At 54.0% G+C, this 230,686-nt stretch carries 208 protein-coding genes, 4 tRNA genes, 1 pseudogene, 2 riboswitches and 1 other annotated feature (1 of these 216 only partly in view); of the genes and pseudogenes, 77 read left to right on the plus strand and 136 right to left on the minus strand.

The window, feature by feature from the left end:
- Positions 1–18 precede the first annotated feature (18 nt).
- Positions 19–94, plus strand: a tRNA-Asn gene (locus tag DFO56_RS12090).
- Between the two features lie 187 nt (positions 95–281).
- Here DFO56_RS12090 and DFO56_RS12095 read toward each other — a convergent pair.
- Positions 282–1,061 carry an SDR family oxidoreductase gene (locus DFO56_RS12095; protein WP_045511193.1) on the minus strand — a complete coding sequence of 260 codons (780 nt, stop codon included), beginning with the start codon at positions 1,059–1,061 and terminating at the stop codon, positions 282–284.
- Positions 1,061–1,387: a nuclear transport factor 2 family protein gene (locus DFO56_RS12100; RefSeq protein WP_045511190.1), complete on the minus strand. Its 327-nt coding sequence runs from the start codon at positions 1,385–1,387 to the stop codon at positions 1,061–1,063. The genes DFO56_RS12095 and DFO56_RS12100 overlap by 1 nt, the downstream gene beginning before the upstream one ends.
- 90 nt (positions 1,388–1,477) lie before the next feature.
- On the opposite strand from DFO56_RS12100, the gene DFO56_RS12105 reads away from it, so the two are divergent.
- Together DFO56_RS12105 and DFO56_RS12110 are read left to right on the plus strand one after the other, a co-directional pair.
- Positions 1,478–1,822 carry a helix-turn-helix domain-containing protein gene (locus tag DFO56_RS12105; RefSeq protein WP_045511187.1) on the plus strand — a complete coding sequence of 115 codons (345 nt, stop codon included), beginning with the start codon at positions 1,478–1,480 and terminating at the stop codon, positions 1,820–1,822.
- Positions 1,823–2,048: 226 nt separating this feature from the next.
- Entirely contained in the window at positions 2,049–2,840 is a 792-nt protein-coding gene (locus DFO56_RS12110) for an MBL fold metallo-hydrolase (RefSeq protein WP_045511184.1), read from the plus strand.
- Between the two features lie 59 nt (positions 2,841–2,899).
- Here the strand turns inward: DFO56_RS12110 and DFO56_RS12115 are convergent, their stop codons facing one another.
- Positions 2,900–3,412, minus strand: coding sequence for a GNAT family N-acetyltransferase (locus DFO56_RS12115; RefSeq protein WP_045511395.1), 513 nt, complete (start codon positions 3,410–3,412; stop codon positions 2,900–2,902).
- A gap of 304 nt (positions 3,413–3,716) precedes the next feature.
- On the opposite strand from DFO56_RS12115, the gene DFO56_RS12120 reads away from it, so the two are divergent.
- Together DFO56_RS12120 and shiA are read left to right on the plus strand one after the other, a co-directional pair.
- Positions 3,717–4,262, plus strand: coding sequence for a chorismate mutase (locus tag DFO56_RS12120; protein WP_045511181.1), 546 nt, complete (start codon positions 3,717–3,719; stop codon positions 4,260–4,262).
- 349 nt (positions 4,263–4,611) lie between these two features.
- Positions 4,612–5,937, plus strand: a complete 1,326-nt coding sequence (gene shiA, locus DFO56_RS12125; protein ID WP_045511178.1) for a shikimate transporter — start codon at positions 4,612–4,614, stop codon at positions 5,935–5,937.
- A 43-nt stretch (positions 5,938–5,980) separates the two neighbouring features.
- Here shiA and cbl read toward each other — a convergent pair whose 3' ends face one another.
- Positions 5,981–6,931: an HTH-type transcriptional regulator Cbl gene (gene cbl, locus DFO56_RS12130; RefSeq protein WP_020454221.1), complete on the minus strand. Its 951-nt coding sequence runs from the start codon at positions 6,929–6,931 to the stop codon at positions 5,981–5,983.
- A 104-nt stretch (positions 6,932–7,035) separates the two neighbouring features.
- Positions 7,036–7,953: a nitrogen assimilation transcriptional regulator NAC gene (gene nac, locus DFO56_RS12135; RefSeq protein WP_020454222.1), complete on the minus strand. Its 918-nt coding sequence runs from the start codon at positions 7,951–7,953 to the stop codon at positions 7,036–7,038.
- Positions 7,954–8,283: 330 nt separating this feature from the next.
- Here nac and DFO56_RS12140 point away from each other — a divergent pair.
- Positions 8,284–8,359: transfer RNA gene (locus DFO56_RS12140), tRNA-Asn, on the plus strand.
- A 346-nt stretch (positions 8,360–8,705) separates the two neighbouring features.
- Here the strand turns inward: DFO56_RS12140 and DFO56_RS12145 are convergent.
- Positions 8,706–10,250 carry a methyl-accepting chemotaxis protein gene (locus DFO56_RS12145; protein WP_199496498.1) on the minus strand — a complete coding sequence of 515 codons (1,545 nt, stop codon included), beginning with the start codon at positions 10,248–10,250 and terminating at the stop codon, positions 8,706–8,708.
- A gap of 350 nt (positions 10,251–10,600) precedes the next feature.
- Positions 10,601–11,533, minus strand: a complete 933-nt coding sequence (locus DFO56_RS12150; protein WP_045511171.1) for a LysR family transcriptional regulator — start codon at positions 11,531–11,533, stop codon at positions 10,601–10,603.
- Positions 11,534–11,629: 96 nt separating this feature from the next.
- On the opposite strand from DFO56_RS12150, the gene DFO56_RS12155 reads away from it, so the two are divergent.
- From DFO56_RS12155 to DFO56_RS12180, 6 genes are all read left to right on the plus strand, one after another.
- Complete coding sequence (locus tag DFO56_RS12155) at positions 11,630–12,118, plus strand: GNAT family N-acetyltransferase (protein ID WP_045511168.1); 489 nt, start codon at positions 11,630–11,632, stop codon at positions 12,116–12,118.
- A gap of 159 nt (positions 12,119–12,277) precedes the next feature.
- Positions 12,278–12,466, plus strand: coding sequence for a YjfB family protein (locus tag DFO56_RS12160; RefSeq protein WP_017458405.1), 189 nt, complete (start codon positions 12,278–12,280; stop codon positions 12,464–12,466).
- A gap of 145 nt (positions 12,467–12,611) precedes the next feature.
- A complete protein-coding gene (locus DFO56_RS12165; RefSeq protein WP_045511165.1) occupies positions 12,612–13,265 on the plus strand; it encodes a TetR family transcriptional regulator C-terminal domain-containing protein in 654 nt (217 codons plus the stop codon).
- An 81-nt stretch (positions 13,266–13,346) separates the two neighbouring features.
- Complete coding sequence (locus DFO56_RS12170; RefSeq protein ID WP_044489683.1) at positions 13,347–14,324, plus strand: MDR family oxidoreductase; 978 nt, start codon at positions 13,347–13,349, stop codon at positions 14,322–14,324.
- A gap of 136 nt (positions 14,325–14,460) precedes the next feature.
- A complete protein-coding gene (locus DFO56_RS12175; protein WP_020454228.1) occupies positions 14,461–15,915 on the plus strand; it encodes an AMP nucleosidase in 1,455 nt (484 codons plus the stop codon).
- Positions 15,916–15,934: 19 nt separating this feature from the next.
- Positions 15,935–17,713 carry an aminopeptidase P family protein gene (locus DFO56_RS12180; protein WP_045511162.1) on the plus strand — a complete coding sequence of 593 codons (1,779 nt, stop codon included), beginning with the start codon at positions 15,935–15,937 and terminating at the stop codon, positions 17,711–17,713.
- Between the two features lie 238 nt (positions 17,714–17,951).
- Here DFO56_RS12180 and DFO56_RS12185 read toward each other — a convergent pair.
- From DFO56_RS12185 to DFO56_RS25150, 3 genes are all read right to left on the minus strand, one after another.
- Positions 17,952–18,027 (minus strand) — tRNA-Asn (locus tag DFO56_RS12185).
- Between the two features lie 81 nt (positions 18,028–18,108).
- On the minus strand, positions 18,109–19,575 hold the full coding sequence (locus DFO56_RS12190) for an EmmdR/YeeO family multidrug/toxin efflux MATE transporter (protein WP_097405715.1): 1,467 nt from the start codon (positions 19,573–19,575) through the stop codon (positions 18,109–18,111).
- A 9-nt stretch (positions 19,576–19,584) separates the two neighbouring features.
- Positions 19,585–19,743: a DUF5951 family protein gene (locus DFO56_RS25150; RefSeq protein WP_353609784.1), complete on the minus strand. Its 159-nt coding sequence runs from the start codon at positions 19,741–19,743 to the stop codon at positions 19,585–19,587.
- Positions 19,744–19,749: 6 nt separating this feature from the next.
- Here DFO56_RS25150 and DFO56_RS12195 point away from each other — a divergent pair.
- Both DFO56_RS12195 and DFO56_RS12200 read left to right on the plus strand, forming a co-directional pair.
- Positions 19,750–19,825, plus strand: a tRNA-Asn gene (locus tag DFO56_RS12195).
- A gap of 289 nt (positions 19,826–20,114) precedes the next feature.
- Positions 20,115–21,293, plus strand: coding sequence for a dienelactone hydrolase family protein (locus DFO56_RS12200; RefSeq protein WP_045510548.1), 1,179 nt, complete (start codon positions 20,115–20,117; stop codon positions 21,291–21,293).
- Positions 21,294–21,399: 106 nt separating this feature from the next.
- Here the strand turns inward: DFO56_RS12200 and DFO56_RS12205 are convergent, their stop codons facing one another.
- Positions 21,400–22,707 (minus strand): MFS transporter, encoded by a 1,308-nt coding sequence (locus tag DFO56_RS12205; protein ID WP_082071779.1) that lies wholly within the window; start codon positions 22,705–22,707, stop codon positions 21,400–21,402.
- Entirely contained in the window at positions 22,697–22,957 is a 261-nt protein-coding gene (locus DFO56_RS12210) for a hypothetical protein (protein WP_045510551.1), read from the minus strand. The genes DFO56_RS12205 and DFO56_RS12210 overlap by 11 nt, the downstream gene beginning before the upstream one ends.
- A 329-nt stretch (positions 22,958–23,286) precedes the next feature.
- Between DFO56_RS12210 and DFO56_RS12215 the strand changes: the two genes are divergently transcribed.
- Both DFO56_RS12215 and DFO56_RS12220 read left to right on the plus strand, forming a co-directional pair.
- On the plus strand, positions 23,287–23,622 hold the full coding sequence (locus tag DFO56_RS12215; protein ID WP_045510554.1) for a gamma-glutamylcyclotransferase family protein: 336 nt from the start codon (positions 23,287–23,289) through the stop codon (positions 23,620–23,622).
- Between the two features lie 505 nt (positions 23,623–24,127).
- The gene (locus DFO56_RS12220) at positions 24,128–24,634 is read left to right on the plus strand and encodes a hypothetical protein (RefSeq protein ID WP_045510556.1); all 507 of its coding nucleotides are present in this window, start codon (positions 24,128–24,130) and stop codon (positions 24,632–24,634) included.
- Between the two features lie 97 nt (positions 24,635–24,731).
- On the opposite strand, the gene DFO56_RS12225 is transcribed toward DFO56_RS12220, so the two are convergent.
- From DFO56_RS12225 to fusA, 8 genes are all read right to left on the minus strand, one after another.
- The gene (locus DFO56_RS12225; protein ID WP_045510559.1) at positions 24,732–24,977 is read right to left on the minus strand and encodes a DUF2543 family protein; all 246 of its coding nucleotides are present in this window, start codon (positions 24,975–24,977) and stop codon (positions 24,732–24,734) included.
- Between the two features lie 37 nt (positions 24,978–25,014).
- Positions 25,015–25,554, minus strand: a complete 540-nt coding sequence (locus tag DFO56_RS12230; RefSeq protein WP_045510562.1) for a DUF2058 domain-containing protein — start codon at positions 25,552–25,554, stop codon at positions 25,015–25,017.
- 253 nt (positions 25,555–25,807) lie between these two features.
- Positions 25,808–26,284 (minus strand): cold-shock protein, encoded by a 477-nt coding sequence (locus DFO56_RS12235; RefSeq protein WP_020454238.1) that lies wholly within the window; start codon positions 26,282–26,284, stop codon positions 25,808–25,810.
- 188 nt (positions 26,285–26,472) lie between these two features.
- On the minus strand, positions 26,473–27,498 hold the full coding sequence (locus DFO56_RS12240; protein ID WP_045510566.1) for an LLM class flavin-dependent oxidoreductase: 1,026 nt from the start codon (positions 27,496–27,498) through the stop codon (positions 26,473–26,475).
- Positions 27,499–27,640: 142 nt separating this feature from the next.
- Positions 27,641–28,588 (minus strand): L,D-transpeptidase, encoded by a 948-nt coding sequence (ldtA, locus tag DFO56_RS12245; RefSeq protein ID WP_045510568.1) that lies wholly within the window; start codon positions 28,586–28,588, stop codon positions 27,641–27,643.
- 82 nt (positions 28,589–28,670) lie between these two features.
- A complete protein-coding gene (locus DFO56_RS12250) occupies positions 28,671–28,973 on the minus strand; it encodes a helix-turn-helix domain-containing protein (protein ID WP_045510571.1) in 303 nt (100 codons plus the stop codon).
- 4 nt (positions 28,974–28,977) lie between these two features.
- The gene (locus DFO56_RS12255) at positions 28,978–29,331 is read right to left on the minus strand and encodes a type II toxin-antitoxin system RelE/ParE family toxin (RefSeq protein ID WP_045510574.1); all 354 of its coding nucleotides are present in this window, start codon (positions 29,329–29,331) and stop codon (positions 28,978–28,980) included.
- A gap of 215 nt (positions 29,332–29,546) precedes the next feature.
- Positions 29,547–31,649 carry an elongation factor G gene (gene fusA / locus DFO56_RS12260; protein WP_045510577.1) on the minus strand — a complete coding sequence of 701 codons (2,103 nt, stop codon included), beginning with the start codon at positions 31,647–31,649 and terminating at the stop codon, positions 29,547–29,549.
- 237 nt (positions 31,650–31,886) lie between these two features.
- On the opposite strand from fusA, the gene DFO56_RS12265 reads away from it, so the two are divergent.
- The gene (locus tag DFO56_RS12265) at positions 31,887–32,198 is read left to right on the plus strand and encodes a helix-turn-helix transcriptional regulator (protein ID WP_020454244.1); all 312 of its coding nucleotides are present in this window, start codon (positions 31,887–31,889) and stop codon (positions 32,196–32,198) included.
- A 38-nt stretch (positions 32,199–32,236) separates the two neighbouring features.
- Here DFO56_RS12265 and cobT read toward each other — a convergent pair whose 3' ends face one another.
- From cobT to DFO56_RS12345, 16 genes are all read right to left on the minus strand, one after another.
- A complete protein-coding gene (gene cobT, locus DFO56_RS12270; protein WP_045510580.1) occupies positions 32,237–33,295 on the minus strand; it encodes a nicotinate-nucleotide--dimethylbenzimidazole phosphoribosyltransferase in 1,059 nt (352 codons plus the stop codon).
- Between the two features lie 27 nt (positions 33,296–33,322).
- Positions 33,323–34,063: an adenosylcobinamide-GDP ribazoletransferase gene (gene cobS / locus DFO56_RS12275; protein ID WP_045510583.1), complete on the minus strand. Its 741-nt coding sequence runs from the start codon at positions 34,061–34,063 to the stop codon at positions 33,323–33,325.
- On the minus strand, positions 34,060–34,605 hold the full coding sequence (gene cobU, locus DFO56_RS12280; RefSeq protein WP_045510586.1) for a bifunctional adenosylcobinamide kinase/adenosylcobinamide-phosphate guanylyltransferase: 546 nt from the start codon (positions 34,603–34,605) through the stop codon (positions 34,060–34,062). The genes cobS and cobU overlap by 4 nt, the downstream gene beginning before the upstream one ends.
- The gene (locus DFO56_RS12285; RefSeq protein ID WP_045510589.1) at positions 34,599–36,122 is read right to left on the minus strand and encodes a cobyric acid synthase; all 1,524 of its coding nucleotides are present in this window, start codon (positions 36,120–36,122) and stop codon (positions 34,599–34,601) included. The genes cobU and DFO56_RS12285 overlap by 7 nt, the downstream gene beginning before the upstream one ends.
- Before the next feature lie 201 nt (positions 36,123–36,323).
- On the minus strand, positions 36,324–37,034 hold the full coding sequence (locus DFO56_RS12290; protein ID WP_045510591.1) for a cobalt-factor II C(20)-methyltransferase: 711 nt from the start codon (positions 37,032–37,034) through the stop codon (positions 36,324–36,326).
- Complete coding sequence (locus tag DFO56_RS12295) at positions 37,031–37,825, minus strand: sirohydrochlorin cobaltochelatase (protein WP_020454250.1); 795 nt, start codon at positions 37,823–37,825, stop codon at positions 37,031–37,033. Before DFO56_RS12295 ends, DFO56_RS12290 begins: the two co-directional genes overlap by 4 nt.
- Positions 37,826–37,835: 10 nt before the next feature.
- On the minus strand, positions 37,836–38,621 hold the full coding sequence (locus DFO56_RS12300; RefSeq protein WP_045510594.1) for a cobalt-precorrin-6A reductase: 786 nt from the start codon (positions 38,619–38,621) through the stop codon (positions 37,836–37,838).
- Positions 38,618–39,343 (minus strand): precorrin-3B C(17)-methyltransferase, encoded by a 726-nt coding sequence (locus DFO56_RS12305; protein ID WP_045510598.1) that lies wholly within the window; start codon positions 39,341–39,343, stop codon positions 38,618–38,620. The genes DFO56_RS12300 and DFO56_RS12305 overlap by 4 nt, the downstream gene beginning before the upstream one ends.
- Positions 39,343–40,398, minus strand: coding sequence for a cobalt-precorrin 5A hydrolase (gene cbiG, locus DFO56_RS12310; RefSeq protein ID WP_045510601.1), 1,056 nt, complete (start codon positions 40,396–40,398; stop codon positions 39,343–39,345). Before cbiG ends, DFO56_RS12305 begins: the two co-directional genes overlap by 1 nt.
- The gene (locus DFO56_RS12315) at positions 40,379–41,152 is read right to left on the minus strand and encodes a cobalt-precorrin-4 methyltransferase (RefSeq protein WP_045510603.1); all 774 of its coding nucleotides are present in this window, start codon (positions 41,150–41,152) and stop codon (positions 40,379–40,381) included. The genes cbiG and DFO56_RS12315 overlap by 20 nt, the downstream gene beginning before the upstream one ends.
- Positions 41,145–41,714 carry a decarboxylating cobalt-precorrin-6B (C(15))-methyltransferase gene (locus DFO56_RS12320; RefSeq protein ID WP_045510606.1) on the minus strand — a complete coding sequence of 190 codons (570 nt, stop codon included), beginning with the start codon at positions 41,712–41,714 and terminating at the stop codon, positions 41,145–41,147. Before DFO56_RS12320 ends, DFO56_RS12315 begins: the two co-directional genes overlap by 8 nt.
- On the minus strand, positions 41,704–42,309 hold the full coding sequence (locus DFO56_RS12325; RefSeq protein WP_045510609.1) for a cobalt-precorrin-7 (C(5))-methyltransferase: 606 nt from the start codon (positions 42,307–42,309) through the stop codon (positions 41,704–41,706). The genes DFO56_RS12320 and DFO56_RS12325 overlap by 11 nt, the downstream gene beginning before the upstream one ends.
- Positions 42,303–43,442, minus strand: a complete 1,140-nt coding sequence (gene cbiD, locus DFO56_RS12330; RefSeq protein WP_045510612.1) for a cobalt-precorrin-5B (C(1))-methyltransferase CbiD — start codon at positions 43,440–43,442, stop codon at positions 42,303–42,305. Before cbiD ends, DFO56_RS12325 begins: the two co-directional genes overlap by 7 nt.
- Positions 43,439–44,071 carry a cobalt-precorrin-8 methylmutase gene (locus DFO56_RS12335; protein ID WP_045510819.1) on the minus strand — a complete coding sequence of 211 codons (633 nt, stop codon included), beginning with the start codon at positions 44,069–44,071 and terminating at the stop codon, positions 43,439–43,441. Before DFO56_RS12335 ends, cbiD begins: the two co-directional genes overlap by 4 nt.
- Positions 44,072–44,082: 11 nt before the next feature.
- Positions 44,083–45,039 carry an adenosylcobinamide-phosphate synthase CbiB gene (gene cbiB, locus DFO56_RS12340; protein WP_045510615.1) on the minus strand — a complete coding sequence of 319 codons (957 nt, stop codon included), beginning with the start codon at positions 45,037–45,039 and terminating at the stop codon, positions 44,083–44,085.
- A complete protein-coding gene (locus DFO56_RS12345; protein WP_045510617.1) occupies positions 45,036–46,409 on the minus strand; it encodes a cobyrinate a,c-diamide synthase in 1,374 nt (457 codons plus the stop codon). The genes cbiB and DFO56_RS12345 overlap by 4 nt, the downstream gene beginning before the upstream one ends.
- Positions 46,410–46,507: 98 nt before the next feature.
- Positions 46,508–46,690: riboswitch (cobalamin riboswitch) on the minus strand.
- Between the two features lie 440 nt (positions 46,691–47,130).
- Between DFO56_RS12345 and DFO56_RS12350 the strand changes: the two genes are divergently transcribed.
- Positions 47,131–47,997: a GHMP kinase gene (locus tag DFO56_RS12350; protein ID WP_045510620.1), complete on the plus strand. Its 867-nt coding sequence runs from the start codon at positions 47,131–47,133 to the stop codon at positions 47,995–47,997.
- A 25-nt stretch (positions 47,998–48,022) separates the two neighbouring features.
- Here the strand turns inward: DFO56_RS12350 and DFO56_RS12355 are convergent, their stop codons facing one another.
- From DFO56_RS12355 to dacD, 4 genes are all read right to left on the minus strand, one after another.
- A complete protein-coding gene (locus DFO56_RS12355) occupies positions 48,023–48,358 on the minus strand; it encodes a DUF496 family protein (RefSeq protein WP_020454262.1) in 336 nt (111 codons plus the stop codon).
- Positions 48,359–48,524: 166 nt separating this feature from the next.
- The gene (locus DFO56_RS12360) at positions 48,525–49,583 is read right to left on the minus strand and encodes an FUSC family protein (protein ID WP_045510623.1); all 1,059 of its coding nucleotides are present in this window, start codon (positions 49,581–49,583) and stop codon (positions 48,525–48,527) included.
- A 126-nt stretch (positions 49,584–49,709) separates the two neighbouring features.
- Positions 49,710–50,183, minus strand: a complete 474-nt coding sequence (gene sbmC / locus DFO56_RS12365; RefSeq protein WP_020454264.1) for a DNA gyrase inhibitor SbmC — start codon at positions 50,181–50,183, stop codon at positions 49,710–49,712.
- 121 nt (positions 50,184–50,304) lie between these two features.
- Entirely contained in the window at positions 50,305–51,465 is a 1,161-nt protein-coding gene (gene dacD, locus DFO56_RS12370) for a serine-type D-Ala-D-Ala carboxypeptidase DacD (protein WP_045510626.1), read from the minus strand.
- A gap of 210 nt (positions 51,466–51,675) precedes the next feature.
- On the opposite strand from dacD, the gene sbcB reads away from it, so the two are divergent.
- Entirely contained in the window at positions 51,676–53,100 is a 1,425-nt protein-coding gene (gene sbcB / locus DFO56_RS12375; protein ID WP_045510629.1) for an exodeoxyribonuclease I, read from the plus strand.
- A 32-nt stretch (positions 53,101–53,132) separates the two neighbouring features.
- Here sbcB and tsuB read toward each other — a convergent pair whose 3' ends face one another.
- The 4 genes from tsuB to DFO56_RS12395 form a co-directional block, all read right to left on the minus strand.
- Positions 53,133–53,360 carry a thiosulfate utilization sulfurtransferase TsuB/YeeD gene (tsuB, locus tag DFO56_RS12380; RefSeq protein WP_020454267.1) on the minus strand — a complete coding sequence of 76 codons (228 nt, stop codon included), beginning with the start codon at positions 53,358–53,360 and terminating at the stop codon, positions 53,133–53,135.
- Positions 53,361–53,375: 15 nt separating this feature from the next.
- Positions 53,376–54,431 carry a thiosulfate utilization transporter TsuA/YeeE gene (gene tsuA / locus DFO56_RS12385; protein ID WP_045510820.1) on the minus strand — a complete coding sequence of 352 codons (1,056 nt, stop codon included), beginning with the start codon at positions 54,429–54,431 and terminating at the stop codon, positions 53,376–53,378.
- A 167-nt stretch (positions 54,432–54,598) separates the two neighbouring features.
- A complete protein-coding gene (locus DFO56_RS12390) occupies positions 54,599–55,960 on the minus strand; it encodes an APC family permease (RefSeq protein ID WP_045510632.1) in 1,362 nt (453 codons plus the stop codon).
- 339 nt (positions 55,961–56,299) lie between these two features.
- On the minus strand, positions 56,300–57,127 hold the full coding sequence (locus DFO56_RS12395) for an SDR family oxidoreductase (protein WP_045510635.1): 828 nt from the start codon (positions 57,125–57,127) through the stop codon (positions 56,300–56,302).
- Between the two features lie 175 nt (positions 57,128–57,302).
- On the opposite strand from DFO56_RS12395, the gene hisL reads away from it, so the two are divergent.
- The 11 genes from hisL (at position 57,303) to DFO56_RS12450 (ending at position 67,673) form a co-directional block, all read left to right on the plus strand.
- On the plus strand, positions 57,303–57,353 hold the full coding sequence (hisL, locus tag DFO56_RS12400) for a his operon leader peptide (protein WP_001364200.1): 51 nt from the start codon (positions 57,303–57,305) through the stop codon (positions 57,351–57,353).
- Positions 57,329–57,451, plus strand: a sequence feature (His leader region). It overlaps the preceding gene by 25 nt.
- Positions 57,452–57,486: 35 nt before the next feature.
- Positions 57,487–58,386 (plus strand): ATP phosphoribosyltransferase, encoded by a 900-nt coding sequence (gene hisG / locus DFO56_RS12405; protein WP_020454271.1) that lies wholly within the window; start codon positions 57,487–57,489, stop codon positions 58,384–58,386.
- A 4-nt stretch (positions 58,387–58,390) separates the two neighbouring features.
- Positions 58,391–59,695, plus strand: a complete 1,305-nt coding sequence (gene hisD, locus DFO56_RS12410) for a histidinol dehydrogenase (protein ID WP_045510638.1) — start codon at positions 58,391–58,393, stop codon at positions 59,693–59,695.
- A complete protein-coding gene (gene hisC / locus DFO56_RS12415) occupies positions 59,692–60,753 on the plus strand; it encodes a histidinol-phosphate transaminase (protein ID WP_020454273.1) in 1,062 nt (353 codons plus the stop codon). Before hisD ends, hisC begins: the two co-directional genes overlap by 4 nt.
- Positions 60,750–61,817 (plus strand): bifunctional histidinol-phosphatase/imidazoleglycerol-phosphate dehydratase HisB, encoded by a 1,068-nt coding sequence (gene hisB, locus DFO56_RS12420; protein ID WP_045510641.1) that lies wholly within the window; start codon positions 60,750–60,752, stop codon positions 61,815–61,817. Before hisC ends, hisB begins: the two co-directional genes overlap by 4 nt.
- Positions 61,817–62,407, plus strand: a complete 591-nt coding sequence (hisH, locus tag DFO56_RS12425; protein ID WP_045510644.1) for an imidazole glycerol phosphate synthase subunit HisH — start codon at positions 61,817–61,819, stop codon at positions 62,405–62,407. The genes hisB and hisH overlap by 1 nt, the downstream gene beginning before the upstream one ends.
- Complete coding sequence (hisA, locus tag DFO56_RS12430) at positions 62,407–63,144, plus strand: 1-(5-phosphoribosyl)-5-[(5-phosphoribosylamino)methylideneamino]imidazole-4-carboxamide isomerase (protein WP_045510647.1); 738 nt, start codon at positions 62,407–62,409, stop codon at positions 63,142–63,144. The genes hisH and hisA overlap by 1 nt, the downstream gene beginning before the upstream one ends.
- Positions 63,126–63,902 (plus strand): imidazole glycerol phosphate synthase subunit HisF, encoded by a 777-nt coding sequence (gene hisF, locus DFO56_RS12435; RefSeq protein ID WP_045510650.1) that lies wholly within the window; start codon positions 63,126–63,128, stop codon positions 63,900–63,902. The genes hisA and hisF overlap by 19 nt, the downstream gene beginning before the upstream one ends.
- Positions 63,896–64,507 carry a bifunctional phosphoribosyl-AMP cyclohydrolase/phosphoribosyl-ATP diphosphatase HisIE gene (gene hisIE, locus DFO56_RS12440; protein ID WP_045510653.1) on the plus strand — a complete coding sequence of 204 codons (612 nt, stop codon included), beginning with the start codon at positions 63,896–63,898 and terminating at the stop codon, positions 64,505–64,507. The genes hisF and hisIE overlap by 7 nt, the downstream gene beginning before the upstream one ends.
- Positions 64,508–64,642: 135 nt before the next feature.
- On the plus strand, positions 64,643–65,647 hold the full coding sequence (locus DFO56_RS12445; protein ID WP_045510656.1) for an NAD-dependent epimerase: 1,005 nt from the start codon (positions 64,643–64,645) through the stop codon (positions 65,645–65,647).
- A 94-nt stretch (positions 65,648–65,741) separates the two neighbouring features.
- The gene (locus tag DFO56_RS12450; RefSeq protein WP_045510659.1) at positions 65,742–67,673 is read left to right on the plus strand and encodes an acyltransferase family protein; all 1,932 of its coding nucleotides are present in this window, start codon (positions 65,742–65,744) and stop codon (positions 67,671–67,673) included.
- Positions 67,674–67,934: 261 nt separating this feature from the next.
- Here DFO56_RS12450 and DFO56_RS12455 read toward each other — a convergent pair.
- From DFO56_RS12455 to DFO56_RS12620, 34 genes are all read right to left on the minus strand, one after another.
- A protein-coding gene (locus DFO56_RS12455; RefSeq protein ID WP_114413867.1) for an IS3 family transposase occupies positions 67,935–69,055 on the minus strand; the annotation gives its coding sequence in 2 pieces (ribosomal slippage) (positions 67,935–68,797 and positions 68,797–69,055; 1,122 coding nt in all).
- A 211-nt stretch (positions 69,056–69,266) separates the two neighbouring features.
- Positions 69,267–70,433: a UDP-glucose 6-dehydrogenase gene (gene ugd / locus DFO56_RS12460; RefSeq protein ID WP_045510666.1), complete on the minus strand. Its 1,167-nt coding sequence runs from the start codon at positions 70,431–70,433 to the stop codon at positions 69,267–69,269.
- Positions 70,434–70,700: 267 nt separating this feature from the next.
- Positions 70,701–72,107 (minus strand): NADP-dependent phosphogluconate dehydrogenase, encoded by a 1,407-nt coding sequence (gene gndA, locus DFO56_RS12465; RefSeq protein ID WP_045510668.1) that lies wholly within the window; start codon positions 72,105–72,107, stop codon positions 70,701–70,703.
- A 256-nt stretch (positions 72,108–72,363) separates the two neighbouring features.
- Positions 72,364–73,134 carry a glycosyltransferase family 2 protein gene (locus DFO56_RS12470; RefSeq protein WP_045510670.1) on the minus strand — a complete coding sequence of 257 codons (771 nt, stop codon included), beginning with the start codon at positions 73,132–73,134 and terminating at the stop codon, positions 72,364–72,366.
- Positions 73,131–74,039, minus strand: coding sequence for a glycosyltransferase family 2 protein (locus DFO56_RS12475; RefSeq protein ID WP_052679810.1), 909 nt, complete (start codon positions 74,037–74,039; stop codon positions 73,131–73,133). The genes DFO56_RS12470 and DFO56_RS12475 overlap by 4 nt, the downstream gene beginning before the upstream one ends.
- Positions 74,023–74,907 carry an NAD(P)-dependent oxidoreductase gene (locus tag DFO56_RS12480; RefSeq protein ID WP_199496499.1) on the minus strand — a complete coding sequence of 295 codons (885 nt, stop codon included), beginning with the start codon at positions 74,905–74,907 and terminating at the stop codon, positions 74,023–74,025. The genes DFO56_RS12475 and DFO56_RS12480 overlap by 17 nt, the downstream gene beginning before the upstream one ends.
- Positions 74,904–76,820 (minus strand): rhamnan synthesis F family protein, encoded by a 1,917-nt coding sequence (locus DFO56_RS12485; RefSeq protein ID WP_052679811.1) that lies wholly within the window; start codon positions 76,818–76,820, stop codon positions 74,904–74,906. Before DFO56_RS12485 ends, DFO56_RS12480 begins: the two co-directional genes overlap by 4 nt.
- A gap of 13 nt (positions 76,821–76,833) precedes the next feature.
- On the minus strand, positions 76,834–77,568 hold the full coding sequence (locus DFO56_RS12490; protein ID WP_045510672.1) for an ABC transporter ATP-binding protein: 735 nt from the start codon (positions 77,566–77,568) through the stop codon (positions 76,834–76,836).
- A 2-nt stretch (positions 77,569–77,570) separates the two neighbouring features.
- On the minus strand, positions 77,571–78,353 hold the full coding sequence (locus tag DFO56_RS12495) for an ABC transporter permease (protein WP_045510674.1): 783 nt from the start codon (positions 78,351–78,353) through the stop codon (positions 77,571–77,573).
- On the minus strand, positions 78,350–79,207 hold the full coding sequence (rfbD, locus tag DFO56_RS12500) for a dTDP-4-dehydrorhamnose reductase (protein WP_045510676.1): 858 nt from the start codon (positions 79,205–79,207) through the stop codon (positions 78,350–78,352). The genes DFO56_RS12495 and rfbD overlap by 4 nt, the downstream gene beginning before the upstream one ends.
- Entirely contained in the window at positions 79,204–79,740 is a 537-nt protein-coding gene (gene rfbC / locus DFO56_RS12505; RefSeq protein ID WP_045510677.1) for a dTDP-4-dehydrorhamnose 3,5-epimerase, read from the minus strand. The genes rfbD and rfbC overlap by 4 nt, the downstream gene beginning before the upstream one ends.
- Before the next feature lie 229 nt (positions 79,741–79,969).
- On the minus strand, positions 79,970–80,836 hold the full coding sequence (gene rfbA / locus DFO56_RS12510) for a glucose-1-phosphate thymidylyltransferase RfbA (protein ID WP_045510679.1): 867 nt from the start codon (positions 80,834–80,836) through the stop codon (positions 79,970–79,972).
- A gap of 14 nt (positions 80,837–80,850) precedes the next feature.
- Positions 80,851–81,939, minus strand: coding sequence for a dTDP-glucose 4,6-dehydratase (gene rfbB, locus DFO56_RS12515; protein ID WP_045510681.1), 1,089 nt, complete (start codon positions 81,937–81,939; stop codon positions 80,851–80,853).
- 382 nt (positions 81,940–82,321) lie between these two features.
- Complete coding sequence (gene galF, locus DFO56_RS12520) at positions 82,322–83,215, minus strand: GalU regulator GalF (RefSeq protein WP_020454297.1); 894 nt, start codon at positions 83,213–83,215, stop codon at positions 82,322–82,324.
- Positions 83,216–83,392: 177 nt separating this feature from the next.
- On the minus strand, positions 83,393–84,808 hold the full coding sequence (wcaM, locus tag DFO56_RS12525) for a colanic acid biosynthesis protein WcaM (protein WP_045510684.1): 1,416 nt from the start codon (positions 84,806–84,808) through the stop codon (positions 83,393–83,395).
- Positions 84,809–84,818: 10 nt separating this feature from the next.
- Entirely contained in the window at positions 84,819–86,039 is a 1,221-nt protein-coding gene (gene wcaL, locus DFO56_RS12530) for a colanic acid biosynthesis glycosyltransferase WcaL (RefSeq protein WP_045510686.1), read from the minus strand.
- Positions 86,036–87,316 carry a colanic acid biosynthesis pyruvyl transferase WcaK gene (wcaK, locus tag DFO56_RS12535; protein ID WP_020454300.1) on the minus strand — a complete coding sequence of 427 codons (1,281 nt, stop codon included), beginning with the start codon at positions 87,314–87,316 and terminating at the stop codon, positions 86,036–86,038. The genes wcaL and wcaK overlap by 4 nt, the downstream gene beginning before the upstream one ends.
- A 32-nt stretch (positions 87,317–87,348) precedes the next feature.
- Positions 87,349–88,827, minus strand: coding sequence for a colanic acid undecaprenyl disphosphate flippase WzxC (gene wzxC / locus DFO56_RS12540; RefSeq protein WP_020454301.1), 1,479 nt, complete (start codon positions 88,825–88,827; stop codon positions 87,349–87,351).
- A 9-nt stretch (positions 88,828–88,836) separates the two neighbouring features.
- Positions 88,837–90,231, minus strand: a complete 1,395-nt coding sequence (gene wcaJ, locus DFO56_RS12545) for an undecaprenyl-phosphate glucose phosphotransferase (protein ID WP_020454302.1) — start codon at positions 90,229–90,231, stop codon at positions 88,837–88,839.
- Between the two features lie 59 nt (positions 90,232–90,290).
- A complete protein-coding gene (gene cpsG, locus DFO56_RS12550; RefSeq protein WP_045510829.1) occupies positions 90,291–91,661 on the minus strand; it encodes a colanic acid biosynthesis phosphomannomutase CpsG in 1,371 nt (456 codons plus the stop codon).
- Positions 91,662–91,770: 109 nt separating this feature from the next.
- Positions 91,771–93,207 carry a mannose-1-phosphate guanyltransferase gene (gene cpsB, locus DFO56_RS12555; RefSeq protein WP_020454304.1) on the minus strand — a complete coding sequence of 479 codons (1,437 nt, stop codon included), beginning with the start codon at positions 93,205–93,207 and terminating at the stop codon, positions 91,771–91,773.
- On the minus strand, positions 93,204–94,508 hold the full coding sequence (wcaI, locus tag DFO56_RS12560; protein ID WP_045510689.1) for a colanic acid biosynthesis fucosyltransferase WcaI: 1,305 nt from the start codon (positions 94,506–94,508) through the stop codon (positions 93,204–93,206). The genes cpsB and wcaI overlap by 4 nt, the downstream gene beginning before the upstream one ends.
- Entirely contained in the window at positions 94,505–94,978 is a 474-nt protein-coding gene (locus DFO56_RS12565) for a GDP-mannose mannosyl hydrolase (protein ID WP_020454306.1), read from the minus strand. The genes wcaI and DFO56_RS12565 overlap by 4 nt, the downstream gene beginning before the upstream one ends.
- Positions 94,979–94,980: 2 nt before the next feature.
- The gene (locus DFO56_RS12570; RefSeq protein ID WP_045510692.1) at positions 94,981–95,946 is read right to left on the minus strand and encodes a GDP-L-fucose synthase; all 966 of its coding nucleotides are present in this window, start codon (positions 95,944–95,946) and stop codon (positions 94,981–94,983) included.
- Positions 95,947–95,948: 2 nt separating this feature from the next.
- On the minus strand, positions 95,949–97,070 hold the full coding sequence (gmd, locus tag DFO56_RS12575) for a GDP-mannose 4,6-dehydratase (RefSeq protein WP_017458486.1): 1,122 nt from the start codon (positions 97,068–97,070) through the stop codon (positions 95,949–95,951).
- A gap of 26 nt (positions 97,071–97,096) precedes the next feature.
- A complete protein-coding gene (gene wcaF / locus DFO56_RS12580) occupies positions 97,097–97,651 on the minus strand; it encodes a colanic acid biosynthesis acetyltransferase WcaF (RefSeq protein ID WP_017458487.1) in 555 nt (184 codons plus the stop codon).
- Positions 97,652–97,673: 22 nt separating this feature from the next.
- The gene (wcaE, locus tag DFO56_RS12585) at positions 97,674–98,420 is read right to left on the minus strand and encodes a colanic acid biosynthesis glycosyltransferase WcaE (RefSeq protein ID WP_020454308.1); all 747 of its coding nucleotides are present in this window, start codon (positions 98,418–98,420) and stop codon (positions 97,674–97,676) included.
- Between the two features lie 13 nt (positions 98,421–98,433).
- Entirely contained in the window at positions 98,434–99,654 is a 1,221-nt protein-coding gene (gene wcaD, locus DFO56_RS12590; RefSeq protein WP_020454309.1) for a colanic acid polymerase WcaD, read from the minus strand.
- Positions 99,629–100,846, minus strand: coding sequence for a colanic acid biosynthesis glycosyltransferase WcaC (gene wcaC, locus DFO56_RS12595; protein ID WP_045510696.1), 1,218 nt, complete (start codon positions 100,844–100,846; stop codon positions 99,629–99,631). The genes wcaD and wcaC overlap by 26 nt, the downstream gene beginning before the upstream one ends.
- The gene (gene wcaB / locus DFO56_RS12600) at positions 100,843–101,334 is read right to left on the minus strand and encodes a colanic acid biosynthesis acetyltransferase WcaB (protein WP_045510699.1); all 492 of its coding nucleotides are present in this window, start codon (positions 101,332–101,334) and stop codon (positions 100,843–100,845) included. The genes wcaC and wcaB overlap by 4 nt, the downstream gene beginning before the upstream one ends.
- Positions 101,334–102,179, minus strand: a complete 846-nt coding sequence (gene wcaA, locus DFO56_RS12605; protein ID WP_044489411.1) for a colanic acid biosynthesis glycosyltransferase WcaA — start codon at positions 102,177–102,179, stop codon at positions 101,334–101,336. The genes wcaB and wcaA overlap by 1 nt, the downstream gene beginning before the upstream one ends.
- A 103-nt stretch (positions 102,180–102,282) precedes the next feature.
- On the minus strand, positions 102,283–104,451 hold the full coding sequence (wzc, locus tag DFO56_RS12610) for a tyrosine-protein kinase Wzc (RefSeq protein WP_045510702.1): 2,169 nt from the start codon (positions 104,449–104,451) through the stop codon (positions 102,283–102,285).
- A 2-nt stretch (positions 104,452–104,453) separates the two neighbouring features.
- Positions 104,454–104,897, minus strand: a complete 444-nt coding sequence (gene wzb / locus DFO56_RS12615; protein ID WP_020454314.1) for a low molecular weight protein-tyrosine-phosphatase Wzb — start codon at positions 104,895–104,897, stop codon at positions 104,454–104,456.
- Between the two features lie 2 nt (positions 104,898–104,899).
- Positions 104,900–106,045 carry a polysaccharide export protein gene (locus tag DFO56_RS12620; protein ID WP_044489412.1) on the minus strand — a complete coding sequence of 382 codons (1,146 nt, stop codon included), beginning with the start codon at positions 106,043–106,045 and terminating at the stop codon, positions 104,900–104,902.
- A gap of 693 nt (positions 106,046–106,738) precedes the next feature.
- Between DFO56_RS12620 and DFO56_RS12625 the strand changes: the two genes are divergently transcribed.
- Complete coding sequence (locus DFO56_RS12625; protein ID WP_045510706.1) at positions 106,739–108,322, plus strand: TerC family protein; 1,584 nt, start codon at positions 106,739–106,741, stop codon at positions 108,320–108,322.
- A gap of 40 nt (positions 108,323–108,362) precedes the next feature.
- Here the strand turns inward: DFO56_RS12625 and DFO56_RS12630 are convergent, their stop codons facing one another.
- The gene (locus DFO56_RS12630) at positions 108,363–109,118 is read right to left on the minus strand and encodes a DeoR/GlpR family DNA-binding transcription regulator (protein WP_045510709.1); all 756 of its coding nucleotides are present in this window, start codon (positions 109,116–109,118) and stop codon (positions 108,363–108,365) included.
- Between the two features lie 83 nt (positions 109,119–109,201).
- On the opposite strand from DFO56_RS12630, the pseudogene DFO56_RS12635 reads away from it, so the two are divergent.
- Positions 109,202–109,785: pseudogene (locus tag DFO56_RS12635) on the plus strand (GDP-mannose pyrophosphatase).
- 46 nt (positions 109,786–109,831) lie between these two features.
- On the opposite strand, the gene asmA reads toward DFO56_RS12635, so the two are convergent.
- The 3 genes from asmA to udk all read right to left on the minus strand — a co-directional run bounded on the left by asmA (position 109,832) and on the right by udk (position 113,017).
- Positions 109,832–111,682 carry an outer membrane assembly protein AsmA gene (gene asmA / locus DFO56_RS12640; protein ID WP_045510712.1) on the minus strand — a complete coding sequence of 617 codons (1,851 nt, stop codon included), beginning with the start codon at positions 111,680–111,682 and terminating at the stop codon, positions 109,832–109,834.
- Between the two features lie 25 nt (positions 111,683–111,707).
- Positions 111,708–112,289, minus strand: coding sequence for a dCTP deaminase (gene dcd / locus DFO56_RS12645; protein ID WP_017458501.1), 582 nt, complete (start codon positions 112,287–112,289; stop codon positions 111,708–111,710).
- An 86-nt stretch (positions 112,290–112,375) separates the two neighbouring features.
- On the minus strand, positions 112,376–113,017 hold the full coding sequence (udk, locus tag DFO56_RS12650; protein WP_017458502.1) for a uridine kinase: 642 nt from the start codon (positions 113,015–113,017) through the stop codon (positions 112,376–112,378).
- Positions 113,018–113,370: 353 nt separating this feature from the next.
- Between udk and DFO56_RS12655 the strand changes: the two genes are divergently transcribed.
- Positions 113,371–116,700 carry a diguanylate cyclase gene (locus DFO56_RS12655; protein WP_045510715.1) on the plus strand — a complete coding sequence of 1,110 codons (3,330 nt, stop codon included), beginning with the start codon at positions 113,371–113,373 and terminating at the stop codon, positions 116,698–116,700.
- Between the two features lie 157 nt (positions 116,701–116,857).
- On the opposite strand, the gene alkA is transcribed toward DFO56_RS12655, so the two are convergent.
- The gene (alkA, locus tag DFO56_RS12665) at positions 116,858–117,706 is read right to left on the minus strand and encodes a DNA-3-methyladenine glycosylase 2 (RefSeq protein ID WP_045510718.1); all 849 of its coding nucleotides are present in this window, start codon (positions 117,704–117,706) and stop codon (positions 116,858–116,860) included.
- A gap of 133 nt (positions 117,707–117,839) precedes the next feature.
- On the opposite strand from alkA, the gene yegD reads away from it, so the two are divergent.
- The 7 genes from yegD (at position 117,840) to baeR (ending at position 130,459) form a co-directional block, all read left to right on the plus strand.
- A complete protein-coding gene (yegD, locus tag DFO56_RS12675) occupies positions 117,840–119,192 on the plus strand; it encodes a molecular chaperone (RefSeq protein ID WP_045510722.1) in 1,353 nt (450 codons plus the stop codon).
- Between the two features lie 180 nt (positions 119,193–119,372).
- Positions 119,373–120,608, plus strand: coding sequence for an MdtA/MuxA family multidrug efflux RND transporter periplasmic adaptor subunit (locus tag DFO56_RS12680; protein WP_045510729.1), 1,236 nt, complete (start codon positions 119,373–119,375; stop codon positions 120,606–120,608).
- Positions 120,608–123,730, plus strand: coding sequence for an MdtB/MuxB family multidrug efflux RND transporter permease subunit (locus DFO56_RS12685; protein ID WP_045510732.1), 3,123 nt, complete (start codon positions 120,608–120,610; stop codon positions 123,728–123,730). Before DFO56_RS12680 ends, DFO56_RS12685 begins: the two co-directional genes overlap by 1 nt.
- Positions 123,731–126,808, plus strand: a complete 3,078-nt coding sequence (mdtC, locus tag DFO56_RS12690) for a multidrug efflux RND transporter permease subunit MdtC (RefSeq protein WP_045510735.1) — start codon at positions 123,731–123,733, stop codon at positions 126,806–126,808.
- Positions 126,805–128,220, plus strand: coding sequence for an MFS transporter (locus DFO56_RS12695; RefSeq protein WP_045510738.1), 1,416 nt, complete (start codon positions 126,805–126,807; stop codon positions 128,218–128,220). The genes mdtC and DFO56_RS12695 overlap by 4 nt, the downstream gene beginning before the upstream one ends.
- Positions 128,217–129,740 carry a two-component system sensor histidine kinase BaeS gene (gene baeS / locus DFO56_RS12700; protein ID WP_045510741.1) on the plus strand — a complete coding sequence of 508 codons (1,524 nt, stop codon included), beginning with the start codon at positions 128,217–128,219 and terminating at the stop codon, positions 129,738–129,740. Before DFO56_RS12695 ends, baeS begins: the two co-directional genes overlap by 4 nt.
- Entirely contained in the window at positions 129,737–130,459 is a 723-nt protein-coding gene (gene baeR, locus DFO56_RS12705; RefSeq protein ID WP_017458511.1) for a two-component system response regulator BaeR, read from the plus strand. The genes baeS and baeR overlap by 4 nt, the downstream gene beginning before the upstream one ends.
- Before the next feature lie 41 nt (positions 130,460–130,500).
- On the opposite strand, the gene DFO56_RS12710 is transcribed toward baeR, so the two are convergent.
- Positions 130,501–130,965 (minus strand): helix-turn-helix domain-containing protein, encoded by a 465-nt coding sequence (locus tag DFO56_RS12710; RefSeq protein ID WP_020454329.1) that lies wholly within the window; start codon positions 130,963–130,965, stop codon positions 130,501–130,503.
- 233 nt (positions 130,966–131,198) lie between these two features.
- On the opposite strand from DFO56_RS12710, the gene DFO56_RS12715 reads away from it, so the two are divergent.
- The 3 genes from DFO56_RS12715 to yegS all read left to right on the plus strand — a co-directional run bounded on the left by DFO56_RS12715 (position 131,199) and on the right by yegS (position 134,559).
- On the plus strand, positions 131,199–131,930 hold the full coding sequence (locus DFO56_RS12715) for a tetratricopeptide repeat protein (RefSeq protein WP_045510746.1): 732 nt from the start codon (positions 131,199–131,201) through the stop codon (positions 131,928–131,930).
- A gap of 117 nt (positions 131,931–132,047) precedes the next feature.
- Positions 132,048–133,409 (plus strand): tRNA 5-hydroxyuridine modification protein YegQ, encoded by a 1,362-nt coding sequence (gene yegQ, locus DFO56_RS12720; RefSeq protein ID WP_045510747.1) that lies wholly within the window; start codon positions 132,048–132,050, stop codon positions 133,407–133,409.
- Between the two features lie 250 nt (positions 133,410–133,659).
- On the plus strand, positions 133,660–134,559 hold the full coding sequence (gene yegS, locus DFO56_RS12725) for a lipid kinase YegS (RefSeq protein WP_045510750.1): 900 nt from the start codon (positions 133,660–133,662) through the stop codon (positions 134,557–134,559).
- Between the two features lie 207 nt (positions 134,560–134,766).
- Here yegS and DFO56_RS12730 read toward each other — a convergent pair whose 3' ends face one another.
- The 8 genes from DFO56_RS12730 to DFO56_RS12760 form a co-directional block, all read right to left on the minus strand.
- Positions 134,767–135,915 carry a mandelate racemase family protein gene (locus DFO56_RS12730; protein WP_045510753.1) on the minus strand — a complete coding sequence of 383 codons (1,149 nt, stop codon included), beginning with the start codon at positions 135,913–135,915 and terminating at the stop codon, positions 134,767–134,769.
- Between the two features lie 239 nt (positions 135,916–136,154).
- The gene (fbaB, locus tag DFO56_RS12735; RefSeq protein ID WP_020454334.1) at positions 136,155–137,207 is read right to left on the minus strand and encodes a class I fructose-bisphosphate aldolase; all 1,053 of its coding nucleotides are present in this window, start codon (positions 137,205–137,207) and stop codon (positions 136,155–136,157) included.
- 150 nt (positions 137,208–137,357) lie between these two features.
- Positions 137,358–138,158 (minus strand): bifunctional hydroxymethylpyrimidine kinase/phosphomethylpyrimidine kinase, encoded by an 801-nt coding sequence (gene thiD, locus DFO56_RS12740; protein ID WP_045510755.1) that lies wholly within the window; start codon positions 138,156–138,158, stop codon positions 137,358–137,360.
- Positions 138,155–138,937 (minus strand): hydroxyethylthiazole kinase, encoded by a 783-nt coding sequence (gene thiM / locus DFO56_RS12745; RefSeq protein WP_045510757.1) that lies wholly within the window; start codon positions 138,935–138,937, stop codon positions 138,155–138,157. The genes thiD and thiM overlap by 4 nt, the downstream gene beginning before the upstream one ends.
- A gap of 34 nt (positions 138,938–138,971) precedes the next feature.
- Positions 138,972–139,068, minus strand: a riboswitch (TPP riboswitch).
- Positions 139,069–139,362: 294 nt separating this feature from the next.
- Positions 139,363–139,680 (minus strand): hypothetical protein, encoded by a 318-nt coding sequence (locus DFO56_RS24960; RefSeq protein WP_233500399.1) that lies wholly within the window; start codon positions 139,678–139,680, stop codon positions 139,363–139,365.
- Positions 139,670–140,194 (minus strand): AbiJ-NTD4 domain-containing protein, encoded by a 525-nt coding sequence (locus DFO56_RS24965; protein ID WP_233500400.1) that lies wholly within the window; start codon positions 140,192–140,194, stop codon positions 139,670–139,672. Before DFO56_RS24965 ends, DFO56_RS24960 begins: the two co-directional genes overlap by 11 nt.
- Before the next feature lie 143 nt (positions 140,195–140,337).
- Complete coding sequence (locus DFO56_RS12755) at positions 140,338–145,074, minus strand: autotransporter outer membrane beta-barrel domain-containing protein (RefSeq protein WP_045510758.1); 4,737 nt, start codon at positions 145,072–145,074, stop codon at positions 140,338–140,340.
- Between the two features lie 760 nt (positions 145,075–145,834).
- Positions 145,835–146,908 (minus strand): LacI family DNA-binding transcriptional regulator, encoded by a 1,074-nt coding sequence (locus DFO56_RS12760; RefSeq protein WP_045510759.1) that lies wholly within the window; start codon positions 146,906–146,908, stop codon positions 145,835–145,837.
- 268 nt (positions 146,909–147,176) lie between these two features.
- Between DFO56_RS12760 and DFO56_RS12765 the strand changes: the two genes are divergently transcribed.
- On the plus strand, positions 147,177–148,442 hold the full coding sequence (locus DFO56_RS12765; protein ID WP_020454344.1) for a maltoporin: 1,266 nt from the start codon (positions 147,177–147,179) through the stop codon (positions 148,440–148,442).
- Positions 148,443–148,665: 223 nt separating this feature from the next.
- On the opposite strand, the gene DFO56_RS12770 is transcribed toward DFO56_RS12765, so the two are convergent.
- The 6 genes from DFO56_RS12770 to DFO56_RS12795 all read right to left on the minus strand — a co-directional run bounded on the left by DFO56_RS12770 (position 148,666) and on the right by DFO56_RS12795 (position 155,803).
- The gene (locus tag DFO56_RS12770; protein ID WP_045510762.1) at positions 148,666–148,983 is read right to left on the minus strand and encodes a glucose PTS transporter subunit EIIB; all 318 of its coding nucleotides are present in this window, start codon (positions 148,981–148,983) and stop codon (positions 148,666–148,668) included.
- A 66-nt stretch (positions 148,984–149,049) separates the two neighbouring features.
- The gene (locus tag DFO56_RS12775) at positions 149,050–151,107 is read right to left on the minus strand and encodes a beta-galactosidase (RefSeq protein WP_045510765.1); all 2,058 of its coding nucleotides are present in this window, start codon (positions 151,105–151,107) and stop codon (positions 149,050–149,052) included.
- Positions 151,108–151,137: 30 nt separating this feature from the next.
- Complete coding sequence (locus tag DFO56_RS12780; protein ID WP_045510767.1) at positions 151,138–152,337, minus strand: arabinogalactan endo-beta-1,4-galactanase; 1,200 nt, start codon at positions 152,335–152,337, stop codon at positions 151,138–151,140.
- Positions 152,338–152,341: 4 nt separating this feature from the next.
- Positions 152,342–153,193 (minus strand): sugar ABC transporter permease, encoded by an 852-nt coding sequence (locus DFO56_RS12785; protein ID WP_020454348.1) that lies wholly within the window; start codon positions 153,191–153,193, stop codon positions 152,342–152,344.
- Positions 153,194–153,203: 10 nt separating this feature from the next.
- Positions 153,204–154,511 carry a carbohydrate ABC transporter permease gene (locus tag DFO56_RS12790; protein ID WP_045510769.1) on the minus strand — a complete coding sequence of 436 codons (1,308 nt, stop codon included), beginning with the start codon at positions 154,509–154,511 and terminating at the stop codon, positions 153,204–153,206.
- 56 nt (positions 154,512–154,567) lie between these two features.
- Positions 154,568–155,803, minus strand: coding sequence for an extracellular solute-binding protein (locus tag DFO56_RS12795; RefSeq protein ID WP_045510771.1), 1,236 nt, complete (start codon positions 155,801–155,803; stop codon positions 154,568–154,570).
- A gap of 353 nt (positions 155,804–156,156) precedes the next feature.
- Here DFO56_RS12795 and DFO56_RS12800 point away from each other — a divergent pair, with 353 nt between their 5' ends.
- The 4 genes from DFO56_RS12800 to DFO56_RS12815 all read left to right on the plus strand — a co-directional run bounded on the left by DFO56_RS12800 (position 156,157) and on the right by DFO56_RS12815 (position 159,381).
- The gene (locus DFO56_RS12800) at positions 156,157–157,287 is read left to right on the plus strand and encodes an ABC transporter ATP-binding protein (protein WP_045510773.1); all 1,131 of its coding nucleotides are present in this window, start codon (positions 156,157–156,159) and stop codon (positions 157,285–157,287) included.
- Between the two features lie 108 nt (positions 157,288–157,395).
- Complete coding sequence (locus DFO56_RS12805; RefSeq protein ID WP_045510775.1) at positions 157,396–158,409, plus strand: zinc-binding alcohol dehydrogenase family protein; 1,014 nt, start codon at positions 157,396–157,398, stop codon at positions 158,407–158,409.
- A gap of 198 nt (positions 158,410–158,607) precedes the next feature.
- Positions 158,608–158,943: an RcnB family protein gene (locus DFO56_RS12810; RefSeq protein ID WP_020454353.1), complete on the plus strand. Its 336-nt coding sequence runs from the start codon at positions 158,608–158,610 to the stop codon at positions 158,941–158,943.
- A 12-nt stretch (positions 158,944–158,955) separates the two neighbouring features.
- Entirely contained in the window at positions 158,956–159,381 is a 426-nt protein-coding gene (locus tag DFO56_RS12815; protein WP_020454354.1) for a GNAT family N-acetyltransferase, read from the plus strand.
- Between the two features lie 33 nt (positions 159,382–159,414).
- On the opposite strand, the gene apbC is transcribed toward DFO56_RS12815, so the two are convergent.
- A complete protein-coding gene (apbC, locus tag DFO56_RS12820) occupies positions 159,415–160,524 on the minus strand; it encodes an iron-sulfur cluster carrier protein ApbC (RefSeq protein WP_045510777.1) in 1,110 nt (369 codons plus the stop codon).
- Positions 160,525–160,818: 294 nt separating this feature from the next.
- On the opposite strand from apbC, the gene metG reads away from it, so the two are divergent.
- Entirely contained in the window at positions 160,819–162,852 is a 2,034-nt protein-coding gene (gene metG / locus DFO56_RS12825) for a methionine--tRNA ligase (protein ID WP_045510780.1), read from the plus strand.
- 86 nt (positions 162,853–162,938) lie between these two features.
- Positions 162,939–163,394, plus strand: coding sequence for a YehR family lipoprotein (locus DFO56_RS12830; RefSeq protein WP_020454356.1), 456 nt, complete (start codon positions 162,939–162,941; stop codon positions 163,392–163,394).
- Between the two features lie 84 nt (positions 163,395–163,478).
- Here the strand turns inward: DFO56_RS12830 and DFO56_RS12835 are convergent, their stop codons facing one another.
- Genes DFO56_RS12835 through DFO56_RS12845 form a run of 3 tightly spaced genes read right to left on the minus strand, consistent with a single transcriptional unit; the run spans position 163,479 to position 166,419 of the window.
- Positions 163,479–163,964, minus strand: a complete 486-nt coding sequence (locus DFO56_RS12835) for a DUF1456 family protein (protein ID WP_045510781.1) — start codon at positions 163,962–163,964, stop codon at positions 163,479–163,481.
- A gap of 53 nt (positions 163,965–164,017) precedes the next feature.
- Complete coding sequence (gene btsR / locus DFO56_RS12840; protein WP_017459820.1) at positions 164,018–164,737, minus strand: two-component system response regulator BtsR; 720 nt, start codon at positions 164,735–164,737, stop codon at positions 164,018–164,020.
- On the minus strand, positions 164,731–166,419 hold the full coding sequence (locus tag DFO56_RS12845) for a sensor histidine kinase (protein WP_020454358.1): 1,689 nt from the start codon (positions 166,417–166,419) through the stop codon (positions 164,731–164,733). The genes btsR and DFO56_RS12845 overlap by 7 nt, the downstream gene beginning before the upstream one ends.
- A 219-nt stretch (positions 166,420–166,638) precedes the next feature.
- Here DFO56_RS12845 and mlrA point away from each other — a divergent pair, with 219 nt between their 5' ends.
- Positions 166,639–167,370 carry an HTH-type transcriptional regulator MlrA gene (gene mlrA / locus DFO56_RS12850; RefSeq protein WP_020454360.1) on the plus strand — a complete coding sequence of 244 codons (732 nt, stop codon included), beginning with the start codon at positions 166,639–166,641 and terminating at the stop codon, positions 167,368–167,370.
- Between the two features lie 60 nt (positions 167,371–167,430).
- Positions 167,431–167,544 (plus strand): protein YohO, encoded by a 114-nt coding sequence (locus DFO56_RS12855; protein WP_020454361.1) that lies wholly within the window; start codon positions 167,431–167,433, stop codon positions 167,542–167,544.
- Here DFO56_RS12855 and DFO56_RS12860 read toward each other — a convergent pair.
- From DFO56_RS12860 to bglX, 5 genes are all read right to left on the minus strand, one after another.
- Positions 167,519–168,256: an ABC transporter permease gene (locus DFO56_RS12860; protein WP_045510783.1), complete on the minus strand. Its 738-nt coding sequence runs from the start codon at positions 168,254–168,256 to the stop codon at positions 167,519–167,521. The two genes, DFO56_RS12855 and DFO56_RS12860, sit on opposite strands and share 26 nt — an antisense overlap.
- A complete protein-coding gene (locus DFO56_RS12865; RefSeq protein ID WP_045510786.1) occupies positions 168,240–169,187 on the minus strand; it encodes an ABC transporter ATP-binding protein in 948 nt (315 codons plus the stop codon). The genes DFO56_RS12860 and DFO56_RS12865 overlap by 17 nt, the downstream gene beginning before the upstream one ends.
- A complete protein-coding gene (locus DFO56_RS12870; protein WP_045510788.1) occupies positions 169,180–170,334 on the minus strand; it encodes an ABC transporter permease in 1,155 nt (384 codons plus the stop codon). The genes DFO56_RS12865 and DFO56_RS12870 overlap by 8 nt, the downstream gene beginning before the upstream one ends.
- A gap of 8 nt (positions 170,335–170,342) precedes the next feature.
- A complete protein-coding gene (locus DFO56_RS12875; RefSeq protein ID WP_045510790.1) occupies positions 170,343–171,260 on the minus strand; it encodes an ABC transporter substrate-binding protein in 918 nt (305 codons plus the stop codon).
- A gap of 149 nt (positions 171,261–171,409) precedes the next feature.
- Positions 171,410–173,707, minus strand: coding sequence for a beta-glucosidase BglX (gene bglX, locus DFO56_RS12880; RefSeq protein ID WP_044489420.1), 2,298 nt, complete (start codon positions 173,705–173,707; stop codon positions 171,410–171,412).
- A 308-nt stretch (positions 173,708–174,015) separates the two neighbouring features.
- On the opposite strand from bglX, the gene dld reads away from it, so the two are divergent.
- Entirely contained in the window at positions 174,016–175,752 is a 1,737-nt protein-coding gene (dld, locus tag DFO56_RS12885) for a D-lactate dehydrogenase (RefSeq protein WP_020454367.1), read from the plus strand.
- Between the two features lie 101 nt (positions 175,753–175,853).
- Positions 175,854–176,408 (plus strand): GNAT family N-acetyltransferase, encoded by a 555-nt coding sequence (locus DFO56_RS12890; RefSeq protein WP_020454368.1) that lies wholly within the window; start codon positions 175,854–175,856, stop codon positions 176,406–176,408.
- Here the strand turns inward: DFO56_RS12890 and pbpG are convergent, their stop codons facing one another.
- Together pbpG and DFO56_RS12900 are read right to left on the minus strand one after the other, a co-directional pair.
- Positions 176,409–177,353, minus strand: a complete 945-nt coding sequence (gene pbpG, locus DFO56_RS12895; protein WP_045510793.1) for a D-alanyl-D-alanine endopeptidase — start codon at positions 177,351–177,353, stop codon at positions 176,409–176,411.
- Positions 177,354–177,523: 170 nt separating this feature from the next.
- On the minus strand, positions 177,524–178,111 hold the full coding sequence (locus DFO56_RS12900) for a Yip1 family protein (protein WP_045510795.1): 588 nt from the start codon (positions 178,109–178,111) through the stop codon (positions 177,524–177,526).
- Between the two features lie 170 nt (positions 178,112–178,281).
- Between DFO56_RS12900 and DFO56_RS12905 the strand changes: the two genes are divergently transcribed.
- Complete coding sequence (locus tag DFO56_RS12905; RefSeq protein WP_045510797.1) at positions 178,282–178,866, plus strand: DedA family protein; 585 nt, start codon at positions 178,282–178,284, stop codon at positions 178,864–178,866.
- Here DFO56_RS12905 and DFO56_RS12910 read toward each other — a convergent pair.
- Positions 178,863–179,636, minus strand: a complete 774-nt coding sequence (locus DFO56_RS12910) for an SDR family oxidoreductase (RefSeq protein ID WP_045510799.1) — start codon at positions 179,634–179,636, stop codon at positions 178,863–178,865. The two genes, DFO56_RS12905 and DFO56_RS12910, sit on opposite strands and share 4 nt — an antisense overlap.
- Before the next feature lie 109 nt (positions 179,637–179,745).
- Here DFO56_RS12910 and yohP point away from each other — a divergent pair, with 109 nt between their 5' ends.
- Positions 179,746–179,829, plus strand: a complete 84-nt coding sequence (gene yohP / locus DFO56_RS12915; RefSeq protein WP_000698460.1) for a small membrane protein YohP — start codon at positions 179,746–179,748, stop codon at positions 179,827–179,829.
- 38 nt (positions 179,830–179,867) lie between these two features.
- Here yohP and DFO56_RS12920 read toward each other — a convergent pair whose 3' ends face one another.
- Positions 179,868–180,824 (minus strand): MBL fold metallo-hydrolase, encoded by a 957-nt coding sequence (locus DFO56_RS12920; RefSeq protein ID WP_045510802.1) that lies wholly within the window; start codon positions 180,822–180,824, stop codon positions 179,868–179,870.
- Between the two features lie 73 nt (positions 180,825–180,897).
- Here DFO56_RS12920 and DFO56_RS12925 point away from each other — a divergent pair, with 73 nt between their 5' ends.
- Entirely contained in the window at positions 180,898–181,812 is a 915-nt protein-coding gene (locus DFO56_RS12925) for a LysR family transcriptional regulator (RefSeq protein ID WP_045510804.1), read from the plus strand.
- Between the two features lie 442 nt (positions 181,813–182,254).
- Here DFO56_RS12925 and dusC read toward each other — a convergent pair whose 3' ends face one another.
- Positions 182,255–183,205 carry a tRNA dihydrouridine(16) synthase DusC gene (gene dusC, locus DFO56_RS12935; RefSeq protein ID WP_045510810.1) on the minus strand — a complete coding sequence of 317 codons (951 nt, stop codon included), beginning with the start codon at positions 183,203–183,205 and terminating at the stop codon, positions 182,255–182,257.
- 220 nt (positions 183,206–183,425) lie between these two features.
- Between dusC and DFO56_RS12940 the strand changes: the two genes are divergently transcribed.
- The 4 genes from DFO56_RS12940 (at position 183,426) to sanA (ending at position 186,374) form a co-directional block, all read left to right on the plus strand.
- Positions 183,426–183,824 (plus strand): CidA/LrgA family protein, encoded by a 399-nt coding sequence (locus tag DFO56_RS12940; protein ID WP_045510813.1) that lies wholly within the window; start codon positions 183,426–183,428, stop codon positions 183,822–183,824.
- On the plus strand, positions 183,821–184,516 hold the full coding sequence (locus DFO56_RS12945; protein ID WP_020454377.1) for a CidB/LrgB family autolysis modulator: 696 nt from the start codon (positions 183,821–183,823) through the stop codon (positions 184,514–184,516). The genes DFO56_RS12940 and DFO56_RS12945 overlap by 4 nt, the downstream gene beginning before the upstream one ends.
- A 129-nt stretch (positions 184,517–184,645) precedes the next feature.
- Positions 184,646–185,533 carry a cytidine deaminase gene (gene cdd, locus DFO56_RS12950; protein ID WP_020454378.1) on the plus strand — a complete coding sequence of 296 codons (888 nt, stop codon included), beginning with the start codon at positions 184,646–184,648 and terminating at the stop codon, positions 185,531–185,533.
- A 121-nt stretch (positions 185,534–185,654) separates the two neighbouring features.
- Positions 185,655–186,374 carry an outer membrane permeability protein SanA gene (sanA, locus tag DFO56_RS12955; protein ID WP_020454379.1) on the plus strand — a complete coding sequence of 240 codons (720 nt, stop codon included), beginning with the start codon at positions 185,655–185,657 and terminating at the stop codon, positions 186,372–186,374.
- Positions 186,375–186,378: 4 nt separating this feature from the next.
- Here the strand turns inward: sanA and DFO56_RS12960 are convergent, their stop codons facing one another.
- The 9 genes from DFO56_RS12960 to DFO56_RS13005 form a co-directional block, all read right to left on the minus strand.
- A complete protein-coding gene (locus DFO56_RS12960; protein WP_020454380.1) occupies positions 186,379–186,804 on the minus strand; it encodes a hypothetical protein in 426 nt (141 codons plus the stop codon).
- 135 nt (positions 186,805–186,939) lie between these two features.
- Entirely contained in the window at positions 186,940–187,167 is a 228-nt protein-coding gene (locus DFO56_RS12965; protein WP_020454381.1) for a hypothetical protein, read from the minus strand.
- 177 nt (positions 187,168–187,344) lie between these two features.
- A complete protein-coding gene (mglC, locus tag DFO56_RS12970) occupies positions 187,345–188,355 on the minus strand; it encodes a galactose/methyl galactoside ABC transporter permease MglC (protein WP_020454382.1) in 1,011 nt (336 codons plus the stop codon).
- Between the two features lie 15 nt (positions 188,356–188,370).
- Positions 188,371–189,891 carry a galactose/methyl galactoside ABC transporter ATP-binding protein MglA gene (mglA, locus tag DFO56_RS12975; RefSeq protein WP_020454383.1) on the minus strand — a complete coding sequence of 507 codons (1,521 nt, stop codon included), beginning with the start codon at positions 189,889–189,891 and terminating at the stop codon, positions 188,371–188,373.
- A gap of 81 nt (positions 189,892–189,972) precedes the next feature.
- The gene (mglB, locus tag DFO56_RS12980; RefSeq protein ID WP_020454384.1) at positions 189,973–190,971 is read right to left on the minus strand and encodes a galactose/glucose ABC transporter substrate-binding protein MglB; all 999 of its coding nucleotides are present in this window, start codon (positions 190,969–190,971) and stop codon (positions 189,973–189,975) included.
- Positions 190,972–191,265: 294 nt separating this feature from the next.
- Positions 191,266–192,291 carry an HTH-type transcriptional regulator GalS gene (gene galS / locus DFO56_RS12985; protein WP_020454385.1) on the minus strand — a complete coding sequence of 342 codons (1,026 nt, stop codon included), beginning with the start codon at positions 192,289–192,291 and terminating at the stop codon, positions 191,266–191,268.
- Positions 192,292–192,446: 155 nt separating this feature from the next.
- The gene (gene yeiB, locus DFO56_RS12995) at positions 192,447–193,607 is read right to left on the minus strand and encodes a DUF418 domain-containing protein YeiB (RefSeq protein ID WP_045514146.1); all 1,161 of its coding nucleotides are present in this window, start codon (positions 193,605–193,607) and stop codon (positions 192,447–192,449) included.
- 18 nt (positions 193,608–193,625) lie between these two features.
- Positions 193,626–194,291 (minus strand): GTP cyclohydrolase I FolE, encoded by a 666-nt coding sequence (gene folE, locus DFO56_RS13000; RefSeq protein ID WP_017459784.1) that lies wholly within the window; start codon positions 194,289–194,291, stop codon positions 193,626–193,628.
- A 126-nt stretch (positions 194,292–194,417) separates the two neighbouring features.
- On the minus strand, positions 194,418–195,545 hold the full coding sequence (locus tag DFO56_RS13005; RefSeq protein ID WP_045514143.1) for a YbfB/YjiJ family MFS transporter: 1,128 nt from the start codon (positions 195,543–195,545) through the stop codon (positions 194,418–194,420).
- A 151-nt stretch (positions 195,546–195,696) separates the two neighbouring features.
- On the opposite strand from DFO56_RS13005, the gene fghA reads away from it, so the two are divergent.
- Positions 195,697–196,530, plus strand: a complete 834-nt coding sequence (gene fghA / locus DFO56_RS13010) for an S-formylglutathione hydrolase (RefSeq protein ID WP_045514141.1) — start codon at positions 195,697–195,699, stop codon at positions 196,528–196,530.
- Between the two features lie 39 nt (positions 196,531–196,569).
- On the opposite strand, the gene cirA is transcribed toward fghA, so the two are convergent.
- The 7 genes from cirA to yieE all read right to left on the minus strand — a co-directional run bounded on the left by cirA (position 196,570) and on the right by yieE (position 204,347).
- Positions 196,570–198,549 carry a catecholate siderophore receptor CirA gene (gene cirA, locus DFO56_RS13015; RefSeq protein ID WP_045514138.1) on the minus strand — a complete coding sequence of 660 codons (1,980 nt, stop codon included), beginning with the start codon at positions 198,547–198,549 and terminating at the stop codon, positions 196,570–196,572.
- Between the two features lie 274 nt (positions 198,550–198,823).
- On the minus strand, positions 198,824–200,293 hold the full coding sequence (locus DFO56_RS13020; RefSeq protein WP_020454390.1) for an amino acid permease: 1,470 nt from the start codon (positions 200,291–200,293) through the stop codon (positions 198,824–198,826).
- 182 nt (positions 200,294–200,475) lie between these two features.
- Positions 200,476–201,213 (minus strand): amino acid ABC transporter ATP-binding protein, encoded by a 738-nt coding sequence (locus DFO56_RS13025; protein ID WP_020454391.1) that lies wholly within the window; start codon positions 201,211–201,213, stop codon positions 200,476–200,478.
- Entirely contained in the window at positions 201,194–201,850 is a 657-nt protein-coding gene (locus DFO56_RS13030) for an amino acid ABC transporter permease (RefSeq protein ID WP_045514135.1), read from the minus strand. Before DFO56_RS13030 ends, DFO56_RS13025 begins: the two co-directional genes overlap by 20 nt.
- Positions 201,850–202,515, minus strand: a complete 666-nt coding sequence (locus DFO56_RS13035) for an amino acid ABC transporter permease (RefSeq protein ID WP_020454393.1) — start codon at positions 202,513–202,515, stop codon at positions 201,850–201,852. The genes DFO56_RS13030 and DFO56_RS13035 overlap by 1 nt, the downstream gene beginning before the upstream one ends.
- 3 nt (positions 202,516–202,518) lie before the next feature.
- Positions 202,519–203,304, minus strand: a complete 786-nt coding sequence (locus DFO56_RS13040) for a transporter substrate-binding domain-containing protein (RefSeq protein WP_045514150.1) — start codon at positions 203,302–203,304, stop codon at positions 202,519–202,521.
- A 176-nt stretch (positions 203,305–203,480) separates the two neighbouring features.
- A complete protein-coding gene (gene yieE / locus DFO56_RS13045) occupies positions 203,481–204,347 on the minus strand; it encodes a DNA-binding transcriptional regulator YeiE (protein ID WP_045514131.1) in 867 nt (288 codons plus the stop codon).
- A gap of 101 nt (positions 204,348–204,448) precedes the next feature.
- Here yieE and DFO56_RS13050 point away from each other — a divergent pair, with 101 nt between their 5' ends.
- Together DFO56_RS13050 and nfo are read left to right on the plus strand one after the other, a co-directional pair.
- Positions 204,449–205,498, plus strand: a complete 1,050-nt coding sequence (locus DFO56_RS13050) for a YeiH family putative sulfate export transporter (protein ID WP_045514128.1) — start codon at positions 204,449–204,451, stop codon at positions 205,496–205,498.
- 71 nt (positions 205,499–205,569) lie between these two features.
- The gene (gene nfo / locus DFO56_RS13055; RefSeq protein WP_020454397.1) at positions 205,570–206,427 is read left to right on the plus strand and encodes a deoxyribonuclease IV; all 858 of its coding nucleotides are present in this window, start codon (positions 205,570–205,572) and stop codon (positions 206,425–206,427) included.
- A 50-nt stretch (positions 206,428–206,477) separates the two neighbouring features.
- Here the strand turns inward: nfo and fruA are convergent, their stop codons facing one another.
- From fruA to fruB, 3 genes are read right to left on the minus strand one after another with little or no spacing between them, the layout of a single operon-like run.
- Positions 206,478–208,178: a PTS fructose transporter subunit IIBC gene (gene fruA / locus DFO56_RS13060; RefSeq protein WP_045514125.1), complete on the minus strand. Its 1,701-nt coding sequence runs from the start codon at positions 208,176–208,178 to the stop codon at positions 206,478–206,480.
- Between the two features lie 16 nt (positions 208,179–208,194).
- The gene (gene fruK, locus DFO56_RS13065) at positions 208,195–209,133 is read right to left on the minus strand and encodes a 1-phosphofructokinase (protein ID WP_045514123.1); all 939 of its coding nucleotides are present in this window, start codon (positions 209,131–209,133) and stop codon (positions 208,195–208,197) included.
- On the minus strand, positions 209,134–210,264 hold the full coding sequence (fruB, locus tag DFO56_RS13070) for a fused PTS fructose transporter subunit IIA/HPr protein (protein WP_045514121.1): 1,131 nt from the start codon (positions 210,262–210,264) through the stop codon (positions 209,134–209,136).
- A 364-nt stretch (positions 210,265–210,628) separates the two neighbouring features.
- Here fruB and setB point away from each other — a divergent pair, with 364 nt between their 5' ends.
- A complete protein-coding gene (setB, locus tag DFO56_RS13075) occupies positions 210,629–211,810 on the plus strand; it encodes a sugar efflux transporter SetB (RefSeq protein WP_045514119.1) in 1,182 nt (393 codons plus the stop codon).
- Here the strand turns inward: setB and DFO56_RS13080 are convergent.
- Positions 211,807–212,061 carry a YkgJ family cysteine cluster protein gene (locus DFO56_RS13080; RefSeq protein WP_017458533.1) on the minus strand — a complete coding sequence of 85 codons (255 nt, stop codon included), beginning with the start codon at positions 212,059–212,061 and terminating at the stop codon, positions 211,807–211,809. The genes setB and DFO56_RS13080 overlap by 4 nt on opposite strands.
- Before the next feature lie 163 nt (positions 212,062–212,224).
- Between DFO56_RS13080 and yeiP the strand changes: the two genes are divergently transcribed.
- Entirely contained in the window at positions 212,225–212,797 is a 573-nt protein-coding gene (gene yeiP, locus DFO56_RS13085) for an elongation factor P-like protein YeiP (protein WP_017458534.1), read from the plus strand.
- A 66-nt stretch (positions 212,798–212,863) separates the two neighbouring features.
- Here yeiP and uxuA read toward each other — a convergent pair whose 3' ends face one another.
- Complete coding sequence (gene uxuA / locus DFO56_RS13090; protein WP_020454403.1) at positions 212,864–214,054, minus strand: mannonate dehydratase; 1,191 nt, start codon at positions 214,052–214,054, stop codon at positions 212,864–212,866.
- A 206-nt stretch (positions 214,055–214,260) separates the two neighbouring features.
- Between uxuA and DFO56_RS13095 the strand changes: the two genes are divergently transcribed.
- The 9 genes from DFO56_RS13095 (at position 214,261) to yejF (ending at position 225,901) form a co-directional block, all read left to right on the plus strand.
- The gene (locus DFO56_RS13095; protein WP_045514116.1) at positions 214,261–215,727 is read left to right on the plus strand and encodes a mannitol dehydrogenase family protein; all 1,467 of its coding nucleotides are present in this window, start codon (positions 214,261–214,263) and stop codon (positions 215,725–215,727) included.
- A gap of 120 nt (positions 215,728–215,847) precedes the next feature.
- Entirely contained in the window at positions 215,848–216,828 is a 981-nt protein-coding gene (locus DFO56_RS13100) for a GTP-binding protein (protein ID WP_045514112.1), read from the plus strand.
- A gap of 40 nt (positions 216,829–216,868) precedes the next feature.
- Positions 216,869–217,570 carry a phosphatase PAP2 family protein gene (locus DFO56_RS13105; protein ID WP_045514109.1) on the plus strand — a complete coding sequence of 234 codons (702 nt, stop codon included), beginning with the start codon at positions 216,869–216,871 and terminating at the stop codon, positions 217,568–217,570.
- Positions 217,571–217,993: 423 nt separating this feature from the next.
- The gene (gene mepS, locus DFO56_RS13110; protein ID WP_017458539.1) at positions 217,994–218,557 is read left to right on the plus strand and encodes a bifunctional murein DD-endopeptidase/murein LD-carboxypeptidase; all 564 of its coding nucleotides are present in this window, start codon (positions 217,994–217,996) and stop codon (positions 218,555–218,557) included.
- Between the two features lie 158 nt (positions 218,558–218,715).
- On the plus strand, positions 218,716–220,272 hold the full coding sequence (locus DFO56_RS13115; RefSeq protein WP_045514106.1) for a cyclic di-GMP phosphodiesterase: 1,557 nt from the start codon (positions 218,716–218,718) through the stop codon (positions 220,270–220,272).
- A gap of 94 nt (positions 220,273–220,366) precedes the next feature.
- On the plus strand, positions 220,367–222,175 hold the full coding sequence (locus DFO56_RS13120; protein ID WP_045514103.1) for an extracellular solute-binding protein: 1,809 nt from the start codon (positions 220,367–220,369) through the stop codon (positions 222,173–222,175).
- Between the two features lie 9 nt (positions 222,176–222,184).
- Entirely contained in the window at positions 222,185–223,285 is a 1,101-nt protein-coding gene (locus tag DFO56_RS13125; RefSeq protein ID WP_017458542.1) for a microcin C ABC transporter permease YejB, read from the plus strand.
- Positions 223,285–224,310 (plus strand): microcin C ABC transporter permease, encoded by a 1,026-nt coding sequence (locus DFO56_RS13130; RefSeq protein WP_045514100.1) that lies wholly within the window; start codon positions 223,285–223,287, stop codon positions 224,308–224,310. Before DFO56_RS13125 ends, DFO56_RS13130 begins: the two co-directional genes overlap by 1 nt.
- A gap of 1 nt (position 224,311) precedes the next feature.
- Positions 224,312–225,901, plus strand: coding sequence for a microcin C ABC transporter ATP-binding protein YejF (gene yejF, locus DFO56_RS13135; RefSeq protein ID WP_045514098.1), 1,590 nt, complete (start codon positions 224,312–224,314; stop codon positions 225,899–225,901).
- A 1-nt stretch (position 225,902) separates the two neighbouring features.
- On the opposite strand, the gene DFO56_RS13140 is transcribed toward yejF, so the two are convergent.
- The 3 genes from DFO56_RS13140 to rsuA form a co-directional block, all read right to left on the minus strand.
- The gene (locus DFO56_RS13140; RefSeq protein WP_020454413.1) at positions 225,903–226,247 is read right to left on the minus strand and encodes a YejG family protein; all 345 of its coding nucleotides are present in this window, start codon (positions 226,245–226,247) and stop codon (positions 225,903–225,905) included.
- A 335-nt stretch (positions 226,248–226,582) separates the two neighbouring features.
- On the minus strand, positions 226,583–227,776 hold the full coding sequence (locus DFO56_RS13145; RefSeq protein WP_020454414.1) for a Bcr/CflA family multidrug efflux MFS transporter: 1,194 nt from the start codon (positions 227,774–227,776) through the stop codon (positions 226,583–226,585).
- A gap of 14 nt (positions 227,777–227,790) precedes the next feature.
- Complete coding sequence (rsuA, locus tag DFO56_RS13150; RefSeq protein ID WP_045514096.1) at positions 227,791–228,498, minus strand: 16S rRNA pseudouridine(516) synthase RsuA; 708 nt, start codon at positions 228,496–228,498, stop codon at positions 227,791–227,793.
- A gap of 149 nt (positions 228,499–228,647) precedes the next feature.
- On the opposite strand from rsuA, the gene DFO56_RS13155 reads away from it, so the two are divergent.
- On the plus strand, positions 228,648–230,408 hold the full coding sequence (locus DFO56_RS13155) for a DEAD/DEAH box helicase (RefSeq protein ID WP_045514093.1): 1,761 nt from the start codon (positions 228,648–228,650) through the stop codon (positions 230,406–230,408).
- A 123-nt stretch (positions 230,409–230,531) separates the two neighbouring features.
- Positions 230,532–230,686, plus strand: partial view of a 50S ribosomal protein L25 gene (gene rplY, locus DFO56_RS13160; RefSeq protein ID WP_017458549.1) — the 5' portion only. It continues 130 nt past the right edge of the window; 155 of the gene's 285 nt are visible here — the first part of the coding sequence; its start codon is at positions 230,532–230,534; its stop codon lies beyond the right edge, outside the window.

The following is a 230,686-nucleotide window of genomic DNA, read 5'->3' on the forward strand; positions in this document are numbered from 1 at the left end:
GCGCCCCGTTCACACGATTCCTCTGTAGTTCAGTCGGTAGAACGGCGGACTGTTAATCCGTATGTCACTGGTTCGAGTCCAGTCAGAGGAGCCAGATTCAAAAAAGCCTGCTTTTAAGCAGGCTTTTTGCTTTTCAGGCCTGGCAACGTGTTACCCCCTTCCCTTCAGCCGTTACTTCTCTTTTTCCGTACAGCGAGCGGCCTGATTTACACACATTCCAGCTCGCGCGAGAGAATAGACAGCCGCCGGCACACGGAGGTCACGCGCAATCATCGTCGCGATTACGCGGTGGGTACTGTGCCGCCATCGATAACGTACTCCGTACCCGTGATTGCCGCCGCGCAGGATGAAGCGAGGAACACAATGAGATTTGCCACTTCCACCGGTTTTGATGGACGCCCCAGAGGAATGCCACCGAGCGAATCCATGATGATTTTCTTGCCGCCTTCGTAATCCGTTCCTGCCTGATGCGCGAGCCGTTCAGCCAGCGCGACAGAGGCTTCCGTTTCAATCCAGCCGGGTGCGACACGCAGCACGCGGATCCCTTTTGGTGAGACCTCTTTCGACAGGCTTTTACTGTAGGTCGAGAGTGCAGCCTTTGCCGCGGCATACGCTGTTGTCGATTCCGGCAACGGCAGTTCGCGCTGGATGGAGGTGACATGAATAATAACCCCCGCTCCCTGCGCGAGCATGCCGGGTAAAAGTGCTCTGTCGAGGCGGACCGCAGGCAGCAGATTGAGATTCAGTTCCTGCTGCCATTCCTCTTCGCCTAACGCCGCGAACCCCCCCGCGGGGGCTGTCGAGCCGCCAACCACATGAACAATAATATCAACGCCGCCAAAGCGGCTCTGCACCGCCTGCGCGACGCGCTGACAACCTTCAACCGTTGTCAGATCGGCCGCCACAAAGTGATCCGCTAACGATTCATCAGGCTGGTTCCGCGCGGTGGTTAACACTTTTGCCCCCTGTTCATGAAACAGGCCAACAACCGCCTTTCCGACACCTTTAGTGCCCGCCGTGACCAGAACGCGTTTTCCTTGCAAGTTCAGATTCATGCTCATCAGACGATCTCCAGTGCGGCAATCTTCCCGTCCAGCAAAGTGAACGCATGGCTAAGCTGCACCGGGCTGCCGGGAAAATTGCCCGCCACATGCGAGGTCACCGTTAACCGTGTTCCCTCATCAGCAACCCGGATCGGTTCAACGGTGTACTCAAACGCACTCTGCACGTCGCGTTGCCAGGCCTGGATAGCGTCAAGGCCGCGATGGGTCTTATGTTCATCGATAACCACGGCATCAGGCGTAAAACAGTGGTTAACGTTGGCGATATCTGCGCCATTGCTGATGGCGAAGTAGGTAGCAACAGCGTCGGGTAGTGACAAAGGCATGATGAGAGGCTCCTGTGGTTTGCGGTGCTCTCATTTTCACCATATAGTGTCAAATCATCAAGAACGCACAAAAAAGTTAGTAACAGACTTATGAGTAAGATTTATACCCCCGATACCGCCGCGCTTGGCGTCGAACAAGTGCTGCGATTACTGGAAGGCCGCTGGAAGCTGGTCATCCTGTTTCATTTATTTGATGGAAAAGTGCAGCGCTACTCCGATTTCAGCAGGCTTATTCCGGGCATTTCGCAAAAGATGTTAAGCCAGCAACTAAGGCAGCTTGAAGCGGATGGCATCGTGTCGCGCAAGGTCTATCCGCAGATCCCGCCGAAGGTGGAATACCGGCTGACAGAGTGGGGCCAGGCCCTGTGCCCGGCGCTGGATGCCATGCTGAAATGGGCAGAAAAACGCGACACCGTCCCACCGAACGAGCCTTAAATCCGGCATTCACCTTTTCCTTCGTTCTGCCCCAGCCTGCTGCGCGCTGAACCGTTCTGTCGCGCAGCGGGCATTTCTTCTTTTTTTTGGCCGCTCTCTCCAGCACATACCGCGGCCTTCATGTGCCATGCTAAAGAGGTTATTACTCAAACAATGGCGCGCAAAAAAGCGGCCATTCGCTGCAAAACCCTTTAGCACTGACGTATCCGCAACAAAGAGGACAATAATGATCACCTTATGCAACGCGTGCGGCACATCGTATGAAATAACTGACACGCCCCCACACCGGTGCACTATCTGCGAAGATGAGCGCCAGTTCGTGCCGGTAACCGGGCAGAAGTGGGTTGATTTCCCCACCCTTCTGGCCTCGCATGTCAATAAATGGCAACAACACGAAAGCGATCTCTTCAGCATTAAAACCGTACCTGATTTCGCGATTGCACAGCGCGCTTTTCTGCTGCGAACAGCGCAGGGCAATATCCTGTGGGACTGCATTTCCACCCTCGACGACGCCACAAAAACGCTGATCGCCTCTCTGGGCGGGCTCAGGGCTATTGCTATTTCGCATCCTCATTTCTATACCACCATGCAAGACTGGGCTGACGCATTTGACGCCCCGATTTATCTGCATGAACGCGATCGCGAATGGATCATGCGCGACAGCCCGCACATTACCCTCTGGGATGGCGATACCCTGCAACTGACATCAGACGTAAGTATCATGCGCCTTGGCGGTCATTTTGCCGGCGGCTGCGTCCTTCACTGGGTGCGGGATGACGGTGTGCTGCTATCCGGCGATATCGTTCAGGTCACGCCAGGCGCTAATGCCGTCTCCTTCATGTGGAGCTATCCGAATATGCTGCCGCTGCCGGCAGAGACGGTTCGTGAAATAACGCGCCGGCTGGATGCGGTGAAATTCGCGAAACTCTACGGCGCGTTTGAAGGGCGGGAGATCGCGCACGATGCTGCGGAAATGGTGCGCCGTTCAGGTGAGAAATATATCGCTTGCCTGCGCTAAGCGATTGTTTATCTATCCGTTTGCGCACGCTTGCACATAACGCACTGCGACCCTTGATTTCAATACATTAATTGCATGGCAACCCGGCGTTTCGGATCCAGCCCGGCGAGGATTTCCTCTGTTAGCACCGCTTTCAGCCGGGGTGAAATGGCGTTGCCTTCAACGATGTCAAAACCCAGCGAAGCGTAAAAAGGCGCGTTGAAGGGCGCATTACGATCGGTCGTCAACGAGGCACCGTTTAAACCGCGCGCTTTGCCTTCCGACAAAAGCGCGTGCATCAGGCGCCGGCCAATGCCCTGCCGCTGCCAGTCCGGGTGAACATCCGCTTCGGCAATGTGCAGCCAGTCTTCCGTAATCACGGCACCGGCGAACCCGACGGGGATATCGTCCGGTGCAAACGCGACGAGCAATACCCCTTCCCTGCACAGCTGGTGCAACGCTTCCAGGCTGTTAGCAACAGGCGTTCCGCTCACTGCACCCGCCTCGCGCAGGGTTTCAAACGATGCAAGTTCGATGGCTCTTAACGCCGCAAAATGCTCGCTTCGCGCTGGTCTGATTGTGATATCTGTCATCTGAATGTTCCCAAAGGTAACAAGCGTTAAGCCTGAGCGACACGAGAGCGTCAGGCGTTCCCGCGCCGTCTCGCGCCCGGTATTGTACATTCCGCATGCGCCAGCACAATTTTCGTGCTGCGCCCTCACTCTTTGTCGCTTATTTACATCGTTTCATTTACTTACATAAAACGCTCACCAGGAAATAATTCATTCACGTAACTAATAGAATATGAATCGTGTTAGTGATTTTAGCCGTGATGGTCGATTCGCCGTTCTTCCCCGAGAACGGCTTTTTTTTGGGTTTTGACAGGAGGGTAAGTTGATGTTCCAGTCTGCGGTTGTTTTCCTTTCGTCACTGTTCATGTGCGGCAATGTGTTTGCAGGCTCCGTCGCCTCGGTGTCGCTCAGCACACTTTCATCAGCACTCAATGAACGCATGCTGATCATGAAAGACGTCGCCAGTTACAAGGCACAGCACCACTCCCCCGTGGAAGATGTCGGGCGGGAACAAAAAGTACTGGCAGAAGCAGTGAAAAATGCCCAGGACGCGGGTCTGGATCCCGGCTCCGTGGAGCCTTTTTTCCGCGCATTAATGAACGCCAGCAAGGCCGTTCAGTATCGCTATCTGGCCGACTGGTTAGCCACACCGGATACCAGCCACTCGGTCAGAAGCCTGGACGCGACCCGGCAACAGATAAATCAACTCGATAGCCAGTTGCTCACCGCCATCAGCCAGCGGCTGCTCACCGGTGCCTTTACTGAAGCAGACACCACATGGCTGTCGGCACAAATTATGGCGCCCAATCTCAGCGAGGCGGATAAAAACAACCTGCTTGCCGCTTTACGCCGTATTCATCGCGTACGTTAGCCATCAATGCCGTAGGCAATGAATAACATGGATACCCGGCCTGCCAGGCGCATGACAGGTCGGGCATCCGATAAGAAGATTAACGGCTTATGGTCGGCGCCTGCGGTGTAACATCAATCGCCCGAATACCACACATGCGAATCATTCGACAACCGAATAATCTTCTGCGCATTAACGCCCCCTGAGTTAAATTCCCCCTTTCATGCCGCCCGCTCTGCAAAAGAGTTTTCACCTGTCCGCTGTCGCTGTAGTCTCAATAGCGACTTTTTTAGCTGCGTACGATGTGAGTAACCTTTTCTCCTATTAAAACTAGAAAATTTTGCAATTTTGAGGAACGGACAGAACAACTATGGACTCCACGCTCATCACAACCCGCCCCGATGAAGAGGTACCGCCACTAAATCGCGCCCGCCGTGCAGCCTGGGGCAGCTTCGCTGGCGCAGTGGTCGACTGGTTCGATTTTTTACTGTATGGCATCACCGCCGCGCTGGTGTTTAACAGCGAATTTTTCCCGCAGATAGATCCGGCGATGGGCACGCTTGCCGCTTTCGCCACGTTTGGCGTCGGATTTTTATTCCGCCCGCTCGGCGGCATTGTCTTTGGTCATTTCGGCGATCGTCTCGGTCGCAAGCGAATGCTGATGATGACGGTCTGGATGATGGGGATCGCCACCGCCTGTATTGGTATTCTGCCCTCTTTTGCCACCATCGGCTGGTGGGCACCGGCGTTATTGGTCATCCTGCGCGCCATTCAGGGTTTCGCCGTTGGCGGCGAATGGGGCGGCGCGGCGCTGCTGGCGGTCGAAAGTGCGCCCTCCGGCAAAAAAGCCTTCTATAGCAGCGGCGTTCAGGTCGGATATGGCGTCGGGTTATTGCTCTCCACGGGGCTTGTGTCGCTCATCAGCAGCCTGACCACCAACGAACAGTTTCTGAGCTGGGGCTGGCGTCTGCCATTCTTGTTCAGCATTGTACTGGTGCTCGGTGCGCTGTGGGTGCGTAACGGCATGGCGGAATCGGCCGAGTTTGAACGAGCGCAGACGCAACAACCGACGCAAATAAAAAAACGCCCGCCCGTATTTGAAGCGCTGTTTCGCCATCCGGGGGCGTTTTTGAAAATTATCGCCCTGCGCCTGTGCGAACTGCTGACCATGTATATCGTCACCGCTTTTGCGCTGAACTACTCGACGCAAAATCTGGGTTTACCGCGTGAGCTGTTTCTTAATATAGGCTTGCTGGTCGGCGGGATAAGTTGCCTGACCATTCCGTTATTCGCCTGGCTGGCGGATCGTTTTGGACGGCGGCGCATCTATATCACCGGCGCATTGATCGGCGCGCTGAGCGCCTTCCCGTTCTTTATGGCGCTGGAAATGCGCTCCATTTTCGGCGTGGTGCTCTTCTCGTTACTGCTGGCCAATATCGCTCACGATATGGTGGTTTGCGTACAGCAGCCGATGTTCACCGAAATGTTTGGCGCGGGTTATCGCTACAGCGGCGCGGGTGTTGGTTACCAGGTCGCCAGCGTGGTTGGCGGCGGGTTTACGCCCTTTATTGCCGCCGCGCTGCTGAACTTTTCCGGCGGTGAGTGGCATTCCGTCGCCATTTATCTGCTGGCAGGCTGTCTGCTCTCCGCTCTGACAGCGATGCTGATGAAAACACCGCCGCACGCGCATCAGTAAAAAAAGCCTCCGCATGCGGAGGCTCTGTTTTTTGTGACCCTTGTTAAATCTGGTAATCGATCGCCGCTTCGTCCGGCTCCATCACCTGGCGTTTAATATCGTCTACCGACAGCCCGGCGTTACACAGTTCAATAAAGCGCCAGACATAATTTCGTTGTAACTGGCCACGTTTTAACCCTAACCAGACAGTATTGGCATCAAACAGGTGTTGCGTATCCAGCCGCACCAGTTTGCCCTCTTCGTTTTCGCCGCTCGATTGCTCCGCCACCAGCCCGACGCCCAGCCCCAGCTCAACATAGGTTTTGATAACATCGGAATCCTGCGCGCTCAGCACCACATCCGGGATTAACCCCTTGCGACCAAACGCTTCATCAATACGCGAACGTCCGGTTATCCCCTGGCGATAAGTGATAAGCGGCCAGCGGCTGATATCTTCGAGCGTTAACGGTGAGGATTGCGCCAGCGGGTGATCCGCCGGTACCAGCAAACTGTGGTGCCAGCGAAACCAGGGGAACGCCACGAGTGAGCTGTCATTGCTTAAGCGTTCGCTGGCAATGCCGATGTCTGCGCCACCGTTATGCAGTAGAGATTCAATCTCTTGTGGGGTGCCCTGAATCAACTCCAGCCGCACTTCCGGGAACAGCGCGCGAAAAGCTTTAATCACCGAGGGCAAACTGTAACGCGCCTGAGTATGCGTCGTCGCAATGGTCAGTACGCCAGAGGTGTCATTGGTAAAGAGATCGGCGAGCCTGCGCACATTGCTCGCTTCGTTAAGAATGCGCTCGGCAATCACCAGTAGCGCTTTACCGGGTTCCGTCATGCCCAACAAACGTTTGCCGCGACGGATAAAAATCTCAATCCCCAGCTCTTCTTCAAGCTCACGAATATGGCGGCTCACGCCGGATTGTGATGTGTAAAGCATGTTGGCGACTTCGGTCAGGTTGTAATCCCGCCGCGCCGCCTCGCGGATAATTTTGAGTTGCTGGAAATTCACCCTTCGCTGCTCCTGGCCTGTCAGACATGACGATATTGTTAAAGTCTGCGGCCAGGCAGAACAAATAATAAAAACCAGCATCTTATTCCATTAAGGAATAATGCTTAGCTCACCAGCTGCAACTCGTGGCTTTCCATTGCCGGGCGGCTAACTAATGACATTAAAATATCTTTCACCGCTTGCGCCTGCGGCGAGAGCGTGCCGCGCGCGGAAACGTTTAACGACAACGGCAGGTTCATCGACGGCGTGGTGATACGCGCCATCCAGCCGTTGGTCGCGGCGCACAGCGAACGCGCGGCAGATTCCGGCAGTACCGTCACGCCCATTCCGCTGGCAATTGCCGCCGTCAGCGTGGCGATCGACTCAATTTCGCCAATGATCTTCGCGGTCAGTCGACGCAGCGAAAAGGCCTCATCAACACGCAAACGGACAGCGCTGTAATCGCGCGGCAGGAAAAGATTCATATCGGCAACCGCCGTCAGATCGACGCTCTGGCCTGGGCAGTCACGCGTGCCCACCAGATACAGATCTTCTTTCAGCAGCGGCAGGCTGCTGATCCCCGCGCCAGGCGCGCGTTCATACAGCACCGCCATATCCAGTTGCCCGCTGAGCAATTTATCGTTCAGCGTTGAGCCGCTATTTTCATGCAGATAAACCATAACTTCCGGCAACTCGGTCCGCACCGCCTGCAACAACGGCATGGTGACGGAAGACGCAGCAGTGCCCGGTGCCAGGCCGATGGAGACTTGTCCCCGCAGGCACTGACCGACATTGTTTACCGCCAGTTGCGCCTGTTCGCACTGGCGCAAAATCGTCCGTGCATGGGTGTAGAGGATTTTGCCCGCTTCGGTCGGCGTCACACCGCGTTTGGTGCGAATAAGCAATTGCTGATCCAGCTCGCCTTCCAGAGTGGCAACCTGCTGGCTCAGCGCGGGCTGCGCAATGTGTAATACTTCGGCTGCCTGAGTCAGGCTTCCAATATCGACGATTTTTACGAAGTATTTCAGTCGTCTTAAGTTCATTTTGCCTCCTGTACGGGTACCAGTGCCAACGCCGGATGTGATGTAGCCAGAGGAGTTGCAATATGCTTGCCAGTTTTAGTTAGGCAAAATGAAAGGCGCTAACAGGCTGGATAATAAGAGATTCTAATTACGAGCGGGGGAATTATTACTGAAACAGTGGTTTGTATGATGCCCCATGGCGGATGCATTGCACAGTTTTGGTGCAAATGCGCGCTTAAGTGCTTATCCCGGCAGCAGATTGCTGAAATAGTCAGCAAACGATCGCGACGGCACGATCCATCCTTTGACAAGGCCCTGGGGCATCGCTAATATTCGCCCCGTTCACACGATTCCTCTGTAGTTCAGTCGGTAGAACGGCGGACTGTTAATCCGTATGTCACTGGTTCGAGTCCAGTCAGAGGAGCCAGATTTAAAAAAGCCTGCTTTTAAGCAGGCTTTTTGCTTTTCTACCAACCGCACGCGATAAACCCCTCACCTTTCATCCAGGCAAAACGTTGCTTTGCGAGCCGAGCGCGTGCACCCCCTGCACCAGTCGCGGTTTTCAACCTCGCGTTTTTCCAGGTATTCCTGACCAGCAGCATTGTTGCGCTCAGGGCTTACGCTTGCCGATTGAGCAATAAAGGCAGTCCACCGTAAAAGTGAAGATGAAGCCCCGTGATTGCAAGTGCTGCTTTGCCTGTCATGGCGAGGCTGGCAGGGATAAGCCTTAATGGGCCTGCCTTCGCAGGCCCAGGAACGTGATGTCGCGGTGATTATCTGCCGGTATTAAAAAAGGCCACCGTCTGCGTCAGTCGACGGGTCTGCTCTTCCAGCGCACTGGCCGCCGATACCGCATGTTGAACCAGAGCGGTGTTCTGCTGCGTGACCGCATCAATTTGCACAATCGCTTCGTTAACATGGCTGATGCCTTTACTCTGCTCCTCGGTCGCGACGGAGATTTCCGACATGATGTCCGAGACGCGCCGCACCGCCACAATCATGTCGTCGATACTGCTGCCGGCAATTTTGATTTGTGACGAGCCGTTATTGACGCGCGTGACAGACTCTTCCACCAGCCCTTTAATCTCCTGCGCCGCCTGCGAACTGCGCAATGACAAACTACGCACTTCACCGGCGACCACCGCGAAGCCTCTGCCCTGTTCACCCGCTCTGGCTGCTTCAACCGCCGCGTTCAGCGCCAGAATATTGGTCTGAAACGCGATGCCGTTGACCACCTCGATAATGCTCGCTATTTTCCCGGCGCTCTCGGAGATACCGTTCATGGTTTCATTCATGCTCTGCATTACCACACCGCCGCGCGAAGCAATATCCACAGCTTCACTCGCCAGATGACGCGCCTGCCCGGCGTTCTCCGCGTTTTGTTTCACGGCGGCGGTGATCTCTTCCATGCTGGACGAGGTGCGCTCCAGCGACATCGCCTGCTGCTCGGAATGTGAGGCAATTTGTTGATTTCCGGCAACAATATCATGGGTGCTGGTGTTAATGATCTCCGCCCCTTCACGGATATCATTGATCACGGCGGTCAGTTGCTCACGCATCACGCCCATTTCGTGGATCAGGCTTGAGTTATCCCCGGATTTTTTATCCACCGTCTGCGAAAGATCCCCGGCGGCAATCCGCGCGGCGACATCAACGGCATAACGAGGTTCGCCCCCAAGCGCCAGCAACGTTCCCCGGTTGATGAGATAGACGATCACCGACAGCAAAATACTGATAGCCACAAATTCAATCAGGTTCTGATACAGCGAAACCCGAAACGCAGCGTCGATATCATCCACATACAGACCGGTGGTGATGATCCAGCCCCAGGGCGTCCACGGAATGCTGTAAGCGATTTTCGGCTGAGCTTCCGTCTCGCCGGGGCGCGGAAAAACATAAGCGGTAAACCCGGCCTGATTATCACGGGTAACCGCAACCATATCTCTGAAGATGTAGGCACCATTGGCATCCGCAACCTGTGGCCCCTGACCAATCAGCTTGGCGTTGATCGGATGCATAATCACTTCAGCCTGGGTATTGAGAATCGTGAAGTATCCCGTTTCCCCATAGCGTAAATCCTTAATTAACTGGGTTGCACGCTGCTGCGCTTCCTGTTGCGTGATCGCCCCTTTATCAACCAGCGCGGCCTGTGTTTTGACGATACTCAGCGCCAGTTGCGAAACATGCTGCAACTCGTTTTTGCGCAGTGACAGTTGGTCTTCTTTGACCGTAAAAGAGCTGTAGAGCAGTGTCCCGGCAAGGCACACCAGCGCCACGATGAGAGGGAGCCAAAGTTTTTGCGCGAGGGATAGTTTCATGGCATGAGTACCTATTGTTGTTTTATATGGCGGGTACAGCATCGGCTTCGGGCATTCGAACCGCGCCTTATCTCTATATCGGAAATAAAAAAAAACGGGTTAATCGATAGAAGTTGTATATCTTTCACAACTTAACCGTTTTGAGGTTATAAAAAAGTAACTGATTAATAAATAGAGTGTTATTTTTGGCGGGTTAATGCAGCCAGCGAAAGTCTTATTAATAAATAAGAACGCCGTCACATTCATGCGCGAAGGCGTCACCGGGAGATAACAGCACTCCCGCCGCATTCGCTAACGAGTCATCGCCGTTTTGTGCGTACTGCGCAACGTCTGGCCTACGGACAGGCTGTTCACGTGTTGCGCGAAGTTTGCGGGTGCGACAGTTCTTTCAACATTTTCTGCAACCACTGCGCCGCCCCGCGCTTGCCGCTGCGTTTATGGGAATAAATCTTCACCTCGAACGGCGGAACCGAAAAAGGCAGCGCAAAAATGGTAATCCTTGCCGCCTGTTTTAACTTTTCCGCTGCCGAACGCGGAAGCGCCATCAGCAGATCGCTGTCGGCGATAATAAAAGGCGCGCTGAGCATCGAGGGCGTTTTTATCGCCACCTGTCGCGTATAACCCAGACGTTCGAGTTCACAATCCAGCACGCCTTTGCTTTCATTCCACGGCGTTACCACCAGGTGGCGCGCGGCAAGGTAATCGTCCAGCGTTAACTGTTGCCTGTGTTGATTGCTGATAACGACATATTTATCTGCAAACAAGCCGATCTCATCCAGCTCGGCGTAATGAATATCCTGCGGCGCGCTAAACCCCAGCGCGAAATCCACTTCTCCTGCCAGCAGCTCATTAAGCGCCGGGCTATGAGGCAAATAGCGAAACTCAAAACGCAGTCCGGGCGCCGTATGCTGCAATGCGGCCATCAGCGCGGGGAAAATGCTAAACACGGTGAAATCAGTGATCGCGACCTGCAAACAGTCTGTGGTCGTCGCGGGATCAAACTCCGCTTGCGGGGTGAGTTCATGGTTGAGATGCGCTAATGCCGACGCAATGGCGGGCGCAAGCTGGCTGGCATAAACGCTTGGGCACATTACGTGCCCTTCCCGGTAAAATAACGGGTCGTTGAGCGTCACACGTAGTCTTGAGAGCGCGTGGCTGAGTGCCGATGTGCTCATCGCCAGTTCTTCTGCCGCCTGTCGCACAGAACGGTGGCGGTAGACCGCGTCGAAAACGGGTAACAGGTTGAGATCAAGACGCCGTAACGTGGGATGCATAATATTCATCGAGTAGTGATTTCATTGCACTTAATTCTTTGCACAATACCGCTTATGCTGGCGGCCATCAATTTTGAACTCCCGGTAAAAACAACAGGAAACGCAATGAGCATTACCATCCGCCCCGCCCGCCCGACTGACGCAAACGCCATTTTTGCGATGATTTATGAACTGGCGGTGTATGAAAAAGCGCCTGAAGAAGTGATCACCACAGCGGATGAGATCCGCGAAACCCTGTTTGGCACGGAGAGCAAAACGGAAGCCTTAATCTATGAAATCGAAGGCAAAGCCGTGGGTTATGCGGTTTTCTTCACCAGTTATTCGACCTGGCTTGGCCGCAACGGCATTTACATGGAAGATCTCTACGTTTCGCCCGATTTTCGCGGTAACGGTGCCGGAAAAGCGATGCTGCAAAAGATTGCGCAGTATGCCGTTGAGCGCCGCTGCGGTCGTCTGGAGTGGAGCGTGCTCGACTGGAACCAGCCGGCCATTGATTTTTACCAGAGCATCGGCGCGCGGGCGCAAAGTGAATGGGTACGTTACCGGCTGGATGGCGATGCCCTGCTGAAATTCGCCGAAAGCCCCGGCGCTTAATCTTTCTCCATTAACCCGCTACGGCGGGTTTTCGCTTATTCATCATCGGGTTCGTCTCACGCCTCGCTTAAAGATCCCGCGCTTACTGCCGATAAAAATTGTGCAGCTATACTCATAGCTGTTCTCTGGTTGTTTTTTCTACAATAAAGGATTTACAGCATGGATCCGATACAAATTGCATCATTAGCCAGCAGCCTTGACTCTTATCAGCTTGATAACCAAGTCAACACGCTGGTGCTGAAAAAAGCGCTCGATACCCAGAAAACGATCGCCAGCGACTTGATTCAGCAGATCCCGCAGTTACCTTCCAACCCGGCAATCGGTCGTAATATTAATACCACCGCCTAACCCGGTTTGCCCGCTGGCGTTTGCGGTAACAGCGTCAACCGGCAAGTTTGCAAGCCCGCCTCGTGCGGGCTTTTTTGTTTCTTCGCTTGCCTGGAATGGTAAATCGGCGTAGCCTCTGCCGAATTAAAACCGATCGGTCTAAATTATGAATGGCGAAACAGCAGCACGGCAAAAACCCCGCCGCGGACGGCCGCCAAAAGTCGAGCGCGACTTTACCGATACCCGCCAGGAGCTGATTCGCTCCGGCCTGGAAGTGCTAACCGAAACCGGCTATCTGTCGGCGGGCATTGATGCGGTGATCAAAAATATCGCGGTTCCTAAAGGCTCGTTTTATCACTGCTTTAAAAGCAAACAGGAATTTGGCATGGCAGTGCTGGCCGCTTACGGCGACTTTTTCGCGCATAAACTGGATAAATTTTTAACCGATACCCAGCGCTTCCCGCTGCAACGCATGGCCGCCTTTGTGCACCACGCAGGCCAGGGAATGGCGAAATACGATTTCCGCCGTGGTTGCCTGGTGGGCAACCTGTTGCAGGAAACGCCACTGTTACCGGAAGCCTTCCCGGTGCGCCTGAAAGCCATCCTAGCCGACTGGGAAACGCGCGTCGCAACGTGTCTGGATGAAGCAAAAGTCTCCGGCGAACTGCCGCCAGATGCCGCGAGCCGCGAACTGGCCAGGGTGTTCTGGTCCGGCTGGGAAGGCGCAGTAATGCGCGCCAAACTGTTCCGCTCCGTCGAGCCGCTGGATCAGTACTGGAAATTTTTCCACCACAGCATAACAACCGCCCCTGCTGCGTGAAGCATGACGGGGGATGGAGCATCTGCACAGGACGGCGAAAACGCCGAAAAATACACCTCATCCGACGAGGAAAACGCAGTCATGAAAGCATTAGTTCTGGAACAGAATGAGAATAAAACCCTGGCGGAAGTGAAAGAGGTCGACCTGCCCGCATTGGGTGAAGGCGACGTTCGGGTCGATATTGACTGGTCCAGCCTTAACTACAAAGACGCGCTGGCTATCACCGGTAAAGGTAAAATCATTCGCCAGTTCCCGATGGTGCCAGGCATTGATTTTTGCGGTCGCGTGAGCGAAAGCCGCGATGCGCGCTTTACTCCCGGCCAGGCCGTGATCCTCACCGGTTGGGGCGTGGGCGAAAACCACTGGGGTGGACTTGCCGAGCAGGCCTGCGTAAAAGGGGACTGGCTAGTGGCGCTGCCGGAAAGTTTACGTGCGCGCAATGCGATGATCATTGGCACCGCTGGTTTTACCGCCATGCTGTGCGTCATGGCGCTGCAGGATGCCGGGATTAAACCGCAGGATGGTACCGTGCTGGTCACCGGTGCCAGTGGCGGCGTTGGCAGCACCGCTGTCGTGCTGCTGAAAGCGCTGGGCTACACCGTTGCCGCCGTAACCGGTCGCGAATCTACCCATGATTTTCTGCGTAAGCTGGGCGCCGATGAGATCCTGCCGCGCAGCGATTTTGAACAGACCCGTCCGCTGGAAAAACAGCTGTGGGCCGGTGCGATTGATACGGTTGGCAACCACGTGTTAGCAAAAGTGCTGGCGCAGACGAACTACGGCGGTTGTGTTGCCGCATGCGGTCTGGCAGGCGGTTTCGAACTGCCGACCACCGTGATGCCGTTTATTCTGCGAAACGTGCGTTTGCAAGGCGTGGATTCCGTGATGGTGCCAACCGCACAGCGCGGCGCCGTGTGGGAAAATCTCGCACGTACGTTGCCAGAAAGTTACTACCAGCAGGCGGCAACCGAAATTACGCTGGAACAGGCTCCGGCAACCGCTGCCGATTTCCTCAATAATAAAATCCAGGGCCGTACACTGGTGAAAATCAGCGGCTAATCCGCCTTCCGGCGCGCGCTGTCGCGCCGGATTGTTCCCTCATCCGTTTCCTCTGAATCCCGTTGCGCGCTGCTTTCGTTTCACATTCCTGTGACATACTATCGGCTACAGCCGTAGAGCAGATAAGGAGATAAAGATGAATAATAAGGGTGCAACTCTGACCCCGGAACAAGCGCTGGATCAACTTGAAGCGCTGTATGACCGTTCCGTCGAGGCCCTTCGTCAGGCGATCGCTCGCTATATTGACGACGGTCAGCTTCCCGATACCGAAGCCCGCGCACAAGGGTTATTCGTCTATCCGCAGTTATCCGTAAGCTGGAATGGCAGCGCGACGAACCCACCGAAAACCCGCGCCTACGCCCGCTTCACCCATTCGGGCTGTTACACCACCACCATCACCCGCCCTTCGCTGTTTCGTCCCTATTTACTCGAACAACTAACCCTGCTGTGTCAGGACTATGGCGCACACATCGAGGTTGGGTTATCCGCGCATGAAATCCCGTACCCTTACGTGATTGACGGCTCGGAGCTGACGCTGGACAGGTCAATGAGCGCGGGCTTAACGCGCCATTTCCCCACCACCGAACTGGCGCAGATTGGTGATGAGACCGCCGATGGCCTATTCCACCCGACCGAGCTTTACCCGCTCTCCCATTTTGATGCGCGCCGTGTCGATTTCTCGCTGGCGCGACTGCGCCACTACACCGGCACGCCGGTTGAACATTTCCAGCCGTTTGTGTTGTTCACCAATTACACGCGTTATGTCGATGAGTTCGTGCGCTGGGGCTGTAACGAGATCCTCAATCCCGATAGCCCTTACGTCGCGCTCTCCTGCGCGGGCGGCAACTGGATCACTGCCGATACGGAAGCGCCGGAGCAGGCCATTTCTGATCTGGCGTGGAAAAAACACCAGATGCCGGCCTGGCACCTCGTCACCGCTGACGGTCAGGGCATTACGCTGATAAATATTGGCGTTGGCCCGTCGAACGCGAAAACCATTTGCGATCATCTGGCCGTGCTGCGCCCGGATGTCTGGCTGATGATTGGCCACTGCGGCGGCCTGCGTGAAAGCCAGTCGATTGGCGATTACGTACTGGCGCATGCCTACCTGCGCGATGACCACGTGCTGGATGCCGTGCTGCCGCCGGATATTCCGATCCCGAGCATCGCTGAAGTGCAACGTGCGCTGTACGACGCGACCAAAGAGGTCAGCGACATGCCGGGTGAGGAGGTAAAACAGCGTCTGCGTACCGGCACGGTGGTCACCACCGACGATCGCAACTGGGAGCTGCGTTATTCCGCTTCCTCCCTACGCTTTAACCTGAGCCGCGCGGTGGCGATAGATATGGAAAGTGCCACCATTGCCGCGCAGGGTTATCGCTTCCGCGTGCCGTATGGCACCCTGCTCTGCGTTTCTGACAAACCGCTGCACGGCGAGATCAAACTTCCCGGCCAGGCCAACCGTTTTTATGAAGGGGCGATTTCCGAGCATTTGCAAATTGGCATCCGCGCCATCGACCTGCTCCGCGCAGAGGGCGATCGCCTGCACTCGCGTAAATTGCGCACCTTTAACGAACCGCCATTCCGATAACAATTAAAAAGGATTAACCATGCAAACCCCGACACCGTTACAAGCGTTACGCGATCGGCTGGTCGCCCTGGAGCTTGACGGCATGATTGTTCCGCGTGCCGATGCGCACCAGAGCGAAGACTGCGCGCCACATGACAATAAACTCCAGTGGCTCACCGGCTTTACCGGTTCTGCCGGGCTGGCGCTGGTGCTGCGCGACAAAGCGCTGCTGTTTGTGGATGGTCGCTACCAGGTGCAGGTGCGCAGCGAAGTCGATCTCCATGATTTTGCGATCCACCATTTGCACAACGAACCGCTGGATCAGTGGTTAAACGCTTCATTGCCTGCGGGCAGTCGCATCGGCTTTGAGCCGCTGCTGATGGTCAACAGCCAGTTTCAGGCGCTGAACGCCACGCACTGTGAACTGGTGGCACTGGACAGCGATCCGTTCGACGTAATCTGGACCGATCGCCCGGCGGCACCGTGTGGCGCAATCCGTGAAATGCCGCTGGCGATAAGCGGTGAAAGCAGTGCCGATAAACGCGCACGCATTGCGCGGGTGCTGGCGGAAAAAGGGGCGGATTACCTGGCGATTACGCTGCCGGATAATATCGCCTGGCTGCTGAATATTCGCGGTTCGGACATTGCGATGAACCCGGTGGCGCACTCCTTTGCCCTGCTCAGCCGCGAAGGTGCCGTCGAATGGTTTGTCAATCCACAGAAAACTGCCGGTTTATCTGCGCAGCTCACCTCCACGCTGACGCTGCATGATGTCGGGGACTTCCTGCCGCGTTGCCAGCAGATCGCTGCCGGAAAACGCATCCTGCTCGACGGTGATTTCGCGCCGGTAGCGCTGCGTTTCGCTATTGAACAGCAGGGGGGCGAAGTGCTGTGGAGCGCCGATCCTATTACTTTTATCAAAGCGCATAAAAACGCGACCGAACTGGCAGGCTACCGCGAAAGCCACCAGCAGGATGGCGCGGCGTGGGTCAATTTCCTCGCCTGGCTGGCGCGCGAAGTGCCCGCCCGGGAAGCGGCGGGTAACCCGGTAACCGAACTGGAAGCGCAGCAAAAACAGCTGGCATTCCGTCAGCGGCAACCCGGCTTTATTGAACAGAGTTTCAGCACCATTTCAGCCTCTGCCAGCAATGCGGCGATGTGCCATTATCACAGCAGCGAAAAAACCAATAAAGCCATCACCAGCGCCAATTTCTATTTGAATGATTCCGGCGGCCAGTACCAAAACGGCACCACTGACGCGACGCGTACCCTGTCGTTTGGCGCACTCAATGCTCAGCAACGGCTGCACTACACCGCCGTGCTGAAAGGCTTTTTATCGATGTTCACCCTGCAATTTCCTGCAGGTACGCACGGCCACCAACTGGATGCGTTTGCCCGCCGCGCGCTGTGGGATTTAGGGCTGGATTTCGATCACGGCACCGGTCATGGCGTTGGTCATCAGTTGCTGATCCATGAGCAGCCGCAACGCATTGCAAAAAAGGTCAACCCCTGGCCGCTGTCGGCGGGCAACATTATGACTATTGAGCCGGGTTACTATTTAGCGGACAACTATGGCATTCGTATCGAAAACCAGGTGGAAGTGGTGGAAAGCCAGCCGGGATTCTGCCGCTTTGCTTCGCTGACGCTTATTCCCATCGATTTAAGCCAGGTGGAATGGAGCCTGTTGAGCGAACAGGAGCAGCAGTGGCTGGATGATTATCACCAGCAGGTGCGCGACACCCTGTCGCCACTGGTTGATGACGATGCCCGCGCGTGGCTTAATGCAGCCACTGCACCGCTGCGCGTGCAGGCAAGCTAAGCGTTCGGTTCATTCACAAACCCGCTGCGGCGGGTTTTATTTTACTCCGTGCAGGCATAATGGCTTTTCAGCGCTTCTTTGCCAGCGTATCGCCGCCCGAACTGACCATGTCGATAGCCTTTGTCATCGCGATGCATTGCTGCTTCAACGAGAAATTCCCGCAGGGAAAACGCTAAGTTGCGGGATGTGAGAACGCAGAAAAGCAAAAAGCCTGCTTAAAAGCAGGCTTTTTTAAATCTGGCTCCTCTGACTGGACTCGAACCAGTGACATACGGATTAACAGTCCGCCGTTCTACCGACTGAACTACAGAGGAATCGTGTGAACGAGGCGAATATTAGCGATGCCCCAGGCCCTTGTCAAAGCCTGATTTTCACATTTTGGCGCGTTTGCCGAATTATTCTCCATTCTGTGCAGAAATGGCGCTTTTTTGCGGCTTCGGGTACTTCCACAGCCAGCGTCCGCTAACCATACGCCAGTAAAAGAGCGCGCCGCGCACCGCCCAGTCAAGGAACATCCCGAGCCAGACCCCAACCACGCCCATACCGAGCATAATCCCGAGGGTATAACCGGCGACGACGCGACAACCCCACATTCCAAGCATGGACACCCACATGGCGAAACGGGCGTCGCGCGCGCCTTTCAGCCCGGCGGGTAGCACCCAGGATGCCGCCCAGATGGGCATAAATGCCGCGTTAAGCCAGAGAAGCACTTTAACCACCTCTTTTACATCCTCTTCCTGGGTGTAAAACGAGGCGAAAAGCCCGGCAAACGGCGCGGTTCCCCAGGCAAGCACCGTCAGTAACAGCGTCGAGAGCCAGAATACATGCCGCAACTGGCGCTCAGCCTGGCTTATCTGTCCTTTGCCCAGTCGTTTACCGGTAATAATTGTGGAGGCGGAACCCAGCGCGTTGCCCGGCAGGTTAATTAGCGCGGCGACGGAGAAAGCAATAAAGTTACCGGCGATAACGTTGGTGCCCATACCGGCAACGAACATTTGCGTCAGCAGCTTGCCGCCATTAAACAGCACCGATTCGATACTGGCGGGGATGCCGATACCCATCACTTCCCAGATAATGCTGAAGTTGAGCTTTTCGAAGTAACTTTTTAGCGGAATACGCAGCGCCGGGTTAAAGCCAATCATCAGTACCCAGATAATCGCCACCGCGCCAATATAGCGGGAAATGGTCAGCCCCAGCCCTGCCCCGGCGAAGCCCATCCCTTTCCAGCCGAAGAGACCGTAGATCAGCACGCTGCTGATAAGAATGTTGAGAATATTCATGCCGCCGTTAATCAGCAGCGGGATTTTGGTATTGCCCGCGCCGCGCAGCGCACCGCTGCCAATCAGCGCAATGGCCGCAGCCGGGTAGCTGAGAACCGTCAGTTCAAGATAGGTCAATGCCAGCGCCTTGACCTCCGCCGTTGCCGCCCCGGCGATAAAATCGATAATTTCCGTACCGTAGTAGTGGATCACCGCCGCCAGCACAATCGAAAACAGCGTCATGATCACCAGCGACTGGCGCGTCGCCGCCCTCGCCCGCTCGCCATCCAGCTTACCGAGGCTGAAGGCCACCACCACCGTGGTTCCCAGGTCGATTGCCGCGAAAAATGACATCACCACCATGTTAAAACTATCGGCAAGACCTACCCCCGCCATCGCCTCTTTGCCCAGCCAGCTTACGAGGAAGGTGCTGAGCACGCCCATCATCAGGACGCAGGTATTTTCGAGGAAGATAGGTACGGCAAGGGGGGTGATTTCTCGCCAGAATAAAACACGGTAGCTTTTACGCTTTCTGTACCACGGCGTGCGCATGACAGCCTGGCGAAGAGGAGTAACGACGTTCAAATTGGTCCTTAGCCGCAAAAGGTGAAATCACATTTCAAATGATGGGGGAGAAACCGTGATCCTGCAAAGCATTTCCACAGAAAACGATGATAATGAACTCAAATTGTCGATGGATTCGGCAGTCAGCACACCCTGCGAGAAATGAGGTTTGACAAAAGATTTTTCGCCGCTAAGATAAGCCTCCACAACGATTCCTCTGTAGTTCAGTCGGTAGAACGGCGGACTGTTAATCCGTATGTCACTGGTTCGAGTCCAGTCAGAGGAGCCAGATTCAAAAAAAGCCTGCTTTTAAGCAGGCTTTTTGCTTTTTATCGCTCCGCTAAACATAGCGATAAGTTTTCCCCTCCAGAAACCGCCCCTTTCCGCTTCTTGAGCATCAAGCTGAACCTGTAACGTAACCCATTGAAAATGTTTGCTTAGCTTAATGCTATGCTCACGGCTTGCAGAAAGTACCGACATGCGCGATCAATACCGCGCGACAGGAAATAGAAAAACAAGTGACCAGCTCTCCAGTCACGCCGCGCCTTTTAAGGCCAAACATTTCAGGGTTAACCACCATGCGCAACCGTTTTACGACTCGTCCGGCAAAACGCCTTTTCACCACCGCCCTCCTTCTTTTTACTGTTGCAGGCCATGCAGATGTTGTAGGGCAAGCCCAGGAATATCAACAGATTAATGGGTTGATAAGAGAGCCGCTTTTGCTGGCGGTCACCCTAGATAATGGTCAGCCGGCCGTGCTGGATGCCTTTGTGACACGCATGGACAGCCAAACGCCTTTGCCCGTGGTGTTAATCACTAATGGAACCGTTGGCACTGCTGAATTTGATCGCTGGATAATCAACCCGAACCGTTATGCCTCAGCGGCTATCGCTTTTGCGCGCCACGGTTATGCGGCGGTGGTGGTCCTGCGCCAGGGCTACGGGCAATCAAGCGGTGCGGCGGAGTATGCCGATGGCTCCTGCGCGCAACCTTTACACCTGCGGGCCGGGGAGCAGGATACCCGTAACCTGCTCGCGGCTCTCGATGCCGTGCGCCACCAGCCGTGGGCCGCAGCCGATAACGCGATCCTTGCCGGAATGTCCGCAGGCGGTTTTGCGGCGCTTGCTACTGGCGCGGCTAATCCACCAGGCGTTAAGGCGGTAATCAATTTCGACGGCGGAAGGGGCGCGATTGACGGGAAATCACTCTGCGATAAAGCCGGTCTGCTGCAAGCCTACGCACGTTACGGGAAGACAGCGCAAATCCCGTCCCTGTGGCTGTATGCGAAAAATGATAAATCCTTCCCGCCGTCGATGGGCAAAGAGATGTTCGATGCCTATCAGCAGGGAAGCCACACTGCGCAATTCATCACGATGCCTGCCTTCGGTAATAACGGCCATGTCTTTATGGATTCAGCGCCGGAAAGTTTCTGGTGGCAGACGGTGGCCGCATTTCTAAAACAGCAGCATTTACCGACCAGCGAAGCTGTGCCTCTGCCCGAAACGCACCTGCCTGCACCGCCCGCGCTCAATGCCGCCGGGAAAAAGGCGTTCTCAGAATATGCAGCAACACAACGCTATGAAAAAGCCTTTGCCACGGACGAGGACGGCGACTGGGGCGCGGCGTACTGGGGCAGAAACAGCCATGAAGCCGCAGAAACGGCGCTAAGCATCTGTCAACAGGAGCAGCGTCCGGGCGCGGGCAACTGTACGGTGTACGCCATTAATAACCGTCTCGTAACCGCAAACACGCCTTAGCCCCCGCAGAAACCAGTCACAGAGAAAACACACTCAGCATGGTTGCCAGAATGGCAACCCATGCAAAGTCTGGTCATAACGTCAAAGCACTTCTATTAAATATCCTTTATGCGTCCTGTTTTTGCTGCCCGCGTTTATAAAATGCGGCCGGATAGGTTTTTTCGTAATACCCTTTCATTTCAACTTCATCAAGCGAAAGTGCCCGACGCAAATGAAACGAACATAAAATAACGGGAGCAATTAACACCACAACGGCACCGGAAATAACGGTAAACGGAACCACGCCTAATAAACTGATATACCAGCCAGCAATGGCCACGCCAAAAGGGTTGGCCAGGCTGGATAAAAATCCTGCCATGGCGCTCATTCTCGTTCGGTAATTACGGGGAGTTGCCGTTGAGCGCAGCGTACTGAGGTTGACGTTAATAAAAATAAATGCCATACCGCAAAAGAACGCCAGCAGAATAGACATATAGATATTTCCCATCAGGACAATTGCCATGACGCTGCTGCCCAACAGGACAAAGCCAAATAAAACATTCTTGAGCCGTCCCGCCCACGCTCTTACAAAAGCGTTTATATAAAGACTACTGGCAATGAGCCCCAGAGCAAATGAGAATTCAAACGCGCCAAGATAGGTGGCGGGAAGCTTTAATTCAGTGCTGATCCAGTAGGGTATCGTCACGGAAAAGAAAGGGAACATCGTAAAGTTAATAACAGAGGAGACCAGTGCAATATGAAACTCAGATTTAACACGGTAAATCGCTTTAAATGCTCCCTTAGTTTTATAAAACCAGCTCTCCTTTTCGCCAGTTGAAACGGCTTCCACATCATATTTAAACCATAAAATAATAAATGCGATACAAGATGATGCATAAACTAGCGCAGAAATATACAACGCAACACCAGCGGAAAAAAGTGAAATAAGCGAGGCCGCAATCACCGGCCCTATCAACATAATAAGGGAATTAATGGTCGAGCGGTGCGATATAGCTTGCGTCACTTTCCCTTCTGCAACGAGATCGGGAATAAGCCCCATAATCGTCGGTTCACGCACAGATGAGATAGCACTCATCACGACCAGCCCTGAGGTAATAGCCACCAAATTGAAATACCCCAGATAACTTGCCAGGCAGAATAATGTGATGATCCCTGAAACAGCGAACTGACAGACGATGATAAATTTAATGCGATTGAAGCGATCGCCAAATGACGCCAGAAACGGTTTAAGGTAAATATCTGCCGCCACGGATATCGCAACGAGTGAAGAAAAAGCGGCCGCCGAGTGCGTAACTTGCAGGCACCACCAGGCGATGGCCAGGCGGAAAATATGCCCCGACACCGTGCCCAGCGATGCGCCCGTTTGCAATAAGAAAAAACGGGGTTCGGAAGGCATCAACGCTTCAACTTTCATAGTGCTCATCCCATTCGCGCCAATTTTGCTTTTCGCTTTGTATCAGCCCCATCATCCCCGCCGGTAAGATTAACAACGTGGGTAAAACCACGATCCCTGAGATACAGGATAGCGCGTTGGCCCGGGCTTTCAGATTTGCAGTAACAACTATCATTTGATCCTGAAGGAGTTCTGCGATGCGTGCAGGCAACGCCCGCAGTGGTATGTGCATACTGCCGATGGAAATACCATTCCGCTCAGCCGGTTCCATGGCATCTTATTAAAACAGGCCATCATGTCGTATTTTCAGCGAAACCATTGATTGAAATTGATGCTTTCAGTCTCGCCTGACTCATCACCGGCAGGTTTGATAACTGCCCGACCGCATGTTTTGAGCCGCAATAATGAAGACCGGTTGCTCAGTGAATCATAAATCATGGAGTTATCAGTAAGTACATTCTCAATGCCGGTAATAACCCTGAGCACTTCCCCGGATGTCACAGCCACTTACCCGATTCCAGCCAGTTGCGAACTACAGCGCTTAAACGTATGTTGATGATCATTCTGCTGGTTATTCATTGCGTTAGATAATGAGGAAAAATGGAATCACTGTTTGTTTACGGGACGCTTCGCCCCGGTCATTCGAATGCACATATTCTGGAAAATATCGGTGGAGAGTGGCTGCCAGGTTACGTTACGGGAACATTTTATGAATTTGGCTGGGGGGCCGCCGCCGAATTCCCCGGCATTGTGCTGGATAAAGACGGTTCCCGGGTTGATGGTTACCTGTTTGTATCCGCTAATCTCGCGGCGCACTGGACGATGCTGGACGAATTCGAAGAGGGCTACGATCGTGTTCGGGTGGATGTGACCACCCTCGACGGCAAGCATGTGACGGCATGGATTTATCAACTGCAACCGCAGGAAAAAGCATAGTATCGCTGTGATTAATAGCCTTCATCGCAAAATGCAGCATGCCTGAGGCAAGTCTACGAAACCTTTCTGTTGAACCAGGCCCTCTTTTGCGGGGCTTGTGCCTCGCTAACCGTTAAGCCACAAAACGCTGGCGGTTTGCAAAATACCGGAACCTGTTCGAAGCAAATCCAACACCGGCGATACCGCTTCTCGCAGGCCGCCCCACGTCAGTAGCCCCCATCGTTATTAACCATGTTGAGTTGAACTCACAGCAGACCGCACAATTATTCGTTTTTCAAACCGCGCACTATCAATAATACTCATCGCGTAAGCCTGGCAGCGCGCTGCTATTTAAATATGAAACATGCGTGACGTTTTAAAAACGTTCATTTAAAGCACCTGTCATATACTGGCAGGCCATGCGTTATTTTCGACACGGGATTTATTAACAGTGATACAAAGCTGCCAGCACTATTTTCACTATCGCCAGTTAATACCGCACAATGAAATTCATAAGGCACATTAAATGACTTTAGAAATTTTAAATTACTTAATTGAAATTGCATCAAATAGCACCCAACCTCCTTCTGAAGCCCAGCGGAAAACGCATTATGATCACAGCCCGCCTGATGAGCTATCCACCTTTATTGCGGCACTCTCGTCAGAAAAAATGAATAGCGATATTTTGTCAAGAATGAAATATCGCTTACAGCTACTTTCAACTGCACAAAGAGATCATAAAAAAGCAGAAGAATTGTTATTAGCCAACATATCATCTGATAAAGAAGCGTTCCCGTTAATTGATTTTACAGACTGGCCAATTGTCCGTTACGCCGTTTCAGGAGAATTACAAACTGCGGAATCAGAAGAGTATTTCAACACTATTTCTACGGCGGCGGCGACAATACGTTCCGCGATTGTTGATGGCGAACGCGCTAAAGGGGCTCCAACATTTTCTACTCTTGAAAAAGTCCTGGCGCTGAACAGCGCGTTACCCGAACGGTACAAAGCGATGGCAAATATCCTCTACTGATGTTTTGCACGTTCGGGGATGTTTGCGATGTCCGCTTCCAGCGGCGAGCGGACATAAGAAATGCACTTTCGCGCTTTCGAAAATCACGGCAACAGCGCTACTCGTTGCCCCACTGATTCAGAAACGTCGCAATCTCGTCAATACGCAGCGCGTCGATACCCGCTTCATTGGCCATTTCCTGCTGCGCCTCTTCACTGATTTCTTCGTTATTCATCAAACGGGTGATCAGTAGCTGAAAATAGTGCGCCAGCGCATCGCGTTCTGATTCTTTTACCGCTTTTTCGGTTTCTGTCGAATACTCATCAACAATGTCATAAAATTTAAGCGGTATTTCGTTACTCATACATTCCCCCGGAGGTTGAAATTGTTTGCAATGGTTATTACCACATCAAATCATCGGGCACTTTAAAATCAGCGTACGGATCATCTTCATCTTGATCTTCCTGACTAAGCGCGCTGTTTAACACAATACTGTTCGCATCCCGCTGAGCGATTTTATCGGCTACGATTGCGGGAATAATCGCATATTCACTTTCATCCTTGCCATCAACAACCAGACGAGCAATGGCGAGACGACCGCTAATCAATTGTGCCTGCGTATTTTTATCCACCACTATTTTTTTAATTAACTTATTATCTGTGAAATTAAAATCAATATTGCCTTTGGCAATAGTGATCCTGTTCATTTCAATAAGTTGCTTAACCTGCGCTTTATATTCTTTGGATAACGCCGCTTGTTTTTGTTGCTCGCTTAATTGCTTATCGCGCTCAAGCTGTGCTTTTTTATTCTCTTCCACGGCTTCTCTTGCCTCACGCGCCTGAACACGTGTTTTTTTGGCAGTGCGCTGGACTTTGGCCATTTTCTTGCTGGTTACTAATCCCGCTTTGAGCATCTGCTCTTGTAAAGTGAGTTTTGTCATTTTCGTCTGTAAATCGGTTGAACATTGGGTCGGATTATAGCTGTAATTGCTGCGAAGAGACCAGATTGTGGAATCGGCTCATTACCCGCGAAGCGCAAACATTGCGCTCGCCATTCCACACTCGCACGGGGCGAAAGCATTGCTCTGGCGGGACGGATTGAACAGAAAAACGGGAACCACAGTGAACAGTAAATGATGCCGAAACGCGGTTTAGAAAAACGCCGGTTTCGGCAGCAAACCAATCTGGATGTTTTTAGACGTTAAGCAGCTTAACCGTCGCATCCACGTCTATCTCGTCTTCGGAGAAAATCAGGGTCGTTCCCTGAAAAGTGGTGATTGCCAGTTTTTTTAGCGAACGCATTTCGCCAGGCTTAGTCGCGGATTTCGGCCGGATACTTCCCATCAGCGCGCCAACGGAGAGCACGGCATTGTCTTTATCGATGCGGGTATCGACAGGAACTTCTTCGCTGTATACCAGATAAGATTTGATCGACGTGAGCTTAATTCGTTCACCTGCGATATAGATGTATTTGCTTTCCGGGACAACTTTCACCGCATAAGCAGACAACCCTTTGTTGTTTGTCGTGGGTTCGAACGTAACCGCCGCATCTTTTTTAATCAACTCAGGGTTGGCGACCTTAATCACATGAAAGTAACGGTTTTCGCCGTTTTCATCTTTGATAAATCCAAAACCTTTATCTTTAAACCAGGTTGTGATCTTTCCGTTCATCGCCTTACCACCTACTTAATCGTTCATTTGCTCTGTTTTTTGCAGCGCGCAGTGTAAAGCACAATGCCTGCGCCGACTACGTCTTTGGCTCAAGTGTCGGTGATAAATTTCTGTACTGCAAAACGAAATGCGGCGCTTTACAAAGCGCCGCAAGAAAAGGAAGTTATGCTTTCAACTGCAGTTTCACATCAATCACGCCAGCCCATCCCCGGCGCGACATGCTTGAGAATCGACTCAATAACGTGCGCATTATAATCCACGCCTAATTGATTCGGCACGGTAAGCAGTAGCGTATCTGCTTCGGCAATGGCCTCATCTTTTTTCAGCTGCTCGATCAATTTATCCGGTTCTGCGGCGTAGCTGCGGCCAAAAACAGCGCGGGTTTTCTCATCAAGAAAGCCGATTTTATCGCTGTCATCACGGCTGCCACCAAAGTAAGCTCGATCACGATCGTCCATGAGCGCGAAGATACTGCGGCTAACGGAGACGCGCGGCGTACGCGAGTGCCCTGCTGCTTTCCAGGCTTCACGGTAGGCCCGAATCTGCTGCGCCTGCTGGATATGGAACGGTTCGCCGGTTTCATCATCTTTCAGCGTGGAGCTTTGCAGGTTCATCCCCAGTTTTGCCGCCCAAACCGCTGTCGCGTTTGAGCCTGCGCCCCACCAGATACGTTCGCGCAAACCTTCAGACCAGGGTTCCGGGCGCAGCAAGCCTGGTGGGTTCGGGAACATCGGCTGCGGGTTCGGTTTGGCAAACCCTTCGCCGCGCAGCACATCCAGAAACGTTTCCGTATGATGGCGCGCCATATCCGCATCGGTTTCGCCTTCCGCCGGCTGATAGCCAAAATAGCGCCAGCCATCAATAACCTGTTCCGGTGAGCCCCGGCTGATACCCAACTGCAAACGACCGCCGGAAATCAAATCCGCCGCGCCGGCATCTTCCGCCATATACAACGGGTTTTCATAGCGCATATCAATAACGCCGGTGCCAATCTCTATTTTGTGGGTTTTGGCGCCAATAGCGGCCAGTAACGGGAAAGGTGAGCTGAGCTGACGGGCAAAGTGATGCACTCGGAAATACGCGCCGTCCGCACCAAGTTCTTCAGCGGCAACCGCCAGATCGATGGATTGCAGCAGCGTATCAGCCGCCGAACGCGTCGCAGATTGCGGCGAAGGTGTCCAGTGACCAAATGACAAAAATCCGATCTTCTTCATGGCGTCGTTGTCCTTCTGTTCAAAGAGGTAATCAGCAGACGGGGGAATTTCCCGTCCAGGATTGCCCTTACTCTACGCACTCCATAAGAAGAATAAATACCGATTGTTTAACCTTAAGGTTCAAATTTATTGATAAACCATTCTATAGCGGTTGTTTATCTATCGGATGATTCACCGCAGGCGTACTAATATTTACCGGCATACCGGAACGGCGCTCCAGTTCCTGGCTTGCGCGGTTCGCATCGATGCCTTCGTCTTTCATTAATGCATGTAGCACCGGAGTGGCAGGCAGCGGCACTTTATTGCTGGACTCAAACTCAGCGCGATTGCGAGATAGCGGTTCGTGAACTTCCACCCAACTGCTGCCATCCGGCTCGGTGGTGATTTTGACCGGCTGGTCGATAATCTGTACCCGTGTTCCCACAGGCACATTGTCGAAGAGGTATTTAATGTCATTGCTGCGTAAACGGATACAGCCCTGACTGACGCGCAACCCAATGCCAAAATTAGCGTTCGTGCCGTGAATAGCGTACAGCTTTCCGATATAGATAGCATAAAGCCCCATCGGGTTATCCGGCCCGGCAGGCACAAACGCAGGTAAGGTTTTCCCCTCTTTCTCGTACGCTTTCCGCGTATTCGCCGTAGGTGTCCAGGTCGGCCCTTCCTGCTTGCGTTCCACCGCAGTCACCCAGTTGCGCGGCGTTTCGCGTCCGGCCTGGCCGATGCCAATCGGTAAGATCTCGACCGTATTCGACTCTTTGGGGTAATAGTAGAGGCGCATTTCCGCAACGTTAATCACAATGCCTTCGCGAACGGTCGCAGGCAGGATCACCTGCTGCGGAATAACCAGCTGTGAACCGGCTTTCGGTAAAAAGGGATCGGCATCCGGGTTGGCTTCGAGCATATTACTCAGCCCCTGTCCGTATTTCGCGGCAAACGCTTCCAGCGGGAAGGTGTTGTCATGAGGAATGGTGATGGTTAACGGGCTGCCCACCAGACGGCTGCCTTCCGGCGGCAGCGGATAGCTCACAGCCTGCGCGCCCTGGGCGCAGAGTAACGCAACACAACAAAGAAGTTTAACGCAGCGCATCATCTTATCCTCAGGCGCAACGGGTATGTGCTAATCATAGTTTGCTTTGTGGGTTTTCTCTTTTTTACAGCGCATTATCGCTTCACAGCGCAAAGCCATAGTGGGAGCCATCCGGCAGCTCAATATCAATGCGTAGCTTGCTGCCTGTCGCTTCCACGTAGCGCTTCAGCGTGGAAAGTTTAATATCCCGGCCCTGCTTTTCCATCACCGCTACCGTGGGCTGTTTCAGCCCCAGCGCCTGCGCCATTTCGATCTGCGTTTTTTGTACCCGCTCACGCAGCTCCGCAAGATGGATATTGAGCAGCATCTCTTGCGCGAGTGACTGCGCAGCGGTGACAACATCAGCCTTTTGTTCGGCAATTAGCTGTTCCAGTGTTTTGCTCATCGTATTACTCCTTGATTTTAAGCTGGTGCAGATGGCTCGTTAGCTCCCGATCTGCAATCTGGATCATCACATCGTAAAAGCGTTTTTCATGACTCGCCTTGTTGCCAGCACAAAGCAATATGCCCACGCGCTGCGGATCAAAGACATAGAAGACCCGAAACGGCTCACCCCGGCTTTGTATGCGCAGCTCCTTCATATTGTTATAACGCGAGCCTTTTACCGTATCCGCGTAAGGCCTTGGTAGCTGCGGACCTTTAACCCGTAGCACCATCAGCGCCGCCAGCACACGGGCGCGATCGTTGTCACCCAGTGCATCAAACCACTTTTCAAACGTCTGCGTCATCATTATCTGCCACACAGCACACCTCATTAATATAGAACAAAAACTATATAGATCAAATTCTATATTTAAATAATGCGGTGTTCGGGCGGTTTATGCATGCACAGAGGGACAGCAATGGAAGCGTGATTCCTGAATATCCGCAGCAAAATGCAATGTTGCAGTGATTTTGCGACCCGGCTTCACGCAAAAAAAACCCCGCCGGAGCGGGGTTTGCTGTTACAGCGTAGACGTTACGCTTTCGCACGGCTGGCGATGATGTCGTCCGCCACGTTGCGCGGCGCTTCCGCATAGTGGTGGAACTCCATGCTGTAGGTCGCGCGGCCTTGCGACATGGATCGCAGCGTGGTGGAGTAGCCGAACATTTCGGCCAGCGGCACATCGGCGCGGATAATCTGGCTACCGAACCGCTCTTCCATACCCTGCACCATCCCGCGACGGGAAGAGAGATCGCCCATGATGTTCCCGGCGTACTCTTCCGGTGTTTCCACTTCCACATGCATAATCGGCTCAAGGATTGCCGGATCGGCTTTGCGCGCGCCCTCTTTAAAGCCAAAGATCGCCGCCATGCGGAAGGCCATTTCCGAGGAGTCGACATCGTGATAGGAACCGAATGTCAGGGTTGCCTTCACATCGACCACCGGGTAACCCGCCAGCACGCCGTTGTTCATGGCTTCGCGCAGGCCTTTTTCCACTGAAGGAATGTACTCGCGCGGCACCACGCCGCCTTTGGTGGCGTCTTCAAATACAAAGCCGCTACCCGGCTCCAGCGGTTCAAGCGTCAGAACCACATGACCATACTGACCTTTACCGCCGGACTGGCGCACAAATTTACCTTCGATATCCTTCACGGTTTTACGCAAGGTTTCGCGGTATGTGACCTGCGGGCGACCGATATTCGCCTCCACGCCAAACTCACGTTTCATGCGGTCGACAATAATTTCCAGATGCAACTCGCCCATCCCGGAAATAATCGTCTGTCCGGATTCCTCGTCAGTATGCAGGCGGAATGACGGATCTTCCGACGCCAGCCGTTGCAAGGCGATGCCCATTTTCTCCTGATCCGCTTTAGTTTTCGGCTCAATAGCGAGCGAAATCACCGGCTCAGGAAACTCCATGCGCTCCAGCGTGATCACTTTATCCGGGTCGCTTAACGTGTCACCGGTGGTGACATCTTTCAGGCCGACGCAGGCGGCAATATCACCGGCGCGCAGCTCATCCACTTCGTGGCGATCGTTGGCATGCATCTGCACGATACGTCCGATACGCTCTTTCTTGCCTTTCACCGGGTTGTAAACTGCATCCCCTTTTTTCAGCACGCCGGAATAGACGCGGATAAAGGTAAGCTGGCCAACATACGGGTCGGTCATCAGTTTAAACGCCAGCGCCGAGAACGGTTCGTCGTCATTCGCATGGCGCTCTGCCGGTTGGCCTTTTTCATCCACGCCCTGAATAGCAGGGATATCCAGCGGCGACGGCATCAGTTCCACCACCGCATCGAGCATGCGCTGGACGCCTTTATTTTTAAAGGCGCTGCCGCACAGCATCGGCTGAATTTCCCCGGCAACAGTGCGTTTGCGCAGGCCGGCAATAATTTCCGCTTCGTCGAGCGAGCCGGTTTCCAGATATTTATCCATCAGCTCGTCACTGGCTTCCGCCGCCGCGGAGATCATCTTCTCACGCCACTCCAGCGCGGTTGCCATGAGATCATCCGGCACCGGGCCATAGCTGAAAGTCATGCCCTGCGTTGCGTCATCCCAGATGATTTCGCGCATTTTGATCAAATCCACCACGCCGGTGAAATGCTCTTCCGCGCCGATAGGGATCACAATCGGCACCGGGTTGGCTTTCAGGCGGTCAATCATCATCTGCACCACGCGGAAAAAATCCGCGCCGGGTCTGTCCATCTTGTTGACGAACGCGAGACGCGGCACGTGGTATTTATTAGCCTGACGCCACACGGTTTCCGACTGCGGCTGCACGCCACCCACGGAGTCATACACCATTACCGCGCCGTCGAGCACACGCATGGAACGTTCCACTTCAATGGTGAAATCCACGTGCCCGGGGGTGTCGATAATGTTAATGCGGTGCGGCTCAAAACCTCTGTCCATACCAGGCCAGAAGCAGCTTACCGCCGCAGACGTAATGGTAATGCCGCGCTCTTGCTCCTGCGCCATCCAGTCGGTTGTTGCCGCGCCATCGTGTACTTCACCCAGTTTGTGGCTCATCCCGGTGTAAAACAGAATGCGCTCAGTAGTGGTTGTTTTACCGGCATCGATATGCGCGGAGATACCGATGTTACGATAACGTTCGAGGGGGATGGGTCGGGGCATGATGCGTCCTTAGTCATTTGACTGTTAGTTCGCGGCCGGAATTGGCCGCTATTCATTCACGGCATCTATAATAGTACAACTGTACGAGTATATTCGAACTATTTTTGCTATTCTTACGATTGGTTGAGCCGCGATTGACCTCGTGGCTTTCGCAAAGCAGTTTGCGTATAGTACCGGCCCAGCCGCCGATACGGGCTGCGGCTTTTCCAGCACAGCCACCGCCGACACAGGAAGATTATGATCGCTAACCACCCCGAACGTGAGCAATTTCGCCTTGAAAATGTGCTCTTTGCCCTTGGCAATCCCCTGCGCCTGGCGATGATCAAGCGGCTTGCCGACGGCAGCGAATTAAGTTGTAACGCCCTGCGCCCGGAAGATGTGGCGAAATCCACGATGACGCACCACTGGCGCGTCCTGCGCGATAGCGGCGTGGTCTGGCAGCGCCCGCAGGGTCGGGAAAATATGATTTCCCTGCGCCGCGAAGATCTCGACGCCTGCTATCCGGGTTTGCTGGATACGCTGTTGCAGGCAATGCAAAAAGAGGGGTAATGCCGGGCAAGTCAAAACTCCTCCGGCAACGGACATCGTTATTTCGTCTCCGGCAGCACGATATTGCTCGCTGCCAGCGTACCCATGTGGTTGTAGATCGCGCAGGCCGCATCAACCAGTTGCATCGCCAGCGCCGCCCCGCTCCCTTCACCTAAACGCATGCCCATATTGAGATACGGTTCCAGCCCTAAATGTTCCAGCGCCAGGCGCGCCCCTTTTTCCGCCGACAGATGAGAAGGGATCAGATACGGTTTTACCTGTGGCGCCATGCGACACGCCGCCAGCGCCGACGCGTAAGAAAGGAAACCGTCCAGCACCACCGGCAGACCACAAGATGCCGCGCCGAGCATCACGCCGGTCATTCCAAGCAAATCGTATCCCCCCACTTTTGCCAGCACCTCAAGGCCATCGGCGGGATTGGGCTGGTTGACGGCCATTGCTTTACGCACCACCTGCGCTTTATGCCCGAGCAGGCTTACCGGCAAATTTGCGCCAATGCCGACCACATGTTCAGGTTCTTCGCCGGTCAGCACGCTGACAATCGCCGCCGCCGGTGTGGTGTTGGCCATGCCGAGTTCACCGACGCCAAAGAGCTTCACGCCTTGCGCCGCCAGCTCTCGGGTGTAGCGCATCGTTTCCAGCAGCAATGCTTCAGCTTGCTGCGGGCTCATTGCCGGGCCGGTGGCGATATTGCCGCTGCCGCGCGCGACTTTCATATTCACCAGGCCGGGGATCGGATCGGCATCAATGCCAACATCCAGCACATGTACTTTCGCACCGGCCTGCGCGGCCAGAACGCAAACGCCCGTCGTCGCCTGCGTCATGTTCGCCGCCTGAATCGCAGTGACAACCTGCGGTGATACCGCCACGCCCTCATGCCAGACACCATGATCGGCACAGAGCACCACAATGGCTTTCTCACCGCTACGTGGCGTGCCGTTTAACCCCGGCATTCCCGCCAGTTGTACCGCTAATGCTTCCAGTCGCCCGAGGCTGCCAACCGGCTTCAGTAAACCATCCAGGTGGCGCTGTGCCTGCGCCATTGCTACGTCATTGGGGGTCGGGATACTTGCCAGTAGTGTCGTCAATGTCTGCATGTTGTTTCTCGTTATGTTGCGGGCTGTTCAGAGCAGCGCCAGAAGAAATACCACTTCGCCAAGTTCAATCGCGGCGCCCAGCGTGTCGCCGGTTTGCCCACCCAGCGTGCGTTTAAGCATCTGCCCCAGCAGAAAGATCGCCGCCAGCGTCACCAGCAGCGCAATAATCCCTTTCAAGCCCAATATGGCAATTGCCAGCAACGCAGTGATGGTCAGCGTAACCAGCGTGTCGCTGCCGGAAACTTTACCGATAAACAGGTTGCCCAGCCCCTCTTCGCGCGCATAGCGATGGCCGAACATCAGTAACACCGAGCAACCACGCCCGGCGGCGCTGGCCATCGCCAGTGCGGCAATGATGCTGACACCGCGCAGTTGCAGCTCGCTGATAACCAGGATTTTGGCGACCAGCACAAACACCAGTGCCAGGCCACCGTGGGTGCCAAGTCGGCTGTCACGCATGATTTCCAGCATCCGTTCGCGTCGACGCGCGGAAAAGATACCGTCGCAGGTGTCCGCCAGACCATCCAGATGAAAGCCTCCGGTTAGCAAGGCCAGCGCCAGCACGCCAAAAAGCGCCGCCAGCGGCACGCCGCACCAGGGTTGTAACGCCAGTACGACAACACCGCTGAGCGCCCCGAGCAGCAGCCCGACCAATGGAAAGGTCACAATACCGCGCACATATTCCGCGACATCCAGCCCCTGCACACAACGGCCAGGCACCGGCAAACGGCTGATAAAAGAGAGCGTGGCGAAAAACAATTTGATCATTTGATTTTGACTCCAATCCCTGACACCACCAGCCAGACGTGATCTGCCGCCTGCGCCAGTCGCTGGTTGACGCGCCCGGCGATATCGCGAAAATGCCGCGCCAGCCGGTTTTCCGGCACAATGCCCATACCCACTTCATTGGTCACCAGCACCACCAGCGACGGGCACGCCGCACAGGCGGCAATCAGGTGTTCAATCTCGTGCTGAACCTGCGCTTCCAGCGCGGCGTAATCCCAGTTATCCGGGTCGTCGCCCGCGCCAGAAGCAAACAGCAGATTGGTGACAAGCGTCGTAATGCATTCCAGCAATACCGCTTCGTCAGGATCGTTATGCGGGGTAATGACGGCTGACAACTGTTGCCAGCGCTCTTCGGTGCGCCAGTGTCGGGGGCGTTCCTGCCGGTGGTGCTCAATCCGCGTCGCCATTTCGTCATCAACGATTTGCGAAGTGGCGATATAGAGCACCGTTTTTGCATCCGCGACCAGCGATTCAGCATGACGGCTTTTGCCGCTGCGCGCGCCGCCGGTAACAAGGGTTAACATGCTTGCTCCTGATGTTGCTGCATAATTTGATAAATACGATCAATGTCCACATGCTGACGCATGGCGTCGGCGAGGATATCAAACTGCTGCGCTTTGTACTGCGCGTAATCAACGCGCGCATCCAGCGGTGGCAGCCCTTTGCGCTGACGCAGCCCGTTAAGCAGTGTGCGGGTGAACGTGTCGCTATCGAACAAGCCATGCAGATAGGTGCCAAACACCAGACCGTCACGGCTGACTGCGCCGTCTGCCACGCGCTGCCCCGCTTTTTGTAGCCATAACGCCGGCTGGCAACCATTGCTGCGCGTGGTTTCACCCAGATGAATTTCATACCCGCGCACCGTTAGCCTGGCGCACGGCGCCAGCCAGCCGGGGAGCGTCTCCTGCAAATTCGCGTCGACGCGTGTGGTGGTTTTGTCGCGGGCAAATCGCGTCACCGTATCCAGCAGCCCCAGCCCTGGCTGTTGCCCAAGTCCGGACTCCACCTCATCAATAATGGTTTCGCCAAGCATTTGATACCCGCCACAGACGCCAATAATCGGCACACCTGCACGATGACGTTCCAGCACTGCTTTCGCCAGCCCGCTTTCGCGCAGCCAGTTGAGATCGCCAAGGGTATTTTTACTACCAGGGAGGATTAGCAGATCGGCGCTATGCAGCTCCTCCGGCGTGCGCACGTAGTGAACGCGTACGTCGGGCTGAGCGGCGAGCGCATTGAAATCGGTGAAATTAGAGATATGCGGGAGTTGCACCACGGCGATATCCAGCGCCCGCTCGCCGGTGCGCAAGTATTTCCCGCGCTGTAACACTACGCCGTCTTCATCTTCAAGGTCGACCTCCAGCCACGGCATTACGCCTATCACCGGTACGCCGGTCAACTCTTCAATCTGCTTAATTCCCGGGGTAAGCAGCGCGACATCGCCGCGAAATTTATTGATGATCACCCCTTTCACCCGCCAGCGTTCATGCTCCTGTAATAGCGCCAGCGTGCCGTAAATCGCGGCAAAAACGCCGCCTCTGTCAATATCCGCCACCAGAATGACAGGGCAAGCGGCCATCTCTGCCATGCCCATATTGACGATATCCCGGTCGCGCAGGTTGATCTCCGCCGGGCTGCCCGCGCCCTCCAGCACCAGCGCGTCATACTCCTGCGCCAGGCTCTGGTAAACCTGGATAATCTGCTCGCGCAGCCGCGGTTTATAGTCGTGATAACTCACGGCGTCCATATCGGTGGCGACTTTGCCCATCAGCACCACTTGCGCTTTGCGATCGCTGGTCGGTTTGAGCAGCACCGGGTTCATGCGCACATCCGGCTGGATACCCGCCGCTTCGGCCTGAAATATCTGCGCGCGCCCCATCTCCTGGCCGTTCGCAGTGATACCCGAGTTGAGCGCCATATTCTGCGATTTAAACGGCGCGGTTTTTAACCCGTCCTGATGAAAAATACGGCACAGCCCCGCCACCAGCACGCTTTTGCCCACGTCCGATGCGGTGCCCTGCAGCATAATGGCCTGCGTCATGACGCCTCCTTAACCTGCGTCGCCCGCATGCGGGCATGTTTGCACAGCGGCACTGCTGCCCGCCGTGCCGTTTTACTTCTCCCAGCCATGTAGAATAAAGCAATGTCATGGCTGGCGATAATATGATGATTACTCCATTATCGGCATGCTCCGCTTAACCTCGCGGGTGAACACCGGTATCCCTCGCACATCAGGGCGCTGTTATGCCTTCTCCCACTGTTTATTCACCAGAATGGTCGAAAAATAGGGCAGAGGCTGATCGTCGCTCACCTCGCCCAGCCGCCGCCAGGATTGTTCTCCCGGTAGCGTGGCTTCCGCCATCATCAGCGCATGGTCGAGCAACCCCGCTTGCGCAAGCAGCGCTTTGATCCGCGCGAAACGGCCATAGACTTTCATCAACACCAGGCTGTCGTGCTGCGCCAGTGCCTGGCGGATGTCGCTTTCCGGCGCGGTGCAGGAGACCACCGCCAGCGACTGTTGTTCCATCGCCAGCGGTATTTGCGCCCGCGCGGCAATGGCGGCAAACGAGGTGACGCCGGGAACAATCTCCAGATTTTGCGGGTGTCGCAGGCGCTGCAGCAAAAACACCCAGGTACTGAACAGCATGGCGTCGCCAAGCGTAATAAAACCGACCTGCTTTCCGGCCTGCACTTCAGCCTCCAGCGCAGCGGCAACCTCATCCCACACCGCCTCTTTTTCCGCGCTGTCGGCGCTCATCGGGAAGTGACAACAGCGCACGTCGGTCTGCTCACCGAGATACTCGCGCACAATCGACAGCGCCAGGCTATCGCCGCCTTTGCGCCCGGCCGGCGCATACAGCACATCCAGCTTTCCGAGAATGCGCGCACCGCGCACAGTGATAAGATCCGCCGCGCCCGGACCGGTGCTGAGGGCGTAGAGTTTTCCGCTCATGCCGCCACCTCCAGCGCGTGTTCGAGCGCCTGGTGTAAATGCTGAACAAACATGGCGCGGATATCGGCGTTTTCGCCCAACCCTTGCAGCCACGGCGTAGCAGCGATACCGACGCGTTCGAACTGCGTTTTCCACGAATCGTCATCATCGGAAGCCATATCGTTAATCGCATGATCGCCTGCCACCAGCATCAGCGGCATCAGATGAACGGCTTTGACATCTTCCCGGCGCAGGCTGTCGATGATGACATCGATTTCCGGGTAGCTTTCCACCGCGCCGACGCGCGCCGGGAAGCGATGCGCCGCCATCATATGGTCAAGGCAGGCATACGCGGCAAAAGCATGGTGGCTGGCTCCGTGGCCCATAAACACCACGCGTTCGTCCGCGGCGACCATCGGCATCTGACGCGAGAGCGCCTGCATCAGATGCAGGTAATCTTCATGGCTGCTGAGCAGCGGCGCACCAATCACCAGCCGTTTAAACAGCGGGCGCATCGTTTGCACTTCACGGGCAATTTTTTCGTACTCATCGCCGTTGATAATGTGCAAAGACTGGATTGCCACATCCTGATAACCCTGTTCCGCCAGCTTTTGCAGCGCTTCGAGCGGGGTATCAATGTGCAGGTTGTCGCGCTGTCTGAGCTTGCGAATGATCATGCCGGAGGTGAACGCGCGAAACAGGGTGCGATCCGGGCAACTGGCCGCCAGCTCGCGCTCGCAGGCAACAATGTTTTTCTCACAGGTGTCGTGATAGCTGGTGCCGAAGCTCACCACCAGAAGGGCTTTTTTCATGCTGTTCTCCTCACTGTGCCTCCAGCCAGCGCCGCAACCGCCCGGCGAAGGCATCCTGACTGTTGAGTAACTCTTCCCCGCTCACCGCAGGTTGCGGGCGGGCAATGACGATGCACGGGATGCTGGCATCCAGCGCGGGCTGTACTTTTTCCAGATAACCGCCTTCCGCCCCGGAGGCTTTGGTGATCAGCACTTCCACACGATACTGGCGATAAAACGCGGCGTTAAATCCGGCGCTGAACGGGCCACAGAGGGCGAAAATATCACCAACGCCAAAACCCAGCTCCGCGCACTGCGCCACCACTTCCGGCACGGGAAGCACCCGTGCCAGTAAGGTTTTATCCGGCAAGCCTTCGCGCCAGCGCGCCAGATCTTTACTGCCGGTGGTCAGCAAAATACGCTCGCCCAGTTCGCGGGCTTTGGCGCAGGCCTCTTCCAGCGTGGCGACATAAAACAGCAACGGATGGGTTAAATCCGCTAACTGCTCCGGGCGCTGATAACGGCTGAGCAGCACCTGTGCCTGCTCGCAGGCCGCGGCAATATTGCGGCTCACCGCATCGGCATACGGGTGCGAAGCATCAATGACCCAGCGCGTACCGTGGTGTTGCAGCCATGCGACCATATCGCGCATCTCCAGCCGCCCGCAGCGCACCTGACCGCGAATATTTCCCGCCAGCTGCTGCCCGGTCGGTGTCGCCACCGACAGCGTGTAGCACACATTGGCTGCGTCCAGTTGCTGGCAAATTTGCCGTGCATCGCTGGTACCGCCGATAACCAACACCTCCCCGGCGGTCACAGGGTGTAGCCCCGGGGCGTGATCATCAGGCCGTTTTGCACATAAGTGGCGCGGTTGCCGACAATCACCAGGCTGGTCATATCGACGGGTTCAAAATCCATCTCGCCAAGCGTGGTCAGCCATTTCTCTTCTTTTTTGCGCCCGGCAGATTTCACCACGCCCACCGGCGTGTCGGCGCTTTTGCTGGCCGTAAGCAGTTCAAACGCGCGCGCCAGGTGGCCTTCGCGGCCCCGACTGCGCGGGTTGTAGAAGCAAATAACGAAATCCGCTTCACCCGCCGCGACAATGCGTTTTTCAATCACCGGCCACGGCGTCATCAGATCGCTTAAGCTGATATGGCAAAAGTCATGCATCAGTGGCGCGCCGAGCAGCGCGGCGGCGGCAATGCTGGCGGTCATGCCCGGCACCAGACGGACTTCCACATCGAGTTGCTGCTTGTTCACCAGCTCAAGTACCAGCCCGGCCATGCCGTAGATCCCGGCGTCACCGCTGCTGATCAGCGCCACGTTATGTCCTGCCTGCGCCAGCTCAATCGCCGCCTGGCAGCGCTCAATCTCTTTGCACATGCCGGTTTTGATCACCTGTTTATCGCCGGTAAAGGCTTTCACCAGATGGGTATAGGTTTTGTAACCGACCACAATTTCTGCCGCCTGCAGCGCTTCAACGGCTTCCATGGTCATCATTGCCTGTGAGCCGGGGCCAATCCCGATTACCGTTAACATCAGTGTGAAACTCCCAAAGTAATAGTCACGCCCTGCTCGCGCAGGGTTTCGCCAGTCAGTTGCCCGTCGCTCATCAGCCATGCCACCGGGCCGGAGACGCTTCCGACTCCGGCGGTGTGACGGACAAATTCCGAAGCGGGAAAATGGTGTTCGTGCTGCCGCAATGCCTCAGCCGTGAAAACGTCAAACGGCACGCCCAGGCTTTGCGCCAGTTGGATCAGCCCTTTTTCATTCTGCTTTAAGGTGATGCTGCCAATCGCACGCAGCGCCAGCGGGTCAATGGCGTTCGTCTGCAACTGGCGTTGCAACAGCGCCGAAAGCAGCGTAAAGGGCGTATCGCGCCGACATCCCATCCCCGCCACAATGCGTTTCGGCACCAGTTTGAAAACAGGCACAGGGAGAACCGGCAGCGCCGCTTGTGTGGTCACGCACACAAGGCCATCCAGTTGCGGTAACGCATCGAGGCGATCCACTGCGATAAAACCGCGTGTATCGCAACGCGCCACGTCCTCACGCATCGCCGCGTCACACCACAGGCCAACGCGTTTACCGCTGACCAGCATCTGATTGATGGTCTTTACCGCCGCGCGAAAATCCTGCATTCGCGCATCCAGCTGGATGGCCAGCGTGTCGAGCGCCGCCACATCGTTCACGTCTGTCGCGGTGGTGATCACCGGATCGGCGTCCAGCACAGCCGCGAGATAACGCGCCAGCGCATTCGCACCGCCGCAATGCCCGGAGAGCAGGCTGATAACATGCTGTCCGCGTTCATCAATGACGATCACCGCCGGATCGTTAAACTTGTCATTCACCAGCGGGGCGATAACGCGCACGGCAATGCCGGTTGCACCGATAAAAATCACCGCTGAAAAGTGACAAAACGCCTCGCGCAACGCCTGGGCAAAACTGCCGTCAAAAGGCTGAAACCCCGCCGCGAGAAGTTTCTCACTGGTAAAACAGGTCATCGGCAGCGCAGATTGCAGACGCGCCGCCAGCGCCACACCGCCCGGCGTCAGGCAAAACAGCGCTATCGATTCAGGCTTTGCGGTATTCATGGCTAAAATCCGCCGCGTAAAGCCGCGAGTAGTGGAACTCTTCGCCCAGGAATGCCCCCACGAGGATCAGCGCGGTTTTGCGGATCCCGGCGTCGCGTACTTTGTCAGCAATATCCGCCAGCGTGCCGCGCACCGTCTGGCTTTCCGGCCAGGTCGCTTTATAAATAACCGCCACTGGCGTGGTCTGCGGGTAACCACCTTCGATTAAACGTTCCGCCACCCGGTGTATGCGTTGTACCGAGAGGTAGATCGCCATCGAGGTCTGATGACTGGCAAATGCCTCCAGTTGTTCGCGCTCCGGCACCGGCGTGCGTCCTTCGAGGCGGGTGATGATCAGGCTTTGCGACACCTCCGGCACGGTGTACTCCACGCCCAGCTCCGCCGCCGCGCCGAGAAACGCACTGACGCCGGGTACAACCTGCCAGCGAATACCACGGCGGGTTAACACTTCTCCCTGTTCACGCACCGAGCCATACAGAGAAACATCGCCGGTTTGCAGGCGTACCACCACTTTCCCGGCCGTCACCCCGGCTTCCATCAGGTCAATGATTTGCTCAAGGTGCAGTTCTGCGCTGTCGTGGCACTCTGCGTCTGGCGGGCAGTATTCCAGCAGTTCGGTATTAATCAGCGAACCGGCGTAAATCACCACCTGCGCCTGCTGCAACAGGCGATACCCTTTCAGCGTGATGAGCTCCTTATCGCCTGGTCCTGCGCCCACAAACCAGACATTTTGTGCATCCGCGTGCTCAGCCATGGTGTTGCTCCTTTTCACAGGAAATTAAAAAAACGGGATTATGCGCTTTGAAGTAGTGGCCGCTGCCAAGCGAGGTCAGTTGGGAAACCTGAAGTTGCTGGCAATCCAGCGCAGTGACGGGGCAATCGGCCAGGTGCGCCAGGGCGGTACTGAGGTTTTCCTGCAGAATAAAAGTCATCACCAGCCGCCCGCCGGGCTTAAGCTGCGCCAGTGACCAGTCGATAAGTTGCGTCAGATTGCCGCCACTGCCACCCATAAACACCGCGTCCGCGGGCTGCTCAATGAATAGCGGTGCAACGCCGGGGATCAGGGTGATATTGCGACAAGCAAAGCGCTTACAATTCTCTTCCAGCAGCCCGAGCGCTGCCGGGTTGCGTTCAATCGCCGTGACCTGCAACTGCGGGTGCGCCAGCGCCGCTTCGATGCTCACACTGCCGGTGCCCGCGCCGATATCGATCAGGTGGCGGGCATCGTGCAGCGCCAGCTTTGACAGCGCTACTGCGCGCACGGCCTCTTTGGTCATCGGCACCTTTTCACCGCGAATAAACCGCTCATCTTTCATCGAGGATCACCACCACATTCATTTCGTAATGCGCCTGCACATCCGCAGGGCGCAGCCTGTGGATACGTTCATTGTCCATACCGAGGTTTTCGCCAATCACCAGCCAGCGCTTTTCTGCCCCGCGCGAAATCAGCGCATCGGCAATGGCTTTTGGCCCGCAGCGGGCATCGGTCACCATCGCGACCTTGCTGACACGCGCCAGGGCATCGAAATCGACATCGCGCCCGTGGCTGCTGGTCAGCCAGATATCGTTCATATCAATACCGGTGCGCGAGCAGAGGTACTGCGCGGCGCTGATGCCGGGAATAATGCGCAACTGTTCGATACCAAAATGCGCCACCAGCCGCGTGCCGATGCCGTAAAACAACGGGTCGCCGGAGGCCAGCACCACGACATTGCGCGCGGCGTGTTTTTCCAGCCACGCCAGCAAAGCCGGGATATCGGCATCCAGCGCCCGCCGTTGCCCGGCAAAATCGGGGAACTGCGCCAGGTGGCGGTTACCGCCAACCAGCACTTCAGCCTGCGCCACCGCCTCCTGTGCCTGCGGCGTCATCAGCGCCAGATTGCCCGGCCCCATTCCGGCAACGGTCAACATCTGAGATCCCTCGCAATTTCTTCAACCGGACGGTTAGCACCCAGCACGTTGTTATCAAAGGAGAACATCACGGCATCGCACTGCGGCGGATTGTTCGTAAAGCGCAGCATCTGGTCGATACGCTGACAGATTCTGGTTGCCAGGTGATCGTAAAGGTGGCTGAACCCGGCGGCGTCGATGTATTCCATTGCCGCTTCGGTGGTATCGCACTCGCTCACCGCCAGCAGCAGCGCGTGCGGCGCACCGAGCAGCGCCAGATGTGCGACCAGCGTTTCCATGCGCGCATCCGCGATATGGCTGTGGGTGTGAAAGATCCCGGCGGCGATTTTCACCAGCTTGCCAGGGTGACCGACCAGCACGATATGCCGGAAACCGAGGCGCACCGCCTCTTCCAGCATGTAGCCGACAAAGTTACTCATGGTGACCACAAGTTCGCCCGATACGCCCAGATGTTCGCGCACAAAACGCTCGCCGTGGTTGCCGGGCACCAGGATCACCCGATCCATCCCGGCGGCGCGTTTTAACTCCAGCTCCAGCGCCAGCGCGCGTTTCCAGCTCTCTTCTGACATCGGCGTGACAATGCCGGTGGTGCCAATAATTGAAATGCCGCCAAGAATACCGAGCCTGCCGTTGTAGGTTTTCTTCGCCCGCGCTTCCCCTTCCGGGGCAAATATTTCCACCTCGGCGCCGCGCGTCGGGCCAATCACTTCACGCACAGCGGCTTCGATAGTCTGGCGCGGCGTGCGGTTGATGGCCGCCTCTCCGACCGCCAGGCCAATGCCTTTGCGGGTCACCGTGCCGATGCCTTCGCCGCCGCGCAGGATGATCTCCCCCTCTTCATTGAGCGTGACGCGGGCAAAAATCAGCATGCCGTGCGTGGCATCGACGTCATCGCCGCCGTCTTTGCGGATCGCGGCGACAGCCTGAAGCCCCTCCACATGCGGACATTCGACGTTCAGGCGCAGCGTGACACCCGATGGCGTGACAATCGACACCTGGTGAATAAGGTGCTGGCGCAGCACCATCAGCGCTGCCACTTTCGCCGCCGCCGTCGCGCAGGAGCCGGTGGTATAGCCTTTGCGCAGCGCTTTTCCGTTGTGCCACACCGGATCGTCGAACGCCTGTTCGCTCATTGCGCCTCCCGCAGGCTGTAAAGCAATGCGTTAACGATCGCCGCCGCCACGTTGCTACCGCCTTTGCGCCCGCGAGCGGCAATGCCCGGTAAACCGCTCGCCACCAGCGCCTCTTTCGATTCTGCCGCGCCGACAAACCCGACCGGCACGCCGACCACGCCGCTTACCGGCGCGTTATGTTCCAGCAGGCGAAACAGCGCGGTGGGCGCATTACCGAAGACAAACACTTTGCCGCCCTCTTCGCCCAGCGCCAGATCAACCGCCGCCATCGAACGGGTGATACCGTCGGCTTTGGCGCGGCGCACCACGCGCGGATCGGAGATATAGCACCGCACTTCGCCGCCGAATTGCGCCAGCAGCGTTTTGTTAATACCGGAAAGCGCCATGGTGGTATCGGTGTAGAGCGTGCAGCCCTGTTTAATCGCGGTACACAGGCTTTCCAGCGCGTCAGAGGAGAACCATAAGATATCGAGCCAGTCAAAATCCGCTGTGGTGTGAATGACCCGTTTGATCACCGCTTCATGCAGCGGGCTGGCAAAGCGGTAATCGGGACGCGTCTCGTTGATGATGTCGTCGATAATGACAAAACTTTTGGCTTCAATAGCCTGCGGTTGCTGCAAATAATCCATCTTTTCCATCCTCAGGCTCCCATCCACACAAAACGCACCAGTGCAAACAGCACCAGCGCCAGCGTCGAGGCCAGCCACATCATCCGGATGGCTCGCCCGATGTCTTCCACGTCGATGGCGCGGGTGTCATCGCCAATCCAGGGTTTGTCGACACGTTGGCCGAAGTAGTCATTTGGCCCGCCAAGGCGCACGCCGAGCGCACCCGCCACGGTGCCTTCTGGCCAGGCGCAGTTCGGGCTGCTGTGATTGTTCCGATCACGAAAACCAATACGCAACGCGGTGCGGGCATTCTGGCGGCAGCAGCAGGCGGCGACGCTCAGCAGCAGCCAGCTCAGGCGTGCCGGGATAAAATTGGCGACATCATCCAGCCGGGCGCTGACCATGCCGATGGCGCGGTACTTTTCATGTTTGTAGCCGACCATCGAATCCAGCGTGTTGACCGCTTTATAGGCCATCGCCAGCGGTGCGCCGCCGAGCAGTAAAAAGAACAGCGGGGCAATCACTCCATCGACGGTGTTCTCGGCGACCGTTTCCACCACCGCGCGGGTGATTTGCGGCGGCTGCAACTGGCGGGTATCGCGCCCGACGATCCATGAGAGTTTTTCGCGGCTTTGCGCCAGAAGCCCTTCGCGCAGCGGTTTTTCCACTTCCCGCGCCATGTCTGCCAGACAGCGGGTGGCGAGCGTGGTGTAAATCATCCACACCTCAATGCACCAGCCGAACCACGGGTGAATGGCGTTCGCCAGCGCCAGCACGCCCCAGGCCAGACTCCAGCTCACGCCGACCACCACCAGCCACATCACACCGCCGCCCACGCGCAGCGCGTTATCGCTATGGCAGCAGCGCCGCACGATGCTTTGCAGCAGGTTGATCAGCGCGCCAATCCAGCGTACCGGATGCGGCCAGTGGGGCGGGTCGCCCAGCAACCGATCGAGTAAAAAAGCCACAGCCCAGGCAAGCAGCGTCATTGCGCGCTCCTTGCGGCGGCAAACCAGTGGTTGAGCATTTGCGGGCGTTGGGCGAAGTGCAGATGCAGGTAGCTGGCGAACGTGTTGCCAACCTGCCAGCCGCCCTGCCAGCGTTTGAGTACTTCGCCGTCGCGGGTTTTATGGCAGTCAAGCACCGCCGCCGTTTGCGCGGTGAAATCCGAGTAGTGAAATTCATGACCGCGCAGGGTTTCACCCGCCGCCGCCAGTAAGGTCTGCTGCGTGGCGCGGGCTTCGCAGTAGCCAAAGCGGGTCAGTTTGCTGCCCATCACGCTAAGACCGGGGATCACATTCGCCATTGGCCATTCTTCGCCGTCCGTATCACGCAGCGCGGTGCCGAGATACATCAGCCCGCCGCACTCGGCGTAGATCGCCACACCGCGCCGATGCGCCGCGCGGATAGCCTCCAGCATCGGGGTATTTTCTGATAACGCCCGCGCATGCAGCTCCGGGTAACCCCCGCCCAGCCACAGCATCTGGCATTCCGGCAACTGGCGATCCCGCAGCGGGCTAAAGCGCGCAATGCGCACACCTGCACGCTCCAGTAAATCGAGGTTATCGGGGTAGTAAAAATTGAAGGCTTCATCAAAGGCTAATGCCAGCGTCAGCCCTGCAACGACATTCGGCAACGGCGGCATTTGTCCTGCGGGAAGGGTCGTGACCTGGCTGAGCGTCAGCAGTTGGTCGATATCAAGGGTTTGCTCCAGACGCCCGGCAAAATCGTGCCACGGCCGCGCTTCCACCACTGATTCACGGGCGGTCACCAGCCCGAGATGGCGCTCTGGCAGCGCAACGCCGGGCGTGGTCGGGACATAGCCCAGCACCGGGAGCGCGCAGTAGCGTTCAATGGCGTGTTTCAGTAGCTGAAAATGGCTGTCGCTGTTGACCCGGTTCACGATAACGCCGGCAATCGGCAGTTGCGGATCAAGGTGCTGAAAACCCATCACCGTGGCGGCAATGGAGGTCGACACCGCTTTGCCATCAACGAGTAAAATCACCGCAACACCGAGCTGTTTTGCCAGCGCGGCGCTGCTGCAATAATCCGGGGCGGTGCCGTAGCCGTCGTACAATCCCATCACCCCTTCAATAACCGCGACATCGCATGCGGCAGCATGATCGCTAAAGAGCGCGTTTAGCGTGGGTTCCGGCAGCATAAAGCTGTCGAGATTGCGGGAGGCAACGCCAGAAACGGCGCTGTGCCAGGCGGTATCGAGGTAATCCGGCCCAACTTTGAACGGCTGAACGCGTAAGCCACGGCGCTTAAAAACAGTGAGCAGCCCCAGCGTGACGGTGGTTTTTCCACAGCCGCTGCCGGTTCCGGCAAGGAGAAAGGCGCTGCGCCGGTTTGACATTCCTGACACCCCATTACGGGCGGAAAGCTGAAGTCAGGCGCGCGTTTGCCCGGTCTTGCGACCGTTCGCTTCTGAGCAACCCACTTCCCACCGAAGTTGTTGATAATGGCCCATCAGGTCGGTCTTCTGGCTTAGCGTCATCCTCACCCGTCCTTCCCGATCTGGCGATCAGTGGCGTTTTCGGGGTTGTCAGCATCACAGCAGCGGGGGCTGCGGGGGATTTTCACCCCCTTCCCAGCCGCGCAAAAAGCGGCGGCAAAACCTGTTGGCTTATTGCGTCACGGCGCGAAAACAGAGTTCGCGTTCTCATGACATTTCCCCAAAGCGCACTGGATTGCCGCAGGGAAATAAAACTGAAGCAGTTTATCGTCGCGTAAACGCGAGTTTGTTGCGCTAAGACAATGTATGGCGTGCCCGTTTTTATCAACACCTGATTTATTCAGCTTTCGCCAACCGATCTTTAGCGTTGAAAACTTCATGCGTAATTCAACACCGTCTCAGACGGTAAAAAATACCGGCGCAGCCGGGTGATAGCGCTGACGGAAAAGGCTGTGCACTATCGATCCTGCGAAAATCCTTACCTGCCGAAGGTAAAAGCCATCTGCGAGTGCAATAACAGGGTATGCTTCGTGCCCTGATGGACATATACCGGCAGTGGTTAACGCTGGCATTCGCGCGGATGAAGTGACACTATCCGGTTTTATTTTTAAGGGGAAGCACCGTGGCGCAGGCAGCATGTCCCGCATCCTGCGGCGAAATTATCCAGGGCTGGATCCTCGGCGGCGAAAAGCTGGTCTCCTGCCCGGTGGCGTGGTACAGCCACGTCGAAGTCACCACCGGTACGCCGCTTGCCAATGAACGCCCGCTCACCCGCGCGATGCTCAGGCAACTGCTGGCGCACTGGCAACTCCCCGCATCCCTCTCATCGACCCTGCGTATCGACTGCCACTCGACAATTCCGGTGGCGAAAGGCATGGCCAGCAGCACCGCCGATATTGCGGCGACAGCCGTGGCGGCGGCCCGGCACCTCAATCAATCATTGGATGAAGAGACGCTGGCGCAACTTTGCGTGGCGCTGGAGCCGACCGACAGCACCCTGTTTTCAGGCCTGACGCTGTTTGACCACAACACGGCGGCAACGCGCATTCCCTGTGGCGCGCTGCCGCCCACCGAGATCCTGCTACTGGAAAGCCCGCTGACGCTGACGACCGCAGATTATCACCGGATGGCGCGCCAGCAGGCGCTGCTGGACAATGCGAAAAACCTGGACAGCGCGTGGCAAATGCTACAGCGCGCGTGCGCGCAAAAAGATGCCGCACTGCTCGGCGAAGCCGCAACGCTCAGCGCGATAGCCAGCCAGGCGCTATTGCCGAAACCTGCGTTCACTACCCTGCTCAACCTGGTGGAGCAGTTCGGTTTATACGGTCTGAACGTGGCGCACAGCGGGAGCGTGGTGGGGTTGTTTCTGGATTCGGCACGTCACGATGTGGAGGCGGTTTGCCGGTTTTTAGCGAAGAGAGAACTGGCGGCGCACTGGCCGAAAAATTATTTATTGAAGATGGTGGCGGGCGGCGTGAAAGAAGGGTGAGAGGCGAACCTCTCACCGCGAGGCATTATTCGGTTTTCGTTTCAGCCGGCTTGAGTTCGCCCATGGTTTTCAGCTTTTTGGAGATGTCGCGACGCTCTTTCGACAGCTCGGCGTTTTTGATGATGTAATCATCTACGCGATCTTCGTAGTCGGTTTTCATGCTGGCGATAATGCCCTGAATGGCTTCAACGCTCATGCCCGGTTTGATGTAATCGCTGAGGTTATCCAGCAGCAGTACGCGCTTCTGGTTATCACGGATCTTCTTCTCAACGTCCTGAATTTCACGCTGCAACTTGTTTTTGCGGCGGAACAGACGCACAAACTCCAGAACGTCCTGGAACGAAGGCTTGGTTGTTTCCATTTTTACACCCCTGATAATGTGAGATTCGGATTCGTTAACGCAACAAGCTTAGAGGCAAACCTACCCAAAGCGGTTGCATATGACAATAATTTTTCCTTTTCCCTATCATAACCACAAATCCAGCTGAATCGAAACAACCAGACTGTGTACAGCGGCTATCTGCCGCTTATTTGCGCAATGCCCGGCAGATCAAATGCGATAACAATTCCAGCTGGCGCGCCAGCTCCAGGCTTAACCAGACATAACCATGAATCGAGGTTTCGGCCAGTGCATCCCCCTGATGCGCGCGGCTTAACTGGCGTAACTCGGTGACAATCTCATTGAGCTTTTCCGTGTTTGCCAGAATCGGCTGCGGGTTGCCTTCATACAACGCGTGGGCAATGGTCAGCAACGTCTGCTGCGTCATCTGCTGCGTTTCACGCAAAGTATTCGCATTGATCATGACAAAATGGCTGGCGCGCGAGCTCCAGTGGGCGTTGATCTGCAACTCCAGCATACACACCAAATTACGGCTGACGGTCTGGATAGCTTCAAAAATCGCTTTCTGGATATGGGTTTCTTTACTGGCTGGCGTGATTAAGCCGCGCATTTTTACCACGTCATTGAGAATTTTTTGCAGGTGCTTTTCCAGACGCGGTCGCTCCACCAGGTTGCGGGACAAACCTGCCTGATAGACCCGGTTAAACGCCGTGACGTAATTCGCCATCTGAATGCGCCAGTGCAAAAACGCTCGCTGCGGCCAGATGCCGGTGAACAACATGGCCAGCAGCGAGCCAATGATCACATCGCCACTGCGCCACAGCGCCGTATGCATATCCCCGGTCGGCGCGCCGACTACCACTGAGAGCGTCACGCCGATAATCAGCGCCTGATAAGGTTTTTTACCGAGTGCCAGCCAGCCGCATATAAACATCGCAACGGCACACCACACCAGCATCAGCGACAAAGAAATCAGCTCCAGCCTTAACGCTACCAGCCCCAGTGCGGCCCCGAAGATAGTGCCGCCGATACGTTCGAAAGCGCGCGGTACCACATTCCCCCAAAAGGAAATTGGCCCCATCAGCACCACCAGCGTTATTAATGGCCAGGTGCCTTCCGGCACATCCAGCAGGCGGATCAGCAGGAAAGTCAGCACAAAGGCCAGAGCAATGCGCACGCCGTGAACGACGCGATAATGGCGGTAAAGACGAATTTCAAAAGGGCTGAGTGATTTGTCGCGGCGCACGGCCGTTCTCCGGGCTAGTAGTAAAAAGAGGCGCAATTGTAGGATTTTTCAGTGGCAGAGATCACCTTTTAAAACAAAAAAGAGACGCCAATTTGATCCTGACGTCCCTTTGCGTGCGTTTACAGCTTACAGCGCTTTCGATTCCACCGGAATATACATCTCAATCTCCCAGTAACCGTCGCGCTGCCCGTCGTTGCGATAGATTTCGAAACAGGGTCCGGCCGAAATTTGTAACGCCTGATCGGCGAGCAACTCATCGAAAAAGAGATCCCAGCTTGCTGCAAACTCTTCGTTGTAAACCCGCGCCTGCGCCACCGCGTACTGGCCGCCCGGAACCTCAGTGGTCATCACCCCTTCGCTGTTGGCTGGCACCTGAAACGCAGCGTCAACGGTGATTGCCACATCCGCCCGCAATTTTTCTGCGGGTACTTCATCCGGGTTGTCGTAATAAACGCAAATCCACTCCAGCGGCTGGATCTGCTTGTTATCAACCCACATCGACAGCTGTGCAAATCCCTGTTTAACTTTCTCGTCCCACGGCCCGACCAGATGAAACCCGGCGATACGGCGTTTTTCACACTGCTTGACTGTGTAGCTCATACTAACTCCCTTAGCGTTACTGTTCGAACATACAGTATAACGGGCAGGCCTGCGCCTGCCATCTGCAACCGCTCAATTATGCGAGCAACTTCGCATGCCTTCCAGCCAACGCCTGACGGTGTCAGCCTTTGTGGTGGAGGTAATCACTAAGACGCGAGAACAAGCCGCCTTTGCCGACGCTGTCCAGCGTGACCAGCGGCCAGTGCGCGATCACTTTATCGCGGTCATAAAGCTGGATTTCCCCCACACGCTGATGTGCTGCCAGCGGCGCATCCAGCTCCTTGCTGTCCAGTACATATTTGGCTTTTACGTTTTGCAGTTCCGCTTTCGGCAGCACCAGCCAGTAATCCCGATCGGTGCCAACATCAACCTGCTCTTTATCGCCGTACCACACGCGCTCACTTCCGACTTTTTTACCGTTTCGCAAAATTTCCACGGTATTAAAGTTCTGCTGGCCCCAGTGCAGCAGCTTACGTGCCTGCTCTTCACGCCCTTTCGGGCTGTCGGCGCCCATTACCACCGCAATCAGGCGACGTTCTCCGTCCACGCTTGAGGCAATCAGGTTAAAACCTGCGCCAGACGTATGGCCGGTTTTCAGCCCATCAACATTCAGCGTCTTATCCCAGAGCAAACCGTTGCGGTTTTGCTGGGTAATGCCGTCCCACGTCAGGCTTTTTTCACTGTACATATGGTAGAAATCCGGCTCGCCATGAATGATGGCGCGCGAGAGCACCGCCAGGTCATACGCCGAGCTGTGCTGACCCGGCGCATCCAGCCCGTGTACGGTTTCAAAATGGGTATCGCGCAGATTCAGCTTCTGGACGTAATCATTCATCATGGCGACAAACTGCGGCTGCCCGCCCGCCACGTGATCTGCCAGCGCCACGCAGGCATCGTTACCGGAATCAACAATCAAACCGCGGCTCAAATCACGCACCGTCAGGCGATCGCCCGGTTTGAGGAACATCAGTGAAGAACCATCGAACACCGGGTTTCCTTTTGCCCAGGCATCTTTTCCAACAGTGACGACATCATCAGCGCTGATGCGGTGGCTATCGATGGCGCGGTCAACCACATAGCCGGTCATCAGTTTGGTCAGGCTCGCCGGGTTACGTTGCTGATGTTCATTGCCCGCCGTTAAGATTTGCCCGGTGGTGTAGTCCATCAATACCCAGGAGCCCGCCTGAATCGCCGGGGGCTGAGGGGCAAAAGGTAAGTCGTCGGCGTAAGCGTGGTTAACGCAAACCGCCAGCAAAGAAGCAACAAACAAACGGCGTTTCAATGAAATATCCTCAATGGCATCTAAAATCGTCGTTCTTTGTACGGAACTTCGTGTGTCGTTACCTGGTTAAATTGCAAAAAAATGTGACATGGATCGATTTTAAACGTCTGTTTTTGCGAAGGTCTGCGGAAGAATGACCGGTTTTCCTTCGGCACACGCGCCGGGATGGTTTACCATAGAGGGCATATTTACTGACAGGATGAGCATCTGGTGTCTGATTCCGCCGCAACGCCCACTTTTCTCTTTCACGATTACGAAACTTTCGGTACCAGCCCGGCGCTGGATCGCCCGGCGCAGTTCGCCGCGATTCGCACCGACGCGGATTTCAACATTATTGGCGAGCCGGAAGTCTTCTATTGCAAACCGGCGGACGACTATCTGCCGCAGCCGGAAGCGGTGCTGATAACCGGTATCACCCCGCAAATTGCCCGCGCCAAAGGCGAGAACGAAGCGGCTTTCGCCAAACGTATTCACGATCTGTTCACCGTGCCGAACACTTGTGTGCTCGGTTACAACAATGTGCGTTTTGACGACGAAGTGACGCGCAATATTTTCTACCGCAACTTCTACGATCCTTACGCCTGGAGCTGGCAAAACCATAATTCACGCTGGGATTTGCTGGACGTTATGCGCGCCTGCTACGCCCTGCGCCCGGACGGGATTAACTGGCCGGAAAATGAAGACGGTCTGCCCAGTTTCCGCCTTGAGCACCTGACAAAAGCCAACGGCATTGAACATGCCAACGCCCACGATGCAATGGCGGATGTTTACGCCACTATCGCCATGGCGCAACTGGTGAAAGCGAAGCAGCCGAAGCTGTTCGACTACCTGTTCAGCCATCGTCACAAGCAGAAGCTGGCAACGCTGATCGATGTGCCGCAAATGAAACCGCTGGTGCATGTCTCCGGGATGTTTGGTGCCTGGCGCGGTAACACCAGTTGGGTGGCACCTCTGGCCTGGCACCCGGAAAACCGCAACGCGGTGATTATGGCAGATCTGGCGGGAGACATGTCGCCGCTGCTGGAACTGGATACCGATGCGCTGCGCGAAAGGCTGTATACACCGAAAGCAGAACTCGGCGATAGCGCGGCGGTGCCCGTGAAACTGGTGCATCTGAATAAGTGCCCGATCCTGGCGCAGGCCAATACGCTGCGCCCGCAGGACGCCGGGCGGCTGGGCATTAACCGCCAGCAGTGCCTGGATAATCTGCAAATTCTGCGCGATAACCCGCAGGTGCGCGAGAAAGTGCTGGCGATTTTCGCCGAGGCGGAACCGTTTGTCCCTTCTGAGAACGTGGACGCACAAATCTACAACGGCTTTTTCAGCGATGCCGACCGCGCTGCGATGAAAATTTTGCTGGAAACCGAGCCGCGCAACCTGCCCGCGCTGGACATCACCTTTGCCGATGCGCGCATTGAAAAACTGCTGTTTAACTACCGGGCGCGTAACTTCCCCGGCACGCTGGATGAGCACGAACAGCAGCGCTGGCTTACGCATCGCCGCAATGTCTTCACTCCTGAGTTTTTGCAGCAATACGCCGAAACGTTGCAGGCGTTGTTCCAGCAATATGAAGGCGATAGTGAAAAGCAGGCGCTGTTGAAAGCGCTGTGGCAGTACGCCGAAGAGATTGTCTGAGAGTGCCCTCCCGTTAACGGGAGGGCATCGGCTTACGCCTTCTGCACGGTAATACTCCAGGCGGCGTCGCCGACCTGTTGGTAATCCGTAATGGTGTGGCCTTCTTCCGCCGCCCATTGTGGGATAGCTTCCGTCGCCTGGGTGCAGTCGAACTCAATAATCAATTCATCGCCGCGGGCCATCTCCGCCAGCGCCGCTTTTGCTTCTATCAGAGGAAACGGGCAAACCTGCGTTACCACGTCCAGTTTTTTTACAGCCATAACAGCTCCTGTAAGTTAAGCCGCAGCCGCCGCCAGTTTCGCTTTGCGCTGCGGACGGACATATAAAAACCATGACGCCGTCCATACGCCAAGGATCATAAATACCAGCCCGACCCAGCCCTGCCAGGTCATCATCGCGGTCATTACCAGACCATTACCAATCGAACAACCGCCAGCCATACTGGCTCCCACGCCCATCAGCAGGCCACCAAACCCGCTGCGCAGCGTGGTTTGCGCATCCGCCGCCCGTACGCGAAACTCGCGGCTGGCTTTCGCGGCAATAAACGACCCCAGAAAAATCCCCAGCACCAGGAAGACGCCCCAGTTGAGGAACTTACTCTGCCCCGCCACCAGGAACTGCAAAATGTTGGCGGTGGGTGAGGTAATGCCGAGGCCAAACATGCGACCAGTCGCTTCACTGAGCGGCCAGGCCAGCAGTGCGATAAGACCGATAAGTACCGCAGTGACAAAAGGATGCCAGCGCTTTTCAAACAGCAGGTGCGCAAGCCCGGTGCGACGCGGCGGTAATGACGCAATCTTCAGCTTCGGCTTACGCAGCTCTCTGGCGACCGCCCACAGCGTGACGGCAAGCAGCAGGGCGATAAAGGGCCAGACAGAGACACCGAAGGTTTCGGCAATCGAGTTATGTTCGGTGCTGTAGGTTTTCAGCAACCCATTGATGCCGTCAGCATGTGGGGATCGCATAACCGCGCTCATCACCATATAGGTAAACAGCGCAATCCAGCTCCCGATCAGCCCTTCCCCTGCACGGTACCAGGTGCCTGTCGCGCAACCGCCAGCATAGACAATCCCCAGTCCGAAAATGTACCCGCCAACAACAGTGCCAAGCCACGGGAACGTCCCGGCATTGTATTGCAGCACTCCGCTCTGGATTAAGGCAAAGACACCCACGCTTTGAATGGCGATGGCAATCAACAGGGCATAAAACATCCGGTTATTTTTGGCGATATACATATCGCGAAATCCGCCGGTCAGGCAGAAGCGCCCGCGCTGCATCACAAACCCCAGCAGTGCGCCGCAAATCAATCCACTCAATATCATTGAAAACATAACGGTAGCTACGTCAGAAAAACCAGATCGTGAATTTTCCACGCGCAGCATAGACGGAACCAATAACGAAATTATCTAACTTAGTTCGCCGGGTTATTAATAGGGAGGTAACAGATATAAAAAAGCCGGAGACAAGGCTCCGGCTGAGTAGATATGCAGAAGAAAATTTACTGCGCGATATCTTCGTACTGCGGGACTGGATTGCGGAAGCTGCGCGTCACACACGCCAGGTAAACCAGGCCGATACCGCCCCAGATAAGCCCCAGGATCATCGAGCTTTGCTCAAGGTTGATCCAAAGAGCGCCAACCGTCAGCGCACCGCACACTGGCAGCAGCAGATAGTTGAAATGGTCTTTCAGCGTCTTGTTGCGTTTTTCGCGGATCCAGAACTGGGAGATCACCGACAAGTTAACGAAGGTGAACGCCACCAGCGCACCAAAGTTAATCAACGCCGTGGCCGTGACCAGGTCAAAACGGATCGCCAGCAGCGCAATTGCGCCAACCAGCAGCACGTTCCACGCCGGAGTGCGCCATTTCGGATGGATATAACCGAAGAAACGGGTCGGGAATACGCCATCGCGTCCCATCACGTACATCAGACGGGAAACGCCCGCATGCGCGGCCATACCGGACGCCAGCACGGTCACGCTGGAGAAAATCAGCACGCCCCACTGGAATGTTTTACCCGCAACGTACAGCATGATTTCCGGCTGAGAAGCATCCGGCTCTTTAAAGCGGGAGATGTCCGGGAAGTAAAGTTGCAGGAAGTAAGAGGCCCCGATAAATACCATGCCGCCGATCAGCGCAGTCAGGAAGATGGCGCGCGGGATCACGCGCTCAGCATCTTTGGTCTCTTCGGAAAGAGAAGAGATACCGTCAAAGCCGAGGAACGAGAAGCACAGGATAGTCGCGCCAGTGATCATCGGCACGACATGGGCGCCTTCAGACCAGAACGGGCGGGAACTTACCAGCGTGCCAGCACCTTCGCCGTGGGAAACACCGTAGATGATCAAACCAACGATGACGGCGACAATCCCCATTTGCAGGATAACGATCAGGGTGTTGAAGTTCGCCACGGTTTTGATGCTGCGCAGGTTGGAGACCGTCATAAAGGCCACCAGCGCCACCACGAAAATCCACGACGGCACCGAAGGCACCAGCGCTTCAAAGTAAATTTTCGCCAGCAGAATGTTGATCATCGGCATGAACAGATAGTCCAGCAGCGATGACCAGCCCACCATAAAGCCGACGGCCGGGGAGATGGATTTCTGAGCGTAGGTATACGCAGAGCCAGCAGACGGGAAGCGGCGTACCAGCTTACCGTAGCTCAGCGCAGTAAAGAGGATAGCGACCAACGCAAAGGCATACGCGGTTGCCACGTGGCCATCGGTCAGGCCAGAGACGATACCAAACGTATCGAACAGCGTCATTGGCTGCATATAGGCCAGGCCCATCATTACAACCGGAATCAACGTAAGCGTCTTACGTAATTCCACGCGAGAGGTTTTTGGAGTAACGTTATGCGTCATGGCGATTCTCCTGTACGGCGAGTGCCGGCGCAAAAGCAAAAAATTGCCCCATTTGTGTTATTTCCTCAGCGACAACGACTGTCGGTTTTTAAATGTGTATCTATCCGGTACGAAGCCCGGCCTCTTTTATTGAATGACGTTTGTGCCTGCAAAAAAAATAACCGACGGATTAACGTCGGCTAGTCTCTTCATTTTTTTGCAGCGGCGTATTTTGCACCATCCTGAAGCAGGATGACAATACGGTAAGGCCTACCCTGCACTGTTTATGCAACTAAATGCTTGAATTTTAGGCTATCGCTGAATTATTAAACATTTTAATAGCACTAATTGCTAAAAAAATTACGCCAGCGGCATCTGAGCCGGATCCGGATAAAGATAGTCAAAGCCCAGTTCATTGCAAATACGGCTGCCGTCTATGATTTTTCCCTTCTCATCATCGCTGCGCGACGCAGTGAAGGTGGGCGGCGTAAGGCCAAGCTGTCGCGCCATTGCCGTGTAGAAACTTTCGCGCGACGGATGTCCCGGCGCGCAAAGATTATAGATGTGTCCGCCTTTCGGTGCCTGCAGCAACAAGGTAATCGCGGCGATAACATCTTCGAGATGCACCAGATTAACGCCGTGCTGGCCGTTAGGCGCGGTTTTTCCGGCCAGAAAGCGCCCCGGATGGCGCGCCGGTCCCACCAGCCCTGCCAGGCGTAAAATATCCACCGATGTGCCAGGCAAATTATGCAGCCAATCTTCCAGCTCTTTCAGCACCCGTCCGCTTGCGGTAACAGGCTGGCGCGGCGTGGTTTCTTTGATGACACCGGGCGCATCGCCATAAACAGAGGTGGAACTGGTAAAAATAATACGCGGTATGCGATAAGCCAGCGCGCTGTCGACAATCTCCTGCATCGCTTGCAGATAGAACTCTTCGCCGGGGCCGCTGCGGCGCGCCGGGAGGGTGATAACTAACGCATCGACCTGCATCAGCGCATCCAGATCCGCCGATTCGCAGACTAATTCTGGTTCAAGGTTGAGCACATAACTTTCGATGCCGCACATACGCGCCGCCTCGACGCCATCCTGGCTGGTTTTACTGCCGGTAACTTGCCAGCCTCGCGCTGTTAATGACAGTGCCAGCGGCATTCCCAGCCATCCTAATCCGATAATCGCGACCTTTTTCATGCCTCTCCCCTGCACTCTCGCTTCCACCTGTTTAAGGCTACGCCAGCCAGTGATAACTGACAATTCATACAACGAATATGAAATGATTTAATGATAAAAAAAAGCCCTTGCCTTCGGCGACCAAAGTGGTTTACGTTAACTGACAACTTATGAATAAACATTCATCGAGAATTTTATGACCCGCGTTCAATTTAAACACCACCATCATCACCATCATCCTGACTAGTCTTTCAGGCGATGTGTGCTGGAAGACGTTTGGATCTTCCAGTGGTGCATGAACGCAGAGAAAGCCCCCGGAAGATCTTCTTCCGGGGGCTTTTTTTTGAACCAAATTCAGCAGGATAAAAGAGGACAACAGAATGTTAGACAACTCGCGTTTACGCATAGCTATTCAGAAATCCGGCCGCCTGAGCGATGATTCACGCGAACTACTGGCCCGCTGCGGGATTAAAATTAACCTGCACACCCAGCGCCTGATCGCCCTGGCGGAAAATATGCCGATTGATATTCTGCGCGTACGCGATGATGACATTCCGGGCCTTGTGATGGACGGTGTCGTTGATTTGGGCATCATCGGGGAAAACGTGCTGGAAGAAGAGTTGCTGACCCGCCGCGCGCAGGGTGAAGATCCGCGCTATTTCACCCTGCGTCGCCTCGATTTCGGCGGCTGCCGCCTGTCGCTGGCAACGCCAGTGGATGAAAGCTGGAGCGGGCCGCAAGCGCTGGATGGTAAACGTATCGCCACCTCTTATCCGCACCTGTTAAAACGCTATCTCGATCAGAAAGGCGTCTCTTTTAAATCTTGTCTGTTAAATGGTTCTGTTGAAGTCGCCCCGCGTGCAGGTCTGGCGGATGCGATTTGCGATCTGGTTTCGACCGGCGCGACACTCGAAGCTAATGGCCTGCGCGAAGTGGAAGTGATTTACCGCTCCAAAGCCTGCCTGATCCAGCGCGACGGTGAAATGACCGACGCCAAACAGCAACTTATCGACAAACTGCTGACCCGTATTCAGGGTGTTATCCAGGCGCGCGAATCGAAATACATCATGATGCACGCGCCAAGCGAGCGTCTGGAAGAGGTCGTTGCCCTGCTGCCTGGCGCTGAACGCCCCACCATTCTGCCGCTGGCGGGCGATCAACAGCGTGTGGCAATGCACATGGTCAGCAGCGAAACCCTGTTCTGGGAAACCATGGAAAAACTGAAGGCGCTGGGAGCAAGTTCCATTCTGGTGCTGCCGATTGAGAAGATGATGGAGTAATGCCATGAGCTTCAATACCGTAATCGACTGGAATAGCTGTAGTGAAGCGCAGCAACGCGACTTGCTGATGCGCCCGGCGATCTCTGCTTCTGATAGCATCACGCGTACCGTGGTTGAGATTCTGGATAACGTGAAAGCGCGCGGGGATGACGCCCTGCGTGAATACAGCGCCAGGTTCGACAAGACTCAGGTCGACGCGCTGAAAGTCACCGAACAGGAAATCGCTGATGCCAGCGCGCGCCTGGGTGACGATATCAAGCAAGCGATGGCCGTGGCGGTGAAAAATATTGATACCTTCCACACCGCGCAAAAGCTGCAAACGGTGGATGTTGAAACCCTGCCAGGCGTGCGCTGCCAACAGGTTACCCGCCCTATCGCCTCGGTTGGCCTGTATATTCCCGGTGGCTCCGCGCCGCTATTTTCAACCGTATTAATGCTGGCCACACCGGCGCGTATTGCCGGTTGCCAGAAAGTGGTGCTCTGCTCACCACCGCCGATTGCCGATGAAATTCTCTATGCTGCTAAGCTGTGCGGCGTGCAGGCGATCTTTAAAGTGGGTGGCGCGCAGGCGATTGCCGCGCTGGCCTTTGGCACCGAATCGATCGCGAAGGTCGATAAAATTTTTGGCCCAGGAAATGCCTTTGTGACCGAAGCCAAACGCCAGGTCAGCCAGCGTCTGGACGGTGCGGCGATTGACATGCCCGCCGGTCCTTCTGAAGTGCTGGTGATTGCCGACAGCGGCGCAACGCCAGATTTTGTCGCCTCCGATCTGCTTTCGCAGGCGGAACACGGCCCGGACTCGCAGGTGATCCTGCTGACGCCGGACAGCGAAATGGCCACCCGTGTAGCCGAGGCGGTTGAACGCCAGCTTGCGGAGCTGCCTCGCGCCGAAACCGCTCGCCAGGCACTCTCTGCCAGCCGCCTGATTGTGGCGCGCGACTTAGCGCAGTGCGTGGCGATTTCCAACCAATACGGGCCGGAGCACCTGATCATCCAGACTCGCGACGCCCGTTCGCTGGTGGAGAGCATCACCAGCGCGGGCTCGGTGTTTCTCGGTGACTGGTCGCCGGAATCCGCAGGCGATTACGCCTCCGGCACCAACCACGTGCTGCCAACTTACGGGTATACCGCCACCTGTTCCAGCCTGGGTCTGGCCGATTTCCAGAAACGTATGACGGTGCAGGAACTCTCCCGGGAAGGTTTTGCGCAGCTTGCCAGCACCATTGAAACGCTGGCGGCGGCAGAACGCCTGACCGCTCACAAAAACGCCGTCACGTTGCGCGTTAACGCATTAAAGGAGCAAGCATGAGCATTGAAGAACTGGCGCGTAAAAACGTGCGCGAACTGACGCCCTATCAGTCGGCTCGCCGTCTTGGCGGTAAAGGTGACGTCTGGCTGAATGCCAATGAGTTCCCGACAGCGGTTCCTTTTGAACTGACACAGCAAACATTAAATCGTTACCCGGAGTGCCAGCCGAAAGCGGTTATCGAAAGTTATGCGCAGTATGCGGGCGTAAAACCGGAGCAAGTGCTGGTCAGTCGTGGCGCAGATGAAGGGATTGAACTGCTAATCCGCGCGTTTTGTGAACCGGGTAAAGACGCGGTACTGTTCTGCCCGCCGACCTACGGCATGTACAGCGTCAGCGCCGAAACGCTGGGTGTGGAATACCGTACCGTTCCGGCTCTTGCTGACTGGCAACTGGATCTGCAAGGTATCGCCGACAAACTGGATGGCGTCAAAATTATTTATGTTTGCAGCCCGAATAACCCCACCGGGCAGATTATCAATCCGCAAGATTTCCGCGTCTTGCTCGAAATGACGCGCGGCAAAGCCATTGTTGTGGCGGATGAAGCGTATATTGAGTTTTGCCCGCAGGCCACGCTGGCGGGCTGGCTCAGTGAATACCCGAATCTGGTGGTACTGCGTACGCTTTCTAAAGCGTTTGCGCTGGCTGGACTGCGTTGCGGTTTTACCCTTGCTAATGAAGACGTTATCGCGCTGCTGTTAAAAGTGATTGCCCCCTACCCGCTCTCCACGCCGGTGGCGGATATTGCCGCGCAAGCGCTCAGCCCGCAGGGGATTGTCGCGATGCGCGAGCGGGTGGCGCAGATTCTGGTTGAACGCCAGTATCTGGTTACCGCGCTACGGGATATTCCCTGTGTGGAGCAGGTGTTTGACTCAGAGACCAACTATATTCTTGTGCGCCTGACCGCTTCCAGCGCAGTGTTTAAATCTTTGTGGGATCAAGGCATTATCCTGAGAGACCAGAACAAACAACCTTCTTTAAGCGGCTGCCTGCGTATCACCATTGGCACCCGTGCAGAGAGCCAGCGCGTCATTGACGCCTTACGTGCGGAGCCAGTATGAGCCAGAAGTACCTGTTTATTGACCGTGACGGAACCCTGATTACCGAGCCGCCTACCGATTATCAGGTGGATAAATTCGACAAGCTGGCCTTTGAGCCAAATGTGATCCCGGTACTGCTGAAACTGCAAAAAGCGGGCTACAAACTGGTGATGATCACCAACCAGGACGGTCTGGGCACCAGCAGTTTCCCGCAGGCGGATTTTGATGGCCCGCACAACCTGATGATGCAGATCTTTACTTCGCAGGGTATTGCGTTTGAAGAGGTGCTGATTTGCCCGCATTTTGCAGATGATGAGTGCGACTGCCGTAAGCCGAAAGTGAAACTGGTGGAACGCTGGCTGGCGGAGGACGCGCTCGATCGCATGAACAGCTATGTGATTGGCGATCGCGCTACTGACATTGAGCTGGCGAACAACATGTCGATTGGCGGTTTGCGATACAACCCTGAAACGCTGAACTGGGCGATGATTGGTGAGCAACTGACGCGCCGCGACCGTTATGCGCACGTTGAACGCAACACCCGTGAGACACAGATTGATGTCAAAGTGTGGCTGGATCGCGAAGGCGGTAGCAAGATCCACACCGGCGTCGGTTTCTTCGACCATATGCTTGATCAGATTGCGACACATGGCGGTTTTCGGATGGAAATTGTGGTGAAAGGCGATCTCTATATTGACGATCACCACACGGTCGAAGATACCGGGCTGGCGCTGGGTGAAGCGCTAAAACTGGCGCTCGGCGACAAACGTGGTATCAACCGTTTTGGCTTTGTGTTGCCGATGGACGAATGTCTGGCTCGCTGTGCGCTGGACATCTCCGGCCGTCCGCACCTCGAATATAAAGCTGAATTTGCCTACCAGCGCGTGGGCGATTTGAGCACCGAAATGGTCGAGCACTTCTTCCGCTCGCTCTCTTACACCATGGCGGTGACGCTGCATCTCAAAACCAAAGGCAAAAACGACCACCACCGCGTGGAAAGTTTATTTAAAGCATTTGGCCGCACGCTGCGCCAGGCGATCCGCGTGGAAGGCGATACGCTCCCCTCATCAAAAGGAGTGCTGTGATGAATGTGGTGATCCTCGATACCGGCTGCGCCAATCTGAACTCGGTGAAATCCGCCGTCTCGCGCCACGGTTACGAGCCGCAAGTCAGCCGCGACCCGGATGTGGTGCTGCGCGCAGACAAACTGTTTTTACCCGGTGTCGGAACCGCGCAGGCGGCGATGGATCAGCTGCGCGAGCGAGACCTGATCGAACTGGTGAAAGCCTGTACGCAGCCGGTGCTCGGCATCTGCCTGGGAATGCAACTGCTTGGGCGCTTTAGCGAAGAGACCCACGGCGTCGATTTGTTGGGCATCATTGAACAGGATGTGCCGAAGATGAAAGACGCTGGCCTGCCGCTGCCGCATATGGGCTGGAACCAGGTTTACGCAAAAGCCGGCAACCGTCTGTTCCAGGGCATCGAGGATGGCGCTTATTTCTACTTTGTGCACAGCTACGCCATGCCGGTGAATGAGTACACCATTGCCCGCTGCGATTACGGCGAGCCGTTTACCGCTGCGGTGCAGAAAGACAATTTTTACGGTGTGCAGTTTCACCCGGAACGTTCCGGCCGCGCAGGTGCGCAACTGCTGAAAAACTTCCTGGAGATGTGATGATTATTCCGGCTTTAGATTTAATTGACGGCACCGTCGTACGTCTTCATCAGGGCGACTACGCGCAGCAGCGCGATTATGGCAACGACCCGCTGCCACGCTTGCAGGATTACGCCGCTCAGGGCGCGCAGGTGCTGCACCTCGTCGATTTAACCGGTGCGAAAGATCCGGCGAAACGCCAGATCCCGTTGCTGAAAACGCTGGTTGCCGGGGCGAACGTTCCGGTACAGGTGGGCGGCGGTGTACGCACGGAAGAGGACGTCGCCGCCCTGCTCTCGGCCGGTGTTGCCCGCGTGGTCATCGGCTCGACGGCGGTAAAATCGCCTGAGGTAGTGAAAGGCTGGTTTGCACGTTTTGGCGCAGACAAGCTGGTGCTGGCGCTGGATGTGCGCATTGATGAACGAGGCACTAAGCAGGTCGCGGTGAGCGGCTGGCAGGAGAACTCCGGTGTGACGCTGGAAGCGCTGGTGGAAACCTATCTTGCTGTTGGGCTGAAGCATGTATTGTGCACCGACATCTCGCGAGACGGCACGCTCGCGGGCTCGAACGTTGCGTTGTATGAAGAGATTTGCGCTCGCTGGCCGCAGGTAGCGTTTCAGTCTTCCGGCGGTATTGGCGGTTTAAATGATATTGCCGCCCTGCGCGGTACTGGCGTGCGCGGCGTGATTGTCGGACGGGCGCTGCTGGAAGGTAAATTCACGGTGAAGGAGGCCATTCAATGCTGGCAAAACGGATAATCCCTTGTCTTGACGTGCGTGATGGCCAGGTGGTGAAAGGCGTACAGTTTCGTAATCACGAAATTATTGGCGACATTGTGCCACTGGCAAAACGCTACGCCGAAGAAGGCGCGGACGAGCTGGTGTTCTACGATATCACCGCCTCAAGCGATGGCCGCGTAGTGGATAAGAGCTGGGTATCACGCGTGGCGGAAGTGATTGATATTCCTTTCTGTGTGGCAGGTGGGATTAAGTCTGCTGACGATGCGGCGAAAATTCTCTCGTTCGGCGCAGATAAAATTTCGATTAACTCCCCTGCACTGGCCGATCCGGAATTAATCACACGGCTGGCCGATCGCTTTGGCGTACAGTGCATTGTGGTCGGTATTGACACCTGGTTTAACGCCGAAACGGGCAAATATCACGTTAATCAGTACACCGGTGATGAGAGCCGGACCCGGGTCACGCAATGGGAAACGCTGGACTGGGTGCAGGAAGTGCAAAAGCGCGGCGCCGGGGAGATCGTGCTGAACATGATGAACCAGGATGGCGTGCGCAATGGCTATGACCTTGAACAACTGAAGAAAGTGCGCGCGGTGTGCCACGTACCGCTGATTGCTTCTGGTGGCGCGGGCACCATGGAACATTTTCTGGAAGCCTTCCGCGATGCGAACGTTGACGGCGCGCTGGCAGCTTCAGTGTTTCACAAGCAGATTATCAATATTGGTGAATTAAAAACGTACCTGGCAGACCAGGGCGTGGAGATCAGGGTATGTTAACAGAGCAACAACTGGCCCAACTGGACTGGGAAAAAACCGACGGACTGCTGCCCGCCGTGGTGCAACATGCGGTTTCCGGCGAAGTGCTGATGCTGGGTTACATGAACAAAGCGGCGCTGGCTAAAACGCAGGAAAGCGGCAAAGTGACTTTTTTCTCCCGCACTAAAGGGCGTTTATGGACCAAAGGTGAAACCTCGGGCCATTTCCTTAACGTAGTGAAGATAGCGCCTGATTGCGACAACGACACATTGCTGGTCCTGGTTAACCCAATCGGCCCAACCTGCCACACGGGAACATCCAGCTGCTTTGGCGATACCAGCCACCAGTGGTTGTTCCTCTACCAGTTAGAAGAGTTGATCGCCGCGCGTAAGACGGCCGACCCGGCAAGTTCTTACACCGCCAAACTTTACGCCAGCGGTACTAAACGTATCGCGCAGAAAGTGGGCGAAGAAGGAGTAGAAACGGCACTGGCGGCAACCGTGAACGACCGCGAAGAGCTGACTAACGAAGCCTCTGACCTGATGTATCACCTGCTGGTGCTGTTGCAGGATCAGCAGCTTGATTTAACGACCGTGATTGAGAATTTACGCAAGCGGCATAAATAAGCTATACATGGGGAGCTATCACGCTCCCTCTTATTTATCGCTGATAAAGCAGTTACCATTATTTCCCACAGCAGGTATCATCCCACCACAGTTTTTCGCATCACAAGTTGTGCATATCAAACATTGAGGTTGAAGATGAAATTTCTGGTCACCGGCGCTGCCGGGTTTATCGGCTATCACGTCAGTGAACGTTTGCTGAAAGCGGGCCACCAGGTTGTGGGTATTGATAACCTGAATGATTACTACGATGTCAGTCTGAAGCAAGCGCGCCTGGATTTACTGGCCTCTCCCGATTTCCACTTTCATAAAATCGATCTCGCTGACCGCGAAGGGATGGCGCAGCTGTTTGCGCGTGAAAAATTCGACCGCGTTATTCATCTCGCTGCACAAGCAGGTGTCCGTTACTCGCTGGAAAACCCGCACGTTTACGCAGAATCTAATCTGATTGGACATCTGAACGTACTTGAAGGCTGCCGTCATCATAAAGTGCAGCATCTGCTGTATGCGTCCTCCAGCTCCGTTTACGGGTTAAACCGTAAGATGCCGTTCTCCACTGATGATTCAGTTGACCACCCGGTATCACTCTACGCGGCAACGAAAAAAGCCAATGAACTGATGTCGCACACCTATTCGCATCTGTATGGTCTGCCAACGACCGGCCTGCGTTTCTTTACGGTTTATGGCCCCTGGGGACGCCCGGACATGGCGCTCTTTAAGTTCACGAAAGCGATGCTGGAAGGCAAGAGCATTGACGTTTACAACTATGGCAAGATGAAGCGCGACTTCACCTACATTGACGATATTGTGGAAGCGATTATCCGTATGCAGGATGTGATCCCGCAGCCGGATGCAACCTGGACAGTTGAAAGCGGGTCACCGGCAACCAGCTCTGCGCCTTACCATGTTTATAACATTGGCAACAGCTCTCCGGTCGAGCTGATGGATTACATCACGGCACTGGAAGAAGCATTGGGTATTGAAGCGCAGAAAAACATGATGCCGATTCAGCCAGGTGATGTGCTGGAAACGAGCGCAGACACCCAGCCGCTGTATGAGGTGACAGGCTTTAAGCCCCAGACTTCAGTCAAAGATGGTGTGAAGCGCTTTGTTGACTGGTACAGAGCGTTTTATAACGTTTAAAACACTAACTATATCCAATCCTAATATTCACCATATACACCCACCTGTATGTTAAGGTGGGTATTATTAAACGAAGGTTTAGTTATTTAATTTTATGCTTATAAAATATAGACCTGATATTGATGGACTTCGAGCCATTGCAGTGCTTTCGGTATTTGTTTTCCATTACTTCCCTCAGGTTATGCCTGGTGGTTTTATCGGAGTGGACGTATTCTTTGTTATTTCCGGCTATCTAATTACTTCCATAATAATAAAAGAGATCGATAATGGAAATTTTTCTTTTAAAAAATTCTATGTCAAGCGTATAATTAGAATCTTTCCCGCCCTGTTTATCTTGCTTTTCGCCATATATACTTTGGGCTGGTTTATGTTTTTACAGGGTGATTTTAAATCTCTAGCTAAGCACATTTTTGGCGGCGCCTTCTTTCTATCTAACATACTTCTTTGGCGAGAAACAGGTTACTTTGACATCAGTGCGACTTACAAACCACTTCTGCACCTTTGGTCTTTAGGTATTGAAGAGCAATTTTATCTTTTATGGCCAATCATTCTCACTCTCTTTGCACGAACGAAACGAAGCTTATACGTAACAGGAACCGTTTTTTTTATCGCCAGCCTCGCATTCAGCATTTATACAATGCATTCCGCCACTGGTAGTAATTATTATTCACCTTTTTCCAGAGCTTGGGAGTTGATGTTCGGAGCTATGATTGCTTCACAAGGAGAAAAAAAAACAGCCAAAAATAAAATGAGCCACAAAATAATATCTACGGTAGGTTTTATTTTCTTGATATGTGGTTTTTTTACAATTAACAGCAGTATGCCATTCCCTGGTATTGTAGCACTATTACCCGTTTTAGGCACTGGAATGGTCATTTACGGCGAGAAAAGTGGTTTTAATAAAATACTAACATGGAAACCTTTGCTTTCAATCGGGTTAATTAGTTATCCGCTATATATGGTGCATTGGTCATTTTACTCAGGAACAAGAATTATTTTAGGTCATGAGCCAAGTACCACGCTTAAGATTGTCCTAATGACATCATGCTTGGTAGTAGCGTATTTAATTTATAAATATATTGAAACACCATTGCGAAAAAGCGCCCAAAAAACGCTAATATCGATAATACTGCTATTTAGTACTTTTTTTATGGGCATTATAGGTTTTGTAACATATTGTTTTGATGGAATATCCTCACGGTCAGTAAATAACGCAACTCATGATTATCAAACATTCACTTCAATAACAGATCCTTATGACTATTTTCATTTCCAAAAAAGCATCCGCAAAGATGTATGTCATACGGTAGAACCTGATATTGCGGTTAAAAATGGATGTATATCTAAAAACCGTAACCAGATTTTTATATGGGGTGACTCCTATTCTGCATCGCTTTATCCTGGCATCAAATATGTAATCGAAAAAGAGGGATATCAAGCAAATATCAGTCAATCAACTGATGGTAACGGGCCACCATTTTTTGTGAAAGGAAGACGAACTGATTCGGGAAAAGATCTCCTGAAAGCTAACAATGATAGGCTCAGCTTCGTTCAAATGGTACAACCTAAAGTTGTTGTAATTGCCTGGATGGCACATGGCACTAACGGCTCATCGGATATGCCATGGACGATAAAACAATTGCATATCACGATTTCAAGCATCAAACATGTTTCACCAAATTCTCGTATTGTCATCTTCGGTCCTTTCCCAGAATGGAATGAAGGCCTGATTCGGCAGATCATACATTACTATGATGCTAATAAGACATTACCACCGGAGTATATGAAAAATGGACTCCTGTATGATATTTTTTCCTTCGATAGAATAATCAAAGAAGCAATGATTAATGAAAATGTAGATTATATTTCCTCGGTAGAGAGTTTGTGTAACACTGAGGGATGCCTAGTAAGAACAGCCCCGGGCGCTATAAATATTACCACTATGGATTGGGGGCATTTATCAGAAGCAGGTTCGAAGTATCTTATTGAGAAAAATAAACGTATCGTATTTGATGGGTTAAGATAAAAGGCATAAAGAAGACACATCTGGTATAAACCAGATGTGTCTTCACTTCTTCATCCTTCTATTGACCAAAGGTCATTACAGATGGGAACAGATTTTTTCATTTTTACTGTCAGTGCACTAAACAATGAAGCCGTAATTATTGCCAAAGTGATACCGGAGATAAGAATAAATAAGAAAACGCACACAGAATCCATTGAAGTGTAAATTAACCGCCTAGAACTAAAAACACAACTGACCTACCCCCAATATTAAACACAATAATCAGTTAATAATGTCGTTTTGTTTATCTTCGTTTTTTCCATTTCGCCAGACTGCTGCAAACTCCACTGGCGTCAGATAATTCAGTGAGGAATGAGGCCGACACTCGTTATAGTCCTGCCGCCAGTCGTTAATGATTTTTCTGGCGTGAACAATATCGCTGAACCAGTGCTCATTCAGACATTCATCCCGAAATCGACCATTAAAGCTTTCGATAAACCCATTCTGTGTCGGCTTGCCCGGCTGAATAAGCCGGAGCTCAACGCCATGCTCAAAGGCCCACTGGTCCAGTGCCCGGCAGGTAAACTCTGGTCCCTGATCTGTTCTGATCGTTGCCGGATAGCCACGAAATAACGCAATGCTGTCCAGAACACGTGTGACCTGAATACCTGACATACCGAAGGCAGCAGTGACTGTCAGACATTCCTTCGTGAAATCATCGACGCAGGTCAGGCACTTGATCCCGCGTCCGGTAGCCAGTGCGTCCATGACGAAATCCATCGACCACGTCAGGTCAGGAGCAGCAGGAAAGAGCAATAGAAGACGTTCTGTTGCCAGGCCTTTACGACGTCGTCTGCGCTTAACACCCAGGCCGCTGAGATGATAAAGGCGGTACACGCGCTTGTGATTAACATGCAGGCCCTCTTGTCGCAGTAGTTGCCAGATACGACGATAACCAAAACGCCGACGCTCAAGTGCCGGCTGAGTGCTGCGCCCGGATAAATATGCATCAACCGCCGGACGCTGCGCCTCATAGCGGCAGGTCGACAGGGACAAACCAGTCAGCTTGCTGGCTCGACGTTGCGACAGCCCCGTCGCTTTACACATCACTACAACAGCTTCCCGCTTGTGGTCTGTCGTCAGTACTTTCGGCCCAACGCTACCTGTAATGCTTCCTTATCCAGCATAGCTTCTGCAAGCAACTTCTTGAGACGGGCGTTCTCCTCTTCAAGTGACTTCAGCCGCTTTACCTCAGGGACTTCCATGCCGCCAAACTTCTTACGCCAGGTGTAAAAGGTTGCGTCAGAAATAGCATGCTTACGGCAAAGCTCACGGGCGGAAATGTCAGCCCCGGCCTCGCGAAGAATAATGATGATCTGTTCGTCAGAAAAACGCTTCTTCATGGGGATGTCCTCACGTTGCTGATGAAGACATGACTAACATCGTCGTGTGTTAACCAATGGGGAGCAGGTCACTGTCTCTACATTTTGAATATGGACATGTTAGGGAATATTAACACGCGATGTTAATGTCAGTTTGAAAAAGGAGAAAAAAAGAAAATACGCAAAGGGAATTCGGTTAAAGCTGGCACCTCATAGAGGTGCCAAAGATAAATCAATCGTTACCAAACAAATCGCGCGTATAGACTTTGTCTTGTACATCAGCCAGTTCTTGCGCCATACGGTTGGAGATAATGACATCCGCTTCCTGTTTGAACGCGTCCAGATCGCGTACCACGCGGGAGTGGAAGAATTCATCTTCCTGCATTACCGGTTCATAAATGATGACCTGCACGCCCTTCGCTTTAATACGCTTCATGATGCCCTGAATTGAAGAGGCGCGGAAGTTATCGGAACCACTCTTCATGATCAGACGATAAACGCCCACTACCTTCGGTTTACGCGCCAGGATGGAATCCGCAATAAAGTCTTTACGTGTACGGTTAGCATCAACGATAGCCGAAATAATATTATTCGGTACTGACTGGTAGTTCGCCAGCAGCTGTTTGGTGTCTTTCGGCAGGCAGTAACCGCCGTAGCCAAACGACGGGTTGTTGTAGTGATTGCCGATACGCGGATCCAGACATACGCCTTCGATAATCTGGCGGCTGTTCAGCCCCAGGCTTTCTGCATAGCTATCCAGTTCGTTGAAGTACGCCACGCGCATCGCCAGATAGGTGTTGGCGAAGAGTTTAATCGCTTCGGCTTCAGTTGAGTCTGTGAACAGAACGCGAATATCTTTTTTGATAGCGCCTTCCTGTAGCAACGCAGCAAAACGCTCGGCACGTTCGGAGCGTTCGCCGATAACGATACGCGATGGGTGCAGGTTATCGTACAGCGCCTTGCCTTCACGCAAGAATTCCGGAGAAAAGATAACGTTATCAATGCCGTATTTTTCACGGATGGACTGGGTGAAGCCAACGGGAATAGTGGATTTAATGATCATCACCGCTTGCGGGTTGATCTCATGAACGTCACGAATCACAGACTCCACGCTGCTGGTGTTGAAGTAGTTCGTTTTCGGATCGTAATCCGTCGGCGTGGCAATGATGACGAAATCCGCGCCGCGATAGGCGTCGAGTTTGTCCGTCGTCGCACGGAAGTTCAGCGGCTTATTCTGCAAATACTCCTGGATCTCCTTATCCACAATGGGAGAGATCTTCTGATTAAGCATATCTACTTTGGACTGAACGATATCAAGCGCCACCACTTCATGGTTCTGCGCAATCAGAATCCCGTTCGAAAGCCCAACGTAACCTGTTCCGGAGATTGTTATTTTCATTCGATAAGCAACTTTTGTGAGTGTATGAAACCGGAGATGACGATCCCGTCGCCACCCGCTTAATATCAATAACTGTTGGGTTTTTTACCTCTTCTGTTGAGGGACTGTCAAGGCGACAATCGGCCGTCAACAGCGGCGTTTATGTATGGTTTAGCGGGAAATAATCGACAAAATGAATATGACTGCCCGAAAAAACGGCGGTTGAGACGAAAAAAAGGCCCGGTTTTAACAACCGGGCCTGGGTAAACCAGATGGGTGATTATCAGATTAATCCAGCCATTCGGTATGGAACACGCCATCTTTATCTGTGCGCTTGTATGTGTGCGCACCGAAATAATCACGCTGAGCCTGGATCAGGTTCGCCGGCAGTACCGCAGAACGATAACTGTCGTAGTATGCCACCGCCGCAGAGAAGGTCGGTACCGGAATACCATTCTGCACGGCATAGGCCACTACATCACGCAGCGCCTGTTGGTAATCGTCGGCAATTTTCTTAAAGTACGGTGCCAGCAACAGGTTTGCGATAGCCGGGGTCTCGGCATAAGCATCGGTGATTTTCTGCAGGAACTGCGCACGGATGATACAGCCTGCGCGGAAGATCTTCGCGATTTCGCCGTAATTCAGGTTCCAGTTGTGCTCGTCAGAAGCAGCACGCAGCTGAGAGAAGCCTTGTGCATAGGAAACAATTTTACCGAGGTACAGCGCACGGCGTACTTTCTCGATAAATTCAGCTTTATCACCCGCCGGTTTCGCCTGCGGGCCGGAAAGCACTTTAGACGCGGCAACACGCTGCTCTTTCAGAGAAGAGATATAGCGCGCAAACACGGATTCGGTGATCAGCGACAGCGGCTCGCCAAGGTCCAGAGAGCTCTGGCTGGTCCATTTGCCGGTGCCTTTATTCGCCGCTTCGTCGAGGATCACATCAACGAGATATTTACCCTCTTCATCTTTCTTGGTGAAGATATCTTTGGTGATGTCGATAAGATAGCTGCTCAGCTCACCTGCGTTCCACTCGCTGAAGGTTTTCGCCAGCTCTTCGTTAGAGAGATTCAGGCCGCCTTTTAACAACGCGTAAGCTTCGGCAATCAGCTGCATATCGCCATATTCGATACCGTTATGCACCATTTTAACGTAGTGACCCGCACCGTCCGGACCAATATACGTTACGCAAGGTTCGCCATCTTCCGCCACTGCAGCAATTTTGGTCAGGATCGGAGCAACCAGATCGTAGGCTTCTTTTTGACCACCAGGCATGATTGATGGACCTTTCAGCGCACCTTCTTCACCACCGGAAACGCCTGTGCCGATGAAGTTAAAACCTTCTTCCGAAAGTTCGCGATTACGACGAATGGTGTCCTGGAAGAACGTGTTGCCGCCATCAATAATGATGTCGCCTTTATCGAGATATGGCTTGAGGGAGTCAATAGCGGCATCAGTTCCTGCACCAGCTTTCACCATCAGCAGGATGCGGCGCGGGGTTTCCAGTGATTCGACAAATTCTTGTACGGTGTAGTAAGGAACCAGCTTTTTGCCCGGGTTTTCGGCAATGACTTCTTCGGTTTTTTCGCGCGAGCGGTTGAAAACTGAAACGGTGTAGCCACGGCTCTCAATGTTGAGCGCCAGGTTGCGCCCCATAACTGCCATACCTACAACGCCGATTTGTTGCTTGGACATTACATACTCCTGTCAGGTGCAAATACGCCTCCGGATGATCCGGGCGAGTCAAAGTAAAGGACATGGTAACTTAAAATAAAACGTGAACGATAGTATCCATTTAAACTTCTTGCATAATCCTTTCAATGTAAGTGCACATTACGGCAATCGTTTTAGTCCGGAATAAGAAATATATTTTTAAGCATGAACAACCCCCTCCAAATTTTAATTATTGTGAGAACTATATAAGTTATTAGCGTGAGGTTAACATTCAGCATCAGCATAGTTTTAAAATATGTTTACGACATATATAAATCACACTTTTAATATGCCATAAAAAATTCTTACTAAATAGCGCCCTATTATCATTTTGGCTAAAATGAACAACCTTCAACTCTGGAAGGTAAACTAATCTATATCCAGCTTTTTTTGCCCTGAGGCAAATATCAATATCTTCGCAATACATAAAAAAATGCTCGTCAAACCCCTCGATATGCTTAAAGACGGAGCATTTCATTCCTAAAAAAGAGCCAGCACACCAATCAACCATTTGATGACAACTGATATCAGAGCGATCAATAATACTTTTATTATAACCAAAAAAATATGAAGTAAAGAAATCGGTTAGTGTTGGAAAATGGCGGACAGAGGGATCCCGTACTGATAACTGCTGATCCTTATATAAATCAGCAGTGAAGAGATCATATTTATGATCTGCAAGTATATTAGAAAGGTTTATAATGGTTTCGGTTTCAATTAATATATCGGGGTTTAGAAATAAAAAATAATCCTCATCTTTAACATGGTATTTCCTAATTATTTCCTCGACTGCAAGATTATTATTCCTTGAAAAACCAGAACGTTCCTTCGAACCCATATAGTCGATATTTTCCGCATTACAAAAGCGTTGTAATTTAAAGCTATTGACGTTATCTTTGATATATAAATGAAATAATGAGTTAGAATCGGGACTTGTACTTTTTATTTTTTTGATTAACGATACAATATACTCGTCGTGGTGGTGGCTTACAATTATTATATGTATCATATCGATTTTCTAATAGCATCAAACATCGCACGAAAATAAATTTTGAGATAACCAATTTCTTTTGTTTTGATCAATAATATTAATTGATGAACTAGTGAAAACATTATTTCTCGCATTGCTAAGAGTTTAGGAACATGAGCCATTTTAAGCATAAGGACACCATTTCTTACTCTATAATAACGTCTCCATACCGAATGTACTGGAACAACAAATGTAAATATTTGAATATGCGCATCACCAATCGCATGCTGCATAATCACATTTGGCGTAACAAAAACCTTGAATCCTAAGTTACTAATTCGTAAACACCACTCGGTATCGACATAATCAATAAATAGTACTTCATCCATCAATGTAGATGCATTAAAGATAGCATTATCTATTAAACTTCCAGAAGCTATAATGCACGTGACCTCAACAGGTTGAGTTGAACTTGTGTTTGGAGTGATTTTCGTACGAAATCCATGATTGGAAAGACGAATCACTGGATATATTTTATTATATCTACTGTCCTGTAAGGTCGGTCCAAGAGCAGCGATTCTACTAATCCGCTTAAGAGATAGAAAGTCCTTAAGCATGAGTTCAACATAATCGTTAGAAATATTACTGTCTTGATCAAAAAGTAAAGTAAAATCACCGCCATGGTTGAGACCATGGCGAATACCAATATTTTGTGCTGCGGCAATACCAACATTCTCAGCAAGAGATATAAGCTCAGTATTATCGTAATCTTTTTCAAGTTTTGATATATCTTTTACATTCTTACTTCCATTATCAACAATAATAATGCGACATTTTTGGCGTTGTAGCTGTGACACAAGGGACGATAAATTAGAAATAAGAGGGTTGAAAGTTACAATAATAGCTATTACCCTCAATTCCCAAATATTAACTTTGTTTGTCATCACTGTGACCATTTGCCATTATTTTCTCGATTTTGCTACTATCCCCCCAAATAGCAGGTGAATCATATGGCCGAGCAGGATAAACATTATACTCAGGTTTAATTTTAAGTTTATGCTGAGCGATAAAATTTTCTACTGCTGTGCGCAAACTCTTCGGCTTACCACTACTGCAGTTAATAACTCCATGAATATCAGTCTGAATTGTTGCGGTAGCAATCTGTTGCGCTAAACAGTCAATATCAATAAAATCATACAACATTTCGCCGCTATTAAGAGGAAAGGTCTCTTTGCCGGCATCTTCGGCAGCAATTATTTTAGCAAAAATGGAGTTACTATTTCTATCATCACCGGTTATGTAAAACATACGCAGCCATTTAAGTGAGACACAGGCTTTTTCCATTTCATAGATGCAGGCTTGGCGAAGAAAATTCTTTGCAATCCCATACGGGTTGATAGGATTGCAGGCAGTATTTTCGGTAATTTCGCCTACATGGTATCCTATCTCATGCATAGTCCCTGCTACAGAAATATTTTTCACCCCGGCTGTAATTAATGCTTTTAAGAAAGAATAGTGGCGCATTACATTAGAAATATGGCTTTGGTCATGATGATTAAAACCCGCATTCCATGCTAAATGTAGAACGGCATCAAATTGACCGAAAACTCTGATGATTTGCTCATCCGTTGCTTCTAAAATATCCATTTCAATAAGTGTAGGAGAAATAGTATTACCATTTTCAGGGAGAACCACGTTATTTGTTCCAGGGTATACTATAGCACTAACGTCATGGTGCATTAATGCTAATGCCCTTACAACATGTTTTCCTATATAGCCACCTGCACCAGTAACAGCAATTTTCATAATCATTTTTTCTTCTTAAATTTGGCAAACTTATAGACCTTTTTGATTACAAGATAAGGTCCGTATAACATTTTTGATCCACGCGGATATTTTTCCCATACAGTTCGTCTAAACGAACTGAACAGAAGCTTGAAACAACCACTTAGCACTGCAAGAAAATCTGGTTTACCTGATTTTGAGTCTGTAAATAGTCTTAGCAAGCTTGAGTACTGCCAATACACATCACCATTAGGTAGTGTGGACATAATCTTCTGATGTTTAAACTCTAGTTTAGTATAATTCTTTTCTGCCTGCGAAGGCGTCATTACACTATAAACGCTAAATCCTTCATTTTTCGATACATAACTAATAATGCGTTCCAGTACATGTGACAAACTCCCATCAACATGAGCTGGTTCCGCATTGAAATCAGTCCACTTCCAGTCATACTCAAACAAAGGACGTAATGCTGCTGGTCTAAACCAAAACATCGTTCCGTAGACTGCAACTGGTGTATCATCATCCAGAGGAACCTTTATGTTTAATTTCTTACAGAGTGCTGCAGTTGGCCCGTAGTTAGCAAACCAGCCATGCCCCATCGTAGGGTAGCCGATATGTACAAGCGGTGGACAAAGCACACCTATATCTTCATGTTGATTCATGAAACCAATAAGATTACTGATATATTCAGATGAACCCAAGAGGTTTTGATAAAGATGTTTCTTAAAGGAATCCGCACGAGCAAACCCATTTTGCGGGGATTTTTTGGAATGTACACGGCAGATATAATCATATTTATCATTCGTACAAACATCTTTGAAAGTGATAAAAAGTGATGACATATCACGACCACGGTTTTCTTCTACAACGCGGACGTTAACATTTTGACCAATATTTTCAGTTTTATCTCGGAGAATAACGGCATCTTTTTCGCTAGAAGTTGAAATATATAAATCATACTTATAAGGAATGTTTTTAATGTAATTGAATATTTCTTCCCACATATCAGAGTAATAAACGTGAGCTATTACTGCAAGTTTGGCTCCGCGGTTCTGTTCATCAGAATATTCAGGAGAAACGTAGTTATCAGGTATGATCCTTAGCTGTTCCAAATTTGTATAAAGAACTCTAGGCTTAACTGTCCTATTAATGTTTTGGTTAATAAGAGCTATATCGTAGTCACTATTTTTTTCTACTTCCTCAATGGCACCACGCAGGTCAACACAGTTGATATCAAGCCAAAAAGGATCGTGAAAAAAAAGACGACGTTTAAGAATCGGACATCGATTCTCTATTGTCTGTTTTACATCAATAAATGTTGGATATGTTGATGGATAATCATCATTATTAATATAAACGGATGAAGTAAAGCCCATCGACTCGAAATGATCGGTAAAACGTGATTCATGTTTGAGTACGGAATCCGTATAACTCGTAATCATTGGCATATCTTGCCAATATTTTTTGAATTCAATTGAACTCAACATTTTACTTCGGATGGCAATAAAATGAGACTGAATGTGGCGGGGCAATATACCAGTCCCTGTGAAAGGGTTTGGAACCACTTCACCATGCTCACTGATACCCCAGAAATCACACTCTCTGCTGCTCATCTCATTAAACAATTCAGCGAAAGGGAAAATAGGCGCGAAAAAAGTATAATTTAGAAGAATAGCTTCATCATAATCGCTGGCTAGTTTATCGTAGCCAATAGACTCGATACCTTCTTTGTAACCCCATACATCGAAACCAACATTTTCTCGACAAAAAACTTTCGCACCAATATTTTCAAGTTTAGCCCTTCCATCAGCGGTTATTTTCGAGTTAGAAATAACTATAATGTCTTTGACAAAATCTTGTAAGGCAGTGAGTTTGAATGGTATATAATCATCCACTTCACCACATTCGTCATAAAAAAGGTAAAAGGCAATCCTGCGCATCAAATATTACCACTCATTTATTCAAATATTGATTAATAATATCATCAGGAAGACCATCGGCAATGATACTTCCATGGTCTACCCAGATAACTCTGTTACAAAGTTCGAGCAAAAGTTCCATTTGGTGTGAAACAAATACCATAATATTAGAATCTTCTATCATCGCCTTCATTCTTGCTTGTGCTTTTAGAATGAACTCAGCATCCCCACCTGCAAATAGCTCATCAAGAATTAGAATGTCAGGCTTAGTAGCAGTAGCAATTGAGAAAGCTAATTTCATATACATGCCAGTTGAATAGTATTTCACGGGCATATCGATGAATTGTTCAAGCTCAGCAAATTTTACTATTTCCGACTCAATTTCTTTCAGTTTCTTTAAGTCATAGCCAAGAATAGTACCATTCAGGTATATGTTTTCTCTACCACTTAATTCGGGATTAAAACCAGCGCCTATCTCAAGCAAAGGGGCTACTTTACCTTTAATATTAATAGCGCCTGTTGTTGGGGTATAAATTTTACATAACACCTTTAATAAAGAACTTTTGCCTGCTCCATTGTGCCCAATAATACCTAATCTATCGCCATGGTTTATTTTTAGGTTTATTTCCTTTAACGCTAAAAAAGTTTCGGCTTTTTTTTGATAAGATGTGGTAAAGAGATTGGCGAATAATTCTTTTACGCTTGAGCTTTTATTATGATGAAGCGTAAATTGTAAAGCAACGTTTTCAAGAACTATTTCAGAATTCATATCTATAACCTAAATATAACTTTTTTTTCATTCCGCCTAAAATAAACAACACCGCAGACAATACTCAACAACGAACATACAGAACATATCAATAATGTATGAATATTGGGAATAAGCCCATAATAAATAGGGGAGCGAAAAAGATCAATATAATACACTAACGGATTTATAGTGAATATCGTGTGAAATTTTTCAGGTATAGCATTAATAGGATAAATAATTGGCGTGGCAAAATACAATGCTTGCAAAACAACTCCAATTAAGTACTGAACATCTCTGTAGTAAACAGTTACAATTGAAAGAATGAACGTTATACCTAGGGTGAATGTGACGAGCAAAAGAAAAGACATAGGCAAGAAAAAAAGTGCAAATGTAATTTTGGCTCCCAATATTAATGCAATTATGAACAGACAGGCAGTACTTAATAATGAATCAACCAAGGTAGAAGTGACAATTGAAATTACGAACAATTGTTTCGGGAGATATATTTTTTTAAACAAAGATTCATTTGCCAGTAATGAACTACCGCCCTGGTTCAGCGAGTTAGAAAAGATAGACCATGGAATCATTGCAGCGAATAAAAATATAGCATACTCATTAACTTGAAACTTCATTACTAATGAGAATACGACAGCAATAATCGCCATGTTCAACAAAGGATTGAGTAAGGTCCAAAAGAAACCGAAGAAGGTCCTTCTATATCTCATCGTAATTTGTTGATTTATTAGTTGCCTCAAAACTTGCTTATATTCAATTATTTCATTAATAAAAGAAATCATAATCATTTACTTTCTTTAATAAGCGCACTAATAGACTGATAAAAACCTTTTGCGAAACAAGATCGTTTATAACCTAGCTTTTCTATTTTATCACAATTTAGAACACTGTATGAAGGTCTCTCGGCTTCAGCTTTATATTCAGCAGAACTAATACGCTCAACTTTAGAATGTGAGATAATTACAGCTTCAGCAATTTTTTGAGCAAAATCATACCAACTCATAACAGTATCACCACTATAATGGTAAATACCAGGTTCTAGCCTATTTTCCTTAATGATATCGATAATTAATTTAGCAATATCAGGAGCATAGGTTGGTGCTCCTATCTGGTCAAATACAACTTTGACATCTTTATTTCTTTGCACAAAATTAAAGATTGTTCTCAAAAAATTTTTGCCATATTCACTATAGACCCATGATGTTCTAATTACTATTGCATCAGAGTGATTTTCAAGAACAGCTAGTTCACCAAGATGTTTTGTACTTCCATAAACATTAAGCGATTTAACCTTATCTTCCTCAGTGTACGGCACCGTGCTTTTTCCATCAAATACGTAATCCGTGGACACATGGATAAGTTTTGCCCCATACTTTTTTGCTGCCTGAGCAACATACTTCGCGCCTAAAAAATTAACCTGCTTAGACACATCGACATTTTTCTCAGCATCATCAACTGACGTAAAAGCAGCTGTATTGATCACGACATCGGGTTTAAAATATGATATCACATCATAGACATTCTGTTCATTTGCAATATCAAGGAGTATTTTATCTGCAGCCAGAACAACCCAGTCTGACGGCATGTAAGTGCTAAGACTTTGTCCTAACTGTCCTTTAGCTCCGGTTAGCAGTACTCTCATTTATACAGATTCGCCAATGTAAGACCTTTTTTATCCTTTTCCGATAGTTTAGGATTTATTATCGGCCATTCGATACCAACATCCCTGTCATTCCACAGTAAACAACCCTCATGCTCTGGATAATAGTAATCAGTACATTTATATTCAAAGTCAGCCGTTTCTGTGAGAACGCAAAAACCATGTGCAAGTCCTGGTGGAATCCAGAGTTGCTTTTTATTTTCCGCAGAAAGCTCAACACCGACCCAACGCCCATAAGTTGTTGAGTCAGGACGAATATCAACTGCAACGTCAAACACAGCTCCGCTTACAACACGCACTAATTTACCCTGAGGGTTAATCTTTTGGAAATGTAAACCGCGAAGAACATCTTTTGTAGAACGCGAATGGTTATCCTGCACAAAATCAAGGTTTATATTAAGCATTTCCTGATAACGTTTCTTTTCGAACGTCTCAAGAAAAAAACCGCGCTCATCTCCAAATACTCTCGGCTCAATAATTTTTACGTCATTAATAACAGTATCAACAACTTTCACAGAATTGCCCCTTGAATTCACATCATTTATTATAAGCATTTAACCTCAGAAACAGCCATATTGTCGATGACTTTTTCTATGAATGGCATTTAGCTTAAGCTGTTTCTATTTTCTAATAATATGAACTATAACTAAGCATAATTTATTTAATGAAAACACTATACAAGAAAATATTGCCGTCTGTTGCTTATAATTATTTCTTTTTATATACAAAGAGGGTAAATATAATTTACTCATTAATAAGCATTTTCAGATAACGGCCATATTCGGTTTTAGCAAGTTTGCGGGCTTGCTCTTCAACTTTTTCCTTATTCAGCCATCCATTGCGGTAGGCGATCTCTTCAAGACAAGCAACCTTCATACCCTGACGTTTTTCTATAGTATGAATAAACTGAGATGCTTCTACCAAACTATCGTGGGTTCCAGTATCAAGCCATGCGAAACCGCGCCCCAGCAACTCTACCTGCAAGTTACCCTGTTCTAAATACATCTGGTTCAGAGTCGTGATTTCAAGCTCACCCCGTTGTGACGGTTTCACCTGTTTTGCCATCTCTACTACGTGTTTGTCATAGAAATAGAGGCCCGTCACTGCCCAGTTTGATTTTGGTCTTAAGGGTTTCTCTTCGATTGAAAGTGCCTTAAAGTTTGCGTCAAATTCAACAACGCCAAAACGTTCAGGATCCTGCACCTGATAGCCAAATACCATGGCACCGCTGGTCATTTGTGATGCAACTTCAAGCTTCTTACCGAAACTTTGCCCAAAGTAAATGTTATCACCAAGAACCAGTGCGCACGGTTCATGATTAATGAATTCTTCGCCAATAATAAACGCCTGGGCCAGACCATCCGGAGAAGGTTGCACTGCGTAAGAAAGATTTATACCAAATTGCGAACCGTCACCAAGCAAACGCTTGAACGCGGGCATATCTTCCGGGGTCGTTATAATTAAAATATCCCGAATATTGGCCAGCATAAGGACAGAAATAGGATAAAAAATCATAGGCTTATCATAAACGGGCAACAGCTGTTTAGACACGCCTTGCGTAATGGGATATAAACGCGTACCGGAACCACCAGCGAGAACAATACCTTTCATCATTGATTCCTTTATTATTCCGTTAATCCCAGACGTTCACCAGCATATGAACCATCCATAACACGTTTCCACCAACTTTCATTAGCCAAGTACCACTCGACAGTTTTGCGGATCCCTGATTCAAACGTTTCCTGTGGCACCCAACCCAGTTCTTTCTTAATTTTACTAGCATCAATGGCATAACGCAGATCATGTCCAGGACGATCAGTAACATAAGTAATCAGATCGGAAAAGTGTCTTATTCCGGCAGGCTTGTCCGTGATAATGTCATCCAGAATGCTACAAATTGTTCTCACGACATCAATATTTTTGCGTTCGTTGTGGCCGCCGATGTTATAAGTTTCTCCCGCAGCTCCTTCCGTCACCACTTTGTACAATGCGCGAGCATGGTCCTCTACATATAACCAGTCACGGATCTGCTCGCCATTCCCGTAAACTGGAAGAGGTTTACCGCTCAGAGCATTCAGGATAATAAGTGGAATCAATTTTTCCGGGAAATGATACGGACCGTAATTATTTGAACAATTCGTTACCAATGTTGGTAAACCGTAAGTTCGGCGCCATGCTCGGACTAAATGATCGCTTGATGCTTTAGATGAAGAATAGGGACTGCTGGGTGCATAGGAAGTTGTTTCGATGAATAGCGGCAAATCAGTTCCCGATTGAACTTCATTAGGATGGGGCAAATCACCATACACTTCATCCGTCGAGATATGATGGAAACGAAATGAAGCTTTTTTGGGATCAGTTAGTTCTAACCAATACTTACGCGCAGCTTCTAAAAGAACATAGGTACCGACGATATTAGTTTCAATGAAAGCTGCGGGACCAGTAATTGAGCGATCAACATGGCTTTCAGCAGCAAGATGCATCACAGCATCAGGTCGGTGTTCCGCAAAAATGCGCTCCATCTCGATAGCATCGCAGATGTCTGCCCGCTCAAAAGCATAACGGGGGTCATTGTCAACTTCTAACAGTGACTCGAGGTTGCCTGCGTAGGTTAATTTATCTACGTTAACCACATAATCCTGTGTGTTATTAATAATATGACGAACTACCGCAGATCCAATAAAACCTGCACCACCAGTAACGAGTATTTTCACGAGACTATTCCGTATTGCTTCGTAATGTTAAATTTCAAACTAAATTTTTGGGGACACACTGCAATCTGTAAACCTCAGAGCACGCTACCGCCCCAGGCTCGCCAGCTACCAGTACACTGAAAACAATTAGATTGTTAGTTGGCCTTCAAAAAGGCAGAGCCTAAATTTAGTGGGTAGGCACAAAATGCTAATCTGATATTCTCCCCTTAAATAATCCTGAAAACAAGGGAAAATCGCCATCTCAATTAAGAAGTATCTGAACGGATATTCGCAAATAATCGATTGATAAAATTATAAAAAAAGGCAGAAAAAGTGATTACTTAAGCTCAAACCAGCTTCGTCTCACTCTCTGCCACCCGTTGCTTTTGATTAAAATTCTCGCTTATTGTGCAAGCAATTTCTTAATACTTTCGCGGAATTTCTGACCTTCTTTCAGGTTACGCAGACCGTAGTTTACAAAGGCCTGCATGTACCCCATTTTCTTACCGCAGTCATAGCTGTCGCCGGTCATCAACATCGCATCAACAGACTGTTTTTCCGCAAGCTGAGCAATCGCATCGGTCAGTTGGATACGCCCCCACGCGCCTGGCTCGGTTTTTTCGAGTTCTGGCCAGATATCAGCGGAAAGGACATAGCGCCCCACTGCCATCAGGTCGGAATCCAGTGTCTGCGGCTGATCCGGTTTTTCAATAAACTGCACAATGCGGCTGACTTTGCCTTCTGTATCAAGCGGCTCTTTAGTCTGGATCACGGAGTATTCAGAGAGATCGCCTTTCATACGTTTTGCCAGCACCTGGCTACGACCAGTCTCAGCAAAGCGTGCCACCATCGCCGCAAGGTTGTAACGCAGCGGATCGGCAGTCGCCGTATCCAGCACGATATCCGGCAGCACCACGACAAACGGGTTGTCGCCAACGATCGGGCGCGCACAGAGGATAGAGTGGCCTAACCCCAGCGGCTGCGCCTGACGCACGTTCATAATTGTCACGCCTGGCGGACAAATAGACTGCACTTCCGCCAGCAGCTGACGTTTAACTCGCTGTTCAAGCAGCGCTTCAAGTTCGTAGGAGGTGTCGAAGTGGTTTTCCACCGCGTTTTTTGACGAGTGAGTCACCAGAACGATTTCTTTGATCCCTGCAGCAACAACTTCGTCGACGATGTACTGAATCATCGGCTTGTCGACGATCGGTAGCATCTCTTTTGGAATCGCTTTCGTGGCCGGGAGCATATGCATCCCCAGACCGGCTACCGGAATAACTGCTTTCAAATTAACCATTATTTCTTCCACCTATAATAATTGGATGAATTATAAACCTTTAACCTGTTTTCGCCAGTGCGTTTGCAGCGAGGAAAGTGAAAGATGTTACGCCTAATGTCCCTGCAAGGCAGTAGATGTAATCCTAACCCCGGTGTTAAAGCACCAGGATTTATCGTAAAAGGCCATTTCCCGCGCTTAGAGCCGCTTCGCCGGCAAACGGAAGTTCAAATTATCGACATTCACCACATGCTGATCGACTCTGTCGATATCGACTGAACTTTGCCCGTTTTCATTGACTGCGTGAATATTCGCCAATGACAGCAAGGTGTCCTGTTTCGCCATAAAACGCCCGCGCACATCTTTGCGTAAATCGAAGTTCAGCTTCAGTGCCGGGCCGTTGGCCGCCTGTTGCGTCACGTTGATATTACGCAGGAAAAGATGTTGCGGTTTATTGTGCAACTCCAGCGTCGCGCTCTGCATTTTCACGTTAGTGATCGCCACAAACGACGTGGCATTACCGGACGAGATCTGGATACCGCGCAGCTTATATTTGCTGCTGCTATTGTCCTGCTGGATATCGTTGAGTTTGAAATTCTGCGGGATCGACAAATAATCGCCTTTGATAACACCATAGCCAATCAACATACCGGCGCTATTGACCATTGAAACATTATCAATGACGAAATTATCACAGCCGTAAATCGCCACCGTCGCATTATCAATCCCGGCTTTCTTACTGAAATCCGGGGTGATGTTTTTCGCTTTCACATTGCGAATAATAAAGTGTTTACCGTTTTCCACATGCACTAACTGACGGCAGTTGCTACCGGTAATATTCGCCACGACAAAGTTTTTAACCGCTTGATCCTCGGGGTAGTTATTGTCATAGGTGCTGCCCGCCAGGCCAATACCAATGCCCCAGTTAATCTTGCCGTTGGTGCAGTTAATATTATCAATCACATGGTCGGAGATCAGAATGTTGCGGTCATTGATGGCCACATTCCATTCGATAGCATCACCTTGTAAGTCGCTGAAATGACCATTGGTTATCCGCACACCGTCCAGTTGATTGTGGAAACCCTGGCGTAAAATGCCATAGTTCGCTTTGCTCACCGTGATGTTATCGATGACCAAATTGCGCATCGTGCGCGCCTCTTTCCCGCCAATGTAAATCTGCATCACCGGGCCAAAGCCACTCATGTTCACGCCCTTGATCACGCAGTCTGAACCGCGCACATCCAGCGTGATGTTATAGAAATTACCGCCCTTCTCCCCCACCACACGGCTACCGTCCTGTAACACAAAGCGTCCGCGCCCGTTACCTTTCAGTGCGCCGCGCACCAGCAGCGTTTTACCGGCAGGAATGAAAATACCGGTGTTGATATTGTCGCAGACCACACCTGCGGGAACTTCCACCGTTTGCCCGTCAGCAAAAGCTTGTTTAAACGCCGCGGGCCAGTCATTGCGGTTGTAATCACTGATGCTGACCGTGTCGTTACGCCCCAACGCGCGGGCAGCGGGAATATGTAGCAAAGGAAGTGCCGCCAGCGCGGAACCGGCGGCCAGGAAAGTGCGTCGCGATAGCGCAGTTGCTGTTTTCTTCACGGTCATAAAACCTCTGTTAAAGCGTCTGCAACAGACTGGCAAGTTGCTGGTTGATGATCTTCTGGTTGAAGTCGTTCTCGACTTTTTCACGCGCCCGCGTCACCACCGGTGTTAAATCCCGGCTCTCCATATCACGGAAAGCAGCCAGACGCTGCGCCAGCGCCTCGGCATCATTTTCCGGTACCAGCCAGCCGGACTGTCCGGCCTCGATCAACTCCGGAATGCCACTATGAACGGTTGAAACCACCGGGATCCCCACCGCCATCGCCTCCATCAGCGCAACCGGGATCCCTTCCATATCCCCATCCGCGCCGGTAACTGACGGCAGCAAAAAGATGTCGGCTTCATCAAGCAGCGCTTTCACTTCATGGCTGGGTTTAAAGCCCGGCATTTCAATCACATCTTCCAGCTGGAATTGTTCGATAAGTGTGCGTAAGCGGCGTTCCCATGGGCCAATACCGAGGATGCGATATTTGAAATCCACGCCGCGTTCTTTCAACAGACGGCACGCTTCAATCGCAACGTGCAGCCCTTTTTTCTCGGTCAGGCGCGCCACAGAGATAATGTGCAGCGGACTACCGGGGTTTTTCACTGAGCGCAGACTAAAGCGGGCCATATCGACCCCCATGCGTGACACAGCAATTTTGGTCTCCGGGCAGCCCATGTTTTTCAGTCTGCCGGCCCATAACTCGCTGATCGGCAACATCAGATCGCCGCGCTGGAAAAGCTGCTGATACTCCGGCGTATAGTGGTTCAGCACGTCGCGATGCGAGATATCGATGCCGTGGAATACGGTGGCGATTTTGCCTTTAAGAACGCCAAGTTCCCGCAGTTTGGCGGCAGTAACGCCTGCCGGGCCAAAGTGGGCGATAAAGACATCGGCGCTGAATGTGCGCGGCGCGAGGCCGCAAATGGCTGGCAGGATCAGGTTGCGGGCTTCGTCACCATAGCGCGACATATTCAACGCTTTCCAGGTGGAGGATTTCCAGATACCCCGCGCTATCGCCTGCCCGCGATAGCTCAGTTTTGCCATCTTCCCTTCCGGCTCGGCCAGCAGCCAGTGCGTTTTTTCCGCCAGCCGGTACTCGGTATACGCCGCGTGTGTATTGTTCATATCGCCCTTATGCAGGGCGACAATCTCAACCTCAAAACCCATATTGATAAAGGCAACGATCTGGTTGAGCACAAAAGTTTCGGAAGATAAGGGGAACTTCAGCAAAAAGAAGCTGACTTTCATTTCACCCCCTGTACGCGATCGAGCACCGATTTGACCATTTTCATGCCATGCTCGCGCTCCGCCGCCACCGCCGTTGCCAGACGCTGGTTAATCGCAGGCAGTTGCCCCAGCGTGTCGGCCGCCATCGCCGCCAGCGAACCATCCAGCAGATGGCGAATGTCGACCGCCATTTCCGGCATCCCGAGTTGCTGCATGATGCCTGCCGACTTGTGTTCATAGTTGATAGCAATCGCCGGTGTTCCAAAGTTCATCGAGATAATCGCGGAGTGCAGACGCGTACCCACCGTTAAATCACACGCGCCAAGGATCTTGCCCATCTCCAGATCGTTCAGCTCATCCATCACCACGTGGTAGCGCGACGGGTCGCTGACATACTGGCGCAGATTGAGCGCCACCATGCGGTCATCTTTGTTGTAGCTGTCGATACCGGTGCAGGTGGAGAGCGCAATAACCTGATAACCCGCATCAATGATCCGATTTACCACCTCGGCAAAAGCCTGTTCATAGGCCTGCTGGGTAGTGTTGAGTCGTTTATCAAACGGCGCCAGTTCACGCAGCGTAATCGCCACGGTTTTCTCTTTCGCCGCCAGATCCAGCCAGTGCTGCACCGCATAGCTGGCCACAAAATCATGCTGATGGTGATCCACCAGCCAGGCGGTATCGACGCCCTGCTCGACTTTATCCGTGGTGATATTGCTCTGCTTCATCAGGTTCAGGCTGACTGTTTCACGCAGGATCAGCGCATCACAATGGCCAAAAACATAATTCGCCAGCTGGTTAAACGCCTCGTTCTGGAACGGTCCCACGCTGTGACCAATCATGTAGATCGGTTTTTTCGCCATAAACGTACACAGCGCGTGTTCAAACTGCGGCACACCATACAGATCGACAAAGAAAGAGCCGCCGACCTGAATAATCGCGTCATAGTCCGCCAGACGGCGGACAAAATCGGTAAACCCTTGTGCAATAGCGATATTGCGCAACTTCCCGGTATCCGTCACCCTGGAGAGCAGCACCTGGTGCTGGTAACGGCGGCGCAGCACCTTCTTCACGCGCCCCATCAATCCGGCGGCGTTGTTCTGCTCTTTCATCTGGCTATAGAGCGGGTCGCCCATTACCGGGCGGTTGAGTAACCAGGATGAGCTCACCGGATAGCGGCTCATCACATCCACCTCTGCATCCGGCTCAATCAGGGCAATCGCATCCAGCAATCCACGTAAAATAGCGCTGTCACCACGGTTGCCGCATGTGTGATTGCCAAGGATCAATAATTTCATAACGACCTCATAAAGGGGTTCAATCAGGTTTCTTATCCTGCGCGAAGCAGCGTTTTAAGTTTCTCGTTGCGGCAAAACTGGCGTTTCATCTCCACCACCAGCGCATTACGCGACACAATCAGCATCCCGGCGAATGCCACCACGCCCGCCGCGACCTGAATCGCCAGCATCGCCGCCAGCGGCAGATGTCCGCTCAGCGCCAGACCCAGGCCATAGCTCACCACCAGCGTCGGCAGCGACAGGTAAAAGGGCAGCCACAGGCTCAGGATGTACTGACGGTAGCTGGAACCGAGCACCGGTTTGATCATCACGAAGTAGCTCAGAACGGTGTTGATGATTTGCACCAGCAGAAAGCCGAGCGTCACGCCGAGCGCCCCCGCCAGATGTCCACCGACAATGATGGCGGGGATAAAGAGAAACGTTTTAAAGACGTTAAATTTAAAGCTGATATCCACCCGCGCTTTCGCCATCAGCAGCGAGCCGATCGGGTTACCCACCGCGCGCAACAGCCCGACGATACAGAGCAATTGCAGGATGGGAATAATGCTGTTCCATTTGTCGCCAAACACCAGCGGCACAAAGTTGTTCGACACCACCATCAGCCCCAGCAGGATCGGGAAGTTAATGATCCCGACCACCGACAGCAGCTTGTAGAAGTTCACGCGCAGCTTCTCGGTGTCGTCCTGAATTTTGGCAAACGCCGGGAACAGCACGCGGGTGATGATAGGGTTGAGCTTCATCGGCGGCACTACCGCCACGTTGTACGCCAGGTTGTAGCCCCCGGCGACACTGGCACCGAGAATACGCGCCAGCACCAGCGTGGAGAGGTTGGTGTTCACATAGTTGATGATGCTGTCTGCCGTCAGCCAGGCGCCAAAACGCAGGTTGGAGCTGACCGACGCCAGCGAGAAATGCAGCCCGGGGCGGTAAATTTTGCGCCCGAAATAGCCAAACAGCAGCGTGCGCACGGCGCTGTTGACCAGATAACCGAGGATCGCGGTCATCGCCAGCGGCCAGAAGAACGCGCTGATAACCGTAAAGCTGAAGCCCGCCAGCACCGACAGCGTTTCAATGGCGCCTATCTTGTTAAACTCCAGCTCTTTTTGCATCAAGGCGCGAAATTGCTGGCCGTGTGGGATCACCACGAAGGCCAGTGACAGCGTTTTAATCAGCGGTGCCAGATCCGGGTTATTCAGCACATCGGCGATCACCCCGCTCAGCGAGAAAACCGCGATGCAGACCACGATGCCCAGCCCAACATTGAGCCAGTACAACGTGGTCAGTTCGAGATGGCTTATCTCTTTACGCTGAATAATCGAGTTTGCGATGCCGAAATCCGACAGCGTATCCGCCAGCGCGATAATCACCAGCGAGACGGTCAGCAAACCGAACTGGTGGTTATCGATAATGCGCGCCAGCACGGTCATCTGCACCAGCCCCAGACCAATAATGGTCAGGGTCGCCATGGCGGACCACTTCGCGCCGCTGATGGTTTTTTCTCTCAGGCTCATGACCTTTCCTTAATACGCCGCTTTGTTAACAAAGCCTTTAAAGATGGTCAGAAAAACGATTTTGATATCGAACCACAGGCTCCATTCACGGATGTACTCGAGATCGAACTCAATACGTTTTTCCATTTTCTCCAGCGTGTCGGTTTCACCGCGCCAGCCGTTAATTTGCGCCCAGCCGGTAATACCGGGTTTCACTTTATGGCGCAGCATGTAGCCTTCAATCAGTGAGCGGTACTGCTCGTTATGCGCCACCGCGTGCGGGCGCGGGCCAACAATCGACATCCCGCCGGTCAGCACATTGATAAACTGCGGCAGTTCATCGAGCGACGTGCGGCGCAGGAAGCTGCCGACTTTCGTCACGCGCGGATCGTTCTGCGTTGCCTGGGTCACCACTTTGTCGTTTTCCATCACCTTCATGGAGCGGAATTTCCACACCTTGATTGGCTTACCGTCCATGCCATAGCGCGTCTGGCGGAAGATAACCGGCCCCGGCGAGCTGAGTTTCACCGCCACCGAAATCGCCAGCAGCACCGGGGAGATGAGCAGCAAAATCAGCGAGGAGAGGACAATATCTTCCAGACGTTTCAGGATGCGGTTAACACCAGAAAGCGGCGTGTCGTACAGCGGCACCACCGGCACGCCGTTCACCTCTTCCACACGCGAGTGCAGGATATTAAAGGTGAAAACGTCAGGGATAAGGATCACCGAACAGGTGGTATCGGCGAGCTGGCGCACCAGCTTTTTAATGCAGGCCGCATCGTTCATCGACATGGCGATGTAGACGTTGTGAATTTTCCCGCTTTTCGCATCCTCCACCAGTTGGTCGAGATTTCCCGCCCAGCCGGTTGTAATGCCACCCGGTTGTGGATCGTGGTAAACCCCGACCACATCAAACCCGAGCCAGGGCTCATTGCGAAAACCTTCCAGCAGTTCCTGGCCCATCGGCATATCACCGGCCACCGCCACGCGCCGCGTGTTGTAGCCAAGGTTACGCAACCAGCCTGCGCCAAAGCGGATCACCGCCCGGCTCATCATCAGCCCCATTGAGGTCAACAAATACCAGGCGAGATAAATGTTGAAGGTATTGTCAAAATCATTGTTGAACGCCAGCAAACCGGCGCTGAAAATCAGGCTCAGCGTCCAGTTCTGCAACAGCAGCGTCAGTTCAGTCATGATTTTTACGCCCCGCCAGGAGCGGTAAAAATCGGTCATTCCGCCGATCATCTGGAAAACAACCAGCGTAATCAGAGCCATCAGCAGATGCATGTAGAAGAACGGCAGCGCATTGACCTTACACACCAACCACAGGCCACCGAACATAATGGTGATGTCGGAGAAGCGCTGCACGATAGAGATTAACGATGCATTCGTTTTGGCCCGGTCGCGTTTTTTGAGATGAGTCATTGTTGTACCTGCCTGTAATGTTCACCCTCCCCGGCATCGGGGAGAGGAACGCCTTATCGTTATTGATTTAACAGTGCCAGAATTTCCTGCGTTCGCGCTTTCATCAGTTCCTCGTCGTGCCGCGATTCAACGTTCAGACGTACAACGGGTTCTGTGTTGGAAGAGCGCAAGTTAAAACGCCAGTCGGCAAATGCGATGCTGATGCCGTCCGTACGGTCGATCTCCAGCGCACCCGACGTGAAGTGTTGTTCAACGCGGTTGATCGCCGTCACCGGATCCGCCAGCTTGCTGTTGATCTCGCCGCTCGCCGGGAACGCCACCATGCGGTCTCGCACCAGTTGCGCCAGCGTCTTGCCTTTCAGGCACAGCAGCTCGGTGACCAGCAGCCACGGGATCATGCCGCTGTCGCAGTAGGCAAAGTCACGAAAGTAGTGGTGCGCGCTCATTTCGCCACCGTAAATGGCGTCTTCTTCGCGCATCCGCTCTTTGATAAAGGCATGGCCGGTCTTCGACATCACCGGCGTACCACCCGCGCGGCCAACCACATCTACCGTGTTCCACGACAAGCGCGGGTCATGAATAATTTTCGCGCCAGGATGTTTTTCGAGGAACGCTTCGGCCAGCAGGCCAACAATGTAGTAGCCCTCGATAAACTGCCCTTCCCCGTCGAACAGGAAGCAACGGTCAAAATCGCCATCGAAAGCAATGCCCATATCGGCGTTATGCTCAATCACCGCATTGCGGGTATCGTCGCGGCACTCCGGCAGCAGCGGGTTAGGAATACCGTGCGGGAAGGTGCCGTCCGGTTCGTTATGCACTTTGACGAAAGTCACCGGCACATTCAGTGCCTTAAAGCGGGCTTCAATGGCGTCCACCACCGGACCTGCCGCGCCGTTACCGGAGTTAATTACCAGTTTCAGCGGCTTGAGGTTGTTGGTGTCGATATAGCCCATCAGGTGATCGATATAGGCGTCGCGCAGATTAATTTGCTCGTAGCTGCCGCGTCTTGCCGGGTTCACCGGCGGGAAGTCATTGGCTTCCGCCAGGCGCTGGACATCGCGCAGGCCGGTATCGCCGCTGATCGGACGCGCGCCCTTACGCACCAGTTTCATGCCGTTATAATCCATCGGGTTGTGGCTGGCGGTCACTTCGATACCGCCGTCAACGCCCAGATGGAAAGTGGCAAAATAGATCTCTTCGGTGCCGGAAAGACCAATATCCAGCACATTCACACCGGCGTCCTGCAACCCTTTTGCCAGCGCCAGTTTCAGCGCTTCGCTGGTCTGGCGCACATCGCCGCCCAGCACGATGGTCTGCGGCTTCAGGTATTCCCCATAGGCGCGGCCAATACGCCATGCAATATCTTCATTCAGTTCTTCGCCCAGCTTGCCGCGAATATCGTAAGCTTTAAAACAGGTTAATTTTTCCATCATTACCTCTTCTTCAGGCAACAGTCAGCCGTGACCGTAAAATGGCCATATCTTGTTGATTAATTTAAATTTATAAACCGGATAACGTTCGCGTTATCCGGCACGGGAATTAAATTCGGCCGTAACGATCGGCAAACCGCACAATGTCATCCTCTTCAAGGTACGAACCGGAGCGCACCTCGATCAGATCGAGCGGAATTTTCCCGGGGTTTTCCAGACAGTGGCGCGCGCCGAGCGGAATATAGATAGATTCGTTTTCGCCCAGCAGTTTCACCTCACCGTCAATCGTCACTTTTGCCGTACCGGCAACCACCACCCAGTGTTCAGCGCGGTGGTGATGCATCTGTACGGAAAGTCCTTCGCCCGGCTTCACGGTAATGCGTTTTACCTGGTAGCGGTCGCCGGAATCGATGGAGTCATATTTGCCCCACGGACGGTAGACTTCGCGGTGGATATGGTGTTCGTGGCGCCCGTCGGCTTTGATTTTCTCGACCACTTTTTTCACATCCTGCACGGCGTTACGGTCGGCAATCAGCACCGCATCTTTGGTCTGCACCACCACCAGATCTTTCACCCCGACGGTCGTCACCAGCCCCGATTCGGCGTAAACGTAGCTGTTTTCGGTTTTATGGGTGATGACGTCGCCGTGATGGACGTTTCCCTCCGGCGTGTGCTGGCTGATTTCCCACAGCGACGACCAGGAACCAACATCGCTCCAGCCCGCATCCATTGGCACCACAACCGCATCGGCGGTGCGTTCCATAACTGCGTAGTCAATCGACTCTTCCGGGCAGGCGAGGAAAGACGCCTCATCGACGCGGATAAAGTCCATATCCGGGTCGGTGGCGTCCATCGCTTTTTCGCAGGCCTCAAGAATATCCGGGCGGTATTTTTTCAGCTCTTCGAGGTAGCGACCGGCACGGAACAGGAACATGCCGCTGTTCCAGTAATACTCGCCGCTTGCCACATAACCCTGCGCCGTTTCGAGGTTGGGTTTTTCAACAAACTGCGCCACTTCAAACGCCACCGCATCGACTTCACCGGCAGAAACCGCGCCGCGGCGAATGTAGCCATACCCGGTTTCCGGCAGATCCGGCACGATACCAAAGGTCACCAGTTTGCCCGCTTCGGCGTAAGGGATCGCATTGCGTACCGATGTGCGAAACGCCTCTTCATCCTGGATCACATGGTCAGCAGCTAGTACCAGCATCAGCGGATCGCTATCCGGGTTGTGGCGTTTTACCGCCAGCGCCGCCAGCGCGATAGCCGGAGCCGTGTTGCGACCTGCCGGTTCGAGGATGATGTTTTCGGTCAACTTGTGCAGCTGACGCAGTTGCTCCGCGACGATAAAGCGGTGCTGTTCGTTACAAATCACCACCGGGCTTTCGCACTCCACGCCGTTCAGGCGGCAGATGGTGGTTTGCAACATGGTGAGTTCGCCTTTCAGGCAGAGAAACTGTTTAGGGTAAAGCACACGGGACAGCGGCCACAAACGACTGCCAGAGCCGCCGGCCATCACGACCGGATAGAGTTGTGTTTGACTCATGATTTATCCCCATTGCCATCGAAGTTCAGTTCGCCGTCATGCACGCTTTCGCGGGCTGGTGCGGGCTGAGTGGAATTCTCCGGGCTGATATCTGCAATAAACTGGCTTAACACGTTCTCTTTTTCGAGCGTGCGTTCGGCATATTCACGTGCCACCGTGTTGTTTTTGGGCATCGCCAGTGCGCGTTCAATGCCCCAGGTCAGCGCGTCCACCGATTCCGGTTCAACGCAGACCGCAATGCCAGGCTGGGTCAGGCACAGCTGGCCAAGTTCGGTACTCTCTTCGGCGGTAATGACGGCATTGCCGCCGACCGCCAGAATGTTGGTCAGTTTGGACGGCAGCACCGCGTCAGCCGCGCCGCGTTTTTGGATCACCAGATGGCAATCGCCCATTTTTAATAAGGCAGGCAACGCGTCGTACGGCTGCAACGGGAAGAATTTCACGTTGTGAAGCCCGCGCTCGCTGACCATTTTTTCCAGCCTCGCCTTGCCACCGCCCTGGCCGACAATCACAAACAGCCACGGCTGATGGTGCAGTTTGGCCGCCGCTTCAATGACGTTTTCCAGCCCCTGCTTCTCACCGATATTGCCGGAGTAAAGAATGATTTTTTTGTCATCCGGCAGGCCGAGTGTGCGGCGCAGTTGCGCGACGGCTCCGTCGTCGATATCGCGAAAACGCGCCACTTCGGACCAGTTCGGGAAGAAAATAATGTTGTCCGCAGCCACACCTTTTTCCCGCGCTTTGTTCATCATCGAACGGGAGATAGTCGACACGTTGTCAACGTTATGTAGGTTGCTACGCTCAAAGGCGGTCGCCAGCTTCGCCACGCAACCGTTTTTACCTTTGCCCGCCATGCCTAACCCCAGCATGGCGTCGACTTCGTAATCCTGAATGTGCAGCACGGTTTTCGCACCGCTCAGTTTTGCCAGCAGGCGCATGCCCGGCGTACAAAACAGGGTCGGCACGACGCCGATAATGCGATCCGGTTTCCAGCGACGCTGCGCCATCAACGGGAAGAAGCTGCTCAGGGCAAAGCTGCCCAGATGCAGCAGCCGTTTTAAGGTCGATGGCTGCGCGGGCACATACAGCGGGCAGCGCCACACGGTGGCAACGCCCTGCTCTTTGCGCCAGCGCCAGGCGCTGTAATGCGCGCCCACTTTCCACTCCGGGTAGTACGGCGGTGCGGTAATGACGCGCACGTCATGGCCCTGACGGGCCATCCATTCCACCATTTCGCCGGTGTACTTACCGATCCCGGTCAGCTCCGGCGAATAGTTGATGCCATAGACCAGGATTTTCATAAGCCCGGTACTCCCTGCGCGTCGAGGAAATAGGCGCGGCTGTTGTCATGCACCAGCGGGTCGGCAATCAGCGACTCCGGCGTTCCCCAGCGGTAATCATTGTGCTGCTCCGTCGGCAGCGCGAGGGTGTCCTCATCCACACGCAGGCGGAAGCCCAGCACAATGTAATGCGTGGTGAAATCCGGGCCGGAAAAGTTATCGTCATAGAAGTGCTGCCAGACGCCGTAAAACTCGCCTGCCGACATCGGCAGGCGCAGTCCCAGTTCCGCCTGAGTCAGTCGCTCGAAAGCGGCCGCCAGCGGCTCGTCCTTTTGCACGCGTCCGCCCGGCACAAACCAGTATCCCTGGGCCGGACGGTTAGTGCGCTTGCCGAGTAAAAACTCGCCGCGTGAGTTTTCCACGATCAAATCGATGGAAATCAGCGGGGTTGAACGCACCACCGTGGCAAAATCTTCCTGACTCAAAAACATACTTACCCCCGGAACCGGTGCTGGTTTTCAAGGAACCACTGGTAGGTGCTGGCAAGCCCCGCTTCCAGTGAGATCTCGTGATACCAGCCAAGCTGATGCAGGCGGGTCACATCCAGCAGTTTGCGCGGCGTGCCGTCCGGTTTGGTGGCGTCAAACACCACGCGACCTTTGTAACCGACCACGCTTGCCACGGTTTGCGCCAGTTCACGAATGGTGCAGTCCACGCCGGTGCCGACGTTGATATGCGACAGCATCGGTTCGGTATTCTCCTGCCACACTTCACGCGCCAGCTCCTGAACATGAATGCTGGCCGCGGCCATATCATCCACATGCAGGAATTCACGCATCGGCGTGCCGCTTCCCCACACCACCACATCCGGCGCATTTTCCTGCGTCGCTTCGTGGAAACGGCGCAGCAGCGCAGGAATAACGTGCGAGTTGCTCGGGTGGAAGTTGTCGTGCGGCCCGTACAGGTTGGTCGGCATCACCGAGCGGTAATCACGGTCATACTGACGGTTGTAGGATTCGCATAACTTAATCCCGGCGATTTTGGCAATCGCGTACGGCTCGTTGGTCGGCTCCAGCGTCCCCTGCAACAGCTCACTTTCCGCAATCGGCTGGTGAGCCAGTTTCGGATAGATGCAGGACGAACCGAGGAACAACAGTTTGTTCACGTCGTTCTGGTGCGCGGCGTGAATGATGTTGCTCTCAATCATCATATTTTCGTAGATGAAGTCCGCCGGGTAGGTATTGTTCGCCACAATACCGCCCACTTTCGCCGCCGCCAGGTAAACCTGGTCGATACGCTCACTGGCGAAAAACGCATTCACAGCCGCGCTATCTAACAGGTTCAGCTCCTCGCGGGAACGCAGCACCAGTTCGATATCCGCCCGCTGTTCGAGCTGCCGTACGATGGCTGACCCCACCATCCCGCGATGGCCAGCCACAAAAACACGTTGTTTGGTCATGCTCAGGACTCCAGCGCGATGGCAACCTCGTAACCGTGGGCCTTAAGCAGTGAGTGTTTTTTCGCTGCTTCCAGATCTTTTGCCACCATTTCGGAGACCATCTCCTGCAGGGTGATTTCCGGTTTCCAGCCCAGTTTTTCGTGCGCTTTGCTCGGGTCGCCCAGCAGGGTTTCCACTTCAGCAGGACGGAAGTAACGCGGGTCAACGGCGACAATCACATCGCCCGGTTTCACGCCCGGTGCGTCATGGCCGGTCACGGAAACAACAATGCCTTTCTCTTCCACGCCGGTGCCTTCAAAGCGCAGTTTGATACCCAGCTGTGCCGCCGCCATTTCGACGAACTGACGCACGGAGTACTGCACGCCGGTAGCGATAACGAAGTCTTCCGGTTTTTCCTGTTGCAGCATCATCCACTGCATTTTCACGTAATCTTTGGCATGGCCCCAGTCACGCAGGGAGTCCATGTTGCCGAGGTACAGGCAGGATTCCAGACCCTGAGCGATGTTGGCGATAGCGCGGGTAATTTTGCGGGTCACGAAGGTTTCGCCGCGGCGCGGAGATTCGTGGTTGAACAGAATGCCGTTGCAGGCGTACATACCGTAGGATTCACGGTAGTTCACGGTGATCCAGTACGCGTACAGTTTGGCAACCGCGTATGGAGAGCGCGGATAGAACGGCGTGGTCTCTTTCTGCGGGATTTCCTGCACCAGGCCGTACAGCTCAGAAGTGGACGCCTGATAGAAACGGGTTTTCTTCTCCAGACCCAGGAAGCGAATGGCTTCCAGCAGACGCAGCGTACCCATGGCATCAACGTCGGCGGTATATTCCGGGGATTCGAACGACACAGCCACGTGGCTCATCGCACCCAGGTTGTAGACTTCATCCGGCTGCACTTCCTGCAGGATACGCGTCAGGTTGGAGGTATCGGTCAGGTCACCGTAGTGCAGATGGAATTTCGGGTTGCTGGTGTGCGGATCCTGATAGATGTGATCCACACGCTCGGTATTGAATGAGGAAGCGCGGCGTTTAATGCCGTGAACTTCGTAACCCTTCTCCAGAAGCAGTTCAGCCAGATAAGAGCCATCTTGCCCGGTTACGCCGGTGATGAGAGCGACTTTAGACATAATTTATTTTCCTCAATAGTCCCAGTTCAGGGAGTTACCTTTTCAACGCGTTCGCGCGTCACCACTGCGGGATTGCCACGGCAAATCACATTTGCCGGAAGCGATTTAAAAACACTGCTGCGCGCACCGACTACCGTCCCGTCGCCGATGGAGACGCCCGGCGCGACAAACACATCTGTCGCCAGCCAGCACTTCTCACCAATCACGATTGGCGTCGCGTTAATATCAAAATGCGCGCTCATATAATCGTGACTGCCGGTGCACAAATAACATTTCTGAGAAACCACTGAATTCGCACCGATAGAAATATCACCCAGCGTGTATAACACTGCGTCATCTCCTACCCAGCTGTAATCGCCTAATGTTAATTTCCACGGATAAGTAATTTTTACCGATGGACGAATAACCACGCCTTTTCCAACCTTTGCGCCAAATAAGCGCAACAGGAATGCGCGCCAGCGATACAGCACCTGCGGGGACCAGGCAAATAATGTCGCCTGAACCGCCCACCACAGTTGAACCTTAATAGCGTTGCCGCCCCGAAAACCTTTCGGCACGGAGAATCCTTTTAAATCCTGCATCATTTTTCCTTATATCTGAGCGTTATGCTTTGTTATATAAGGCTTTCGTTTTGCCGGTCGTCCGTAAACGCAACATATAAGACAACTGTGCCCAGAAGCCCGGCATGCGTAATATTTTACGCTGCACATTGCGAGCATCCTGACATAATTCAAGGTTATTAGACGTTGATACGCCGCCCATCGAAAATTCAGACACAAGGCCTTTCAAACGCTTAAACGGGAAACCCGCTTTAAACATTCTGGCGGCTAATGCGTAATCGGAAGAGACTTTATATTGCAGATCGTAGGGGTAAGTTTTCAGACCATTTACCGGGAAAAATATAGCCTGATGGCTGGCCGGTAAGCTGTGGTAAATATACCAGCCATGTTTTGCGCCACGACGTATTTTTGTGCCATCACCGAAATCCAGCAGCGCATCGCCAATATACATTGCGTTTTCTTGCTCATCATTCAGTTGACGAACAACATCCACAATTTCTTCATGGAAAATATCGCCGGAATTAAGAAACAGCGCAAAGCGTCCTGCGGCCATATCGATCCCTTTATTCATAGCATCATAGATGCCTTTATCGCGTTCGCTGATATAGCGTAAATTGTACTGACCGTTGAGGTTTTTCAGAAATTCCTCAGTACCATCCTGAGAACCGCCGTCAACCACAATCCATTCGAATTCAATATTTTGCGCTTTCGCCAGGTGAGCCAGCGACTGCCAGGTTTTCATCACACCTTCATAATTACGAAACGCGACAGTAATAACACTTAGCAGCATTTGACCCACCTCTTTATGTAGCCGCGATATTCAACGCTTTGCGCAGAATAAACGGACAAACAATTAAAAACGCATATTCCGGGCTAAAGATAGACCCCGTAAAAAACAACGATATCGGAGTGAACAGATAAAGTTGAACGCGAAAATTCTGATTGTTGCCAAAGGCATTTATCGTCATTTTCCCAACTTTAAACAGATACCATCCGGTCAGTAATACCGCAAACCATGAAAAATAAATGATCAGCAGATACAACCCATTGTCTATTGTTTTCCCGACGTCCGCACCGTTAAAGATTCCGAATGATGCGACATATTCGTAAAGTGAGCCAAATCTTACTACACCATCAATATTGGTCAGTGAATATCCCACCATCACCAGCGGACCGATAATACGATAATACGAGGAAGAGCCTTCCGTACCTAAATCGCCGATTCGTTCTGCGATATATGGAAAAGCAAATACAACGCCAACAATAAAGACTGCCAGTGAAATAATTGCCAATGGTAACTTTTTACGGATCGCCTCTTTGTTCAGATACTGGAAAGCCCATTCCAGCAGATAAAACAGGATAAATGTCATTACCCCTGAGAACGATCCCGAAAGAACTATCCCTGCCAAAATCATAGCATCGGTCTTCGGCGTTTTGATACCAAACTGTTTGATGCTGAGCCAAATTGAGATTAACGCCAGAGCGAAGAATGCCGGTTCGAAATATAACGCCGTAGTACGTTTACCGCCGAACTTGATAAAATTCAGCACGTAACTGTTGCTATAGATGAGATATTTCGAAATCGTCTCCATTAAACTGCTGCCGCCAGTGAGGATAATCTGCGCCATTTCCATCGCCGCCAGCAGCACCACGAATGCCACTACCGCATAGAAAAATCTCAAGATCTTACGGTAATTATGCGGTGAAATGGTTTTGAAGCGGATGCTCCACACCATGCCGATGATGATCACGATATAAACGAACAACATCGTCGAGGTGACATATTTACTGGCGTCCAGCGACTTACCAAAAATGAAGTTAAACAGCGTCAGCCCTGCCCCGGCCCCCAGCGCTATCATCAGTTTTTTTACACTGATGCGCTCAACATAGAGCAACAGCAGCACTGGCAAAAACGTCACGATAGTGATCGGAAAACTCTCTCCTAACTGGAGGAGTTTGACGTTAACCAGCAGGTAAATGAGCGGCAGCAGGAGGTAGCTACAGACCTTGATAGAATGAGACATACTCCTCCAGCATCTGTTGGCCACTGTACGCCTGGCGGCTGCGCGCGCGGAACGCGTCGAGGCTTTCGCCAAATACAGCCTGGGCAATGTCGGCTTTATGGCACTGTACCAGCGGCAACACCTCCTGCTCGCTGAACGTTTTCCCGCCCGACTTCTGCAACACTTCGCGTGCCGCATCGCTGTGGGTGGCAATCACCGGCACACCGATAGATAACGCTTCGCACAGAATTAGCGGATAGTTATCCACGCGAGAGCTAAAAACCAGCGCATCCATCTCGTTGAGTTCACTCATCAATTTGCGCTTATCGGTCAGAAAACCGTGGTTGATGACATTGCTGCCCTCAAACGGGGAAAACTTACCGAAGGTATGCAGTTCCACACGGTCATCCATCGCCATGATGTCGCGTACCAGTTGTTGGTTGGTTTTCCCGTCATAGCGTAGATCGTGCGCCACCACCGCAATCTTCGGTTTACCTTGCGTCACTTTCACCGGAGCCAGCTCGGCCAGAATCGCTTCTGTCGCCACATCAATACCGTTATTGATAATGCTGCAGCGCCCGGCGCCATACAGGCTATTAAAGGCGTCCGCCACGTGCTGGCTGGGAGAGATAAACTGGCAGCCGAGCGCCAGCATGTCGTTAAATAACTGACGCTTGCCGTCGACCAGCTTATGCGCGCGGTCAACCTTCACCGGCGGGTAGTTCGACAGCGTCGGGCATTTGCGGCAATTCTCTTTCCAGCCTTCACAGCCATCGGTAAAGGCACAGCGCCCGGTCACGCTCCAGTGATCATGTAGCGTCCAGACAAAAGTGACATCCGGTTTGTGCGCTTTCACCTTCTGGCAAAACGTCACCAGTTCATGCAAATTCAGCCAGTAGCTGTGCATCACATGAAAATGCAATACCACCGGGCCATCCGTGCGGGTCACAGTGCGATAGAGATTATTCAGGTTGCCGAAAACATCGCGGTTAAACAGGCGAAACAGCGCCAGATTAGCGATGGAAGTCAGACGTGGCGTCTGTTTATAGACCTGCGGATAGTTGTCGTGGCTGGCGCTTTTTTTGCCGCCTTTGCCATAGCCGTAAATAAAACGTGATGAAATGCCCTGTTGCAGCGCGCGCTGATGTAAATCGAGCGCAACCCCTGCGGCACCGCCTTCTGCAAGGCGCACGTTAAATTGCAAAATATTCATTTAATCACCTTCACGCGCGCTTTCTCACCGACCACCAGCGCGTTGTCCGGCACGCTGTCGAGCACCACGCTACCCGCGCCAATGGTGACGTTGTTACCAATGGTGATATCGCCAATCACCACCACGTTGGCACCCAGTTCAACATTGTTGCCAATCACCGGGCAGGCCATGCTATCGGCACCACGGTTGCCGATAGTGACACCATGACGAATGGTGAAATCATCCCCGGCGACGGTATTTTTATTGATCACCACCGCATAGCCATGATGAATGGTAAAGCGGCGACCAATCGTCGCGGCGGCCTGAATTTCATAGCCAAACAGGCATTCCGTGACAAAGCGGTACAACAAAATGACGGGCGCGGCCCAGAGATTGTTGATGACATGCTTTTTGCGCCACACGGAGCAAAAATGGGCAATGCGGTACGCCGCAACCATGCAGCACGGGCGCAAATTCCAGTGATTAGCGCGAAAATCTTCCAGACGCATTATTTCCCCCGCAGCCCATCAGCCAGACGCTTACCGTTACGCAGAGAAAACAGCGTCAACAAGGTGCGCCAGTTCATCCGCTTATTGCGAATTTGGTAGAGGGTAAACAGCTGATATTTCTTGCTGGCGCGATCGAATTTGTCTTTGTGCTTACGATAAAAGTGGAAGTAGCCGGAAAACTTCTTCGGTGAAGAAGTGATCTGCATTTCACCGTGGTTAATGTGCAGGATCTGCGTGGCTTCTTCGATTTTCCAAGGCTCGCCGTACTCCTCGACCATTCGCAGGAAAATGTCGTAATCCTGTGCCGCCTTCAGTTGGGTATCAAACAAGCTCTCTTTAAAACGCCAGCCCCAGGTGAAAACCTGGTTGCCAACGATGTTGCGCTTGTAGAACAGCTTGCGCGAGAACGGCGATTTCGGGTACAGCGGCAAGCTCGCCGGTTGCGAATAGACTTCGCCCTGACAGACATAATCGTTGGCGTACAAAAAGGCGCGGGTATTAAGCAGATGTTTGTGCGCCAGAAAAACGGACAGGCGGTTTGGCGTCCATTCATCGTCATCGTCAATACCGGTAATGTACTGGCCTTTCGCCTGCAAAATCGCCTGGTTGCGCACCGCGCAGGCTCCGGAGTTAAAGGCGTTGCGCGTGTAACTGACACGCGGGTCGCCCAGCTCATCAACAAACTGTTGCAACTGCTCGAAGCTTGCGGAGCAGTCATCAACAATGATCATTTCCCAGTGCGGGTAATCCTGGCGCAGCACCGATTTAATCGCGCGGATCGCCAGCTGTTGCCGGTTCCAGGTTGGCATATAAATTGAAATTAATGGGTTTGCTGTTGTACTCATGATGCGTTCCCTAATGCGTTCAACATGCCGCTTTCGCCCTTACTGCCGCCTTTTCCCGTCAGGGAAAAGGCGCAGCGCGTTGAGGGATAGAGGTAAGGTCTGGTTATTTTGAATCGGACTTGTATTCGTACTCGTAGTAGCCGTAATCCTGGTAGCCGGTCGCGCGGCGGAAAATCGAGTTCAGGATCACCCCTTTCACCTGAATACCGTTTTGCTCGAAGCGGCTCAGGCTGGTCTGGATCTCTTTGAGCGTATTCACCGCGTAACGCGCCACCATCAGCGTGGTTCCTGCATGGCGACCCACGACTGCCGCATCCGTTACCGCAAGGATCGGCGGGGTATCGATCAACACCAGGTCGTAGTGGCTGCTGGCCCATTTCACAAGCTGACTGAAGCGTTCGCTCATCAGCAGTTCAGATGGGTTTGGCGGCACCTGACCGCGCGGAACAAGGTCGAAGTTGCTGATAGAGGTCGGCTTCGCGCAATTTTCGATAGCGCCCTTCCCGGCCAGCACTTCCGACAGGCCATTCACGTTGTCGGTGCCCAGCAGTTCGTGGGTGTAACCTTTACGCATGTCACAGTCGATCAGCAGCACGCGTTTATTGGTCTGGCTAATCACCGCGGCCAGGTTGGCGCAGACAAAGGTTTTACCGATTGACGGGCTGACCCCGGTCATCATCAACACGTTGTTATTAGCCTGCATCATGGCGAAGTGCAGGCTGGTACGCAGGCTGCGCACCGCTTCGATGGCCAGATCCGTCGGATTCCCCACCGCCAGCAGTTGGCTCTGCTTATAGCGTTTAACCCCTTTGATGGTTTTGACGCTATCGCGCGCTTTTTGCCACTCCGACAGCGGAATGCTGGCGTAAACGCTGATGCCCTGTTCTTCGAGCACTTGCGGGCTTTCGATGCCGCGGTTAAACAGCGAGCGCAGCAGCACACCGACCACCGAAACAATCAGGCCCAGGATAATGCTGCCAAGAATGATCAGCGCTTTCTTCGGCTTCAGTACGCCCGGTTGTGCAATGGCCGGGTCGACGATACGCACATCGCCAACGGTGCTCGCCTGGGTGATACGCAGCTCCTGCTGTTTGTTCAGCAACTGCATATAAACCTGCTGGCCTGATTCGACATCGCGCGTCAGACGCACAATCTCCTGCTGCGTTTCCGGCATCGCGGTGATGCGATCGTTCAGCTTCGCTTTCTCATCTTCCAGCGCTTTACGTTTTTCCAGCAGGGTGCGGTACGCCGGGTGCGCTTTGGTATAGAGCTTGGAGATTTCGGCTTCGCGGAAAGTCAGTTCGTTCAACTGCGCGTCGATGTTGACCATCGAATCGAGCACCGATTTCGCTTCCAGCGGCAAGTCGACGGAGTCTTTGCGCTGACGGTAGGTGTTCAGTTTTTCCTCGGCCTCATCGAGGTTTTTGCGCACTTCCGGCAGTTGCTTATCGAGGAAGACCAGGCTTTTGGCCGCTTCTTCGGATTTGCGCTCAATATTTTGCTCAAGGTAGTTGCGCGTGATGCTGTCCAGAATGGCGCGGATCTGATCACGGTCTTCGCCGGTATAGGTGAGGCTCAGCACACCGGTGTCTTTGCCGTTTTCGGTTACCGTCAGGTTGTTTTGCAGGTTGTTAATCATGCCAAGCGTAGAAAACTTGGTCACGGTGAACTCGCTGTCATTCGAGGCCTGAATGGCGCTCACCATCATGGTGACGCCTTGCTTGCTGAGCTGTTGCCCCACTTCACCGCGCGCTTCAAAACCGCCGTCGCTGCTTAACAGATACTGTTTCGGGCTGAGCACTTTTAATGTGAAGGTCTGATCGTTCATGCCTTTTGGCAGCGTGAACGTGGTGACTTTCACCGTCTCGTTCTGCCGTCCCATCAGGCGATCCCACCCTGCGCCAAACAGCGGGAAGGTGTTTTTGACCACGGAGATATCCAGATCAAGATCGTCAACGGTTTTACCCAGTACCAGGCGTGACTGGATAAGCTGGATTTCCGCGTCCGACGCCGGTGGCTTATTCGACAGCGCACTGTTCAGATCCTGTACCAGCGAACTTCCGGTGTTCTGCTCGATTTGCACCAGCGCGTCAGCGCTGTAAATGGGGGTGGCGAACAGGCAGTAGACAACAGCAATCAGTGCGAAGACCGAGGTGATGCCCAGCACCCACCAGCGAGCTTCAATGATTGTGCCGAGCAAACGGCCAATATCGATTTCGTCGTTGCCCACCGCCGGGGCAGCAGAATGCGAATGGTGTGTTTTCTCTGTCATTATTATCCCTGCTGAGCTTGCAATGCCTGCGCCCAATGGCGGGCAGACTGGTCAAGTAAGGTGTAAATAGCTTCAAAAGCTTCACGACTTTTGCGATACGGGTCGGGGATCTCCCGCTCGTTATCCCAGTGGCCAAATAACATGACCTTTCCACGCATTTCCGGGGCAATCTCGCACAGGCGGGCAATATGACGTTTTTCCATCACCAGAATCAGGTCGTATTCGCGGCACATTTTTCCGGTAATTTGTCGCGCGCAATGCCCTTCCAGAGAGAGTTGATGATCCGCCGCCACACTCACGGCGTTGGCGTCCGCGCTACGTCCAACCAGCGCGCCCAGCCCGGCTGACGCCACCGTTAAAGCGGGCTGGTATTTTTTCAGCAGCCGTTCTGCCGTCGGGGAACGGCAAATGTTCCCCACGCATACCACCAGAATTTTGTTGAACATAGTCATTGCAGATTTTGGATGTCGTTGGCCGTGTTGGTCATGTAGCGAACGCCACTGATTGTCGGCAGCAACTGGTTGATAAGACGGTTCCAACGCGCAACCGGTGCAGTCGTGACATACACCACGTCATACGGCTGGAGACGGAAGTTCGTTGCCATAACCAGCGATGTGGCATCCGACATATCGAGCTGGTAGATGTTGGCGATCTTGTTGCCACGGCCACTTTCGTTGCCTTTGAGCGGACGAATAACAAAAATGCCGCTGGCGTTGGAGGTGGTCAGATCGATACCTTCGGCCTGGCCGAGCGCTTCGGTCAGCGTCATGCCGCTGAAGTCCATTTTGAGCGTGCTCTGTTTTTTCACTTCGCCCATCACGAACACTTTTAGATCGTCATTACGCGGAACAAACAGAATGTCGCCGGGGTAGAGCAAACGGTTCTGGCTGAGATCGCCGTTTTGCATCAGCGCCTGCAGTGAAATGCGCTGCTCCTGGCCCTGGTGTGTCAGCACGACATTGCGCCAGTCTGCGCTGTCGGTCAGACCACCTGCGGCATTGATCGCGTCAAGAACGGTAAGCGGTACGTTGGTGATCGCCTGCTGACCAGATTTTGCCACCTGGCCGGAGATATAGGCTTTTTGCGAGCGAAACGCGGCGATATTAACGTCCACCTGCGGGTCAGCAATATAGGTCGCTAAACGGCTGGTAATATCACTACGGATCTCATTCAGCGTCTTACCGGCAACGTGGATCTTGCCGACATACGGATAGAACATGGTGCCATCGGGTTGTACCCAGTTACCGGCATCGCTCGAACTACGATACTGACCGGCTGGCGTGGTGAGTTCCGGGTGATCCCACACGGTTACGTTCAGCACATCCCCTGGGCCAACGCGGTACTGGTAGGCGGAAATCTCCTGATCCAGTGACATATTCGGTTGAGCAACATTGTTGCGCGGGCGCAATTGTTCAATCAGACGTGGGGTTAATGGATAGACATTCACCATACGGTCTATATCAAAATCAGCATCCTGCTGTTTAATCACATCCTTTCCCATCGTAGACATATTGCTCCCGGGGAAGACGGTGCAGCCACTCATCAAGCTAATGGACACCAATAATGGCATCAATTTCGTTTTAGATTTCATCATTGATTAATTATCACTTTGGCAGAGTAATTATCCTGTGCGATTTAAATAAGCGCTCAAGCTGTACACAGATTCAGAATGCAGTTAATTCTTGAGAAATATAACTGGCATCAGTCCTAAAAAGCGTTTATTCAACCACATGCGATTACAGAATAATCCAGGCTGATTGACATACCCGCAGGCACGCTACCGCCCCTGGCTTTCAGTTACCAATTCACTGATTGACGCTAAGTCATTGATAGTCATCCATTACATCCTCTTTCTGGTGGCGCTATTTGCCAACCAGATAAAATACGGCAGGTACCGGCTTTCGCACTGATTAACAATGCTGAAAATAAAGACGCTGGTATATTTGAACGATGCTGGAGGAATTGTTGCAGCTAAGCGAATAGCAGGCAAGGCGACATTCAGAGATAAACATCTTTTTAAGAATAATATTAAGACCAAAATTTTAGCTTTTTAGGATTTACCGCATATTGACAAAAAACTGACATGGTATTACCAATGCGACTTTTCTTATTTTCCATATTTAAATAGTGATAGTTAATCCCAGAAACAATAAGGAAATAACATTTAAAGCGTTTTAAATAACCACCTAAAATAAGATAAATCGCAGGCTGACATTGCAATTTATCTCAGCTTTATCCATGATCGCATTGTGACAATTGTCATATCACATAAGGTGTTACGTTAACGATGGAATGGATTGCCGATCCGTCAATCTGGGCTGGTCTGGTCACATTGGTAGTGATTGAACTGGTGCTCGGTATTGATAACCTGGTTTTTATTGCAATTCTCGCCGAGAAATTGCCGCCAGCACAGCGTGACCGCGCGCGCGTCACCGGTCTGATACTCGCCATGCTGATGCGTCTGCTGCTGCTGGCCTCAATTTCCTGGCTGGTCACGCTGACCCAACCTTTATTTACCGTACGCGGCCTCAGTTTCAGCGCCCGCGATTTAATCATGTTAGTGGGCGGGCTATTCCTGTTGTTTAAAGCAACGGTTGAACTCAACGAGCGCCTCGAAGGGAAAGACAGCGACAATCCCACGCAGCGGCGTGGCGCGAAATTCTGGGCCGTGGTGACGCAGATTGTTGTGCTGGACGCGGTTTTTTCACTGGATTCCGTGATCACCGCCGTGGGGATGGTTGATCACCTGGCCGTGATGATGGCGGCGGTGGTTATCGCCATTTCGCTGATGCTGCTGGCGAGTAAAACCCTCACCCGCTTCGTCAATAACCATCCTACGATTGTTATTCTGTGTCTCAGCTTCCTGCTGATGATTGGTTTCAGCCTGGTGGCCGACGGCTTTGGTTTCCATATTCCGAAAGGTTACCTGTACGCCGCCATTGGCTTCTCGGTCATGATTGAAGCGCTGAACCAGCTGGCAATCTTCAACCGCCGCCGTTTTCTGTTCGCCAACCGAACGCTGCGCCAGCGCACCACCGAAACGGTCATGCGCTTGCTGAGCGGGCGTAAAGAAGATGCAGAGCTGGATGCCGATGCCGCCTCGATGCTGCGCGACGGCGACGATGGCCAGATTTTCAACCCGCAGGAGCGGCGGATGATTGAGCGCGTGCTGAACCTTAATCAGCGCACGGTAAGCAGCATCATGACGTCGCGTCACGATATTGAACATATCGATCTGAGCGCGCCGGAAGCTGAAGTCCGTGCCCTGCTGGATAAAAACCAGCATACGCGCGTGGTGGTTACCGGTGGCGAAGAGGATGATACCCTGCTGGGCGTGGTGCATATCCTCGATCTGCTCCAGCAATCGTTACACGGCGAACCGCTCGATCTGCGTGTGCTGGTGCGACAACCGCTGGTGTTCCCGGAAGGATTGCCGTTGTTGCAGGCGCTGGAACAGTTCCGTAATGCCCGTACTCATTTTGCGTTTGTGGTGGATGAGTTTGGCTCCGTTGAAGGGGTGGTCACTCTAAGCGATGTGATGGAAACCATCGCCGGCAATTTGCCCAACGAAGTCGAAGAGATTGACGCTCGCCACGATATTCAGAAAAACAGTGACGGTAGCTGGACGGCGAACGGCCATATGCCGCTGGAAGATCTGGTGCAGTATGTACCGCTGCCGCTCGACGATAAACGCGAGTATCACACCATTGCCGGGCTGCTAATGGAGTATCTGCAACGTATTCCGCAGCCAGGAGAAGAGGTTCAGGTGGGTGATTACCTGCTAAAAACGCTGGATGTCGAAAGCCACCGGGTGCAAAAAGTGCAGCTTATTCCGCTTGGCAGCGACAATAATCTCGATTACGAAGTGTAAAACATGCCGGGGTTCGCCCCGGCCATTCCCGCCTGCTTTCCTACGCTTTGACAATCGCAATACCACGCCGGGCAAACGGCTCCAGCGTGCGCCCATCGGTTTGCGCATCGACCACCAGCGTATTGATAAGTCCGATATCGCCGATCACCCACGGTGAGGCGGTGTTTAATTTTTCCGGTGAGGCCAGCACCACCGTCTCCGCCGCCCTTTGCGCCATGGCATGCTTGATACGCGACTCTTCGAAATCACCGGTGCTTAAACCCGCTTCAACATGCACGCCGGTCACCCCCATAAAAAAGAGATCGGCGCGCACGCGAGCAATCCCCTCCAGCGCCGCCGCGCCGACATTGACGATAGAGTGTTTATAAAGCTGGCCGCCAATCATCACCACGTTAATCAACGGATGTTGTGCCAGCCCGACAGCGATACTCGGGCTGTGGGTGACAACCGTAATGCGCAAGTCTTCCGGGAAAAAACGGATTAACTCACTGGTAGTGGTGCCGCCATCGATCATCACCACCTGCCCGGGGGATACCAGCTCTGCCCCTTTCTGCGCGATCCGCCGCTTGGCATCCGATTGCAATGTTTGTCGCTCGGAAAAGGTGACCACCGCCGCCGATGCCGGTAACGCACCGCCGTGCACCCGCTGCAAGCGCCCTTCCGCCGCCAGTTCGCGTAAATCGCGGCGCACCGTATCTTCTGATATGCCGAACTGCTCACTGAGATTTTTTGACAGCACCTGTCCCTCTTCAGCGAGGCGGGCAAGGATCAGTTGTTTGCGTTGAGAGGTCAGCATGAGGTGCTCCTGATTGCACGAAATATCTTGTTAATGCACGAAATTGCACGATAAGATGCGATCTTACGTCCTGAGGAGCGAATATGCCATCTGAAAATGCACAAGTACGCATTATTGCGACCAAACCCTTATCCGAAGACTGGGGCAAACTGACGAAGTACACCTTTGACTTTCGTCGCAGAGACGGCGAATGGCAGCGCCAGAGCCGCGAAGTTTACGATCGCGGCAATGGCGCGGTGATCCTGCTGTATAACCTGAGCAAACGCAGCGTGATCCTCACCCGGCAGTTTCGCTTGCCGTTATTCGTTAACCAGCACAGCGGCTTTTTACTGGAAGCGGCAGCCGGCTTACTGGATGAGCTTGCCGCAGAAGAGCGCATAAAACAGGAAGCAGAAGAGGAGACCGGTTACCGCCTTGAGCAGGTGCAAAAGGTGTTTGAAGCGTGGATGAGCCCCGGTTCAGTCAGCGAAAATTGCACTTTTTTATCGCCGAATATGATGACAGCCGGCGCATCAGCAATGGCGGCGGTTTAGCAGATGAAGGCGAGGATATCGAAGTGGTGGAGATGGATTTCGCCACCTCGCTGGCGGCTATCCGCAGCGGAGAGATTGCCGACGGCAAAACCATTATGTTGTTACAGCACCTGGCGCTGGAAGGCATTTTGTAAATTGCTTTGCCGGGTGGCGCAGTGTCCACCCGGCACGCTGGCTCGCTTACATCTTCTCGAGCAGTTTTTTCACATCTTTGCCGCTCTGGCGCTCTTTATTGCGATCCGCCCAGTCATTTAACCGGCGTTTCGCTTCATCCTGCAGATGTTTACGCAGCAGTTGATCCACTTGCAGGCTGTAGTTGAGCGTCTGCCATTTACCGTATACGCGCAGTGGAACTGGGGTATTCTTCAGGAAATCGATAAGCTCGCTCTCCCCTTTCCAGCCTTCCATCACGCGCACTTCAAAGCGCGTATCCGCCTGCTCTTTCACCAGATCCATCTCGCCTTCGCCGGTCAAAGAAAGCAGCGCTGAACTACCCTGCATGTCACTGAATTTCATCTGACCTTTATCCAGCGACACATCGCTGGTGAAGCTATCAAGGCGCGTGGCGTTATCGTAGTTTTCCTGCGACTGCACATCGCTGCTGCGCGCCACGGCCTGCTGTACCAGTTGCTGGAAATTGAGCCCTTCCATACGGCTGTTTTTCAAATCAACATGCGCCTCGCCCTGCCAGTGGCGGCGGAAATCCTCGGCGTCGATACGCGGCCCGGAAAAATCGCCCGCCATGCTCAGGCTGCCGGTCAGGGCAATCGGGTAATTAAAGGCTTTCAGGATGGTGCCGATTTCCACGTTATCCAGTTTTGGCTGGAAGGTCGCAAGCGATCCCTCACCGCGCACATCCAGCTCGCCAGGTAACGAGATCTGCCCGTTGCCCATTTTGCCTTGCAGGGTAGGAATCGACAGCAAACCGGCATTATTGTTGAATTGTCCGACCACATCCGCAAACTGCATACCGCGCCAGCGCACGCTTTTCGCGCTAATGCCAATCTGTGCGGTAAAACTGCGTAACCCTTCGTACTGCGGTATATCCAGGCTGGTGGAGATAACCGGGCGCGGCAGGCGGTTTTGCGCCTGCCCTTGCTGCTGCGGCGAGCCGCTGTTATCGGCGGTCTGCTCCGGCGGTAACAAATTATCAAGATTGAGGGAGTCAAACTGCAAATCGAGCGCCCATACAGGCAGGTTGCCAAACGTCACGCTGCCGTTACCGGTGAGCGAGGTGTCGTTCGCGCGCAGGCTCAGATCGTTGAGCGTCAGGCGCTGCTGCGCACGTTGCCACTGCGCCTGTAAGCGTCCTTCCCCTTCGATGCCCTGCGTCGGGACATCGCCGCCCTGCAATTGCCATTTCACGTTATCGATGGCTGCGGTGAGGTTATGCGGATAGTCGCGGGCATCCACTTGCGCGCTGAAAGAGAGGGTTAAATCACGTTGATTGCGGTTAATCCGCCCGGCGAAATCAAGCTTTGCCTGGTGCAACGAATCCTGCTCCATTTGCAGGCGAATATCGCGCACCGTCAGTTGTTCATCATCATCGTGCTGGAACACCAGCACGCTATCAGCCACTTGCAGACTGGCGATGTCCCATGACCAGCCGCGATCCTCTTCCACCTGCGGCAGATTGTTTTCACGCGGTGCCACGGGGGCGCCTTGTTGCGGCGCAGCGGCGCTTTGCGGCGTTAACTGGATAACCGCGCCTTTCAGCATCACCTGTTTGACATGCAGCTGGTGCGACAGCAACGGCCACAGGTTAACGTCAAGGCGCATATTGTCGGCGGCGACCACCGGCGTCTGCGCACCGGGAGCGGTTAAGGTCATCCGCCCTGAGAGAATGCTAAGCTGCGGCCAGACATGCCAGCGCAGCGGGCCATCAAGCTGCAATTGGTAACCGCTACGGGCTTCAACCTGACGCACCATATAAGCGCGAAAATCGTTGGGATTGACCAGTAGCACCAGCGCCGAAAGGCCGGCTACCAGCACGACCAACAGAATCATCAGCGTGGTTAACACTCTTCTCATGGCGTCCTCAGTAGGTCTGCTTCACTCAGTCTTTATCAATACGGCTGGCGACCGCGCCTTGCTGATCGCGATATTTCGCATCTTCACGGCGGTTATAAGGGCGTTCTGCCGGGCCGGAGAGCGGCTCGAAACTCAACGCACCAATCAGCATACCCGGGCGCAGCGCCAGCGGCAGTTTGCCTGAATTATAGAACTCCAGCACGATACAGCCTGACCAGCCGGGATCGATACGGTGCGCGGTAACATGCACCATCAAACCCAGACGCGCCAGCGAAGAGCGACCGTCCAGCCAGCCGACCAAATCCGCGGGCAGCGTGACGGATTCATACGTCACCGCCAGCGCCAGTTCGCCAGGGTGCAGGTAAAAAGCGTCGCCTTCTGCCAGCACAATTTCATCGCTCATCACCCGATCAAGCGCCGCGCTGACTTCGTGTTTCGGGCCACTGAGATCGATAAACGCCGCCGTGTGCCCACTGAATGTGCGGAATTTGTTGCCCAGGCGGACATCAACCGTCGCACCGTTAATACGCTCAACCGGCGGGCGCGGATTAATCGCGAGCCGACCGTCGTTCAACCAGGCTTCAATATCTCGGTCACAAAGACGCATGGCACATTCTCCTTTTGATGCGACATACCCCTGAGCGCGCCTCAGGGGCCGGGCAAATTAATACGAACGGTGACAGCCTAACATTATTACTCAAAGAATTGGCTGATTTTGGCTTTCAGAATATCAATGGCGATGCGGTTTTTACCGCCGCGCGGCACGATAATATCGGCGTACTGTTTGGAGGGTTCAATAAACTGCAGGAACATTGGACGCACGGTTTTCTGGTATTGCGCCATTACCGAATCCATTGAACGACCACGCTCGTTAACGTCACGTTTGATACGGCGCATCAGGCAGATATCCAACGGCGTATCGACGAAAATCGAGAAGTTCATCGCATCGCGCAGGCGTGAATCGGTCAGCAGCAGGATCCCTTCCAGGATGATGACTTTTTTGGCTTCAATGCGAATGGTTTCTTGCGTACGGGTATGTTCAACGTAGCTATAAACCGGTAATTCAATGGCTTCGCCGCGTTTAAGCGATTCTAAATGCTGGAATAACAGGCTGTGATCCATCGCGCTCGGATGGTCATAGTTGGTTTTTACACGTTCTTCCATCGACAGATGGCTTTGATCTTTGTAGTAACTGTCTTCCGGAATAACGCCAATATGTTCATCACCTACCTGTTCGCGCAGTTCGCGGTAAAGTGTGCTGGCAATAAGGCTTTTACCTGAAGCGGATGCGCCGGCGATACCGATAATGACGCACTGATGAGACTGATCAGTCATAAATTTAGCGACCTGATAACCTGGATGTAAAGGAAGGGCGACGCCAGAGCGTCAAACGCCGCAATTATAGGGATTTCACCGTCACGATACCAGTCGAATAGACACGGGATTCAGGTGTGATAAAAAGTCGCCAATTTTTACCCGCGAAACGCATTATTCGCAAAGCAAACTGCTCAAAAATGGAGCGCGATACGCGTTTTATTCATCCACTAAGTAATTAATAACACTATGATGTCAAATTATGAGCGCCCGCCATAGGAATTGTAAATTGTTTGTACTAGCATAATCCAAATTTCAAATTTCATTCGTCGGACTCTGTTCCGGACGGCACAGGGCTTGCGGATTAAGCGGTAATGAAGAAACAACACCAGCGCGTTTTGGTTACCACACCCTATCCTGGACTGCGGCTCCTCAGTTTAGGGTTACTCTCTTTTATTTTTACCCTGTTCTCGCTGGAACTGATCCGCTTTGGTACCATCATTGCCCCGCTCTGGTTTCCCACCGCGATCATGACTGTGGCGTTTTACCGCCACGCGGGGAAGATGTGGCCCGGCATCGCGTTCGCCTGCGCGCTGGGGAATGTTGCCGCCACCGTGCTGCTTTTCTCCGTCTCTTTTGTCGACCTGCGCTATACCGCCGTGAATGTTGTCGAAGCGGCCATCGGCGCGGTAATGCTGCGTAAATTGCTGCCCTGGTATAACCCGCTGCAAAATCTGGGCGACTGGATCCGCCTTGCTATCGGCAGCGCGGTGGTTCCGCCGCTGGTTGGCGGGGCGCTGATCTGTTTGCTGGTACCGCCAGAAAACGTTTTGCGGACCTTTATTGTCTGGGTGTTGTCAGAATCCATCGGCGCGCTGGCGCTGGTGCCGCTTGGGCTGTTATTCAAACCGCACTACTTGCTGCGCCATCGTAAACCGCAGTTGCTGTTGGAAACGCTGGCGACGCTTGCCGTTACGCTGACGCTCAGCTGGCTGGCCCTGCACTATTTACCGTGGCCTTTCACCGCCGTCATTGTGTTGTTGATGTGGAGTGCGGTTCGTCTGCCGCGCATGGAAGCGTTTCTGGTCTTTTTGATCACCGTCATGATGGTGTCGTTGATCATCGCGCGGGAGCCGAACCTGATTATCGCGCCGAAAAGCAGCGTGATGACCAACGCGCCCTGGCTACCGTTTTTGATGATCCTGCTGCCGGTTAACGTGATGACCATGGTGATGTACGCCTTTCGCGCCGAGCGTAAGCACATTACCGAAAGCGAAGAGCGTTTTCGTAACGCCATGGAATATTCCGCCATTGGTATGGCGTTAGTCGGTACCGATGGGCAGTGGTTGCAGGCCAACAAAGCGCTGTGCCAGTTTCTGGGTTACAGCCAGGATGAACTGCGTTTAATGAACTTTCAGCAGCTCACCTGGCCGGAAGATTTACACAAAGACCTCGAACTGCTTGACCAACTGGTGCGCGGCGACATTCCCACCTACTCGCTGGAAAAGCGCTATTACACGCGTAATGGCGATCTGGTCTGGGGGCTGCTGGCAGTTTCCGTCGTGCGCCATGCCGACGGCACCCCGCTCTATTTCATTGCCCAGATAGAAGATATTAACGATCTGAAGCAGACCGAGTGGGTGAACAAGCGCCTGATGGAGCGCATTACCCTTGCAAATGAAGCAGGTGGTATCGGTATCTGGGAATGGGAGCTGGAGCCCGACATCATTAGCTGGGATAAACGGATGTTTGAGATGTACGAAGTCCCCGCGCATATGAAACCGACCTGGCATCTGTGGTACGAACGCATTTTGCCGGAAGATCGCCCGGAAACCGAGCGCGTTATCCGCGATGCGCTGGCCGCCCGCGTCGCCTTCAAACTGGAATTCAGAGTGCCGGTAAAAGAGGGAATTCGCCATATCCGCACCCTTGCCAACCGCGTACTCAATAAGAACGGCGAAGTTGAGCGGCTGCTCGGCGTCAATATGGACATGACCGAGGTAAAACAGCTGAACGATGCGCTGTTCCAGGAAAAAGAGCGGCTGCACATTACGCTGGATTCCATCGGCGAAGCGGTGCTGTGTACCGATGTTGATATGAAAGTCACCTTTATGAATCCGGTGGCGGAAAAAATGAGTGGCTGGCCACAGGAACACGCCATTGGTCAGCCCTTATTGACGGTGCTGCGTATCACCTTCGGCGATAACGGTCCGGTGATGGAAAACATTCATAGCGGCGATATGTCGCGTACCGCGATTGAGCAGGATGTGGTGCTGCACTGTCGCACCGGCGGCAGCTTTGATATCCACTACAGCGTCACGCCGTTAAGCACGCTGGACGGGCAAAATATCGGCTCAGTGCTGGTTATTCAGGATGTCACCGAGTCGCGCAAAATGCTGCGCCAGCTCAGTTACAGCGCCTCTCACGATGCTCTCACCCATCTGGCGAACCGCGTCAGTTTTGAAAATCATCTCAAGCGCCTGCTGGTGACGGTGCAGGAGTTCCACCAGCGACACGCGCTGGTGTTTATCGATCTCGACCGCTTTAAGGCCGTGAATGACACCGCCGGGCATGCCGCCGGTGATGCCTTGTTGCGTGAAATTTCTTCGCTGATGCTCAGCATGCTGCGCTCAACCGATATTCTCGCCCGCCTGGGCGGTGATGAGTTTGGCCTGCTGCTGCCGGACTGTAATGTCGAGAGCGCGCGCTATATCTCCGGGCGGATGATTGAAGCCATCAATGATTACCAGTTTATGTGGGAAGGCCGTTTGCATCGCATTGGTGCCAGCGCCGGGATTACGATTATTGATGAGACCAATTACCAGGCCTCTGACGTCATGTCGCAGGCGGATATCGCCTGTTACGCCTCCAAAAACAATGGCCGCGGCATCGTTACCGTCTACGAAGCGCAGCAAGGGCTGATGCAGCATGAGCGCAGCTTGATGTCGCTGGATGAGCAGTGGCATATGATCAAAGACAACCATTTGCTGATGATTGCACGCGGCGTGGCCTCTCCGCGTGTGCCGGAGGCCTGCAATTTCTGGCTGCTGTCGCTGCGCCTGTGGACCAGCGAAGGGGAAGTGATGGAGGAGCACGCGTTCCGCTCAGGGTTGTCGGAACCGGAACTTATCCGCGCACTCGACAGACGGGTGTTTCATGAATTTTTCCGCAACCATGCGACAGCCGTCGCGGGTAAAGGCCTTGGTGTTGCCCTGCCCCTGTCCGTCGTTGGGCTGGCAAGTCAGTCTTTGGTGACGGAACTACTGCAAATGCTGGAAAGCGGGCCACTGCCGGGGCGTTTGCTGCATCTGATTATTCATGCCGATGCGCTGATGCGTGAAGGCAACACCATTAATGAGAATCTCAAACGCCTGCGCCATGCGGGTTGCCGCATTATTTTCAGCCATATCGGTCACGATCTGGAAGTGTTTAACCACCTCACACCGCATATGGCCGACTACCTGTTGCTGGAGCCTGAGTTAGTCACCAATGTCCACGGCAACCTGATGGACGAGATGATGGTGACCATTATTCAGGGTCACGCGCAGCGCCTGGGCGTGAAGAGTATCGCCGGGCCGACTCATCAGCCGCTGATGATGGATACCCTGTCGGGGATCGGTATTGATTTGATCTACGGTGATATTATTTCGCAGGCGCAGCCGCTGGATTTGATGCTGAATACCAGTTATTTCGCCATTAACTGACAAGAGGTAATAAGGCTATTTTACTTGCCATTTTGAAACCGGGCAGTGCTCAAAATCCTCACGTACTACGTGTACGCTCCGGTTTTTCCGCGCTGGCCGGTTCCAAACTTGCTGCGACAATAACGCCTTATTTTCCTCTTGTGCGCAATTAACAGCCTTATTCCCCTTCCGGCTGCCAGCCATCGGTATACCAGATGTGCAACAACGCATATGAGCGCCACGGCTGCCAGCGCGCCGCGTAGCGGCGGATTTGCGCGGGTGTCATCCCGGCAAAACGCTGCTTAATCAGGTAATCATCCGGCAGGAACACATCTTTCGTCTGCCAGCCACGCAGCGCGAAGTAGTTCGCAGTCCAGCGACCGATCCCCGGCCAGGTTTGCAGCGCTTTCACCCCTTGCTCCACATCTGCGGGTGGAGTGAGCGGGAATGTACCGTCGCAGACCGTCTGCGCAAGAAAAATGAGCGACTCCGCGCGTTTTAACGGCATGCCCAGCGCTTTGAGTTCTTCCGGTTGCGCTTGTGCCAGTTGCTGCGGCGCGGGAAAGCAGATCATTCCCGGCGCTTCTGCCAGCGGTTCACCGAAGCGCTGCGCCACTTTTGCGGTCAGCTTCGCCGCCATCGCCACGCTCACCAGTTGCCCCAGAATCGCCCGCACCGCCTGTTCAAACGGATCCACGCTGCCCGGCAAACGTAAACCGGGACGCGCCGCACCCAGTGAGCCCAGCGCGGTGTTGACGATTTCTGCATCACAATCCAGATCAAACAAGCCACGCAGGCGCGCGAGGCAATATTCAGCCACTGGCACAAGCCCATCGCTGAGCGTGACCTTCAGCGTCGCGGTGGCTTCGTCAGGCTCGGCGGTGATTAACCCGCGATGCCCGTGATAATGGAACGTGCGCACATAACGCGTTGCGCTAAACTCCTCAACGCCCGCCACGGCGCGCGCGCGTAAAAAATCGAACATCCACGCCCAGTCATACGGCTTGCGCCAGTGCAGTGTGTACATAGCAACTCCTGAATAGTGACGCTAACAGCATAACAAACCGGGGATTTTCCGCCTTGCTTTCATATTCCGGTTGTCGCCCGCCACGCATTCGGCTAAAGTCGCCCCCCTTCTTCACTGGCATGGGGATAAACACGTGTTTGTTGGTTTTGACTACGGTACGGCAAACTGCTCGGTCGCGGTGATGCGCGACGGCGCAGCGCAACTGCTGAAAATGGAAAATAACAGTACCTTACTCCCGTCGATGCTCTGCGCACCGACGCGTGAAGCGGTCAGCGAGTGGCTCTATCGCCACCATCAGGTTCCGGCGACAGACGGCGAAACCCAGGCGCTGCTGCGCCGGGCGATGAGCTTTAACCGCGAGGAAGATATTGAGGTTAGCGCCGCCAGCGTGCAGTTCGGGCTGGCTTCATTGCGTCAATACGTCAGCGACCCGGAAGAGGTGTACTTTGTTAAATCACCTAAATCCTTCCTGGGTGCCAGCGGCCTGAAACCGCAGCAAATCGCCCTGTTCGAAGATCTGGTCTGCGCCATGATGCTGCATATCCGCCAGCAGGCAGAAACGCAACTGCCGGAAAGCATTGATCAGGCCGTGATTGGTCGCCCGATCAACTTCCAGGGTCTGGGCGGCGATGAGGCGAACGCGCAGGCGCAAGGCATCCTGGAGCGTGCCGCAAAACGCGCCGGGTTCCGTGATGTGGTGTTCCAGTTCGAACCGGTCGCCGCCGGGCTCGATTTTGAAGCAACGTTAAGCGCCGAAAAACGTGTGCTGGTGGTGGATATCGGCGGTGGTACGACAGACTGCTCATTATTGCTGATGGGGCCGCAGTGGCGCGATAAGCAAGAGCGCGCCGCCAGCCTGTTGGGGCATAGCGGCTGCCGAGTTGGCGGCAACGATTTAGACATTGCGCTGGCGTTCAAAAGCCTGATGCCGCTGCTCGGCATGGGCGGTCAGACAGAAAAAGGCATCGCGCTGCCGATACTGCCCTGGTGGAATGCGGTAGCGATTAACGATGTTCCCGCGCAGACCGAGTTTTACAGCGCCGCCAATGGCCGCTTGCTTAACGATCTCCTGCGCGACGCGCGCGACGCGGAGAAAGTAGCGCTGCTGGTAAAAGTATGGCGGCAGCGTCTGAGCTACCGGTTAGTGCGCAGCGCCGAAGAGAGCAAAATCGCCCTTTCCGACGACACCCAGGTTACCGCTCCCTTGCCATTTATTAGCGATGACCTCGCGGCGGCGATTGACCAGGATGGTCTGGAAAGCGCGCTAAATCAGCCGCTGCAGCGCATCATTGAACAGGTGCAACTGGCGCTGGAAAACAGTGCGGAAACGCCGGAAGTGATTTATCTCACCGGCGGTAGCGCGCGTTCACCGCTGATTAAAAAAGCGCTGGCGCAAACCCTGCCGGGGATCCCGATTGCGGGCGGCGATGACTTTGGCTCCGTCACCGCCGGTCTTGCGCGCTGGGCGCAGACACTGTTCCGTTAATATCTTGCCGGGAGGATCCCTCCCGGTATTATTTTCTTCTTTAAAATCCCCCTAACGCAAATTACCCTACCTGCCATACGTTTCCAGACAGTGTTTCATTTTTCCTCCATTTTTCCGGGGCATGCCGTTACTAAACTAGTATTATTTCGCCATTAGTTTTCCGATGAGATACCTATAACGATGAAAGGCAGTGTTACGTTTCGCCGCACGCTTGTCGCGGCCGTGGTCATGGCGGTAGCGGGCGTAGCCTGGTACCAGTTCGCACATAAAGAGACCTCTTCTACCGCCACCGGGCAGACTCAGCGCCAGGGCGCGCCGGGCGGAGGTCGCCACGGTATGCGCGGCGGTGCGCTGCCGCCGGTGCAGGCCGCAACGGCAACCCGCGAAGCCGTACCGCGTTATCTCTCCGGGCTCGGCACCATTACCGCCGCTAACACCGTTACCGTGCGCAGCCGCGTTTCGGGCCAGCTTATGGCGATCCATTTCCAGGAAGGCCAGCAAGTAAAAGCCGGCGATCTGCTGGCGGAAATCGACCCAAGCCAGTTCAAAGTGGCGCTGGCGCAAGCGCAGGGCCAGTTGGCGAAAGATAAAGCCACACTCGCCAACGCCCGCCGCGATCTTTCGCGCTACCAGCAACTGGCGAAAACCAGCCTGGTTTCGCGCCAGGATCTCGATAGCCAGCAGGCGCTGGTCACCGAATCGGAAGGCACCGTGAAAGCGGATGAAGCCGCTGTAGCCAGCGCGCAGTTAGAGCTGGACTGGAGCCGCATAACCGCCCCCATTTCCGGGCGAGTGGGTTTAAAACAGGTGGATATTGGTAACCAAATCAGCAGCAGCGACACCACCGGCATCGTGGTGTTGACGCAAACCCACCCCATCGATCTGGTGTTTACCCTGCCGGAAAGCGAAATCGCCACCGTGGTGCAGGCGCAAAAAGCAGGCCAGCAACTGGTGGTGGAAGCCTGGGATCGCACCAATAAACAGAAGCTGAGCAGCGGCACATTGTTAAGCCTCGATAACCAGATTGACGCCACCACCGGCACCATCAAACTGAAAGCCCGCTTTGATAACCAGGACGATGCCCTGTTCCCCAACCAGTTCGTCAACGCGCGCATGCTGGTTGCCACGCAGCAGGACGCGGTAGTGATCCCGGCAGCCGCCCTGCAAATGGGCAACGAAGGCAACTTCGTCTGGGTTCTGAACGACAAGAACCAGGTCAGCAAACACACCGTCACGCCAGGTATTCAGGACAGCCAGAAAGTGGTGATTGCCGCCGGTCTGTCGGCGGGCGATCGCGTGGTGACGGACGGCATTGACCGCCTGACCGAAGGGGCGAAAGTGGAAGTCGTGGATGCGAAAAACGCCGACGCCGTACCGGCAACGCGTGAACATCCGGCCAAAGGAGCGCAGTCCTGATGCAGTTGCTACCGCCGGGCCGGACGGGCGGCCCTTCCCGTCTGTTTATTTTGCGTCCGGTCGCCACCACGCTGTTGATGGTGGCGATCCTGCTGGCCGGTATTATCGGCTACCGTTTTCTGCCCGTTTCCGCGCTGCCTGAAGTTGATTACCCGACCATTCAGGTGGTGACGCTCTACCCCGGCGCCAGCCCCGATGTGGTCACTTCGGCGATCACCGCGCCGCTGGAGCGCCAGTTTGGTCAGATGTCCGGCTTAAAACAGATGTCGTCGCAAAGTTCCGGCGGCGCGTCGGTGGTGACCTTGCAGTTCCAGCTCAGTTTGCCGCTGGATGTCGCCGAGCAGGAAGTGCAGGCGGCGATGAATGCCGCTAACAGCCTGCTCCCCTCCGATCTGCCCAACCCGCCGGTCTACAGCAAAGTTAACCCGGCAGACCCACCGATTATGACGCTCGCCGTCACCTCTTCCGCCATGCCCATGACCCAGGTCGAAGATATGGTGGAAACGCGCGTCGCGCAGAAAATCTCGCAGGTTTCCGGCGTCGGTCTGGTGACACTTTCTGGCGGCCAGCGCCCGGCGGTGCGTGTCAAACTCAATGCCCAGGCGATTGCGGCTCTCGGGCTGACCAGCGAAACCATTCGCACCGCCATCAGTAACGCCAACGTCAATTCGGCGAAAGGCAGCCTCGACGGTCCAACCCGCGCCGTCACGCTCTCCGCCAACGATCAGATGCAGTCTGCCGAAGAGTATCGCCAGTTGATTGTCGCGTATCAGAATGGCGCACCGATCCGGCTTGGCGATATCGCGACCGTTGAACAAGGCGCAGAAAATAGCTGGCTTGGCGCATGGGCTAATAAGCAACAAGCGATTGTCATGAACGTCCAGCGCCAGCCGGGGGCGAACATTATCGACACCGCCGACAGCATCCGTACGCTGCTGCCGCAGTTAACCGAAAGCCTGCCAAAATCGGTGACGGTGAAAGTGCTGTCAGACAGAACCAACAACATTCGCGCGTCGGTCGACGACACCCAGTTCGAGCTGATGCTGGCGATCGCGCTGGTGGTGATGATTATCTACGTCTTCCTGCGTAATATTCCGGCGACCATTATTCCGGGCGTGGCGGTGCCGCTGTCACTGGTCGGGACATTCGCAGCGATGGTATTTCTCGGTTTCTCCATCAACAACCTGACGCTAATGGCGTTGACCATCGCCACCGGCTTTGTGGTCGACGACGCGATTGTGGTTATCGAAAATATCTCGCGCTATATCGAAAAAGGCGAAAAACCGCTGGCCGCCGCCCTGAAAGGGGCTGGTGAGATCGGTTTTACCATTATCTCGCTGACGTTCTCGTTGATTGCGGTCCTGATCCCGCTGCTGTTTATGGGGGATATCGTCGGCCGCCTGTTCCGCGAATTTGCCGTCACGCTGGCGATAGCGATCCTGATTTCCGCGATTGTATCGCTGACGCTGACGCCGATGATGTGCGCACGCATGCTAAGCGCCGAATCCCTGCGCAAACAGAACCGTTTTTCCCGCGCGTCGGAGCGTTTTTTCGAACGCGTCATCGCGGCCTACGGCAGGCTCCTGAGCAAAGTACTCAATCACCCATGGCTGACGTTGAGCGTGGCGGTCGGAACCCTGTTTTTGTCGATCATGCTGTGGGTGTTCATTCCGAAAGGTTTCTTCCCGGTGCAGGACAACGGCATTATCCAGGGAACCCTGCAAGCGCCACAATCCGCGTCCTTTGCCAGCATGGCAGAGCGCCAGCGCCAGGTGGCCGATATTATCCTGCGCGATCCGGCGGTAGAAAGCCTGACGTCATTTGTCGGTGTCGATGGCACCAACCCATCGCTTAACAGCGCCCGATTGCAAATCAACCTGAAACCGCTGGATGAGCGCGACGATCGCGTCCAGCCAGTGATTGAGCGCCTGCAACAGGCGGCGGCGAAAGTGCCCGGCGTGGCACTCTACCTGCAACCGACGCAGGATTTAACCATCGATACCACCGTCAGCCGCACGCAATATCAGTTCACCTTGCAGGCCAACTCGCTGGATGCGCTCAGTACCTGGGTGCCGCAACTGGTGAGTAAACTGCAGGCGCTGCCACAACTGGCAGATGTCAGCAGCGACTGGCAAGACAAAGGCCTGGTGGCCTACGTGAATGTCGATCGCGACAGTGCCAGCCGCCTTGGCATCAACATGGCGGACGTGGATAACGCCCTTTATAACGCGTTTGGTCAGCGGTTGATCTCCACCATTTACACCCAGGCAAACCAGTATCGCGTGGTGCTGGAACACGACACGGCGCAAACGCCGGGGCTTTCCGCGCTCGACAACATTCGCCTGACCAGTACCGATGGCAGCATCGTGCCGCTCTCGTCGATTGCGAAAGTGGAGCAACGCTACGCACCGCTGAGCATCAACCATCTGGATCAATTCCCGTCGACGACGATCTCCTTCAACGTGGCGGAGGGGTATTCGCTCGGCGATGCGGTGCAGGCCGTGCTGGATAGCGAGAAGACGCTCAACTTCCCGACGGACATCACCACGCAATTCCAGGGCAGCACACTGGCGTTCCAGGCGGCGCTTGGCAGCACCATCTGGCTGATTGTCGCGGCTGTCGCGGCGATGTATATCGTGCTCGGCGTGCTGTACGAGAGCTTTATTCACCCCATCACTATCCTGTCGACTTTGCCAACGGCTGGCGTTGGCGCGCTGCTGGCGCTGATGGTGTCCGGCAGTGAACTGGATGTGATTGCTATCATCGGCATTATTTTGCTTATTGGTATCGTCAAGAAAAACGCCATCATGATGATCGACTTCGCCCTCGCCGCCGAACGCGAAGAGGGCATGTCGCCGCGCGATGCGATTTTCCAGGCCTGTTTACTGCGTTTTCGCCCGATATTAATGACCACCCTGGCGGCACTGCTTGGTGCGCTACCGTTAATGCTGAGCACCGGCGTCGGCGCAGAGTTACGCCGTCCGCTGGGCATTGGTATGGTCGGTGGTTTGCTGGTGAGCCAGGTGCTGACGCTCTTTACGACGCCGGTGATTTACCTGTTATTCGATCGCCTGTCGCTGGCGGTGAAAAAGCGTTTCCCGCGCCGTGAAGAGGAGGCGTAAGTGAAGTTTTTCGCCCTCTTCATTTACCGCCCGGTGGCGACGATTTTGATTTCGCTCGCCATTACGCTGTGCGGCATTCTCGGCTTCCGGCTGCTGCCGGTCGCCCCGCTGCCGCAGGTCGATTTTCCGGTGATTATGGTCAGCGCCTCACTGCCGGGCGCGTCACCGGAAACCATGGCCTCCTCAGTTGCCACCCCGCTTGAGCGCTCGCTCGGGCGCATTGCCGGGGTCAGTGAAATGACCTCATCCAGTTCACTGGGCAGTACGCGCATAATTCTTGAGTTTAATTTCGACCGCGATATCAACGGCGCGGCGCGCGATGTGCAGGCGGCGATTAACGCGGCGCAAAACCTGTTACCAAGCGGCATGCCATCGCGCCCGACCTATCGCAAAGCGAATCCGTCGGCTGCGCCGATCATGATTTTGACGCTTACGTCAGACACCTATTCGCAGGGGCAGTTGTATGACTTCGCCTCGACGCAACTGGCGCAAACCATCTCGCAGATTGATGGCGTGGGCGACGTTGACGTTGGCGGCAGTTCCCTGCCCGCCGTGCGTGTGGATTTAAACCCGCAGGCGCTGTTTAACCAGGGCGTATCGCTGGATTCAGTGCGTACGGCAATCAGCAATGCCAACGTGCGCAAACCGCAGGGCGCAGTGGAAGACGGCACGCGGCGCTGGCAGGTGCAAACCAACGACGAGCTGAAAACCGCCGCCGAATACCAACCGTTAATCATTCACTACAAAAACGGCTCCGCCGTGCGCTTAAGCGATGTCGCGAAGGTCACTGACTCGGTGCAAGATGTGCGCAACGCCGGGATGACCAATGCGAAGCCCGCCATTTTGCTGATGATCCGCAAACTGCCGGAAGCCAATATTATTCAGACGGTGGACAGTATTCGCGCCCGTCTGCCCGGCCTGCAGCAAACCATTCCTGCGGCGATTGATTTGCAAATCGCTCAGGATCGCTCGCCGACCATTCGCGCTTCGCTGGCCGAGGTCGAACAGACGCTGGTTATCTCGGTGGCACTGGTGATCCTGGTGGTGTTCCTGTTTTTACGTTCAGGTCGCGCAACGCTGATCCCGGCGGTTGCCGTCCCCGTGTCGCTTATCGGCACGTTTGCCGCCATGTATTTATGCGGCTTTAGCCTGAATAACCTGTCGCTCATGGCGCTGACCATTGCCACCGGTTTTGTGGTCGATGATGCGATTGTGGTGCTGGAAAATATCTCACGCCATCTGGAAGCAGGGATGAAACCGTTGCAGGCAGCGCTGCAAGGCACGCGAGAAGTCGGCTTTACCGTGCTGTCGATGAGTATTTCGCTGGTGGCCGTATTCCTGCCGCTGCTGCTGATGGCGGGGCTTCCGGGACGTTTGCTGCGCGAATTCGCCGTCACGCTGTCGGTGGCGATTGGTATTTCGCTGGCCATTTCCCTGACGCTAACGCCGATGATGTGCGGCTGGTTGTTAAAAGCGCATAAACCGCGCGAGCGCAGCCGGGAAAAAGGCTTCGGCCGCCTGCTGGTGGCGCTACAACAGCAATACGCACGATCGTTGAAATGGGTGCTCAACCATGCTCGGTTAGTCGGGTTGGTGTTAATTGGCACCATCGCGCTCAATATCTGGCTCTATATTTCGATTCCGAAAACCTTCTTCCCGGAGCAGGATACCGGCGTGCTGATGGGCGGTATTCAGGCCGATCAGAGTATTTCATTCCAGGCGATGCGCGGTAAGTTACAGGACTTTATGAAGATCATCCGTGACGATCCGGCGGTAGATAATGTCACCGGTTTTACCGGCGGTTCGCGCGTTAACAGCGGCATGATGTTTATCACCCTGAAACCCCGCGGTGTGCGCCACGAAACTGCGCAACAGGTGATTGATCGTCTGCGCGGCAAGCTGGCCAAAGAGCCGGGCGCGAGCCTGTTTTTGATGGCCGTGCAGGATATTCGCGTCGGCGGTCGCCAGGCCAATGCCAGTTACCAGTTCGCTTTGCTGTCGGACTCGCTCAGCGCCCTGCGCGAATGGGAGCCCAAAATTCGCAAAGCCCTTGCCGCACTGCCGGAGCTTGCCGACGTTAACTCGGATCAGCAGGATAACGGCGCGGAGATGAATCTGGTGTACGACCGTGAAACCATGTCGCGGCTCGGTATCAGCGTCCAGGCGGCCAACAGCCTGCTGAATAATGCCTTCGGTCAACGGCAGATTTCCACCATTTACCAGCCGCTAAACCAGTACAAAGTGGTGATGGAAGTCGACCCGCGCTACACCCAGGATGTCAGCGCGCTGGATAAGATGTACGTCGTCAACAGTGACGGCAAAACGATCCCGCTCTCCTACTTCGCGCACTGGCAGCCCGCAAACGCGCCGCTGTCGGTGAATCACCAGGGGCTGTCGGCGGCCTCGACCATTGCCTTTAACCTGCCAACGGGAACCTCGTTATCGCAAGCCAGCGACGCCATTAACCGCGCGATGACGCAACTTGGCGTGCCTTCCAGCGTGCGCGGCAGTTTTGCCGGCACCGCGCAGGTGTTCCAGGAAACAATGAACTCGCAGGTCATCCTGATCCTGGCGGCAATTGCGACGGTCTATATCGTGCTGGGAATTTTGTACGAAAGCTATGTTCACCCGCTGACCATTCTCTCTACCCTGCCCTCGGCGGGCGTGGGCGCGCTGCTGGCGCTTGAGCTTTTCGGCGCGCCATTCAGTTTGATCGCGCTAATTGGCATTATGCTGTTGATTGGGATTGTAAAGAAAAACGCGATTATGATGGTCGACTTCGCGCTCGAAGCGCAGCGCCAGGGTAATCTCACGGCTGAAGAGGCGATTTTCCAGGCCTGCCTGCTGCGTTTTCGCCCGATCATGATGACCACGCTGGCGGCGCTGTTTGGCGCGCTGCCATTAGTGATCTCCGGTGGCGACGGCTCAGAGCTACGCCAGCCGCTCGGTATTACGATTGTGGGCGGGCTGGTAATGAGCCAGTTACTCACCCTGTACACCACGCCGGTGGTCTATCTCTTCTTCGACCGCCTGCGTATGCGCTTTAGCCGACACGAAAGAGAACCCGTTAGTGAATGAATGAGCTACCGAAAAACATCCGCTGGCAGCTATGGATCGTCGCCTTTGGCTTTTTTATGCAGTCGCTGGATACCACCATTGTTAACACGGCGCTCCCCTCGATGGCGAAAAGCCTCGGGGAGAGCCCGCTGCACATGCATATGGTGGTGGTCGCCTATGTGCTGACCGTGGCGGTGATGCTGCCCGCCAGCGGCTGGCTGGCAGACCGGGTTGGCGTGCGGAACATCTTTTTTGCCGCCATTGTGCTGTTTACCACCGGCTCACTGTTTTGCGCCCAGGCGTCGACACTCGATCAGTTAGTCATGGCGCGTGTGCTGCAAGGTGTCGGCGGCGCGATGATGGTGCCGGTCGGCAGGCTAACGGTGATGAAAATTGTCCCGCGCGATCAGTACATGGCGGCGATGACTTTTGTCACCCTGCCGGGGCAAATCGGCCCGCTGCTCGGCCCGGCGCTTGGTGGTATCCTGGTGGAATATGCCTCCTGGCACTGGATTTTCCTGATTAACCTGCCGGTGGGCATTCTCGGTGCGATCGCCACCCTTAGCCTGATGCCCAACTACACCCTGCAAACCCGCCGCTTTGATATGGCGGGTTTTGTGCTGCTCGCGGGCGGCATGGCAACGCTGACGCTGGCGCTCGATGGCAATCGCGGGCTGGGGCTAACGTCGTGGCAACTCGGCGCGCTGGTGGCGGTGGGCGCGGCGGCGATACTCTTTTATCTGCTGCATGCCAGAGGCAACGACGGTGCGTTGTTTAATCTGCGGTTGTTCCGCACGCCCTCTTTTTCGCTGGGTCTGGCCGGGAGTTTCGCCGGGCGCATCGGCAGCGGTATGTTGCCGTTTATGACGCCGGTGTTTTTGCAGATTGGCCTGGGGTTTTCGCCCTTTCACGCCGGGCTGATGATGATCCCGATGGTGCTGGGCAGCATGGGAATGAAACGCATCGTGGTGCAGGTGGTGAACCGCTTTGGTTACCGCCGCGCGCTGGTCTGCTCCACGCTTGGCCTGGCCGCCATCAGCCTGCTGTTTATGACAACAGCGCTGCTCGGCTGGTATTACCTGCTGCCGGTGGTGCTGTTCTGCCAGGGGATGATTAACTCGATGCGTTTCTCCTCCATGAACACCTTAACGCTCAAAGATCTGCCCGATGAGCTGGCCAGCGGCGGCAACAGCCTGCTGTCGATGATCATGCAGTTATCGATGAGTATCGGGGTGACTGTCGCCGGGCTGCTGCTCGGCCTGTTTGGTCAGCAGCATCTGTCCGCAGACAGCGGCGTGGCGCACCATGTTTTCCTTTACACCTATCTCAGCATGGCGGTGATTATTTCACTTCCGGCGTTGCTCTTCGCCCGCGTCCCGAATGACGCCAGCCAGAACGTCGTGATTGCCCGTCGCAACAGGAGAGCGTCATGAAGTTCTGGCGGCCGGGTATTACGGCCAAACTGTTTCTGGCGATTTTAGCCACCTGTATTGTTCTGCTGATCACCATGCACTGGGCGGTGCGTCTCAGCTTTGAGCACGGTTTTATTGACTACATTAAGCGCGGCAATGAACAGCGCCTGCAAATGCTGAGCGACTCGCTGGCTGAGCAGTATGCGCAAAACGGTAGCTGGCAGTTTCTGCGCAACAATGACCGGGTGATTTTCCAGCTCTTGCGTTCATTCGAACGCGATAACGACCGTGAAGAAGACCGGCCTGGTGAACCGCCGCGCGAGATGGACAGCAATGCACCGCCAGGCATGGAACCCGGCGGGGAGCGTGACATGCGTTCCGGCCCGAATGACGAAATGGAGCGCTCCCCTGGCCCGCCGCCGCCGGATATGCCGCCGCACGGCTGGCGCACCAAATTCTGGGTCGCCGATCAGGATAATAATGTGCTGGTCGGCCCGCGCTCACCGGTGCCAAAGGATGGCACACGCCGGGCAATTGTCGTGAATAACGCGACCGTCGGTTGGGTTATCGCTTCGCCGATTGAGCGCCTGACGCGCAACACCGATATCAACTTTGAACGCCAGCAGCGACGCACCAGCTGGTTGATTGTCGGCCTTGCCACACTGCTCGCCGCGCTGGCGACTTTCCCGCTGGCGCGCGGTTTACTGGCGCCGGTAAAACGGCTGGTCGATGGCACCCACCGGCTCGCCTCGGGCGATTTCTCCACCCGGGTCAATCCCGGTAGCCAGGATGAGCTTGGCTGGCTGGCGCGCGACTTTAACCAGCTCGCCAGCACGCTGGAGCGCAATCAGCAAATGCGCCGCGATTTTATGGCGGATATTTCGCACGAACTGCGCACGCCACTGGCGGTGCTGCGCGGCGAACTGGAGGCGATCCAGGATGGTGTGCGGCAGTTCACGCCGGAATCGGTAGCCTCGCTGCAGGCAGAAGTCGCCACGCTCACCAAGCTGGTCAATGACCTGCATCAGTTGTCGATGTCCGATGAAGGGGCGCTGGCCTACCAGAAAGCGCCGGTGGATGTGGTGTCGCTGGTAGAAGTCGCCGCAGGCGCTTTCCGCGAGCGTTACGCCAGCCGCAATCTGACCCTTTCTCTTGAAGTGCCCGCCAGCGCCACGGTGTTTGGCGATCCCGATCGCCTGATGCAGTTATTTAACAACCTGCTGGAAAACAGCCTGCGCTACACCGATGCGGGCGGGCAAACGCTTATCCAGGTCATGACCCGCGACAACACGCTGGTGATGCGTTTTGCCGACAGCGCACCGGGCGTCAGCGATGAGCAACTCAAACGGCTGTTCGAGCGTTTTTATCGCACGGAAGGCTCGCGTAACCGTGCCAGCGGCGGCTCCGGCCTGGGGCTGGCTATTTGTTTGAATATTGTGGAAGCGCACGGTGGCGCTATCCACGCGGCGCACTCGCCATTCGGCGGGGTTAGCATTACAGTTGAACTACCGCTTGAACGCGAAAAAACGAGAGATGTATGACTGAGTTACCGATCGATGAAAACACGCCACGCATCCTGGTTGTTGAAGATGAGCCTAAGCTTGGGCAGTTGCTGCTCGACTATCTGCGCGCGGCAAGCTACGCGCCAACGCTGATTAACCACGGCGATCAGGTGCTCTCTTACGTGCGCCAGACGCCGCCGGATCTGATCCTGCTGGATTTGATGCTGCCCGGTACCGACGGGTTAACGTTATGTCGGGAAATCCGTCGTTTTTCTAACGTACCCATTATTATGGTGACGGCGAAAATAGAAGAGATCGACCGCCTGCTGGGGCTGGAGATTGGCGCGGATGATTACATCTGCAAACCTTACAGCCCGCGTGAAGTGGTGGCGCGCGTGAAAACCATCCTGCGCCGTTGCAAACCGCAGCGCGAGCTGGAGCGGCTGGATGCTGAAAGCCCGCTGATTGTCGATGAAGGGCGTTTTCAGGCGAGCTGGCACAACAAGCTGCTGGATCTCACGCCCGCTGAGTTTCGCCTGCTGAAAACCCTCTCCAGCGAGCCGGGCAAAGTGTTCTCCCGCGAGCAGTTGCTTAACCATCTGTATGATGACTACCGCGTGGTAACGGACCGTACCATCGACAGCCATATCAAAAACCTGCGTCGCAAACTCGAAGCGCTGGATGAAGAACAATCCTTTATCCGCGCCGTTTACGGTGTCGGTTACCGCTGGGAAGCCGACGCCTGTAAACTGGCGTAAGCCGGATGTCGGGCGCATGCGCCCGACACGCTCCGGTCGAGTTATTTACGCAGCAACCGCTGCAAACGCTGCTTATGCCACTGGCTAATCAGATTCGCGAAGACAAAAATCCGCAATCCTTTCACCGCCACCAGCCCGCCCCAAATCGCCGCCACCCACAATGACCAATGGCTCTCCGGCGAGGTGCTGCGGTTGAGGAAAAACAGCAGCACGCAGACGATAACGGCGGTGATCAACATGCGCCAGAAACTGCTTTCGGCGTCGAGCTGCTCCCGCGCCGCGGTGATGCGTTTATCCAGCGCCTCTTCGCCGGCCTCGCTCTGCGCGGAAAGCTCGGTGACGCTGACGCCAAACACCGCCGCCAGTGCGCTGAGTGTTTCCAGCGAAGGCTGATCGCCATTTTCGATTCTCTGCACGGTTCTGACGCTCAGCGCCGCCATCTCTGCCAGTTGTTCCTGTGACCAGGCCCGAGCCAGACGTAATGCTTTTACTTTGTTATCGCTCATACTCTTTCTCCTGATGAATCCGGCCTGTAGTGTCACCCAACCCCGCAGACAGCAACACGATCCGCACCTGACAGCGACCCGACAGCAGCCTGACACGGCCTGTCGCCAAGTATAACTCCAGTGAATATGTCTTCAGTGAACAACGGCGCAATCCTCTGTATGATGGCTGCCGCCTGGGGCATAGTATCGTTTCGTCAGCCGCCAGGCCTGACAACAATAAAAGGAAAGGGATAGTGAGGAAATACTACTACGGTGCGCTGACACTCTTATTTGCCGCATTCAACTGCCAGGCAGAGCTAACCGAAGCACAGATGGATGCAGACTGCGCGAAAATCGCCGATTACGCCAAAAAAGGCGATCAATATTACAAAGCGAAAGATTACCCCAAAGCGCGCGAGGCTTTCGAAGAACAGGCGGCATGGCTGGAGCAGTGCGAATCAGGCAAAGATAAACCGAATGATGTGTTGATAGCCACCGCCTACAACAACGTCGCACTTACCTGGATCCGCCAGGGCGAGTACCGCAAAGCGCAGGCGTGGCTGTCCATTATGCCGGACGACGAAAAGTCGAAATATAACCTCTCGCGTATTCAGGACAAGCTGCAGGCGCTGCCAAAACCTGCTTCCGCCGCAGGTGAATACTGGCAGTATGCCGGACGCAGCGAGTGGGAAGTCATCACGCTTAAACCACAGGGTAAAGAGAGCTGGCAGGCGGACTGGTCCGGTCTTTATTTCGGCATCATGGGGCTGTACTCCGGGCCGAATATGGGTGATTTCAGCGAAAAAGTGACGCTGAAAAACGGCAAAGGCGACATCATTTTGCGTGATGAAGGCATTTCCCAATGCACCATTTCGCTGAGTCTGGCGGCGGATCTCAACACGCTGGAGATGAAAACGGATGATGCGACGAATTGCGGTTTCGGCCATAACGTCAGCGCCGATGGTACCTACCTGCGTGTGAACTAACGCGCGGGTTTACTCCCCTTCCCCGCGGCGCTACAATTCCCGCCCTAAATTTAGGGGAACTCCCCTGCGGCCTCACTTCGGTGAGGCTATCTGACCTGTCATCAGAACGAGAACATCATGTTTAAACCGGAACTCCTTTCCCCGGCGGGAACGCTGAAAAATATGCGTTACGCTTTCGCCTACGGCGCAGACGCGGTTTACGCGGGCCAACCGCGTTACTCGCTGCGCGTACGCAATAACGAATTCAACCACGAAAACCTGCAAATCGGCATTAATGAAGCCCACGCGCTGGGTAAGCAGTTTTACGTGGTGGTGAATATTGCCCCGCACAACGCCAAGCTGAAAACGTTTATTCGCGATCTGAAACCGGTGGTGGATATGGGGCCGGACGCGCTGATTATGTCCGATCCCGGTTTAATCATGCTGGTGCGGGAAAACTTCCCGCAGATGCCGATTCATCTGTCGGTACAGGCCAACGCCGTTAACTGGGCGACCGTGAAGTTCTGGCAGCAAATGGGGCTGAGCCGCGTGATCCTCTCCCGCGAACTGTCGCTGGAAGAGATTGCCGAAATCCGCGCCCAGGTGCCGGAGATGGAGATCGAAATCTTCGTGCACGGCGCGCTGTGCATGGCTTATTCCGGCCGCTGCCTGCTCTCGGGTTATATCAATAAACGCGATCCGAACCAGGGCACCTGTACCAATGCCTGTCGCTGGGAATACAAGGTGCAGGAAGGCAAAGAAGATGCCATCGGCAATATCGTACACGTGCATGAACCGATCCCGGTGCAGAACATTGAACCGACACTCGGCGTCGGCGCGCCGACCGATAAAGTGTTCATGATTGAAGAAGCCCAGCGTCCGGGCGAGTACATGACCGCCTTTGAAGACGAGCACGGCACTTACATCATGAACTCGAAAGATCTGCGGGCGATTGCGCATGTTGAGCGGTTAACGCAGATGGGGGTGCACTCGCTGAAGATTGAAGGCCGCACTAAATCCTTCTACTACTGCGCGCGTACTGCGCAGGTTTATCGCAAAGCGATTGACGACGCCGCGGCGGGCAAGCCGTTCGATACTTCGCTGCTGGAGACGCTGGAAGGCCTGGCGCACCGGGGTTACACCGAAGGTTTCCTGCGCCGTCACACCCATGACGACTACCAGAACTATGAATACGGTTATTCCGTGTCCGAACGCCAGCAGTTTGTCGGTGAATTCACCGGTGAGCGCAAAGGCGACCTTGCGGCTGTAGCGGTGAAAAATAAGTTCTCCGTTGGTGACAGCCTGGAGTTGATGACGCCGCAGGGCAACGTCAACTTTAAGCTGGAGCACATGGAAAACGCCAAAGGCGAAGCCATGCCGGTCGCGCCGGGAGACGGTTATACGGTCTGGCTGCCGGTTCCGCAGGATATGGCGCTGGAATATGCGCTGTTAATGCGCAATTTCACCGGGCAGTCAACCCGCAATCCTCACGCGAAGTGATTGAGCAGGGTTATTTTTTCGGCGCGAAAAATCTTAGAATCGGATCACATACCGCCCCGTTTAATACGGGTATTATCCTTCTCGCTGAAAAACATAACCCATAAATGCTAGCTGTACCAGGAACCACCTCCTTAGCCTGCGTAATCTCCCTTACGCAGGCTGATTTTTTTTCATCCTTTCTCTGCTTTTTCTCCCCACTTTTCTCTCCTGAGATACACTTTTCTCATCGAATTCAATCAGGATGAAAAGAATGAGCGCATTTCCCACAAGTTTGTTAATCCTCAACGGTAAAAGCGCCGGGGACGAAGCCCTGCGCGAAGCGGTAACGCTATTGCGCGACGAAGGCATGGATATTCAGATGCGCGTCACCTGGGAAAAAGGCGACGCGGTGCGCTATGTCGAAGAGGCGCGGCAGCTTGGCGTTGCCACGGTGATTGCCGGTGGCGGCGATGGCACCATCAACGAAGTGGCGACCGCGCTGGTGAACTGCAAAAGCGAGACCATCCCGGCGCTGGGCATTTTGCCGCTCGGCACCGCCAATGATTTCGCCACCAGCGCCGGTATCCCGGAAGGCCTGGATAAGGCCTTACAGCTGGCAATTGTCGGCAAAGCGGTGCCAATTGATATCGCCCGCGTGAACGATAAAACCTGCTTTATCAATATGGCGACCGGCGGTTTTGGCACCCGCATTACCAGCGAAACGCCGGAAAAACTTAAAGCCGCGCTCGGCGGCGTCTCCTATCTGATCCACGGCCTGATGCGCATGGATATGCTGAAAGCGGATCGCTGCGAAATAAGTGGTGAGGATTTTCACTGGCAGGGCGATGCACTGGTGATCGGCATCGGCAATGGCCGCCAGGCGGGCGGCGGACAGCAGCTCTGCCCGCAGGCGCTGATCAATGACGGCTTATTACAGCTACGGATTTTCACCGGTGATGAACTGCTTCCCGCGCTGTTCACCACCCTGACACAGCCGGAAGATAACCCGCATATTGTCGACGGGAAATCGGCGTGGTTTGAAATTAATGCCCCGCATGAAATGACGTTTAATCTCGACGGCGAACCGCTGCGCGGCGAGCGGTTTCGCATTGAAGTGGTGCCGAATGCGCTGCAATGCCGGTTGCCACCGGATTGCCCGTTATTGCGTTAATGCGCCGCAGCCTTACGAGCGTGTTGCAAGCAAATTGACAGACCCGGTGAGCGCAAGCGCCGCCAGGCCTTTTTTGCGGCATTACGACTGACGGTTATCTCAGCAACCCATAGTTTGTTAATTTGAGAACATCTCGCAGCGAGGGGGTTAAGCCCCCCGCTGAAATCAGCGAACCGGAGAGTGAATGACAAGGGTATTTATTATCTGTCAGTCGTGGCTGACGGTATTGGCTTCGATATAGGCGAAATTGATGTCCTCGCCGAGCCCCGGTCGCTGCGGCAGATGAACAAAGCCCTCTTCATCCATCGGATCAATCAGGCTGTTTAAGTACGCCGCCGGTTGATCATAATCGAGGAACGGGTGCAGCAAACCGCGCTCGTACCAGCGGCAGTTGCGGATGGCACCAATCACCGCCAGGCTCGCCGCGCCGTTGCCGTGCACTTCACAATCCATGCCGAACGATTCCGCCAGGTTCGCCACTTTCAGCGCTGGCGAAATGCCGCCCACGCCGTTGGCTCCGGCGCGCAGAATGTCACAGGCGCCCGCGTTTACCCAGTCGGCGCGGCTATGGTGTTTCCCGCCCAGGCTTTCCGGCCCGATAACCGGAATCGACAGATTTTCCGCAAGCCACGCGTAAGAGGACATGCTCGCTTCGTCCATCGGTTCTTCAAACCAGGCGAAGTTGAGTTTTTCCAGCTCCTTGCCGATATAGAGCGCGTCGGTGCGGCTGTACCAGTGGTAGCCATCAAGCATCAGTTCAATATCCGGGCCGACCGCTTCACGCACCGCGGCGCAGGCTTTGACGTCCATGTTCGGCGCGAATTTCACCGGTGGCATCCAGGTGTGTAATTTGATGGCTTTGTAGCCGCGCGCCACCAGTTTTTCGGCGAAGGCGGCGTACTCGTCCGGCGTCGAAAGCCCACCTTCCAGCTCGTCGCCGCACATGGTGCTGCCATACGCCGGGACTTTGTCGCGATAACCGCCCAGCAGCTTGTACACCGGCATGTTTAATTTGCGGCCAATCAAATCCCACAGCGCTTGTTCAACAAATGATAGTGCGCGCTCGGTTAACTGGTGCGCACTGCCGCGTTGCCAGTGCACCAGATCCTGCCAGATGCGCTCGCGGTTAAACGGATCCTGCCCGAGCATCACTTTGCGAAAAAAAGCGTTGAGCACAAACGGGCGCACCACTTCCGGCGGCGCAAAGGAATAGCCTTTGCTGCCATCGTCTGCGGCGATCGTCAGCATCGCCATGCTGGCCTGTTTTTCCGGCCCTGGATGCGAGTGCCCGGCGCTGTCGGAAACGCGGCGCGTGGGATGCTGAAACACGGTGACGTTTACTGATTCAATTTTCATTCTGGTTCCCTGATATTTTTTTTGAAAAGCCGTTTTATAAATAAATATTATGCACAAAAATAGCGCGTAACTTCGGGCAAGTTTCGCTAAACGAGGGGCATTTTTTAGACATATGCACGACGCGGCGTGACGTTTTTCACAAAAAGACGGAATGCAATCAGGGGATTGAGACGCAGGTAAGATGAAATAAAGGCGATGGATTATTTACCCTCCCCCGCCAGGGAGAGGGTAAAAGGTAATCAGGCGATGGTCACTTTCTCGTCAAGATAGACATCCTGCACGGCGTTAATCAGCTTCACGCCCTCGGCCATGGTTTTCTTGAACGCTTTACGGCCAAGGATCAGCCCCATGCCACCCGCGCGTTTATTGATAACCGCCGTACGAACCGCGTCGCCGAGATCGGTATCGCCGCCCGCCGCGCCGCCGGAGTTAATCAGCCCGGCACGGCCCATGTAGCAGTTCGCCAGCTGGTAACGCACCAGGTCAATCGGGTTGTCGCTGGTCAGCTTGCTGTAGACGCGCTCGTCGGTATAGCCAAAATTCACCGCTTTGTAGCCGCCGTTATTTTCCGCCATTTTCTGCTTCACAATGTCGGCGCCAATGGTGGCGGCAATGTGGTTCGCCTGGCCGGTTAAATCGGCGGAAACGTGGTAATCAACGCCATCTTTCTTGAACGATGAGTTACGCAGGTACGCCCACAATACGGTGACCATACCGAGCTCATGCGCGCGTTCAAAGGCGGCGGAAATTTCTTCAATCTGGCGGCGTGATTCCGCTGAACCGAAATAGATCGTCGCCCCGACGGCGACGGCGCCCATATTGAACGCCTGCTCGACGCTGGCGTACAACGTCTGGTCATATTCGGTAGGGTAGCTGAGCGTTTCGTTGTGGTTCAGTTTTACCAGGAATGGAATGCGGTGCGCATAACGGCGCGAAACCGACGCCAGCACGCCGTAAGTGGATGCCACGCAGTTACAACCAGCTTCAATCGCCAGCTCGACAATGTTCTTCGGATCGAAGTAGAGCGGGTTGGCGGCAAACGACGCGCCCGCCGAGTGCTCAATGCCCTGGTCGACCGGCAAAATAGACAGATAGCCCGTGCCCGCCAGCCGCCCGTGGTTATACAGCGTCTGCATATTTCGCAGCACCGCCGGCGGGCGGTTGTTATCGACCATTACGCGATCAACATAATCGTGTCCTGGCAGATAGAGCTGGTCAGCGGGGATGGTCATACAACGGTGTTGCAGAAGGCTGTCGGCGTCTTTGCCAAGTAACTGCACAATATCAGTCATAGCTATGCTCCCGTAAGCTTCGCGCAAAGCGAATTGGATTATCCTTACCTGCCTGACGGCAGGCAGAGATAAGCCTGGTTCCCTCTCGTCAGATTTTCCACCGCTGGCCTTTTTTTCAGCATTATCTGCTGGCACGTTTCATATAGCGGTTTACCACCACTGGTGAAAGTGATGCACCGGTCCAATGCCGTGCCCCACTTCCAGCGTATCTGCCTGCGCGAGCGCCGCCGTTAACCACTGTTTTGCTTCCAGCACGGTGGATGCCCAGCCGTCATGGCGCGGGCGCAGCGCCGCCAGCGCGGCGGAGAGCGTACAGCCCGTACCGTGGGTGTTTTTCGTTTTCACTCGCGGGGCGCTAAAGCGCAGCGCCCCATCGCGCGTGAACAGCCAGTCAGGGCTTTCGGCGTCATCCAGATGACCGCCTTTCATCAGCACCGCTTCACAGCCGAGCGCCAGCAGCGCTTCTCCCTGCGCATGCATCTCCTGTTCGCTGCGGGCATGTGGCGCATCAAGCAGCGCGGCGGCTTCCGGCAAATTAGGCGTAATAAGTGAAACCTGTGGCAGTAAATGCTGACGCAGCGCAGTGACCGCTGAGGGCGATAACAGCGGGTCGCCACTTTTGGCGAGCATCACCGTATCCAGCACCACATTGCGTACCTGATAGCGACGCAGCCGTTCCGCGACCGCTTCAACAATGTCCGTTTCCGCCAGCATGCCGATTTTGGTGGTGTCAATACGCACGTCGCTGAGCACGGAATCAAGCTGTGCGGCGACAAAGTCGGGTTCAATGCGGTACACCGACTGCACGCCACGGGTGTTTTGTGCCACTAGTGCGGTGATCACCGAACAGCCGTATGCGCCCAGCGCGGAAAAAGTTTTCAGATCCGCCTGAATGCCAGCCCCACCGCTGGGATCGGTGCCAGCAATGGTTAATGCGTTGATGCGTTTCATGCATTGCCTCCCAGCATGTACAGCGCGTCCAGAAAGGCGGGAACAAAACTGCCCGGTCCTGCGCTCTTCGCACAGGCCAGGCTACCGGCTTGCGCCATAAACGCGCAGGCCGCAGCGACATTTTCCAGCTTATCGCCCGGCAGTGCGCAGCAGGCGGCCACCACCGCAGAGAGTGCGCAGCCAGTACCCACCACGCGCGTCATCAGCACATCACCGCCGGTCACCATCAACACACGCGGGCCATCGGTGATGTAATCCACTTCGCCGCTTACCGCGACAATCGCCCCGCTTTGTCGCGCCAGCGCCTGCGCCGCAGGCAGTGCCGCGCTGGCGGTGTCGGTGGTATCCACGCCGCGCCCGCCGGCGCTCATACCGGCAAGCGCGAGGATTTCCGATGCATTCCCCCGGATCGCCGCCGGGCGCAACGCCAGCAGTTGCTGGCAGAATTGTGTGCGTAGCGTGAGCGCGCCAACGGCAACGGGATCGAGTGTCCAGGGTTTATGCGCGGCATTCGCGCTCTCGACCGCCGCGCGCATCGCTGTGGCGCGTTCGCGCGTTAAGGTACCCACGTTGATTAACAGGGCATCGGCGATGGCGCTGAACTGCGGCGCTTCTTCGCTATCAATCACCATCGCGGGTGATGCACCAAGCGCCAGCAGCACGTTAGCGGTAAAGGTTTGTACGACGTCATTGGTCATACAGTGCACAAGGGGAGAACGGCGGCGGAATTGCTGTAACGCATGTGCGAGTTGCACACGATCAAGCAGGTCAGGTTGCATGGTTTCGCTCCTGCCCGGCGTGAAGAAGGGATGCCGGGCAGGCATCTGACTTCCCTACGCTGGCATTATCCAGATCAGGTGGTACGGGTATTTCTCAGCCTTCACAAAGAAGGGCACCCCGAGTCATTTAATTAAGTCTCTTCGAAGAGGAAGTCAGCGTAGAGGAAGTGGCTTGCTGTTGCAAGCCTGCCAAGCGACATACAGGAGCAAACATAATACCTGACTTTTATACTAGTTTTATCACAGCGATTATCACGCCAGACACGTAAAACTAAAGCGGGTGTGCTTACAGCATGGCTCCTTGAAGAATGTCACCTCGCCTTGAATCCAGTAGATTAATTAGATTGTATGCTGATGGAGTCAGTCAAAAATGGCACAGCAGACGCATTATGCGAGATCTGTTAAAATGCCCCGCATACCAATAACTAATCACTCATCTTTGAAATAAGGTAGTTACTGAATGCACTACAGATAACTAGCATATAACGCGCCTCTTCCAGAGTGGGGGCCTCATTGCCATCAGCTAATGCGTGACGAATCCCGCCCTGGTCACTTGTATAACCGTATAACTGAAGAAATGCACGTTTCATTGCTGGATGAATATGCCCCCTGTCTTCAATTACCTTTAAGCAATCACCTAAAGTCCCTTTTTCATTACCAGAAATCTTTTTGCATAATGCTTCAATTGCGGATATAGACTCTTTAATTGAGTTCCTATAGTCAGGTTGATCTCTATCGACCATTAACTCCAGCGAACGCGAAAAATGGCTTTTGGACGAATCGATATTGTTGGACAAAGCATTGCTCAATGCTCTCAATCTCAACCTCATCAGAAATTGGCGTAATCATTCTATCAATAGCTCTGTAACCAACCCCATACTTTTCGAAAGCGTGATTTATAAAATCGCCAAGATTATATCTATAAAAACCTGAAGTATATTCTAATAGAACCTCAATTAAATCGAACACCTCAAACCATTCAGATTCATATACATACGTTTTTATTGTAGTTAGCTGAGACTTTTGATATGAAAAATCCCTGTCATAATCAGGAATGTCATCCGCTGGGTTGTTAAAATAATGAATCCATAGATATCTAGCGCACTGCTCTGACTTTTCATGCAAATTTGTATTATTAAACAAGCCTAAATAAAGAAAATTCCAAATTGCCTTTCTTGTCTCATTATTTAAACCTTCTAATTGAATAGCATCTGTGACCTTTACATATCCATGTCGTTGGGAGAACGGCTTAGCCATAAACACTTTACCCTATCGCTGTGTTAGTCATGAGGCGCTTGGCGCCAGTTAAGTCTATCAATGATATGACATACAAAAGAGAGGGGAAAGGTGTGCTGATATCTTCTCACTATGTAAACACTCCAAGAGGAGCGTATGGGCAACTATTTGAATTCATAACGAACACCCAACGTCGCTTGCGTACTGCTATAGCTTTTGCTGCCGAGTTGATGGCCGACATTGCCCCACAGACTCAGCTGCGGGTTCAACCTGCCAGTAATGCCGATTTTCACTTCGCCGACATTCTCCGCGCCCGCCTGGCTGATTCTTTCACCATCCATACGTGTGGCGAACTGTCGGGTATTGTGGATCCAGTTGGCTTCGATAAACGGCTGTAACGTGCGCCCGTTGCCATTATCACGCCCGCCATAGCTGTTCAACCAACTGCGGATCCCGAGCCGCGTTTGTAGGGCGTTACTCCCTTCGCCACTGACGCGCGTGCCGTTTGCTTCACGGTGATCTTCAGCTTTTACTCCCATCCAGATAGCCTGCGCCTGCGGCTGGATGTGCCAGTTTGTCCGCGAACCATTGCTGCCGGAAAACTCAGCGGCTTTCCAGTTCCAGGCGGTTTCAACGGACGCACTGACGCCTTTGGCGTGATACGCCTCGGTAGCGAGTTCCTCACCGCTGACGGAATTGCTGAACCAGCTATACTGCGCCCAACTTCCCACATACAGACCGGTTTTATTCGCATCGTCGGCATACCATGCGCCGTATGCGCCTGCCGTGTAGCCATTTACCCGCCCGTCAGCGTCGTAACCGCTGATGGTCGAGTGCGTGTGACTGTGGTTGTTTCCGTACCCGGCCATGACGCCCACACGCCCGCGCCCCTGGCGACCGTCGCGCCACTGTACCAGGTCGCCGCCGAGCATCATTACGTACTGAGTCGACGCGGTTTTCAATTGCCCGCTGTCGTCGCGCGAGCGGTTACGTGTTCCCGCCTGATGCATCCACATGCTGCTCTCTGCGGTATCGCCCTGCTGCGCGTTATCGGTCTCGCTATCCTGCAAACGGATGGCAAACATGCGGTTGGCTGCCGCCAGATTTTCCGTGTAGCTTCCCCCTTCCGGGCGGTTTACCGGCTTAGTGGATTGCGGTGGCGTCGGGTCAGGTGCGGGTAACTCAGACGGCGGCTGACCGGGTTCAGTCGGTGGCTGCTCGGGCTCGCTCGGTGGATCTTCGGGTTCAGACGGCGGCTGACCGGGTTCAGTCGGCGGCTGCTCCGGCTCGTTCGGTGGATCTTCGGGTTCAGACGGTGGATCTTCGGGGTCGACCGGCGGGTCCTCCGGATCAGGCGGTATGATTTCTTGCATCTGGTTGCTTAAATACCAGTGCGCACGATCCTGTCCGTTGCCGCGCACCAGCCTGTATTCATACGCGCCTGCGACAATTCGCCCCAGCTGGGTAAATCGCCCGGCGGAGCGACCATTAACCTGGATGAGCCGGATCCCGTTCAGCGTTTGCCTGCCCGTGCCGCCAACATTGTTAACGCTGACCATAGTCGTACCGCTGGTACTCCCTTCCACGCGCAGCGTTTCCGTTGCGGCGCTGTCATCCGCCAGAACGGTATTGAAATTAATTAAACCGATTCTGCCCTGGTAATCTCCTTTCACTACCAGCTGGTTACCCGGCGCTTTACCGCTGTTGGCCGCACCTATCTGAACCGTGCCGCTGTTACTCAGGTTACCGTTAATGGTTAAAACATCGCTCACTGCGGCAGCACCGGCCGCGCGTGCAGACTGCTTCCCGGATCCAATCGACAACGTGCCGGCATTCGTGACATCGCCCGCGACCGCGCCGTTGCCGATAAGCTCCGCGCCCTGATAGATATTGACGTGCGATGATTCAAGCGTAAACGGCTCCTCGGGGGAGCCAAATTTCACACCGCCAGTCCGGATATTCGTCTCGCCTCTGTAGAGCGCGGCAGCCTGCGAGAGCGTAATGAGACCGGGGCCACTTTTTTCCAGACCGCCGGTACCGGTCACGCTGTTTTGCACTGTCCAGTCATCGTTAGTCACCAGCCGAAGCGTTCCGTCATTGATTATCGAAGCGGAGCTCAGCTGATTTCCTGTATTCACCGTAAGCTGGCTGCCGTCGCGAATCTCAACCGTCCCGCCGAAATGGGTGTTGTCCGCGGAAAATTGAATGTCGCTGCCGTTCAGCACAACGATGCCGTTATTGGTGAGCTGATTTTCAAACAGACCGGAGGCGCTGTTAAATTTGAGAAAACCGAGGTTGTCGATGCCCGCGGTCCCCAGCCCCCGGGGAGTATCAAGGGTGACTGACGCCCCCGATTTTATGGTGATGTCGGCGCTGAGCGCGGTATTGTCACCGTGGATAGCCATCTGCCCAACCGTGAAATTCAACGCGCCGCTGCCGGTAAGCGCACCAGCGATATCGCCGCCTTTGGTCACCGTCAGGTTGCCGCCCGCCAGATCAATTCGCGATCCCTGCTGGCTCTCCACCGCCCCCAGAGTTTGCTGGTAGCCATAAATGTCCAGCACCGTTGCGGAGGCCATGTCGACTAAGGAAGTGTTGCCCAGAGTCTGATCGTTTGCTAAGCGCAACTCACCTGCCACCATCCGCGTTACGCCGGTGTAATCGTTATCCCGATTGGATAATGAAACCGCGGAGTCGGTATTAATTTGTAAATCACCGCTTCCGCTGACTTTCGCGCTCAGATCGGCGGCGTTACCGCTGTTGCCTTCGGCATTCAAGGTCAGGGCGTCATTGCCCTGCGCCAGCAGTTCAAGCTCAGTCAGCCCGTAATTGATATACATACCATCCGCGCCACTACCGCTGGTAAGACGATAGTCATAGTGCCCTTTCGCCACCGTCTGGCCATTTTGCGTAACATCGTGGTCCATTTCCGCAGAAACAGCCTGACCATGTTCATCGACGAGCAGCAAATTTCCGCCGGCGCCGGTCACGGCTTGCTGGCTTTCCACTAGCCTGAGCGCAACACCGGACTCATCCTGTTGCAGGAGCGGTTTGCTGGTATCCGGCGTCTGTGACGTATTTTGCAAGCTGCTGCTGTTGCTGATCTGAATTGTGCCCCGCCCGGACAAATCCACATTTCCGGCCGCCTCCACCAAAGGCAGGGAGTCGATATCACCAAACACCATTGTGCCGCCGTTGAAAGCCAGACCGCCAATCGACTGGGTGCCTGCGCCAACGGTGGTGGTGTTGCCGTTTTCAACATGCAGTGTGGCCTGGGTGAGCGCGGCGGTATTGACCCCACCCAGCAGAAAATCATTATTCCTGAGATAGACATCGCCGGAAAAATCACGTCCGACATTAGCGGTAAAATTAAATGAGTTATGGTTATTATCGGCGATAAAGTCGCCCGTACCAGTCAGGTGATTATTAAATTCGAAAGCAGCGTCTGTTTGCGCAGTGAATTCCCCACTCGCATCGACATTCATAGTACCCGTGCCAAAGGCGTTATTACTAAATAATAAATCCTTACTGGCTGCTGCTTTCCCGGTGATATTCCACATTCCGGCATAGGTGTTTTTATTAATAAAAATGATGACATCCCCTGATACGGTAGTCATACCCGTGCCGATCATTCTATTAGTGAAGGCATAGTGTTCCATCCCGGCAATTTCCAGACCTTGCGACCGGTCGTTGGCGTCGGTATTAATTGTTATAGTATTTGATCCCAGCGCTTTCGTATGTTTAATGGTGACTAAACCGCCGCTAATTACTGTATCACCACTATAATCTGACTCTAAACCGAGCGTGGTATGCCCCGACTGATATTCAACGCTACCCTCACCCAATATTTGCATATTAAAAACATAGCCGTCATCATTCGATTGCGTTGAGAAATTATTATTAAAAATGACTTTATTATTACCAGCTCCACTCATAATGATGCGACTTGCCCGAATATGATTTTGCTCATCCGTTAATGCATCGCCAATATAAAGGGTGTTATTTGCTCCAGATACGCTGCTAAGGTTAATATTTTCTCCCACTTCCACCCAGGCATTATGACCGAGTACCGTTTTCATGTTATTACCGGCGGCCGAGGCATTGAGATTCATATTTTCGTCGATTACCACGTGTTGCCCGGAAGAACCGCCATGTATTTGCCACGCCGTGTCGCCGGCATGCGTACCGTTAAGGTTCATATCGCCGTTAACATGCACGTCCGCATTGCGAATTAATGCGTTTTCCGCAACCGCATTGATATCATTGAGTATTTGATTATTAGAAAGCGTTAAATCGCCGCCAACGTTGACGGTTGCGCCATCGGCAATATGTAACCCTATGCCACCGCCAGCGAGATCGGCGGTGAGATTATCGCCCACATTCAGGATCGCGGAACCGCTAACCGACAACCCACCACTCGCCGCGCCGCCACTGGGTGAAATTGACATATCATGCGCCACCGTGGTCGTGCCGCCAGTCTGGACATACTGGCTTGTTTCAGACTGCAGGTTGATGCTGCTGGCCACGATTACCGACTGCGCATCATAAATATTGATAGCCGTTGACGTGCCAGCACCGGCGCCTGTCACAAGATTACCGAATGTAAATGTGCCGCCGTATCCGTTTGTCAAGGCGGGGACACCACCGATCTGTGCTCCGCCGAACTGAATCTGCGACTGCCCCTTCAAAAACAGATCGCCTGCACCATTAAGCGAACCGCCATGTAACCATAAATAAGCGTTGTCCATCTCTACTGCATACGGACCTGCGCCGTTTGTGACATTCACGGTGCCAGCCCCGGCGGTAATTTCCAGACCGCTATTCGAAGTGAAGTTAAGGCCATCATTAATATCGTTAACCGGCTTATCGTAAAGGGTGTTTTGCGTAATATTTACGGCCATTGCATAAGGAATGCCCGTAAAAAACAGGAGTATTGGAAAGGTAAGTCTCACTGCGCAGGAAAGGCGCGTAAGTGGGGTTTTCATATTCGGCACGCTATTGAGTGGGTAGTGCGCCATGCCGGGTTGCGAGGTTGCAGAGAATTGCGGTACTAACTTACCTGAATTAGGTTTCCCCATCCTTTCCATATAGAACTTCCTTATATTTAAAAATAAGCGTTCCTGTAATCTATTCCGGTCAAATACGGGCAGAGTGCCCTACAGCTAATGCGAACGCACCACGACATCAACTGCATAATTCGTGATAGTCGTGGAAGATAAATTAATGGAACAGATAAAATAAAACGCTATCACATCGAAAAATAACGCCCGAAAGTTAAAATATTAAATATATCCAATTTACTGTTACCGCTAAGACCACAAGATGTTTATCAATTAAGTAAACGCTTAATAAAACTTCCACTAAAACGTCGACATTAATCCTCACGCAAGTGTTATCTTAACAGCAAATTGATGAACCGCTACCAGGCAAGAGCATTTTTTACTTGCCGTTTATTGCATTCAATGAATTGAGAAATATTAACAAGTTGCCTGTTATTTTTCTGTTAATTAATAAAATTAAAAATCCGAAAATAAATGCAGCCTCAGCGCAAGCCCGAAAATATAGACATGGCGGAAAGACGGAATAAGGGATTGTAAAGTGAACCGGTACGGTGATATCACCCGGCACACATGCCGGGTGACAGGCGACATTAAAGTGCGATCATTTCCATAACTTGTGCGCAATGGCTTGCAGTTGCTGGGCAATCTCTTGCAGGTTGGTGTCCTGCGCCTGCAGTGCCCCCGTGGAATGGCGCACAATGAGCCGCGCCGGCAGTACCGAAGAGCTTCGAGAGGCATCACCGTGACCGCTGTCGAGCAGCCGCCGAACCGCTTCCTTACCCTGTAAATCAAGATCCAGCGAGACGGTGGTCAGCGCCGGATAAAAGAACGAGCTTTCGTAAGTGTCGTCATAACCGATGACCGATTTCTCACCGGGGATCGCCACCTGGTGCTGATGAAACGCGCTTAATACGCCCAGCGCCATCTGGTCGTTACCTACCAACACGGCGGTAAAGTTTGGCGTTTCACGCAGCATCTGTAGCGCACCGGCGTAACCACTCTGCGCGTCCCAGTTACCGTGGAAAACCATCACCGGTTTCAGTCCATAGCCGTTAAGGGTTTCGATCCAGCTTTTCAGGCGCAGCTTCGCAGAGACGGAACTCTCCGGTCCGGCCAGTAAGGCAATCTCCCGGTGCCCCAAATCGTACAGGTGTTTGACGCTGGCACGGGTTCCGTCTGCCGGATTAAACGAAACGTTAAACACCGAACTGTAAGGATCAACATCGAGAAACAGACAGACGATATCATCGTTGTCAGACGCGATGCGCTGCGCCTGTTCGGTCTCCAGCGGCACGTTGATAATCACTTTATCGACAAGCTGTGATTTCAGTTCGTTGATAGCAGACTGGATATCATGATTGACGTTCTCATCAATCATTGAGATCAGCACCTGGTAACCATCGAGGTTGGCGTAGCGTTTTACCGCCGCGGCCACCTGCGATGGCGCGTGCAGCGCCAGCGAAGTGGTCACCAGCCCAATGGTCTGGCTCTGCTTGCCGACCAACTGTTGAGCCAGCCTGTTGGGGACGTAGCGCAATAACTCTATGGATTTCTCAACCTTGAGACGCGTGGCTTCGGATACATTGGCAGATTTGTTGAGTACCCTGGACACGGTCTGATAGGAGACACCCGCATGGCGGGCAACGTCTTCTAACGTCGCACTTTTAGACTTCATGGTCCGGTTCCTTATGTTGTTATGCGCCGATTGTAACAGGGGCCATCTAAAAAAACGCTCACCACACTTTCCCTCGTCTCTTTTTTGCCAAATAAGTATCACGCTCACAATAGCGAACATTGTGAACGAATTCGCTACCTGTAACAAAAAACGCTGATTTATTTGCACTTAATCACACATTCGCAATCGTTAGTTTGCCTGTTTTTACATTTAGGCATTTTATGACAGCGTTTATGTGAACGTAATACAAAACAATAAGAGGAATGATATGAACACTACGCTACGCACTCTCACACTTGCGTTAGCCGCTGCGCTGACTTCACCATCTATCCTGGCCGCCTCATCGGTGCCTATCGACTTTCACGGTTACCTGCGCGGCGGCGTAGGCGTGTCGGGCGATGGCGGACAGGTGGAGTGGCAGAAAAACAAACTCGGCCGCCTCGGTAACGAATCCGATACTTACGGGGAAGTGGAACTGGGCTCGGAAGTGTATAAAAAAGACGAAGTGAGCTTTTACCTCGACACCATGGTGAGCATGGTTTCCGACGGCTCCAACGATAACGAAACCACCATTGGCGATGATGCCCAATTCGGTTTGCGCCAGTTAAACCTGCAAATCAAAGGGCTTATCCCTAACGATCCCAACGCGGTGATCTGGGGTGGTAAACGTTACTACCAGCGCCACGATCTGCACATTATCGATACCAAATACTGGAACATTTCCGGTTCCGGCGCAGGCGTTGAAAACTACACCTTAGGCCCGGGCGCAGTATCCGTGGCGTGGATCCGTGGCGACGCCAACGATGTCGATTACCGCGTGGATAACGATAACGACGTCAACATCAACTACATCGACCTGCGTTACGCGGGCTGGAAACCGTGGTCAGGCGCATGGACCGAGTTCGGCGTTGATTACGCCATGCCAAACCCGACCAAAAAACAGAAACAATATGGCGGCCTGTATGAAGCCGATGATGGCGTGATGGTAACCGGTGAAATCAGCCAGGATATGTTTGGCGGTTACAACAAGCTGGTGCTGCAATACGCTAACAAAGGGCTGGCGCAGAACATGGTGTCGCAGGGCGGCGGCTGGTACGACATGTGGCATTACGTTAATGACGCCAGCGGCTATCGCGTGATTAACACCGGCCTGATTCCGATTACCGATAAGTTCTCGCTGAACCACGTGCTGACATACGGCTCGGCCAATGACATCACCGAATACACCGACAAAACACGTCTGGTTTCGCTGGTTGGCCGCGCCCAGTATCAGCTCACCAATTATGTACGCCTGATTGGTGAAGTCGGCGGCTTCTACCAGAAAGATGATTATAAAAACGGTACTCACTACAAACAGAGCGGCGAAAAATATACTTTTGCTGTCGGTCTGGCGGATGGTCCGGAATTTATGTCACGTCCTGAGTTACGCCTTTTCGCTTCCTATTTAAATGATTCGGAAGACGGGAAATCATTTGAAGACGGAACGAAAAATAATACCTGGAACTTCGGTGTTCAGGTTGAAGCCTGGTGGTAATACGCTTCACCCTGCACGTTATCGCTTTGTTGGTTAAACTTGTTTGCTCTGGCGATTTATTTTAATAAGCCAATACCGGGAAACTATTATGCCGCAGTAGGATAACGCACCATGTTGTCTGTATTAACGAGTAACATCATTATTTATTTTATCTCCGCAAACTGAGCAAAGTTGCCACTGTTTTATTTTGGGATACCCGTCCAGGTATCCCTTTTTTTATCTATTAGCGAGAGGAGAAATGTTCATCAAGCAATTTACGTAGCGCGTCAGACTGTTTGCCAAAAATAGCATGAACTTCTTGCCCAAGAATAATCACCCCCAGCGCCCCTTCATTTTGTAGCGCCTGAGAATCGACAATAGCCAGATCGTTTACCGTGACGCGCAAACGGGTTAAGCAGGCATCCACATGCGCAATATTCCGCGCGCCACCAAAGGCTTGCGCCAGCCTCTGGATTTTCTGCAATTCCCCCTCACTAATCGGCGTTGTTGCCGCATTTTTCGCTTCAGAGAAGTAGTGCAGGAAGGATTTAAGGCTCACCATAATAGTCTCCTGATAATCAGCAGATAAAAAAACGCCTGCCCGAATGGGCAGGCGCGGAAGGTTCACTTATGCGTTACGGCGAATAACCCGGCAATCCCAGGGAGCCAGCGACATCGCGCCGCTGACCGACGAACCGGATAAACAATCCTGATAACCGTCAGGCAGCGTTATCACCTGCTGCTGGGCGCTAAAGTTCTGAATAAAGACAAACGTGCTTTCGCCATCCGTACGGGCCGTGGCAACGACGCCCGGCGGCAAATCGTGTTGTAACGCGCGCGGCAACTTCAACTCCTCAATAATGTTGGCGAAGAAATCACGCTGGAAGGCGAGATCGTTGCGTGATGCGACGTGCCAGGCCTTGCCTTTGCCGACATGATTGACCGTCACGGCGGGTCGCCCGGCGTAGAAATCATCCCGGTAGGTTGCCAGCGCCTGCGCGCTCTCGGTATGGATCAGCTCACACAGATGGCGCACCTGATACGGCCCCTGTAATCCGGCCTCGTTACCCGCCAGCCCCTGCACCAGATTGCGCTCGTTGTCGTCCAGGCAATCAATCTCTTCTGCCCAGATACCCAGCAATTTGCGCAGCGGGCCAGGGAAACCGCCGAGATAACAGAGATCGCTTTCATTGACCACGCCGGTCCAGTAGGAGGTCACCAGATGACCGCCCGCCGCGACAAACGCTTCTGCTCGCCCGGCAAAACCGTCGCGCACCATATACAGCATCGGCGCAATCACCAGCTGGTAACGGCTGAGATCGGCATCGGCATTGATCACATCCACGGCAATGCCTTTTTCCCAGAACGGTCGATAGTGCTCGTTAACCGTTTTTTCATACTCCAGGCCTTTATTGCGCGGCCCTTCGGCGTCATCCAGCGCCCAGCGGTTCTGCTGATCGAAGATAATCGCCACGCGGGCATCGGTTCGGCACCCCATTACCGGGGTGAGTTTGCTGAGCATGTCGCCCAGCGCGCACACTTCACGCCCCACGCGCGTATCCAGATGCCCGACGTGATCGATAACCGCGCCGTGGAACTTCTCGACCGAACCACGGCTTTTACGCCACTGGAAGTACTGCACTGAATCGGCACCGTGCGCCACCGCCTGCAGCGACGAGAGAATGTGCATTCCCGGCTTTTTCAGCTTGCTGGTCGGCTGCCAGTTGGTGACGCTCGGCGTCGATTCCATCAGCACAAACGGTTTGCCGCCTTTCAGCGTGCGCATCATGTCGTGATACATGGCGGTGTAGCAAGCCAGCGCCGTTTCGTCTTTATCCCGGTGCCACATCGGGTAGCTGTCCCAGGAGATAAAATCGATCGCTTCAGCCAGCTGCCAGTAGTCGTAATCGTAGAAATACTCCATAAAATTGGTGGTCACCGGCAGTGCCGCATTGGCAGCTTTCAGCGGGGCTACTTCATGGCGGCAAAAATCGGTTACCTGCGCGGTGTTAAAACGCCGCCAGTCGAGGTTCAGCCCGTGAATGGAGACTTCCCCCTGCGGCGCGGGTGACTGGATCTGCGACCAGTCACTGTAGGTGTGGCTCCAGAAGTCGCTCCACCAGGCGTGATTGAGGTTGTCCAGCGTCTGATAACGTGCTTTCAGCCAGCCACGGAATTTCTCCTGACACAGCGCGCAGTGGCATTCGCCGCCGTATTCATTGGAAATGTGCCAGCCCAGCACCGCCGGATGGTGCGCATAGCGCTCTGCCAGCAGCGTGTTGATTTTCAGCGTTTTTTCCCGGTACACCGGCGAGGTCATGCAGTGGTTGTGCCGCCCGCCGTGCAGCGCCGGAACGCGATCGCGCCCGACCCGCAGCACTTCCGGGTATTTTTGCGACATCCAGGCCGGACGCGCGCCGCTTGGCGTGGCCAGAAATATATGGATACCGGCGGCATATAATTTATCGATGACCTCATCCAGCCAGGCGAAATTAAATACCCCTTCCTGCGGTTCGAGTTTCGACCAGCTGAATATGCCGACGGACATCACGTTGCATTTTGCCTGCCGCATCATGGCAATGTCGTTATCAATAATATCGGGATAGTTTTCCCACTGTTCCGGGTTATAGTCCGCGCCATGCAATAGCGAGACAACCTTCGGGCTTAAAGGCGCAAATTTATTCATAATGAATTCCTGAAATTTACCACACCAAAATTAATTAAAAACTTTTACCGATGGCAGCACTTTCCCCTGGCAATCAAATAACGCCTGGTTTTCGCGGGCATTTCCCTCTTTCCACTGGTCGTTGATATATTTCATCCCCGCTTGCGTAGCCCAGGTATTTCCGGGAACGGCAATCCAGGTCGGCTCCCAATAAAAAATACCCTTGCCGCGATGGCCCTGAACATTCATCACCGACTGCATTAAATCGTGGATATAGTCATATTGCCCCTGCACGGTGCCGGGGTAGCCGCCCTCTTTTTCTTCTTTCGCCTGGAAGCTGTTTTCCGCGTTATCACAGTTCGCCAGCGTATAGCCGTAGGCCGCTTCCACCACAATCATATCTTTGTTGTAGCGCTTGCTGATGTCGTCCATATTGGCCTGCAGTGCGCTGATTGGCCCGTTCCAGTAGGTGTACATAGAGAGGCCAATGACATCGAACGGCACGTTGCGTTTGGTGATTTCATCAAACCACCAGCGGAAGGTATCGTTCTTGGTACCTTCCGCCAGATGCAGCATGATTTTCACCTGCTCGCCGTTCTTCAGGTTCTCTTTCAGGCCGTCAATAGCGGAATTCAGCAAGCCCGCCAGCCGGTCAAACTCACCGCCGCCCTGCCCCCAGCTTTTGCCTTCCGGCCACAGCATGCCGCCGTTGATCTCATTGCCGATTTGCACCATATCCGGCAACACGCCCTCCTGCTTAAAGCGGGCGATGGTGTCGCGGGTATAGTCATGGATTGCCGTTTTCAGTTGCGGGTAATCCATTTTTTCCCAGGCTTTCGGTTTGTATTGCTTGCCCGGATCGGTCCAGAAATCGCTGTAGTGGAAATCTAGCAGCAGTTTCATGCCCTGCGCTTTCGCCCGCTTCGCCAGCGCCAGCGTGCTGGCTAAATCGTTGTTACCGCCGCCGTAGGCCTGGCCTTGCGCATCTTTCGGGTCCACCCACAACCGCAAGCGCACATAGTTGATGCCGTTGGCTTTCAGAATGGCGATCGCATCCTGCGGCTGGTTATTTTCGTTATAAAACTTCGCCCCGTGTTTCTCGGCGTCGAGCAGCGTTGAAATATCCGCGCCTTTGATGAAATCGGCGGGCATGCCGCTAAAAGGACGCGTCTTTAACGCATCGGCGGCAAAGGTGCTGGCGGACAAACTACCAAGACAGACAGCAAGCAGAGCGGGTGCAAATCTTTTCATGTGGTTATCCTTTGGTGCTGCCGGAGGTCAGGCCGGAGACGAAGTATTTTTGCAGTGCCAGATAAAGAATGGCCACCGGAACGGCGATCAAGACCGCGCCCGCCGCGTAGGTGGTGTAACTGGCGCCCATTTTTTGCGCCACCAGGTTGTAAAGCCCAATCGGCAGCGTGTATTTGTCCGGGGTACGCAGAATGGTGCTGGAGAGAATGAAATCCCCCAGCGGCCCGGTGAAAGAGAACAGTGCCACTACGGCCACAATCGGTTTCGACAGCGGCATGATGATCTCAATAAAAATGCGGAAGTTACTCGCGCCGTCCATACGTGCGGACTCATCCAGGTCACGCGGAATGGCATCGAGATAGCCTTTCATCAGATAGGTGTTCATCGGGATCATTCCGGCGACATAAATCAGCACCAGCGCCATATGGCTGTTGATTAAGCCCAACAGTTGTGACAGCACGAAAATGGCAATCAGCGCCGAAAATTGCGGGATCATCTGCAGCAGCAAAAACAGCATCAACCCGTTCTGCCGCCCTTTAAACCGAAAGCGGGAAAAGGCATAGGCGGTGAAACTGACGCTGATTAAGGTCAGCACCATCGTCAGCAGGCTGATCTTCATTGAGTTCCAGTACCAGGTCAGATAGTTGACCTGGCCGTTAAACAGATCGGCGTAGTGCTGAAACGAGAGGTTTTCCGGGATTATCGAGGTGCTGAGCAGGCTGTTACCAGCATTCAGCGACGCGCCAATCGTCCACACCAGCGGGTAGATAATCATCAGCGATACCAGCGCGATAACCAGCCAGGAGAGTGTCAGGCGGATCCACTTCTCGCGGCGGATACTTTGTGATTGAGCCATTTTTCTTCCCTTATGCCATGTCGTCGTTTTTAAAGGATTTGGTCGCGCGGAACTGCCACAGCGCCAGACCGACGACAAAAATCGACAGCAAAATGGTGATGGTCGCCGCAATCGCGTACTGCGAGGAGGACATCGTCAGCTTGTAAATCCACGACACCAGGATATCCGTCCCACCCGCGTTCGCCCCCGCAACTGCCGGGCCGCCGTTGTTAAACAGATAGATGATGTTGAAGTTGTTAAAGTTGAAGGTGTACTGGGTGATGATGATCGGTGCAATCGAGTACAGCACCAGCGGCAGCGTAATGGTGCGCAGCCGCGTCCAGGTGCCCGCGCCATCCATCTTCGCCGCTTCGTATAAATCGTCCGGGATAGCCTGCAACACGCCGGTCGTCATGGCGAAAACAAACGGGAAACCGAGCCAGGTTTGCATCATGATCAACGCCGTTTTGGTCCAGAACGGATCCGTCAGCCACGCTTTCGGCGCAATGCCGAAGAACGCGAGAATGGCATTGTTAATCACGCCAAACGAGTCGTTAAACATCCCGGCGAACACCAGAATGGTGACAAACCCAGGCACCGCCCACGGCAGGATAAAAATGGTGCGTACCAGCGGCTTAAAGCGCAGATCTTTCTGGTTCACCAGTATTGCCAGCAGTACGCCAACGGAACACTGCAACGTGGTGGCCAGCAGCGTCCAGACCACCGTCCATTGCAGCACATCCAGGAAGGTCGAACGCCAGATCGACAAGGTAAAGATGTTGACGAAGTTCTTTAACCCTACCCAGTCCACCAGCCTGGCCGGCGGCGTGTGGTAAAGGTTGTAGTTAGTGAAGGCGATGGCGAAACCGAAGAGGATCGGGAAAATCACCACGAACACCAGCAGAATAAAGCCTGGCGTGATCATCAGGTACGGGAAGCCGTCGCTGAGTAACAACTGGTACTGCTTGCGTACGCTGTTGAGCGGTTTCCCTGCGTCGCGTTTTTTACCGTTTACCCACGCATCGCGCAGCGAGAGGTAATAGACCATCACGCCAAAGGCGATGATCAGTACGCTGATAATCCCTTCCGCCAGCAAGAAAATGGAGTTGTCACGCGGGACTTCTTCGCCAAGCGTGTATAACCCCCACAATCCTTCGCGCAGAAAATCGTAAAAAATGCCCATAAAGCTGCTAAGCAGCACCAGGAAGATAAGGCCCTTTAACCACTGGTGGTGATAAAACTGACCAAAACCCGGCACAACGGCCAGCAGCAGCCCGCACCACGCATGCCGCCCTGCGCCATGCGTTTTGGCAAAATTTTCGCTGGGACTGATAATCACGTACGACTCCTTTTCAACAACGGGAGGTGCCCCTCCCGTTTCGCAACAACACGCGGTTACTGGTTACTGGCCTGCATCGCTTCAACTTGCATATGGATCTGTTTGGTGGCCGCATCGAGCGCCGCCTGCGGTTCCTGTTTGCCGGTCAGGCTCAGCTCCAGCGCGGCGTTCGCCGGGCCCCACACTTCGCCCATCTCCGGAATGCCCGGCATTGCCGTCGCGCGCGCCGCCTGTACCGCCACAGCGCTGGCTTTTTCGTCGTTTTTGATAACCGGATCGTCAATCATCGCTTTCTGCGCCGGGATTTCACGCGTGGCGATATAGCGCGTTTTCACGTACTGCGGCTGGTTGATAAATTCGATGAATTGCTGGGCGAGCTTTTTGTCTTTGCTCCAGGTCGAAACGACATAACCTTTCACACCGAGGAAAGAACTCATCGGTTTGCCGTCTGGTAAGTTTGGCAGCGGCGCAACGCCGTAATTGATCCCCGCCGCTTCATACGGCTGGAACGCCCATGGGCCATTGATTACCGCTGCGGCTTTTTTCTCGGTAAACAGTGAATCGATGGCGTTCAGGCCGTTATCGCCGAGGGTGCCGGAGGGAAATACGCCTTCGGCATAGAATTTTTTCAGGAAGGTAACGGCTTCCACCGCGCCCGGTTTATTGAGGCCAATATCCTGCGGGTTGAAACCGCCTTTATCGTTTTTACCAAACAGGTAGCCGCCCTCCGGCCCGATCGCGCCCCAGCTGTAGTAAATCTGGTCAAACTTGGCCAGCAGCCCGTATTTATCTTGTGCGCGCTGTTTTTTCGAATAGTCGAGCCATTCCGGCAGGCTTTGCAGCGGCTTATCAATCAGTTCCTTGTTATAGATAAGCACGAGGGTTTCCACCGCTTTCGGCACACCATACAGCGTGTTATCCAGACGAAAGGCGTTAATCGACGCAGGCGTAAAGGCGTCAACTTTTTCTTTATCCAGATTCAGGGGGGTCAGCAACCCTTGCACCACCGCGCCACCCAGTTGATCATTAGGAATGACCAGCACATCCGGGCCAATGCCGGCCGGGCCATCGAGGCGTAATTTCTCCAGTTGCTGCGCGTAGGGCATCTCCTGCACATTAACTTTGACGTCGTACTTTTGTTCGAAATCTTTTACGGCGTCCTGAATGCCGACCGACTTTTTGATGTCTTCCCAGACATTCAGCTGCTGAGTGGCGGCGTGCGCCGACAGGCTAACCGTCTGGCCAACGGCGAGTGCAGAGAGGATCAGTGCAGTAAGTGTGTTCTTTTTCATTATCAACCTCATGTCAAGGTATAACAATTTTGTGGTTTTTATGGCGCAGCATCAGGATACCTTTTAAACAAACCACCTGATATTGCAGGGTTTAAGACGTATTCACCCGCCTTATTGAATTTGTTATACGCTACGCTTTAACAATTAATAAAACGAGCATAAACGGTGAGTTATGTGACCGGCATTACAGAAATGAAAATTCGATATAGGGCGCAAAAACACTGGAAGTTATAGTCATAGCAAGATTTTTCGCCGTTACGCAGCAACGCCAGATGATTGTTATACGTAATACAAAAAACACTCAGCGCATGGCATAAACGGTAAATAACGGCTACTACATTCGGGGAACGTTGATGTCCAATATACGACTGAGGAATGTCACCAAACGGTTTGGCGACACGGTGACGCTGAACAATGTCAATTTGTCGATTGATGATGGCGAATTCGCGGTATTTGTCGGCCCTTCCGGCTGCGGTAAATCCACCATGCTGCGCATGATTGCCGGTCTGGAAGAGGTCAGCGAAGGCGAAGTGTTGATTGGCGATGAAGTGATGAACGATGTCGCGCCGGCACATCGCGGCGTGTCGATGGTGTTTCAGTCTTACGCGCTCTATCCCCATATGACCGTGGCGGAAAATATGGGCTACGGGCTGAAAGTGAACAAAGTACCGAAAGAGGAGATCCGCCGCCAGGTAGAGATGGTGGCGAAAACCCTGCAACTAAGCCACCTGCTGGACCGAAAACCGAAACAGCTCTCCGGCGGCCAGCGCCAGCGCGTCGCCATTGGCCGCGCGATTGTGCGTAACCCACGTGTGTTTATGTTCGACGAGCCGCTCTCAAACCTCGATGCCGAACTGCGCGTCGAGATGCGCCTGCACATTGCGCGCCTGCACCAGGAGCTGAAAACCACCATGGTGTATGTCACGCACGATCAGGTGGAAGCAATGACGCTGGCGGATAAAATCGTGGTGATGAACTACGGCAATGTCGAGCAGATGGGCTCGCCGATGTCGCTCTACTACAACCCGAAAAACAAATTTGTCGCCGGGTTTATTGGCTCGCCGAAGATGAATTTCCTGCCCGCAACGGTTAGCGCCTGGCAACCCGGCGAAGTGACTATCACGCTGGCGCAGGGGCATCAATTAACGCTCGGTATCGACACCTCGCGGCTGGAGCCCGGTGCTTCGATCACGCTCGGCATTCGTCCGGAGCATCTCTCCACGGATGTCACGCGTGGTACGCCGCTGGAATTTCAGTGTGAAGTGGTGGAACGGCTGGGTAATAACACCTACCTGTTTGGTCAGTGCTACGGTCATGACAACATCAAAATTCTGCTGCCGGGGGATGTCCATTTCCGCCCGTGGCAGAAAATTACCCTCGCCTTTGATAGCCGCCACTGCATGATTTTCGACGATCGGGATCTGCGCGTCAGCGCCGATATTCCGGTGCCAAACCCGGACTCCCCGGACGGCCCGATCAATTGATTTTCACTCATCAAGGATAAGTGCTGCTCCGTTTTGCGTGTTTTTCATCAGATAGGCTTTGACTACCCTTATCTGCATCGACACCAAAAACACATTAACGGAGCCATGATGAAAGCTATCGCTATTACCCACGCCGCGCAGAACGGCAGTAATCTGGATTTTCTTACCGACATTGAACTGCCGCAACCGACCGCCAGCGGCCACGACTTACTGGTGGAAGTGAAAGCCGTTTCCGTCAACCCGGTGGACACCAAAGTGCGCGCCGGTTTTAACGCCGATACACCGCGCGTGCTGGGCTGGGATGCCGTTGGCGTGGTGACTGCCGTGGGGGAAGCGGTAACGTTATTCCAGCCGGGCGATGAAGTGTGGTACGCCGGCGCGTTGACCCGCCCCGGCAGCAACAGTGAATTCCAGTTGGTGGACGAACGCATTGCGGCGCGCAAACCGAAAACGCTGGATAACGCTGCCGCCGCCGCGCTGCCCTTAACCGCCATTACCGCCTGGGAGTTATTGTTCGACCGTCTTGGCATCAAAGAGGGCGGCAACGAAAATGATGTGCTGCTGATTGTTGGCGCAGCGGGCGGCGTAGGCTCGATCATGACACAGCTGGCTCGTAAGCTAACGCGCTTAACGGTCATTGGTACGGCATCTCGCCCCGCCAGCCAGCAGTGGGTAAAAGAGCTGGGTGCGCATTATGTGATTGACCACAGCAAACCGCTGACCGAAGAGCTGGCGCGCATTGGCATCAAACAGGTTTCACACGTTGCCAGCCTCAATAATACCGAAGAGCATTATCAGCAGCTGATTAACGCCCTGAAACCGCAGGGTAAACTGGCGCTGATTGACGATCCGCACAGCCTGGACGCGATGCCGCTGAAGGTGAAAAGCATTTCGCTGCACTGGGAGTTTATGTTTACCCGCTCAATGTTCACCACTGACGATATGATTGCCCAGCATCAGTTGCTTTCACGCGTGGCGCAGCTGATCGATGAAGGCGTGTTAAAAACCACGCTTGGCGAGCACTTTGGCACCATCAATGCCGTGAATCTGCGCAAAGCCCATGCGCTGCTGGAAAGCCAGCGGGCGGTGGGGAAAATCGTGCTGGAAGGGTTTGCGGGCTGACGATTAGCCAGGATTATTCTTAAAGGTTACAAGCGGATAGCGAAAATCGCCGTCCGCTTTTCCTGCTCTGCCCTGGGTTTGCTTACACTTTTTACCAAAGCGTTATTTTTTCGTAGTTGCTCCACTGTCCGTTAACGGCAATGATGGCGTGCTATTTATGCAACCGCGTGAAATGTATAAGAACAACCTGGAGAGAGTATGAGTAAAACAAAAATGATGCTTCTGGGCGCGCTGTTGGCAACCGCCTCGACGGCCTTTGCCGCACCGCAAACCGCTACACCAGGCGCTACCGGGCCGCAATCTTACGAAATTAATGAGTTTGTCGCCGACTTTACGAAATTCACCATTGGCGACACCGTACCGGAAATGTACCGCAGCGAAGAGTACAACATTAAACAGTGGCAACTGCGTAACCTGCCAGCCCCCGAAGCCGGTAGCCACTGGACCTATATGGGCGGCAACTACGTGCTTATCACCGATGCCGAAGGCAAAATCCTCAAAGCCTATAACGGCGACATTTTTTACCATCGCTAAACCAGGAGCTGAATGATTATTCGCCGCTGGCAGGAAAGTGACAGACCGTTTTTACGCACCCTTTTTTTACACGCCCGCAAAGAGAGCTGGCACTGGCTTGATGGCAGCGACTGGCGGCTGGAAGATTTTGACGCCGCCACGCTCGATGAAACCATCTGGGTCGCCGAAGAAGAGGGTCACCGGCTGGGGTTCGCCTCGGTGTACGAAAACGACAATTTCCTGCACAACCTGTTTGTCGACCCGGCCTTTCAGGGCAAAGGCGTCGGCAGCGCTCTGCTCAAACATGCGCAATCCACCTTTACCGGCACTGGCGCACTGAAATGCCTGCTGCATAACAAAGCCGCACTGGCGTTTTATCAGCACCATGGCTGGCATATCGAAGCACAGGGCGTTTCGCCGGAAGGGGATTACGTGCTGATGCACTATCTGAAGAAGTAAAAAACCTCTCCCGAACGGGAGAGGTTGATGGATTTACACCGCGCGAAACGCGATATCGCCAGGAATGACTTCACCCTGCCAGTAAAGCTGCGCGGCTACGCGCCCGGCAAGTTGACGGTAGATAGCGGTAAATTCGCTGTCCGGGCGGCTCACCACGGTCGGCGTGCCTTTATCCAGATCTTCACGCAGCGAAATATGCAGCGGCATCTGCCCCAACAACTCGGTGTGATACTGCTCAGCCAGTTTTTCCGCACCGCCGGTGCCGAAAATCGGTTCGTGATGACCGCAGTTGCTGCAAATGTGCATGCTCATGTTTTCAACAATACCGAGCACTGGCACTTCCACTTTCTCGAACATAACGATGCCTTTTTTGGCGTCGATCAGCGCGATATCCTGCGGCGTTGTCACCACCAGCGCGCCGGTCACCGGAATGTTTTGCGCCAGCGTCAGCTGAATATCACCGGTACCTGGCGGCATATCCAGCACCAGATAATCCAGATCGGGCCACATGGACTCCTGCAACAGTTGCAGCAGCGCTTTGCTGGCCATCGGGCCGCGCCACACCATGGCGTTATCATCGGTAACCAGGTAGCCAATCGAGTTGGTCGCCAGACCGTGGGCGATAATCGGCGCCATATGCGTACCGTCCGGCGAGGTAGGACGCTCGTGCTCCGCACCGAGCATGACCGGGATCGACGGGCCATAAATATCGGCGTCGAGAATACCGACTTTCGCCCCTTCCGCCGCCAGCGCCAGCGCCAGGTTTACCGCCGTGGAGGATTTCCCTACCCCGCCCTTGCCGGAACTGACGGCAATGATGTTTTTCACACCGTTGACGCCCGGCTGGTTCTTCACACGTTTTAAGGTGGCGATGTTGTGCGACAGCTTCCAGTCGATGGCGCGCGCGCCGGTCAGCCGCAGCAATTCGGCGCTGCACTGCGCTTTTAACGCTTCAAACGCGCTGCGCCAGACAAACGGCATCAGCAACTCAACGTGCAGGGTGTCATCCAGCCATGCGACATGATGTACCGCTTTTAAAGCAGTGAGATTGTGCTTCAGGGTTGGGTGCTGAAAATCGGCCAGCGTCCCGGTGACAATCGCGCGTAACGCTTCCGGGGATTTGGCCTGGGATTGCGAACTCATCCCGACTCCTTTGTAGTTGTTCTGAAAACGACATTGTAGCCAGCAAGTTTACCCCACGGGCAACAATTATTCATTTACGGATAAATGCCGTTAACGCATGGATTAATTATTACTCATGTATTCATATAGGGATTGAAAGGTTCTTAAAGCCCTTAGTACTTACTGGGGAGCTATCTTTACCAAAAAGATTAATATAGGGATAAAAACGCGCCAAAAGGCCTTCTCGCGTGGCGCAATATTTACCTTTTTGGTAATATTTCTCCCCCTTTTTCTCAAGAAGATGTAATGCCTACTATGACTCAAGTCGCGAAGAAAATTCTGGTAACGTGCGCACTGCCGTACGCCAACGGCTCCATCCACCTCGGCCATATGCTGGAGCACATCCAGGCTGATGTCTGGGTCCGTTACCAGCGAATGCGCGGCCACGAGGTCAACTTCATCTGTGCGGACGATGCCCACGGCACGCCGATCATGCTGAAAGCGCAGCAACTGGGGATCACCCCGGAGCAGATGATTGCCGACATGAGTCAGGAGCATCAGACCGATTTTGCTGGCTTTAACATCAGCTACGACAACTACCACTCGACGCACAGCGACGAGAACCGCGAGCTGTCGGAGCTTATCTATACCCGCCTGAAAGAGAACGGTTTTATTAAAAACCGCACCATCTCTCAGCTCTACGATCCGGAAAAAGGCATGTTCCTGCCGGACCGTTTTGTCAAAGGCACCTGCCCGAAATGTAAATCACCGGATCAGTATGGCGATAACTGCGAAGTATGTGGCGCGACCTACAGCCCGACCGAGCTGATTGAGCCGAAGTCGGTGGTTTCCGGCGCGACGCCGGTCATGCGTGATTCCGAGCACTTCTTCTTCGATCTGCCGTCATTTAGCGAAATGTTGCAGGCGTGGACGCGCAGCGGCGCGTTGCAGGAGCAGGTGGCGAACAAAATGCAGGAGTGGTTCGAATCCGGCTTGCAGCAGTGGGATATCTCCCGCGATGCGCCTTACTTCGGTTTCGAAATTCCAGGCGCGCCGGGCAAATATTTCTACGTCTGGCTGGATGCGCCGATTGGCTACATGGGGTCGTTCAAAAACCTGTGCGACAAGCGCGGCGATACCACCAGCTTTGATGCGTACTGGCAGAAAGATTCCGACGCCGATCTGTATCACTTCATCGGTAAAGATATCGTCTATTTCCACAGCCTGTTCTGGCCCGCAATGCTCGAAGGCAGCGGTTTCCGCAAGCCGACCAACCTGTTCGTACACGGCTACGTGACGGTGAACGGCGCGAAGATGTCCAAATCGCGCGGGACGTTTATCAAAGCCAGCACCTGGCTGAACCATTTCGACGCCGACAGCCTGCGCTATTACTACGCGGCGAAGCTCTCTTCGCGCATTGATGATATCGATCTTAACCTCGAAGATTTCATCCAGCGCGTGAATGCCGACATCGTCAACAAAGTGGTAAACCTCGCCTCGCGTAACGCCGGTTTTATCAATAAACGTTTTGACGGCGTGCTGGCAGCAGAGCTTGCAGACCCTGCGCTGTACAAAACCTTTACCGACGCGGCAGCGACCATCAGCGAAGCGTGGGAGAGCCGTGAGTTCGGCAAAGCGGTACGCGAAATTATGGCGCTGGCCGATGTGGCGAACCGTTACGTTGACGAACAAGCACCGTGGGTGGTGGCGAAACAGGAAGGCCGCGAGGCCGATCTGCAGGCCATTTGCACCATGGGGCTGAACATGTTCCGCGTGCTGATGACGTGGCTGAAACCGGTTCTGCCGTCGCTGGCGGAGCGCGCCGAAGCGTTCCTCAACACGACGCTTGAGTGGGATGCCATCAACCAGCCGCTGCTCGGCCACAAAGTTAACGCCTTCAAAGCGTTGTATAACCGTATCGAAATGAAACAGGTGGAAGCACTGGTGGAAGCGTCAAAAGAGGAAGTGAAAGCGGCTGCCGCACCGGTAACCGGCGAGCTGGCGGATAACCCGATTCAGGAAACCATCAGCTTTGACGATTTCGCGAAAGTCGATCTGCGCGTGGCGCTGATTGAAAACGCCGAGTTCGTCGAAGGTTCCGACAAACTGCTGCGCCTGACGCTGGATCTGGATGGCGAAAAACGCAATGTCTTCTCCGGCATCCGTTCCGCGTACCCGGACCCGAGCGCGCTGATCGGTCGCCTGACGGTGATGGTCGCCAACCTCGCGCCGCGCAAAATGCGTTTTGGTATCTCCGAAGGGATGGTGATGGCCGCCGGCCCTGGCGGAAAAGATATCTTCCTGTTAAGCCCCGATAGCGGCGCAAAAGCAGGCCAGCAAGTGAAGTAAAAAATAAGGCGCTGAATTCAGCGCCTTTTTCTATACTCAATTTTGCATTACCAAACATTACTTCACATGGAAAACAGGGGAATATCGTGAAATTGAGTAAATTCATCGCCGCACTCTTTTCTGTCGCTTTACTCATTGGTCTGACCGGCTGTGGGGAAAAAGAGCAGAGTAAAACCTTTACCTTTGCGCAGGCGGGCACGGAAGTGACGCTGACCTATTACTACAAAGGTGACGAGGTTGAACGCCAGACCGCCAAAAATAAAATCGAGTACGCTTCCATTGGCGCGAAGACAAAAGACGAGGCGATGAAAGTGCTGGATCCGATCAGCAAAAAATACCAGAGCATTAAAGGGATCAAAGAGAGCGTGGATTATCAGGAAACCTACGCGCAAGAGACGCTGGATGTGGATTACAACGAGGTCGATTTTGCTGCGCTGAACAACCTGCAGGGTTCCGAGTTTACCGGCACGGTCAATGGCAAAATCAGCATGAAGAAATCAGAAGAGCTGCTGAAATCACGCGGCTTTAAAGAAGTGCAGTAAGTCCTGTCCTCCTTCAAGCTGCGCGTTGTTGGCGATGCCCGCCTGGCGCTAAACCACCAGCGATGCAGCCTGAAGGAGTATCGATTATTCCGCGTCGGTTTTACCCTTCGGTTTTTGCTCGCGTACCGCCAGACCACGTAGGAAATAACGCATCACCTGATCGCCGCATTCGCGGAAATTCTTATGATCCGGCGCACGCATCATGGCAGTGATTTCCGGCATCGAGATGCGGAACTGTTGGGCAGTAAGAATAGCCAGAATATCGTCAGTCTTTAACGAAAAGGCGATACGCAGCTTTTTCAGCACAATGTTGTTATTCAGCTTGCGTTCAGCCACCAGCGGCGGCGCGGTTTCATCTTTGCCACGCTTTTCATAAATAAGACCGTTCAGAAACGCGGACAACACAATATCCGGGCACGGCTTATAACCTTCCTCGTCTTCTTTGCGCAACCAGGGCGCCAGCTGTTCAACGGTCACTGCCGTGTCTGCCAGTGCCAGAATGCGCACCAGCGCGGTGTTATCAGCTTGCAGGGTGTAACGCACGCTGCGCAGGATATCGTTATTAAGCATATTTGTTTCCGGAAATGATGAACCAGCGCGCAGTGTAGGCATCGCACAGGAATTTACAACCCCAACGCCTCTTTTAAATTTTTCAGATAACGTCGACTCACCGGCACCGTCAGGCCATCGCGCAGCAGTAGCTCCGCCTGGCCGTTATCTTCCAGGCGGATCTCTTTCAGGTGCGCCATATTGACCAGGTACTGGCGGTGGCAGCGCACCAGCGGCGTACGGCTCTCCAGCGTGCGCAGCGTCAGCTCGGTAAACCCCTCTTTGCCCTCCTGGCTGGTCACATACACGCCGCTCATGCGGCTACTGACAAACGCCACTTCGTCCATCTGCAATAACCAGATCCGGCTATGCCCGGTACAGGGAATGAATTTCAGCGCTTCCTGGTTTTCCGGCAGCACCGACACATCCTGCACGTTTCGCTCAAGGCGCAAGCGGCTGAGGGTTTTCTCCAGGCGGCGGGCTTCAATCGGTTTAAGCAGATAATCGAACGCGTGTTCTTCAAACGCCTGCACCGCGTACTCATCAAACGCGGTCAGGAACACGACATACGGCCGGTTTCCCGGATCGAGCATCCCGACCATCTCCAGCCCGCTAATGCGCGGCATCTGGATATCAAGAAACAGCACATCCGGACGCAGTTTATGCACCGCGCCAATCGCTTCGACGGCGTTGCCGCACTCGCCAACAATCTCAATATCGCTCTCTTCCTGAAGCAGGATACGCAGGTTTTCCCGGGCCAGCGGTTCATCATCAACAATCAGCACTTTTAACATGCGTGTTCCTCCAGCGGGAGTCGTAGGGTAATGCGGGTAAACAGATCCGGCTCACAGGCAATAGTAATGCCGCACTCATCGCCAAACCGCGCGCGCAGGCGCTTATCCACCAGGCTCATCCCTAATCCACTGGCGTCGGTTTTCGGCTGGTACAACCCGGCATTGTCTTCAATATCCAGCACCAGATGCCGCCCGTCCTGGCTGGCGTTAATCATAATCTCGCCCACGCCGAGCAGGTGCGACGTGCCATGTTTGATGGCATTTTCCACGATCGGTTGCAGGGTAAACGCCGGAAGTTGCAGGTGCGACAGCGCTTCCGGCACATGTAATTGCACCTGCAAGCGCGACTGAAAACGCGCTTTTTCAATTTGCAGGTAGGCGTTCACATGTTCAATTTCGTCCGCCAGCGTTACCACTTCCGACGGACGTTTTAAGTTTTTACGAAAGAACGTTGAGAGATATTGCACCAGCAACCCGGCCTGATCGCTGTCGCGGCGGATCACTGCTTTTAGCGTGTTCAGGGCATTAAACAGGAAATGCGGATTTACCTGCGCGTGCAGCAGTTTGATTTCCGACTGGGTGAGCAGCGCCTTTTGCCGCTCATACTGCCCGGCAAGGATCTGCGCCGAAAGCAGTTGCGCAATCCCCTCGCCCAGCGTGCGGTTGATGGAGCTGAACAGGCGGTTTTTCGCTTCATACAACTTAATCGTCCCCACCACGCGCTGGTTTTCGCCGCGCAGCGGGATCACCAGCGTCGAACCGAGCTTGCATTGCGGGTGGAGCGAACATTGGTAAGGCACTTCGTTGCCGTCGGCATAAACCACTTCCCCGGTTTCAATGGCGCGCTGCGTCCAGACCGACGAGATGGGCCGCCCCGGCAGATGGTGATCGTCGCCGGTGCCGGTGAAGGCCAGCAGTTTTTCCCTGTCGGTTATCGCCACCGCGCCAATATCGAGCTCTTTATAGAGCACCAGCGCCACCTTCATGCTGTTCTCTTCGTTAAAGCCCTGGCGCAGAAACCCTTCCGTCGACGCTGCCACTTTTAATGCAGTGGCGGAAAACGCCGAGGTGTACTTTTCGAACATCGCGCGCTTATCGAGCAGGATGCGCATAAACAGCGCCGCACCAACGGTGTTGGTGACCATCATTGGCGCGGCGATGCTTTGCACCAGGTGTAACGCACTATCAAACGGACGGGCGATAAGCAGAATAATCAGCATCTGGATCAGCTCCGCCACGCAAGTTACCGCCCCGGCGGTAAACGGGCTAAACACCAGATCGGTGCGCCCGCGTTTGATTAGCGCGCGGTGTACCAGGCCGCCGAGCAACCCTTCAACAAACGTAGAGAGCATGCAGCTCAGCGCGGTCATGCCGCCCATCGAATAGCGGTGAATACCGCCGGTTAACCCGACAAGACCGCCCACTAACGGGCCACCGAGCAGGCCGCCCATTACCGCGCCAATCGCGCGCGTGTTGGCAATAGAATCCTCGATATGCAGGCCGAAATAGGTACCGAGAATGCAGAAAATGGAGAAGGTGACATAGCACAGCAGCTTATGCGGTAAGCGCACGGTTACCTGCATCAGCGGAATGAACAGCCGCGTTTTGCTCATCAACCAGGCGATAACCAGAAACACGCACATCTGCTGAAGCAGCAGCAACACCAGATTGAACTCGTACATACCCGCCACACCACATCAACCAAAGCGCGTAACATACAGGGTGTTTTCAGATGTTTCTTTGAAGCGCTGCAAAAAAATACAAAATCGTGCTCCGCATCACAAAGTAAGCCACATTGATTAACCGTTCGCACACATTTTGCGCAATTTTGCGGCTGCGCATCCTGTGCCAGGCGGCAGCGGCTACAGTTATACAGGGAGTCGGCTGGCGAGGGTAACACCATGGCGCTTTACACAATCGGTGAAGTGGCGTTGTTATGCGAAATCAACCCCGTGACGCTGCGGGCCTGGCAGCGACGTTATGGACTATTGCAACCCCAGCGCACGGATGGCGGCCACCGGTTATTCACCGAAGAGGACATTGACCGCATCCGGGAGATCAAACGCTGGATAGAGACCGGCGTGCAGGTCAGCAAAGTGCAAAAGCTGCTCTCTTCAGCGCTGGAAGAGACGCGAGATGGCTGGCGCGCCCAGCAGGAAACCGCCCTGCAATACCTGCAACAGGGCGACCCGCATCGCCTGCATCAGTGGATCAAAGAGCACGGGCGCGACTACCCGGCGCAGGCGCTGGCAACACATCTGCTTATCCCCTTACGATTGCGGCTACAAACTCAGCAGCCCGCCCTGCTGGCGATGCTGAGCCTGCTTGACGGGATCCTGATCAATTACATTTCCGGCTGCCTGACTTCTGCGCGTAAAAAACCGGGTAAAGACGCGCTGGTGATTGGCTGGAATGTGCAGGACACCACGCGGCTGTGGCTGGAGGGCTGGATGGCAAGCCAGCAGGGATGGCGGGTGGATATTCTGGCGCACGCCCTGCCCCAGTTGCGCCCGGAGATGTTTCCCGGCCGGACACTGCTGGTGTGGTGCGGCGAAACACCGGGCGAAGCACAGCAACAGCAGATGCTGGCATGGCGCGAAGCGGGGCACAGCGTCTGGTTGCTCGGCATTTAATGTTTTATTAACAACTCAACTTGCCTTTATAATGCCAGCCTGATTCAGAAGGAGCATAAAATGAAGTCTGGTAAAATTGTTGTTATCGCTATCTTTTTGCTGATGGCCATCGGCGGAATTGGTGGCGTCATGCTCGCCGGTTATTCGTTTATTGTGCGTGGCGGTGTCGGTTGAGCCGCTGCGCCAGCCGCTCAAATCCCCGATCGACAATAATCGCTGCCAGCGCCACCAGCACCGCCCCCTGCACCACATAAGCCGTATTAAAACCGCTCAGGCCAATGATGATTGGCGTCCCCAGCGTACTTGCACCGACCGTAGACGCGATAGTGGCGGTGCCGATATTAATGATCACCGACGTGCGTACCCCGGCGATTATCATCGGTGCGGCGAGCGGCAACTCCGCTTTCAACAACCGCTGCCACGCGCTCATGCCCATGCCTTTCGCCACGCTTTGCACACTTTCCGGCACCGAGGCGATCCCCGCCAGCGTGCCCTGCAAGATCGGCAATACGCCATATAGCACCAGCGCAATAATCGCCGGTTGTTTACCAAAGCCCATTACCGGCACGGCAATCGCCAGCACCGCCACCGGGGGAAAAGTTTGCCCCACGGCGGCAATGGTTTCCGCCAGCGGGCGAAACTCCCGCCCGGCAGAACGCGTGACCGCAACGCCTGCGCCGACCCCCAGCACAATCGCAATCACACTGGAAACCGCGACCAGCGAGAAATGGGCGACGGTCAGCGAAATAAAACTCTCCTGCAAATAGACCGGGCGCGGGAGCTGCGGAAAAAGTGTACTGAACAGCGCCGCGCTATGCGGTAACCAGACCAGCAGCGCAACAAACAGCGCCATCAGCCACAGCAGCGGGTCACGCAGGATCTTCACAGGCGGCCTCCACGCGCAGCAAATCACGAAAATGCAGGCTGCCGCAGGGCTGCCCCTGCGCATTATTCACCGGCAATACTTCGCACTGCTGGGCGACAAACGCCGAGAGCGCTTCACGCAGCGTCATCGCTTCATGAAGCGGTTCGCCGACAGCAACGCGTTCACTGCGCAGATAAGCGCTCACCTGCCGCAATGAGAGCAGCCGCACGCCAAGCTCGCTGCGGCCAAAAAACTCGCGCACAAAATCGTTACGCGGCGCGGTCAGCATCGATAACGGCGTCCCTTGCTGGACCACCTTTCCGCCATCCATCAGCACCAGGTGATCGGCCAGTTGCAAGGCTTCATCAATGTCATGCGTCACCAGCACAATGGTGCGCCCAAGCAGGCGGTGAATGCGCACCATCTCCTGCTGTAACGCCGCGCGGGTTACGGGATCAAGCGCGCCGAAAGGTTCATCCATTAACAGCACTTCCGGGTCGGCGGCAAGCGCGCGGGCAACGCCCACCCGCTGCTGCTGCCCTCCGGAGAGCTGATGCGGAAAGCGCTCGCGCAGGGCAGGCTCCAGACCCAGCAGAGCCATCAGTTCATCGACCCGCGCGTCGCGCTTCGCGCGTGACCACTTTTGCAGTTGCAGCACGGTGGCTATGTTCTGCGCCACCGTCCAGTGAGGAAATAAACCTATCGACTGAATGGCATACCCCATGCGACGGCGCAGCTCCAGCACTGGCAGCGAGCGGATATCCGTCCCGGCAAAAGTAATTGTGCCTTCATCGTGTTCCACCAGCCGGTTAATCATCTTCAGGGTGGTGGATTTTCCGGAACCCGAGGTGCCAATCAGCACCGAAAACGCGCCCGTTTTAACGTGCAAATCGAGATGGCTCACCGCGGACTGCCCGGCAAAGGTTTTACTGACGTTATTAAATTCAATCATGCTGTTTCACCTTCAGCAGCGCTATCCCTAAGCCAAATAACGCATCAACGATCACCGCCATAGCGATAACCGGAATGACGCCCAGCAGCACCAGATCCAGCGCGCTGCTCAGCAGCCCCTGAAAGACCAGCGCACCAAACCCACCCGCACCGATCAATGCGGCAATCACCGCCATCCCGACCGTTTGCACCGCCACCACCCGCAGGCTGCGCAGTAACAGCGGAAGCGCCAGCGGCACGCGCACCTGCCAGAAACGCTGGCGCGCGCTCATGCCCATCGCTTCGGCGCTTTCCAGCACCTCCTGCGGCACCTGGTTTAACCCGGCGACCACACCGCGCACCAGCGGCAGTAAGGCATAGAGGATTAACGCAATCAGCGCGGGTGTCATGCCAGTGCCGGCAATCCCCAACTGGCTAAGTTCGGGGAATTGCTTTACCAGCCCGGCTAACGGCGCAATCAGTAAGCCAAACAGCGCCACCGACGGAATGGTTTGAATGACGTTGAGCACCGCGAACACCGGTCCCTGGCGAGAGGGATGACGATAGCACCACAGCCCGATGGCAAAGCCGACCACCAGCGCAGGTAGCAACGTGCCAAACAACAGCGTTAAATGCTGCGCCAGCGCATCGTTGAACACATCCTGCCGATTGGTGTATTCGCGTAGCAGCGAGAGATTATCCAGCGCGCCGCTGAGCAATAAATAGAGAGGAAGGCACCACACCTGCGCATGCAGCAACCAGCGCCACACGAGGTTGGACACAACGCGGCGAATCGCATCGCTACAGGCCAACAGCGTTAGCGCCAGCCACAGCCACAACCCGCTGCCGGGCGATGTGCGCGCCAGCGGGCTGCCCGTCTGCACGAGATCGGTCGCCGCCCTGCCCGCGCTCCATATCAGCAGGCAGAACAGCGCCTCAGTAAACAGCAACGTTGCCACCTGCGCACCGCGACCGGGAATAAAGCTGATTGCCAGTAAGAGACAGGGCGCAAGTAGCCACAGTGCGGAAAAAAGCTGCCATAAGGCGCGGCTTTCACCGGAAACCAGCCGGTTTGGCGCATAGTTCACAAACGGCAGCCACGCCGCCAGCCCGCCCAGCACCGCCAACAGCAACAACACACGGTTATGGCAGCGTATCGAAACATCCATAGGGGTAATTATTTCACCAGGCCTTTTTCTTTCAGGTAGTCTGCCGCAACTTTCTTCGCATCCAGTCCTTCCACCGCAATACTGGCGTTGAGTTTTTGCAGCGTTTTCTCATCCAGGCTGGCAAACACCGGTTTCAGCCACGTATCAAGTTCCGGGTAGGCTTTCAGTACAGATTCGCGTACTACCGGCGTTGGTGCGTAGATGGGCTGCACACCTTTCGGGTCGCTCAGGGTTTGCAGACCGAGCGCCGCCACCGGGCCATCCGTACCGTAGGCCATCGCCGCGTTAACGCCGGAGGTTTGCTGCGCCGCCGCTTTGATGGTGACCGCCGTATCGCCACCGGCCAGCGACAGCAGCTGATCCTGCTTCAATTTAAAGTCATAGGCTTTTTCAAACGCGGGCAGCGCATCGGTACGTTCAATGAATTCAGCCGACGCGGCGAGCTTAAATTCACCGCCCTGCTTCAGGTAGCGGCTCAGATCCTCCAGCGAGTTAAGTTTGTTTTTCTGCGCCACATCCTGACGCACCGCGATTGTCCAGGTGTTGTTCGCCGGGGCGGGGGTTAGCCATACCAGTTTGTTTTTTTCAGCATCCAGCCTTTTGACTTTTTCGTAGCCCTGCTGCGCGTTTTTCCACGCGGCATCGTTCTCATCTTTAAAGAAGAAGGCGCCGTTACCGGTGTACTCCGGGTAAATATCCAGCTCGCCAGAGGTGATCGCGCCGCGCACCACTGGCGTGGTGCCGAGTTGCACTTTATTGACTGTTTTTACGCCATGACTTTCCAGAACCTGCAAAATGATATTGCCCAGCAGCGCCCCTTCGGTATCAATTTTGGAACCGACCTTCACCGGCTCCGCCGCCTGCAGCGGGAGGCTCACCGCGGCCATCAACCCTACTGAGCACGCAATCTTTTTCATGATTGTCATTGTACTTCCCTCATTTTTTACCGCCTTTTTCAGCAGCTTGAGAAAAGAGCGTAGCCGAAAATTAGCGGCTTTGTCGCGTCAGAAGGTTAAACGATTAAGGAATAAGGTATAGCGAGGGAAATCAGGCCGGTTTCCCGGCCTGTGAGAGGTTAACGCAGTTCGAACTCGCCCTGGTTAACGCGTGCGGAATCAACGCCGATAAAGACATTGAATTTGCCTGGCTCCGCATCGTACTTCATCTTCTGGTTCCAGAATTTCAGCGCATTGATATCGATCGGGAAGCTAACGGTTTGGGTTTCGCCCGGTTTCAGGTTCACCTTATCAAAACCGCGCAGTTGTTTGACCGGGCGACTCATTGACGCGGTGACATCCTGCAAATACATCTGAATAACCGTTTCGCCTTCGCGTTTGCCGGTATTGGTCACTTCAACGCTGGCGGTCACTTTGCCGGTGCGCGTCATCGACGGTGCAGACATCTTCACGTCAGAAACCTTGAAGGTGGTGTAGCTCAGGCCATAGCCAAACGGATAGAGCGGGCCGTTCGCTTCGTCGAAGTAACGAGAGGTATATTTATTCGGTTTATCGGCATCATACGGACGCCCGGTGTTCAGGTGGCTGTAATAGACCGGGATCTGCCCGACAGAGCGCGGGAAGGACATCGGCAGTTTACCGGACGGGTTGTAGTCACCAAACAGAATATCGGCAATAGCGTTGCCGCCTTCGGTGCCGGCAAACCAGGTTTCCAGAATGGCGTCGGCTTGCTGATCCTCTTTCACCAGCGCCAGCGGGCGACCGTTCATCAGCACCAATACCAGCGGTTTGCCGGTGGCTTTCAGCGCGGCAATCAAATCACGCTGGCTCTGCGGAATGGTGATATCGGTACGGCTGGAGGCTTCATGCGCCATGCCCTGCGCTTCGCCCACTACCGCAACAACCACGTCGGATTTTTTCGCCGCGGCGACCGCTTCATCAATCATCGCTTGCGGGGAGCGCGGATCGACAACCACTGCCGGTTCATAAAGATTGAGAAAATTAACGATATCTTTGTCATTGGTGATGTTTGCCCCTTTGGCGTACACCACTTCACCTTTACCGGCCAGCGCGTTGCGAATACCGGTCAGTACGGTAACGGACTGATCGGCAACGCCTGCCGCAGACCAGCTGCCCATCGAATCGCGTTTGCTGTCGGCCAGCGGGCCCACCACCGCCACGGTGCCCGATTTTTTCAGCGGCAGCGTTTCCAGACGGTTTTTCAGCAGCACCATGCTTTCACGCGCCACTTCCCGCGCTTCTTTGCGGTGCAGACGGCTTTCGGCATTGGTATCTTTCGGGTCGCTCTCTTTCGGCCCCAGGTGGCTGTACGGATCGTTAAACAGCCCCATATCGTATTTCACATTCAGCACGTGGCGGGTGGCATCATCCAGCTCCGCCATCGTCACTTTGCCGGATTTCACCAGGCCCGGCAGGTATTTGCTGTAGTACTCGTCGCTCATACTCATGTTGATGCCGGATTTCAGCGCCACGCGCACGGCATCTTCCGGATCGGCGGCGGTACCGTGTTTAATCAGCTCTTTAATCGCCCCGTGATCGGAAATGGTGATGCCTTTAAAGCCCCACTCATCACGCAGCAGATCTTTCAGCAGCCATGAATCGGAGGAAGCCGGTGTGCCGTTGAGGGAGTTCAGCGCCACCATCACGCCGCCGCTGCCAGCGTCCAGCGCGGCTTTATACGGCGGCATATAGTCGTTGAACAGGCGCTGCGGGCTCATATCAACGGTGTTGTACTCTTTACCGCCCTCTACCGCGCCATAAGCGGCGAAGTGTTTCACGCTGGTCATCACCGCGTAGCGATCGGCCGGGCTTTTGCCCTGCATCGCTTCGACCATGGTGCGCCCCATTTCAGAGGTCAGGTACGTATCTTCGCCAAACCCTTCGGAAACGCGGCCCCAGCGCGGATCGCGCGAGACATCAACCATCGGCGCCCAGGTCATATTCAGGCCGTCGTCAGCGGCTTCATAGGCAGAAACGCGACCAACGGTTTTCACCGCATCAAGGTTAAAGCTGGAGGCAAGACCGAGGCTAATCGGGAAGACGGTACGCTGGCCGTGTACCACGTCATAGGCAAAAAACAGAGGGATTTTCAGGCGGCTTAGCTGCATCGCCTGATCCTGCATGGCGCGAATATCCTGCCGGGTGACGGTGTTAAAAATTGCGCCGACCTGGCTTGCTTTGATCATGTCGCGAATGGCTTCTTTTGGGTTATCCGGCCCGACGCTGATTAAACGCAGCTGGCCGATTTTTTCATCGACCGTCATTTTTTTGAGCAACTCAGTGACAAACGCATCCCTTGCTTCTGGCGTCAGCGGATGGTTGCCGAACATCTCTTCCGCCAGCGCTGGTTGCAGCGCGAGGCTCACAGCGACACCTACAGAACATAGCCATTTCATGTCGTTTACTCTCTTGTTTTTTCACCCATAACCGCGGTCACTGGCCGCGAAAGAAACGCAGTGTGCCATAATCCTGGCACGTGTTGCAGAGTTGGACTCTGATTTTTATGCGAATTCGCTCCCCCGTTTGGTTTTACGGGGCTAACATTAATGCGCACTTTACACGTCATCATGCATAACGCGCCAAAGCGGCAGGTCTTCACATTCTTATGACGCTTACTGAGATAAGCTTCCGGGCGCTAACGCCAGTAAAAAGCGGCCCGAAGAATGAAATGTCTTGAACAATGATTAGCCACAAGGAGTGGATAATGTCACATCCAAACAACGCGTTTATCAGCGAACTCAAACGGCTGGTTGGCGCTTCTCATCTGCTTACCGACCCGGCCAAAACGGCCCGCTATCGTAAAGGCTTTCGTTCTGGCCAGGGCAATGCGCTGGCTGTGGTTTTTCCCGGCTCGCTGGTCGAATTGTGGCGCGTTCTGCAGGCCTGTGTTAACGCCGATAAAATTATTCTGATGCAGGCGGCGAACACCGGGCTGACGGAAGGATCAACGCCAAACGGCAATGATTATGACCGGGAAATCGTAATTATCAGCACCCTGCGTCTTGATAAGCTGCATCTGCTGGATAACGGCGAACAGGTGCTGGCCTACCCTGGTACCACGCTCTATTCGCTGGAAAAAGCGCTTAAACCGCTGGGTCGCGAACCGCATTCGGTGATCGGCTCCTCGTGCATTGGCGCATCTGTTATCGGCGGGATCTGCAATAACTCCGGCGGTTCGCTGGTGCAGCGCGGCCCGGCCTACACCGAAATGTCGCTGTTCGCGCGTATCGATGAGCAGGGTAAACTGGTGCTGGTGAATCATTTAGGCATTTCGCTGGGGGAAACGCCGGAGCAGATCCTCAGTAAACTTGATGACGATCGTGTGAGCGATAGCGACGTGCTGCACGACCAGCGCCACGGCCACGATCATGATTACGTCACCCGCGTGCGCGATGTCGATGCCGACACCCCGGCGCGTTACAACGCCGATCCGCAGCGGTTGTTCGAAGCGTCCGGCTGTGCGGGGAAACTAGCGGTTTTCGCCGTGCGTCTGGACACCTTTCCGGCCGAAACGCGCCAGCAGGTCTTCTACATCGGTACGAATCAAACGGCAGTGCTGGCGGAGATCCGCCGTCATATTCTGGCGAACTTCGACCATCTGCCGGTCGCCGGTGAGTATATGCATCGCGATATTTACGATATCGCCGAACGCTACGGCAAAGACACCTTCCTGATGATCGATAAACTCGGCACTGACAAAATGCCGTTCTTCTTCACCATGAAAGGCCGCACCGAAGCGTTACTGGAAAAAGCGACGGTGTTTAAGCCGCATTTTATTGACCGCTCATTGCAAAAAATCAGCGGCTTTTTCCCGTCTCACCTGCCGCCGCGCATGAAAGCGTGGCGCGATAAATATGAACATCACCTGCTGCTGAAAATGTCCGGTGATGGCATTGCGGAAGCAGAAAACTGGCTGAAAACCTACTTTGCCAGTGCCGAGGGGGATTTCTTTGTCTGTACGCCGGAAGAAGGGAGCAAAGCGTTTTTACACCGCTTTGCCGCCGCCGGAGCGGCGATCCGTTACCAGGCGGTTCATGCGGATGAAGTGGAAGATATTCTGGCGCTGGATATCGCGCTGCGCCGCAATGACAACGACTGGTTTGAGCATCTGCCGCCGGAAATCGACAGCCAACTGGTGCATAAGCTCTATTACGGCCACTTTATGTGCCATGTTTTCCACCAGGATTACATTGTGAAAAAAGGCGTGGATGCCCATGCGCTGAAAGCGCAAATGCTGGAACTGTTACGCCAGCGTGGCGCGCAGTATCCGGCCGAGCATAACGTCGGCCATCTGTATGAAGCCGCCGAACCGTTAAAACGTTTTTATAAAGAAAACGACCCGACAAACAGCATGAATCCCGGCATCGGTAAAACCAGCAAGCGTAAGTTCTGGCAGGAAGACGCTGCTACGGATAACGCATCGTCAACGGCGATGAAATAACCCGGCGACGGGCTGTATTGTGTGCTCCTTTCGTAATAGAGTAGCGAACAGCGCCAGAGAAACGTTTCTATGGCCGCCTGCTTTGAAGGAGCACACCCGTCATGTCAGCTGTCGATATCTTATCCGGTCCTGCGGTGGTAGTGCGCGACGCCTGCCCTGAAGACGTTCACGCCATTGCTTCGCTTTACGCCTGGCATGTTCTGCACGGCCGCGCCTCCTTTGAAGAAGTCCCGCCTACTATTGATGAAATGCGCACCCGCATGAACAACATCGCCAGAGAGGGTTTACCGTGGATGGTGGCGCTCTATCACGGCATTGTGGTCGGCTATTGCTATGCCGGTTATTACCGTCCCCGCGAAGCGTATCGCTATACCCTTGAAGAGTCGATTTACGTGGATGCCAGTATGACCGGGCGCGGTATTGGCAGTACGTTGATGAGCGCGTTGATCGCACGCTGTGAAGCGGGTCCGTGGCGGCAACTGATTGCGGTGATTGGCGATGGCAACAACAATTCCGGTTCGCTGCGACTGCATAAAAAGCACGGTTTTGAGATTGCCGGGCAGTTGCGAAGCGTCGGCTACAAGAAAGGCGACTGGCGGGATACGCTGATTATGCAGCGTCCACTCAACGACGGTGACTGGACGCTGCCGGAGTAATTAATCGTTTTGCGCGGTCTGCTCACCCGCAGACGGGTTTTGCGCCATCTGCGCCGCTTTCTGGCGCTTATAGCTTAATGCAGAAGCCGGAACCGGCTGCACTTTGCCGGTTTCAATCCAGGTGCGTAAACGGCTGGCATCGGCAAAATGGGTAAATTTGCCAAACGCATCCATCACCACCAGCGCCACCGGTTTGTTGTTAATGACGGTGCGCATCACCAGGCAGTGCCCTGCCGCATTGGTAAAGCCCGTTTTGGTTAGCTGAATGTTCCAGTTATCGCGGTACACCAGGTGGTTAGTGTTGCGAAACGGCAGCGTGTACGCCGGGTTAGAGAAGGTGGCCATCTCTTCACGCGTGGTGCTTAACTGACCAATCAGCGGATACTGTTTGGTGGCAATCAGCAGTTTGCTCAGATCGCGGGCGGTGGAGACGTTGTGAATCGACAGCCCCGTCGGTTCCACATAGCGCGTATTCGTCATGCCTAAGGCTTTCGCTTTGGCGTTCATCGCCGCGATAAAAGCGTTATAACCGCCCGGATAGTGGTGCGCAAGGCTTGCTGCCGCGCGGTTTTCCGAGGACATCAGCGCCAGCAGCAGCATATCTTTACGGCTGATTTCGCTATTGAGGCGCACGCGAGAATAGATCCCTTTCATCTCCGGCGTCTGGCTGATATCCACTTTGAGTTTCTCATCCAGCGGCAGGTGCGCATCCAGCACCACCATCGCCGTCATCAGCTTGGTAATGGAAGCAATAGGACGCACCAGATCAGGGTGGCTGGAGTAGATAACCTGATTGGTTTGCAGATCGACAATCATCGCGCTACCTGAAGCGATTTCAGGTTGTGCGGCGGTGGTCGCCGCTGTGGTTTTCGCGACGGCAAACGGCGCCACGGGCGCAGCCAGGATTAACGCCAGGCTTAATAAGGAAACTCGAAATTTCTGCATGGTGAGATTTCTGAAAATTATTCACGCACGTTATTACGCACACCGCTTCTGTCAGCCGGAGCAATAACAGAGCTGGCTTTGGCATAATAGCCGCCACGCAGGGTTGTCGCCAGAGGATAATCGTTGCGAGAGATTGCGTTGCCGACATTTACGCCAGCAACGCAACAGGTTTAGAACAAGCGATAACCGTAACCCCACAGGATCACCGTCAGCGCCAGCAGCACTTCGAGCACCAGCACCCCGATCGCCAGCGTCGAGCTTGAGAAACTTAAGCTCTCTTCTTTATTGATATTCAGGAAGGTCGGGATACCGACATACAGCAAGTAGCCGGTGTAAAACAGCGCCACCGTCCCCACCAGCGCGCAAAGCCAGACCAGCGGATAAAGCGCCACAATCCCACTGAGAAACAGCGGCGTCGCCACATAACCGGCGAACACCATACAGCGCCCTAATGAAGGCCGCTGCGGCAAGCTACGCGCCATCCACCAGATAACGCGGCCCATTACCGCCACGCCTCCGAGCATCAACGCATAGAACAGCACCGCCAGATAGAAACCGGTAAACAATGACAGCGTCACCACACTGTTTTCGCCAAAATTCCAGCCGATTTGCGTGGTACCAATAAACGCGCATACAACCGGAATGGCCACCATGATTAATACATGGTGGGTGTAGTGATGCGAAATTGTCTCGTTTTCGCCTTTGATAACCTGCATTTCACGATCGGGATGGGAAAAGAGTCCCCAGACATGGTTCATAACGCCCCCTCGCTGACAGCCCGAACATCGACACTGTCAGTATAATTCACTATTGCGATTATTTTTTGTACAGCAACAAAAATGCCGCGACAACGAAACGGCGTCATTCCGGCGAAGGCGCGATATCGGGTGTATGCTTATAAGCGTTTTACCGGGAGGACGTAAAAACAATGGATATCAATCATCTGATTAGCCAGTACGGCTACGCCGCGCTGGTGATTGGCAGTGTGGCTGAAGGAGAGACAATTACCCTGCTGGGCGGTGTTGCCGCGCATCAGGGGCTGTTACGGTTCTGGCTGGTGGTGGTATCCGTGGCGCTTGGCGGCATGATCGGCGATCAGCTGCTTTATCTGGTCGGCAGACGCTACGGCACGAAAATCCTGCGCCGCTTCTCCCGCCACCGGGAAAAAATCCACCAGGCGCAGTCGCTCATCCGCCGCCATCCCTACCTGTTTGTTATCGGCTCACGTTTTATGTACGGCTTTCGCATTATTGGCCCATTGTTGATTGGCACCAGTCGCTTGCGACCGAAAATCTTTCTGCCGCTCAACATTGTTGGCGCCATCGTCTGGGCGCTGCTGTTTACCACCCTCGGTTACGTAGGCGGAGAAGTGATTGGCCCGTGGCTGCACCAGTTCGACCAGCATGTAAAACGCTGGATCTGGCTGATTCTTGCCATCGTGCTGGTGGTTGCGCTGCGCTGGTGGTTCCATCATCGGCGGAAAAAACGCCAGCGCAACGTGTCAAACGACTAAGCCGTTTTCGGTTTGAACTGCGGGTTAGCCAGCATAAAACCGCCATCAATAATCAACGATTGTCCGGTGGTGTAGCTGGCATGTTCTGAACAGAGCCAGGCGACCATGCTGGCTATCTCTTTGGTGGTGCCCGGTCTTGTCAGTGGAACAATGGGTAACGACCCCGGTTTTGCATCTTCGTCGCGCATGTTATTCATCGGCGTGGCTATTGCCCCCGGCGCGACGGCGTTTACCAGAATGTTGTGATCCACCAGCTCCAGCGCCATCGATTTGGTTAAGCCGCCGAGCGCGTGTTTGGCGGCAGTATAGGCGCTGGCGTCCGGCAACGGCGTATGCTCATGCACCGAGGTGATATTGACGATGCGCCCGCCCTGCCCCTGCTGCACCATGTGCCTGGCGGCGATTTGCGAGCAGAGAAACGCGCCGTCGACATCAACGGTGAAAATGCTGCGCCAGTCATCAAATTTCATCTCAAGAAACGGGGCTTTGCTCATCGCCCCGGCGTTATTCACCAGCACATCGATACGCCCGAAGCGGGAAATCAATGTCTCAATCGTCTGCGCCCCTTCCGGCAACTGGCTGAGATCGAGATGGATGGTTTCCGCCCGCCGCCCAAGATCCTCAATATGCAACGCAGCCTCTTTCGCGCCGTTTGCATCCGAATGCCAGGTAATGCCGATATCAAATCCCTGTTCGGCCAGCATCAGTGCACACTGTCGGCCAATCCCGGAATCGGCGGCGGTAACAATAGCAACTTTGGTTACAGGCATAGGTCGTCCTCTGGTTAACAAATAGACAGGTAAGTATAGGAAAAAGGCACAACTGCGTGAGATTGCCTACGCTTTTAACTACCTGCATATAAAAAGGACGAAGAAAATGATGAAGATACTGCTTTGGGCAATCCTGATTATCTTTCTGATTGGTCTGCTGGTGGTCACCGGTGTATTTAAGATGATCTTCTAAAGTACCGCCGGGTAGCGGGCGCTACCCGGCATGGCTGGTTAATTCCCCTTCGCGCTGTAATTCACCGGCACCCAGCGATAGCCATTCTCTGCTTTCATCACTTTTCCAATACCGGGGAAAGCAATATGTGCCGCTGCCACCCAGTCACCTTCGCGCGCGACCTGCGCCAGCACCTTTTCCCGGGTTTTTACCGCCTGCTGCTGGTTAACATCAAAATGGATCGCCACTTCCGGCTGCGGTAGTTGCACCGGATGCGCGTGAATAATATCGCCCCACAGCATCAGCGTCTTACCGCCGTGAGTGACGCGGTAAATCACGCTGCCTGGCGTATGACCCGGTGCCGGGATCGCTTCAATGCCGGGGATAATTTGCGTCGGCGCGCGGAAAGGGCTGAGCTTACCGGCATCTATCACCGGGCGCAGTGAGCGCTCGGATTCCGCAAAAGTATGGCGTTGCCCCTCTTCCACCTCTTTTTCATGTGCCGGGTTGAGCCAGAAATCAACATCCCGCTGATCGACCCGTACGGTGGCATTGGCGAACACCGGTTTGCCGTCGCGCTGAACGCCGCCGGAGTGATCGGCATGGATATGCGTCAGCAGCACGGTATCGATGGTGGCCGGATCAATGCCCGCCGCACGCAGGTTTTCCGGCAGATGGCCGCCCGCGTCGCCAAACAACTGCCCGGCACCGGCATCCACCAGAATTAATTGCTTACCGGTGTTAATCACAAAGGCGTTGATCGAGGTTTCGGCATTGACGGGTAAACTGGCCTGCGCCATCCGTTCCTGCAACTGCTCCGGGGTGATATGGGTCAGCAATTTGTCGAACGGCACCGCGACGGTGCCATCGGAAACGGCGGTGATTTGCCAGTCGCCCATTGCCATACGGTAAAAGCCCGGCGCTTGCGGCTGGTGCGTTGAGAGCGGTGTGGCGGCAATAGCGCCAAAACTCAAACCTGCCGTCGCCAGCGCCAACAGAAGTGGATAATGTTTCATACTCTTCTCCAGTCGTTTTCATTGCGCCAGTATCCGGCAACGGCTACTATCACTCCAATTGATTGGAGCAATAATGACTATCAAAGAGAATGATTTTCGCAAAATCGATCTTAACTTGCTGATCGCCTTTGCCGTGCTGTTTCGCGAACAGAGCGTTTCCGCCGCGGCGGATAAGCTGCATCTGGGTCAACCGGCGGTGAGCGGCGTGCTGTCACGCCTGCGCACGCTGTTTGACGACCCGCTGTTTATCCGTAGCGGCCATAAAATGCAGCCGACGGCCCGCGCCATCGAACTGCATACGGAACTGCTACCGCTGCTGGAACAGTTGCAGAGTGCCCTGTTTCAGCAAACGGCCTTTGATCCGCAGACTGCCAGCGTCACGCTGACGCTTGGCATGGCAGACTGGGTGGAAATGTGGCTGATGCCAAAGCTGATCCCGGCGCTGCAACAGGCCGCGCCCGGCATGCGTCTGAATGTGGTGGCCAGCGATCCATTCAGCGATGCCGGTCGGCTGGAAGGCGGCGAAATGGATATGGCGATAAGCGTCGCCGAGGCCGGGCCGCGCTGGCTGGAGCGCGAAGTGCTGACCACCATGCCGTTTATCACGCTCTGGCACCCGCAACAACTGACGTTGAGCGCACCGCTGGATATCGATACTTTTGCCGCACAGCCGCATTTAATGGTCAGCTACCGGGAAGCCACCAGCAGCCACTTCGACACGCTACTGGCCAAAACCGGCCATCAGCGCCGCATCCACTACACCACGCCGCACTTCGCCGCCCTGCCGGGATTACTGGAGACCATGCCAGCCCTGGCGACCGTACCGGCAGGCCTGGCGCAGGAGTGGCAGCGCAGACGAGGATTTGCGAGCAGCCCGCTGCCGCTGGATGTGCAGCCAATTGAGCTGGCGATGCTGTGGCATCAGCGCCACAGTAGCGATCCGGCGGTAATGTGGCTGAAAGAGTTTATCGCTAAGCGTCTTAACTGACGCGTTCTGCCCGGTTTGCGCGGGCGGAATGCGGGTTATTTCAGGCTCTCGCCGTTACTGGCGATGACAGCGCGATACCAGCATAAAAAGTTCTTACGCCTGCGTACCGGGGCCGCTGCCGTTATCATCGCGTTCGACATCAATAAAACCGCAACGTCTGGCGATCTTCGCTTTGGCGGCGCTTTCCAGATCAATTGGCTTTCACCGGGTGTAACTCATCACCACTTGCGCGCGTGCAGCCGCCACCCGGCACCACTACAACAATGTTATTTACTTTTTGGCGCTATTCATTCAGACCCCGGAAACAAAAAAACCTGACCTCCGGCAGTTGCCAGATGATCAGGTTTCGCCTGCTTGCACAGTAACAATCCACACCCGCGCTTCAACCCAGCTTTATTCGAGCGCATAACGAGACAGCCTGCGAAAGGTTCACCGGCGCGTGTCAGACGCCAACGCGGCTGCGCTGGCGGGCGATCGCTTGTGCGATATCGGCGGAATGTTTATAGGCGCGGATCTCGGTAAACAACTCGCTGGCCTCAGAATATTCTTTGCGTAAATAGCCGAGCCACTGTTTGATGCGCGCCACGTGATACAAACCGGTATCGCCCTGCTTTTCCAGCCGCGAATATTTCGCCAGTAGCGCGACAACCTCCGGCCACGGCATACGCGGCTCGTTGTACTTCACCACCCGGCTCAGATTCGGCACATTCAGTGCGCCACGGCCAATCATCACCGCATCGCAGCCGGTGGTGGCCATACAATCCTGCGCACTTTGCCAGTCCCAGATCTCGCCATTGGCAATCACCGGAATGGTTAACCGCTTGCGGATCTCGCCAATGGCATGCCAGTTAATGCACTCCGCTTTGTAGCCATCTTCTTTGGTGCGCCCGTGTACCGCCAGTTCGCTGGCGCCGGCCTGCTGTACCGCATCGGCAATTTCAAACGCGCGTGCGGGGCTGTCCCAGCCAAGACGCACTTTTACCGTCACCGGCAGGTGCGACGGCACCGCTTCACGCATCGCTTTTGCGCCACGGTAAATAAGCTCAGGATCTTTGAGCAACGTCGCGCCACCACCGCTGCCGTTGACCAGCTTCGACGGGCAACCGCAGTTGAGATCGACGCCCCAGGAGCCCAGTTCAACCGCGCGCGCCGCATTTTCCGCCAGCCACTGCGGGTATTGTCCTAAGAGTTGAATACGCACCAGCGTACCGGAAGGCGTACGGCTTTGACGATGCAGTTCCGGGCAGATTTTATAGAAGGATTTTACCGGCAGGCGTTTATCCACCACGCGCAAGAATTCGGTGATGCATAAATCATAATCGTTAACCTCGGTCAGCAGCTCGCGCACCAGCGAATCGAGCACGCCTTCCATCGGCGCCAGTAATACACGCATATCTCGCCCCATAAAAAAGAGGCGCCATAGTAGCGTCTCTGTTCAGGCGTGGAAAGTGCCTTTCTTCACTACACTTTTGGCTATATCGCGCGGTAAATCTTGTGGGAATGCATAACGTTCCTGAATGGAATGTTTGGTATGCTCACAATTCATGATGTGATCAGTAGCACGTTTTTCGCTTTAATTGTATGATGAATGCGTTTCGACAAGGGCTTTCACCATGAGTAACTCACTGAATATTATCTGGCAGTACCTTCGTGCGTTTGTGCTTATTTACGCTTGTCTCTACGCAGGCATTTTTGTTTCATCGCTGCTGCCTATTGCTATTCCGGGCAGCATTATCGGCATGCTGATTATGTTCGTGCTGCTGGCGCTGCAAATTCTGCCCGCCAAATGGGTAAATCCCGGCTGCTTTATTTTGATCCGTTACATGGCGCTGCTGTTCGTGCCCATCGGCGTTGGCGTAATGCAATATTACGACCTGCTGCGCGCGCAGTTCGGCCCGATTGTTGTTTCCTGTGCGGTGAGCACAATTATCGTCTTTTTGGTGGTGAGCTGGAGCACCCATCTGGTGCACGGCGAGCGTAAGGTGGCAGGACAAAAAGGGCAGAAAGAATGATGGCGTATATCTGGTGGTCGTTACCGCTGACACTGGCGGTGTTTTTCGCCGCGCGTAAACTCGCCACGCGTTTCAAGCTACCGCTGCTCAACCCGCTGCTGGTGGCGATGGTGGTGATTATCCCGATCCTGCTGGTGACGGGCATTCCGTATGACCACTATTTCCAGGGCAGTAAAATTCTTAACGATCTGCTGCAACCCGCCGTTGTTGCGCTGGCGTTTCCGCTCTATGAGCAGTTACATCAGATTCGCGCCCGCTGGAAATCGATCATTACTATCTGCTTTATCGGCAGCATGGTGGCGATGTTTTCCGGTACCGCTGTGGCGCTGCTGATGGGCGCGACACCAGAAATTGCGGCGTCGATATTACCCAAATCCGTCACCACACCGATCGCGATGGCGGTTGGCGGCAGCATTGGCGGTATCCCGGCAATCAGTGCGGTCTGCGTGATCTTTGTTGGCGTATTGGGCGCGGTGTTCGGCCATACCTTGCTGAACCTGATGCGTATCACCACGAAATCGGCACGCGGGCTGGCAATGGGCACCGCCTCACATGCGCTGGGCACCGCGCGCTGCGCCGAGCTGGATTATCAGGAAGGGGCGTTCAGTTCGCTGGCGCTGGTGATTTGCGGGATTATCACTTCGCTGGTCGCCCCGTTTCTGTTCCCGGTTATCCTCGCGCTGCTGGGCTAAAATTTGCGATACGTCGCGCATTTTTCGTTTGTGTTTCATAAGTTGCACATACAGTGTGAAGCGAATCACACATAGAGGCCAGGCAGCCCCGTAAACTACGATTCCAATACACTGCTATGAGGCACCGCTATGCATTCACGTTTTCACACTGCTTTTTCCGGGCTTGCGGAGAATCTACAGACCGCACTGGCTCCTCTGCTGGCGGATGAGCACTTCCCCGCCATGCTGAGCGCAGAGCAGGTGGCAACCTTGCAAAGCGCGACGGGGCTGGACGAGGACGCGCTGGCGTTTGCGTTGCTGCCACTCGCCGCCGCCTGCGCCCGCACCGACCTTTCCCACTTTAACGTGGGCGCGATTGCGCGTGGCGTCAGCGGAACATGGTACTTCGGTGCCAATATGGAGTTTTCTGGCGCGACAATGCAGCAAACCGTGCATGCCGAGCAGAGCGCTATCAGCCACGCCTGGCTGCGCGGTGAAAAAGCGCTCTCTTCCATCACCGTCAACTACACGCCGTGCGGCCACTGCCGCCAGTTTATGAATGAACTGAACAGCGGTCTGAATCTGCGCATTAACCTGCCGGGTCGCGCGCCGCATACGCTGGGCGATTACCTGCCGGACGCGTTTGGTCCAAAAGATCTCGACATCAAAACGTTGTTAATGGATCAACAGGATCACGGTTTTTCACTGCGCGGGGATGACGTCGCGCAGGCGGCTATTCACGCGGCCAATAAAAGCCACTCGCCCTACACGACTTCGCCGTCAGGCGTGGCAATTCTTTGTCGCGACGGGCGCATCTTCAGCGGTAGCTACGCGGAAAACGCCGCCTTCAACCCAACGCTGCCGCCATTGCAGGGTGCGCTGAATCTGCTTAGCCTCAGCGGTTTTGATTACGCGGATATTCAACGCGCCGTACTGGCGGAACGCGCCGATGCGCCGCTCACCCAATGGGATGCCACCGCCGCCACGTTGCGCGCGCTGGGATGTGAGAAGGTCGAACGCGTTTTGCTGAGTAAATGATCCTCGCTGCGGGTTCGCGCACGCAGTGATGAAAAACCCCGCAATTGAACTACCGTTTCTTGCGCTTGCCGTACGGGTAAAGTAGCCTGAGGGACATTCTAATCCTGTTCGAGTCTGCTGCATGTTAAAGCGTTTTACTTACAGCCTGTTAGTCCTTATCGGCTTACTGCTGTTAACTGCGCTTGGCTTAGACCGCTGGATGAGCTGGAAAACCGCCCCCTATATTTACGACGACCTGCAGGATCTCCCCTGGCGCCAGGTCGGCGTTGTCCTCGGCACCGCGAAGTACTACCGCACTGGCGTTATCAATCAATATTACCGCTACCGGATTCAGGGCGCGCTTAATGCATATAACAGCGGCAAGGTTAACTACCTGTTGCTGAGCGGCGATAACGCGCTGCAAAGCTACAACGAACCGATGACCATGCGTAAGGATTTGATTGCCGCCGGTGTCGATCCTGCCGACATCGTGCTCGATTACGCCGGTTTCCGCACGCTGGATTCGATTGTGCGCACCCGCAAAGTCTTCGACACGAACGATTTCATCATCATTACCCAGCGTTTCCACTGCGAACGCGCGTTATTTATCGCCCGGCATATGGGCATCCAGGCGCAGTGTTACGCCGTGCCGTCGCCGAAAGATATGTGGAGCGTACGCGTACGCGAGTTTGGTGCGCGGTTGGGCACAATTGCCGATCTTTACATGTTCAAGCGGGAGCCGCGCTTCCTCGGCCCGCTGGTGCCGATTCCGTCAATGCAGGAAGTGCCGGACGATGCGCAAGGCTACCCGGCCGTCACCGCCGAGCAGCTTATCGATATGCAAAAGAAAGGAAAAAACTGAAGCATCAGTTAATGGATGCGTTGCGGCTGTTGGTTTTTACTGGACGGACAAGCGTAAAACCACGCTCAACAAAATGGCGATGATCGATAACCGCACGGCTGGTTTTATCGAGCGTCCAGTGGCCATTTAACGCGTTGAAGGACAAGGCTTTCTCCCCGTCCGGCGTATTAACCAGGTATTCCCCGCTTTTTAAGTACCCTGCGCTACACACGATGCGCGCGGGCGGGCTGTTCTTCATTCTGAACTCGATTTTGCGAAAGCCGGTCGGTACCGGGCAAAAGTAAAAAAACGGCAATGCAGTGATTTTGATATCGCCAAGTGAGGCAATCACGTCGCCATCGCGCAACAGTTCGACATTTTTCAAAGAGAAGTTAACGGGTGAGTTTTTTTCATGCGGTAAATTATCAACAGTAAAATAAACAAAATTCATAAGCGCCCCTGAGCTGCGGATACAACATCATTCACAGATTCATTCTTTCAAGCGTAAGTAGCTATGGGCATACAGGCATTCAGAATTGACTTAAATATCGGGCACATGGGATGTACCCGACGTGCAAGCGAAGCGTCAGGCCACTTTGCTCTCATGCTGTTGCAGGCTACGCTGAAGGTCGTAGATCAGGCTTCTCACCATATCAGGCGTTAAATTAAAAAAGGGCGAATCAAACGTCGTTGCTCCCGCGCCGCAAGGCCCTGTGCTGCAACCAAACTTCACGACCACACCATCTAAATCCTCAACCACCCCTACCTGCCAGCCAATCACGGGAAGTGCAGGAAACGCGCCCTCACTGTTCATCCTTAATCTCCTTATTAATATTGCAACTTTATTGAGCGTAGCACCGAAGCAAAAAATTTAACAACTCACTGCGAGAGAAGTTTTTTGGGGAAAGGCGTGGGTTTACTTCATGGCAGAAAGCGGCAAACAGGCAAAAAAAAGCCCGCTCGTTGAGCGGGCCTGGTACAGACGATGGGATTATTTTTTACGTGCGTATTTCAGCGAGTCCAGCGCCACGGCGAAGATGATGATGCCGCCCTTGATGATGTACTGCCAGTACGGGTTAATACCGATATAGGTCAGGCCGTAGTTGATGACGGTGAAGATAATCACACCGGTCACCACACCCAGAACCGTACCCACACCGCCGCTGAAGGAAACCCCTCCCACTACGCAAGCTGCGATGGCATCCAGTTCATACATAAAGCCGAGGTTGTTGGTCGCAGAACCGATACGGCCCGCTTCCAGCATCCCGCCGAAGGCATAGAACACACCGGACAGCGCATAAATCATCAGCAGGTTCAGCGCTACGTTAACGCCGGAGACTTTCGCCGCTTCCGGGTTACCGCCGATAGCAAAAATGTTTTTGCCAAAGCGGGTTTTATTCCACAGCACCCAGACGAACGCCACCGCAATCAAGGCGTAGAAAGTGATATAGGACAAACGGAAGCTGCCCAGCGCAATAAAGCCCTGCGTAAAGGTCGAGAAGCCGCTGTCAAAGCCGGAAATCGGCGATGCACCAACAAAGTCGTAGTACAGGGAGTTGATACCGTAAACGATGATCATCGTACCCAGCGTGGTGATAAACGGAGTCACGTTCAGGTAAGCGATGACAAGGCCGTTCACCAGGCCGATAACCGCGCCGATGGCGCAGACAATCAGGATCACCACCGGAATCGGCATGGTAGCCATATCCGGGAATACTTTGTTGGCGTTTTCCATTGATTGCAGCAGCGTAGCGGCAACCACCGCCGCGAGGCCAACCTGGCGCCCGGCGGAAAGGTCGGTACCCTGGGTCACAATCAGCCCCGCTACGCCCAGCGCGATAATAATACGCACGGAGGATTGGGTCAGAATGTTACTTAAGTTCAGCAGACTTAAGAAAGTGGGATCCTGAAAAATGATAATGGCCAGTAACACTAAAAGAACAACGTAAATACCGCCGTCTTTCAGATAAGTGAGAAAAGTTTTCTTATTTAACGCACTCATGAGGAGCCCCTGATCTTAAAGGTGCAAAGACGCAAGACGGAGAATTTCGTTTTGCGTTGTCGTTTTAGTATCAACAATTCCGGAAACGAGGCCATTGCTCATTACCAGAATACGGTCAGTGATGCCTAACAACTCAGGCATTTCAGAGGAAATAATAATAATCCCCTTATTCTTTTTCGCCAGCTCGGCAATCAATTGGTAAATTTCAAATTTCGCACCAACGTCAATACCACGGGTCGGCTCATCGAGCATTAAAATTTCTGGCTGAGTTAATAACCAACGACCAATAATAACCTTTTGTTGGTTACCACCGGAAAGAGAACCAATTTGCGTGCGGTGGCCTGGTGTTTTTACACGCATCGAGTCGATGACCCACTGGGTATCGCTCTTCATGCGGCTATTATCCAACAAGCCCACTTTGTTTTTGTAATTCTGAATATTGGAAATAAGTGAGTTAAATCCGATATCAAGATAGGCGTAAATACCGGTGGAACGACGTTCTTCGGTCACCAGGGCAAAGCCATTATTAATCGCTTCATTGGCGTTGTGGTTATTAATCACTTTGCCATGCAATTTAATGGTACCAGAGGATTTTTCACGAATACCAAATAACGTTTCAACGATATCTGTACGTTTCGCCCCGACCAGACCTGCGATACCGAGTATTTCGCCTTTGCGCAAATCAAAGGAGATATCGCGAATAGAGGGCTGGCGCAACGAGGTAAGATTACGCACTTCAAGAATGGTTTCGCCCGGCACGTTGTGCTTGTCCGGGAAGCGCTGGTTAAGCGAACGGCCAACCATCATGGCGATGATCTTGTCCATATCCAGCCCTTCCAGCGGCTGGGTGGCAATCCACTGACCGTCACGCAGAATCGTAATTTCATCGCACAGCTGGAATATCTCTTCCATTTTATGGGAGATATAAACAATTCCACAGCCACGATCTTTCAGTTTACGGATAATTTTAAACAGATGATTGACTTCTTTTTCCGTCAGCGAAGAAGTCGGCTCATCCATAATGACAATTTTGGCGTCATAAGAGAACGCTTTGGCAATTTCAATCATCTGCATTTGCGATACAGATAATGTTCCCACGCGTGCTTTAGGGTCGATATCAATATCCAGCTCATCAAAAATGGCTTTGGTATCGTGGAACATTTTATCCTGATCGACAAACATGCCTTTGGTTGGATAACGACCCAGCCACATATTGTCCATCACGGAACGTTGCAACACCAGGTTGAGTTCCTGGTGAACCATCGAAATACCATTTTCCAGCGCTTCTTTCGCGGAATGGAAGTCGATTTCTTTCCCCTGAAAAAGAATGCTACCGGAATCTTTTTGATAGATCCCAAAAAGACATTTTAATAATGTTGATTTCCCCGCACCGTTCTCGCCCATTAATGCATGGATAGAGTGCGGACGGACTTTCAAATTGACATTATCGAGTGCCTTTACGCCTGGAAAAGACTTGTTGATATTGCTCATTTCCAACAAGAATTCACCTGACGACTGAGTATTATTGCTGACCATAATTATACCTTGTTGGCCTGGCATATCGTGTTATAAGGGCGCAACAGTCGTTGCGCCCAATGAGAACATGCTTTCTTAATATTATTTACCGGCGATTTCAGCCAGGTTGTCTTTATCTACACCAACGTATGGAATACGAACGACTTTATTTTCGATTTTCCAGTTAGTGCCATCTGCCGCGCCTTTGCCTTCGGCCAGGTTTTTCGCCAGCTCGAAGCTCGCTTTCGCCTGGTTGTTAGCATCGTTCAGCACGGTACCGGCCATTGCACCGGATTTCACCAGCGCCAGCGCTTCTGGCAGCGCATCGACACCGAAGACCGGGATAGACGATTTGTTGTGTGCTTTCAGGGCTTCAACCGCGCCCATTGCCATCGCGTCGTTGTTCGCGATAACCACTTCAATTTTGTTAGCGTTCGGGCCAGAGAGCCAGGCGTCCATTTTGTCTTTCGCCTGAGCGGTATCCCACATTGCGGTATCCAGAGCCAGCTGCTGAGTTTTGATGCCCTTATCATTCAGCTCTTTGATAACGTAAGTGGTACGTGCTTCAGCATCCGGATGGCCCGGCTCGCCTTTCAGCAACACGTACTGGATCTGGCCGTCTTTGTTCAGATCCCAGCCCTGGTTCGCCGCCCAGTGTTTAGCAATCAGGTCGCCCTGAATCACGCCAGATTCTTTGGAATCGGTACCCACGTAATAGGCTTTATCGTAGCTATCCAGCGCTTTGCGGGAAGGTTCTTTGTTGAAGAAAACAACCGGAACGTTTTGACCACGCGCTTTCTCAATCACCGTACCTGCCGCTGCCGGGTCAACCAGGTTGATCGCCAGTGCTTTTACGCCTTTCGCCAGCAGCACGTCGATCTGGTCGTTCTGTTTGGATTGGTCATTCTGCGAGTCGTTCATCAGCAGCTGAACATCTGGCGCTGCTTTGGCGTCTTTCTCAATAGCCTTACGGACAACCGACATAAAGTTGTCGTCATATTTATAGATGGTCACACCAATGCGGGTATCCGCTGCGTGTGCGGCTGCGCCAAAAAGCATGCTTGCCATAACAGCAGACAGAGTCAACACCTTCTTATTCATGGTATCTCCGGTTTTTTTATATGCAGGGTAGTTCTTGTGAATAATGCTCGGCGGGTCAGTTGTTACGAAGACGTTACTGCCGACCGAAGTTCACTCTAAAATTCCATTCGTCCGTGTCCGGGTAACGCTCCAGAAGTTCGCTTTCTTCGATGTTTCAAAGCGCTCACTTGTAGTGAAAGTGATTAATCACCGTTACATCGTGTTTCAGCTTCTAAAACGCTGACATCATAGTCAGCGCCTTGTTAAGATACTGTGAATTTACTCACAGATTGAAAACGGTTACATCATCGAAGTTTATAAGTTAGTGATCGGTGCCACAGTTTGTCGTGCGGTCACGGAATGGCGGCGTACCAGCGTCGGCATAAAGCAGTGCGCAGCCTCTGGATCCAGCTTACCTGCGGCCCCCTGCAACGCCAGCTCGGTCGCCAGTCGCGCCATTGAAGCGACCGGGTAACGCACCGTGGTCAGTTGCGGGTCGGTGTAACGCGCAATGGGAATATCATCGAAACCAATCAGTGATAAATGCTGTGGCACCGCAATGCCGTTGTCTTTCAGCGCCGTCAGCGCCCCCGCCGCCATGCTGTCGTTATAGGCAAAAACCGCGGTAAGTTGCAGGTTGCGCCCCAACAGCTCAACCATCGCCGCTTCACCGCCCTGCATGTCCGGCGAACCGGTGCCAACCCAGCTATCCGGGGCGTTAATCCCCTGCTCTTCCAGCGCGCGGAACCAACCTTCGCGGCGCATATCGTTGTCTTCAATCTGGTGGCTGGAGGCCAGATAACCGATGCGCTGATGGCCGTTATTGAGCAGCATGCGCGTAGCCATCACCGCCCCGCTGACGTTATCAAGGCAGACGCAGCGGTGCGCATAGCCTGGCACCAGCCGGTTGATCAGCACCATGCCGGGGATCTGCTCCATAAAGCCTGTCAGCTCTTCATCGCTTAGTGCTTTTGAGTGAACAATCAGGGCGTTACAACGCTGGCGGATCAGGACTTCGATGGCGTGACGCTCTTTTTCCGCCTCGTGATAACTGTTGCCAATCAACACATATTTTTCGTGCTGCTGCGCAACCGTATCCACCGCTTTCACCAGCGCACCGAAAAAGGCATCAGAGACGTCCATCACCACCACGCCAATGGTGTCGCTAACCTGCGTCGCCAGCGCCTGAGCATTGGCATTCGGGCGATAACCCAGCTGGGCGACGGCTTTCATCACCGTTTCGCGCGTTTCCGGGCTGACCAGCGCGCTGTTATTAAGCACACGGGACACCGTCGCGACAGAGACGCCCGCATGCCGGGCAACGTCACGAATGGTGATCATTTTTACCCACCTTTTCTGGATTGCGGCAGTTCACAGCCACCCCCTGTGTTAAGTAAGGAGGCTATTCTGGCAGCGAGCAGGCGATTGCTACGTGAGTGGCATCACATGAATGGAAACGGTTACATCCGTTTTGTTAATGATTGTGATCCAGATCGTTATCTGGATGTGCGAGCCAATGATGTCCCTGCAGCACGTGCGGTCAATTGCCGCCATAGCCATTCCATTGGCCCCTGACGAAAACGCCTGAGCCAGAACAGAGAGAAGAGGATATTTACGGCCCACACCGCCGGCACAAAGGCCAGCAGTTGCAGGCGGTCGAACTGCATAAACAGCCCGACACGATTGAATAAGGTGATACAGATTAGCGTTTGCAACAGGTAGTTAGTGAGCGCCATGCGTCCAACGCAGGCAATAGCATTGACCAGTTTATAACCGCAGATCTGCGGCCAGAACCCCCACGCCAGCGCCGCATAACCCACCGCCTGTAACGGCGCGCCAAGTTCGCGCGGAGCCTGCAGAAGAAAAGCGCACCAGCGATACGACCAGCCAAGCTGCCACTGGGCAATAATCGCCGGGATGTTGATCAGTAACCCTAAGCCAATCAGCAGCGCACCCGTCCGGCGGTAATGGCGCAGGCTGAATTGCCCTTTCAGCCAGCCGCTGCGCATCAGCGCCGCGCCTGTCAGCATCATACCCGCCAGTTGCCAGCCATATTGCGCCCCCAGCGCCAGAAGCGCGTTAGAGAGCATATCCGCACGATTACTGATGGCCTCCCCGATACTGCCGCTGACTCGCCACCAGGTCTCGTACTGCACATTCGCCGCATCCGGCAACCAGGAGCGGTTCGGTTGCGAACCGGAAATTCCCCCCAGCAACAACAAAACCGCAATGCCAATCAGGTACAGCACCACACCAGTGTTAAACATCGTCTTCACGTTCTGCGCATCTCGCACCATGCGCCAGGCAATCAGCCCCACCAGCCCATAAGCCAGCAGAATATCGCCATCCCAGAAAAAGAGACCATGAATGAAACCGAGCAGCACCAGCAGCGTCAGGCGCGACTGGATCCAGCGCTTACCGCGCGGCAGCAACATTTGCAGACCCGCACCGAACAAAATGGCAAACAGCGAGAGGAATTTCACCTGCGCGAAGAGATCGAGCAGCGCCCAGGTCCAGGCATCCGATGCCGTGATGTCGCCGTACCAGGCAGGGTTAAGGTAGGCCGCCTTTGGCAAACCAAAGGCGGTGATATTCAGCAAAAGAATACCGAGAATGGCGATGCCACGAATAAAATCCAGCGTGACATTCCTCTCCATGTCGGCGGCTCCAGCGAATTAGTTAGTGTGGCGGACTGCGCGCAGGAACTCCTGGCGGGTATTCTGGCTCGACTTGAACAAGCCACCGAGCGAAGTGGTCGTCGTCGCGCTGGTCGCGTCGCGGATGCCGCGCGCTTTCACGCAATAATGCACCGCATCAATAGAAACCGCGACATTGTTAGTGCCGAGCAGCGTTTGCAGCGCGGTCAGGATCTGCTGCGTCAGTCGCTCCTGCACCTGCGGGCGCTGCGCAAAAAACTGCACGATACGGTTGATTTTCGACAGGCCAATCACCGAATCCTTCGGAATATAGGCAACGGTGGCTTTGCCGTCGATAGTGACAAAATGGTGCTCACAGGTGCTGGTCAGCGTGATATCGCGCACCGTCACCATTTCATCGACTTTCATTTTGTTTTCAATGACGGTGATCTTCGGGAAGTTAGCGTAATCGAGGCCGGAGAAGATCTCATCAACATACATTTTGGCGATGCGATGCGGCGTTTCCATCAGGCTGTCATCATTCAGATCGAGATTCAGCAGTTGCATAATCTCGGTCATATGCCCGGCGATAAGGCGTTTACGGGATTCGTTATCCATTTGCACCGGTGGGCGCAGCGGCGTTTCCAGACCACGGGCAACCAGAGCCTCGTGAACGAGTGCCGCTTCTTTACTGAGTGATGACATGTTTTTTATTCTCCTGCAGGTGTGGCGAACTTCGCGTTGTTAACGCAAAGTGAGCGAACATTGTGCGTGAGGTCGCGCACATAATCCAGCCCTGGCGGCGATAATTATTGAAATCGCTGCCGCCTTTCAGGCCGTGCGTTTCCAGACTAAAAGCCCGCCAATGACCAGGGCAATTGCCGCCACGCCTAGCGCCGGTTCAAGCTGCTGCGTAAGCCAAGTGGAAAGCGCGGAAGTCATAGGACCAACCAGTTGCCCCATCGCATAGCCGGTGGTCAATAACCCGGCCATATAACGTGTGTGATTGGGCGCGAGCTCGCGTCCATACAGCAGTGAGAGCTGCACGGCGCAAAGAAATCCGCCGCCCACCAGCAACGCACCGCACACCAGCCCGCTCATCCCCGGCAGCAACCATGCCGCCAGTACTCCCGCACCCTGCAGCCACAGCACCACCGCCAGCCGCTGATGGCTGTGACCAACGTGGCGCAGCAAAATACTTAGCGCAATCCCCACTACCGCTGCGGCACCGAACACCGGCCAGACAAACTGGGCAAACAGGCTGCCAGGAAAGCGCAGTGCCGCCATTTGCGACAGAAACGTCGCCGGTAAGATATAGCCAAATCCGGCCAGGCTGTAGCTCCAGACCAGCCGTTTAAGATCGGTGGTTAACTGTAGCGGCTGCGGCTTTTCGCCCGGTCGATGCCACTCGCCAGGACGCGGCAAATAGCGAGCAATCAACGCCACCAGCAGCAGCGCCAGCACACCATACACCTGCCAGGCGGATGCAGCGCTTAAGCCTTTTGCCTGGATCGCCACCGCCAGCAGACCGCTTAATGCAATGCCCGCACCCGGCCCGGCGAATACCGCGGCACTCAGTCCTGGCTTGCCGGCATGTGCCAGCCGATCGTTGGTCCAGGCGGCAATCAGCACCATCGCCCAGCCGCTCATTGCGCCAATCACCAGGCGCAACGCGCCGTGAAGCAGCGCGTTATCGGCAAGTGAAGAGAGAAAAGTGAGTGCCACCGCGCCGCCAATCCCCAGATAGAGACGGACTTCGATATGTCGCTGCGCGCGCATTGCGTCCCAGGCACCAAGCAGATAACCGAGGTAGTTAATCGCCGCTACCAGCCCGGCGCTGGTCAGGGTCAGTTGCTCGTCGCGGATCATCAACGGCACCTGCGGCGTGAAGGCAAAACGCCCGATTCCCATCGCGACCACCAGCACAATAAATCCACAAAGCGCCACACGTTGCGCCATTAGCGCCCCCAAATGTTAACGTAAAGTTATGTTTATGATGCAGTATGTTGCGTTTGTGCGGAAGTGAAAGTTACTCCCCGCAAAGGGAATAGCCTGTATGATGACAAGAAGTCACCTTACTTTGTCTGTAAAAAATTCTAAGGAGCCCCGCATGGAAATGCTTGAAGAGCACCGCTGTTTTGAAGGCTGGCAACAGCGCTGGCGCCACGACTCCGCCGTACTGAACTGCACGATGACCTTTAGCATCTTCTTACCGCCGCAATACAGCGCAACACCGCCGGTGCTGTACTGGCTCTCCGGTCTCACCTGTAATGACGAAAACTTCACCACCAAAGCCGGTGCGCAACGCGTAGCCGCAGAGTTAGGCATTGTGCTGGTGATGCCGGATACCAGCCCACGCGGTGACGATGTCGCAGATGCAGAGAGCTATGACCTCGGCAAAGGCGCAGGTTTTTACCTCAACGCCACCGAGCAGCCGTGGGCGGCGCATTATCGTATGTATGATTACCTGCGCGATGAATTACCGACGCTTATCCAGTCGCAATTTAACGTCAGCGACCGCTGCGCTATCAGTGGTCATTCGATGGGCGGCCACGGCGCGTTGATCATGGCGCTGAAAAACCCCGGCCGTTATACCAGCGTTTCCGCCTTTGCACCGATAGTGAACCCGATGCAGGTGCCGTGGGGGCAAAAAGCGTTTCGCGCTTATCTGGGCGAGGATGCGCAACAATGGCGTGAATGGGATAGCTGCGCGCTGATGCTGGAAAGCAACGAAACTGACGCGATCCCAACGCTTATCGATCAGGGGGATAATGATCAGTTCCTGGCCGATCAACTCCAGCCCGCGCGGCTTGCGGAAGTGGCACGGCAAAAATCCTGGCCGCTGACGCTGCGCATCCAGTCAGGCTACGATCACAGTTACTTCTTTATTGCTGCGTTTATTGAAGATCATCTGCGCTTCCATGCGCAGCATCTGCTGAAATAGCGGGAGTCCCGGCGGCGTCCTGCTGCCGGGCTTTCCATATCAGAAGCGGTAATCCAGCGCCATAAAGTAGCGGCGGCCATCTTCGTTGTAGCTGTAATCGTCGCGGCTGAGATCCTTATCGCCAAGGTTAAGCACACCCGCGCGCAGCTTGACATTTTTTGTCGCCTGCCATGCGCCGCCCGCATTCCAGATAACGTAGCCACCCGGTGTTACGCCCTGCGATACGGCGCGTTTTTCCCCGCTGTAGTTGGCAGAAACATAGAATGACCAGTCCTGCGTGGCTTGCCAGTCCAGCGTGCCGTTGGCGGTGTGGAACGGCAGATCCTGCAACGGTTTGTTGCCGCCACCGCTCAGGTTGCGTCCATCGTTATAGGTGTAATTCAGCGTCAGCTTCCACGCTTCATCAAACGGGATTTTCACCTCGGTTTCCACACCCTGAATCCGCGCTTTATCAACGTTGTAGTAACGGAATACCGGCACCAGTACGCCGCTGGCATTACGCTCAAAACCGACGAAGTTAGCGTAACCCGGTGCTTCGCTCAGGCTCGACGTACGGCTGATATTGATCATGTCGTCAATATTGTTCTGGAACGCCGTTACGCTGCCCTGCACGCCTTCCAGCCAGCCCTCTTCCCCGCTGTAATAAAGCCCCAGTTCAAAACTTTCGCTGGTCTCTGGTTTTAGCTCCGGGCTGCCAACAATGCGGCAACCGCCCCGGCAGGAGTTGGTGGCCCAGTCCGGGCTGAGCTGCAACAGAGAAGGCGCTTTAAATGCCGTCGCCCAACCGCCTTTCACGGTCAGCGTATCGGTGGCGCTGTAAACCAGGTAAGCACGCGGACTCCAGTGATCGCCATAGGTGTCGTGGTCATCCATACGGACACCGGTGGTCAGCGCCAACGGCTCGAAAATACGCCACTCATCTTCAACAAACAGCGCGTACTGGCTGGTCGAGGTTTCGCTGCTGTCGCCGCCGGTCAGGTTAACAGGATCTTTTAACTTGTCGTGGCGCCACTCGCCACCCAGCGTAACGAGCTGATTATATTGCCCCAGCGGCAGCACCACTTTGCCGTCGAGCGTGTTGCTTTCCGAACGAATTGTGCTGCTGTTACCCTGGTTTTTGTTATCGATCTGTTCACCGTAGAAACGTAGTTCACTGTTTACCTCACCCCAGCGGCCATTGTGCGCCAGCGAGTAGTTTTGCCGGTCAAGGCGGTTTTTATCCAGCGAATCAGAGTTTCTGTCCTGGCGGTCGTAGCCATATCCGGCGGTAAAATCGTGATCGTCGGTTGGCGTCCAGGCAAACTCAACGTTGCCATCACGGCTGGTGAAACCTTCAATACGCGGCGATTGGCCGCTGGCATCCGTTTTAGAACTCTGCTGGCCATCTTTTTCGCGTTTCGCCACGCTACCAAAGGCTTTCAGCCCAAGCACCCCATCTATCAGCGGGCCGCTGGTGTAGAACTGACCGTTCCAGGTATCGCCGCGATCGCGATGCTGCTGAACCGTGCTATCCGCAGTAATCGTGCCCGTCCAGCGCTGGCCGATTTTTTTAGTAATGATGTTCACCACGCCACCAAGGGCGTCCGAACCGTACAGGGAAGACATCGGGCCGCGCACCACTTCAATGCGCTCAATGGCATCGACCGGGATCCAGTTAAGGTCAAAATCGTTATGGCGGAAAACCGCATTACGGGAGTTGACGCGCTTACCGTCAATCAGGATCAGCGTGTAGCTACTGTTGAGGCCACGCAGGCTGACGCCTTTACGGTTGTCCCCTTCGTTGGTGAGCTGAACGCCAGGCACCTCTTTCAGCACATCTTTCAGGTTTTGCACCGGCTTGCGCTGCAAATCGTCCTGGGTGATCACGCTGATACTGGCGGGTGCGTCTTTCAGGTTCTGTTCCGTTGCCGACGCGGTAACCACCAGCGTTTCGCCATTCTCTACGGCCATTACCGGCAGCGCTAAAGAAAGTGCGGACGCGCAGAGGCCTCCCCGGACGATGGGATTCAAGGTAAACATTCCATAACTCCATGAGGTAAAAACAAAAAATTGCGAGGAATAGTGCTCACATACTGCCAAATACGTCAGCGTTACATTGACCCTGACAAGGAAATTATTGGCCTTCGGGCGCAGAAAGCCCGGGCAGACACCCTTTTTATTCAGGCACTTACATTAATTTAAGTGATAATGATTATCAATTGCGTTAAATTAAAGTTATGTAAATTATCGCAGCGGGAGGGAATGTTGGCAGGGGCAAAAAAAAGCCCTCCATACAGAGGGCTAAAGAGTGAATTTATTTCGTGAAACGTTCCGGGAACTCCATTTCACTATAACGCACGAAACGGGTTCCTTTGGAAAATTTATAGCCTAACCAGATAATAAGGAACAGCGGGATACCGATATACGTCGCCGCAACGGCGCCCCAGTCAATACTGTCTGCCAGGAAAGCCTGATAGTTCTGTCCAAGCGTGATGATGAGGCACAAAGCGAAGGCGAAAATCGGCCCCAGCGGGAAGAAACCCGAACGGTACGGCAGGTTATCCAGCGAATGCCCCTGCGCCACATAGCCACGGCGAAAACGGTAGTGGCTAATGGCAATCCCCAGCCAGGCAATAAAACCAGTCATACCGGAGGTGTTCAGCAGCCATAAATACACGGTCTGGTTGCCAAACATTGAGGTCAGGAAGCACAGCGCGGCAATCACCGTGGTGGCATACAGCGCGTTACGCGGCACGCCGCCTTTCGATAATTTCGCGAAAATGCGCGGCGCTTTGCCGTCACACGCCAGCGTGTAGAGCATACGCGTGGAAGCGTACATACCCGAGTTCCCCGCCGACAGCACCGCCGTCAGGATCACCGCGTTCATCACCGCCGCCGCCGAGAGCAGACCCGCATGCTCAAACACCAGCGTGAACGGGCTGACGCTGATATCTTTCACGTCGTTGCGCAGCAAGCTCGGATCGGTGTACGGAATAATCAGGCTGATAATTAAAATCGCAAACACATAGAACAGCAGAATACGCCAGAACACCTGGCGCACCGCGCGCGGGATGTTCTTCTCCGGATCTTCCGATTCCCCCGCCGCGATACCAATCAGCTCAGTCCCCTGGAAAGAGAAACCGACAATCATTGCCACACCGATCATGGCGGAAAAACCACCGGCAAATGGCGCATCACCAATCGTCCAGTTGCTCCAGCCCGCCGGTTTTTCCCCCTGGAAAATACCGACAATCATCATCACACCAACAATGATGAAGATAATGACGGTGGCGACTTTGATCAGCGAGAACCAATACTCCGCTTCACCAAAGCCTTTCACTGAGATGTAGTTAAGCAGGAAAATCACCGCGAGGAACAGCGCGCTCCAGATCCAGCCTGGCGTGTCCGGGAACCACCAGGTCATGACTAATTGCGACGCCACAAGGTCAACGGCGATGGTCACCGCCCAGTTGTACCAGTAGTTCCAGCCCAGCGCGAAGCCGAACCCCTCTTCAACATATTTTTGACCATAGGTGGAGAACGAACCGGAAACCGGCATAAACGCCGCCAGTTCACCGAGGCTGGTCATCAGGAAATAGACCATCAGGCCAATCAGAATATAGGAGAACAACGCGCCGCCGGGGCCCGCTGAAGAAATGGTCGCCCCTGATGCGACAAACAAACCTGTACCGATGGAACCGCCAATGGCGATCATCGTCAGATGACGCGCTTTGAGTTCTCGACGAAGCGTGGGCGCTTCTGTGGTTTTAGTTTCGGAAACCATAAGAAAATGCTATCCATCCAAAAAATGAGGCGCGATTGTAGCAAACGAAACGCAGGCCTTCCGGCATAAAACGCCTCTTATTAGAGACCTTCATGATCGGCAACGGATTATAAGTAAAGCAGTGAATGGACGATGTTGCGAGGCGGTAAATAAGCTCCCGCGCGGATACGGGAGCAGAAAGATCAATTCAGACCGCGTACCGAGGCGATAAACTGCTGCAGTTCCGGTGTTTTCGGCTGCGCGAAAAAGTCCTTGCTGTCACCCTGCTCCCAGACTTTTCCCTGATGCATAAACACGACGCGGTCACCCACTTCGCGGGCAAAGTTCATTTCATGGGTCACCAGAATCAGCGTCATCCCTTCACGAGCAAGCTGCTCCAGCACGCGCAGCACCTCACCGACCAGTTCCGGGTCCAGTGCCGAGGTGATTTCATCACACAGCAGCACTTTCGGTTTCATCGCCAGCGCACGGGCAATCGCCACGCGTTGCTGCTGACCACCGGAAAGATTGGCCGGATAGTAGTCGATACGCTCGCCAAGCCCCACTTTCTCCAGCATCTCAATGGCAAGGCGACGGCACTCGTCAGCAGGCAATTTCAGCACCCGGCGCGGTGCCAGCATCACGTTTTCCAGCGCCGTCATATGCGGGAACAGATTAAAGCTCTGGAATACCATTCCCACTGAGCGGCTTATTTCACGCGCCTGCGATTCCCGGTCGGTTACCGTCATACCACCCAGTTTGATGCTGCCATCCTGGTAGCCTTCCAGCCCGTTCATGCAGCGCAGTAAGGTGCTTTTGCCCGACCCGCTGCGGCCAATAATCGACACCACTTCGCCCATTTCAATGTCGAGGCTTACGCCCTTCAGCACATGGTTGTCGCCATAATATTTCTGCACTTCATTAATGGTGATGAGCGGCATGGAATTTCTTCTCCAGATAGCGGCTGTAGCGCGACAGCGGATAACACAGCAGGAAATAGCCCAACGCCACCAGCCCGAACACTTTGAATGGTGCAAAGGTGACGTTGTTAAGCATGGTGCCGGCTTTGGTGAGTTCGACAAAACCGATAATCGACGCCAGCGCGGTGCCTTTAATGACCTGCACGGAAAAGCCCACCGTCGGCGCAATGGCGATTCGAATGGCTTGCGGCGCAATCACGCGAAACAGCGTTTGACCAAAACTCAGCCCCAGACAGCGGCAGGCTTCCCACTGCCCTTTTGGCAGCGCGTTGATGCTGCCGTACCAGATATCAAGCAGGAAGGCGCTGGTAAACAGCGTTAGCGCCAGCGTCGCCGCCGTCCACGCGCTGACATCAATACCAAACAGCGCAAGGCCAAAAAAAGCGAGGAACAGTTGCATCAATAGCGGTGTGCCCTGAAATAACGCGGCATAGGCGCTGATAAACCGTTTTGGTAAGCGCCAGCGGCTAATGCGCAACACCAGTAGCGGCAGCGTTACCAGCGTGCCGCAGACGAAGGCGATCAGCGACAACAGCACCGTCCAGCGCGCCGCCAGCAGCAGGTTGCGCAGAATATCCCAGTCGGTAAACGTACTCATCAGCTCTCGCTCCCCAGCCATTTGCGCCCGATTGCCAGCAGTAGCTGGCGCATCAACAGCGACAGCATCAGATACAGCAACGTGGTGACAAAATAGACTTCAAAACTTAAAAACGTGCGCGACTGAATCAGGTTGGCCATAAAGGTCAACTCTTCATAAGAGACTTGCGACACCACCGACGAGCCCAGCATGACGATAATGCACTGGCTCACCAGCGCCGGATAAATGCGTTTCAGCGCGGGAGGCAAAATCACCCGTAAAAAGGTTTGCGATTTGCTAAGCCCCAGTACGCGGGCGGCTTCCCACTGCCCTTTCGGCGCCACCTGGATCCCGGCGCGGATAATTTCCGTGCTGTAGGCACCGAGGTTAACCAGCATGGCGATCAGCGCCGCTTCACCGGCGGTGAGTTTCAGCCCGAGGCCCGGCAAACCAAACACAATAAAGAACAGCTGCACCACAAATGGCGTGTTGCGGATAAGCTCAACGTACGCGCCCCAGATGGCACTTATCACGCCGGGTTTACCGCTACGCAGCGCCGCACCGACGATGCCTATCGTCACACCGCCAACCGTCGCCAGCGTGGTTAAGGTCACCGTGGTCCAGAGCCCAGCCAGCAGCTCCGGCCAGAACGGCCAGAGCGCAGCGAAATCAAGCGATGTCGTCATGCGTTACGCGCCAAAGTTGGCCGGTAACGGCGCCTGCATCCATTTCTGTGACAAGGTGTTGAGCTCGCCCTCTTTCAGCGCCTGCTCAACCAGCTTGTCGACTTCCGCTTTCAGCGCTGGTTCGTTTTTCATTAGCCCGATATAGCACGGCGAATCTTTCAGCATAAACTGGCTGACCGGCGCTTTTTGCGGGTTCTGCCGCGCAATTGCCGCCACAACAACGTTACCGGTGGCGAGATACTGCACCTGGCCGGACATATAAGCAGAAAGCGTGGTGTTGTTATCTTCGTAGCGCTTCACGTCGGCATCTTTCGGCGCGATATCGCTCAGCACCATGTCTTCCACGGCACCGCGGGTAACGCCGATAGATTTGCCGCTTAACGCTTTCGCATCGGTCACCGTGGCCTCTTTCGGGCCAAACACGCCAAGGAAGAACGGGGCATAGGCACGGCTGAAGTCGATCACTTTTTCGCGCTCCGCATTTTTGCCAAGGCTGGAAATCACCAGGTCAACTTTATGCGTTTGCAGATACGGCACGCGGTTGGCGCTGGTTACAGGCACCAGTTGCAGTTTCACCTTCATGCCTTTTGCCAGATATTCGGCCATATCAATGTCGTAACCCTGCGGTTTGAGATCGGTGCCAACAGAGCCAAACGGCGGAAAATCCTGCGGTACTGCCACACGCAATACGCCGCGCTGCTGAATCTCCTGTAATTGATCCGCCATCGCCTGCGAGGCACAAGCCATCATCACTGTCGCCATCGCTGCGGCCTTTATCCACGTTTTCATCATCAACACCTCATCGCATATGAAACAAAAGATTCTTTGAATCACTTTCTGCAACTAATGTGCCAATACGATATATTCTGGCGGAACGCGGCATGCGGGGAGTTCAGGGATGAATCGAAGGTTGCAGCGCTGCGTCTGCACCACCAAAACGGTGCAGACGCCTGCTGATGGTGCAATCAAATCTCGCAGTAGCGAATAAAGCGGTTTAATGCGCTGGAAAGGTGTTTCTGACGATGGTGGATACGCCACAGCGTGCGCACCAGACGGGGCAGCGGAACCGGCACTTCCACTAAGCTACCGGTTTCAAGCTGTTCAGCAATGACGCGCCGCGACAGGCAGCTAATGCCCAACCCGTGGCGCACCGCATGCTTAATGGCTTCTGAGTTGCCAAGCTCCATGCCCAGGTGAAACTGCGGCAAATGCGAGAGGAGTAAATAGTCGACGATTTCGCGTGTGCCGGAGCCGCGCTCGCGCAGGATCCACGGCGCAGCGGCGAGTTGCTCCAGCGTTACGCGCCCTTGCAGCAGCGGGGATGACGGCGGTGCAAACACCACCAGCTCATCTTCCATCCACGGCTCGGCGATAATTTCCGCGGTGTGGCACGGGCCTTCGATTAAACCGATATCAACGCGGAAATCCGCTACCGCATTGATCACGTCCTGGCTGTTACCCACGCTCAGTTCCAGCGGCAGATCGGGGAAATCGCGGCGGTAGTGGGCGATCACCTCCGGCAGGATGTAATTACCAATCGTGCTACTGGCGAATACGCGGATGGCACCGTTATCTTCGCGAAACAGTTGCTCGATTTCCGTCGCCTGTTCGAGCGCTGCCAGCGCGCGAGGATAGAGCAAACGCCCGTGTTCATTCACCACCAGTCGTTTACCCACGCGGTCAAACAATTGCACGCCCAGCTGGCCTTCAAGATCGGTCAGTGCCGCGCTAACCGCAGATTGCGAGAGCGCTAACTGCTGCGAAGCCTGGGTGGTGGAGCCGCTTTTCAGCACTTCAGCAAAGACTTCAAGCTGGCGTAACGTTATATGCATAGAGGTCGCTTACCACTTATAAAGATTAATTATAAATATATAATCAATTTTACCTTTAAACCAGTTCGCCTTAACCTTTTCTCCATTGAGAGGAGAAGGTTATGACAGAAATCACGTTACAGACTCGACGCCATCCGGCATGGCATTTTGTTCCCGGCTTGTTGTTGACCGGCCTGATTACCGCCGCCGCATTATGGCTTGGCGCTATCCCGTCGGTCGCAGGCCTTGGGCTGAGCGCCTTAACACTGGCTATTCTTATCGGCATGCTGCTTGGCAACACGCTCTACCCCGCCTGGCACCATCGTTGCGACGGCGGCGTACTGTTCGCTAAACAGCACCTGTTACGACTGGGGATCATTCTTTATGGTTTTCGCCTGACATTTTCGCAAATTGCCGACGTGGGGGTCAGCGGTATCGCCATCGATGTGCTGACGCTATCGAGTACTTTTTTGCTGACCTGTTTTCTTGGGCAAAAAGTATTCGGGCTGGATAAAAAAACCAGCTGGCTGATTGGCGCAGGCAGCAGTATCTGTGGCGCGGCAGCCGTGCTGGCAACCGAACCGGTGGTCAAAGCGGAAGCCAGTAAAGTGACGGTCGCGGTCGCCACTGTCGTGATTTTCGGCACGCTGGCAATCTTTATTTACCCGGCGCTCTACCCGCTGGTTGGTCACTGGTTTAGCCCAGAAACCTATGGCATCTGGGTAGGTTCAACGGTACATGAAGTGGCGCAAGTAGTTGCCGCCGGTCATGCCATCAGCCCGGAAACGGAAAATGCCGCCGTGATTGCCAAAATGCTGCGTGTGATGATGCTGGCACCGTTTTTACTGCTGCTGGCCGCACGCGTTAAACAGCTCAGCCCGCAGCAAGGGGCAGAAAAAAGCAAGCTGACCATTCCGTGGTTTGCGCTGGGCTTTGTGGCTGTCGCGGTGTTTAACTCGTTCCATCTGTTGCCGGCATCGATGGTGAACATGTTGAATACGCTGGATACGCTGCTGCTGGCGATGGCGATGGCGGCGCTGGGATTGACCACACACGTCAGTGCGCTGAAGAATGCCGGGGCAAAACCGCTGGTCATGGGGCTGATTCTGTTTGTCTGGCTGATTGTCGGCGGGGGAGCCATTAACCTGGCAGTTCATCACCTGATGGCATAAACCACTACATCTCCTCCCTGTTGACCCGCTATGATGAGCGTTTTCCCCTGGCGGGTTTAACAGGAGTTTTTATGAAATATATTGGTGCGCATGTGAGCGCCTCCGGCGGCGTGGCAAATGCCGCCATTCGCGCGGCTGAGATTGGCGCGACCGCCTTTGCGCTGTTTACCAAAAACCAGCGCCAGTGGCGGGCCGCGCCGCTGAGTCCGGAAACTATCGACGAATTCAAAGCCGCCTGCGAAAAATACCACTTCACCCCCGGTCAGATCCTGCCGCACGACAGCTACCTGATTAATCTGGGCCACCCGGTGGCCGAGGCGCTGGAAAAATCCCGCGACGCGTTTATTGATGAGCTGAGCCGTTGTCAGCAACTGGGGCTGAGCCTGCTGAACTTCCACCCCGGCAGCCATTTAATGCAGATCCCCGAGGATGAATGTCTGGCGCGTATTGCCGAGTCCATCAACATTGCGCTGGCGCAAACCGAAGGCGTCACCGCCGTGATTGAAAACACCGCCGGTCAGGGCAGCAATCTGGGGTTTAAGTTCGAGCATCTGGCGGCGATTATTGACGGTGTGGAAGACAAATCCCGCGTTGGTGTCTGCATTGATACCTGCCATGCGTTTGCCGCAGGCTATGATCTACGCACTGAACAAGCCACGGCAGACACCTTTGCGGAATTCGATCGCGTGGTCGGTTTCCAGTATCTGCGCGGTATGCATCTGAACGACGCCAAAAGTGCTTTTGGTAGCCGTGTCGACCGCCACCACAGCCTCGGCGAAGGTAATATCGGGCATGACGCGTTTCGCTGGATCATGCGCGACGCACGTTTCGATGGCATTCCTATGATCCTGGAAACTATTAATCCGGATATCTGGGCCGAAGAGATTGCCTGGCTGAAAGCGCAGCAAACCGCTGAAGCCACCGCATAAAAAAAGGGCCGCTAAGCGGCCCTTCTCATTTCCCGGATGTCGGCAATTTCTTATGCTACTTTCGCTACGGCTTCTGTTTCTGGCCGTTTCAGGAAGGCATACACCAGACCCGCCAGCAGCGTACCCGCGACGATAGAGAGCAGGTAGCCCAGTACCGGCGTGATAGCGCCTGGGATCAGCAGCACAAACAGACCACCGTGCGGTGCCATCAGCTTCGCGCCAATCGCCATGGAGATAGCGCCGGTCAGCGCACCGCCGGCGATACAGCACGGCAGAACACGCATCGGGTCGCGGGCGGCGAACGGGATAGCCCCTTCGGAGATAAAGCACAGACCCAGTACCAGCGCCGCTTTACCACCTTCACGTTGACCTTTGTCGAACTTGTTGCGGGCAACAATGGTCGCCAGACCCATCGCCAGCGGCGGCACCATACCGGCAGCCATAATCGCCGCCATCGGTGCGTAAGTTTGCGTACTCAGCAGACCCACACCAAAGGCGTATGCCGCTTTGTTGACCGGGCCACCCATGTCGGTACACATCATGCCACCGAGGATTGCACCCAGCAGGACAGCGTTAGCCGTGCCCATGGTCTGCAGCCAGGAAGTCAGGCTAGCGAGGATTTTCGCCACCGGCGTACCGATCAGGTAAATCATCGCCAGGCCGACAATCAGGCTGGAAACCAGCGGAATGATCAGAATCGGTTTCAGCGCTTCCATACTCGGCGGCAGCTTCAGGCCTTTACTGATGCCTTTCGCCAGGTAGCCCGCGAGGAAACCGGCAATGATACCGCCGATAAAACCCGAACCAGTGCTTACCGCCAGCATACCGCCGATAAGACCCGGGGTCAGACCCGGACGGTCGGCGATGGAGAACGCGATAAAGCCCGCCAGCACCGGCACCATCAGGGCAAAGGCTGAACCACCACCGATTTTCATCAGCGCGGCCGCCAGTGTGCCTTCTTCTTTAAACGCGGTAATACCGAATGCGAACGAGAGCGCAATTAACAGACCACCCGCTACTACCATCGGCAGCATGTAGGAAACGCCCGTCAGCAGGTGACGGTATGCGCCCGCACTCTCAGTCTTACCTTCACCAGCATCAGCAGAGGGTTTACCCGACGGCTGATAAGGCTTCGCTTCCGCGACGGCTTTATCCAGCTCCTGTGCCGTTTTCTTCAGCGCCAGACCTGTTGTCGTGCGGTACATCGGCTTACCGGCAAATTTCGCCAGGTCTACTTCGATGTCAGCGGCAACCACCACCAGATCCGCCTGCGCAACCTCTTCCGGAGTGATGGCATTGCCCGCCCCCACGGAGCCACGGGTTTCCACTTTCACCCACCAGCCGCGTTTTTTCGCTTCGGTTTCGATAGCTTCCGCCGCCATAAAGGTGTGTGCCACACCTGTCGGGCAGGCAGTGACCGCAACAATGCGTTTCGGGCCACTGCTGGTCACGGCTGTCGCCGCTGTCGCCGCTGCAGCAGGCGCGACATACACCGACGCGTGGTTTTTCGCTTCGCTCAGGAACAGTTCCGGGTGGGCGACTGCGCGATTGATATCGCCCAGCCAGACCTTTTTCCCGTCCAGCGCACTGTCGCCTGGCAGCTTGCTACCCAGCACGATAGCCAGTTCCGCTTCGCCTGGGTTATCAATAAATTGCAGATTTGCTTTCTGCGCCGCCGCGCCCAGCAAGGTCTTCGCCATATAGGCGCGGGCCTGCCCGAGTTCGGAGTCGATTATCAGCAGCGTTTTCATTATGCCTCTCCTGCTGTTAGTTGAAGGGTTTTAAGTCAACTCGCGCCATCATCGCGGCTAACTGGGTACGATCGGTAATACCTACGTTACTCTGACTTACCGCCAGTGCAGCAACAGCGGTGGCCAGGCGTAATGTATGTTCACTGGATTCACGCATCAGCAGACCATAAATCAGTCCACCGACCATTGAATCCCCTGCGCCAACGGTGCTTACCACTTCCATTGACGGCGGTTTGGCGATCCATTCGCCCGAAGCGTTAACCCACAGCGCGCCTTCTGCGCCCAGTGAAATCACCACATGGGCGATCCCCTGTTCGCGAAGCGCATGAGCAGCTTCAATAACGTCCTTCAATTCTGGTAATTTACGGCCCGCCCAGATTTCCAGCTCACGGCGGTTCGGTTTCACCAGCCACGGCGCGGCTTTCAGACCGGCTACCAGCGCGTCGCGGCTGCTGTCGAAGATAATGCACGGGCACTGGCTACGCAGGCGCGTCATCCAGTCCGTAAAGGCTTCCGGGCTGACGCCCGACGGCAGGCTGCCGCTCACGCAAACCATGTCGAACTGACCAAGCCAGGTCAGCGAATCGTTAACAAAGCGTTCCCAGTCAGCCGGGGTGACTTCAAAACCGGAGAAGTTAAAGTCGGTCACTTCGCCATCTTTTTCCGTCAGCTTCACATTGATGCGGGTACGCCCCTGCACCACCTGGAAACGGTTAGCAATGCCCAGCTCGCTGAACAGTTGCTGAAAGCCGTCCTGGTTATCTTTACCGAGGAAGCCACCCACGGTGACATCAATGCCAAGGTCTTTCAGCACTTTTGCGACGTTGATCCCTTTACCCGCGGCATGCAGGCCAGTGGTGCGCACAAGGTTGACTTCACCGCGTTCAATTTCCGGGGTGAAACCCACCAGATCATAGGCCGGATTCAGGGTGATCGTAGCGACACGTCTGCTCATTTATGCGCCCTCTCCCAGACCAGCAGCGATGGCTTCGCCAATCGCTTTCAGCGCCTGTTCAGCATCATCACCCTGCGCGGTGAAACGCAGGCGATGTCCTTTTTTCACGCCAAGTGCAACAACTTTCATCAGACTACGTCCATTTGCGGGTTTGCCAGTACCGTCAAGGTTGGCGACGGTAATTTCACTGTTAAATTGCTTGATAGTGTTGACCAGCATGGTGCCCGGGCGGGCGTGCAAACCGTGTTCGTTACGCACGACAAACTCCTCGCTCAGCAGGTCTTCAGCCACCGCATCGTCACTGCTCAGCAACGCCAGCAGCGTGGCGGCGTCGGCATTCAGCAACAGGTTGGCTTTATTGTTAAGCAGCAGATCGCTAAGACGCTTGAGCACCGCAACAGGCTGTTCGTCGGCCATCGCAACACTGACCAGCAGCGCCGCACGCTCACCTTCCACCTCGAACGGGGTGGCTGCACGGCTCACCGCTACAGCACTCAGTACGTTGCCTTCAGCACTGTCGTTCAGCCAGATGCCCTGACCCAGGTTCAGCGGTTTCTCGTTAATGGCGCGGGTAACATACGCGGCGTCAACCGCACCGGCCTCTTTCAGGCGCGCGGCGTTCAGCGCTTGCAGCGTCGTCAGATCGCTGGCGGCAACATCGAGCGTTAAGGTTTCATTATCCAGCTTGAGTGATGCGCTCAGTTTTTCGCCCATCAGCAGTGCGCGCAGCTCTTCAGCAGAGGTGGCAGACTGCAACTGTGCGGCGACAGAATCATCGCTCAGCACATGTGTCAGCTGACGCAGCAGGCCAAGATGTTCATCGGAGCTGGCGGCAATACCGATGGCGACATACGCCACCTGCCCTTCGCTCCAGAGGATGCCCTCCGGGAACTGGAAGACTTTCACACCGGTTTTCAGCACCTGATCGCGCGTGTCGGTGGTGCCGTGTGGAATAGCAATACCATTGCCAAGGTAGGTGGACGTTTGCCCTTCACGCGCCAGCATGCCATCGACATAACCGTCGGCGACGTTGCCTGCTGCTGCCAGTGCCGCCGCAATCTGGCGGATAGCGTCTTCTTTATTGCTGGCCTGCTGGCCTGGATGGATGTCCTGAACGGATAACTGGAACATGTGACCCTCTCTCGCTGACCTGAATCGTTTCAGCTAGGTTGAGAAATAGTGCGTCACCGCCGTTGTTCAGACATAACGCGATGACGCTGAAACGTTTCAAGGAGCATTCACTTTTTTTGTTCCGTAAGCAAGAATTCTCTTATTTGGCGTTGCAGAATTTTGAGGTTCAGCACATTTCGGCCACGCGTAAGGCAAATTTGCTGAAGCAGACTTTCTGTTCAGCAATCCACTTTCAGCTTTCGTCAGCCTTAATTAAAACCCAGGGAAAAGGTTTGGATTTTTTGTCGCAAATTTTGCTTAGCAGGCTGTGTTTTTTTCATGCAGCGGCGTACACTCCGCGTCTCGCTATTGGATCTCATTTAACATGCAAAATTCTCCCGCCGCTGCCCGTCCCGGCGCGTTTGATTTCACCTCAACGGCATTCCTGATCGTCGCCTTTTTAACGGGGATTGCCGGTGCGTTACAAACACCGACGCTGAGCCTGTTTTTAACCAATGAAGTGCACGTTCGCCCGGCGATGGTGGGCTTCTTTTTCACCGGTAGCGCGGTGATTGGCATTCTGGTGAGCCAGTTTCTTGCCGGGCGCTCTGACCGCAAAGGCGATCGCAAGACGCTGATTGTCTTTTGTTGCCTGCTCGGCGTGCTGGCCTGTGTGCTGTTCGCCTGGAACCGTAACTACTTTATTTTGCTGTTTGTCGGCGTGTTCCTCAGCAGTTTCGGTTCAACAGCGAACCCGCAAATGTTTGCCCTTGCGCGTGAACATGCGGATCGCACCGGGCGTGAGGCCGTGATGTTCAGCTCGATACTCCGTGCGCAAGTATCCCTGGCGTGGGTGATTGGCCCACCGCTGGCCTACGCGCTGGCGATGGGCTTTGGTTTTTCCACCATGTATTTGTGTGCGGCAACAGCCTTTATTGTCTGCGGCGCAATGGTGTGGCTGTTCCTGCCAACCATGCGTAAAGAGCCCAAGCTGAAATCAGCGGTGATGGAAGCACCACGCACGCACCGCCGCGATGCGCTGCTGTTGTTCGTGATTTGTACGCTGATGTGGGGCACCAACAGCCTTTATATTATTAATATGCCGCTGTTTATTATTGATGAGCTGCATCTGCCGGAAAAACTGGCGGGCGTGATGATGGGCACTGCGGCCGGGCTGGAAATCCCCACCATGCTGATTGCCGGATATTACGCAAAGCGCTTCGGCAAACGCTTCCTGATGCGCGTCAGCGCCGTGGCGGGCATCTTCTTTTATGCCGGAATGCTGACGGTGCATACGCCCGTGGTACTGCTTGCTTTGCAACTGCTGAACGCGATTTATATCGGTATTCTCGCCGGGATTGGCATGCTCTATTTTCAGGACTTGATGCCTGGCCAGGCGGGTTCAGCCACCACCCTTTATACTAATACCACGCGTGTCGGCTGGATTATCGCCGGTTCGCTGGCTGGCGTGGTGGCAGAGATCTGGAGTTATCACGCGGTGTTCTGGATTGCGCTGGTGATGACGCTGGTTACGCAGGTGTGCCTGAGCCGGATAAAAGATATTTAAGGCGCGGTTTGTTGCTCAAGATCGAGCAGATAAACCATCGCCTGTTCGCGGTTTGCGCCGCACATGTCACGGCTCGGTTGCAGACCGGCGCACACCTTTGGGCGCAGCGGCGAGCCAAAGATTTTGCAGCGCTTTTGCGCGTCGAGCTGAACGCAGGGCGTATTAGCGGGCTTCCCGTCAGGCATGCCGGGTATCGGGCTACTGATGGACGGGGCGGTACAGCAGGCTCCACAGTCCGGGCGGCATTCCATAAACGTTCTCTATTATCAGGCGCGCGGGGCTGCGCGTGCAGGGCGCAAGCTACCATCTTTTGCCCTCTGAACGCAAAACTCTCCGATTCCACTTGCCTGAAAAGTCCCTCGCGAGTAGTTTGTCGCGATATTTTCGTTATTTTCAATTTACAGGACCCTTGCAATGCCAAGAGCGAATGAAATTAAAAAAGGTATGGTGCTGAATTACAACGGCAAGCTGCTGATTGTGAAAGATATTGACATTCAGTCACCGAGCGCCCGTGGCGCAGCAACGCTCTACAAAATGCGTTTTTCCGATGTCCGTACCGGACTGAAAGTGGAAGAGCGTTTTAAAGGCGATGATATCCTTGATACCGTGACCCTGAACCGTCGTTTTGTCGACTTCTCTTATGTTGACGGCAATGAATACGTGTTTATGGATAAAGAAGATTACACGCCGTACACCTTCAATAAAGAGCAGATTGAAGAAGAGCTGCTGTTTATTCCGGAAGGCGGTATGCCGGATATGCAGGTTCTGCTGTGGGATGGCCAGTTGCTGGCCCTCGAACTGCCGCAGACGGTGGATCTGGAAATTGTGGAAACCGCACCAGGTATCAAAGGTGCTTCCGCCAGCTCACGCACTAAACCGGCCACCCTGACCACCGGTCTGGTTGTCCAGGTACCGGAATACCTGACCACCGGCGAGAAAATCCGTATTCATATCGAAGAGCGCCGCTATATGGGCCGCGCCGACTGATAAGCGTGATGCATGAAAAAAGCCACTTCATTGAAGTGGCTTTTTATTTTCCGACGGTAAACCGGCTTACAGCAGATCGCGGAACAACGTTTTCTTCAGCGCCAGCTCAACGCCGCGCACTTCCGCCATCCCTTTCAGGCGACCAATCGCCGAGTAACCAGGGTTGGTTTTCTTACGCAGATCGTCAAGCATCTGATGACCATGATCCGGGCGGAACGGGATCGGGCGCAAATCACCGGCTTTCTTGCGGCGCTGCTCTTCGGTAAGAATGGCGGCAACCACCGACACCATATCCACATCACCCTGCAAATGCGCGGCCTCATGGAACGTTTTCGGGTTATCTTCGCGGCAGGTTGAACGCAGGTGCGTAAAGTGAATGCGATCGCCAAACGTCTCGATCATCCGCACTAAGTCGTTATCCGCACGCACGCCGTATGAACCTGTGCACATCGTGAAACCGTTATTGATGCTGTCTACCGCTTCTTTCAGCCACTGCATATCTTCAATAGTAGAAACGATACGCGGCAGACCGAGGATCGGGCGCGGCGGATCGTCCGGGTGAACCGCCATACGTACGCCCACTTCCTGCGCAACCGGCACGATAGCGCGCAGGAAATAGGCCATATTTTCACGCAACTGTGCTTTGTCGATGCCGTCATATTCGGCAAGGCGTGCATGGAACTGTTCCAGAGTATACCCCTCTTCAGCGCCCGGCAGACCAGCAATGATATTGCGCGTCAGCTTTTCCACTTCCGCTTCAGTCATGGCGTTAAAGTAAGCCTGCGCCTGACGCTGCTCTTCTTCGCTGTAATCAGCTTCGGCGCCTTTGCGCTTCAGGATATGCAGCTCGAACGCGGCAAAAGCAATCTGGTCAAAACGCAGCGCTTTGGAGCCATCCGGCAGTTCATATTCCAGATCGGTACGCGTCCAGTCGAGGATTGGCATAAAGTTGTAGCACACGGTATCAATACCGCAGGCTGCCAGGTTGCGGATACTCTGCTGATAGTTGGCAATCCAGGTATCGTACTGCCCGGTGTGAGTTTTAATATCTTCATGCACCGGAATACTTTCGACCACCGACCAGACCAGCCCTTTTTCCGCCAGCAGCGCCTGACGCGCTTTGATCTCGTCTACCGGCCAGACCTGGCCGTTCGGGATATGGTGCAGTGCGGTCACGACGCCCGTCGCGCCTGCCTGACGCACATCATCAAGCGACACCGGATCGTTCGGTCCATACCAACGCCAGGTTTGTTCCATTGCCTTACCCTCTACAAAGTTGTTATACCAATACACACAAACATATGACGACTACCATACATGCTTAATTGCAGCGGTCAAATCTTCCCACAGCAATGATTGATCCAGCTCACATTCCCCGGATAATTACGGCATACCAATTCTTTTTGCTGTCATATAACTTTACACTGCACATTGTTAATTATTGGTTAATCAGGTGTATATAGATGAAGACAATCGCCTCCGTAACGCTGCCCGCCAGCGTGCAGCAACCCCAGTATGACCGCACACAACTGCGCTCGCGAATTGTGCACTTTGGTTTTGGCGCATTTCATCGCGCGCATCAGGCGCTGCTGACCAACCGGGTGCTGAACGCGCAAGGTGGCGATTGGGGGATCTGTGAAATCAGCCTGTTCAGCGGCGATGTGCTCATGTCTCAGTTACGCGAGCAGGATCATTTATACACCGTGCTGGAAAAAGGGGCGGAGGGGAACCAGCCGATAATCATTGGTGCGGTGAACGAATGTCTGAACGCGAAACTTGATTCTCTGCCCGCCATCATTGAAAAATTTTGCGAACCGCAAGTGGCGATTGTTTCCCTGACGATTACCGAAAAAGGCTATTGCATCGATCCTGCCAGCGGCAAACTGGATCTGCAGCAGCCGCGCATCGCACACGATCTCCAGCATCCGGGCGAACCGCATTCAGCACCAGGGATTCTGGTTGAAGCACTCTCCCGTCGCCGTGAACGCGGGCTGCCGCCCTTTACCGTGCTCTCCTGCGATAATATTCCCGATAATGGTCATATTGTTAAAAATGCCGTACTCGGAATGGCGCAAACCCGCTCACCGGAACTGGCGCAGTGGATAGAGGAGAATGTGAGCTTTCCGGCCACCATGGTGGATCGCATTGTTCCGGCGGCAACAGATGAATCACTGGCGGAAATTGGCGAAGCGCTGGGCGTATTTGATCCGTGCGCCATCAGTTGTGAGCCGTTCATTCAGTGGGTAATTGAGGATAATTTCGTCGCCGGACGTCCCGAATGGGAAGTGGCCGGCGTACAACTGGTTCAGGATGTACAGCCGTGGGAGCAGATGAAGTTACGCATGCTCAATGGCAGCCACTCTTTTCTGGCCTATCTCGGCTACCTGGCAGGCTTCGCGCATATTAATGATTGCATGCAGGATGAGGTCTTCCGTACGGCGGTACGCCGCCTGATGCTCCAGGAACAAGCCCCGACGCTGCGCATTACCGGCGTTGATCTCACCGCTTATGCCGATAGCCTGATCGACCGTTTTTCTAACCCGGCGCTGAAGCACCGTACCTGGCAAATCGCCATGGATGGCAGCCAGAAGCTGCCGCAGCGTATGCTGGATGGTGTTCGGGTGCATTTGCAACGCGAAACGCCGTGGCCGCTGTTAGCGCTGGGCATTGCGGGCTGGATGCGCTATGTCAGCGGCGTGGATGACGCCGGTAACAGCATTGATATTCGCGATCCGCTGGCGGATAAAATTCACGCGATTGTTGAAACCAGCAGCGTCGATGAACGCGTAACGGCCCTGCTGACACTGAAAGAGATTTTCGGTAGCGACCTGCCGCACAACCCGACGTTTGTTAATGCCATTAATCGCACATGGCAGACGCTCACCACCGAAGGTGCGCATGCTGCGGTGAAGCGCGCACTCGATAATTAACAATTTCTGCTACTTAAGCGGACGGTTAGTGCTTTTACGCCGTCCGCGCCCTTCTCTTTTCGCACTTTTTTCGCCAGGATCGTCAGTCACCCTTACATTTCGTTGACGCCTGGAGCACTTGTGACCAAAACCAACCTCATCACCGGCTTTCTCGGAAGCGGCAAAACCACGTCGATTTTGCATTTGCTGGCCAATAAAGACCCGCAGGAAAAATGGGCCGTGCTGGTGAATGAATTTGGTGAAGTCGGCATTGATGGCGCGCTGCTGGCTGACAGCGGTGCGCTGCTTAAAGAGATCCCGGGCGGCTGTATGTGCTGCGTGAATGGCCTGCCGATGCAGGTGGGTCTCAATACATTGCTGCGCCAGGGGAAACCTGACCGCTTGTTGATTGAACCGACAGGCCTGGGCCACCCAAAACAGATCCTCGATATGCTTACCGCGCCGGTGTATGAGCCGTGGATAGACCTGCGCGCAACGCTCTGCTTGCTCGATCCCCGCCAGTTACTGGATGAAAAAGCACTCACCAACGAAAACTTTCGCGACCAGTTAGCGGCGGCGGATGTCGTTGTCGCCAATAAACAGGATCGCGCCACACCGCAGAGCCAGCAGGCGCTGGAGACATGGTGGGCCGAGTTTGGTGGCGATCGCTTACAGGTAAGCGCGACCCGGGGCGTTATCGACGGCGCACTGCTTGATCTTCCTCGCCGTAACCTGCGTGAGCTGCCTTCAAGTGCCGCGCATAACCATGCACACGATGAGAAGAAAGGCCTCGCGGCATTAAGTTTACCGGCACACCAGCGCTGGCGTCGCAGCCTTAACAGCGGCCAGGGTCATCACGCCTGCGGCTGGATTTTTGATGAAGAGACGGTGTTTGACACTATCGGTTTGCTGGAGTGGGCACGGCTTGCGCCAGTTGAGCGGGTGAAAGGGGTGATGCGCATTCCGGAAGGATTGCTGCGCGTTAACCGCCAGGGGCAGGATCTGCATATCGAAACGCAAAACGTCGCGCCGCCGGACAGCCGTATCGAGCTGATTACCGCCTCGGAGGCAGACTGGAACACACTGCAGTCCGCCTTGTTGAAGCTTCGTTTAAGTGAGTAACACTAACGTTGCCGCCGTGTTAATTGAAGACAGACTCGTTATGAAAACTCGTTTACCGTTAATTTTACTGTTGAACGCCGCAGGACTGGCGCTATTTATTTCCTGGTACTTACCCGCTAACCACGGTTTTTGGTTTCCGCTGGACGCCGCAATGTTCCATTTTTTCAACCAGGGTCTGGTGGAAAACCGCGCTTATTTGTGGCTGGTGGCGCTAACCAATAACCGCGCTTTTGACGCCTGCTCGCTGGTGGCGATGGGCTGTTTAATGCTCTCGTTCTGGGTAAAAGAGGATGCGAGTGGACGACGCCGTATCCTGATGATTGGCCTGACGATGCTGCTGATAGCCGTGGTAATCAATCAACTGGCGCAACATCTGATGCCCGTCAAACGCGCCAGCCCGTCGCTGTTCTTTACCGATATTCACCGGGTTAGCGATTTGCTCGACTTCCCCACCAAAGATGCCTCGAAAGACAGTTTCCCTGGCGATCACGGCATGATGCTACTTATTTTCGCTGGCGTAATGTGGCGATATTTTGGCCGAAAAGCGTTTGGTGTTGCCCTTATTATTTTTGTGGTTTTCGCCTTCCCGCGCGTGATGATTGGCGCACACTGGTTCACTGATATTGCAGTTGGTTCTCTCTCGGCTGTTTTTATCGGTCTGCCGTGGTGTTTGCTAACACCCCTTAGCGATAAAATTATTTCTGCCTTTGATCATTTCCTGCCCGGAAATAACAAAATTTAAACAACTTCCGATTATCAATAACGCGCATTCATCAGGGATCGTTTTCGATCCCTGATGCGTAATCCCGGCTTTTTCCTAATTTTGTCATTTTTTCGTCACGGCAATCTGCCTATAAAAGAGCAATTTGCACGTTATTTAAGCCAAATTGGTTATTTTTTATTCAATCCTGAGAATTCACTTTCTGTATCATAATTTCTTATAAAAAATTAAAGAAAACCGCTCGCCATGCCGAAGATGTTCAGGTAACCTCGGTTCGTCTTGTCGCAAAGAGTGCTCTTATTCTCATTGCGCGTAAATTTGTGCGTTCTTCCACAAAATTACGTCAGAGCATTTGTCTCGATGCATTCAGATAATTAATCTCGCTGCGTTGGCATTTTTTATAACGATATTTATCGTTAAGGACTTCAAGGGAAAATAAGCAACATGGTCAAATCTCAGCCGATTTTGAGATATATCGTGCGGGCGATACCCGCGATTGCAGTAGCGGTTCTGCTTTCAGCTTGTTCTACAAATACCGCAAAGAACGTGCATTCTGAGACGCTTGCTGTGGGAGAAGACAACTCTTCACTGCAAGCCTCTCAGGATGAATTTGAAAATATGGTTCGTAATCTGGACGTAAAAGGCCGCATTATGGATCAGTATGCTGACTGGAAAGGCGTTCGCTACCGTTTGGGCGGCGACACCAAAAAAGGCATCGATTGTTCCGGTTTTGTGCAGCGCACTTTCCGTGAACAGTTTGGTTTAGAACTGCCGCGTTCCACCTGGGAACAGCAGGAAACAGGCAAGTCCATCTCGCGCACCAGTTTGCGCACAGGCGACTTAGTGCTGTTCCGCGCGGGTTCTACCGGCCGACACGTTGGCATTTATATTGGTAATAACCAGTTTGTTCATGCCTCCACCAGCAACGGCGTCATGATTTCAAGCATGGATGAGCCGTACTGGAAGAAGCGCTATAACGAAGCGCGACGCATCCTGACACGCAGCTAATCGCTTAATGCCGGTTTTCCCTTGGCTGGCGTTAAGTATAAAAAAACACTGCTTCGGCAGTGTTTTTTTATGTCTGCATTATGCTATACAAATCTTTTCAGGTTATAGTCCGACGCTATCACCACGCCGCCCCGAGCACCTACAATGGGCCCAACGCCATGTTCACCCGCCATTTTTCAGTTAATCGAAAAATTTTGCTGACCAGCCTGCTTATCGGTCTGTTCTCAGCATTAATCGCGAGTGGCTGTCAGTTTTGGTTCGAACAACAACGGCGGGAAGCCAGATACGATATGCTGCTTACGAATATGCAGTCCTGGCTTTCGGACTATCTCAACGATATCCGCGCCACGGCCGAATCGCTCCAGCCGCTCACACTGAATGATTGCCACGCCGTCGCTGGCGAACTCACTTCCCGCGCCGCATTCAGCATGAACGTGCGTGCTTTTTTACTGGTAAAAGATCGCTACGCCTTTTGCTCCTCGGCCACCGGCGAGATGAGTCTTGCGATGAAAGATCTGGTTCCGGAAATCGATCTCGATAAAACCAGCGATATGGTGTTTTTACCCGGAACACCGATGATGCCGGATAAACCCGCCATTGCACTCTGGTTTCGCAGCCCATTACTGGATCATCGGGGCATATTCGCTACGCTGAACATCAATCTGACTCCCTACCGGCTTTACACCTCGCAGCAACCGGATTTAACCGGCATCGCTCTTGGTATTGGCGATCGGGCTGTCTCCACGTTTTCCAGCGGGCTTATTAACCTGAGCAATATGCCAGAGTCCCCTTTTCTGACTACCCAAATTGAAGGTTCGCCAATCACGCTTTATCTCTACGCAGAAAAGTGGCGTCCGGAAGATATACAATTCGCCGCACTGCTGGGAGCAACCTTCGGCATGCTGGCAGCATTGCTGAGCGCTTTCATCCTTAATACGCAATTGCGCCCCGGCAGAGAAATCCTCACGGCCATTAAGCGCGACCAGTTTTATGTCGTTTATCAGCCCGTTATCGGCGCGAAAGATCTGAAAGTGACGGGTATCGAAGTGCTGATGCGCTGGCGGCATCCCACCGCAGGAGAAATATCGCCTGACGCTTTTATTCACTTTGCCGAAGCGCAGCAGCTTATTGTGCCGCTGACATTGCATCTGTTTGACCTGATAGCTCGTGATGCGCCAGTGTTACAAACGCTGCTTCCGCCGGGCGCAAAAATGGGCGTTAATATCGCGCCAGGCCATTTGCACGCCGCCAATTTCCTTGACGATATCCGCAACTTCGCCCACTCCCTGCCCCCACACCATTTCAGTATCGTGCTGGAAATTACCGAGCGGGATATGCTGCGCTATACGGAAGTGACCAAACTGTTTGATTCGCTGCGCGACGAAGGTTATGAAATCGCTATTGACGATTTCGGTACCGGGCACAGCGCACTGATTTATCTGGAACGCTTTACGCTTGATTATCTGAAAATCGACCGTGGTTTCGTTAACGCCATCGGCACAGAAACCGTGACATCGCCGGTGCTCGACGCCGTCCTTACGCTGGCGAAGCGGTTAAATATGCTTACGGTTGCCGAAGGTGTCGAAACGCCAGAACAAGCCAGGTGGCTACGCGAACATGGCATTCATTACATGCAGGGCTATCTCTTCAGCCGCCCACTGACGCTGGAGCAATTTGTCGCGTGGCATCCGCCAGAGTTCACCACCATGCTTTAGCGTGAATAATTTCACATCAGACCAGGCCTCCCTTATTATTCAACGATAAGTAGTTAGCGAGCCTGTCGCGTTGCAGGTCAAAGGAACACACCGGATGAAGTTTGTGCGCATTTCAGCTTTATTGCTGGCTTTTGTCGGCCTGACATGTCAGGCGCAAACCATAAAAGAGAGCTACTCATTTGCCGTTATTGGCGAACCCAAATACGCGATTAATTTTTCCCATTTTGATTACGTCAATCCCGCCGCGCCTAAAGGCGGTAACGTCACGCTGTCCGTCATTGGCACGTTTGATAACTTCAACCGCTACGCATTACGCGGGAACCCAGCGGTGCGCACTGAAGCGCTCTACGACGCCCTGTTTACCACCTCGGACGATGAGCCCGGGAGCTATTACCCGCTGGTCGCGGAAATGGCGCGCTACGCCGATGATTATTCGTGGATGGAGATCAGTATCAATCCGCGGGCGATATTTCATGACGGTTCACCGATCCGCGCCAGCGACGTCGCCTTTACCTTTCAGAAATTTATGACCGAAGGTGTGCCGCAGTTCCGCCTGGTCTACAAAGGCACGACCGTCAAAGCTATCTCGCCGCTTACCGTGCGTATTGTGCTGGCCAAACCGGGTAAAGAGGACATGCTCAGCCTGTTAACGCTGCCCGTTATGCCGGAGAAATTCTGGAAAGATCATAAGCTGAGCGATCCGCTCGCCCGCCCGCCGCTGGGCAGCGGCCCCTATCGCATCAGCACCTGGCGCATGGGGCAATACATTGCCTATACCCGCGTTCGCGATTACTGGGCGGCAAATTTACCGGTAAATCGGGGGCGCTGGAATTTCGACAACATTCGTTATGACTACTACCTCGATGACAATGTGGCATTCGAGGCGTTCAAAGCAGGCGCTTACGACCTGCGAAGCGAAGGCGATGCGAAAAACTGGGCGACGCGCTATATCGGCAGCAATTTCAGCCGGGGGTATATCGTTAAAGATGAGCAACCAAATACCTCCGCGCAGGATACGCGCTGGCTGGCATTTAACACCACGCGTCCGGTATTTAGCGATCGCCGCGTGCGCGAAGCGGTGTCGCTGGCCTTTGATTTTGAATGGATGAACAAAGCGCTGTTCTACGGGGCATACAGCCGCGCCAACAGCTATTTTCAGAACACCGAATATGCTGCGCGTAATTATCCTGACGCCGAGGAACTGACGCTTCTGGCGCCGCTAAAAGCACAGGTGCCGCCGGAAGTGTTTACCTCCATTTATTCGCCCGCGAAATCAAACGCGGACGGCTATGACCGCGAAAACCTGCTGAAAGCCGATAAATTGCTCACTGAATCCGGCTGGATACTGAAAAATCAGCAGCGCGTTAATGCCAAAACCGGCCAGCCTTTAACTTTTGAACTGCTGCTGCCCTCCGGCGGCAATACGCAGTGGGTTTTGCCGTTTCAGCACAATCTCGCGCGGCTTGGCATCAATATGGATGTGCGCCAGGTCGATAACTCGCAGGCCACCAATCGTCTGCGCCGCCGCGACTATGACATGATGCCGAGTCTGTGGCGCGCGCAGCCGTGGCCGAGCGGCGACTTGCAAATCTCCTGGAGCTCGCAATACATTGACTCTTCGTATAATGCTGCCGGCGTCAAAAACCCGGCGGTCGATAACCTGATCGAGCAAATCAACCGCTGGCAGGGAAACAAAGAGAAGTTACTTCCGCTTGGACGCGCGCTGGATCGCGTGCTGATCTGGAACTATTACATGCTGCCAATGTGGTACATGGCAGCCGATCGCGTCGCCTATTGGGATAAGTTTTCCATGCCCGGCATTCGCCCCGTCTACTCCCTTGGGTTTGACACCTGGTGGTATGACGTAAACAAGGCGGCGAAACTGCCCGCTGCCAGACGTTAAGGAGAAGAGATGGGCGCGTATCTCATTCGCCGGTTATTGCTGATCATCCCTACGATTTGGGCAATTATCACCATCAACTTTTTTATCGTGCAGATTGCCCCCGGCGGCCCGGTCGATCAGGCTATTGCGGCTATTGAGTATGGCGACCAAAGCAACCTCCCCGGTAGCGGCGGTGGCGGAATGGGTGCCACACATGCACGCACAGGCGTCGGCGATGCGTTGAGCAATAACAGCCACTATCGCGGTGGTCGCGGCCTTGATCCGCAAGTCATTGAAGAGATCAAAAAGCGCTACGGTTTTGATAAGCCGATGTACCAGCGCTATTTCAAAATGCTGTGGGATTATGCGCGTTTCGACTTTGGCGACAGCCTGTTTCGCAGCGCGTCGGTGTTGCAACTGATTAAAGACAGCCTGCCGGTTTCGGTGACCATTGGCCTGTGGGGCACGCTAATTATCTATCTGGTGTCGATTCCCCTTGGCATTCGCAAAGCGGTCTATAACGGTAGCCGCTTTGATAGCTGGAGCAGTGCGCTGATTATTGTCGGCTACGCGATTCCACCGTTTCTGTTTGCCATCTTGTTGATTATTTTCTTCGCGGGCGGCAGCTATTACGACTTCTTCCCGCTGCGCGGGCTGGTGTCGACCAATTTCGACACGTTGCCGTGGTATAAGCAAATCACCGACTACTTGTGGCACATCGCGCTACCGGTGCTGGCAACAGTGATTGGTGGTTTCGCCGCGCTGACCATGCTGACCAAAAACTCCTTCCTTGATGAGATCCGTAAGCAGTATGTGGTAACCGCGCGCGCCAAGGGTGTCAGTGAGCGCAATATTATGCGCAAACATGTGTTTCGTAACGCCATGCTGCTGGTTATTGCCGGTTTTCCGGCGACATTTATCAGCATGTTTTTTACCAGTTCGTTGCTGATTGAGGTGATTTTTTCCCTGAACGGGCTGGGGTTGTTGGGTTATGAAGCCACCGTCTCACGGGATTACCCGGTAATGTTTGGCACACTCTATATTTTCTCTTTGATCGGCCTGCTGCTGAATATCCTCAGTGATATCACCTATACGCTGGTGGATCCGCGCATCGATTTCGAGGGGCGCTGATGGTTCAATTAAGCTACATCAATCGGGCGCGCTGGGCGCGTTTTCGCCATAACCGCCGCGGCTACTGGTCGCTGTGGATTTTCCTGGTGATTTTTATTCTGAGTCTGTGCGCCGAACTGGTGGCTAACGATAAGCCTCTGCTGGTGCGCTATCAGGGACAGTGGTTCGCGCCCGTGGTGAGAGATTACAGCGAAAGCGATTTTGGCGGCCCCCTGGCAACGCCTGCTGATTATCAGGATCCGTGGCTGCAAAAGCAGCTTGAAGAGCACGGCTGGGTGCTGTGGGCACCGGTGCGTTTCGGGGCGCGCAGCATCAACTACGCCACCACGCAGCCCTTCCCTTCCCCGCCTTCGGCGCAAAACTGGCTCGGTACCGATGCGAACGGCGGAGATGTGCTGGCGCGACTCCTTTACGGCACGCGCATCTCGCTACTGTTCGGTTTAATGCTGACTCTCTTTTCCAGCGTTATCGGTATTCTGGCCGGTGCGGTACAGGGTTATTACGGCGGTAAAATCGATCTACTCGGACAGCGCTTTATTGAAGTCTGGTCGGGGTTGCCAACACTGTTTTTAATCATCTTACTTTCGAGTGTGATCCAACCTGGCTTCTGGTGGCTTCTCGGCATCACGGTGGGGTTCGGCTGGATGACGCTGGTGAGCGTCGTGCGGGCCGAATTTCTGCGTACGCGTAATTTCGACTATATCCGCGCCGCGCAGGCCATGGGTGTGGGCGATCGCGGCATTATCCTGCGTCATATGCTGCCCAATGCAATGGTTGCCACCCTGACCTTTCTGCCGTTTATCCTTTGCGGCTCGATCGGCACGCTCACCTCGCTCGATTTCCTCGGCTTTGGTCTGCCGCTCGGTTCACCGTCGCTCGGCGAATTGCTATTGCAGGGCAAAAATAATTTACAGGCACCGTGGCTGGGTATCGCCGCGTTTGTTTCTACCGCGCTGCTGCTTTCGCTGCTGATTTTTATTGGCGAAGCCGTGCGCGACGCGTTTGACCCCAATAAGGCGGTGTAAAATGGCGACTCCCCTGCTCTCTGTCGATGCGCTGAGTATTGCCTTTCGCCAGCGTGATACGCTGCATACTGTCGTTAATGACCTCTCCTTGCGGATTGAGGCGGGCGAAACGCTGGCGCTGGTGGGCGAATCCGGTTCCGGTAAAAGCGTTAGCGCGTTATCGATCCTGCGCCTGCTTCCCTCACCGCCGGTGGTTTACCCTTCCGGCGATATCCTGTTTCATGGCGACTCGTTGTTGCATGCCAGCGAAAGAACCCTGCGCGGCGTGCGCGGCAATAAAATCGCCATGATTTTCCAGGAGCCGATGGTCTCCCTGAACCCGCTGCATACGCTGGAAAAACAGCTCTATGAAGTGCTCTCGTTGCATCGTGGTATGCGGCGTGAAGCGGCGCGGGCAGAAATGCTTGATTGCCTGGATCGCGTGGGCATCCGCAACGCCCGCGCACGTTTGACCGATTTCCCGCATCAGCTTTCCGGCGGTGAGCGCCAGCGCGTGATGATCGCAATGGCGTTGCTCACGCGTCCCGAACTGCTGATTGCCGATGAGCCGACGACCGCACTTGATGTCTCCGTGCAGGCGCAAATCCTGACTTTATTGCGCGAGCTGCGCGATGAGCTGAACATGGGGCTGCTGTTTATCACCCACGATTTAAGCATTGTGCGTAAGCTGGCGGACAATGTGGCGGTGATGCAAAACGGCCGCTGTGTCGAGCAAAACAGTGCACAGACCTTGTTCAGCGCACCGGCGCATCCTTATACGCAAAAGCTGCTCAATAGCGAGCCCAGCGGCGAGCCCGTCGCCCTTCATCCCGATGCACAGCCCTTGTTACGGGTTGAAAATCTCGCCGTTAGCTTCCCAGTCCGCAAAGGGATTTTTAAGCGCGTGGTGGATAACAACACGGTGGTGAAGAACATTAGCTTTACGTTGCGCCCCGGTGAAACGCTCGGTCTGGTGGGGGAATCCGGTTCGGGGAAAAGTACCACCGGCTTAGCGTTGCTGCGTCTGGTGGCCTCGCGCGGGACGATCCTGTTTGATAATAAACCGCTGCATCAATGGAACCGCAAGCAGATGCTGCCGGTACGCCACCGTATTCAGGTGGTCTTTCAGGATCCGAACTCGGCCCTGAATCCCAGGCTGAATGTGCAGCAAATTATCGAAGAGGGGCTGCGGGTGCATCACCCGGAGCTCTCACGTGAACAGCGCGAACAACGTGTGATCGAGGTGATGCGTGAAGTCGGGCTGGATGCCGAAACGCGGCACCGCTTCCCGGGTGAGTTTTCCGGCGGCCAGCGCCAGCGTATCGCTATCGCCCGTGCGCTAATCCTCAAGCCTGAGCTGATTATTCTCGATGAGCCGACATCGTCGCTGGATCGCACGGTGCAGGCGCAAATCCTCGCACTGCTGAAATCCTTACAGGAAACCTACCGGCTGGCGTACATCTTCATCAGCCACGACCTGCAGGTTGTGCGCACCTTGTGCCATCAAGTGATTGTGCTGAAAGAGGGTGAAGTGGTGGAACAAGGAGAGTGCCGACGTGTGTTTGATGCGCCTGCACAGGCGTATACACGCCAGCTTCTGGCATTAAGCTAAATCAGAAAGGGTTTTGTCCTGAGAAGGGCTCCGCGATGGCAACACCGAAATTTTTCAGGCGGCACGTCGCGGCGAACTCATCCTCGCAGTTGACGAACAGGCACGGTTCCCCTTCGCACTCAAGCACGGAGCAATTCACTTCGATATCGCTCAGCGCCTGGCTGAGCTTGTGCATGACGGGCCATGCGTTGTCGCCATCCGGACTCAACAGTTTTAAGGCGACAAGCGTGTCGTCCGCTGCCTGACCATTTTGCGGAATCGGTTCAACTTTGGCACCTGCAAAACCATCTAACCAGCGATAGGACTGGGGCAGACGGTGGATGATGGAGAGCTGTAATGTATTCACGTTCTTTCCCCGGAAGTACTTTTACTTCACAAATATTTCACACTTATATTAACACACTATTGACAATTCATCATGTCGACCACACAGAAATGAACGCATCCCGCGTGGCGTGTGGGGTAGTCACTCATTTATCAGGATTTTATGGGTAAGCGACAGGCCCGGTTTCGGGGTATATGTACCCGTTTCTGCGATCTAACTCAACCTTTTTCACTACAATGATGTGACTTTTTACACGAAGAGATTTTACATAAAATAAACAAATGCGTGTAAAGGTAAGTTGTTTCTGGTTGACATGTATCAAAAAAGGGAGCGTTTTTGCTCCCTGTTCAGGCGGGTTATGCCGATTTTTTCGCCCGGCTGGCGTAGAGATAGAAGAGAATCGAGCAGGTAGCGCAGAAGGTAATTGACCAAATCATCGGCCAGGCAGTGTTAAATGTCGCCATCGACAGCAGCGCCCCCACAATGGCGCCAATGCCAAAACGGAACGTCCCCGCCAGTGATGATGCCGTGCCCGCCATGTGCGGAAACTCATCCAGGATCACCGCCATCGCGTTTGAAGCCACTAGCGCAACGCAGCCGACAAACGCCGCAACGCCCAGCACCAGCGACCAAAAACCGACATCCAGCAGCGCCGTCACCACCATCCACAACGCCATGGCAAATTGCACCCACAGCCCGCTGCGGAACATATTTAAGGCACCAACACGGCGAACGATGCGACCGTTAATCATCGTCGTCACAAACAGGAACACAATGTTCAGCGCAAAGTAGTAACCAAAGTCCTGCGGTGAGATATGGTTAATTTCAATATAGACAAACGGCCCGGCGCTGAGAAAAGAGAACATACCGGCAAAGCTGAAACCGCTCGCCAGCATATAGCTCAGTACGCGTTTATGGCGAAACAGCGACGCGAAGTTGCCAAGCGTGGTGCGGAAATGGAATTTTTGCCGTTTTTCAACCGGAAGCGTTTCGCGGATAAAAAAGACAATCATTGCCGAGACCAGCAATGCGGCAATCGCCAGGATCCAGAAAATGGCGTGCCAGTTGAACCAGACCAATACCGCGCCGCCAATCATCGGGGCCAGCAGTGGCGCAATGGTGGTCACCAGCATGACAAACGACATCATGCGGGAGAACTCTTCGCGTGGGTAAATATCGCGCATCAGCGCGTTAATCACCACGCTTGCCGCTGCCGCCGCAAGGCCATGAAAAAAGCGCATGGTAATCAACTGCTCAATGCTCTGCGCCAGTGCACAGGCAACGGCAGCGGCGGCAAAAACCAGCGTGCCGCCGAGAATAACCGGCTTACGCCCGATGCTGTCGGCCATCGGCCCGTATAACAACTGACCGACCGCAAAGCCCAGAATATAGGTACTCAGCGTCATCTGTGCGCTGCCCGCCGGAACGCCAAACTGTTCGGCAATCACTGGCAGCGCAGGCAGATACATATCGATGGATAACGGCATCAGCATGGCCAACAGACCAAGGATAAACACAATGCTCAATGATGAGTGTGGCCTGCGGGTCACGTAAATCTCCTGAATTAGCGGGGTGGCATGCCAACGCTGGCAATTTCATCTTCGGTTAATGGCCGGTATTCGCCCGGTTCGAGATCCGCATCAAGCGCAATCGCACCAATGCGTTCACGGTGCAGGCCCACAACATGGTTGCCAACGGCAGCGAACATCCGTTTTACCTGATGGTAACGCCCCTCGCTGATAGTCAGACGCACTTGTGTCGGCGTGATAACTTCCAGCACCGCTGGTTTGGTGAGATCTTTTTCATTATGCAACTGTACGCCACGGGCAAACTGCTCAGCGGTGTCATCTGCGACCGGCGATTCAAGCGTCACCAGATAGGTTTTTTCGCAGTGATGGCGCGGCGAAGTAATGCGGTGCGACCATTGACCATCGTCGGTCATCAATACCAGACCGGTGGTATCAATATCCAGGCGCCCTGCCGCATGCAGCTTATGCGCCACCGGCTCATCGAGGAAATAGAGAACCGTCGGGTGATCCGGATCGTCCGTCGAGCAGACGTAACCTTCTGGCTTGTGCAGCATAAAGTAGCGCGGGCCATTTTGCTGAACGAGGGAATTGCCGTCGTATTCAACCTCGTGTGCGGGTTGCAGTTTAAAGGCGGTATCTCTGACGATCTCACCATTGACCGTAACGCGCTGGCCGCGGATTTCACGCCCGGCGATAGCGCGGCTGACGCCGAGTTGCTGAGCGATAAACTTATCAAGTCGCATGAAATTTTTTTGCCTGTATGGTGCTGGGTGCGGGCAATACGCCCGAAAACAGAAATGAGTACCCAAACAGTATAACGAGCATCACAGACCGCTCAAAGGAAAGATTCGTGGCATACTGTGCAGTGTGAATGTGTAACCCCTGCGAGATAATGACTTTTACCTTACGCCCCTATCAACGCGAAGCCGTGGACGCCACCCTCGCCCACTTCCGTCAACATGCCGAACCTGCGGTCATTGTGCTGCCCACCGGTGCAGGAAAGAGCCTGGTTATCGCCGAACTGGCGCGGCTGGCGCGCGGGCGTGTATTGGTGCTGGCGCACGTTAAAGAGCTGGTAGCGCAAAACCACGCGAAATATGTCGCGCTTGGGCTGGAGGCCGATATTTTCGCCGCCGGGCTTAAAAGCAAACAGAGCCACGGCAAAGTGGTGTTTGGCAGCGTTCAGTCCGTTGCGCGTAATCTGGCGCAGTTTCAGGGCGAATTTTCCCTGCTGGTGGTCGATGAGTGCCACCGCATCGGCGACGACGATGACAGCCAGTATCAGCAAATCCTCAGCCATTTGCGCGAAGTGAACCCTCACCTGCGTTTGTTGGGCCTGACGGCGACACCTTTTCGCCTCGGTAAAGGCTGGATTTACCGCTTTCATTATCACGGCATGGTGCGCGGTGATGAAAAAGCGCTGTTTCGCGACTGCATTTATGAACTGCCGCTGCGCTACATGATTAAGCACGGCTACCTGACACCGCCGGAACGGCTGGATATGCCGGTAGTGCAGTACGATTTCAGCCGTTTGCAGACGCAAAGTAATGGCCTTTTTAGCGAAGCGGATTTGAACCGCGAACTGAAAAAACAGCAGCGTATTACGCCGCACATTGTTAGCCAGATTGTCGAATTTGCACAGACGCGCAAAGGGGTGATGATTTTTGCCGCTACGGTCGAACACGCGCGCGAGATAACCGGCTTGTTACCTACCGATGATGCGGCGCTGATCACCGGTGACACCCCCGGTCCACAGCGTGACGCTTTAATCGAAGCCTTCAAAAATCAGCAATTTCGCTTTCTGGTAAACGTAGCGGTACTGACAACTGGTTTTGATGCGCCGCATGTGGATTTGATAGCCATTCTGCGCCCGACCGAATCCGTCAGCCTGTATCAGCAAATTGTTGGTCGCGGCCTGCGCCTTGCGCCAGGAAAAACCGACTGCCTGATCCTGGACTACGCGGGCAACCCGCACGATCTCTACGCTCCGGAAATCGGTGCGCCAAAAGGTAAAAGCGATAATGTGCCGGTGCAAGTGTTCTGCCCGGCGTGCGGTTTTGCCAATACCTTTTGGGGAAAAACCACCGCCGACGGCACGCTGATTGAACATTTTGGTCGCCGCTGCCAGGGCTGGCTGGAAGATGATGACGGCCACCGCGAGCAGTGCGATTTCCGTTTTCGCTTTAAAAACTGCCCGCAATGCAACGCAGAAAATGATATCGCCGCCCGGCGCTGTCGCACCTGCGATACAGTGCTGGTCGACCCGGACGATATGCTAAAAGCGGCGCTGAAACTGAAGGATGCGCTGGTGCTGCGCTGTAGTGGTATGACGTTGCAACAGGGCGCGGATGATAAAGGCGAATGGCTGAAAATCACCTATTACGATGAAGATGGTGCGGATGTCAGTGAGCGCTTCCGCCTGCAAACCGCCGCACAACGCACCGCCTTTGAACAACTCTTTATTCGCCCCCACACTCGCACGCCAGGCGTGCCACTGCGCTGGATTGTCGCGGCGGATATCGTGGCGCAGCAGGCGTTGTTACGCCACCCTGATTTCGTCGTCGCGCGGATGAAAGGCCAGTACTGGCAAGTGCGGGAAAAAGTGTTCGATTATGAAGGCCGTTTCCGGCGGGCACATGAATTACGGGGATAAACGCGCTTTTGATTGATGTATCGAACATTCAGGGATAGAATACCGCCCGCTTTTGCATCCGCAAAGCCGATCATCTGCCTGTTGCTGGGTCGCCTGTAACAGGATTATTTAAGAGAGATTCAAATGTTTACTATTAACGCAGAAGTACGTAAAGAGCAGGGTAAGGGTGCGAGCCGCCGCCTGCGCACAGCGAACAAGTTCCCGGCTATCGTTTACGGTGGAACTGAAGCGCCAATCGCTATCGAACTGGATCACGACAAACTGTGGAACATGCAGGC

This window comes from Kosakonia sp. AG348, from assembly GCF_003337365.1.
GTDB lineage: Bacteria > Pseudomonadota > Gammaproteobacteria > Enterobacterales > Enterobacteriaceae > Kosakonia.

Excerpts from the sequence above, each read along its gene's own strand:
- baeR (WP_017458511.1), top strand. The coding sequence starts at position 129,737 with ATGACTGAGTTACCGATCGATGAAAACACGCCACGCATCCTGGTTGTT.
- rfbD (WP_045510676.1), bottom strand. The coding sequence starts at position 79,207 with ATGAGAGTACTGCTAACCGGAGCTAAAGGACAGTTAGGACAAAGTCTT.
- DFO56_RS12890 (WP_020454368.1), top strand. The coding sequence starts at position 175,854 with ATGTCAGCTGTCGATATCTTATCCGGTCCTGCGGTGGTAGTGCGCGAC.
- cpsB (WP_020454304.1), bottom strand. The coding sequence starts at position 93,207 with ATGAGTCAAACACAACTCTATCCGGTCGTGATGGCCGGCGGCTCTGGC.
- DFO56_RS12295 (WP_020454250.1), bottom strand. The coding sequence starts at position 37,825 with ATGAAAAAAGCCCTTCTGGTGGTGAGCTTCGGCACCAGCTATCACGAC.
- DFO56_RS13080 (WP_017458533.1), bottom strand. The coding sequence starts at position 212,061 with ATGGAATGCCGCCCGGACTGTGGAGCCTGCTGTACCGCCCCGTCCATC.
- DFO56_RS12620 (WP_044489412.1), bottom strand. The coding sequence starts at position 106,045 with ATGATGAAATCTAAAACGAAATTGATGCCATTATTGGTGTCCATTAGC.
- DFO56_RS12475 (WP_052679810.1), bottom strand. The coding sequence starts at position 74,039 with ATGACAAACAAAGTTAATATTTGGGAATTGAGGGTAATAGCTATTATT.
- DFO56_RS12220 (WP_045510556.1), top strand. The coding sequence starts at position 24,128 with ATGACTTTAGAAATTTTAAATTACTTAATTGAAATTGCATCAAATAGC.
- DFO56_RS13005 (WP_045514143.1), bottom strand. The coding sequence starts at position 195,545 with ATGGCGCAACGTGTGGCGCTTTGTGGATTTATTGTGCTGGTGGTCGCG.
- hisH (WP_045510644.1), top strand. The coding sequence starts at position 61,817 with ATGAATGTGGTGATCCTCGATACCGGCTGCGCCAATCTGAACTCGGTG.
- DFO56_RS12235 (WP_020454238.1), bottom strand. The coding sequence starts at position 26,284 with ATGAACGGAAAGATCACAACCTGGTTTAAAGATAAAGGTTTTGGATTT.
- cobU (WP_045510586.1), bottom strand. The coding sequence starts at position 34,605 with ATGTTAACCCTTGTTACCGGCGGCGCGCGCAGCGGCAAAAGCCGTCAT.
- DFO56_RS12835 (WP_045510781.1), bottom strand. The coding sequence starts at position 163,964 with ATGCTTAATAACGATATCCTGCGCAGCGTGCGTTACACCCTGCAAGCT.
- thiM (WP_045510757.1), bottom strand. The coding sequence starts at position 138,937 with ATGCAACCTGACCTGCTTGATCGTGTGCAACTCGCACATGCGTTACAG.
- uxuA (WP_020454403.1), bottom strand. The coding sequence starts at position 214,054 with ATGGAACAAACCTGGCGTTGGTATGGACCGAACGATCCGGTGTCGCTT.
- DFO56_RS24960 (WP_233500399.1), bottom strand. The coding sequence starts at position 139,680 with ATGGTCGATAGAGATCAACCTGACTATAGGAACTCAATTAAAGAGTCT.
- cobT (WP_045510580.1), bottom strand. The coding sequence starts at position 33,295 with ATGCAGACATTGACGACACTACTGGCAAGTATCCCGACCCCCAATGAC.
- DFO56_RS12095 (WP_045511193.1), bottom strand. The coding sequence starts at position 1,061 with ATGAGCATGAATCTGAACTTGCAAGGAAAACGCGTTCTGGTCACGGCG.
- DFO56_RS13035 (WP_020454393.1), bottom strand. The coding sequence starts at position 202,515 with ATGACGACATCGCTTGATTTCGCTGCGCTCTGGCCGTTCTGGCCGGAG.
- wcaK (WP_020454300.1), bottom strand. The coding sequence starts at position 87,316 with ATGAAATTATTGATCCTTGGCAATCACACATGCGGCAACCGTGGTGAC.
- fusA (WP_045510577.1), bottom strand. The coding sequence starts at position 31,649 with ATGCCCCGACCCATCCCCCTCGAACGTTATCGTAACATCGGTATCTCC.
- DFO56_RS12200 (WP_045510548.1), top strand. The coding sequence starts at position 20,115 with ATGCGCAACCGTTTTACGACTCGTCCGGCAAAACGCCTTTTCACCACC.
- DFO56_RS12215 (WP_045510554.1), top strand. The coding sequence starts at position 23,287 with ATGGAATCACTGTTTGTTTACGGGACGCTTCGCCCCGGTCATTCGAAT.
- DFO56_RS12490 (WP_045510672.1), bottom strand. The coding sequence starts at position 77,568 with ATGAATTCTGAAATAGTTCTTGAAAACGTTGCTTTACAATTTACGCTT.
- DFO56_RS12230 (WP_045510562.1), bottom strand. The coding sequence starts at position 25,554 with ATGACAAAACTCACTTTACAAGAGCAGATGCTCAAAGCGGGATTAGTA.
- cbiD (WP_045510612.1), bottom strand. The coding sequence starts at position 43,442 with ATGAGCGAACAGGCGTTCGACGATCCGGTGTGGCACAACGGAAAAGCG.
- DFO56_RS13030 (WP_045514135.1), bottom strand. The coding sequence starts at position 201,850 with ATGAGTACGTTTACCGACTGGGATATTCTGCGCAACCTGCTGCTGGCG.
- wcaJ (WP_020454302.1), bottom strand. The coding sequence starts at position 90,231 with ATGACTCATCTCAAAAAACGCGACCGGGCCAAAACGAATGCATCGTTA.
- cbiB (WP_045510615.1), bottom strand. The coding sequence starts at position 45,039 with ATGACGCTGCTTGCCTGGGCTGTGGCTTTTTTACTCGATCGGTTGCTG.
- DFO56_RS13120 (WP_045514103.1), top strand. The coding sequence starts at position 220,367 with ATGAAGTTTGTGCGCATTTCAGCTTTATTGCTGGCTTTTGTCGGCCTG.
- DFO56_RS12265 (WP_020454244.1), top strand. The coding sequence starts at position 31,887 with ATGATCGCTAACCACCCCGAACGTGAGCAATTTCGCCTTGAAAATGTG.
- DFO56_RS12445 (WP_045510656.1), top strand. The coding sequence starts at position 64,643 with ATGAAATTTCTGGTCACCGGCGCTGCCGGGTTTATCGGCTATCACGTC.
- DFO56_RS12920 (WP_045510802.1), bottom strand. The coding sequence starts at position 180,824 with ATGAAACATTATCCACTTCTGTTGGCGCTGGCGACGGCAGGTTTGAGT.
- DFO56_RS12110 (WP_045511184.1), top strand. The coding sequence starts at position 2,049 with ATGATCACCTTATGCAACGCGTGCGGCACATCGTATGAAATAACTGAC.
- galF (WP_020454297.1), bottom strand. The coding sequence starts at position 83,215 with ATGGTTAATTTGAAAGCAGTTATTCCGGTAGCCGGTCTGGGGATGCAT.
- DFO56_RS12285 (WP_045510589.1), bottom strand. The coding sequence starts at position 36,122 with ATGACGCAGGCCATTATGCTGCAGGGCACCGCATCGGACGTGGGCAAA.
- dusC (WP_045510810.1), bottom strand. The coding sequence starts at position 183,205 with ATGCGTGTATTACTGGCGCCGATGGAAGGCGTGCTCGATTCGCTGGTG.
- DFO56_RS12965 (WP_020454381.1), bottom strand. The coding sequence starts at position 187,167 with ATGAACAGTGAGGGCGCGTTTCCTGCACTTCCCGTGATTGGCTGGCAG.
- ugd (WP_045510666.1), bottom strand. The coding sequence starts at position 70,433 with ATGAAAATAACAATCTCCGGAACAGGTTACGTTGGGCTTTCGAACGGG.
- DFO56_RS12900 (WP_045510795.1), bottom strand. The coding sequence starts at position 178,111 with ATGAACCATGTCTGGGGACTCTTTTCCCATCCCGATCGTGAAATGCAG.
- mglB (WP_020454384.1), bottom strand. The coding sequence starts at position 190,971 with ATGAATAAGAAGGTGTTGACTCTGTCTGCTGTTATGGCAAGCATGCTT.
- wcaA (WP_044489411.1), bottom strand. The coding sequence starts at position 102,179 with ATGAGTACAACAGCAAACCCATTAATTTCAATTTATATGCCAACCTGG.
- DFO56_RS12865 (WP_045510786.1), bottom strand. The coding sequence starts at position 169,187 with ATGATTGAATTTAATAACGTCAGTAAAACCTTTGCCGGGCAGTCCGCG.
- DFO56_RS12960 (WP_020454380.1), bottom strand. The coding sequence starts at position 186,804 with ATGAATTTTGTTTATTTTACTGTTGATAATTTACCGCATGAAAAAAAC.
- wcaE (WP_020454308.1), bottom strand. The coding sequence starts at position 98,420 with ATGCTGCTAAGTGTTATTACTGTCGCGTTTCGTAATTATGAAGGTGTG.
- DFO56_RS12100 (WP_045511190.1), bottom strand. The coding sequence starts at position 1,387 with ATGCCTTTGTCACTACCCGACGCTGTTGCTACCTACTTCGCCATCAGC.
- cirA (WP_045514138.1), bottom strand. The coding sequence starts at position 198,549 with ATGTTTACCTTGAATCCCATCGTCCGGGGAGGCCTCTGCGCGTCCGCA.
- cbiG (WP_045510601.1), bottom strand. The coding sequence starts at position 40,398 with ATGAATACCGCAAAGCCTGAATCGATAGCGCTGTTTTGCCTGACGCCG.
- DFO56_RS12315 (WP_045510603.1), bottom strand. The coding sequence starts at position 41,152 with ATGGCTGAGCACGCGGATGCACAAAATGTCTGGTTTGTGGGCGCAGGA.
- pbpG (WP_045510793.1), bottom strand. The coding sequence starts at position 177,353 with ATGCAGAAATTTCGAGTTTCCTTATTAAGCCTGGCGTTAATCCTGGCT.
- DFO56_RS12170 (WP_044489683.1), top strand. The coding sequence starts at position 13,347 with ATGAAAGCATTAGTTCTGGAACAGAATGAGAATAAAACCCTGGCGGAA.
- DFO56_RS12205 (WP_082071779.1), bottom strand. The coding sequence starts at position 22,707 with ATGAAAGTTGAAGCGTTGATGCCTTCCGAACCCCGTTTTTTCTTATTG.
- yeiB (WP_045514146.1), bottom strand. The coding sequence starts at position 193,607 with ATGGAGAGGAATGTCACGCTGGATTTTATTCGTGGCATCGCCATTCTC.
- sbmC (WP_020454264.1), bottom strand. The coding sequence starts at position 50,183 with ATGAGCTACACAGTCAAGCAGTGTGAAAAACGCCGTATCGCCGGGTTT.
- DFO56_RS13040 (WP_045514150.1), bottom strand. The coding sequence starts at position 203,304 with ATGAAAACGTGGATAAAGGCCGCAGCGATGGCGACAGTGATGATGGCT.
- DFO56_RS12780 (WP_045510767.1), bottom strand. The coding sequence starts at position 152,337 with ATGAAAAGATTTGCACCCGCTCTGCTTGCTGTCTGTCTTGGTAGTTTG.
- tsuB (WP_020454267.1), bottom strand. The coding sequence starts at position 53,360 with ATGGCTGTAAAAAAACTGGACGTGGTAACGCAGGTTTGCCCGTTTCCT.
- DFO56_RS12855 (WP_020454361.1), top strand. The coding sequence starts at position 167,431 with ATGAAGTCTGGTAAAATTGTTGTTATCGCTATCTTTTTGCTGATGGCC.
- DFO56_RS12770 (WP_045510762.1), bottom strand. The coding sequence starts at position 148,983 with ATGGTGAGCCTTAAATCCTTCCTGCACTACTTCTCTGAAGCGAAAAAT.
- sanA (WP_020454379.1), top strand. The coding sequence starts at position 185,655 with ATGTTAAAGCGTTTTACTTACAGCCTGTTAGTCCTTATCGGCTTACTG.
- hisC (WP_020454273.1), top strand. The coding sequence starts at position 59,692 with ATGAGCATTGAAGAACTGGCGCGTAAAAACGTGCGCGAACTGACGCCC.
- wcaF (WP_017458487.1), bottom strand. The coding sequence starts at position 97,651 with ATGCAGGATTTAAAAGGATTCTCCGTGCCGAAAGGTTTTCGGGGCGGC.
- setB (WP_045514119.1), top strand. The coding sequence starts at position 210,629 with ATGCAAAATTCTCCCGCCGCTGCCCGTCCCGGCGCGTTTGATTTCACC.
- wcaI (WP_045510689.1), bottom strand. The coding sequence starts at position 94,508 with ATGAAAATCCTGGTCTATGGCATCAACTATTCGCCGGAGCTGACCGGG.
- dcd (WP_017458501.1), bottom strand. The coding sequence starts at position 112,289 with ATGCGTCTTTGTGACCGAGATATTGAAGCCTGGTTGAACGACGGTCGG.
- DFO56_RS12355 (WP_020454262.1), bottom strand. The coding sequence starts at position 48,358 with ATGGAAACAACCAAGCCTTCGTTCCAGGACGTTCTGGAGTTTGTGCGT.
- hisIE (WP_045510653.1), top strand. The coding sequence starts at position 63,896 with ATGTTAACAGAGCAACAACTGGCCCAACTGGACTGGGAAAAAACCGAC.
- DFO56_RS13115 (WP_045514106.1), top strand. The coding sequence starts at position 218,716 with ATGTTCACCCGCCATTTTTCAGTTAATCGAAAAATTTTGCTGACCAGC.
- folE (WP_017459784.1), bottom strand. The coding sequence starts at position 194,291 with ATGTCATCACTCAGTAAAGAAGCGGCACTCGTTCACGAGGCTCTGGTT.
- DFO56_RS12120 (WP_045511181.1), top strand. The coding sequence starts at position 3,717 with ATGTTCCAGTCTGCGGTTGTTTTCCTTTCGTCACTGTTCATGTGCGGC.
- DFO56_RS12925 (WP_045510804.1), top strand. The coding sequence starts at position 180,898 with ATGACTATCAAAGAGAATGATTTTCGCAAAATCGATCTTAACTTGCTG.
- DFO56_RS12805 (WP_045510775.1), top strand. The coding sequence starts at position 157,396 with ATGAAAGCTATCGCTATTACCCACGCCGCGCAGAACGGCAGTAATCTG.
- DFO56_RS12695 (WP_045510738.1), top strand. The coding sequence starts at position 126,805 with ATGAATGAGCTACCGAAAAACATCCGCTGGCAGCTATGGATCGTCGCC.
- cdd (WP_020454378.1), top strand. The coding sequence starts at position 184,646 with ATGCATTCACGTTTTCACACTGCTTTTTCCGGGCTTGCGGAGAATCTA.
- DFO56_RS13105 (WP_045514109.1), top strand. The coding sequence starts at position 216,869 with ATGAAAACTCGTTTACCGTTAATTTTACTGTTGAACGCCGCAGGACTG.
- hisB (WP_045510641.1), top strand. The coding sequence starts at position 60,750 with ATGAGCCAGAAGTACCTGTTTATTGACCGTGACGGAACCCTGATTACC.
- wcaD (WP_020454309.1), bottom strand. The coding sequence starts at position 99,654 with ATGTCTCATTCTATCAAGGTCTGTAGCTACCTCCTGCTGCCGCTCATT.
- DFO56_RS12815 (WP_020454354.1), top strand. The coding sequence starts at position 158,956 with ATGATTATTCGCCGCTGGCAGGAAAGTGACAGACCGTTTTTACGCACC.
- yeiP (WP_017458534.1), top strand. The coding sequence starts at position 212,225 with ATGCCAAGAGCGAATGAAATTAAAAAAGGTATGGTGCTGAATTACAAC.
- galS (WP_020454385.1), bottom strand. The coding sequence starts at position 192,291 with ATGATCACCATTCGTGACGTTGCCCGGCATGCGGGCGTCTCTGTCGCG.
- fruA (WP_045514125.1), bottom strand. The coding sequence starts at position 208,178 with ATGAAAACGCTGCTGATAATCGACTCCGAACTCGGGCAGGCCCGCGCC.
- DFO56_RS12240 (WP_045510566.1), bottom strand. The coding sequence starts at position 27,498 with ATGAAGAAGATCGGATTTTTGTCATTTGGTCACTGGACACCTTCGCCG.
- DFO56_RS12155 (WP_045511168.1), top strand. The coding sequence starts at position 11,630 with ATGAGCATTACCATCCGCCCCGCCCGCCCGACTGACGCAAACGCCATT.
- DFO56_RS12875 (WP_045510790.1), bottom strand. The coding sequence starts at position 171,260 with ATGACAATCATGAAAAAGATTGCGTGCTCAGTAGGGTTGATGGCCGCG.
- yegS (WP_045510750.1), top strand. The coding sequence starts at position 133,660 with ATGAGCGCATTTCCCACAAGTTTGTTAATCCTCAACGGTAAAAGCGCC.
- mglC (WP_020454382.1), bottom strand. The coding sequence starts at position 188,355 with ATGAGTGCGTTAAATAAGAAAACTTTTCTCACTTATCTGAAAGACGGC.
- DFO56_RS12160 (WP_017458405.1), top strand. The coding sequence starts at position 12,278 with ATGGATCCGATACAAATTGCATCATTAGCCAGCAGCCTTGACTCTTAT.
- nfo (WP_020454397.1), top strand. The coding sequence starts at position 205,570 with ATGAAATATATTGGTGCGCATGTGAGCGCCTCCGGCGGCGTGGCAAAT.
- DFO56_RS13125 (WP_017458542.1), top strand. The coding sequence starts at position 222,185 with ATGGGCGCGTATCTCATTCGCCGGTTATTGCTGATCATCCCTACGATT.
- dld (WP_020454367.1), top strand. The coding sequence starts at position 174,016 with ATGTCACATCCAAACAACGCGTTTATCAGCGAACTCAAACGGCTGGTT.
- hisF (WP_045510650.1), top strand. The coding sequence starts at position 63,126 with ATGCTGGCAAAACGGATAATCCCTTGTCTTGACGTGCGTGATGGCCAG.
- DFO56_RS12495 (WP_045510674.1), bottom strand. The coding sequence starts at position 78,353 with ATGATTATGATTTCTTTTATTAATGAAATAATTGAATATAAGCAAGTT.
- wzxC (WP_020454301.1), bottom strand. The coding sequence starts at position 88,827 with ATGAGCCTGAGAGAAAAAACCATCAGCGGCGCGAAGTGGTCCGCCATG.
- DFO56_RS12630 (WP_045510709.1), bottom strand. The coding sequence starts at position 109,118 with ATGCTGACCTCTCAACGCAAACAACTGATCCTTGCCCGCCTCGCTGAA.
- shiA (WP_045511178.1), top strand. The coding sequence starts at position 4,612 with ATGGACTCCACGCTCATCACAACCCGCCCCGATGAAGAGGTACCGCCA.
- DFO56_RS12165 (WP_045511165.1), top strand. The coding sequence starts at position 12,612 with ATGAATGGCGAAACAGCAGCACGGCAAAAACCCCGCCGCGGACGGCCG.
- DFO56_RS12565 (WP_020454306.1), bottom strand. The coding sequence starts at position 94,978 with ATGTTTTTGAGTCAGGAAGATTTTGCCACGGTGGTGCGTTCAACCCCG.
- DFO56_RS12760 (WP_045510759.1), bottom strand. The coding sequence starts at position 146,908 with ATGAAGTCTAAAAGTGCGACGTTAGAAGACGTTGCCCGCCATGCGGGT.
- DFO56_RS12685 (WP_045510732.1), top strand. The coding sequence starts at position 120,608 with ATGCAGTTGCTACCGCCGGGCCGGACGGGCGGCCCTTCCCGTCTGTTT.
- thiD (WP_045510755.1), bottom strand. The coding sequence starts at position 138,158 with ATGAAACGCATCAACGCATTAACCATTGCTGGCACCGATCCCAGCGGT.
- DFO56_RS12785 (WP_020454348.1), bottom strand. The coding sequence starts at position 153,193 with ATGGCTCAATCACAAAGTATCCGCCGCGAGAAGTGGATCCGCCTGACA.
- hisG (WP_020454271.1), top strand. The coding sequence starts at position 57,487 with ATGTTAGACAACTCGCGTTTACGCATAGCTATTCAGAAATCCGGCCGC.
- mepS (WP_017458539.1), top strand. The coding sequence starts at position 217,994 with ATGGTCAAATCTCAGCCGATTTTGAGATATATCGTGCGGGCGATACCC.
- DFO56_RS13095 (WP_045514116.1), top strand. The coding sequence starts at position 214,261 with ATGAAGACAATCGCCTCCGTAACGCTGCCCGCCAGCGTGCAGCAACCC.
- fruB (WP_045514121.1), bottom strand. The coding sequence starts at position 210,264 with ATGTTCCAGTTATCCGTTCAGGACATCCATCCAGGCCAGCAGGCCAGC.
- DFO56_RS12680 (WP_045510729.1), top strand. The coding sequence starts at position 119,373 with ATGAAAGGCAGTGTTACGTTTCGCCGCACGCTTGTCGCGGCCGTGGTC.
- yejF (WP_045514098.1), top strand. The coding sequence starts at position 224,312 with ATGGCGACTCCCCTGCTCTCTGTCGATGCGCTGAGTATTGCCTTTCGC.
- DFO56_RS12450 (WP_045510659.1), top strand. The coding sequence starts at position 65,742 with ATGCTTATAAAATATAGACCTGATATTGATGGACTTCGAGCCATTGCA.
- cpsG (WP_045510829.1), bottom strand. The coding sequence starts at position 91,661 with ATGGAAAAATTAACCTGTTTTAAAGCTTACGATATTCGCGGCAAGCTG.
- DFO56_RS12845 (WP_020454358.1), bottom strand. The coding sequence starts at position 166,419 with ATGTACGAGTTCAATCTGGTGTTGCTGCTGCTTCAGCAGATGTGCGTG.
- DFO56_RS12395 (WP_045510635.1), bottom strand. The coding sequence starts at position 57,127 with ATGAAAAAGGTCGCGATTATCGGATTAGGATGGCTGGGAATGCCGCTG.
- DFO56_RS13155 (WP_045514093.1), top strand. The coding sequence starts at position 228,648 with ATGACTTTTACCTTACGCCCCTATCAACGCGAAGCCGTGGACGCCACC.
- DFO56_RS12655 (WP_045510715.1), top strand. The coding sequence starts at position 113,371 with ATGAAGAAACAACACCAGCGCGTTTTGGTTACCACACCCTATCCTGGA.
- DFO56_RS12150 (WP_045511171.1), bottom strand. The coding sequence starts at position 11,533 with ATGAATATTATGCATCCCACGTTACGGCGTCTTGATCTCAACCTGTTA.
- rsuA (WP_045514096.1), bottom strand. The coding sequence starts at position 228,498 with ATGCGACTTGATAAGTTTATCGCTCAGCAACTCGGCGTCAGCCGCGCT.
- wcaM (WP_045510684.1), bottom strand. The coding sequence starts at position 84,808 with ATGACCGTGAAGAAAACAGCAACTGCGCTATCGCGACGCACTTTCCTG.
- DFO56_RS12210 (WP_045510551.1), bottom strand. The coding sequence starts at position 22,957 with ATGGAACCGGCTGAGCGGAATGGTATTTCCATCGGCAGTATGCACATA.
- baeS (WP_045510741.1), top strand. The coding sequence starts at position 128,217 with ATGAAGTTCTGGCGGCCGGGTATTACGGCCAAACTGTTTCTGGCGATT.
- hisD (WP_045510638.1), top strand. The coding sequence starts at position 58,391 with ATGAGCTTCAATACCGTAATCGACTGGAATAGCTGTAGTGAAGCGCAG.
- asmA (WP_045510712.1), bottom strand. The coding sequence starts at position 111,682 with ATGAGAAGAGTGTTAACCACGCTGATGATTCTGTTGGTCGTGCTGGTA.
- DFO56_RS12325 (WP_045510609.1), bottom strand. The coding sequence starts at position 42,309 with ATGTTGACCGTTGCCGGAATGGGGCCGGGCAATCTGGCGCTGATGACG.
- DFO56_RS12305 (WP_045510598.1), bottom strand. The coding sequence starts at position 39,343 with ATGTTAACGGTAATCGGGATTGGCCCCGGCTCACAGGCAATGATGACC.
- DFO56_RS12870 (WP_045510788.1), bottom strand. The coding sequence starts at position 170,334 with ATGGATGTTTCGATACGCTGCCATAACCGTGTGTTGTTGCTGTTGGCG.
- DFO56_RS12570 (WP_045510692.1), bottom strand. The coding sequence starts at position 95,946 with ATGACCAAACAACGTGTTTTTGTGGCTGGCCATCGCGGGATGGTGGGG.
- DFO56_RS12485 (WP_052679811.1), bottom strand. The coding sequence starts at position 76,820 with ATGCGCAGGATTGCCTTTTACCTTTTTTATGACGAATGTGGTGAAGTG.
- DFO56_RS12345 (WP_045510617.1), bottom strand. The coding sequence starts at position 46,409 with ATGTCAAACCGGCGCAGCGCCTTTCTCCTTGCCGGAACCGGCAGCGGC.
- DFO56_RS12775 (WP_045510765.1), bottom strand. The coding sequence starts at position 151,107 with ATGAATAAATTTGCGCCTTTAAGCCCGAAGGTTGTCTCGCTATTGCAT.
- DFO56_RS24965 (WP_233500400.1), bottom strand. The coding sequence starts at position 140,194 with ATGGCTAAGCCGTTCTCCCAACGACATGGATATGTAAAGGTCACAGAT.
- DFO56_RS13130 (WP_045514100.1), top strand. The coding sequence starts at position 223,285 with ATGGTTCAATTAAGCTACATCAATCGGGCGCGCTGGGCGCGTTTTCGC.
- DFO56_RS12180 (WP_045511162.1), top strand. The coding sequence starts at position 15,935 with ATGCAAACCCCGACACCGTTACAAGCGTTACGCGATCGGCTGGTCGCC.
- DFO56_RS12810 (WP_020454353.1), top strand. The coding sequence starts at position 158,608 with ATGAGTAAAACAAAAATGATGCTTCTGGGCGCGCTGTTGGCAACCGCC.
- wcaB (WP_045510699.1), bottom strand. The coding sequence starts at position 101,334 with ATGCGTCTGGAAGATTTTCGCGCTAATCACTGGAATTTGCGCCCGTGC.
- DFO56_RS13050 (WP_045514128.1), top strand. The coding sequence starts at position 204,449 with ATGACAGAAATCACGTTACAGACTCGACGCCATCCGGCATGGCATTTT.
- DFO56_RS12105 (WP_045511187.1), top strand. The coding sequence starts at position 1,478 with ATGAGTAAGATTTATACCCCCGATACCGCCGCGCTTGGCGTCGAACAA.
- tsuA (WP_045510820.1), bottom strand. The coding sequence starts at position 54,431 with ATGTTTTCAATGATATTGAGTGGATTGATTTGCGGCGCACTGCTGGGG.
- DFO56_RS12225 (WP_045510559.1), bottom strand. The coding sequence starts at position 24,977 with ATGAGTAACGAAATACCGCTTAAATTTTATGACATTGTTGATGAGTAT.
- mglA (WP_020454383.1), bottom strand. The coding sequence starts at position 189,891 with ATGGTCAGCAATAATACTCAGTCGTCAGGTGAATTCTTGTTGGAAATG.
- DFO56_RS12800 (WP_045510773.1), top strand. The coding sequence starts at position 156,157 with ATGTCCAATATACGACTGAGGAATGTCACCAAACGGTTTGGCGACACG.
- DFO56_RS12320 (WP_045510606.1), bottom strand. The coding sequence starts at position 41,714 with ATGAAAGATGAGCGGTTTATTCGCGGTGAAAAGGTGCCGATGACCAAA.
- yegQ (WP_045510747.1), top strand. The coding sequence starts at position 132,048 with ATGTTTAAACCGGAACTCCTTTCCCCGGCGGGAACGCTGAAAAATATG.
- mlrA (WP_020454360.1), top strand. The coding sequence starts at position 166,639 with ATGGCGCTTTACACAATCGGTGAAGTGGCGTTGTTATGCGAAATCAAC.
- fghA (WP_045514141.1), top strand. The coding sequence starts at position 195,697 with ATGGAAATGCTTGAAGAGCACCGCTGTTTTGAAGGCTGGCAACAGCGC.
- DFO56_RS13025 (WP_020454391.1), bottom strand. The coding sequence starts at position 201,213 with ATGCCGCTCATCACCATTAATGAAGTGCAGAAATATTATGGCGACAAC.
- DFO56_RS12290 (WP_045510591.1), bottom strand. The coding sequence starts at position 37,034 with ATGAGCGGAAAACTCTACGCCCTCAGCACCGGTCCGGGCGCGGCGGAT.
- DFO56_RS12710 (WP_020454329.1), bottom strand. The coding sequence starts at position 130,965 with ATGAGCGATAACAAAGTAAAAGCATTACGTCTGGCTCGGGCCTGGTCA.
- DFO56_RS12765 (WP_020454344.1), top strand. The coding sequence starts at position 147,177 with ATGAACACTACGCTACGCACTCTCACACTTGCGTTAGCCGCTGCGCTG.
- DFO56_RS12945 (WP_020454377.1), top strand. The coding sequence starts at position 183,821 with ATGATGGCGTATATCTGGTGGTCGTTACCGCTGACACTGGCGGTGTTT.
- DFO56_RS12625 (WP_045510706.1), top strand. The coding sequence starts at position 106,739 with ATGGAATGGATTGCCGATCCGTCAATCTGGGCTGGTCTGGTCACATTG.
- wzb (WP_020454314.1), bottom strand. The coding sequence starts at position 104,897 with ATGTTCAACAAAATTCTGGTGGTATGCGTGGGGAACATTTGCCGTTCC.
- wcaL (WP_045510686.1), bottom strand. The coding sequence starts at position 86,039 with ATGAAAGTCAGCTTCTTTTTGCTGAAGTTCCCCTTATCTTCCGAAACT.
- DFO56_RS12480 (WP_199496499.1), bottom strand. The coding sequence starts at position 74,907 with ATGATTATGAAAATTGCTGTTACTGGTGCAGGTGGCTATATAGGAAAA.
- wzc (WP_045510702.1), bottom strand. The coding sequence starts at position 104,451 with ATGACAGAGAAAACACACCATTCGCATTCTGCTGCCCCGGCGGTGGGC.
- gmd (WP_017458486.1), bottom strand. The coding sequence starts at position 97,070 with ATGTCTAAAGTCGCTCTCATCACCGGCGTAACCGGGCAAGATGGCTCT.
- DFO56_RS12730 (WP_045510753.1), bottom strand. The coding sequence starts at position 135,915 with ATGAAAATTGAATCAGTAAACGTCACCGTGTTTCAGCATCCCACGCGC.
- udk (WP_017458502.1), bottom strand. The coding sequence starts at position 113,017 with ATGACTGATCAGTCTCATCAGTGCGTCATTATCGGTATCGCCGGCGCA.
- fbaB (WP_020454334.1), bottom strand. The coding sequence starts at position 137,207 with ATGACTGATATTGTGCAGTTACTTGGCAAAGACGCCGACAGCCTTCTG.
- btsR (WP_017459820.1), bottom strand. The coding sequence starts at position 164,737 with ATGTTAAAAGTGCTGATTGTTGATGATGAACCGCTGGCCCGGGAAAAC.
- DFO56_RS12250 (WP_045510571.1), bottom strand. The coding sequence starts at position 28,973 with ATGAGCAAAACACTGGAACAGCTAATTGCCGAACAAAAGGCTGATGTT.
- yohP (WP_000698460.1), top strand. The coding sequence starts at position 179,746 with ATGAAGATACTGCTTTGGGCAATCCTGATTATCTTTCTGATTGGTCTG.
- nac (WP_020454222.1), bottom strand. The coding sequence starts at position 7,953 with ATGAACTTAAGACGACTGAAATACTTCGTAAAAATCGTCGATATTGGA.
- ldtA (WP_045510568.1), bottom strand. The coding sequence starts at position 28,588 with ATGCGCTGCGTTAAACTTCTTTGTTGTGTTGCGTTACTCTGCGCCCAG.
- DFO56_RS12390 (WP_045510632.1), bottom strand. The coding sequence starts at position 55,960 with ATGACGCATAACGTTACTCCAAAAACCTCTCGCGTGGAATTACGTAAG.
- DFO56_RS12145 (WP_199496498.1), bottom strand. The coding sequence starts at position 10,250 with ATGAAACTATCCCTCGCGCAAAAACTTTGGCTCCCTCTCATCGTGGCG.
- wcaC (WP_045510696.1), bottom strand. The coding sequence starts at position 100,846 with ATGAATATTTTGCAATTTAACGTGCGCCTTGCAGAAGGCGGTGCCGCA.
- bglX (WP_044489420.1), bottom strand. The coding sequence starts at position 173,707 with ATGAAATGGCTATGTTCTGTAGGTGTCGCTGTGAGCCTCGCGCTGCAA.
- apbC (WP_045510777.1), bottom strand. The coding sequence starts at position 160,524 with ATGAGTTCGCAATCCCAGGCCAAATCCCCGGAAGCGTTACGCGCGATT.
- yieE (WP_045514131.1), bottom strand. The coding sequence starts at position 204,347 with ATGCATATAACGTTACGCCAGCTTGAAGTCTTTGCTGAAGTGCTGAAA.
- rfbA (WP_045510679.1), bottom strand. The coding sequence starts at position 80,836 with ATGAAAGGTATTGTTCTCGCTGGTGGTTCCGGTACGCGTTTATATCCC.
- alkA (WP_045510718.1), bottom strand. The coding sequence starts at position 117,706 with ATGTACACACTGCACTGGCGCAAGCCGTATGACTGGGCGTGGATGTTC.
- DFO56_RS12115 (WP_045511395.1), bottom strand. The coding sequence starts at position 3,412 with ATGACAGATATCACAATCAGACCAGCGCGAAGCGAGCATTTTGCGGCG.
- DFO56_RS12175 (WP_020454228.1), top strand. The coding sequence starts at position 14,461 with ATGAATAATAAGGGTGCAACTCTGACCCCGGAACAAGCGCTGGATCAA.
- DFO56_RS12905 (WP_045510797.1), top strand. The coding sequence starts at position 178,282 with ATGGATATCAATCATCTGATTAGCCAGTACGGCTACGCCGCGCTGGTG.
- DFO56_RS12910 (WP_045510799.1), bottom strand. The coding sequence starts at position 179,636 with ATGCCTGTAACCAAAGTTGCTATTGTTACCGCCGCCGATTCCGGGATT.
- DFO56_RS13020 (WP_020454390.1), bottom strand. The coding sequence starts at position 200,293 with ATGGTTTCCGAAACTAAAACCACAGAAGCGCCCACGCTTCGTCGAGAA.
- cobS (WP_045510583.1), bottom strand. The coding sequence starts at position 34,063 with ATGATCAAATTGTTTTTCGCCACGCTCTCTTTTATCAGCCGTTTGCCG.
- DFO56_RS12470 (WP_045510670.1), bottom strand. The coding sequence starts at position 73,134 with ATGATACATATAATAATTGTAAGCCACCACCACGACGAGTATATTGTA.
- hisA (WP_045510647.1), top strand. The coding sequence starts at position 62,407 with ATGATTATTCCGGCTTTAGATTTAATTGACGGCACCGTCGTACGTCTT.
- metG (WP_045510780.1), top strand. The coding sequence starts at position 160,819 with ATGACTCAAGTCGCGAAGAAAATTCTGGTAACGTGCGCACTGCCGTAC.
- DFO56_RS12755 (WP_045510758.1), bottom strand. The coding sequence starts at position 145,074 with ATGGCCGTAAATATTACGCAAAACACCCTTTACGATAAGCCGGTTAAC.
- DFO56_RS12335 (WP_045510819.1), bottom strand. The coding sequence starts at position 44,071 with ATGGATTATTTGCAGCAACCGCAGGCTATTGAAGCCAAAAGTTTTGTC.
- fruK (WP_045514123.1), bottom strand. The coding sequence starts at position 209,133 with ATGAGCAGACGTGTCGCTACGATCACCCTGAATCCGGCCTATGATCTG.
- DFO56_RS12940 (WP_045510813.1), top strand. The coding sequence starts at position 183,426 with ATGAGTAACTCACTGAATATTATCTGGCAGTACCTTCGTGCGTTTGTG.
- gndA (WP_045510668.1), bottom strand. The coding sequence starts at position 72,107 with ATGTCCAAGCAACAAATCGGCGTTGTAGGTATGGCAGTTATGGGGCGC.
- DFO56_RS12795 (WP_045510771.1), bottom strand. The coding sequence starts at position 155,803 with ATGAAAAAGAACACACTTACTGCACTGATCCTCTCTGCACTCGCCGTT.